Consider the following 226,083-nt stretch of genomic DNA (forward strand, 5'->3'; position numbering starts at 1 on the left):
ATGAGCCCTATCGCCGCGCGCTGGTCGGCGTGTACGCCCGCCTGGCCGCCACCGCGCAGCGCCTGACGGGCCAGGACCTGGCGCGGCGCAGCACCGTCGCGGCAGCCCCCTACGAAGGTCCGCAAGAGCTGTCCGCCGATCTGGCCGTGATCGCCGCGTCGCTGGCCGCCCACCATGGCTCGCCCATCGCCAAGCTGCGCCTGGCCGGCTTGCAGCAGGCCGTGGAAGTATTCGGCTTTCATCTGGCCACGGTGGACCTGCGCCAGAGTTCCGACGTGCACGAGCGCGCGCTGGCCGAGCTGTTCACCCTCGCCGGCACGCAACGCGACGGCAAGCCGCTGGACTACCTGGCGCTCACCGAAGAGCAACGCGTCGAACTGCTGCGCGCCGAACTGGCGCAGGCCCGTCCGCTGGCCTCGCCCTGGATCGCCTATAGCGAAGACACCACGCGCGAACTGGCGGTGCTGCGCGCCGCCGCCGCCGGCCGCGCGCGCTACGGCAAGCAGGCCGTGCGCCAGACCATCGTGTCGCACACCGAAACGCTGAGCGACCTGCTGGAAGTCATGGTGCTGCAAAAGGAAGCCGGCCTCATCGCCCCGGCGGGCCAGGAGATCCAGCCCGAGGACGGCCTGATGGTCGTGCCGCTGTTCGAGACCATTCCCGACTTGCAGCGCGGCGCCGAGATCATGGCTGCCTGGCTGGACCTGCCCGAAATCCGCCAGCGCGTGAAGCTGGCGCAGAACGGCGCGCAGGAAGTCATGCTGGGCTATTCGGACAGCAACAAGGACGGCGGCTTCCTCACGTCCAACTGGTCGCTCTACCAGGCCGAGCGCGCGCTGGTCGACGTGTTCTCGGCCCGCAACGTGCGGCTGCGCCTGTTCCATGGCCGTGGCGGTTCGGTAGGCCGCGGCGGCGGCTCCAGCTTCGACGCCATCCTGGCACAGCCCCCGGGGACCGTGGCCGGCCAGATCCGCCTGACCGAACAGGGCGAAGTCATCCAGAGCAAGTACAAGGACGCCGAGGTCGGCCGCTGGCACCTGGAACTGCTGGTCGCGGCCACGCTGGAATCCAGCCTGGCGCCGCGCGCCGAAGCCACCAGCGCGGAAGACGCGCACATGGCCCAGCACGGCCCGGCCATGTCCTTCATGTCCGAAACCGCGCAGCGCACCTACCGCGGCCTGGTCTACGACACCCCGCGCTTTGCCGATTACTTCTTCGCCGCCACGCCCATCAGCGAAATCGCAGGCCTGAACATCGGCTCGCGTCCCGCCTCGCGCAAGAAAGGCCAGCGCATCGAAGACCTGCGCGCCATCCCCTGGGGCTTTTCCTGGGCGCAATGCCGCCTGATGCTGACCGGCTGGTACGGCATGGGGTCGGCCATCGAGGCCTATCTGGAAACCGGCGCCCCCGACGCGCCCCGCTCGCGCCGCGGCCGCCTGGCCCAGCTGCGCGAAATGGCGCGCGACTGGCCCGCCTTCCGCACGCTACTGTCCAACATGGAAATGGTGCTGGCCAAGTCCGACCTGGCGATCGCCGCGCGCTACGCGCAGCTGGTGCCGCAGCGCGGCGTGCGCGAACGCATCTTCGGCGCCATCAGCGCCGAGCACGGCCGCACGCTGGCCATGCTCAAGCTGCTGACCCAGCGCGAACTGCTGGCCGACAACCCCACGCTGCAGGCGTCGTTGCGCGAGCGCTTCGCCTACATCGATCCGCTCAACTACCTGCAGATCGACCTGATCCGCCGCCACCGCGCGGCGCAGAAGCATCCCGAGGCCGAGGTCGACAAGCGCGTGCAGCGCGCCATCCACCTGACGATCAACGGGATTGCGGCGGGGCTGCGCAACTCGGGCTAGCGATTGCTGGTGAAATGGCGCGCGGTATAGAATGAGTCTGATTCTCATCCTTTACCCGCGCCATTTTTGCCGCCTTCGCGCGTTGCAGGGGCCCGCATGTCGACCAACCAATCCGCAGCGCAGCAGGGCATCGAAGGCCTGTATGCCGATCATCACAGCTGGCTGAGAAGCTGGCTGCGTCGAAGGCTGGGCAATGCGTTCGACGCGGCGGATCTGGCGCACGACACCTATCTGCGCATCCTGCACACTGGCCGGCTGCCCGAACCGCACCAGTCGCGCCAGCATCTGGCGCAGGTCGCCCGCGGCCTGGTGATCGACCTCTACCGCCGCCGCCAGATCGAGGCCGCCTATCTCGAAGCCCTCGCCGGTCTGCCGCAGGCGCATGCGCCGTCGGAAGAAGCCCGCGCCATGGCGGTACAAGCCCTGGTCGAGATCGACGCCGTGCTGCAGAGCCTGCCAGCCAAGGCGCGCGAGGCGCTGCTGCTGCGCAAACTGGACGGTTTGAGCTACCGCGACATCGCGTCGCGGCTGGCCGTGTCGGTGTCGTCGGTGGAGAAATACGTGGCTTCCGCGCTGCTGGCCTGCTACCAGGCCCTGCACGCGCCCCCTGGCGGCTGACCGGGCATGTCCGCCACGCCCGGCATTCCGTCAAATCCCCAGGGCTTGAATCGGGCCATCGACCCCGCCATCGTGCAGCGGGCAGCCGAATGGATGGCGCGCTTGTGGTCGGAAGACGTCAACCCCACCGACCAGTCCGACTGCGCCCGCTGGCGCGCGCAACATGCCGACCATGAACTGGCCTGGCAACGGCTGCTGGAATTCGAGGACAAGCTCGGCAGCGTATCGCCGCAGGCCGCCAGCCACGCTCTGCGCAAACGCCCGGCTGGCGTCTCGCGGCGCCGCGCGATCAGCCTGCTGGGGCTGGGCGCAACCATCGTGGGCGTGGGCTACGTCCTGCGCGGCACCGACTCCTGGCAAACCGCAACGGCCGACTACCGCAGCGGCACTGGCGAGATCCGGACCATCACCCTGCCGGATGGGTCCAGCGTGACGCTGTCCACCGCGACCGCCATCGACCTCAGGTTCACCGCGGACGAACGCGTGGTGGTGCTGCACGCCGGAGAAATCCTGGTAGCAACCGCGCCAGATCTCGCAGCCATGGCCCGGCCGTTCCGGGTGCGCAGCCGCCACGGCTCCATCCAGGCCCTGGGCACCCGATTCTCGGTCAGGGACGATACCGAAACCTCCCGCGTGGCCGTGTTCGAAGGCGCCGTGGAAATCCGTCCCCTCGGCGCACCGGAACAGGCAGTCCTGCTTCAAGCCGGCCAGGGTTCGCGCTTTTCGTCAGGCGGGGCCGCGGCACCTAGTCCTGCGCAGGAAAGCGCGGCGGCCTGGAGCCGCGGGGTATTGGTGGCCGATGCCATGCGCCTGGACGAATTCCTGGCAGAACTGGCCCGCTACCGGCCAGGCCTGCTGCGCTGCGATCCCGAGGTTGCGGGCCTGCTGGTGAGCGGCGTCTTTTCCGTACGCAACACGGACCGGGCGCTGGACAACCTCACGCGGGCTCTGCCGGTGGCGGTGAGCTACCGGACGCGCTACTGGGTGACAGTGCAGGCAGCGCAATGACGGCCAATCGGCTGTCGCCGTTACAAACTTTTCGAGGCGGCAATTGCGGATTCGGCGTTCTTGCTCGGGATATAGGGTGACCCCCTTTCATCTCCAGCACGAACCGCAAGGCATCACCCAATGTCCCGTCACCCGCAGCCCAGGTCCCATTCCCACGCGCCAGCCACGCCAGCGCTCCGCCCCGCGATTCCCCGCCTGATGCGCCTGGCGCTGTTTCTCAGCGTGGCGTTCTGCGTCATCCCTGGCGCGACCGCCACCGCGCAGGCGCAGAGCGTCGAGACCAGGCGCAGCTACGACATCGCCGGCGGCCCGCTGAGCCAGGTGCTCAATGCCTACGCCAGCGCGGCCGGCGTAGAACTGAGCATGGACGCCGCGCTGCTGCATGGAAAGCGCAGCAACGGCCTGTCAGGCAGCTATTCGGTGCGCGAAGGCTTCGGTGAATTGCTGCGCGGTCAAGGCCTGCAAGCCCTGCCGGAAAGCAACGGCAGCTACACGCTGCGCCCCGCGCCGGCGTCGCACCACGACGCCACCACTCTCGAAGCCGTGACCGTCACCGCGCAGGCCGCGGAGACCGCCACCGGCCCCCTGCATGGCTACGCGGCCCGGCTCAGCGCGACCGGCACCCGCACCGACACGCCCATCATCGAAACGCCGCAATCGATCTCGGTCGTGGGCGCGGAGGAAATCGACACCCTGAAATCGCAGAGCATTCAAGATGCGCTGGGCTACGTGGCGGGCGTCAGCCGCGCTGAAGGCATGGACCGCACGTCTGACAGCCTGTTCCTGCGGGGCTTCCGCAGCAACCTGGGCAACTACTACCGCGACGGCATGCTGTACACCGTGAACATCTACAACGGGCGGCAGGAGGTGTATGGGCTGGAGCGCATCGAGTTCCTCAAGGGCGCATCCTCCGTCCTCTACGGCTCCGCGTCGCCCGGCGGCATCATCAATACGGTCAGCAAACGCCCCACCGTGGAGCCGCTGCGCGAACTGAACGTTGAAGCGGGCAACTACAGCCGCAAGCAGATCTCCGGCGATTTCGGCGGCGCGCTCGATGAAGATGGCAAGTGGTCGTACCGATTGACCGCCTTGCTGCGCGAGAGCGATACGTTCATCGACCATGTTCCTGACGATCGGACCTACATCGCGCCTGCCATCACGTGGCAGCCAAGCGCCGCCACCTCGCTGACCCTGCTTGCGGAATACCAGAAGGACCACACCGTCTACGTTTATGGCCTGCCGGCGCAAGGCACGGTGCTCCCCAACGTCAACGGCCGGATCCCACGCAATCGTTTTACCGGCGAGCCTGGTTTCGACAAGTTCAACATGGAACGCTATTCGATCGGCTATCTGTTCGAACACGCCTTCAACAGCCAGCTTAAGCTGCGCAACAGTGCGCGCTATTTCCATGCGGACAGCACCTATCACTCCACCGACATCTGGCAGCTCGCGCCCGACCAGCGCTGGACCGCCGATCGCGGCGCCATGCCACGCTGGGATCGCTCCTCCGCCCTGATCTCCGATACGTCCTTGCAATACGAGGTGGGCAGCGGCATGGTGCGCCACACGCTGTTGGCGGGCATCGATTACTCGCTGCCCAAACACGAAACCGAACGCTATATCCGCAGCAACAACAACATCGACCTCTACGATCCTGTGTATGGCATGCCGCTAGGCCCCGTCGCGCCGTTCCCCGGGTCCTCCTCCGTCACCGACATGAAGCGCCTGGGCATCTACGTTCAGGACCAGATCAAGATCGCCGACAAATGGGTCGTCCTGCTGGGCGGACGACAGGATTGGGTCACGGTCGACGAGCACAACTTCTTCACCGACGAAAAATATGCGGACGGCGAAAAGAGCAAGGCCTTCACCGGCCGCGCCGGCCTGGTCTACCTGGCCGACAACGGGCTGGCGCCGTTCCTCAGCTATAGCGAGTCATTCGAGCCTACCAGCGGCCAGGACCGCCAGGGCAGCCGCTTCCAGCCCACCACCGGCCAGCAGTACGAAGCCGGGCTGCGCTACCAGCCCGCCGGCTCGGACACCATGCTGTCGGCGGCGGTCTACCAACTGACCCGCAAGAACATGACCGTGACCGACCCCTTGGACACGTCCTATCAGATACAGGCCGGCGAGGCGCGGACCCGCGGCCTGGAACTGGAGGCGCGCACCCGCATCGGCCGCAATGCCAACCTGATCGCCGCCTACGCCTACACCGACGCGCGCACGCTCAAGGCCAGCCCCCTGCAACCCGACGAGGAAGGCAAGCGCCTGAGCTCGGTCCCCTACAACCAGTTCTCGCTATGGGGCGACTATGGTTTCGGCGACTTCGGCCTGCCTGGCTTGAGAATCGGCGCTGGCCTGCGCTATGTGGGCAGCACCCGCGGCATGGCGCACGGCATGCCGGTGGAGGTGCCATCCTTCACCTTGTTCGACGCCATGATCAGCTACGCGACGGGGCCATGGAAGTTCGCGCTGAACGCGTCCAACCTGACCGACAAGACCTATATCGGCAGTTGCACCTACGGCTGCTTCTACGGCGAACCGCGCCGGGTGATCGGCACCGCCACCTACCGCTGGTGAGGTCAGGCCGGCCCGCGCTCGCGCCAGAGCGCGGGCCGGCGTCCCCTGCCTGCGCACCGTCCACCAGCCGGACACCCAAAATCCCCCATTTGTCCGCCCCCCGCGACTTTTAGTACTATCTCTTTCAGAAATTCTATATACGCACAAATGTTCGTATATAGAACATAAAGATTTTTCTGGCCAGGCGCACAGGAAGGCACACCCGGAAGAGACAGAAAGCATCCTGGTTCCGCACGTGCCCGCCCGCAAGCCCGGCGTGTCAGCACCGAGCGAACCATCATGGATACTCCCCTCAAGAATCTCGCCATCGTCGGCGCAGGCGCCATGGGCAGCGGCATCGCCGCGCTGTTCGCCTCGAAGGGATTGAACGTCGTCCTGATCGACCCGATGGAAGGCGCGCTGGACCGCGCGCTGCAGACCATAGACCGCCAGTTGAATGTCTATGCCCCGGGCAACGTCCAGGAAGCGATGCAGCGCATTCAAGTCGCACCGGGGCTGGAAGCGGCCTGCAACAGCGACCTGGTGATCGAGGCCGTGCCCGAGAACCTGGAGCTCAAGCGCGGCATCTTCGCCAAGCTCGATTCCCTGTGCCCCGCGCACACCCTCTTCGCCACCAACACCTCCGGCCTGTCCATCAACGCCATCGCCAGCGCGGTAGTGCGCCGCGACCGTTTCGTGGGCACCCATTTCTTTACGCCTGCCGACGTGATTCCGCTGGTGGAAGTGGTGCGCAACGACGGCACCTCCGAGGACACGGTCGCCCGGGTGATGGCCACGCTGCGCTACGCCGGCAAGCGTCCGGTGCTGGTGCGCCAGGACATCCCCGGCTTCATCGCCAACCGCATCCAGCACGCCCTGGCACGCGAGGCCATCTCGCTGCTGGAGAAAGGCGTGGCCAGCGCCGAGGACATCGACGAAGTGGTCAAGTGGAGCCTGGGCATCCGCCTGGCCCTGTCGGGACCGCTGGAACAGCGCGACATGAACGGCATCGACGTGCACTACGCGATCGCCAGCTATCTCTACAAAGACCTGGAAAACCGCACCGAACCTTCCGAACTCCTGAAGAGCAAGGTCGAAAGCGGCCAGATCGGCGCCAAGAGCGGCCAGGGCTTCTACACCTGGAGCCCCGAACGCCGCGAGCGCGTGCTGCGCGAGAAAAGCGCCGCGCTAGGCGAACTGGCTGACTGGCTCAACGGCAAGGCCAGCGGCTCCTGACGGCCGCGCAAGCAAAGCATTCACTACATAAGGCGCGGGGCATCCCGCCACCAGCGCCAGCGGGCCACAAGCCCAACCACACAAAGAAAGCAATCGTCCCACCCGCCCCCGCCGACACCCGGCGCCGGGCGGCGCAAGACGCGAGAAAACTTAGCCTTACCGGAGTTTGTAGGAGGCACCATGAATAAACTGGCTTCATTCTTTACGGAGCTGATGCGCAAGTATCTGCCCGACCCCTTCGTCTTCGCGATCGCGCTGACCCTGCTCACCGTGCTGCTGGCCATGGGCGTCGAGGGCAAGGGCATCGGCGACATCACGCGCGCCTGGGGCAACGGCTTCTGGAGCCTCCTGGCCTTCACGACCCAGATGGCCGTGATCCTGGCGATGGGCTACGTGCTGGCCACGGCGCCGCTCACCGACCGCATGCTCAACCGCATCGTCAGCCACGTGCACAAGCCGCATACCGCCATCATCGTGGCGACGCTGGTCGGCGGCATCGGCAGCTACCTGAACTGGGGCTTCGGCCTGGTCATCGGCGGCATCGTCGCCAAGAAGCTGGCGCTGAAGGTCAAGGGCGTGCACTATCCGCTGATCATCGCCGCGGCCTACAGCGGCTTCACCATGTACGGCCTGGGCCTGTCGGCCAGCATCCCCGTGCTGGTCGCCACCCCCAATCACCCCACCGCCAAGCAGATGGGCACCATCCCGCTGTCGGAAACCATTTTCTCGGTGCCGATGCTGATCACCAGCCTGGTGATCATCGTGACGCTGCCGCTGCTCAACGCCTGGCTGCACCCCAAGAAGGGCGAGAAGATCGTTGAAGTGGACCCGGCCATCGACCGCGACGCCAACACGTCCAGCGCCGCCGAAGACATGCTGGAAAAAGGCACCATCGCCTCCAAGCTGAACAACAGCCGCATCCTGAGCCTGCTGATCGGCGCGCTGGGCATCGCCTACGTGACCTTCCACTTCATGGACGGCGGTTCGCTGGACCTGAACCTGATCAACTTCATCATCCTGTTCCTGGGCATCATCCTGCTGGGCACGCCGGCCGCCTACGTGGCCAAGCTGACCGAAGGCATCAAGACGATCTCCGGCATCATCCTGCAGTACCCCTTCTACGCCGGCATCATGGCCATCATGGCCGCCTCCGGCCTGGTCACCACGATCTCGCAAGTGTTCGTCGACGTGGCCACGCCCGAGTCGCTGCCGTTCTGGGGCCTGATCAGCTCGTTCGTCATCAACTTCTTTGCGCCTTCGGCCGGCGGCCACTGGGTCATCCAGGGTCCGTTCATGATCGACGCCGCCAAGGAAATCGGCAGCGCGCTGAACCAGACCACCATGGCCGTCATGCTGGGCAACGCCTGGAACGACCTGGTGCAGCCCTTCTGGATCCTGCCCGCGCTGGCGCTGTCCAAGCTCAAGCTGCGCGACGTGATGGGCTATACCGTCATCATGATGCTGTGGGTCGGCGTGATCCACATCACCGCCGTCCTCCTTTGGGGTTATCTGACCCACTGACCGGCGCGCTTACTCTAGGAACGGAACCGATATGAGCAAACCTACTGCGTATCTCGTGACCGGCGGCAGCGCCGGGATCGGGGCTGCGATCATCCGCATGCTGCTGGATGCGGGACACCAGGTCGTCAACATCGACTACAAGCTGCCCGAGAATCCGCCCGCGGGGCTGGTGTCTTATCAGGCCGACCTGACCGACGAAGCGCGCACCAAGGAAGTGGCCCGCGAAGTGACCGCGGCCTACAACATCGTGGGCCTGGTCAACAACGCCGGCGCGACCCGCCCGGGCACGGCCGACACGGCCACGCTCGCGGACCTGGACTACGTGGTCAACCTGCACCTGCGCACCGCGCTGATCCTGGTGCAGGCCGCACTGCCCGCCATGCGCGAAGCCGGCTTCGGCCGCATCGTGAACATGTCGTCGCGCGCCGCGCTGGGCAAGCCGGACCGCGTGGTCTATTCGGCCACCAAGGCCGGCCTGGTGGGCCTGACCCGCACGCTGGCCATGGAACTGGGCGGCGACGGCATCACCGTCAACGCCATCGGTCCCGGCCCCATCGCCACCGATCTGTTCACCAAGAGCAATCCGGCAGGCGCGCCGCAGACCGAACGCATCATCAACAGCATCGTGGTCAAGCGCCTGGGCACGCCCGAAGACGTGGCGCGCGCCGCGATGTTCTTCCTGTCGCCGGACAACGGCTTCGTCACCGGCCAGATGCTGTACGTCTGCGGCGGCACGACGCTGGGCGTCGCGCCCATCTGAGGCCCGCCATGCGCACGCCAGCCGCCCTCGTCTCTCCCCTGCCCCGCCTAACGGCGAAGCAGGGCGTGGTTGATCTGGTCGGCCGCGCGGCGCAAGGGCGGCAGAAACGCCGCCAGCATTTCCTCGCGCGTAAAGCGGTTGGCATGGCCGCTGACGTTCATCGCGGCGATCACGCGGCCGCTGCGGTCCATGATGGGCACGGCCACCGACTGCAGCCCCGGCTCCAGCTCCTGCGCGACGCAGGCGTAGCCGTCGGCGCGCACGCCGGCCAGCACGCGCTTCAACTCCGCGATGTCGGTGACGGTGTGCGGGGTGTAGGACTGGATCTGGCTCAGCGCCAGCGCCCGGTCCAGCTCCGGCTCCGTCAGGCCCGCCAGCAACACGCGGCCCATCGAGGTCGCCCAGGCCGGCAGGCGGCTGCCCACGGCCAGGTTGATGGTCATGACCTTGTGCGTGGACAGGCGCAGGATGTAGACGATGTCCGCGCCTTCCAGCACCGAAACGGAACACGACTCCCGCGTCTGCTCGGCCACTTCTTCCATGTACGGCAACGCCAGGTTCCACAGCGGCGTGCCGGACAGGTAGGCGTAGCCCAGCTCCAGGATGCGCGGGGTCAGCGAGAACTTGCGGTCGTCGACGGTGACGTAGCCCAGGTGCTCCAGCGTCAGCAGGATGCGGCGCGCGCCGGCGCGAGTCAGCCCGGTCACGGCCGCGACCTCGGACAAAGTCATCTCGGAACGGTCGGGGCCGAAGGCCCGGATCACGGACAAGCCGCGCGCGAAGGACTGCACGTAGCTGTCGCTGGGTTGCTGGGTATCTTGCTCGGCCATCCGTCTACCGCGAAAAGAGTAAATGGGGATGACGCCGCGCCGGCTCGCCTTGACGCCCGGCTCATCCCCATGAAACGATGTTCTTCAGAAGAACGAAAGTTCTAATTAAGAACAAATTATGACACGCCACCTATGAGCAAACATCATGATTTCTAAGCTTGTTGCAAGCGCGGCGGCCGCCCTGGCGGACGTACCCGACGGCGCCACCGTCATGATCGGCGGCTTCGGCACCGCCGGCCAGCCCATGGAACTGATCGACGCCCTGCTGGAGCAGGGCGCGAAGGACCTGGTCATCATCAACAACAACGCCGGCAACGGCACCACCGGCCTGGCCGCCCTGCTCGGCGCCAACCGCGTGCGCAAGATCATCTGCTCGTTCCCGCGCCAGGTGGATTCGCAGATCTTCGACGGCCTGTACCGCAGCGGCAAGATCGAGCTGGAACTGGTGCCGCAGGGCAACCTGGCCGAGCGCATCCGCGCCGCCGGCGCCGGCATCGGCGCGTTCTTCACGCCCACCGGCTACGGCACGCCGCTGGCCGACGGCAAGGAAATCCGCGAGATCAACGGCCGCCAGTACGTGCTGGAGTATCCGCTGCACGCCGACTACGCGCTCATCAAAGCCGAACGCGGCGACCGCTGGGGCAACCTGGTCTACCGCAAGACCGCCCGCAACTTCGGCCCCATCATGGCCAGCGCGGCGCGCGTGGCCGTGGCGCAGGTGCGTGAAGTGGTCGAACTGGGCGAGCTGGACCCGGAAACCGTCGTCACCCCCGGCATCTTCGTGAAACGCGTCGTGCAGATCGCAGCCACCCCGGCCGCCAAGGAGCAGCAATGAGCACCAAACTGACCCGCGACCAGATCGCCGCCCGCGTGGCGCAGGACATTCCTGAAGGCGCCTACGTGAACCTGGGTATCGGCCTGCCCACGCTCGTCGCCAACCATCTGCCGGCGGACCGCGAAGTCATCCTGCACACCGAAAACGGCATGCTCGGCATGGGCCCCGCCCCCGCCAAGGGCGAGGAAGACTACGACCTGATCAACGCCGGCAAGCAGCCCGTGACCGAACTGCCCGGCTGCTCGTTCTTCCATCACGCCGACTCGTTCGCGATGATGCGCGGCGGCCACCTGGACATCTGCGTGCTGGGCGCCTTCCAGGTTTCGCAGCACGGCGACCTGGCCAACTGGCACACCGGCGCGCCCGACGCGATTCCCGCCGTGGGCGGCGCGATGGACCTGGCGATCGGCGCCAAGGACGTGTTCGTGATGATGGAACTGCAGACCCGCGAAGGCCAGAGCAAGCTGGTCGAGGCCTGCACCTATCCGCTGACCGGCGTGCGCTGCGTGTCGCGCGTGTACACCGACGTGGCGGTGTTCGACATCCGCGCCGACGGCGTGACCGTCATCGACATGTTCGGCGACACCACCGCCGACGAGCTGCTGCGCCTTACCGGCCTGCCGCTGAAGTTTTCCCGCTGAATTTTGTGCGCGCTCCGGCATCGCCGGAGCGGCTTTACAGGAGAGAGTCATCATGTTGTTCATGGTTCAAATGCAAGTCAATCTTCCCGTCGACATGCCCGCCGAGCGCGCCGACAAGCTGAAGGCCGACGAAAAGGCCCTGGCGCAGCAACTGCAGCGCGACGGCAAGTGGAAGAACCTGTGGCGCGTGGCCGGCCGCTACGCCAACGTCAGCATCTTCGACGTCGAAAGCAACGACGAGCTGCACACGCTGCTGTCCTCGCTGCCGCTGTTCCCGTACATGGACATCAACGTCACGGCACTGGCGCGCCACCCCTCGGCAATCTGACCAGGAGCGGCTGATGCCCTACATCATCGAAACCTTCGACAAGCCCGGCCACCAGGAAGTGCGCCAGCAGCATCGCGCCGCGCACCTGGAATACCTGGACGCGAACAAGCAGCTGCTGCTGGCCTGCGGCGCCAAGCTGCAGGACGACGGCAAGGACGCCGGCGGCGGCCTGTACATCGTGGCCCTGGAAACGCGCGAAGCCGCGCAGCAGTTCATCGACGCCGACCCGTTCTCCCAGGCCAATCTGTTCGAGCGCGTGACCATCACGCGCTGGCGCAAGGCCTATGTCGACGGCGTCTGCCACCTGTAAACGCAAGGAATAAACCCGCATGTCTTACGCCGATCTCAGCCAGGCACGGCTGTACTACGTCATCGATGGCCCCGCCGACGCGCCGGTGCTCGTGCTCTCCAACTCGCTGGGCACCTGCTCCGACATGTGGGCCCGCCAGATTCCCGAACTGAGCAAGCACTTCCGCGTGCTGCGCTACGACACCCGCGGCCACGGCAAGTCGTCGATCCCCGAGGGCGAATACAGCTTCGAGCAGCTGGGCAACGACGTCGCCGAACTGCTGGCGCACCTGAACATCAAGCGCGCGCACTTCTGCGGCCTGTCGATGGGCGGTCCCACCGGCCTGTGGCTGGCGCTGGCGCGTCCCGAACTGCTGGACAAGCTGATCCTCTGCAACACCGCCGCGCGCATCGGCTCGGCCGAAGGCTGGAGCGCCCGCATCGCCGCGGTCGCCGAACAGACCCTGGAAAAGATGGCGCCCACGCTGGTCGAACGCTGGCTCACCGACAGCTACCGCGCGGCCGAGCCTGGCCTGACCCAGGTGCTGATCGACATGCTGCGACGCACGCCGGACGCTGGCTACTCGGGCAACTGCGCCGCGCTGCGCGACGCCGACTTCCGCGAACAAGTGGCCTCGATCAAGGCGCCCACGCTGGTCATCAGCAGCACGCACGACCTGGCCGCCACCCCGGCCCAAGGCCGTGAACTGGCTGAGGCCATCCCCGGCGCGCGCTACTTCGAAATGAACACCTCCCATATCTCGAACTGGGAGCAACCCGAAGTCTTCACCCGCACGGTCGTCGACTTCCTGAAGGGGTAAGCGGCATGCAGCGCTGGAAAAACCGGCCCGAAGGCTCCAACTGGGGCGACTTCGGGCACGACGACCAACTCGGCCGCCTGAACCTCATTACCGAAGAACAAGTCCTGAAAGGCGCGCGTGAAATCCGCGCCGGCAAGACCTTCTGCCTGTCGCTGCCGCTGGACCTGCCCGGCGGCAACGTGCTCAACCCGCGCCGTCATCCGCCGCAACTGAGCCCCACGCGCCTGGCGGACACGCCCTACCTGAACTTCCCGCTGCGCAACGTCAACCCGGACGCGGTGGACGTGCTCAGCGATGACCAGGTGCTGCTGTCGATGCAGTATTCGACGCAATGGGACGCGCTGGCCCACGTGGGCGCCTTGTTCGACGCCGACGGCGACGGCAAGCCCGAACTGCGCTACTACAACGGCTACCAGGCCGGCGTGGACGTCGTCGGCCCGGCCGACGGCGACCATACCGGCTGCGGCTGCAACAGCGGCGGCCCGTCGGCGGCGCTGAAGCTGGGCGTGGAAAACCTGGCGCAGAAGGGCATGCAGGGCCGCGGCGTGCTGGTGGACCTGTTGCGCCACTACGGCCCCGGCCGCACACTGATCGGCCATGCCGAACTGATGCATGTACTGAAGACGGACGGCATCAGCGTCGAAACCGGCGACATGCTGGTGCTGCGCACCGGCTACGCCGAAGCGGTGGTCGCCATGAACGGCACGCCCGACGCCGAGACGCTGCACACCTACGGCGCCGCGCTGGACGGCACCGACCAGGCGCTGCTGCAATGGATCACGGACAGCGGCATCGCCGCCATCTGCGCCGACAACTACGCCGTGGAAGCCTATCCCGCGCGCGAGAAGACCGGCCCGCGCGCCATGCTGCCGCTGCACCACCATTGCCTGTTCAAGCTGGGACTGCCGCTGGCGGAACTCTGGTACCTGAAGGACCTGGCGGACTGGCTGCACGCCAACGGCCGGCACCACTTCATGCTGACCGCCCCGCCCCTGCGCCTGCCGCATGCAATCGGTTCGCCGGTCACGCCGATCGCAACGGTGTAATCGCCAGCAACCCGGCGCCATCGCGCAAATGAAAAGAGCTCCAGACCTGGAGCTCTTTTTTTGATGCGGCGATCGCTACTTCATGCCTTCCCAATGCGGTCCGGGCACGATGATGTCGAACAGCTCCAGCACCCGCGCCACGGTATGGTCCACCATCTCTTCGATGGAGGCGGGCCGGTGGTAAAACGCGGGCAGCGGCGGAAACACGATGCCGCCCATTTCGGTGACGGCAGTCATGTTGCGCAGGTGCGCCAGGTTGAAGGGCGTCTCGCGCACCATCATCACCAGGCGCCGGCGCTCCTTGAGGGTCACGTCGGCGGCGCGGGTAATCAGGTTATCCGACAGGCCGTGGGCCACGGCCGCCAGCGTGCGCATGGAGCACGGCACGATGACCATGCCGGCCGTCTGGAACGCGCCGCTGGCTAGCGTAGCGCCCACGTCGCGCACGCTGTGCACGTGGTCGGCCAGGGCATAGACATCATGGCGGCTGACGTCCAGCTCGTGCTTGATGTTCAGCACGCCGGAGGCCGACACCACCAGATGCGTTTCGACATCGTCCACGCCGCGCAATGCCTGCAGCATGCGCACGGCGTACAGGGAGCCCGTAGCGCCCGTGATGCCGATGACCAGTCGCCGCATGGGCTGATCAGGCCGTTGCGCCGGACTGGTCCAGCAGCGTCTTCAGTTCGCCGGATTCGTTCATCTCGTTCATGATGTCCGAGCCGCCGATGAACTCGCCGGCCACGTACAGCTGCGGAATCGTGGGCCAGTTGGAGAATTCCTTGATGCCCTGGCGGACTTCGTCGTCCTCCAGCACATTGACGGTGACCAGCTTCTTCACGCCACAGCCCTTCAGGATCTGAATGGCCTTGCCGGAAAAGCCGCATTGCGGGAACTGGGCGGTGCCCTTCATGAACAGCACGACGGGGTGCTGGGTCACGGTTTCGCGGATGAATTCTTGAACGTCGCTCATGGTGGTCTCTTGGACAGGCATAACGGAATACGCCAATTATAGGTACAGCGGGAAAATTCGCCCGGATACCCCGGGCGTCCCGCCGGGAATGCGGTCAGGCGGGCAGCCGGCCGCCGGAAATACGCTCGATGCCGGCCAGGTCCTGGCGGCTGTGCACGTCCTGGAATCCGGCCGCGGCCAGCAGGCCCCGCACGGCTTGTGCCTGGTCCCAGCCATGCTCCATCCACAGGGATCCCCCCCGTTTCAGGTGACGGCCGGCGCCCTGGACGATGCGGGCCAGGTCTTCCAGACCGCCCGCGCCGTCGGTCAGCGCCCCGCGCGGCTCGAAGCGCACGTCGCCCTGGTCCAGGTGCGGGTCGTCGCAGGCCACATAGGGCGGATTGGACACGATCAGGTCGAAGCCCTCGCCGGCTGGCACGGCCTCGTACCAGCTGCCTTCGACCAGGCGCACGGATGCGGCCAGGTCCCAGGCGTTGCCGGCGGCGACCGCCAGCGCTGCGGAGCTGACGTCGGAGGCCATCACCCGGGCGTCGCGGCGCGCCAGCGCAATCGAAATGGCGATCGCGCCGCTGCCTGTGCCCAGGTCCAGCACCGCAGGCGCGGCCAGGCCGGCCAGGCATTCCAGCGCGGTCTCCACCAGCACCTCGGTGTCCGGGCGCGGAATCAGCACGTCCGGGGTCACGCGGAAGCGGTGACCCATGAATTCGCGGTGGCCCAGCAGATAGGCCATGGGTTCCCCGGCCAGGCGCCGCTGGGCCAGGGCCTCGTAGGCCGCGGCCGTTTCAGGCAGCAAGGGGTCGGTATCGTGCGCCAGCAGCCAGGCGCGCGGCTTGGCCAGCACGTGCTCCAGCAGCATGCGCACCTCCAGGCGGGGCAGGCGCGTGTCGAGCAGCAGGCTTTTCAGCTGGGGCGGCGTCATGGCCGGGCTCAGATGTCGTCGCCCAGGGCCGCCAGCTGCTCGGCCTGGTGTTCGGAGATCAAGGCGCCGGTCAGCTCTTCCAGATCGCCTTCCATGATCTGCTGCAGCTTGTACAGCGTCAGGTTGATGCGGTGGTCGGTCACGCGGCCCTGCGGGAAGTTGTAGGTGCGGATGCGCTCGGAGCGATCGCCCGAACCGATCAGGCTCTTGCGCTCGGCGGCTTCCTTGCTCTGCCGTTCGCGGGTTTCCTTGTCCTTCAGGCGCGCGGCCAACACCTGCATGGCCTTGTCCTTGTTGCGATGCTGGGACCGGTCATCCTGGCATTCCACCACCAGCCCCGTCGGCAAGTGGGTAATGCGCACCGCCGAATCGGTCTTGTTGATGTGCTGGCCGCCCGCGCCGCTGGCGCGGAAGGTGTCGATGCGCAGGTCGCTGGGGTTTATGACGATTTCCGACATCTCGTCCGCTTCAGCCATGATGGCCACCGTGCAGGCGGAGGTGTGGATGCGGCCCTGCGCCTCGGTGGCGGGCACGCGCTGCACACGGTGCGCGCCGGACTCGAATTTCAGGCGGCCATAGGCGCCATCGCCGTCGATGCGCGCGATCACTTCCTTGTAGCCGCCGAGCTCGGATGCGCTTTCGGACATCAGCTCGACGCGCCAGCCGCGCTGTTCCGCGTAACGCGTGTACATGCGCAGCAGGTCGCCCGAGAACAGCGCGCTTTCATCGCCGCCCGTGCCGGCGCGGATTTCCAGGAACACGCTGCGCCCGTCGTTGGGGTCGCGCGGCAGCAGCAGCAACTGCAATGCGCCTTCCAGTTCCTCGAGCTTGACGCGGCCGGACTTGATCTCGTCCTCGGCCATGGATTTCAGGTCCGGGTCGGACAGCATTTCTTGCGCCGCGGCCAGATCATCCTCGGTGCGGGCGAAGGCCGTGAACGCCTCGACCACGGGTTCCAGTTCAGCGCGTTCACGCGAGAGCTTGCGGAAACGGTCCATGTCGGACGCGGTTTCCGGTTCGGCGAGCAGCGCGTCGACCTCGATCAGGCGGTGACACAGGTGCTCCAGCCGGCTGCGCATGGAAGATTTCATGGGGAATGACCAAAAAGAAAAGCGGGAAAGCGGATAGCGGGCGCCCAAAAGACGAACGCCCGCCAGGAGGCGGGACGTGGGGCAGAGTCGCTAACGGCGGGAGTCGCGGCCGGGGAACAGGCGCGGCATCCAGGCAAGCAATTGCTTGCGGTCGTCGCCTTCGCTGCGGTTCAGGGCCGCCAGCGGGCCGTGCAGGTACTTTTGAGTCAGGCCGTGGGCCAGTTGTTCCAGCACGGCTTCCGGCGATTCGCCCCGCGCCAGCAGGCGGCGGGCCCGTTCCAGCTCGGCGCTGCGCACGTCCTCGGCGGCCTGGTGCAGGTCGCGGATGACGGGCACCACTTCGCGGGACTGCATCCAGTGCATGAAGCCCTGGACGCGGGTTTCGATGATGGCTTCGGCCTGCACCACGGCCGCGCGGCGCGCGTCCGTGCCGGTCTGCACCAGCCGGCCCAGGTCGTCCACCGAATACAGATAGACGTCGTCCAGGCGGCCGACCTCGGGTTCGATGTCGCGCGGCACGGCCAGGTCGATCATGACCATGGGGCGGTGGCGGCGCAGGCGCGTGGCCCGTTCCACCATCCCCAAACCGAGGATGGGCAGGGAGCTTGCCGTACAGGAAACGATGACGTCGAACTCGGACAGACGGTCGGTCAGGTCCGACAGCTTCATGGTGCTGGCCGCAAAGCGGTTGGCCAGGACCTCGGCGCGTTCGGCCGTGCGGTTGGCCACCACCATGCTACGCGGCCGCTGCGCGGCGAAGTGCGTGGCGCACAATTCGATCATTTCGCCCGCGCCGATGAACAGCGTGCGGGCCTGGTCCAGATTGCCGAACACGCGTTCGGCCAGGCGCACCGCGGCGGCGGCCATGGACACCGACTGCGCGCCGATGGCGGTCTGCGACCGGACTTCCTTGGCCACCGAGAAGGTGCGCTGGAACATCTGGTGCAGCAAGGTGCCCAGCGAGCCGGCTTCGCCGGCCGCGCGCACGGCGTCCTTCATCTGGCCCACGATCTGGGTTTCGCCCAGCACCATGGAATCCAGGCCGCTGGCCACGCGGAAAGCGTGGCGCACGGCGTCGTCCTGATGATGGCGGTATAGATGCGGGCGCAGCGTGCCGGCGTCCAGGCGGTTGTAATCAGCCAGCCAGGCGGGCAGTTGATCGGCCACGTGGCCGTCGGCGGCGCAATAGATTTCGGTGCGATTACAGGTGGACAGGATGGCGGCTTCGCGGACCGAGCCGCCGAATGCCGAGCGCAGGCCTTCCAGCGCGGGCTTCACCAGATCGACGGGCATGGAAACACGCTCGCGGACCGAAACCGGCGCGGACGTGTGATTCAGACCGAAGGCAAGGACAGCTACCGACATGTGGGAAGGATGGCCGGGCCATCCGCGCGTAAGCGTTAAGTACTGCCACTAAGAACGAGGCGCCGCACCGGGATATTCAAACCTGGATGCAGCGTCAGACCGCTAATCATTATACCCCTGCGGGTTATCCCCAGGCCATTTCACCCCCGGGGCGCGACCCTGGGTCGCACCTTTCGTGCCGTCTGACCAACAGTCAGCCCATGATTCATGCGGCGGCCCGGCCGGGAAACGACATATCTCAGGATTTTCGCCTCCGACTGGCGCAAGCCTCAAAAATTGTGTATAGTTGCGGACTTCGTTGGCCTGGTAGCTCAGTCGGTAGAGCAGAGGATTGAAAATCCTTGTGTCGGTGGTTCGATTCCGCCCCAGGCCACCAAAAGATTCAAGCACTTAGCCCCGCGAAAGCGGGGCTTTTTGCTTTGGTCTGTCGCGACGGCCAGTTCTGCGCCCAGTTCCCCACGTCCATCGATGATGTTCAACACATCTTCCAGGTCATGGCTGTTCATGAAGTCGCCGCCCCCTCGGCTGGCGAAAGCTCCAAGTTTGGTGACAAGCTCACGCTCGCGGGCGCGCCCGGTGCGCAAGGCATCCAACAACGCGAGCAGGCGGTGCAGCGCCGGGTCCGATAGAGCAGCCTGCGGTGTTGTGCGGTAGAGCGGCGAAAGCGTGGGCCCTTTTGATGAGCCCGTGGGGTATGCCCAGACGGGCGCCTCTCCTGGAGCTGCCGTCAATTGGCTGGCCAGGGGGTCGCTGCCGACAGCTATCGGGACGCCACTCTTGACCGGGCCCAGTGTGGCCGGCCAGACGTAGCGCACGCCGTACACGACAAACTCTAGAAGGTTGGCCGGTGACCATTGGCCGCGTGCCGGCGCCACCGCCAAGCCCGAAGCCACGGAACGCTTCACGCTCGCATGGGTTTCCGAAGCGCTCATGGACAGCGCTGCGCCCAGCGCGGCATAAGTCCAGCGCTGCGGCGGATGGGCGGCCACCTTTAGCAATACCAGCAGGTCTTGGGGTTTTAGTTCCATCTCAGGGTGATATTCGCTATTCGCGAATAGCGAATATCACCGACGAGACAGTTTTTGTGCGAGTGTCCTACCTTCTATCCGAGGCCAAAAAAAGCCCAGCCCTTATGGGCTGGGCTTTTTGCTTTCCGGACGGCCCTTTCCCTCAAGCGCGCTTCCGCGATATCGTAAGACGCCATTTTTTTTGTAGCCCGCCGCATCCATCCACCGGAGCCGCGACATGCGCGCCCAAGCAACAGCAAGAGCAAAAGCGCTTTTCGGTCTGATTGCACTGCTGGCCAGCCTGCTCGGTTCCCCCTACGCGCAGGGCGCCGCGCCGGCGCCGACCTCCCCCGCCCCGGCTTCCACGCAAGCCCACGCGATCCTGGTGGCAGAGATCCCGCTGCGCGCGGACACCGACCACCGCTATGCCGAAAGCGTCATGGAGCGCATCACGGGGGCCGACCCCACCGACTCGCTGGCGCCGCGCCTGGAATCGATTTCCCGGTCCGTGGACGAAAAGCTCCAGCAATTCCTGCCGGCCCAATTGCGCACCCTGCCGATCATGCGGCTGGAAAGCCTGGAGCGGCACTGGATGTTCGATGCGAGACGTTTCGCCGACTGGCAGGAGGACATGCGCCAGGCGACCGCCGCCTACGCCAGCGATGCCGCCGAGCTGGCGCGCCGCCGCGAAGCCTGGCAGGCGCTCAAGGGAGCCCCCGGCGCCGCCGATCTGCCGCCGGCCCTGACCGCGCGGATGGACTCGGTCATCGCGCAACTGGCTCGGGCCGAACAGGCGTTATCGGTGCCGCTGGGCCGCCAGATTGCGCTGGGCCAGCGCGCCAACTCCGTCGAAGAGCGCATCCAGGCCGGACAGCGCTCGGTGGCCGACGCCATCCGTTACATCGATGCCCGCCTGCTCGAACTTGACGGACCGCCGCTGTGGGCCGCCACCTTCACGCCCACCGCCCGCAGCGATGCGAAGGCCTACCTGCGCAGCGGCCTGGACATGGAATTGCGCTTCGCCCGCCAGTACGCGGCGGCCGATACCGGCAACCAACTGGCCCTGCACGTGCTGCAAGTCGTGCTGCTGCCCCTGTTGCTATGGCTGGCCTGGCACAGCCGCCACGCGATCCGGGCCGGCGAAATGAGCGAGACGGCCGCGCGGGTGCTTGGGCGCCCGCTGTCAGCCTGGCTGCTGCTGGCCATGATGGGCGTGCAGCTGCTGGAGTCGGACGCGCCGCTGATCGTGCTGCAGATCGCCCTGCTGCTGGCGGTCGTCCCGGTACTGCGCCTGCTGCCGCCAACCGCGCGCGAGCAGCTGGACCTGTGGCCCTATGCCATCACCGGCCTGTATCTGGCCGAGCGGCTGGGCATTTTCTTCCTGGCCAGCGAAACGCTGTACCGGCTGCACAACCTCGTCATCACCCTGCTGGCCCTGGCCACGGCGCTGTGGCTGCATGCCCGGGCCAAGCGCCGCGGCAGCGCTGCCCAGGCTCCCGGCCGGCTGCACCGGGCCGTGCGCATCGGCGCCTGGGCCGCGGTGGCGCTGCTGGCCATTGCCGGCGTCGCCAACCTGATCGGCAACCTGTCGATGGCCGAGATGCTGACCAGCGCCGTCATCAGCAGCGGCTATTTCGGGCTGATGCTCTACGCCGGGGTCACCATCATCGTCACCCTGCTGCAACTGATGCTGGCGCGGCCCGGCGTGTCGCGCTTTCGCATCGCGCGCGAGCATGCTCCTCCGCTGGTGCAATTGTTGATCCGCCTGGTGATGGCCAGCGCGGTCGCGGGGTGGGCCATCTACACGATGGACCGTTTCCGCATCCTGCGCGCGACCTACGCCTTCACCACGAAGGTGCTTTCGTACACGCTGGCGCTCGGCGACATCACCATCAGCCTGGGCAACATCCTGGTGTTCGCGATCTCGGTGCTGATCGCGTTCTGGGCCGCGCGCGCGATCCGCCTGGTGCTGCACGACGAAGTGCTGGCGCGCATGCCGCTGCCGCGCGGCGTGGGCAACAGCATCGCCTCGCTGACCTACTACTCGGTGCTGCTGCTGGGACTGGCAGTGGCGCTGTCGGCCGCCGGAGTCAGGACCAGCCAATTGGCCCTGGTGCTGGGCGCCCTGGGCGTGGGCATCGGCTTCGGCCTGCAGAACGTGGTCAACAACTTCGTGTCGGGCCTGATCCTGATGTTCGAGCGCCCCATCCAGCCCGGCGATGTGGTGGAAATCGGCGAAACCTCCGGTCAGGTACGCGAGATCGGGATGCGCGCGACCCGCATCAGGACTTTCGAAGGCGCCGACGTGGTGGTCCCCAACGGCACCCTGCTGTCGGAAAAACTGACCAACTGGACCATGCTGGACCGCAACCGCCGCATCGAGATCAACGTGGGCCTGGCCTACGGCACGGACCCGGCGCAGGCCATCGAACTGCTGGGCTCGGTGGCGCGCGGCACCCTGGGGGTCTCCACCCAGCCGGCTCCGATCGCGCTCTTCATGGGATTTGGCGCCAGCACGCTGGATTTCAGCATCCGCGCCTGGACGCCGGATTTCGATCAGTGGATGTCCATCCGCAGCGACATGCTGTCGCGGATGTACGAGGCGCTGACGCAGGCCGGCATCGAGATCCCCTATCCGCAGACCGACCTGCACCTGCGCAGCATTTCCCCGGAAGCCGGCGCCGTCCTCGCGCAAGCCCGCCGCGCGGCGCCCGATGGCGGGCCGCCGCCCACATGACGCGGATATTGTGTATAGTGGCGGACTTTCGCGTTGGCCTGGTAGCTCAGTCGGTAGAGCAGAGGATTGAAAATCCTTGTGTCGGTGGTTCGATTCCGCCCCAGGCCACCAATGAATTCAAGCACTTGGCCCCGCCTTTGGCGGGGCTTTTTGCTTTGGAGCGCGGTGGCGCCTGTCGGATAGCATAATCATGCCGTGCCCCCCCTGACTTCCCCTCCACGCGATGAAGCCTGATTCTTCTTCCCCCTCTTCCTCCGTCGGCATGGGCCGCGCGGCGATCGTGCTGTGTCGCGCGCTCTGGCACTATGCCGACGGCGCGCGGCGGCAGCTGATGGGCGCCATCGCGCTGCTGTCGGGCGCGCAACTGGTCAAGCTGACCCTGCCCTGGCTGGCCTCGCACGCCATCAATGCCTTGCAGCAGAACGACATGCCCACCGCCGGCTTGTGGATCCTGTTCCTGGTTGGCAGCTACATGATGTCCTGGGTATTCCACGGCCCCGGACGCGTCCTCGAAGGCAATGTGGGCGTGCATGTCCGCGAACGGCAGGCCGACGATCTTTATGCCCGCATCGCTGCCGCCCCGTTGACCTGGCGCGACGGCAGGCATTCCGGCGACCTGCAGCATCGCGTATTGCAATCCAGCCGCGCACTGGCCGCTTTTGCCCGCAGCATGTACGGCTACCTGCACAGCGCCTTGAACTTCATCGGCCCGCTGGTGGCGCTGACCTTGCTGTCCCACGTCAGCGGCATCATCGCCGTAAGCGGTTACCTGATCATCGCCCTGGTCACCTTGCGCTTCGACCTCGCGCTGATGCGGCTGGCCCGCGACGAAAACGACCAGGAACGCCGCTACGTCGCGGCGCTGCTCGATTTCGTCAGCAACGCCGGCACCGTGATCGGCCTGCGGCTGCAAGCCGCCTCGCGCAAGATCCTGGGCCGCCGCCTGCAGGCGGTCATGAAGCCCTTGCGCCGTGCCCTGTGGATCAACGAAGTGAAATGGTGCGTGGTGGACCTGGCGGGCATGTGCCTCACCTGGATCCTCGTCGTGGAGTACGTGCTGCGGCACCGCGAGCCCGGGCAGGCGCTATTGCTAGGCACCATCTTCATGATCTACCAATATGCCCAGCAGGCCGCGTCCGTGGTCAGCGCCATCGCCTCCAACTTCCAGAGCTTCGCGCGCATGCACACCGACTACAGCAGCGCCGAACCCATCTGGCAGGCCCCGGGCAACCCCAATGCCGCCGTCCCCGCGGTCCAAGCCGACGCGCCTTGGCAGACCCTGGAGTTGCGCGGCGCCACCTGGCGCTATTCGGACGAAGGACGCGGCGGCCTGCATGGCGTCGACCTGGTGCTGCGGCGCGGCTCGCGCGTCGCGCTGATCGGCGCCAGCGGCGGCGGCAAGAGCACGCTGCTGCGCACCCTTGCCGGACTCTATCCGCCGCAACACGGCGAACTGCTGCGGGACGGCAAGCCGGTGGACTGGGCAGAACTGCGCACGCTGGCCACGCTGATTCCGCAGGAAGCCGAAGTCTTCGAAGCCAGCGTGCAGGAAAACCTCACCTTCGGCGAACCCGCCGACGCGGCCGCGCTGCAAGCCGCCGTGCATACCGGCGTGTTCGACGAAGTGCTGCAACGCATGCCCGAGGGTCTCGCCAGTCCGATGAATGAACGGGGCAGCAACCTGTCCGGCGGGCAACGCCAACGCCTGGCCCTGTCGCGCGGGGCGCTGGCTGCGCAGGGCAGCTCCTTGCTGCTGCTGGACGAGCCCACCAGCGCGCTCGACCCGCAAGCCGAAGGCCGGGTGTTCGACCGCATGTACGCCGCGTTTCCGACCGCTTGCATCGTGGCCTCGGTGCACCGGCCCAGCCTGCTCAGCCGTTTCGATACCATCGTGGTGATGGAAGCCGGACGCGTGGTGGATGCGGGCCCCCGCGACGAAGTGCTGGCCCGGCATCAGCCTTGATGAACTCCCCCTGCCGACCAGGCGTCTACACTCAGCATCCATGACACAGCCGCCCGCCCCCCCAACTGCACAGCGCCAGCCCAGTCGACGGCTCGCGAATCTGCTCTTCTATGTCTGCCTGGCGATCAGCCTGACGTTCGTCTACCTGGGCTCGCAAATGATCCGGGACGGCGCCGATGCAGGCATTCCCGTCACGCTGTTCTTCGGCGTCTGCGCCGCGACTGCCGTCCTGCAGATCTGGCCGCAACTGCTGCAGCGCGACTCGCGCTCGGCCGCAACACTGCTGGCGCGGTACCCAGGCCCCCTGGAACTCAAGGCCGCGAAAGGCAAGCTGCTGGCGTTCTCGCTGCTGTCCGCGGGCTTCGGTGGCGTGATCCTGTGGATGCTGCTGCAGGAATCGCTGCCGCCTCTCAAGCAATTGATCCTCTGGCCGGGCGCCGCATTCTTTCTGCTCGGCGCGGTCATGCTGCTGGTGCGCGCCGCCAAGGACGACATCGGCCTGCGCCTGGGGCGCGACGGCTTTCAAGCGCGACAGGTGTGGAACGGCAGGACAATACGCTGGCAAGACACCAGCGAGTTCAACGTGATCAGAGCCAGCCGCGCGGTGCCCAAGCTGATTGTCTTCGACGATGCTGCGGTCGAACGCAGCGGCACTGCCGGGCTCAACAAGCATTTCGTCGGCCGCAATTCCAGCCTGGGTGAAACTTACGGGCTGACCCACGAAGCTTTGGCCGACCTGCTCAATGCTTGGCGCAAGCGCGCGCTGGAGCAGGATGCGATTTTTACGCGATGGCCTGATAACCAATGACCGCCGCATCGTGTCGGATGTACGCCCGCCTGCCCCGCAACATTGCAAAAAAGTAATCCGCGCGTAACCTCCTCGCCCCGGTCAGCACTCCAAACTGGAGTTAATGCACTTCCAGACCACAGAAAGGAGCTGACCATGAAGACCCTGACCACCTTGTTCAGCGCGTGCGCGTTGAGCCTGGGATTGCTCGGCGCGGCCCACGCGCAGGCGGGGAACGGCGACCATGCCACGCATCATCCCGCGTCGCCTGCGGCGGGCGAATCGGCCACGAAGCCGCAAATGGCGCCGGACGCCGGCATGATGAAGAACATGGAGGCGCACATGCAGGCCATGAACGGCATGCACCAGAAAATGGCCGCCGCCCAGACGCCCGAAGAGCGCCAGGCCTTGATGGCCGCCCACATGAAGTCCATGCCCGCCAATGGCGCCGACATGCAAGGTTGCCGCCAGATGATGGGATCGATGATGAACCCGGCGGGTGATGCACCCTCGGCGGCGGAACCCGCGACTTCCCCGGCGGCCAAGGGCTGATCGCCATGGGCCATCGCTGCGGCCGGCTCCGCAGCGATACCACTGCGGCCAGCGGTTGCGCCGCAAACACCCCAGCCTGGGCATAATAGGCGCACGAAGGATCACACCAGTACTCGAAAGGGATGGGTATGAATCACTCTCGTCACGGCGACGCGGCATCGAAAGACGGCACGCTCTACGTGTGTCCCATGCACCCGGAAATCCGCCAGGACCATCCGGGACGCTGTCCGAAGTGCCAGATGCATCTGGTGCCGCAGGGACAGCCAGAGGATCAGGCTGCGCATGCCTACGGCGGCCATGATGCGCACCAGCATCACGGTCACGGCAAGCGCCACGCGGGCCACGACGATGCCACCGCGCTTCCAGCCGCGCCCGCCGATGCCCCCACCAATGTCCCCGCGGGCACGATCTACACCTGCCCCATGCACCCGGAGATCCGCCAGGATCACCCCGGGAACTGCCCCAAATGCGGCATGACGCTCGAACCGCTCATCCCGCTGGACGAGGAAGACAACAGCGAACTCAAGGACTTCCAGCACCGCTTCTGGTGGACGCTGCCCCTGACCGTCATCGTCGCCGTGATGGCCATGTTCGGCCATCGTCTGGGCTGGTTCGACATGGCGACCCAGAGCTGGCTGGAGCTGGCGCTATCCCTGCCGGTGGTGTTCTGGACGGGTTGGCCCTTCTTCGTGCGCGGCTGGCAATCCCTTGTGCATCGCAGCCCGAACATGTGGACCTTGATCAGCCTGGGCACGGCGGCGGCTTTCATCTACAGCGTGGTCGCCACGCTGGCGCCGGGCGTATTCCCGGATTCCTTTGTATCGATGGGCCGCGTGGCGGTGTACTTCGAAGCCGCCGTGGTCATCATTTCGCTGACCATGCTGGGACAGATCCTGGAGTTGAAGGCGCGTTCGCAGACGTCCGCCGCGATCAAGGCCTTGCTCGGCCTGGCGCCCAAGACGGCGCGGCGTATCAACGCTGACGGCAGCGAGGAAGACGTGCCGCTGAACCATGTGCATGTGGGCGACCTGCTGCGCGTGCGTCCCGGCGAGAAGATCCCGGTGGACGGCGTCGTCACCGAAGGCCGCAGCGCCGTGGACGAGTCCATGCTTACCGGCGAGCCCGTGCCCGTCAGCAAGCGCGAGAACGACAAGCTGATCGGCGCCACCCTCAACACCAGCGGCACCCTGGTGATGCGATCGGAAAAGGTCGGCGCGGCCACCATGCTGGCGCAGATCGTGCAGATGGTCGCCAACGCCCAGCGCTCCAAGGCGCCCATGCAGCGCATGGCGGACGTGGTGGCGGGCAAGTTCGTCATTGCCGTGGTGCTGGTGGCGATCTCCACGCTGCTGGTGTGGGGCTTTTTCGGGCCGGAGCCTAGCTGGGTGTACGGCCTGATCAACGCGGTCGCGGTGCTGATCATCGCCTGCCCCTGCGCGCTGGGGCTGGCCACGCCCATGTCGGTCATGGTGGCTACGGGCCGCGCCGCGGCGCAGGGCGTGCTGTTCCGCGACGCTGGCGCGATCGAGAAAATGCGCGAGGTGGACACGCTGATCGTGGACAAGACCGGAACGCTCACCGAAGGCAAGCCAGCCTTCGACACCGCCATCGCCGCCCCGGGATATACGCCCGACGAAGTGCTGCGCCTGGCGGCCAGCCTGGACCAGGGCAGCGAACACCCGCTGGCCGACGCCATCGTCAGCGCGGCGCGCGCCCAGGGCCTGGCGCTGGCCAAGGCCGGGGACTTCGATTCCGGCAGCGGCATAGGCGTGCGCGGCACGGTGGAAGGCAAGCGCCTGGCGCTGGGCAACACCGCCCTGATGGAGCAGGAAGGCGTGCGAGTGGACGCGCTGCGCGCGGACGGCGAGCGCCTGCGCGGCGAAGGCGCCAGCATCATGCATTTGGCCGTGGACGGCCAGTTCGCCGGCATCCTGGCGGTGACCGACCCGATCAAGCCCAGCACGCATGAAGCCATCCAGAACCTGCACGACAGCGGCCTGCGCATCGTGATGGCGACAGGCGACGGCCTGACCACCGCCCGCGCCGTCGGCGCCGCGCTGCGCATCGACGAGGTGCACGGCGAGGTCAAACCGGCCGACAAGCTGGCGCTGGTGGAAAAACTGCAGAAGGACGGCCACGTGGTGGCGATGGCGGGCGACGGCATCAACGACGCCCCCGCGCTGGCGCGCGCCGACGTGGGCGTGGCCATGGGCACGGGCACCGATGTAGCCATGAACAGCGGCCAGGTGACCCTGGTCAAGGGCGACCTGCGCGGCATCGCCGCCTCGCGCCAGATCTCGATCGACACCGTGCGCAACATGCGGCAGAACCTGATGTTCGCCTTTGTCTACAACGGCATCGGCGTGCCGATAGCGGCGGGCGTCCTGTATCCGTTCACGGGTTGGCTGCTGTCGCCGATGATCGCGGCGCTGGCGATGAGTTTGAGTTCGGCTTCGGTGATATTCAATGCGTTGAGGTTGCGGGGTGCGAAATGAGCGGTCCAGGACAGCCGCAGCCGCGCGATATCAAGGTTACTTTTTCAGTGCTGCCAGCCATAGCGGCCGTATCGCCCCCACGGCTTCGTTCAACGACACTTTCGCCAACCCATTCTTGCGCAGAAAGGCATCCCACTGTTGCACCTTTCTTTCGTCTTGGACGAATTCGTCAGCCAATCCCAAAGGGAAATCTGTCGGAAGCGGTGTTTCGCGGCGTGCAAACGTCGCGCGCACCGCGCGTGCGAGCATCCCATCATCGAGTTCTGCGCGCCGCGCCATCACCCAAAGATCGAAGTAATCCTTCATGCGTGTATTGCCCATGCCCAGTGAAACTATAGCCTCCAGCTTTTCTGCGACAACTGTGTACTGGGGATAAACCTGCAGGCGTGGCGCAGGCATGTCGCCGAAGATGACGGGATACTGCGCCTCTTCCGGCCCAGGAACGACCGCATCTCCAAAGCCTATATCGATCTGTACCGGACATCGTGCGCCGTCCAGAGAGCCGGCCAGATTTACGCGTATGCCCGCATAGTTGGCTTCTTTGCGAATTTCGGCAACCCTTACCGACTCAGGCGGAAAGGTCATGCCGTCCTCGCAGGCGATGGCGCTGATCTCTTGAAACACGGCCATCAAGTGCGGCACTTCCGCGAGCGTGAATCCGAGAAGATCGGCATCGTGCGTCGGACGATGCGGCATGTCAAACCACAGGTCAAACAGCAACGAACCCTTCAACAAGAACTGCTCGCGGTAGGGTGAGACACTCAGGCGATACAGAATGCGCTCCAACGCATAGCGGGTGAGCAGCAGGTTGAAGTTCTGCTTGTCCGCGCGCGCCTTGTTGAGCAGCCGCGCCCGCACCGATGCCGCGATATTGCGAGCGACAGTCATTCCAGACTTTCAAGATAGGGGCGCATTACGTTCGCCACCCTGCATAGCTTCGCATAGCGCCACATTTCATCGCTGGTCATGCGTTTTTCGCGCCACGCTTCACGCAACGCCTCCAGGGCAACGTCCAGGCCAATCTTATTGCGGAACTTGAAGCAATCTGCCACGGTCTTGGCGACTCCCGTGACGTGGATGAGTACACCATCAACCACATGCTCCTCTACCCCTGCGGCCAGCGCAATTGTGGAAAACCGCAGAACACGCAATGGCGGATAGTCAAGCTTCGGGGCCGCCGCTTTGTTGCCGATGGCAAGCCACACTTCACTCGGCGCCTGGGTCGTAAGGCCATGAAAGCGGAGTGCCGACAGCAGACAAACGACTCCCTTGGGTACGCGCCGGGCCGTCTCGGCCAGTGTCGCGTGCTCGGAAATCCGGCGGGATGACAAGCCATACAGTCCACGGCCTATGCGCTGCAATTGGCCCTGGCGCACGGCACGGGTAAGCGTCACGCGGGCAATGCCTTGCGGGACCAAGTCCCGGGCGCGGATCAGCCCCTCGTCGCGGGCCAAGGCCAGAAGTTTTTCAGTGGCGCTCGTCATCCGGCGATGATGTTCCAATAAATAGGTATATGTCAATAATTACCGATTTTTTGGAACACCCACACCCCCGCCCAACCGCGCCAGCGTCCTCGCCACCACCCTGTCGCAATCATCCCCATCGAACTCGAACAAGCTCTTCTCCGCCACCCCGATATCCCGCGACAGCGCCTCGCGCAGCAAGGCATTGGCGCGGAAGTGGCGGCTGCGGACGGTGGCCTCGGGAATGCCCAGGCAGTGCGCCGTTTCCTCGACGGACAGTTCCTCGACCGAGCGCAGCACGAACACGGTCCGGAACGAGACCGGCAAGGCGTCCAGCCGCGCTTCGAGCAGGCCCCTGAGCTCGGCTCGGGCAGCGGCGTGGTAAGGCGGGTTGAAGTCGTTGATGGTCATCGCATCAACCTCTTTCTCGATGTCGTCGGCGATGGGCAACAGCGCCTCGCGGCGGCTGTGCTTGCGCAGCCGGCCGTAGCATTCGTTGAGCAAGAGCCGTGTCAGCCAGGTGTACAGCGTCGACTCGCCGCGGAACGCGGCCATGTTCCGATAGGCTGCCAGGTAGGCTTCCTGCAAGGCATCTTCGGCGTCGGCATCGTTGCGCAGGGTGGCGCGCGCCAGGCGGTAGAGCCGCCGGTTGTGCCGCCGCATCATCAATTCGAACGCGGTCTGCTCGCCTGCCGCGATACGGTGCGCGAGCGCCAGGTCTTCATCCTCGGCCCGCCGTAACGCCAGCGCCGCAAGTGCAGTCATGAGTCTGACCTCCGCCATGCGTCATTGCGCAATCAAGGTGCCCTGCATCGTCGGATGGAACAGGCAGAAGTAGGCGCTGCTGCCCTCCTCCCGGACAGTGTAGGTCCAGGACACGCCGGCTGCGATCACCCCTGAGTCGAAGGCCTTGGAAACCGCGGTGGCGGTGTGCGGGACCGGGTCCTTGTTGATCCATGTGACCTTGTCGCCCCGCTTGACGGCCAGCGTCGCGGGCGTGAACTGCATCCCTTCGATGGTCACCACATGTTCGGCCAGCCGGGTGCCGGCTGGATTCTGTTGGGCGGCGGCCAACCCGCCCGCCAGCAACAGGCCCGCAGCCAGCGCGGCCAGGCTTGCGCGTCCGGACCCGCGCGCTCCGGGGGTCGTTCTTTCAGCCACCGTTGAGCCTCTTTTGCAGGGATTTGGCATGCTCCAGGTGCGCGATGAACGCGGGCCGCACCTTGACCAGCAAGGCCTTCAACTCCGCGTTGTGGGCGCCCGGAATCAGGGTCGTGTCCAGCGCCTGGATCACCGCCTCGTGATAGGCCACTTCGTGGTCCACATAAGCCTTGTCGAACGCGGCGCCGTTCATGCCCTTGAGCGCGGCAAGGTTCTTGTCGCCGCCCTGCTGCAGGCTGTCGCTGGTCGGGTTCGGTTCGGGGGAGACCTTCAGCTTCTGCACCAGTGCGTCGGCCGACTTGTTGACGGCGGCATGGTCGGTCACCATCAGCGTGGCGAACTCGCGGACATCCTTGTTGCCGGTCTTATCCTGCGCCAGCTTGCCGGCGTCGATGTCGACCTGGTTGGCCACCACCACGATCGCCGCGATCTGCGGATCCGTCGGCCCGTTGCCATGGGCAAATACCCCGCAGCTCACCAGGGCCAGCGCATAGAACCATCTTGCTTGAATCGCTTTCATCTCATCCCCCAAACCCTGGATGCAGGCGCGGCCGGAATGGCCAGGAATCTTGCCTGCTTATGGGGTTGGATGTCGCGAAAACGCGCCGCGTTCCGGCGCAGAAAACATACGGAGAAATCAGCCCACCGGCACCGCCATGCCGTACTTGGCGCGGTTCAGCACCACCAGCGTGGAAAAGCGCTTGACGTTGGGATTGCCCCAGAAATTGCGCTGGGCGAAGGCCTCGTATTCGGCCATGTCGCGCATGGTGATGGTCAGGACGAAGTCCACCTCGCCCGTCACCGACAGGCACTGCATGATTTCCGGCGCGGACTGCATGGCGCGCTTGAACTGGTCGAGCTTGTCGGCGCGTTCGCTCTCCAGCGTCACCAGCACGACCATCATGATGCCGCGGCCCACGGCGGCGGGATCGACCACGGAAACGTCACCCAGCACCACCTTGGATTCGCGCAGCCGCTTCATGCGGCGCAGGCAGGAAACCGGCGACAGGTTCACGCGCTGCGCGACTTCCTGGCTGGTGCGCTGGTTGTCTTCCTGCAGGCTTTGCAGGATCTGGAGGTCGAAATCGTCTAGTTCCATAAGGGTCTCGGAACGGCTGGAAACGGGCTGGAAAGGGCTCGCCAACAGATTCTAAGCCCGGTCACGCCGGAATCCGGCCCCATTTTGACGGGAAACTTCATTTCCGCGTCCCGCGATGCAGGAATTATTCAGCAGGCTTGCTTACACTGAGAGCCCTCTGCCCGCGCCGCGGGTACGTCCGCCCCTCGTATCATGCCGTCACTCCAGCTTTTCCTGCTGTTCCTCGCCGCAGACGCGGCGCTCAAGCTCACGCCCGGCCCCGACATGGCGCTGACCCTGTCCCGAGGCATGACGCAGGGCTTCCGGCCCGCCTTCCACAGTGTCCTGGGCAACGTCGCCGCCGGATTCATCCAGGTGCCGGCGGTGGTGCTGGGCCTGGCCTCGGTGCTGCAGGCGTTTCCGTCGCTGTTCATGGGCATCAAGGCAGCTGGCGGCCTGTACCTGGGCTACCTGGGCATCAAGGCCATCGTCCGCTGCGCGCGCTCGGCCGACGTATCGCTGGCCGCACGCCCCGGGGATGCGCGCGACGCCTTCTGGCAAGGATTCACGACCAATCTGCTGAACCCCAAGGTGTTGCTGTTCATGATCGCCTTCCTGCCGCAGTTCACCACGCCGGACAACGGGCCGGTCTGGGTGCAGATGCTGGTGCTGGGCGTGACGATGAAAGTGTTGAGCCTGCCCTACGGCAGTTTCTTTGCCTACGGCGCCTCGCGCATCCGCGGCTGGGTGGGGCGCAATCCCTGGTTCCTGCGCATGCAGCAAGGCCTGCTTGGCGCCGTCATGCTTGGGCTGGCGCTGTATGTGCTTTACTCCACCGCCGCACACCTGACGCCCTGAACCTGCCGCCGTTCCCTACGCATTCCGCTTTTCCGCCATCGCCATGACCGCCGCAACCCTGAATACCGGACGCAACGCGTCGTCCTCCACCCTGCTCCCCATCCTGTCGTTGATCGGCGCGATGGCCTCGCTATGCGTCGGCACCTCGTTCGCCAAGTCCCTCTTCCCGATGGTCGGCGCGCAGGGCACGACTGCCTACCGCATCGCCATCGGCGCGCTGATCCTGGTGGCGATCTGGCGCCCGTGGCGCTTTCCGCTGACGCGCCAGGCGGCAGCCAAGATCGCGCTGTATGGCGTGACGCTGGCCTGCATGAACCTGCTGTTCTACATGGCCTTGCGCACGCTGCCTCTGGGCGTGGCCATTGCCATCGAATTCATCGGCCCGTTGACCCTGGCGGTGGCGCTGTCGCGCCGCGCCATCGACTTCGTCTGGATCGGCTGCGCCATCGCCGGCCTGGTGCTGCTGATTCCCACGGGGCAATCGGTGCATGACCTGGATCCGGTCGGCATCGCCTTTGCGCTGGGCGCGGCGGTGTGCTGGGCGCTCTACATCATCTTCGGCAAGATGGCCGGCAACGTGCATGGCGGACAGGCCACGTCGCTCGGGCTGACCGCGGCGACGCTGGTGGCGCTGCCCATAGGTGCAGCGCATGCCGGCGCCGCCCTGCTGGATCCGACCCTGATCCTGGCCGGCATCGCGGTGGGCGTGCTATCCAGCGCCTTGCCCTATTCGCTGGAAATGGTGGCGTTGCGGCGCCTGCCGCAAAAGACCTTCGGCGTGCTGCTCAGCATGGAGCCCGCCATGGGCGCGCTGGCCGGCGTGATCGTACTGAACGAGCAGCTGTCGCAAACGCAATGGCTGGCCATCTGCGGGATCATCGTCGCTTCCGCAGGCTGCGCGGCCACCGCCCGCCGGCAAAACACCGCCCCCACGCCCGCGCCGGACTGAGCGCGGACGCGCGCCGCCGCCCAAGGCCGTTTCAGCCGAATCCGATCTCGCGGCGGGGCGGCGCCAGCGGATCGAAGTCTTCCCAGTGGTTGTTGCGCCAGCGGCCGTTGGCGTGTTCCACGTCCGCGCCGCCGGCATCGCGCAGGATGCGGCACGCCAGCATTTCGCGCTGCGGCCGCGTGCGCACGGCAACCATCACGCCGGCCTGCCGGATCTCGGCATGGGAATCAGGATTGAAGTGGCCATGCTGGGTGCTGCCGTGGCCCGTCACCCAAAGCGCGCCGAAGAGCGATCCCAGATAGGCGCCGACCCCGGCCGCGGCCAGGATCAGTGGCGTGGAATCGCTGATCTCGGACATCACGAACCCGCCAAACACCGCGAAACCTGCGCCCACCCCGCCCGCCCCCAGAAAAGCGCCGATATCGGCGCGTCCCGAGTCCGGGTCGGAACGGCGGTCGCCGCCCAAGGGGTAGCGGCCGTGCTCGCCGGCCGGATTGACGTAGAAGGTATTGATGTCCCAGTCTGGAAAACCGCTGGCGGACAGGCGCTCGGCCGCGGCGTTCGCCGCTTCGAAACCCTCGAACCGGGCTGCTACGATCAGAGACATGATGTGCTCCTTGCCCGGGCTGCCGGGCAGGATATACGTGTCTTTATCGTACGCCCGCGGCGCGGGCGCGAACGCGCCGGTTACACCTTGCGGCGGCTGTTACCGTCCGCCGTCAGTTGGCGGAAATGTTCTTGCTCCGGATCACCGCGCCCCAACGCTCGTATTCCTTGCGCGCATAGTCCGCGAAGGCCTGCGGCGTGCTGCCCGTGGGCTCCATGCCCTGCAGCTTCAATTGCTCGGCCACCTCTGGCGAACGCAAGGCCTGCTCGATGGCCCGGCTGAGTTTCTCCACCACCGGCGCCGGCGTGCCCGCGGGCGCCACCACGCCCTGCCAGGCAGCAGCCTCGAATGCCGGGCCACCCGCCTCGGCGAAGGTCGGCACCTGGGGCAATTGCCCGGAGCGCTGCGCGGCCGGCACCGCGATGGCGCGCAGCTTGCCCGCCTGGATCAGCGGGCGGGCGGCGGCCAGATCGGCCATCATCATCGGCACCACGCCGGACGCCACGTCCTGCAGGGCGGGCGGCGTGCCCTTGTAGGGAATGGCCGTGGCGCGGCCCTGGACGGTATCCAGGAACAGCTCCATGGCCAGGTGATGGGGGCTGCCCACGCCCAGGGACGCATAGCTGCCCGGTTTGTCGCGCTTGAGGTATGTCTTCACGTCGGCCAGCGTATGCATCTGGGTATCGGGCGACACCACCAGCACGATGGGCAGCGACACGAGCGTGGAAACGGGGGTCAGGTCCTTCCCTGGATCGTAGGGCAGCTTCTGATACAGCCAGGGGTTCAGCGCCAGGGTGCTCATCCCCGCCGTCAGCAGGGTGTAGCCGTCAGGCGCGGCGCGGGCGGTTTCCTGGGCGGCGACGATCGTGGCCGCGCCCGGACGGTTTTCCACCACCACCGGCTGGCCCAGCGCGTCGCCCACGTGCTTGGCGACGATGCGGGTGGCGATGTCGCTACCCCCGCCCGCGCTGAACGGCACCAGCCAGCGGATCGGATGATCGGGAAACCCGGCCGCCGCAGCCTGGCCCGGGACGATTGCAGCCCCTGCCAGCGCCGCCGCCAGCAAGGCGCGATGCAGTATGCCTTTGAACATGTGCGCTCTCCTCGCCTGCCTATTTATTTAACATATTAATGATTTATTATCGGACGCAGGACGCTGGCGCACATCACAGGAAAAACCCGCAGTCCAAGCATCAGGACCGGCGTCAGGTGCGCGCGGCGGCCAGCCAGCGCAAGCCGGCCGAAGTGCCGGCGGCCGGCCGGTACTCGCAGCCTATCCAGCCGCCGTATTCCAGTTCGCGCAGCACATTGAACACCCAGCCATAGTCCAGTTCGCCACGGTCAGGCTCCTGGCGCAGCGGCACGCCGGCGATCTGCAGATGGCCGACCCGCCCCGTGGGCAGGTATTCGCGCAGCTTCATGGTGAGGTCGCCCTCGACGATCTGGCAGTGGTAGAGATCCATCTGCACTTTCAGGTTGGACGCATTGACCGCCTGCACCACGGCATGCGCCTCGTCCTGGCGGTTCAGGAAATAGCCGGGTATGTCGCGGGTGTTGATGGGTTCGATCAACACGGTGACGCCCGCCGAACGCGCCTGGCGCGCGGCCCAGTCCAGGTTCTCGCGATAGCAATCCAGCATGGCCTCGCGCGATGCGCCGGGTTGGACCAGGCCCGCCATCACATGGAGATTCGGGCAGGCCAGCGCGGTAGCGTAGGACAGCGCCTGTTCGATGCCCGCCTGGAATTCCGCCTGCCGTCCCGGTTGCGCGGCCAGTCCGCGATCGCCGCGGGCGGCCACGCCGGGCGGCGTGTTGAAGAGCACCTGCGTCACGCCGGCTGCGTCCATGCGTTCGCGCACGAAGGCGGCCGGAGCCTCGTAGGGAAACATGCATTCCACGCCGGCGTACCCGTCCGCCGCAGCGGCCGCGTAGCGGTCCAGGAACGCGTGTTCCGTGTACATCATCGAAAGATTGGCGGCGAACTTCAACATGGCGGAGGCTCCGGACCGGGCGGCATGCATGGAAATTAGCACAACCGCCCGCCCCGCCATCGCCGCGCGCTAGGCGCCGAAGTCGGGCGCCGGGTGCAGCGTCAGCCGCGGTCCCGCCTTGAGCAGCTGGCTGGGAATGTCGTGCCCCACCAGCGCGGGCAAGGTCGCCGATACGCCAAGTATGGCGTCCAGGTCCACGCCGGTGTCGTAGCCCATCAGTTCCAGCATGTGCACCAGTTCCTCGGTGCAGACGTTGCCGCTGGCCCCCGGCGCGTACGGGCAGCCGCCCAATCCGCCCAGCGATGCGTCGAAGCGGTCGATGCCGGCCTCGATGGCCATCAGCGTATTGGCCAGCGCCATGCCGCGCGTATTGTGGAAGTGCATGGTGGTGGTCAGTCCCGGGAACAGCTTGCGGACCTCGCGCCCGATTTTGCCGACCTGCGTGGGATAGGCCATGCCGGTGGTGTCGCACAGCGTCACCCCGTCCACCCCCAGCGCCGCGAAGCGTCCCACCAGTTCGAACACCTCGAAAGCATTGATGTCGCCTTCCATCGGGCAGCCGAACACGGTGGACAGCGACACGTTGATGGCGACGCGGCTGCCGCGCACCGCATTGACCACATCGCTCAATTGCTCGAACGACTGCTCCCGCGTCATGCGCAGGTTGGCGCGGTTATGGGTCTCGCTGACCGACATCACCAGGTTGACCTCGTCCACCTTGCACTCCAGCGCCCGCTGCGCGCCGCGCACATTGGGCACCAGCACGGTGTAGACGACGTCCGGATTGCGCTCGATCTCGTGCATCACGATCTCGGCGTCGCGCAAGGCGGGAATGGCCTTGGGCGAGGTAAAGGACGTGGCCTCGATCTTGGCGAATCCGCTGGCGGACAGCCGGTTGATGAAGGCAATCTTGTCCTGGGTTTCGATGAACTGCTTTTCGTTCTGGAAGCCGTCGCGCGGCGCGACTTCCTGGATGTACAGCCGCGGGCGGCTGGCAGTGGTTCCGGGGTTGGTCACATTCATGGCTGCCTTCCTCAGATGATGCCGCGCGCGCGCCAGTCCTGGCGCTGCGCCTCGCCTATGCCCAGCCCGGCCAGCACCTGGTCGGTGTCCTGGCCCAGGGCGGGCGCCGGGCTGCGCACTTCGCCCGGGGTTTCCGACAGCTTGGGCACGATGCCCGGCACCTGCACGGGCGTGCCGTCAGGCAGCGTGCCGTCCAGGATCATGCCGCGCGCCTGGTAGTGCGGGTCGGCCGCGATATCGGCCACGTCATAGATCTTGCCCGCGGGAATCTGGCCGTCATTCAAGCGCTCCAGCACCAGGTCCAGCGGATGCTGGCCGGTCCATTGCGAAATCGCGTCGTCCAGCATGACCACGTGCTTCACGCGCCCGGCGTTGTTCGCCAGTTCCGGCGCATCGGCCAGATCGGGCCGGCCGATCACGCCCATCAGGCGCTTGAAGATGCTGTCGCCATTGCCGGCGATCAGCACGTACTTGTTGTCCTGGCAGCGGTAGGCGTTGCTGGGCGCGATGCCCGGCAGGCTGCTGCCGGCCGGCTGGCGGATCTCGCCGAACACCGAATACTCGGGCAGCAGGCTCTCCATCATGTTGAAGACGGATTCATACAGCGCCACATCGATCATCTGACCCGTGCCATTCTGGTCGCGCGCGCGCAGCGCCAGCAGGATGCCGATGACGCCGTGCAACGCCGACAGCGAATCGCCGATGGACACGCCCACGCGCACCGGCGTGCGGTCAGGCTCGCCGCTGAGGTGGCGCAGGCCCCCCATGGCCTCGCCGATGGCGCCGAACCCGGGCAGATCGCGGTACGGACCCGTCTGGCCGTAGCCGGACACGCGCAGCATCACCAGCCGCGGGTTGATGGCGCGCAGTTCTTCCCAGCCCAGGCCCCAGCCTTCCATGGTGCCGGGCTTGAAGTTCTCGACCACCACGTCGATGTCCTTGACCAGGGACCGGATCAGGTCCTGCGCCTCGGGCTTGCGCAGGTCCAGGCTGACCGACTTCTTGTTGCGCGACTGCACTTGCCACCAGACGGAAGTGCCGTCGTGGATCAGGCGCCAGTTGCGTAGCGGATCGCCCTTGCCGGGCGGTTCGATCTTGATGACCTCGGCGCCGAATTCGCCCAGCATCTTGGCGGCGAACGGTCCGGCGATCAGCTGGCCCAACTCCAGCACTCGGATCCCGCTCAATGGTTTGGATGACATGATTGCCTCGTCAGCTCTTGTGTTTGCCCAGATAGGCCTCGCGCACGCGCTCGCTGGCCAACAACTCCTGGCCCGTGCCCTCCATCACGATGGAGCCCACTTCCAGGACATATGCGCGGTCGGAGATCGCCAACGCCTGGTTGGCCATCTGTTCGACCAGCAGGATCGTCATGCCGCGCTCTTTCAGCGACTTGATGATCTTGAAGATCTCGGCCACGATCAGCGGCGCCAGTCCGAGCGAGGGCTCGTCCAGCATCAGGATGCGCGGCTTGCTCATCAAGGCGCGGCAGATGGCCAGCATCTGCTGTTCGCCGCCAGAAAGCGTGCCCGCGTATTGCGCGCGGCGCTCCTTCAGGCGCGGGAACATCGCAAAGCACTGCTCGATCTCCGCAGCCAGTTCAGCGGGCGATTCCTTGCGCAGGAACGCACCCAGCATCAGGTTGTCGTAGACGGTCTGGTCGGGGAACACCTGGCGCCCTTCCGGCACGTGGGCGATACCCAGCCCCACCCGCTTGTGCGCGCTGATCCCGCTCAGACCTTGCCCGGCGAACGCGATGTCGCCAGTGGATTTTTCGATGCCCGACAGCGCGCGCATCATGGTGCTCTTGCCCGCGCCGTTGCCACCGATGATGGTCACGATCTCGTTCGTGTCCACATGCAGCGACACCTGCTTCAGGGCATTGACGGCGCCATAGCTGACCGCCAGGTTCTTGATGTCCAGTAAACGGCTCATTGCGGTCTCCTATGCCGGCGCGCCCAGGTAGGCTTCGATGACTTTCGGATTCTCCTGGATGTGGTTCGGCAGGCCCGAAGCGATCTTCACGCCGTAGTCCAGCACCACGATATGGTCGGAAATGGCCATGACCAGATCCATGTGGTGCTCGATCAGCAGGATGGTCAGGCCCATGTTCTTGAGCTTCACGATCAGGTCCGTAAGCTGGTCGGTTTCCGCAGGATTCAGGCCTGCGGCAGGCTCGTCCAGCAACAGCAGGTCCGGCATGGCCGCCACCGCGCGCGCGATTTCCAGGCGGCGCTGCAGGCCGTAAGGCAGGCTGTTGGCGGCATCGTCCGCGTAGCGATCCAGCTCGAAAAACCGGAGAATGGCATAGGCCTGGCGGCGGATGCGCCGCTCTTCGGCCAGGCTGCCGGGCAAGCCCAGCAGGTTGGAGAAGAAGCTGGACTTCTGCACCCGGTAGAAGCCCACCATCACGTTCTCCAGCGCGCTCAGCCCGTCGAACAGCTTCAGGTTCTGGAACGTGCGGCCGATGCCGGACGCAGCGATCTCATTGGGCGACAAGCCGACCATCTGGCGGTTCTTGAAGCGGATGCTGCCGGCGTCCGGCACCACCAGGCCCGACAGCAGGTTCAGGGTGGTGGTCTTGCCGGCGCCATTGGGGCCGATCAGCGACACGACGGAACCGCGCTCCAGCGAGAACGACACCTTGTTGGTAGGCACCACGCCGCCGAAGGCTTTGTACAGGTCCTTCACTTCCAGGAAGCCGGACGCCGCGCCGCCGCGGTCGGCAGGAGGCGCCGGCGTCCAGTCGGCGGCGCCCGCCTCGGCAGCCAGCGCCTCGCGCTGGCCGCGCTTGGGCAGCACCTTGGCCAGCAGGCCCGCCAGCCCTTCCGGCATGGCGTACAGCGCGAACAGCAGGATCAGACCATAGGCGAAATGCTGCACTTCCGGCCAGCGCGCCAGCATGGCGTCGATCACCGTCAGCACCACTGCGCCCAGGAAAGAGCCCCCCGGCGTGCGGCCGCCGAACAGCACCAGCACCAGGAAGAACACCGACAGGTTGAAATTGACGAAGTCCGAATTGATGTACTGGTTCTGCTGCGCCACCAGGCCGCCCGCGATGCCGCAGGTGATGGCGCTGATGGCGAAGGCCAGGATCTTGAAGCGGTAAACGCTGATGCCCACGCTCTCCGCCGCAATCTCGGACGTGCGCACCGCGGCGAAGCCGCGGCCGAAACGGCCGTTCAACAGCAGCGAGGTCATGGCGTGCAGCGCCAGGCCCAACACCACGACCACCACCACCCACTGGCGGCTGTCCAGCGTGGCGCCGCCGAAGGTCAGGCCGGTGATGCCGTAGAAGCCTTCCTGGCCCTTGAACACGTCGGTCCATTCGGACACGATCTTTTCGATCAGAAGGCCAAAGGCGATGGTCACCATCGCCAGGCTCGGCCCCTTGACCTTCAGCGCCGGAATGGCGATCACCACGCCGAAGACCGCTGAAACAACCGCGGCGCAGCCCAGCGCCAGCCAGGGATCGACCTGGTAGTTCACGGTCAGGAGCGCCACCGTGTAGGCGCCGACGCCGAACAGGCCGGCGTGGCCCAGCGACTTCTGCCCGGTCTGGCCGACCAGGATGTTGAAGCCGGTGGCAGCGATGTAATAGACCCCGATGTTGAACAGGATCAGCAGATAGAAGTCATTCAGGCCCGAATAGGCGTAGCCGATGGCAAGCGCCGCGATGACCAGCGGAATGAGGATTTTGGAGAGCTTCATACTTTCTCCGCATGCACGCGACCGAGGATGCCGGCCGGGCGGAAATACAGCACCACGATGATCAGCGCGAACACCGCGATCTCGCGCAGGTTCGAATACCAGAGGCCGATCAGCGATTCCAGCAGCCCGATCAGAAAGCCTCCAAAAATGCAGCCGCGCGGATTCTCCAGCCCGCCCAGGATTGCGGCCGAAAAGGCCTTGAGCGACAGCAGCGTGCCCACGAACACCGAGGCGGTGGCAATCGGCGCGACCATGACGCCGGCGATCGCGGCCAGCGCCGAACTGATTGCGAACACGGCAATCGCAACCGCGTTGGCATTGATGCCCATCAGGCTGGCGGCGGTCTTGCTGAACGCCACCGCGCGCACCGCCTTGCCCATCTTGGTCTTGTGCAAGGCCCAGTCGAACACGATCATCAGCGCCAGCGTGGTGCCGAACACCAGGATTTCCTGCGGCCGCACGCCGGTACCCAGGACCGTGATGATGCCCTCGCCCAGCGGCGACGCCACCGCGATGGGCGCCGGGCCCCAGACCAGCAGCGCCAGGTTCTGGATGATGATGCCAAAGCCGATGGTGCTCATCACCCAGGACAGCCCCGCCTCGCCCACGAAGTGGCGGATGGCGGTGATGTAGAGCACGTAGCCCAGCAGGCTCAGGACCAGCATGGCGGCCAGCAGGGCGAACAGGAACGTGCCCCAGGTTACGTCCTCCGGATTCGGAAAACCGATCAGCTTGCCCTGGCTGACCAGCAGGATGGCGCTGATGCCGATCAGGCCGGCCAGCGCCAGGAATGCGCCCTGTCCGAAGTTGAAGGTCTTGGTCGTGGTGTACGTGATGCTGAACCCGAACGCGACCAGGGCATAGACGCTGCCCATGGCCAGCCCGCTCAAGATGGCTTGTAGTATTTGCATGCTGGATGCCCCCCTATTGACGACTCCCCGGCGCGCCTCCGCGCACCGGGGAGAGCTCTTTCTCGTTGCCGCGCCTTCTTACAGCTTCAGGTCTTCCGGCTTGATGGCGCGGGTGTATTCGTCATCCACCGACACCACCTTGCCGTCGATCCAGCGCACCAGGCGGAAGTCCTTCACCGACAGGGCTTCGTGGCTTTCCGCTGTGAACGGCTTCTCGTAGGTCTTGATGACGCCCTTGGCCTGCGCCAGGTTCTGCAGCGCGGCTTGCACGGCTTCGCCTTCGGTCGACTTGGCCTGCTCCATGGCGGCGGCGATGAGCTTGACCGAGTCATAGGCCTGCGCGGCCATGACGTAGGTCGGCACGCGGCCGTCGCGCTTCATCAGCGTGTCATACAGCGCCTTGGACTCGGGCGAGGAGTCTTCGGTGATCGACGCCGTGAAGATCATCTTGCTGGCCAGCTCGGGACCCGCGATGCGCAGGAACGGCGAGCTCAGGTTGGCCCAGGAAGCCAGCGTGGTCGGGAAGTAGCTGATCTTCTCGAGGCTGCGCATGACGTGCGCGTTGGAATCCGCCAGCGCGTAGACGATCAGCGTGTCGGCGCCCGAACTCTTGATCTTGTTCAGCTGCGACGACATGTCCGTGTCCTTGGGACCGAACTTCTCGTTGGCCACGGGCGTGATCTTGTGCAGCGCCAGGATCTCGACCGCGTCCTTGGCGCCTTGCTGGCCGTAGCCGGTGGTGTCGGCGATGATGGCGACCTTGCCGTTCTTGCTGGCGCGGGCGGCGTAGGCCGCCAGCAGCGCGATCTGGTCGCGGTCGCGCATGGACACGCGGAACACGTAGTTGGCGGGCGACTTGGCGTAGCGGCCGGTGATGTCGGTGGCGGTGGCCACGGGCGAGATCGTCGGAATCTTCTTCTGCTGCACCAGGTGCAGCCAGGCCAGCATGTTGCCGGAGTTGACTCCGCCCAGCATGGCGTTGACCTTGACGTTGTCGACCAGTTCGTTGGTGTTCTGGATGGCCTTGGGCGGCGCGCCAACATCATCGCGCTCGACGATGACGACCTTCTTGCCCAGCACGCCGCCAGCCGCGTTCAGCTCATCGGCCGCCTGGCGCGCGCCGGCCAGCGCGGAAATGCCGAAGTCCGCCGAGCCGGTGGCCGACATGTCGCTGTTGAAGCCGATCTTGATGTCGTCGGCCAGCGCGGCGCCGCTGGCGCCCGCCAGCGCCGCCGCCAGCAGCAGGGACTTCATGGTCTTGGGGAAATGCTTGAAGTACATCTTGTCTCCTTCTGGATCACTCTGGTGACCGCTGATTGGCAATTCAGGATTGTTTGATGAGGTCGGCGGCCTTGTTGCCGATCATCATCGTGGCCGCGCAGATGTTGGCCGACGGCATGGCCGGCATCACCGAGGAATCGATGACGCGCAGATTGCCCACGCCGTGCACCCGCAACTGAGGGTCGACCACTGTGTACTTGTCACCGGCCTGGCCCATGCGGGCAGTGCCGTTGACGTGATACGACGACACGCCATAGCGGCGCGCGAAGTCCAGCAATTCGGAGTCGGATTCGCACAGCGGACCGGGCAGCACTTCGCTGTCGAAATACTGCGAAAGCGCTTGCGAACGCAGCAGCTGACGCGCCAATCGGATGCCGCGTACCAGCGTCATCTGGTCGCGCTCGTTTTCGAGGTAGTTGGCCAGGATCACGGGGTCCTGCAGCGGGTCCGCCGAACGGATGCGCACCTGGCCGCGGCTCTCGGGCCGGTGCTGCCAGACGCCTGCGGTCATGCCGGGGAAGTCATCCAGCATGCCCACATAGCCTTCCTTGTAGCTGGCGGGCGTGAACACGCCCTGCAGGTCAGGCAAGGCGAGGTCAGGCGTGGATTTCCAGAAGTAATGCAGCAGCGACGGGCTCAGCGCCATGATGCTGGGACGCTTCATCATCCAGCGGCTGATCTGGCCGGCCAGGCTCAGGCCCTTGACCAGCTGGTTCATGGTCTGGCTGTTCTTCACGCGCGCCACGACCCGCACCGAATAGTGGTCGCTCAGGTTTTCCCCCACGCCCGGCAGGTCGCACACCACGTCGATGTTGTGCTGGCGCAGCAGGTCCGCCGGTCCCAGGCCCGACAGCTGCAGCAGCTTGGGCGTGTTGATTGCGCCGCAGGACACGATCACTTCGCGGCGCGCGCGCACCGCGCGGACCTGCGAAGGGTGGGCCGGGTGGCAATAGGCCACGCCAGCAGCCTTGCCGCCATCGAACAGGATGCGGGTTGCCTGCGCGTAGGTACGCACTTCCAGGTTCTTGCGGCCCATGGCGGGCTTGAGGAAGCACTTGGCCGTGCTCATGCGCCAGCCGCGGTCGATGGTGCGCTGGAAGTAGCCCACGCCGGCCTGATCCGCGCCGTTGTAGTCGGGGTTGCGCGGGATGCCCTGTTCCACCGCGCCGGCGATGAAGGCCTCGCACAGCGGGTGGATCCAGTCTATGTCCGTGACCGGCAGTTCGCCCTTGCGGCCGCGGTAGCGGTCGTCGCCGCCCACGCGCCGTTCCATGGACTTGAAGTACGGCAGCACCTCGTCATAGGACCAGCCGGTATTGCCCAGCGCGGCCCAGTGGTCGAAGTCGGCCGCCTGGCCGCGGTTGTAGACCAGGCCGTTGATGGAAGTAGACCCGCCCAAGGTTCGGCCCTGCGGAATCGGCACGCGCCGTCCGTTGGTCTGCGCCGTGCCTTCGCTGGAGAACTGCCAGGCGTACTTCTTGTTGAAGACCGCCTTGATGAAGCCGGCGGGTATGTGCAGGTAGGGACTGCGATCCGGCGGGCCGGCCTCCAGCACGCAGACCGTCGAGCCGTCCGCGCTCAGGCGGTTGGCCAGGATGGAGCCGGCCGCGCCGGATCCCACGATCACATAGTCGAACTGATCCGCGTCGCGGAGGGAAGGCTGTGCTTGGCTCATGTCTGGATCCGCGGGCGTCAGGGAATCGCGTTGAACGACTTGCCGGCAAGGCAGACGTACTTGATTTCCAGGAACTCTTCGATGCCGTACTTGGAACCCTCGCGGCCCACGCCCGACTCCTTGATGCCGCCGAAGGGGCCGACCTCATTGGACACGGCGCCGGTGTTCACGCCGACAATGCCGTATTCCAGCCCTTCCATCATGCGCCAGACCCGCTCCAGGTTGGCGGTGTAGAAATAGGCGGCCAGGCCCGAGGCGCTATCGTTGGCGCGCGCCAGCACGGCGGCTTCGGATTCGAAGGTACTGATGCCCACCACCGGGCCGAAGATCTCTTCGTGCGCCAGTTCCATGGCATCCGTGATGCCGGCCAGCAGGGTCGGCTCATACAGCAGCGTGCCCGGCTCGCGCAGCTTGCCGCCCGCCAGGAGGCGCGCGCCGCGCGCCGTGGCGTCGTCCACCAGGCGGGCCACCTTGTCCACCGCGCGCTGGTCGATCAGCGGTCCTTGCGTAACGCCTTCTTCCAGCCCGCCGCCCACCTTCATGCGGCGCATTTCCGCCAGCAGCTTGTCGTTGAAGGCGTCTGCGACGCTGGCATGGACGTAGACGCGGTTGGCGCATACGCAGGTCTGGCCGGCGTTGCGGAACTTGGACTGCACCAGGCCTTGCACGGCCTCGTCCAGATCGGCGTCCTCGAACACGATGAAGGGCGCGTTGCCGCCCAGTTCCAGCGACAGCTTCTTGATGTTGGAAGCGCTTTGCTGCATCAGCAGCCGGCCCGTCTGGGTGGAGCCGGTGAAGGTCAGCTTGCGCACCGTGGGGTTCTGCGTCAGCTCCGTGCCGATGGGCGCGGGGTCGCCGATGACCACGTTGAGCACGCCGGGCGGGATGCCGGCCTGCTCGCCCAGCCAGGCCAGCGCCAGCGCAGTGAACGGCGTCAGCTCGGATGGCTTGAGCACCACCGTGCAACCGGCGGCCAGCGCCGGACTGACCTTGCGCGTGACCAGGGCCGAGGGAAAGTTCCAGGCGATGATCGCCGCGCACACGCCCACGGGTTGCCGGATGGCCAGCATGCGCTGGTCGCCGCGCGTATGGGGCAGCACGTCGCCATACACGCGCTTGGCTTCTTCCGCGAACCATTCGACGAAGGACAAGGCGTAATTCAGCTCGCCGCGGGCTTCGGCCAGCGGCTTGCCCTGCTCCAGCGTCAGCAGCAGCGCCAGGTCGTCGGCGTGCGCCTCGATCAGGGCATGCCATTTCCGCAGGATGGCGCCGCGCTCCTTGCCCGTCCTGGCCCGCCAGGCCGGCAGGGCGTCATCGGCGGCCGCGATGGCGCGGGCCGTCTCGGCCTGGCCCAGATTAGGCACCGTACCCAGCACGCTGGCGTCAAAGGGATTGCGCACCGTAATGGTGGCGCCATTGTCGGCGTCGCACCAGGCGCCGCCGATGTAGGCCTGCTGCCGCAGCAGCTGGCTATTCTGCAGATTCATTTGTCTCGCGCTCCATCCATCATGCTCCGCACGGTCCGCGCTGGGGGGCCGGGCGAAATTTTTTGGGGAGGATAGCCCTGGCGCCCGCCTGCGCAACAGCAGTCATTAGCGATGCCGCCATCACCATCCGCGATGACAAGCCTGCCCATGGCTACAATGGAACTTCTCGTCCGCTTTCCCGCCCGTCCCGCCATGCGTCTCGATCCCACCTCCCTCAAGCTCTTCATCAGCGTGGTCGAGCAAGGCACCATCGCCGCAGCGGCCGAACACGAGCACATCGCCGCGGCCGCCATCAGCAAGCGGATCAGCGAGCTGGAAGAGAACCTCAAGATCCGGCTGCTCATCCGCACCAACAAGGGCATCCGTCCCACGCCGGCCGGCGTCGCGCTGTCCACCATGGCGCGGCGCGCCCTGCACGAACTGGATGAAATCTCGGTCCACATGCGCGACTACTCGCGCGGCCTGCGGGGCTTCATCCGGGTGCACGCCAATATTTCCGCGATCACCCAGTTCCTGCCCCAGGACATCAAGCTCTTCCTGAACGACTACCCCAACGTGCAGGTCGACCTGGAAGAGAAAATCACCTCGACCATCATCAAGTCGGTCGCCGAAAACGCAGCCGACGTAGGCATCTTTTCCGGCACCGCGCCGGACCACGACGTGGAAATCCACCCCTACCGCGAGGACACGCTGGCGCTGGTGGTGCCCGCCGACCATCCCCTGCGGGACAGGCCGGGCTTTCGCTTCGCCGACGCGCTGGAACACGATTTCGTCGGCTTGCACCGCGGCAGCGCCATCAACCGCATCCTGTCCAACGCCGCCAGCGATGAAAAGCGCAACATCCAGCTCAAGGTGCAGGTCACCGGCTTCGACGCGCTGTGCTTCATGGTGAATTCGGGGCTGGGCATAGGCGTGCTGCCGCTGGACATCGCGCGCCGCTACTCGGCCATGTTCGACATCCGCATCATTCCCCTGACCGAACCCTGGGCGCGGCGCCAGATCCAGATCTGCGTGCGCTCCTTCGACGCCCTGCCCACGGCTGCCAAGCTCTTCGTGAACCACCTGAGCAAGCGCCAGCCCTGAACCCGGGCCGGCGCCTGCCTGCCACCCTACTGCTTGAGTTCGTCCGGCTTGATGCTGCGGCTGACTTCGTCGTCGACCGTGACCACCTTGCCATCGATCCAGCGCACCAGACGAAAATCGCGGTACGACAGCGCTTCGTGGTTTTCCTTGGTAAAGGCCGGCGCGTAGGTCTTGATCACGCCGTCTACCTTACCCAGCTTGTCCAGCGCCTGCTGCACCTTCTCGCCGTCAGTGGAATTGGCCTGCGTCATCGCCGCCGCCAGGATCTTGACCGAGTCATAAGCGTGCGCCGCGAACACATATGTCGGCAGCTTGCCGTCCTTCTTGATGATGGCGTCGTAGAGCGCGCGCGATTGCGGCGTGGAATCCTCGGTGATGGAGGCGGTGAAGATCATCTTCTTGGCCAGCTCCGGCCCCGCGATACGCAAGAACGGCGGACTGAGGTTGGCCCAGGAGCCGAGCGTGACCGGGAAGTAATTGATCTTTTCCTGGCTGCGCATCAGGTGGCCGTTGGCGTCAGCCAGCGCATACACGATGACTGTATCCGCGCCCGCGGCCTTGATCTTGTTCAGCTGCGACGACATGTCCGTGTCCTTGGGACCGAACTTCTCGTTGGCCACGGGCGTGATGCCGTACAGGCTCAGCACATGCGCCGCATCCTTGGCGCCCTGCTGCCCGTACCCAGTGGTGTCGGCGATGATGGCGATCTTCTTGTTCTTGGTGGCCTTGGCGGCGTAGGCCGCCAGGAGCGTGATCTGGTCCAGGTCGCGCATGGACACGCGGAAGACGTAGTTGGCCGGCTCCTTGCCATAGCGGTTGGTGATCTCCGTGGCCGTGGCCGACGGCGAAATCGTCGGCACCTTCTTCTGCTGCACGATGTGCAGCCAGGCCAGCATATTGCCGGAGTTCACTCCACCCAGCATTGCCACGACCTTCTCGTTGTCCACGAGTTCGTTGGTGTTCTGGATCGACTTGGGCGGCGAACCCACGTCGTCGCGCGGCACGATGACCAGCTTGCGGCCCAGCACCCCGCCCGCCGCATTGATCTCCTCGGCGGCCTGCCGCGCCCCGGAGAGGGCCGACACGCCGAAGTCGGCGGAGCCGCTGGCGGACATATCGCTGTTGTAGCCAATCTTGATGTCGGCCTGCGCCCAGGCGCCCGGCGCCAGGGCCACGAAGGCCGCCGCGCAGGCAATGCGGATTAGCTGCTTCTGCTTACTCATTACTTTGTCTCCTGACTAGATGTAATGCTGCTTCGACTTGCTTCCGCCATCGGTCTGTGCGCCGTTCGCGGTCCACCCTGCGCGCTGATGCCGTGGAAATCGTCCAGGTCTCGCCCAGGACGCTAGAGAATCAATTCGATCGGATTCTCCAGCAATTGCTTTACCGCCCCCAGGAAGCGCGCGCCCAGCGCGCCGTCCACCACGCGGTGATCCGCCGACAACGTAAGGCTCATGACGTGGCCCACGCGGATGTCGTCGCCGTCGACCACCGGCTGCCTGACCACGGCGCCCGCGGCCAGGATGACGCTTTGGGGAGGGTTGATGATGGCGGCAAACTCGCGCACGCCATGCATGCCCAGATTCGACAGCGTGAGGCTGCCGCCTTCGTATTGTTCGGGTCGCAAACGGCCACGGCGCGCCTGTTCCGCCAACTGCGCGATCTCGGTGGAGAGCTCGCGCAGGGATTTCCGGTTCGCGTTGCGCACGATGGGCGTGATAAGTCCGGACTCCAGCGCCACGGCGATGCTCAGGTCCACCTGGCCCAGCTGCACGATGCCTTCGTCCGTCCATTGCGCATTGATGCCCGGGACTTGGCCGGCCGCCCGTGCCACCGCCATCGACAGCAGATCGTTAAGGGAATGGCGCATGGGCTCACGCGCAGACTCGCTGCGCGCATTCAATGCGGCACGGGCGGCCAGCAGCGCGTCCATGCGGCAATCCACCGTCAGGTAAAAGTGCGGCACCTGCTGCTTGGACTGCACCAGGCGGCGCGCGATGGTGGCGCGCATGGAACTGTGCGGCTGCAAGCCGGCGCTGGAGACCGGCGCGGCGGGGGTAGCCCCGGATTGTGCGGATGCCGCGGCGGCATTCTCGATGTCGATCCGCACGATGCGGCCGTTCGGGCCGCTGCCGGAAAGCGTGTGCAGGTCCACGCCCAGCGCGCGCGCCAGGCGTCGCGCGGATGGGCTGGCGAACAGGCGCTGCTCCGCCAGGCCCGAACGATCCCCGGATGGCAGGTCGGCCGCAAGGGCAGGACGCGTGACGGCCTGGGGAGCCGCTGCTGGCGGGTTCGCGATTGCCGGTGGCGGACTGGCGGCCGGCTGCATCGCACCGCCCCGGCGCAGCAGCGTCGCGATGACGCCGCCTACCGGTACCTCGGCATCGCCCGCGGGCACATGGATGCGGTCCAGCACCCCATCGTCCAGGGCTTCCAGTTCTATGACGGCCTTGTCGGTCTCGATCTCGGCCAGGATATCGCCCACCTTGACCGTGTCGCCGGACTGCTTCAGCCACTGCAGTATCTTGCCCTGCGTCGTGCCCGCGCCTATGGCGGGCATCACGACCTCGATATCCATGTCTTACTCGCTCTATGTGTTGGCCAGATTGCCTGTCTTCTCGATGTACAGGGCTGCGTCCGATATGTCCGCCACGATGGCCGCGCGCGCAGCTTCGCCGTCGCGGCGCTTCAAGGCGTCCAACAAGGCGGCGTGGTGGCTGAAGGATTCCCAGCTTTCGGACTTGCGGTCCTTGCTGCCCATGCTGAGTGAAAACAGCGGCGCGATCTGCAGCCAGATGTTCTCTATCATCGTGACCAACAGAGGCATTCCGGCCGCCTCATACAGCGTGAAATGCAGATTGCGGTTGGCCTCGATGGTCTTCAAGGTATCGATCTTGCGTTGATGCCCAAGTTTGTCGAACTCGTCGGCGTAGCGCTGTATGCGCGCCACGGTCGCATCCGTCATGATCTGGGCCGCCTCGGCCGCCGCGAAGCCTTCCATGCAGCAGCGGATGCGCACGATCTCGCGGAACTTGGTCAGGCCGGGCTTGGGCACGCGCAGGCCACGGCTGGGCAACATTTCCAACGCCCCTTCGGCGACAAGTTTGTTGACCGCTTCGCGTACCGGCATGGGACTGGTGTTAAGCACCGAGGCCAGCCCGCGCAAGGTGACTTTCTCTCCCGGCGGCACGGCGCCGCTCATCAGGAGTTCACGGGTCCGTTGATAGATCTGATCCGCGACGGTGACGCGTTCCTGCTTTTCGAGCAGGCCTTCCAGTGTGCTGTTGTCCATGTCGTCTCAATTCATGTAGACGCCACCGTTCACGTCCAGGGTGGCGCCGCAGATGTAGCTCGCGCCATCGGAACAGAGAAAGGCGATGGGCAAGGCGATTTCGCGAGGCCGGGCTATGCGCCGCAGCGGAATTCTATTCGCATCGAAGGCCTGCCCACGGGTCATTCCCGTCTCGGTCGCGCCTGGCGCGACGCTATTGACGGTGACGCCGGAATCGGCCGCCTTGCGGGCCAGCCATTTGACGAAAGCCTGCGTGCCGCCCTTGGCCGCAACGTAGTGTGGACTGGCGGCCAGCCCTCCCATGCGCGCGGCGACGGAAGACACCAGCACCATGCGGCCGGCGCCCTGCGCGCTCATCTTCGCCAGCACGGCGCGCGTCAGGTGCATCAGCCCCAGCAGATTGACGTCGATGACATGGTGGAAGACCTCGTCCCAGCCCGCCTCGTGCCAGTCGTCCCAGGGGCAATAGCCCGCATTGGCCACCAGCGCGTCCAGGCGCCCGATGTCGGCCACGGCCGCCTCGGCGGCGGCCCGGTCCGTCACGTCGAAGGCGATGGCGCGCGCCGGCACGCCCTTGGCTTGCAACTGCGCAACCAGTTCCTGCGGTGGTTCGCGATCGGCCAGCACCAGCGATGCGCCCTGCTCGCCGCAGACTTCGGCGGTCGCGCGGCCGATGCCGCCGGCCGCGCCGGTGATCAACACGGTCTTGCCCTCAAGCGCGCGCGGCATGAGCTTGCTCCTGTTGGCCGACCGAGAGCGCACTGTCGGCCTGCATTTCACGAATCAGGGCACGAATGTCGTCCTCTCCCGCCAGCGCCGCGCGCTCCAGCGCCTGCGACACCACGGGAGGCGCCCAGCGGCCGGTGACGCGCTTGACCGGCTGGTCCAGGTAGTCGAAGTAGCGCCGCTGGATCTCGTCGGCGATCAGCGCACCCAGGCTGGCGCCGCGCGTGGTCTGTTCGACGATGGCGACGCGGCCCGTCTTCATGACGGACCGGCCGATGGTTTCGTAATCAATGTCCCGCTGCGACAAGGTGCGCAGGTCGATGACGTCGGCGCGTATGCCCGCCTCTTCCACCATGCGGCAGCATTCATCCACCATGGTCAGGGTCGTCAGCAGTGTGATCTGGTCCCCCTCGCGTACGCGCTTGGCGCGGCCGATGGGGATGTAGTAGTCCAGGTCCTTGGGCACCAACGTCTTGCGCTTGTGCAGCTGCTGCGGCTCGATGACCAGCACCGGATCTTTGCAGCGCAGCGCCGAGTTCATCAGGCCCACGTATTCGAAAGCATTGGACGGCGCCACGATGCGCCACCCGGGAAACAGCGCGAACACGCCTGCCGGGTCCATGGAATGCTGCGAGCCATAGCCTTCCGGCCCGGGGATGCGCGCGCGCAGCACCAACGGCACTTCGGCCGTGCCATTGAACAAGTGACGGATCTTGCCAGCCTGGTTCAGCAGCTGGTCGCCCGCCACCAGGAAGAAGTCGCTGTACATCAGCTCGACCACGGGCTTCAGGCCCGACAGCGCTGCGCCGGTGGCCAGGCCGCAGAATCCGTTCTCAGTGATCGGAGTATTCACCAGCCGGCCGGCGTATGTCTCCGTCAGTCCGCGGGTGGCGCCCACGGTGCCCCCGCCCATGTTGGCCACGTCCTCGCCGAACACGTGGATTGTTTCGTCTTCGGCCATGCGCGCGCCCATGGCCCGCGAGATCGCCTCGATGTAGGACAGGGGTTCCATCTCTTCGGCGGCATAGTCCTCCGCCTCGGCGTAGCGCACGCCATCGAACTCCGACATGTCGCTATTGAGGTGTTCGTCCACGCTGGCCGCCGCCGGCCAAAGGCCGGCGCGTATGCGGGCCGACGAGCCTGCGCCTTCGATGCAGGAGGCGGCGGCCGCTTCCACCGCGTCCGTCACCGCGGCGTCGACGGCCGCCAACTCTTCCTCGCGCAGAATGCCGCGCGCCTTCAGTTCCTGTTGCAGGAACAGCCAGGGATCGCGTGCCTTCCACGCGTTTTCCTCTTCGCGCGTGCGGTAGCCGAAGGCGCTGCCCGGAATCGACGAACTCTGGTGGTAGTAACGGTACACCTCTGCCAGGACGAAGGCCGGGCGCCCGGTGCGGACGATATGGTCTTGCGCCCAGCGCGTGGCCAGCCAAGTGGCGAACGGGTTCATGCCGTCCACCTTGACTCCGGCGATGCCGTGGCCCTGCGGCCGGGTCAGCAATTCCGTCTCGAAAGTGGATTGCTCCACGCTCATGGAGACGGCGTACTTGTTGTTCTCCAGGAAGAAGATCATGGGCAGGCCGTACAGCGCCGCCAGGTTCATGGCTTCGTGGGTGGCGCCCTGGTGCACCGCGCCATCGCCGAAAAACGTGACCATGGTCTTGCCCGAGCCACGCTGCTTTTCCGCGTAGGCGTGGCCGCAAGCGATGGGAATGCCGCCCGCGACGATGGCATTCGTGCCCATGATGCCGAGCTCCGCGCGGCGCAGGTGCATGGAACCGCCACGGCCGCCGGTCCAGCCGTCCTTCAAACCCAGGATCTCGTGCATCATTCCCTGGATTTCCTGGCGCATGCGCAGCGTCAGGCCGGCCGCGGAGGGGTCCAGGTCGCCGTCGTAGAGCGCGTTGATGGCCTTTGCAATGCACTGGTGATGCGCGCGGTGCGTGCCATTCATCAGCGTGCCGACGGGCAATGCGGCGATACAACCGGCCGCGGCGCCTTCCTGGCCGATGCTGGAATGCGCCGGCCCGTGCACCAGGTTCAGCTTGTCCAGCTGCAGGATTTTTTCCTCGAAGCGGCGCGCGGCCAGGAACAGCGTCGTCAGGCGCAGGGCCTCGGCGCGTGTCAGCTGCGCCCAGTCGCTCTCTTCCACCACCAGTTCGTGCACCGGCGTCTTCTGCCGGATTTCTTCGAGTTGCATGCCGTCCCCTCGTTGTGCTTTGCGGCCGCCGCGCGGCGTTCAGATATGCGCGGTCACGCCGCCGTCCACCACCACGCTGGCGCCCGTCATGAAGTCGGACGCGGCGCTGGCCAGGAACAGGGCGGGTCCGACCATGTCTTCCGGTTCGCCCCAGCGGCCCATGGGCGTGGTCGCCACGACGCGTTCCGCGTGGCCAGGAATGTCTACCCGCGCCTGGCGCGACAGCGCCGTGTCGATCCAGCCGGGCTGGATCACGTTGACGGTGATGCCATCGGCCGCCCAGGCGCAGGCCAGCGAACGGGTCAGCTGCAGCACCCCTCCCTTGCTGGCCGAATAGGCCGCGGTCATGGCGTTGGACGCCAGTGCCAGGATGGAGCCGATGTTGATGATCTTGCCCTTGCGGCGCGCCTGCATGGATGCGTGCACGGCCTGGCACATGTTGAAGCTGCCCTTCAGATTGATGTCGATGATGCGGTCCCAGACGTCTTCGGCGTACTGCTCCGGACGCATGCGGGTATTGACGCCGGCGCAGTTCACCAGCACGTCCACCCCGCCGAAGGCGGCCACCACCTCGTCCACCACCGCGGCGCACGCGGCGCGATCCTCCACCTGCAGCGCGTAGCTTCCGGTCTTGGCGCCGGATCCGCGCAACTCGGACGCCAGCGCGTCGAGCTTTTCCCCCGCCAGGTCGGTCAGCACCAGCGTCGCGCCCGCCTGGGCATACGCCCGGCTGAGCGCGGCGCCGATACCGCCTGCCGCGCCGGTGATCAAGACAATCCTGCCTTCGAGATCGAACAGTTCGTGCTGGGCCATGCTGCGTCCCTTTTTTGCTATTTTTGATATGTGATCACAAATCAAATTCTAGGAACGGCTTCGAAGGCCGTCAACATGCCTGCCATCGGGGTCTACCCGTAGAACAAAAAAAATGGCGGAACGGGGCCATGCCCATTCCGCCTTGGAGGCATCCGCCAATGGCTGGAAAAATCAATACGTCATGCGCACGCCCAGCAGCACGCTGCGCCCGGGCAGCGGCGCCACCGTCGAAATGAAGGACGCGTGGTTGTACGCCAGCTTGTTCAGCAGATTCGTGCCGCGCAGGTAGACCTCATAGCCCGTGGCGCCATATTGGCCGCGGTAGGCCACCACCGCATTGACCATGTTGTAGCCAGGCGTGGTCTCCTCGTAGGCAGCGATGTCCTTCTGCGCAAACACGCGCGCGTACTCGACGCCGCCCGACCACTGCTGCCACTTCATATCCGCGCGCACGCCGGCGCGCGCTGCCGGGATGCGCGGCAGGTTGCCATCGCCGCCCGTCAGCTTGCCGTGCACGTAGTCGCCGAATACCGCAGCCGAAAACACCGGGGTGAACTGGTGGCGCAGTTCGCCTTCCACGCCCGTGAACTCTGCGTCGCGCTGGGTGTACTCGATCAGACGAAAGTCTTCGTAGCGGTCCAGCGTGTTGGCATAGATGTAGTTCTTCACGCGGTTGTGGAACACGCTGGCCGAGAACGTCGTATCGCCCGAATGCTTGCGCAAGGTCAGGTCGATGTTGTGCGAGGTCTCGCGGCCCAGGTCCGGATTGCCCAGTTCGTAGGTGTTGGTGGCCAGGTGCACGCCGTCCGCATACAGTTCCTGCGCGGTGGGCAGGCGCTGCGAGCGCGACAGGGACAGGGCCACCGAATACTGCGGCGCGAAGTCCCAGATGGCCGCGGCCGACAAGGACGTGCCGGACAGGCTGCTGCGCTGCGCGCCGCCCGTGGGCGAGATGCGCTGCCAGTCCTGCCGCGCGCCCAGTTCGAAGCGCCAGTCGTTCAGCTGGTACTCCTCCAGCACGAACACGCCGTATGAGCGCGTCTTGCTGCGCGGCAGGAAGGCCTCTTCGCCATCGGCGCGGAAATCGCTGTAGGCATTCTGCACGCCCACCACCCCGCGCCAGCCTGCGATGGGCTTGTGCTGCATTTCCACGCGCAGGTCGTAGCCCTTGTTCTTGAAGCGAGTGCCCACCTCGCCGCCTTCGATTTCGTCGTGCTGGTAGTCGGTCAGGCCGCCGCGCACGCGGATTTTCTCGAAGCCCGCAAACGGATCCTGGTACTCGGCGCGCAGATCGAGGCGGTTGCTGCGCAGCTTCACGTAAGGCACGCCGCCGTGTTCGTGCTCATGGTCGTGATCGTGGCCGTCTTCGTCGTGGTCATGATCATGGCCGCCGCAATGCAGATGAGTACCGTGCGGGTGGCAGCCTTCGTATTCGTGGTTATGTCCGGGCAGGCCGTACTTGCTTTCCAGATGCGTGAACGCCAGGCCGACGTAGCCGCGCGGCGTGATCCAGGACATGCCCACCGTGCCCTGCGTCGACTCGCTGTACGAACCTTCCAGCTTGCCGCCCGGCCAATCCGGCACGTCATAGTCGCTGGTGCGGCGCTTCAGGCCTTCCACGCGCACCGCGAACTGTCCTTCGCCCGCGGTGATACCCACCGCACCCGCACGTTCCTTGGTGCCCGTGGCGCCGCGCAGCTCGGCCTCGGCTTCTATGCCTTTTTCCGGCACCGCCGTCGGGATCTTCTTGTCCACCACATTGACCACGCCGCCGATCGCGCCGCCCCCATACAGCAGCGTTGCCGGACCGCGCAGCACTTCGATGCGTTCAGCCAATAGCGGCTCCACCGTCACCGCATGGTCAGGAGAGATGCTGGACGCGTCCATCACCTCGGAGCCGTCGGACAGCACCTTTACCCGCGGCGCAGTCTGGCCGCGGATCACGGGGCGGCTGGCGCCGCCGCCGAAGGTGTCGCTGTTTACGCCGGGCAGGTTCTTCAGCGTGTCGCCCAGGGTGCCGTTGCGCTGCTCGATCAGCGCGTCGCCTTCCAGCACCGAGGCCGGCAAGGTGGTGCTGTTCAGGTCCAGCCCCAGCGGGTTGGCGGAAACCGTGATCGGCGCCAGCGTCCTGGCGGCCGAACGTTCCGCCGCGGCTTCCGCGGCTTCGTCGGCCTGCGCGGCGGGCGCGGCCAGCATCAGCGCGCAGACCAGGGGCTTCAGCGCACCCCGGCGGCCCGCCCGCAGGGCAACCCTGCCGCCGCGTTCCCTCTGCCACCCCAGTTTCTTGCCATTCATCATCGCCCTCTTTCAAATGTTATAACGTACCAAATAATTGACGAATGATATAACATTTCGAAAATGACGCAAGCTTGCAGACGCAGTGAATGTGCCGCTGCCGCTCATGGCCGGGCCGGCACGGGCGCGCGTATCATAGGGCGATGGTGTTCCCCCGACTTCCGACTCCTCCCACGCTGACCGACACCGTCGCCAAGCGCCTGCTCGCCGAGATCGACGAAGGTCGCGTGCCGCCCGGGGAAAAATTGCCCACGGAAAGCGCGCTGGCGGAGCAGTTCGGCGTCAGCCGCACGGTCATCCGCGAAGCGGTTTCGCGGCTGCGGCAGGACGGCATCGTCGAAGCGCGGCAAGGCAGCGGCGTGTACGTCACCGGCCACGCCGGCAACCGCGCTTTGCGCATCGACGCCGCCGATCTGTCCTCGCTGGACGCCGTGCTGCATATCGTGGATCTGCGCCGCGCGCTGGAAACCGAGATCGCCGCGCAGGCCGCTGCAGTGCGGAAAAAGCAGGACATGGCGGAGATCGACGCCGCGCTGGCCGCCATTTCGCAGGCTGTGGAAAACGGCGGCGACGGCGTGCAGGAAGACGTGGCCTTCCATCGCAGCATCGCCCGCGCCACCGGCAACCCCTATTTCCTGACAACCCTGGCCTTCGTCAGCCAGTTCCTGGAAGCGGCCACGCGCGTCACGCGCGCCAACGAGGCGCGCCACGCCAGCTTGATGCGCGACGTACTGCAGGAACACGTCGCCATCGTCGAGGCCATACGCAGCAAGGACGTGGACGGCGCGCGCGAGGCCGCGCGCATCCATATGGTGAATGCGGCCAAGCGGTTGAGCCAGGCGCACCGTTAGACTAGCGTGCCGCGGCGCTTGCGCTGGGACCAGCGGACGCAGGTAAGCGCCTAGGCGAATGCCTTGATGAAGAAATCCGGCGTGCCGAAGTTGCCTGATTTCAGCGCGATGCTGATGTCGCCTAGCGCCGCGGGCGCATGGCCGGAACACCAGGGCACGCCGGGATCGATCTGCTCGCCGATGGCGATCTGCTGCAATCCCAACGCCTGCACCACCGCCCCCGAGGTCTCGCCGCCCGCCACGATCAGTTGCCGCACGCCGCGTTCGACCAGACCCGCCGCGATGCGCGCGATGGCGTCCTCGATCATGGCGCCCGCACGCGCGGCGCCCAGCGCCCCCTGCGCTTGCCGCACCTGGTCGGGCTGCGCGGTGGAGTAGATCAACACGGGGCCGTCGTGCATGCGCGCATCGGCCCATGCCAGCGCCTCGCCCACGACGTCGTGACCCGCAGCCAGCCGCCGCGGATCCAGCGCCAACGCCGGCCGGCCGCTTTCAATGAATGCAGCCACCTGGCCATTGGTTGCCGCCGAGCAACTGCCCGCCACCACCGCCTGCAAGCCGCGCTGGCGCGGTTGCCGGGCGTCCGCGGACGCCGCCGCCAGCCCCCAGTTGCCGGGCAGTCCGATCGCCACGCCCGACCCCGCCGTCACCAGCGGCATGCCGGCAAGCGCGGGGCCCAAGGCCAGCAGGTCGTCATTGGACACGGCGTCCACGATGGCGATCCCCACACCCTGCGCCTGCAACTCTTGGATGCGGGCGCGGATGGCCTCGCTACCGCGCGCCACGACGCTGTAGTCGATCAACCCGACTCGGCGGGAAGTCTGCGCGGACAGAACGCGCACCAGATTCGGGTCGGTCATGGGCGTCAGCGGATGGTGCTGCATGCCCGATTCGTTCAGCAGCACATCCCCTGCGAACAGATAGCCTTTGAACACCGTGCGCTTGTTGTCCGGAAAGGCCGGCGTGGCGATGGTGAAATCCGTGTCCAGCCGCGTCATCAGCGCATCGGCGACCGGCCCGATGTTGCCCTCGGGCGTGCTGTCGAAAGTGGAGCAATACTTGAAGTAGATCTGTTCCGAGCCCTGCGCCAGCAGCCACTCCAGCGCCGCCAACGACTGCGCCACCGCCTCGGCCGCGGGCAGCGTGCGGGTCTTGAGCGCCACCACCACCGCATCCGCCGCGCCGCGCAGGGGTTCGCCCGGTATGCCTATGGTCTGCACGGTGCGCATGCCGGCGCGCACAAGGTTGTTGGCCAGATCGGTGGCGCCGGTGAAGTCATCGGCGATGCAGCCCAGTTTGATGCTCATTTGGCCTCCGGCAGGGCGATGCCCGGGAATATCTTGATCACCGCGCTGTCGTCCTCGCGGCCGTGGCCGGCGCTGGAGGCCTGCATGAACATCTGATGCGCGGTGGAGGCCAGCGGCAAGGGAAAGCGGGTATGCCGGGCGGTGTCCAGCACCAGCCCCAGGTCCTTGACGAAGATGTCGACCGCGGAGAGCGGCGTGTAGTCGCCGGCCAGCACATGGGCCATGCGGTTCTCGAACATCCAGCTATTGCCCGCGCTATGCGTGATCACTTCATACAGGGCGTCCGCGTCCACGCCTTCGCGCAGTCCCAGCGCCATGGCCTCGGCCGCCGCTGCGATGTGCACGCCCGCCAGCAGCTGGTTGATGATCTTGACCTTACTGCCCGCGCCGGCGCGGTCGCCCAGGCGGTAGACCTTGCCGGCCATGGATTCCAGCACCGCGCCGCAGGCGTCATAGGCCGCCGCGCGCCCGGCGGTCATCATCGTCATCTCGCCCGAAGCCGCGCGCGCGGCGCCGCCCGAGATGGGCGCGTCCAGGTACAGGATGCCCTGCGCTTCGAGCCGCGCCTCCAGCGCGATGGACCAATTGGGATCCACGGTGGAACACATCACGAACACCGCCCCCGGGCGCAGCGCGGCGGCAAGGCCGCCTTCCCCGTACAGCACCTCCTCGGTCTGCTGGGCGTTGACGACCACGCTGATGACGATGTCGCAGGCGGCCGCCATGTCGGCCAGGGTGGCGCAGGCCACGCCGCCCTGCGCCGCGAACGCCGCGCAAGCTTCCCTGCGGATGTCGTACACGTGCACGTCGTGGCCCGCCCGGCGCAGGCTTTGCGCGATGCCCGCGCCCATGGCGCCCAGGCCGATGACGCCGACTCGGCGGGATGGGGTTTGAGGATTGCTCATATCGTTGGCGGCCCGGCTACGGTAGGAATGGAGAGCTGCCGGCGCTCAGCGCGGCAGGTCGTCGGCCATGTAGGCGCGGATGATGTCCGCGAAGTCGGCGTCGCCGCGCAGGCCCAGGCGCTCGGCCCGAGCGGTGTCCCAGCGTCCAGGCCAGCTGCCCACGATGCGCTCGACGCGCTCGTCAGGCTTCCAGCCGACACGGCCGGCGACCTCCTCGCCCGCGACCTCTCGCAGCGCTTGCACCATTTCGCTTGCCGTGACCGACACGCCAGGCAAATTGATGGGAGCGCGGTCCGCGACGGCGGCCGTCTCGAGCTCGCAGCCGGCGATCAGGGCCTGTATCGCGCCGCGCGGCGACAGCAGCCACAGGCGCGTATCGGCGCTGACCGGGCAGGCGGCCTCCAAGCCGTTCAATGGTTCGCGGATGATGCCGCTGGCAAACGACGACGCCGCCGCATTGGGCCGCCCCGGACGCACGCTGATGGTGGGCAGGCGCAGCACGCGCCCGTCCACGTAGCCGCGCCGCGTGTAGTCCGCCAGCAGCAGTTCGGCAATGGCCTTCTGCGTGCCGTAGGACGATTGGGGATTGAGCGCGGTATCGTCGCGCACGGTGTCGGGCAGCGCGCCGCCGTACACCGCGACCGAACTGGTGAAGATTACCCGCGGCTTGTGGCCCAGCGCGCGGCAGGTTTCGAGCAGCGCGCGCGACGCGTCCAGGTTGATGCGCATCCCCAGGTCGAAGTCCGCCTCCGCCTGCCCGCTGACGATGGCGGCCAGATGGAAGATGGCGCGGGTTTGCGTGTCAATGGCCTGCCGCAGCATCGCGGGGTCGGCGATATCGCCAAGCTGCGCATGGATGCGCGGATCATCCGGCCCCTGCGCCTGCACCACATCCAGCAGGTCGATCCGCGTGATGGCTTCGGGCTTGCCGCCATCCAATGCCAGCGTGCCGCGCTCCAGCAGCTTGCGGGCCAGGCGCTGCCCCAGGAATCCGGCGCCGCCGGTGATGAGTATCTTCATATCGCGGTATGCCCCGTGTGTGTCAGATAGGGCCGGGCCCAGCCCAGCCCGGCGGAGGTGCCGGCCCGGGGCCGGTATTCGCAACCGATCCAGCCGGCATAACCCAACGCATCGATCTGTTCGAACAGATATGGATAGTTCAGCTCTCCCAGGTCCGGCTCGTGGCGGTCGGGCACGCCCGCGATCTGGATGTGGCCGATGCCCGCCATGTCGCGCTTGAGCTTGACCGCGATATCGCCTTCCACGATCTGGCAGTGGTAGATGTCGAACTGGACTTTCAGATTGTCTGCGCCGACTTCGGCACAGACGGCTTGGGCCTCGTCCTGGCGGTTGAGAAAGAATCCCGGAATGTCGCGCGTGTTGATCGGCTCGATCACCACCGTCACGTCGGCGGATGCCGCAGCGCGCGCGGCCCACGCAAGGTTCTCCAGATAGACCGCGCGATGCGCCGCGCGGTCCTGTCCGGGCTGTATCAGCCCAGCCATCAGATGCAGCTTGCGGTTGCCCAGCGCAGCGGCATATTCCAAGGCTTGGTCGACTCCGCGCCGAAACTCGCTTTCACGGCCTGGCAGCGAGGCTGTGCCGCGCTCGCCCGCGGCCCAATCGCCGGGCGGCGCGTTGAACAGCGCCTGGGTCAACCCTTGCGCTTGCAGCCGCGCCTTGAGTTCGGCTGCCGGGTACTCGTAGGGAAACAGGAACTCCACTCCCGCGAATCCGTCCCCCGCGGCCGCGGCAAACCGGTCCAGGAAAGGATGCTCGGTGTACATCATGCTGAGATTGGCGGCCAGGCGCGGCATCGCGATTCCTTGATTCAATAGCGCGCGCCGAACACGTCGCGCAGTTCGTCGATCGCCGCCGCGCTCAATGGCGCCGGCCGGGGATCGCTCATCAGCCACAGGCGGGCGGTTTCTTCCAGTTCTTCCAGCGCGTAAGCCGCATGCGCCACGGAACGCTCCCACATCACCGGCCCCAGGCGCTCGAATAGCGCCCCGCGCACCTCTCCGGCCACGGCGGCGACCTCGGCTGCGGCCTGCGGGTCGCCGGGGCGGCGATAGGGGATCAGCGGAATCCTGCCGACCTTCATGACCTGATAGGGCGTGATCGGCGGCAGCACTTCATCGGGCCGCCATACGCCCGCGAGCGTCAGCGCCACCAGATGCGTGGAATGCGTATGCACGATGCCGCGAGCGCCGGGACTGGCCTGGTAGATGCCGCGATGCAGCTCCAGCGTCTTGGACGGCTTGCCGCCCGAAACATGCCTGCCCGCCGCATCGACCTTGGACAGTTGGACGGGATCCAGCCTGCCCAGGCAGGCATCGGTCGGCGTGATCAGCCAGCCATCGTCCAGGCGCGCGCTGATGTTGCCGGCGGCGCCCACGGTATAGCCACGGTTGTAGAGGCTGGCGCCGACGGCGCAGATCTCTTCGCGGATGCGGGATTCTTCGGTCATGGACGCCCGCCGGCCGGACAAGGGGCGAGCATGCGTAATGTGGATGCCAAGGGCATGACGACGTTGCCTTCCAAGAGTGAAGTCATAATGTCATCATACAAATTTGCCGTAAAGCACAGTGCCAGGGTAAACACTGAGCGATAGGACGCGGCCGGACGCCAACCCGGCCGCAACGGTTTCAGTCTTGCTGCCTGGCGCCCAGCTCCACGCCGGCCAGTTGCTCGGACAGGCGGGCGACGGCGGTGTGGTCCTGGCCCTTGCCCAGCATCTTGCCGGCCGAGGCCCAAAGTTCGCGGCACAGCGAGGCAAACGGCGTGGGCGTGCCGGTGTCGGTCGCGATGCCTAGCGCAATGCCCAGGTCCTTGACCATCAGGTCCAGGCCGAAGCCCGAATTGAACTGGCGCGACAGCACGAACTGCTTGAACTTCTTCTGGGTGGAATTGTTCATGCCGGTCGACGCGTTGAGTACGTCGACGATAACGTTCGGATCCAGGCCGAACTGCTGGCCGATCAGCATGGCCTCGACGCCGATCAGGAAGCCGCCTGCCGACACCAGGTTGTTCAACGCCTTCATGGCATGGGCGCTGCCCACCTCACCCACGGGCGTGATCGTCGTGCCCATGCTGGACAGGGCCGGACGCACCCGCTCCAGCGTCGCCGCGGGTCCGCCGTACATGATGGCCAGTTCGCCCGTGCGGGCGCGCGGCACGCCGCCGGAAACCGGCGCGTCGACCATGACGCCGCCAGCGGCGGCCACGGCCTGCGCCAGGCGCTGGGTATGCGCCGGCACGCCGGAACTCATGTCCACGACCACGCTACCCTGGTGCAAACCCGCCAGCACGCCCTGTTCGCCGTTCAGCACCTGCTCGACGATCGCGCTGGTGGGCAGCATGGTGAAGATGATGTCGGACTGCGCGGCCAATTCGGCGCAGGTGGCTGCGGCCTGGCCGCCTACTTCCTGGGCGAACTTGGCGGCCTGGCCGGGCACGGCGTCGAACACCGTGACCGCAAAGCCGGCCTGCACCAGGCGGGCCGCCATGGGCCAACCCATGCTGCCGATGCCGATCAGGCCCACCCGCTCTTGCGGGGCGTTCATGCCTTGGACTCCTTGAAAGCGCCCTCTTCTTCCAGCACCTGGTTGGCGACCTTGAACGCGTCCAACCCCGCCGGGATGCCGCAGTAGACCGTGGCCTGCAGCAGGATTTCCTTGATCTCCTCGACCGTCACGCCGTTGTTCAGCGCGCCCTTGACGTGCAGCTTGATCTCGGCCGGGCGGTTCAGCGCGGTCAGCATGGCCAGGTTGAGCATGCTGCGGGTCTTCTTTTCCAGACCGGGACGGCCCCAGGTATAGCCCCAGCACCATTCGGTGGTGATGTGCTGGAAGGCCATCATGAATTCGTTGGCGCGGCCGATGGAGCCGTCCACGTATTCCGTGCCCAGCACTTCGCGGCGCAGGTTCAGGCCTTGGTCGAACAGGGCCTGGGTTTCGGATTTGATGTCTGCCATGAGTTCCTCTTTGTGATGGGGTGACGGCTTTACAGGGGATCTACGCCCACTGTTTTGTCTGATTGTCCGGCAATTTTCCCGCAATCGTCAATAGTCTGATTGTCTGACAATCTGCTTGACTGAAAAAATAGTGCACCTCATAATTTGCCGCAGGGCATGCCCCGCGAGCACGACCTGCCAACGGGATATATTGCGTCTTTACATTGACACGGCGGTCCGCCGCGACGAGGCCATGAGCCTGCGCCGCCGCTCGAACCCGCCGCCCGGATAAGCGAGAAACAGCAATGGCCAGCCAGACAGGCGCGGTATTCGAAAAGCCCAGCACTCTGCGCATACGCGTCGAGGAGTTCCTGCGAGCATCCATCATGGACGGCCGGCTCAAGGGCGGAGAGCGCCTGCGCGAACAGGAGCTGTGCGATCAATTGGGCATCAGCCGCAGCACCCTGCGCGAGGCGCTGCGCACCCTGGAAGCCGAACGCCTGATCTCCATCGAGCCACACCGCGGCCCTACCGTGGTGCGCATCACCGAAAAGGCCGCCCGTGACCTCTATGCCCTGCGCGGACTGCTCGAAGGCTATGCAGCGCACGAGTTCGCCCGGCTGGCAAGCGACGCCGACATCGAGCGTCTGGGCAAGGCCGTCGACGCCCTGCACCGCCAGGCCAAGGGCAGCAATAAGGCCGCCCTGCTGGCGGCCAAGCGCGAGTTCTACGACGTACTACTGAGCGGCTGCGACAACGATCTGGTCAAGGACATGCTGCCCGGCCTGCTGTCGCGCATCAATCTGCTGCGCGCCACCTCGTTTGCACGCGCCGACCGCCTGCCGGAAAGCATGGCCGAGATCGATCTGATCTTCGAGCACATCCGGGCCCGGGATCCGCAAAGCGCACAGAACGCCGCGCAAAGCCATATCGCAAACGCGGAACGCACTGCGCTCGAGGTGCTCAAGCGCCAGCAACAGGAGACTTCCCAAGGTGAAGACGAGCGTCCAGCAACCAAAAAGCGGGGCGCCAGCACTGCAGGGTAGCGAGTTCATCCCGCCCGTCCTGCGCGCAACCGGAGCCATCGCATGACACTGCCCCACTACGAGGTCTACGCCCTGCGCTACGCCACGGTAGCGCGGCAGCGTAGCCAGAACTTCATCACGCCCCCGGATCCGCACGACGGCCCGATGCCGATGGATTACTTCGTCTGGGTCATCCGCGACGGCCAGCGCGTCTACCTGGTGGATACGGGCTTCAACGAGGCCGCAGCCCGGGCCCGCGGCCGCGAGTTCTTGCGCTGCCCGATTGAAGCATTGGAAAAGCTGGGTATCGCGCCCGCGGACATCCGCGATGTCATCGTCACACATCTGCATTACGACCACGCAGGCAACATCCGCAAGCTGCCGCAGGCCCGCCTGCATCTGCAGGAAAGCGAGCTGCACTATGCCTGCGGCTGCAACATGCGCTTCGACATGCTGCGCCACGCCTATGCAGTGGAAGACGTGGTCGACGTGGTACGGGGCGTGTACGACAAACGCGTGGCGTTCTACCATGGCCACGACGAAATCGCACCGGGCCTGCAACTGCTGCACATCGGCGGCCATACCCGCGGACTGCAGGCGGTGCGCGTGCACACCGCGCGCGGCTGGATGGTGTTGGCGTCGGACGCCAGCCACTACTACGACAACATGGGCCTGGACGCACCGTTTCCCATCGTCGACAACGTCGCTGACATGCTGGCGGGCTACGAGATCCTGCTGAAGTTCGCGGAATCGCCCGACCACATCGTGCCGGGGCACGATCCTTTGGTCAGGACACGGTACCCGGGACTGGCCGGCGCGGATACGGAAGTGGTGGCGTTGCACCTGGGAAACGGCGCGCGCCCCTGAACGCCAGCGCGCCAGCGGCGCGGCATCACAATCCCAGCGGCCGAATCGCCTCGTCCACTTCTTCCGCCGACATGTCCTGCACGATGAGGACCATGGCGCCCGCCCGCTGCGAGCCTTCCACTCCCTCGACAGGCTCGGGCACAGAAAAGACATGCCGCACGCCATGGACGGCGCGCAGCGTCCCGTCCGTCCAGCGCAAGAGCCCTTTCGCGCGCAACAGGCGGTCGCCGACCTGGCGCTGCATGTGCCGGGTCCAGCGCGCATAGTCCTCCCAGCCCACCGGCTGGCTCTGCGTAAAGGCGTAGGACACGATTCCGTAGCGCAACACGTGCGCCAGCGGCCCTGCGGCTGGCGCGGCGTTCAGCGCCGCAGCATCCAGATGCTCGGCGCGCAGGTCGTCGAACAGCGCGGGCGCTTCCTCATCCACGGTGTCCGGCGACACCGCGCGGATGGGCGCGCTGGCGTTGTAGCCGCGCAGCGCAGCGCGCATCGTGTCTATCGCAGCCTCATCGGCCAGATCGGCCTTGGTCAGCGCGATGCGGTCGGCGATGGCGATCTGGGTACTGGCTTCGCGGTAGGCGTCCAGCGTCGACAGGCCATGCAGCGCGTCCGCCGTCGCCACCACGCCGCCGAAGCGGTAGTGGCGGGCGATGAGCGGATCCGCCGCCAGCGTATTGATGACCGGACAAGGATCCGCCAGCCCCGAAGTCTCCACCACCACGCGCGTGAACGCGGGAATCTCGCCGCGCTGGCGCCGGTAATAGAGCGACTCCAGCGTGTCCTGCAGCGAACTGGTGGCTGCGCAGCACAGGCAGCCGGAATCCAGCAGCACCACGTCGGTGTCATCGGCCTTGCCCACCAGCATGTGGTCCAGGCCGATCTCGCCGAACTCGTTGATCACCACCGCCGTATCGGCAAAGCGCGGGCTGCGCACCAACCGCGACAGCAGCGTGGTCTTGCCGCTGCCCAGGAAACCCGTCAGCAGGTAGACCGGCAACGGTCCGGCGGCGGTCGCGGACATGGGCGGCTCAGGCCTGTTCCGCCGCGGCCGGCGCGGGCAGGTTGCGCAGGTAATCCTGCACTTCGCGCGACGGGATCACATCGGCGTACTTGCAGTTCAGGTCGAACAGGCTCATCGCATGGCTGGCCTGGAAGCGGTCGAACGCAGCCTCTTCGGGAATGATGACCTTGAAGTTGTACGAATAGGCGTCCACCGTGGTGGCGCGCAGGCATCCCGAAGACGTGCAGCCCACCAGGATCAGCGTGTCTACGTCCAGGAAGTTCAGGTGGCTCATGAAGATGGTGCCGAAGAAGCAGGACGGCTTCTGCTTGGTGATGCGGATGTCCTGCGGCCGCGGGGCCAACGGCTCCACGGTCTGCGTGGCATGGGTGTTGGCCAGCACGGTCTTCTCGCCGCCGCGATGGTTCTTGCCCACTTGCACGCCGCTGTCCAGAAGGTCGGCGCGGCGGCCGCTTTCGGTATAGAAGACCGGTATGTTCTTGTCGCGCGCCAGCTCCAGCAGCGGCACGATATGCGCCACCGCGTCCCAGGCCTCCCGGCCGCAATGGGTGCGGTACTGCTTCAGGCCTTCCAGGATGTCCTGGGGCGTATCGCCGCAGAAGTTGTACTGCACGTCGATGATGAACAGGGCCGGACGCTTGCCGAAGCCGCCACGCTTGCCGTAGCCGGCCTGCGCCAGCACCTGCTTGTCGCGTTCAGTCAGAAAGTCGTCCCAGATTCGCTTGGTTTCGCTCATGGTAGTGCCTGCCAGAAGTGGAGTAGGTTCAGTTCAAAGACGCTTGAGATAGCGGCCGCCGGGATTGCTGCGCGCGGCATCGGTAATGCGGCCGTCCAGCGCCACGGTGCGCCCGCGCACCAGGGTGCGCACGGGCCAACCCTTCAGGGTCATGCCCTCGTAAGGGGAGTAGTCGGAATTGGATTCGAGCGTGGAGGGATCGACGGTGCGCTCCAGATCCGGATCCACCAGCACCAGATCGGCATCCTTGCCGATCTCGATGCTGCCCTTGGCAGGCATGCGGTAGATGCGGGCAGAGTTCTCCGCGCTGACTTTCATCAACGTTTCCAGCGGCACGCCGCGGCGGTGATAGCCTTCGTGCAGCAGGATCGGCAACATCAAGCCGGTGCCGGGAAAGCCGTTGCTGGCTGCCCAGATGTCGGTGTCCTTGGTGGCACGCTTGCGCGGCACGTGGTCGGTGCCGATGGTGGTAATGGAACCATCCAGCACGCCCTCCCACATGGCGTCCACGTCGGCCTGGCCGCGCACCGGCGGATTGACCTTGGCATAAGTCCCGGCGGGCGATTCGTCGTTCAGGAACAGGTAGTGCGGGCAGGTCTCGACATAGATCGGCGGCGCGTCCGGCGTGCGCCGGTGGCGCCGCGCCTCGTCCAGCGCCTCGCGGCTGCTCAGGTGCACGATGTTGACCGCGGCGCCGGTCTTGGATGCGAAGTAGCAGACGCGGTGCACGTTCTCCGCTTCCAGGAAGTCCGGGCTCTGTTCATTCCAGGCCTTCAGGTCGTCGCGGCCAGCGGCGCGCAGCGGATCCCGCAGGACGGGAATCACTTCCACGTTTTCACAATGCACGCCCATGATCGCGCCCGGGATCGCGGCGGTAGCGCGCAACGCCGAATACAGCAGGCCGTCGTCGATATCGGTAAAGCCCTTGGACAGCCCTGCTGCGCCCTTGTACATCATGTAGAGCTTGTAGGAATTCACGTTGAAGCGGCGCGAAATTTCCTCCAGCGTCTCCACGTGCAGATTGCTGGTGATGCCGAAATGGAAGCCGAAATCGACGCAGCTCTGCGACAGCGCGCGGTCGCGCACCTTGTCGAAGGATTCGCGGATATCCGCCGAGCGATGAAACGACAGCACGGAGGTCGTGCCGCCGAGGGCAGCGAAGCGCGACTCGGTTTCGAAGTCGGTCTCGGGCGAGCCGAATCCGAAATGCACGTGCGGATCGATCAGACCCGGCAATACCCAAAGCCCTTGGCAATCTATGGTCTCGCGGGCCTCGAATTGCGCGCCTGGCTCGGCGATGATGGCAATGCGACCGTCGATGACGCCGAGTACGCCTTCGGTCAGCCCCTGCTGGGGCAAGTACAGTCTGGCATTGGTAAGCAGCAGATCCAGCATGATGTGGTTTTCCCGATAGATGCGTGTTTTCAGCGATGGGCCGCGTCAGCGGCCTGCGTGTCGTTCAAAAAGCCGTTGAGGACGCTGGCAGGAATGCCGCCCTCTGCCATGAGTTTGCGTTCGGCGCGAGTGAGCACCTGGGCGTAGGCCTGGAAGACGATGCGGCGCTCGCCGTCTTCGGCGACGACGGTGATGGGCTCGCCCTTGCGCACACCGTCAGCCACGTTGTCGAAACGCAGGGTTTCCGCCCCGGTCAGGCCCAACTGGCGCCAGCCCTCGCCCGGGGCGAAAGCCAGCGGCAACACGCCCATGCCCACCAGATTCGCCCGGTGGATGCGTTCAAACGATTCCGCGATCACGGCGCGCACGCCCAGCAGCGCCGAACCCTTGGCGGCCCAGTCGCGGCTGCTGCCCATGCCGTAGTCCTTGCCGCCCAGGACCACGCTGGCCACACCCTCGGCGCGGTAGGCTTCGGCCGCGTCGACCACCGCCATGCGCTGCCCGCTGGGAAAATGGCGGGTCACCCCGCCCTCCACATCCGGCACCAGCGCATTCTTGATGCGGATGTTGGCAAAGGTGGCGCGGGTCATCACATGGTGATTGCAGCGGCGCGCCACATAGGTATTGAAGTCGCGCGGCGCCACGCCCTTGCCGATCAGGTACGCGCCAGCCGGCGTATCCGCCGGGATCTCGCCGCTGGGCGAGATGTGGTCGGTCGTCAGCGAATCGCCGAACGCCGCCAGCACGCGGCCGTGCTTCAGGCTGGCTTCCAGGTCTGCCAGGGCATCGCGGCCGGGCTCGGTCTTGAAGAATGGCGGCTCGACCAGGTATTGCGATTCCGGGTCCCAGGGAAAGCGCAGCCCCGAGGGCGCCTGCAGGTCGCGCCAGATCGCGCTGTCCAGGCTCGCCGGGTCATAGACCTCGGCGAACAAGGCAGGATCCGCGGCCAGCGGCAACAGGGCCGCTATCTCTTCCTGGCTGGGCCAGACGTCGCGCAGATAGATCGGCGCGCCATCGGAGCCCGGCCCCAGCGGTTCGCGTTCGAAGTCCAGGTCTATCCTGCCGGCCAGCGCATACAGCACCACCATGGCCGGAGAGCCGATGTAGTTGGCGCGCAGCAGCTTGTGAATGCGGCCTTCGAAATTGCGGTTGCCGGACAGCACCGCCGCGGCCACCAGGCCGCCCTCGGCGATGGCGTCTGCCGCCGCGGCGTCCAGGGGGCCGGACTTGCCGCCGCAAGTCGTGCAGCCATAGCCGATCACGTGAAATCCCTGCGCCTGCAAGGCCTGCAGGAGGCCGGCGGATTCCAAATAGCGCGTGACGGCGCGCGATCCCGGCGCCAGCGAACGCTTGACCCAGGCGGGCGGCGTCAGCCCCAACGCCAGCGCCTTTTTCGCGACCAGGCCCGCGGCCAGCATCACGCCAGGATTGGACGTATTGGTGCAAGAGGTGATGGCCGCCAGCGCCACGGAGCCATGGCCCAAGGAAGCGCGGCTGGGCGGATGCGCGGCCAGCGCGGCGGCGTCCACGCCGAACCCGCCTTCCGTCAGGGACTGACCCAGGCGGCGGCGGAAATCCGCCCCGACCTCGCCCACGTCCATGCGGTCTTGCGGCCGTCGCGGGCCCGCCACGCTGGGACGCGCCGCCGACAGGTCGATCTCTATCACCCGGCTATATGCGGGCGCCGCGTCGCCGGCATCGCGCCACAGGCTGTTGGCGCGGGCATAGGCTTCGATCAGCGCCAGTTGCTCGTCGCTGCGCCCCGTCATGCGGGCATAGTCCAGCGTGCGGGTGTCTATCGGGAAAAAGCCGCAAGTGGCGCCGTACTCGGGCGCCATGTTGGCGATGGTGGCGCGTTCCGGCACGCCTAGCGCCTGCGCCGCAGGGCCGAAGAATTCGACCATGCAGCCCACCACGCCCGCCGCGCGCAATTGCTGCGTGATCAGCAGGGCGGCGTCGGTGGTGAGCGCGGGCGCCTCGATGGCGCCGCGCAGCCGCACCCCCACGACCTCCGGGATCGGGAACGTGTAGGCATGGCCCAGCAGGGCCGCCTCGGCGTCGATGCCGCCCACGCCCCAGCCCAGCACGCCTAGGGCGTTGACCATCGGCGTGTGCGAGTCGCCGCCGATGACGAAATCGGGATAGGCCCAGTCGCCGTCCGGCCGTGACTGGCGTATGACCACCGGCGCCAGGTACTCCAGGTTGACCTGATGGATGATGCCGATGCCCGGCGTGATGACCCGCAGACCCTTATAAGCCTGCTGCGCCCATTTCAGGAACCGGTAGCGTTCGTCGTTGCGCTCGAACTCGCGGCGCAGGTTGCGCTGCACCGCGCCTTCGTCGCCCCAATGGTCGACCTGCAGGGAATGGTCCACGATCAGGTCCACCGGAATCCGGGTGTCCACCCGCGCCGCGTCCCCGCCCGCCTGGGCCACCGCGTCGCGCAGCGCCGCCAGGTCCTGCAATACCGGCAGGCCGCTGGAGTCCGGAAGGATCACCCGCGCGACATGCAGCGGCAAGTCGGCGCCGGCATGCGCGCGCCAATCCCAGAGCCTGCCGATCTCGTCCTCGGACACGGCGGCGCCCCATGCGCGATGGCGCAGCAGGTTCTCAAGCAGCACGCGGATGACATAGGGATATGCGTGGATGTCGCGCCCCGCGGCTCGGGCGGCGGCGGACAGGTGCGCGTAGCGCAGCGTCCTGCCGCAACAGGGGAAAGACTGGATCATGGCAGCGGTAATCGGGAAAATCTCAACTGAGTCCATCTTACGGCTTACGAAATAATAGTGTCAACACTATAGGCCATCACTGAATCGACAATGGGTGCGTCAAATACAGTTTGGCATAGCCTCATCGAAAGTGTAGATACAAGAACCACCCCCATAGAGCTAGGGATAACCCCGAAAAGTCTCTGTAAAATGGGCGAAACATCAATGGCGACGCCTGTAATCCGGTATCGCCGCCACGACCCTGCCAACTCCAAAAGAGTTGACACTTTTTAAATTCCTTTGATAGGCTGTCAACACTATGAACACCGCCACGACCTCCATCGCCATCAAGGAAGACGCCTCCGGCCCGCTGGCCGACGTGGTGTTCGACCAGGTGCTGGACGCGATCTACCAAGGCCGGTTGGCCCCGGGCAGCGTCATCAATGAAGTCGCGCTGGCGCAGGAATTCGGCGTCAGCCGCGGTCCGGTGCGTGAGGCCGTGCGCCGCCTGCAAGGGATCCAGCTGATCACGCGCGAGCCCTACATCAAGGCGCGCGTGGTGACGTTGTCGGCGGAATCCGCGCTGGAACTGTTCCAGATGCGCATGGCACTGGAAGGCGTGGCCTGCAATCTGGCCACTCGCCGCATGAGCGACGAGGAAATCACGCAACTGCTGGCCGAGCTTGAACAGGACCGCCAGCGGCGCCTGGAAGCGGCCAATGGCGGCGCCCCCGCGCCGCGGGTCTTCGACTTCCATGAGCGCATCGTGCGGGCCAGCGGCAACAACCGCATCATCAACGCCCTTTGCGGCGACCTCTATCACCTGCTGCGCGTCTACCGCCGGCACTCCGGCACCGTGCTGGAGCGCAAGGACGACGCCTACGCCGAACACTGGCAGATCCTGCGCGCGATCCGCGCGCGCGACGCCGAGCTGGCGGAATCGCTCATGCGCTCGCACATCGAACGCGCGGCGCAACACCTTTTTGAACATCTGGCGGAAGGGGCGTCCGGCATCGCCGGGCACCCCGTCTCCGCTGCCTGACACTCTCTGGAGCAGTACGACATGAACAACCCGCGCCACCAGTTCCGGCAATTGCTGAAGAACGAACCTTTCATCGTCTCCCCTGGCGTGTACGATGGATACAGCATCCGCCTGGTCGAGGCCGCGGGCTTCAAGACCGCCTGCACCAGCGGTGCGGCAGTGTCGAACGCCCTGCTGGGCATCGCGGACATCGGCGTGATGGGCCTGTCGGAAAACGTCACCCACTGCCGTCATCTGGCGCGGTCCGTCTCCATTCCCCTCACGGCTGACGCCGACACCGGCTACGGCAACCCGGTGAACGTCTACCACACGGTACAGATGTTCGAGGAAGCCGGCGTCGCCGGCATCAACCTCGAAGACCAGGTCAGCCCCAAGCGCTGCGGCCACATGCCCGGCAAGGACGTGGTGAGCGAAGCGGAAATGGTCAAGAAGATCGAAGCCGCCTGCCTGGCGCGACGCGACGATGACTTCGTCATCATCGCCCGCACCGACTCCCTCGCGATCGAAGGCATCGAAGGCGCGGTCAAGCGCGCCCGCGCCTACGCCAAGGCGGGCGCCGACATGCTGTTCCCCGACGCCGTGCGCACCGAGGACGACATCAAGCGCCTGGTGGACGCCGCCGGCATTCCGGTCAGCATCAACATGGGATTCGGCATCCGCAACCGTCCCACCACGCCGCTGATTCCGCTGCCGCGCCTGAAGGAAATCGGCGTCAAGCGCATCAGCCTGCCGCGCATGCTGCCTGCCGCTGCGATTTACGGCATGCGCCAGGCGTTGCAAGTCATGCAGGGCGTGATCGCCAGCGGCGAGCCCGCCGACCGTCCCGACCTGCTGGTGGGCATCGAAGACATCATGCAATTGATGGGCTACGAGCAGATGCGCGCCATGGAAAAGCGCCTGACGACGCTGGCCGACTGAGCGCTTCGCCATGACTGAGCGGAATGCGCAGGCGCATTGCGTCCTGACGGGCGCGTCGTCGGGCATCGGCCTGGCGCTGGCCGAACTGCTGCTGGCGTCCGGCTGGCAGGTGACCGGCGTGGACATCGCGCCGGCGGCCATCAAAGGGCATGGACAGTATCGCCATCTGGTGTGCGACCTGACCGACGCCGCCGCCTTGCGCGGTCTATGCGCGCTGCTGGACGGCTGCGCCCCGACAGCGCTGGCGCATTGCGCGGGCGCAGTGCGCACCGGCGGCGCGCTGGACACGCGCCCGGAAGACGCGGACTGGCTTTGGCAATTGCACGGAGCCGCGCCGATGGCGCTGGTCCGCGCGCTGGCGCCGCAACTGCCTGACGGCCGCGGCCGCATCGTGCTGGTGTCCAGCCGCGCCGTGCTGGGCCGCGCGCAACGCCTGGCCTATGCGGCGACCAAATCCGCCCAGATTGGCCTGGCGCGCAGTCTGGCCGCCGAACTCATCGCGCGCGGCATCACCGTCAACGTCGTCGCGCCCGGCGCGGTCGACACGCCCATGCTGCGCGATCCCAAGCGCGGCGCTCCGCCGCAGGTTGAACTGCCGCTGGGCCGCCTGATCGACGCGGGCGAAGTCGCCGCGGCCATTGCCTTCTTCCTGGGCGCGCAGGCAGGCGCCATCACCGGACAGACGCTCTACGTCTGCGGCGGCGCCTCGCTGGGAGCGATGCCGCTATGACACAGACGAACGCACCCGCGCTGCATGGCAAGGTCGTGATCCTGACCGGCGCAGCCGGCGGATTGGGCCAGGCGATCGCGGCGCAATGCCTGCTTGCCGGCGCCCGCGTGGCCTTGCTGGACCGCGATGCGGAACTGCTCGCGCAAACCCGCCAGGCCCTCGCTGGACCTGATACCCAGATGCTGGCGATCGCCTGCGACGTGAGCGACGCGCAAAGTACGCGCGAAGCCGTGGAAAGAACGGCTGCGCACTGGGGTGCGATCCACGTCCTGGTGAACAACGCGGCCACCGTCACGCCGGGCAACAAGATCGCGGACCTTACGCTGGAGCAATGGCGTCAGGCGCTGGACGTGAACCTGACTGGCGCGTGGCTGATGAGCAGATGCGCCATCCCCCACATGGCGCGGGCCGGCAGCGGCGTGGTGTTGAACATCGCCTCGCAGCTGGGCAGCGTGGCCGCGCCGGGCCGTGGTGCGTATGGCGCCAGCAAGGCCGGTCTGATCGCGCTGGCGCGCGCCATTGCCGTGGATCACGCGGCCGACGGCATCCGCGCCTTGAGCCTGTCGCCGGGCGCGGTCCTGACCAGCAGGCTGGTCGCGCGCTATGGCAGCGCGCAGGCCGCCGGCGCCGCGTTGGCGGCCAAATATCCAGCCGGACGCCTCGGCACAGCCGAGGAGATCGCACAGACAGCAGTTTTCCTGATCAGCGACGCCGCCTCATTCATCACGGGTACGGACATACGCGCGGACGGCGGCTACACCGCGCTATAGCTCCAGCCGCCACCATCGACTTCACACAAGACTTACATCACACAGCAAGGGGCTAGAACCATGAAGCACACCAACACCTCCGCAACGCACGGACGCCCGGCGCGCCCTGCCCTCCGCCGCAGCATGCTGGCGCTGCTTGCCGGCGCCATTGGCCTGGCTGCCGCCCCAGTCTTCGCGCAGGATACGGACAACTTCCCCAACCGCGCGGTCACCATCGTCGTACCCTTCCCGGCCGGCGGCGCCACTGACATCACCGCGCGCCTGGTGGCCGAAGGCCTGTCCAAGAAATGGGGACAACCGGTGGTCGTGGAAAACAAGCCCGGCGCAGGCGGCAACGTCGGCTCGGAATATGTAGCGCGCGCGGCGCCCGACGGCTACACCCTGGTGCTGGGCGTGACGGGTTCGCACGGCATCAATACCTCGCTCTACAAGAACATGCGCTATGACCCGGTCAAGGACTTCGAGGCCATCACGCAGGCCACGCTGTATCCCAATGCCATCATCGTCAACAACGATGTGCCGGCCAACAACCTGCGGGAACTCATCGCCCTGCTGAAGAAGCCCGACGCGCACTACTCGTACGGATCGGACGGCAACGGCACGGCATCGCACCTGGGCATGGAGCTGATCAAGAACCAGGGCAAGTTCGAGATTGCCCACATTCCCTACCGCGGCAGCGCGCCGATGGTGACCGACCTGCTGGGCGGCCAGATCCAGGTGGGCGTCACCGGCCTGCCCGCCGTGCAAGCCTATGCCAAGAGCGGCAAGCTGAAGATCGTGGCGCTGACCACGGCGGGGCGCTTCGCCAGCGCGCCCGACTACCCCACGGTGGCCGAACAGGGCTTCCCCGGCTACGCCGCTCCGCCCTGGTCGGGCTTTTTCGCCCCCAAGGGCACGCCCAAGCCGCTGGTGGAGAAGATATCGGCGGACATGCGCGAAGTCATGGCCGATCCCAAGACCAAGGAAAAGCTCGCCGCCTCCGGCAGCGAATTCACGCCTTCCACGCCCGAGCAGTTCCAGGCTTTCGTGCAGCAGGAAATCGCCAAGTGGGCCGAGGCCGTCAAGATCTCCGGCGCGCGCATCGACTAAGCCGGAATACGCGACGCCAGCGCCGCGGCTGCGGCGCTGGCGTATTGCGCGTCAGTTATAGCGGAACGTGGCGGTCAGCATCGCCGAGCGGCCCGGCGCCACATAGCTGAACAGCCCCACGTGCGAAGCCTCGTAGATGGTCTCGTCGGTCAGGTTGTTCAGGTTCAGCTGCAGGCCGAAGTTCTTGTTGAACTGATAAGCCGCCATCGCGTCGTAGCGCCAGTAGGACGGCAACTGATAGACGTTGGCGTCGTCCACGTAACGCTTGCCGGTGTAGGTGGCGCCGGCGCCCACCGTCAGCTCCGGCAGGAACTTGTAGGTCGTCCACAGGCTGGCGCTCTGGCGGGCGATGAATTTCATCTGATTGCCGCTGTAGTCGGTGCCGCCGCTCTGGTAGCTGGTGACCTTGGGGTCCATGTAGCTGTAGCCGCCCCAGACCTGCCACTTGGGCGTGATGGATCCCGCCACGCCCAGCTCGATGCCGCGCACGCGGTTGCTGCCGGACAGCGTCACGTCGCCGGTGATGGGATCGGAGCTGCGGGCATCGGTCTTGCGGGTTTCGAACACCGCTGCCGTCAGCGACAGGCGCTCGTCGAACACGTCCCACTTGGTGCCCAGTTCGATGCTGCGGCTCTTTTCAGGCGCCAGCGCCGCGGTGCCCGCGGTCAGGCGGCCGCCTGCCGCGCCGTCGGCGCCGCCTGACTGGCCTGCCGTTTCGCCGGACGGGTTGGACGAGGTGCCGTAGGACACGTAGATGCTGCCATTGGGCGCGGGCTTGTAGACCAGGCCCAGCTGGTAGTTCCACATATTGTCGGTACGCTCGACGTTGCCGCTGGTCACGCGGTAATTGTCGTAGCGCAGGCCGGCGTTGGCTTCCCATTGCTCGCTGAACTTGACCGTGTCGAACACGTAGGCCGCGCGCGTGATGGTCTTGGCGGCGTCGTAGCGCGGCCCCCAGCTCAGGCTGCCGGTATACGGCTGGCGGGGATTGGGGTTGTACAGGTCGTCCTGCAGGGTCTTGTCGAAGCCGCCCGAGGGCACGCCGTCGCGCTTGCTGATCGTCTCGGTGCTGAACTCCAGGCCGGCCACATAGCTGTGACGCAGGCCGCCGGCGGTGAATTCACCGAACATGTCGGTCTGGTTGATGAAGGAGCGGTTGGTCTGGTTCAGGCTGCGCAGGGCCTTGCTCATCTTCACGCCGTCCGCTTCGTTCGAGCAGGGCGCCACGCCATAGGCGGGGTTGGGCCTGCCACCCACACGCGCCGCGCAATTGTCGAAAGACGGGCGGGTCATCACGTATTCGTTGGTGGACTCGCTATAGCGGGTACCGTTGCGCAGCTTCAGCTTGTCGCTGAACTTGTGCTCGACCATCAGGGTGGTCATGTCGGCCTGGTTCTTGCGATAGTCGCGGCCGATCAGGCCGTAGTAGTTGTTGCGGTCCACCTTGGGCGGCGTGACGCGATCCGGGCGCGACTCGTTCTTGAACGGAATGCCCAGGTCGGGCGTGTCGTCGTTCTGCAGATGGTAGTAGCTGAGCGTGACCTGCGTCGGCGTGCCCAGGCCCCAGGAGAATGAGGGCGCCACGCCCCAGCGATCGGTTTCGACATGGTCGCGGCCCGGGATGTCCCCACCCTGTTTCATGAAATTCAGGCGGAATGCCGAGCTCTCGCCCAGCGCCCAGTTGCCGTCGCCGGTCAGACGCCAGTTGTCGTCGGTGCCCACGCCGACCGTGCCTTCGGCGAAATTCTCCAGCTTGGGGCTCTTGCTGACCAGGTTGATGCTGCCGCCGGTCGAACCGCGGCCGGAATAGGCGGAGCTGGGGCCCTTCAGGATCTCGACCGACTCCAGGTTGAAGGTCTCGTGCGAGAAACGGCCCAGGTCGCGCATGCCGTCAACCATCATGTCGGTGCTGGCCTCGTAGCCGCGCACGAATGGGCGGTCGCCGGTGGGCGTGCCGCCCTCGCCCGCGCCAAAGGTGATGCCCGGGGCGGTGCGCAACACATCCATGAGCGAGGTCGCCGCGCGGTCGCGCATCAGCTGTTCAGTGATCACGGTGACCGAACGCGGCGTGTCCAGCAGAGGCGCCGTCATCTTCGGAGAGGACGCGATGTTGGCTTCGTAGCCATCGCTGACCGCCTGCCCCTGCACGTGCACCGGCGACAGTTCGTGTACGGCGCCTGGCGCCACGCTGCCCTGCGCCAGGGCCAGGCCCGGCGACATCAGCGCGCCGCACATCGCTGCATAAATGGAGGCCGAAGTATTCCCACCGGCCTTGGCAGGGGCCGTCGATGTATCTGCTTTGTTCATTGGACTCTGTCAGAAGCCGCCCCGCGGCGGCTGCGCTATCAGCGCGATCTTGGTTTTTTAAGAGCGCCAATGATATTCATTCTTATTTTTACGTTCAACAAATAGTCAGGATTTATTCAGACAAATGTCAATTTTGTGAAATTTGACCAATTCACAAGGCCAGAATGCAGCGCAATAACAACAATCCACGCGTATCGATCTGCTCACAGCAGGTGCATATCGGCGCCTATCCTCAGGCTTCAGACATGAAAAAGCCCCTTTCTCCAGATGTCCAGTCATCTGGAGAAAGGGGCTGGGCAAGCCGCCGGTCAGCTACCGTCCAACCTTACAGCGAGTACCGGTAGTCGCAGTTGAGGGTAGCTTTCAGCGGAGTATCGGCCTGCACCCCCGACACGCTGCGGGGCCGTGGAGCCGTCAGCTTGGCCTGGAATTTGCCAGCGGCGTCGCCATTGCTTTCCCGCTTGACCGCCATGCTGGACGGTATCGCGTACAGCGTGAGCGGCTGCCCTTGGGCCGCCACCACCAGCGTGAACACGGCCTGCGGAAAGTCCGCCACGACATAGTTCTGGTTCGCGTCCGAGTCGAACGCCAGGCTGCCGTCCGCATAGCTCAGCTTCAGCTTCATTTCGTCCGATGAGGATGAGGGGATCGTGCCTTCCAGCGCGACCTTGCCGCTTTCGGATACGCAGCTCAATTCTGCCGGCGCCGATCCCGCGTGAGCGATACCGCTCAACAACAAGCCGGCCGCAAGCCAGACTCCACGCACTGCCATGAGACTCTCCTTCGTTAGACCCGGCCCAGGCCGGGATCGGGCCGCCGTATCAATGCGCGCTTTCGTCGGCCGGCTTCAGCACGCCGGCTTCCCGCAGCGTCTCGGCGGCGCTGTGGCGGATCGCCGACAGGCAACGCGCGACTATGCCGCGCAGCAAGGCCTCCGAGGGCAGCGCGTCGGGTGCAGCCACAAAGCTCTCGATCGCGGCCGAAACGCGGTTCGTGACCACATCGCCGCTGCTCTGCGTGATGTACAGCTTCACCGCCTTGCAACGGTTGTTGACCGTATTGATGATCTCCAGCAGCTCGGCGCGCCCCATGCCCAGATCGGTCGCATCGGCGAAGGACGGATAGACCAGGCGCAGGAATTCGGGATCGTCGGCGCTCAGGCTGAAATACAGGGTGCCCAGTTCGGGATGGCGGAACAGGACATCGCCCTCTTCGTCGATCCGGGCGACCAGACCCAGCTCTTCCTGGATCACATGTTGGTAGAGCTCGGCGAGCGGCGTGGCGCCGGCGGTAACGTTGGACATGTTTCGACTCTCTTCGTATGGATCGCACGGCGGTTGCCGCGCTGAACTTCGCGCCGCGAAGCATAGCGCCCATTGCGCGCTCGTGCTTGTCCGATTTGCGCAGACGATCGCCAGCGAGACATGCGCTAGGATGTAGGAACCCGCCCAGGCCCTGCGAAGGGACCAGGCCAGGATGTCCATCAGAAGGAGCTTGCCATGCCATCAATGAGACAACTCGCCCGCGCGGCCGCGCTTGCGCTGTTGCTGCCCGGCGCGGCCTACGCAGAGACCGTCGTGCTGCAGGTGGCGCGCGCCACCGCCGGCGCCGACCCGCAAACCTCCGCCAGGACGGTAGACGTCGAACTCAAGCCCGAAAGCCGCCAGGCCCTTGCCGACTTCACCCGCGACCGCGTGGGCAAACGCATCCAGCTGCGGTCGGGCGGCGTGCTGTTGTCTTCCGCCACGCTGCAAAGCCCGCTGGAAGGCGACAGCTTCCGCATTACCGCGGGGGAACACGGTTTTGCCGGAAAGTCCGCCGAGGAGATCGCCCAGAGCATCATGAAAAGCGGCGGACTGACGGTGGACGACGAGAACACCGCCAAATAGCCGGCCTTCAAGCCTGAGGCGTGCGCAGCCCCAGCGTGGCGGTCAGCGCAGTGCGCCCCGGCTGCGACGCAACGTCCAGCTCGCCCCCTACCCGGGCGATGCGGGCGTGCATGCTGCGCATGCCCACGCTGATGCCCGCGCGCAGCACCGCGGCCACGTCGAAACCGACGCCGTCATCCTCGATGCGCAGCTCCAGACGGTCGGATTCGGACTGCCGCAGTTCCAGTTCCACGCGGCGGGCGCGGCTGTGCTTGAGCACGTTCACCAGCGATTCCTCAACCAGCCGCGTCAGCGCCATGCACTGCAGGGCGCTGGGCGGTGTGCGCCATAGCTCGGGCACCCGCCAGGTGGCGCTGATGTCCAGCTCGTCGAACAGCTGCATGAAACGGTGGCGCAACGGCGCTATCCATTCCCGCGGCGTGGCCGGCACCGTAACGCCCGCGCTGGAACCGCTGTCTATGGTCTGCCGCAGATCATCGCGCAACAGCTTGAGCATGGAAAGAAACTGCTGGCTGTGCAGCGGCGCGCTGGCCTGCTCCACCACGGCCATCATTCGGACCAGGGAGCCTCCCAGCCCGTCGTGCAGATCGTGCGCGATCTGCAACCGGTCCTGCAGCCGGGCATTCGTCAGCGCCAGCGCATGCTCGCGCTCCAGCGTGGTGGCGAGTTCGGTGCGCGCCTGCTCGATGCCGCTGGCCAGCTCCTGGTTGAAGCGCTCGATGCGGCGCACGCTGCGTGCATGGCGCAGCCCCAGCACTGCGGACATGCATAGCGTGACCACAACGCTGGTGAAAGGCGTGTAGGTGGCCTCGCCGTCGATAAGCCTCAGCATCAGCAGCAGATCGTGGGCGCAGGCAGCGAAGAAGGCCAGCAGGCATGCCGCCAGCATGGCGTGCTCTGGCCGGCGGGTGCGCAGCGCGTGAAACGGAAATTGCAGGCAATTGGCGAAGAAGATCGCCGACACGATCAGCACCACGCTCAGCTGCACTTGCGGCAGATGCCCCTGCGGCACGAAGGCCATCGCCGCCAGCAGCACGGCCGCCAGCAGCCATAGCGCCTTCTCGATGCGCGGCAAGGACTGGTCGCCAAAGCGCCATGTAAAGACGCAGAAGCAGGCCACGTACAGCACCAGCACCATGATGTTGGCCCGAGCCGCCGTCAGGCTGTCGGGGAACGGCCAGGGACTGGTCACCAGCACGTTGGCAATGAACAGCACCCAGAACAGGGCCATCAGCGCGTACCAGCCAAAGGCGCGCTGTTCGCGCCGCATGAGCCAGATGAAGAAACACAGGCCGCCCAGGACGCCCGAGACGATCAGGTTGAGCGTGAACAACGTGCGGTTGCGCCACCACAGGTCTTCGTACTGCTGCAACACCGTCCACTGTCCGCCCAGACGCACCGGCCCCAGGCCGGGCGTCTGCCCCGCCACGCCGACCACGCGGATCCACAAGGTGTTCTCGCCCGGATGCAGCAGGGCGTCGGGAATCACCCAGTAACGCGGCACGTTCCAGCTGCGCGACAGCGGCTCTGTCAGGTGCGGATCGCTCCAGATCCGTTCGTCATTGATATAGACCTCACCCGCCATGACGATGGATTCCAGCGCCAAGGCCACCTGTCCGGACGCCGTGCCGGCGCAATTGCGCGTCCAGCCAATCCGGTACCAGGCGGTACCGCTGTAGCCCGGCCAACGCGCGCTCCAGTCGTCGGGCAGTTCGACCGCCTGCCATTGCGCCGGCTCCGGACGCCTGCCATCGTCGCCGCCCTTGGCAACCTGTACCGACAGCACCTGCGCCGTACAGGCGTCAGCGGGCTCCTGGGCCCACGCCGGCGCCAGCCATAGCGCCAACCACAGGACGGCCAGCCACTTCAATCGAGCAAGCCGCGCGTGCGCGCCGCGTGTATGGCACGCGTGCGCGAGGAGACCGCGAGCTTGCGGTAGATATGCTTGACGTGGCATTCGACGGTGTAGCGCGACAGATGCAGTTCCTCGGCGATCTCGCGGTTGCCCAGTCCCTCGGACACCAACCGCAGGATCTGGCTTTCGCGCGGACTCAGGGTTTCGACGGAATCGCCCGCAGCCTCGTCGGCGCGTTCGGCCCGCCTGGGGCGCAGTTCTTCGATGATGCGTCGGGCCACGAAGGGATCGATAGGCGCCCCGCCCCGCAGCACGCTGCGGATGGACAGGGACACCTCCAGGTCGTCTCGTTCCTTGAGCACATAGCCCGTGGCGCCCGCGCGCAGCGCGGCAAGAATCGCGTCTTCCGTGCTCCATGCCGAAATCACCAGGATCGCCAGGCTGGAATCCTCCGCGTGCATCTCGGCGATCAAATCGGTGCCGTTGCCGTCGGGCAGGCCCAGATCGACCAGAGCCAGCGCAAACGGCTGGCTGGCGAGTTGCTCGCGCGCCTGCGCCAGCGTGGCGGCAAACACCAGCGCCTCCGGCGCATAGCCAAGCTGCAGCAGCAGGCCTTCCAGCCGGCGGCAGATCAGGGGTTCGTCCTCCACCAGCAGCACCGGGGCAGGCAGGGTCGACTCGGAAGCAAGCATGTGGGCGGTCATCGGATGAGAGCGGGCGGAATTGCCCAGCCTGAACTATGTCTCAGCCGCGCGAAACCGCATATCCCTGGAAGTTGGTATTTTCACAGGAATTTCGCATCAGGTGAGGCTACCGCTTCCGGCTCTCGATGAACTCGGACAACACGACGGGCGGCGACAGCACATAGCCCTGCCCGTGGCTGCATCCCATGGACTGGAGCAGAGCGATGTCCGGCGCGCTTTCGATGCCTTCGGCGATCACGCGCAGGCCGAGCCGCTCCCCCAGCAACACCGACAGGCGCGTGATTTCCCGCGCTTTCCGGTCGCGGCGGATGCGGCGCACGAAGCGTCCGTCTATCTTCAATTCGGCGATGGGCAGCGCGTTCAAGAGCTGCAGCGAGGCATAGCCCGTTCCAAAATCGTCCATGCTGACCTGGCAACCGGCCTTCGCAAATTTCTTCAAGGACTTCCGCAGCATCTCGAGGCGAGTGATGGGCTGGTCTTCTGTCAGCTCGATCCGGAAGCGCGTCAACGGAATGTTCGCCGCGGCGGCGTGACGCGCCAGGACGTCGACCGCATCATGGCTCGACAAGGTTGAGGCCGAGGCGTTGATCGCCAACGGCACGTCGATTCCCTCTTCCTGCAGCGCCTGCGCTGCGGCGACCGCCAGGCGGCAGATCTGCTCAAAAAAAAGCAGGTCCAGGCCCAGTCGATGGACGGCGGGAACGAAATCGGCGGGTCCGATATCGCCCATGGTCGGATGCTTCCAACGAGCCAGACATTCCGCGGCGACCATTTCGCCGTTCATCAGGTTGAATTGCGGCTGTAGGGCGACGCTCAAGCCATCGCCTCGCCATGCCATCGACATGACTTCGTGGTCGCCAAGTTGCTGGCATTGCGCTGCAGCGCGTTTCATACATCATTCCTGGTGGACTGGGGAAGGAAATTCACATACAGCCACTCTACGGCGCTTCGAGAGCGAAAAATGTAGGAGGATTCAGAATGTGCGGTTCACTCGCTCCAGGACTGCACTCAAATTTTTGACGACCGGGACATAGTCGGCCAACAGTTCCTCGCGCGCCTGGCCATCCTTCCTGCCAAGCATCGCCTCAACGCGCAGGCAAAGTTCAACCAAGGCGCTGCAGCCCAGCAATTGCGCGGTGTTCAGAATCCGGTGCGCATACCGCTTGACCTCCGCCCACTGCTCCTGTTCGATCGCCAGCAGCAAGGCATCGACGTCCTTCCTGTGGTTGACGTGCAGGCTATGCGCCAGCTCGGCGGCAATGTCCAGGTCGTTGCCTACCTTGGAAAGCAGTTCATCCCGCAGCACCGCCACCGCCTGGATCTGCGAGTTTTCCTGCTCGGGATGCATGGCCGAAGCCGCTGGGTTCTGCACGCGGAAATATGCCCTATGAGAAATTCACATCGATATTTTCGATTTTCTGGCGAAATCGACTAATTCAACCAGGGAACCGATCTGCAATTTGGTCATTATCCTGGTCTTGTGCGTGCTGACCGTCTTATTGCTGATGAATAGCGCGTCACCGATTTCCTTGTTGCTCAATCCTTGGGCCAGCATCTGCGTGACGACCATTTCCTTGTTGGACAGCAGTTCAAGTTTCTTCTGGTAGGCGTCCGCCACATCCACCTGGCCTGCCGTCTTGGCCGAATTCGGAAACACGCGGTAGCCAGCCAGCACGGACTCGATGCAACGGATCAGTTCCTTGATCTCCAGCCGCTTGCTGGCGTAGCCGCAGGCGCCGAGTTCGGCCACGCGCGACGCGAAGACCGACGGATCATGCGCCGACACCACCAGTATCCGCAAGTCCGGATTGATGGCAAGGATTCTGGATATGGCTTCCAGGCCGCCCATTTTCGGCATGTCCAGGTCCAGCACGATGAGATCAGGGCGCTCGCTGCGGGCCAGCGCCAGCGTATCGACCCCGTTGTCCGCCTCCAGTATCCGGCTGGCGCTGGGCAAAAGCGCAATCTGCGTTCTCAGAACCAACCGAAACGCGGGATGGTCATCAACAATCAAGACAGTCGACATGCTGCCTCCCTTCAGTGGATCTTGGGCACGCTGGCCAGCGGCCGCCTGGCATGCGCGAGGATGAACGACTGCAGCGTCTGCAGGTCTACCGGCTTGATCAGCACGGCGTTCATGCTGGCTCGCGCGCCGGACGCCAGATCGAGTTCAAGTTCGCTTGCGGTATAGCCCAGCACGGGCGTGGCCGCATTCACGCCGCCGCCGGCTCTCAAGGCAGCAGTAAATGCATTGCCGTCCATGACGGGCATGACGCAATCGCAGATGATCAGATCAAACTCCATCCGTTCGGCCAAGGCCAGACCCGCCGCGCCGTTCTGCGCGAATTGCGCGGAATGCTTCAACATCCGCAACTGATGCTTGAGCAGCAGCCGGTTGGCCTCATGGTCGTCGATGACGAGTATGCGCAGGCCGCCGGCGTCGGCCACCGTTGGCGCAGGAGCCGCTGCCACGGCGGCATTTTCCGAAGGCGGCAGCGCCAAAGGCAAGCGCACCGATATTCTGGCGCCCTGCCCGGCCGTACTGGAAATTTCCATGGAGCCCCCCATCAAGCGCGTCAGTTCGTTGCATATGGACAGCCCCAGTCCGATAGTGACGCCTTGCTCCCCGACCACGTGTTCAAAGTGCGGGGCAGCCAGTCTGGCCTGGATATCCTCGGCAATCCCGGGGCCGGTGTCCGCGACGCACAGCGTGATCCACTGCACCTCTTCCGTGGCGGCCCCGGCGGTCAGCGCGACATCGATACGGCCATGCCCCGTGAAGCGGACCGCATTGGACAACAGCTTATCCAGCAGTTGCTTCAGGCGAACGGGATCCGAGAAATGACGCTCGGCAATGTCGCGGCCGATGTCCAGGGTCAACTGCAGGCCTTTTTCTTGGGCAGCGCCCCGAAATGATGCCAGCGTGTCGGCCGCCAGCGCGCGCAGATCGACGTTCTGCCGTCGCAGTTGAAAGTGACCGGTTTCCAGCTTGGATATGTCGATCAGGCCGCTGATCAGGGACAACAGCGATTGCGCCGACTGGCGCGACACGGCAAGTCTTTCATACGTCTCGCTGACGAGTTCCCCGCGCGCCAGCATCAGTTCAAGCATGCCGATAATCGCATTCAGGGGGGTGCGGAGTTCATGGCTGATGAACGCAAGATACGTTGATTTCATCAGGTTGGCCCTTTCCATATTGAGCCGAGTTGTCGACACGTCCCGCAGCATGTCGGGAAAGCCACGAAAGCGTGCGCTGCCCCCGATCAACCCGATGATGGCGCCGTCCTCTCCGCGCAACGGCGCGGCCCAAGCGGCTACCCCACACGTAGGATCATGCTCGAACGGATGTTCGCGGACCAGGGTTTCACCGCCGGCCAGCACTTGACGATAATCGTCGATTATCTCGTTCAGGTTGGGCGGCGGTTCGCTGCCCGAGTCCGGCGCGGACAGGGACTCCAGCGGAACATGCAGAGGGCGACTCCAGCCCTCGCTGCGGCATGTAGCGGCGTACTCCCTGAGCGCGTCATTGCGCGTCACCAGATTCAAATCCAGATCGCGGATGAAAATCCCGGCGGGTAGCGTATCCGCCAGGCGCGCCAGCCGGGCCAGTTCGCCGCGCGGCGACCTGGCGCTGCGCATGCGCACCGCGAGCCAGACCAGCATCAAGACCAGCGCCGCAGCCAGCGCCAGATTCAGGAATACGGAAAGCGTGAGTATGGAGTCTGCCTCGCGATGGACCACTATGGCGCTCCATCCCGTGCACGTCCGTTCGCGACGCAGGCCGCCGGCAGGCAGGAAGCGACCGCGGCTTCCAGCGCGCGCAGATCCGCAGGCTTGACCAGCACCGCGTTCATGCCAGCCTGCAAACCCGCCTCATGGTCTTCCCGGCGCGCGTCGGCCGTGTATCCGAGCACGGGAACGGTGGCGCACTCGCCCGCGCCGGCACGCAGCGCCCGGGTGAACTCTGCCCCGTCCATGTCCGGCATCATGCCATCGCAGACCACCAGGTCGAACCTGCCTGCTCTGGCAAGCGCCAAGCCCTGCGCGCCATCCTCCGCCGTCTGGACGGCATGGCCGAGGAATTCCAATTGGCCTTTCAACAGCAGGCGGTTGGCGGCCTGGCTTTCAACCACAAGCGTCCGCAACCCGGTGGCGGGTCGCTGAGCCATGCCGAGCGCGGTCTCTTGCGACGGGTCGCGCCGCTCGCCGGATCCGAGCATCAGCGGCACGCGGACATGGACGTGCGTACCCTCGCCCACGACGCTGGAGATGCGGATGGTTCCGCCAACGCGATGCACGATCTGCCGACAGTAGTGCAAGCCCAGCCCGGCGCCATCGGGCGAGGCGCTCAGCCCGGCTTCGTAGCGGGAGGCCGACAGCTTCTGCTGTATGTGCGGATCAATGCCGCTGCCGGTATCGATGACCGACAGCGAGACCCATTGCCGGCCATCTTCCACCGGGGTGGCGTCCAGATGTATCCGGACGCCGCCCCGTTCCGTGAATCGGATGGCGTTGGACAGGAAATTGTTGAGCAACTGATTCAACCCCTGAGCGTCCGCCATGTGGCTGGCGGCGACCCCGGGAGCCACCTCCAGCGTCAGGCTTATGCCCTTTTCGTAGGCGCTGGGAGCGAACAGCGCAACCACGTCGGCTACCACCCTGCGCAGCGAATGGGATACGCGCGCGCATGCCAGATCGCCGGTCTCCATTCTGCGCGTATCGACGATGGACGGAATCAACTGGAGCAGGGACCGCGTAGACAAGCGAACGGTCGCCAACATTTCTTTCGACTGCCGCGGCATCGCCGCGTCAAGCGACGCCATTTCCAACAGGCCCGCCATGGCGTTCAAGGGATTGCGCACATCGCGGCTGACCGCCGCCAGGAACCGCGTTTTCATGTCATTGATGCGTTCTGCCCGGCCACGTGCGCTTGCCGAATCCTCCAACGACTGGCTATGGCCCAGGAAGTACATGCCCTTGGCGAAAACGCCTATGACCTGATCTTCAGCGCCAAACAGAGGAAAAATCTGGGCCTGGATTGCCGCCCGGATTCCGGCGGCTCCTGGCAGCTCCTGGCTGTAGTCATAAGAGCGCGGTTCGCCGGTAGCCACCGCAGCCTGGAACTCGCGCACGATGACGGCAACTTCGGGCGGCACCTGAATCTGATCCTTCTCTGCGCCGGAGAGGAATCCCAGATCGATGTGCTCGGGCCTGGCCCATCCGTTCCTGATGACGATGTCCGAAAAGCGCCGCATGCCATCGCTGAGCCCGACCAGACGCAGCGATTTTTCCCGAATAACCATGTCCACAGGCGCCGCGGCGATCAAGCGCGCGGCTTGCCTCAAATGCGCCAGCAGATCGTGGCTTTTATTCGCCGTGCCTTTCAGTGCCAGCAGGACCCATAGCACGGCCAGAAACAAGACGCCGTTCAAGGCCCAGGAGAGGATCGCAGCAGATGCAAGCTGTTGCTGCAGCGAGGCGGCGATGGTCGGCGCGCTCAGCGCACATAGCACGACAACAAGAATCGCGGCCGCCCCAATTGCCATCCTGATTCGAACGGCATTGCCGCGTCGTATAGCGCTAGCAAAAACTTCAGGCTTCATCTGGAGATTGTCGATGGTCGTGCCTATGGCTGAATTTGATATGCGCTGCGCAACGGCGATTTTATCGCAGAAGGCATCGCGCCACCCCTCCGCACGCGTCGCCGGCCCCATAAATTCCGCGTAACGTTGCTTCCAAATCACGGCCCAAAAAATACCAAATAGGACCAATAAAACCGCCTCATTTCGCCAAGGTTGGCAATTATTGGAAAGAATCGCCAATTGTCGTTTTCATATGAAATTTCATACAACAAGAAGGGAGAATTCCTACAAATTCAGAATTCCGATTCTATTAATTTTCAGTTGCCGACGAAATGCGGAATACGGGATTCGGAGGAGCAGGCGAATGAATTATCCGGCTGCGTCCTTTTATCAATTATTCGAATTGAATTTTGATAACAACTGAATCGCACGGAAGTTGATTCCTGAAAACCGAAATAAAGCATTTCGCAAGTCGGTCGCCCTCTGCTTTCAGTAATCCCCAGGCGGCGCTTTTGATTATTAATCGACTCAGGATATTCACTTCCATGAACAAGAACATCATTATCAAGTTTGCCCTGCTCGCCACGGCAGCCGCAGTTTCCCAAACCGCCCTGGCTGAGGACGGCCGCATCAACTTCATTGGCGAAATCGTCGATGCCCCGTGCGATGTCTCGCCCCAGGCAACCAACCTGGTCGTCCCGCTTGGGAAAGTGTCCCGGACCACCCTGGACGGCGCCGTGGGCAAGTACTCGACGCCCGCGCAATTCGAACTCCAGCTGGCCAATTGCAGCGCCACGGCCAAGGGCGCCAGCGTGACGTTCACCGGCACCGCAGACACGATCAACACGGACACGCTGGCGATCGGTATCGGCGAACTGGGCAGCGCCACCGGCGTGGCCGTCGAGCTGCGCGATTCCACCCAGAAAAAAATCAAGCTGGGAGCGGAGTCCCCCGAATACACGCTGCGCGCCGGCACCAACAATCTGAAGTTCGGCGCCGTTTATGTGTCGACCGCCAACACCGTCACCGTCGGCCCCGCCAACGCCACCGCGCAGTTCACGGTGAACTACAAGTAACGCCGCTTTGCCGGACCGCCAGCCCCTCAAAAGCGGGGCTGGCCGCAAGCCTACTCGCAGCAGGCGGTTCCACGAGAACCCGATGGCTTGCGAGCACAACATCGAGATCCCCATGCTGAAAGACATCGCGCAACGGTTCGTGCACAAGGCGCGGCCCTTCATGATTTTCGCCCTGGCGGCCACGCTGGCCCACTCCAATGCGGCAGCCGGCGTGCTGGTCGGCGGCACCCGCGTCATTTTCAACGAGAAGGACCGCGAGTCCTCCATTCCCGTCAAGAACACTGGCGTGTCCCCTTACGTCGTGCAGGCCTGGATCGATGCAGGCGAAGGCGCTGCCAAGGCGCCGTTCGTGGCAAGCCCGCCGCTGTCGCGGCTGGACCCAGGCCAGGAAAACGTGCTGCGCATACTGCGCCTGGCCGGCAATCTGCCTCTCGACCGCGAATCGGTGTTCTGGCTCAACGTCAAGGAAATTCCGGAAAAAAGCCAGGACGAAAACGTACTGCAGATCGCGGTGCGCACCCGCATCAAACTGTTCTACCGGCCGTCGGGCCTGGCGGGCAAACCCGGCGAACAGCGTCAGCAGTTGCAGTGGGCGGTCGCCGCCGGCGGCAGAGGCGCTGTGCTCAAGATCGCAAATCCGTCTGCCTATCACGTCACCTTCGCCACGCTGAACGTCAATGGCGGCCAGCAGGAGATCAACGGCGGCATGGTGTCGCCCGGCGGCACCCTGGAGTACCCCTTGTCCGGGCTGTCCGCGCCCAGGGACGTGGACGTCGTGTTCACGACCATCAACGACTACGGCGCCGAGACCCCCGAGGAAAGAGTCCGCGTACCCAGCGCCCAAGTTCCGGTCCACGTCAAGGCCGAGCCCGTCGCGCCTGCCGCAAGCCGTTAATGCCCGGAGCTCATGCAATGAATGGCGTATCGCAGGGTCGCATGCCCCCTTTCGCGGCATTGGCATCGCTGTTGCTGGGCCTGGCTTCCTTTTCCGCTCAGGCCGCCGAGCCGGCGGGCACGGTCTTCAATCAGGAGTTCCTGGGCACGGGCGGAGACCAGCCGCAGGCAGACTTGTCCATCTTCGGTTTCGGCAATAGCGTGCTGCCGGGCGAGTACCTGGCCGACGTGTTCGTCAACGATCAGTCCATGGGCGCGAGCCGAATCATCGTCGAAGTCCAGGAGGGCCTCAAGCAGCCCTCGGTCTGCCTGACCCGCGGCCAATTGGAGAACTGGGGCGTCAACATGGCCGCGCTGCCCGAATCCGCGGGCGCGGACGGCGCCTGCGTGGACCTGCCCGCGCTGGTGCAAGACGCCGCCGTGAATTTCGATGGCGGCAAGCAACGGCTGTATCTGAGCATTCCGCAGGCCGCGCTCAAGCGCGCGGCGCGAGATTCAGTCGACCCGTCGCGCTGGGACAAGGGCATCACCTCGGCCCTGCTGGACTATCAGCTCAATATGTCGCGCCAGGGCGGAGGCAACTCCTCCAACCGCGGCGCCGAATCGCCCTACGCGGCCTACGCCGGATTGCGCGGTGGCTTGAACTTCGGCGACTGGCGCCTGCGCCACGCCTCCAACTACAACCGCGGCACCAACGGTCGCGGTGAATGGCAGTCGCTGGAAACCAATCTGCAGCGCGACCTGCGCTCGATCAACGGCCAATTGCTGCTTGGCGACGGCAACACGCCGGGCAACTTTTTCGATAGCGTGCCATTCCGCGGCGTGCAGGTCTCTTCGGACGACTCCATGCTGCCGGACAGCATGCAGGGCTACGCGCCGACCATACGCGGCATCGCCCAGACCAATGCGCTCGTCACTGTCAGGCAGAACGGCTACATCGTCTACAACGCCTATGTCGCGCCCGGCGCGTTCGTGCTGGACGACCTGTACCCGTCGTCCTCCGGCGGCGACCTGGAAGTCACCATTACGGAGTCGGACGGGCGCCAGACCCGTTACGTGCAGGCCTATGCTTCCGTGCCAACGCTGTTGCGCGAAGGCACCTGGCGCTACAGCGCCACCGCCGGACGCTATCGCAGCGCCTCCGGCTCCGACGAGCGTGAACCCACCTTTGTGCAAGGAACGATCGCGCGCGGCCTGGGCCAGGAATTCTCGTTGTATGGCGGCATCACCGCGGCCAGCATCTATCAATCCGCCCTCGTGGGCGTAGGCAAGAATCTGCGCAGTTTCGGCGCGATTTCGTTGGACCTGTCGCACGCGCGCACCTCCACCGAGCGATTGAAAACGCAGGGCCAGTCCGTGCGCTTCCTGTATGCCAAATCCCTCGACGAAATCGGCACCAACTTCCGCGTCGCCGGCTATCGCTATTCCACCAGCGGCTACCGGACCTTCCGGGAAGCGACCGGCGTCGACGATTTCGAGCCGGGCTACAAGATGCCCAGCCGCCGCAACGAACTGCGATTCGAGGTAAGCCAGTCGCTGGGCTCTTGGGGTTCGGTCTACGCCTCGGCGCGCCAACAGTCGTACTGGCAGACGAATCAAAAGGAGCGGCTGATCCAGGTCGGATACTCCGGTTCCTACAGACAGGTCAGTTACAACGTCTTCGTCGACATGAACACCGGCCGCAGCGGTTCGAATGACCGCCGGGTCATGCTGTCGATGTCGATTCCGCTAGGCGCCTCGGGCAGCAGCGCCCACTACTCCCTGACCACCGGCAACAATGGCGAGACCAGCCACGCGGCCACCGTTTCCGGCTCCGCGTTCGAAGACAACCGGCTCAGCTACAACCTGACTGCGGCGACCTCCAACCAGAACGGCGTCAACAGCTCCGGCAACGCCTACTACTTGTCCAGGATCGGCCGCCTCGACCTGGGCGCGTCGCAGGGACGCAACTACAACCAGATCAACGCGGGCCTGTCAGGCGGCATCGTCGTCCATGCCGGCGGCGTGACGTTCGGCCAGCCTCTGGGTGAAACCGTGGCGCTGGTGCACGCTCCGTCGGCGGAGAACGTGCGCTTTGAATCGCATCCGGGCGTCAGCACCGATGCCAGCGGCTACGCCATCGTGCCGAGTCTGAGCCCGTACCGTTCCAACCGTCTGGCCATGCTCACCGCAGACCTGGGCGACACCGTCGAAGTCAAGAACGCGGCGGTGAATCTGGTCCCCACTCGCGGCGCGGTGATACGTGCCGGGTTTGAGACGGTGGTTGGCTATCGCCTGATGCTGACGCTGACCCGCAAGGACAACAGCGTGGTGCCGTTCGGCGCGCGCATCGACAACGAGGCGGGCCAGGAAATCGGCATCGTCGGGCCGGACGGCCAAGCCTTCGTGACCGGCGCGCAGCAGTCCGGAACGATGCGCATCGTCTGGGGCCGCGGCGCAGCCGACAGCTGTGGTGTGTCCTACACCCTGCCGCAAGAGGACCGCCCCGCTCCCATACGCGAAGTCGCCTACATGTGCCTGTGATGCCTGGCTTGGCGATTGCAAGCTTGAGGAATGAAAAACAAATGAAAGACTCTCGGATCAAGAAAAAAAGATGCGCTGCCGGCATGCTGGCACTGTCGTGCATGGCGTTGATGCTGGGTGCATATGCGCCGCAAAGCCTGGCAGCGTGCGCCCTGGGAGAAGGCATCGCCCGCAATGTGATCAACATCTCCTTGGGCAATATCGTCGTCCCGCCGGAAAAGGGACCGAGCAGGGTAGTGCCGATCGCGGACAGACGATTCCCCATCAGCCACAAAGGCAACGCGCTCCTCGTCTGCAAGGATGGAGGGGGAAAGGCGCTAGCGTCCCTGCACAAAGGTACGGTCGTAGACGATACCCACATCTATCGCACCAACATTCCCGGTATCGGCATACGCATCGGAATGCGACCGGGCGATCACGTCGGAACCTTCTATTTCCCGACGACCTGGTCCCTCTCCGGCACAGGCACGGAGACGACTATCGGCAACAAGGGCTGGATTCACGTCCAGCTCTTCAAGATCAGCTCCGACACCGGCAACGGAGCCCTGGAGGAAGGGACTTACGCCACGCTGTACGCGCAGGACGCGCCAGGGGACTCCCTGAAAGTGATACTCACCGGCAGGACCACGGCCATTGTCACTCCGTCGTGCACCGCCGCTCCCACTCCGCCCGTACAGCTGGGAAAGGTCTGGACGAACCTGTTCAGCTCGGTCGGCAGCACAGCAGCCGAACAACGCTTCAACATCAAGCTGAACTGCCGCGAGGCCAAACCCGAACTGAACGCTGTCTACCTGCGCATGGACGCAAAACCCCACGCGTCAGGCGCGCCCGGCGTGATCGCCTTGAGCCCCGACGCCAATTCCGCCACCGGCGTCGGCATCCAGCTCCTGGACAAGGACCGTCAGCCGGTCAAGTACGGCGACAGCGCCTTGGTCGGCATGTCCAAGGACGGCGTCTATGACGTGCCGTTCCACGTCCGCTACTACCAGACCGCAAACCAGGTGACGGCCGGCGCGGCGAACGGCACCGCCACCTTCACGCTTGAATACAAATGATCTTCCCAGCTTCCACGAACCACAGGCCATCGATCATGAAAAAGCCCGCATTCAACCACACCGTCCATGTCTGCGTCGAAGCCATAGAGCCAGCGGCGACGCTAGTCCAAGGGCTGGGCGACCGTGCCCAGATGGTGTGCCTGACCCAATCCGCGCTCCGCTTGCAGGAACAGCTGGCCGAACCCGGATTGCACTACGTCGTCATGCACGGCAGCGTGGAATGGCTGGCCGCCATGCTGGGCGCGCGGCGCGGCCCCTACGTCACCGGACTGGTGGTCATGATCACCGCCAACGATTCCTCCAATGCGCGGGCCGAACTGATATGCGCCGGCGCCGACGCCTGCCTGGCCTCGAACGCGGGCATCGACGAACTGCTGGCGGCGCTGAGCAGCCTGGAACGCCTGTCCTCGGCATTGCGTACTCGCCTGCAGCGCGAAGCCGCCCCCGCCGCCGACGCCCTGGCGCGGCAGCGGCGCGCCTTGACCGGCACAGTCGCGACAGTCCGCGTCACGCCGGTCCGGGAATGGGCCCTGATCGAAGCGGAGAAAACGCTGCGCGCGCCTGACAGCGCCGGCAAGATCGCGTTGAGCAACAAGGAATTTGCGCTGCTGTCGTGCCTGCGCGGGCATGACTTCCAGTACTGCAGCATTGCGGATCTGCACCGCGAAGTGTGGCCGGATGCGGCAAGCCGCCCCATCCACCTGCAACGCGCCATCGTCTCCAGCGTGGTCGGGCGGCTACGCCGACGGGCGCGCATGGCGGGAATCGAGCTGCCGCTGCGCACGAGCTATGGACAGGGCTACACCTTCGTCCATCCGCTGAACAACGCCAACTAGCGGCGACGCCAATCGCGACGCTGCAATGGCGGCGGTTGGCTCCCGATCAACGCGACCCTGCGCAAATTCGTATTTCTCAGATGCGGAAATCGATGTCTTCCGACTAAATTTCCCGCCCCCGCGCCATAAAGTATCCGTACTCGCCGGCCCGCGCAGATTCGAGCGCACAACCGACGGGTACGAGCCGCCTGGATATCGCCGCATTCGCGGCGTCGGGCCTTACATGAATCCCCAAAAAGATCGCTGCCTTCCGGATGCGCAAGGACCGTCCCGGTCCGACCCGCGCCCGGGACGGTCTCGATCGCCGCGGGCAAGCCTAGCTTCAAAGGAAATACAACATGAAACGCAGTCTCGTCGCCTCTCTCCTGGCCTCCGGAGCCCTGGTCTCCGTGCTCGCGCCGGTGCCCGCCCACGCGGTTGACGGCGTCATCAACTTCATGGGCGTTATCCGCGCTCCCGGTTGCGACATCAACGGCAACACCCCGGGCCTGGGCAACACGCAGACAGTGCAGCTGGGCACGCCCACGCCGGAGGAAGTCGGCCTGGGCAATGCCGTCGAAGCCGAGTTCCAGCTGAATCTCGCGGGCGGAGCAGGCTGCACCGACGGCCGGAAGGTCCGCATCATGTTCGACCCGACCAACGCCACGCCAGCGGGCAACCTGGCGCTGCTGGATGCCGACCGCGCGCCCAACGTCGAGATCCAGATCCGCAACAACGCGACCGGCAACACCGGCATCATTCCCATTGGCGGTTCGGAAACCACGCCGCAGGTCGCCACGGTCACGGGCAATCCGGGGACGGCGGAACTGAAGTACGCCGCCAAGTATGTCGAGGTCGGCGGCGCGGCGGGCGCTGGCTCCGGCGCGTCGAGCATCAAGTATCTGCTGTCCTACAACTAAGCGCGGGCCGGTCATGGCGTCGATAGCGCGCATCGTTTCATCCCTGGCTGCCGTCTGCGCCATGACCCTGTGTTCCTGGGCTACACCAGTCCGGGCCGGACTGGTGCTGCAAAGCACGCGCCTGGTCATCTCGCCGGATTCCCGCGACGCGACGCTGGCCATCCGCAACGCGGGCGCCGGTCCCGTGCTGGCGCAGAGCTGGCTGGACGACGGCAATGCAGACAGGTCGCCGGCGGACATGCGCGTGCCTTTCGTCCTGGCGCCAGCGGTCGTGCGGGTGGACCCGGACAGCGGCGCGGTGCTGAGGATCTCATACACCCGCGAGCCGCTGCCCGCCGATCGCGAGAGCCTGTTCTATCTCAACGTGTTGGAAACGCCGCCGCGCGATCCGAACGAAGCCAATGTGCTGATCTTCCAGTTCCGGTCGCGCATCAAGGTTTTCTTCAGGCCAGCCGCGCTGCGTCCTCACGTTCAAGCCGCGCCGGCGCTGTTGAGCTGGAGGCTGCGCGGACGCGCGCTGGAAGTCACGAACCCGACGCCTTATTACGTCTCCTTCGCCAGCGTCGATCTGGTCGCAGGCGACAAGCGCACCGTGCTCGATGGCGGCATGGTCGCGCCATTCGACAAAGCGCGCTTCGAATTGCCGTCCCGCGCGGCCAAACCCGCAGGCCGGGTCTCGGTCGAGTACGAGGTCATCACCGACTACGGCGGAACCACGAAGACAAAGCAGGCCGTTACCGAGTAAAGGCGCGGCGCAGCTTGCGCCCGCGAACCACAGAGCTGACACGTCCCGATGGAAAATCTACACGCAAGGGCTTGCCCCCGCTTGCCAGACCCCGCTCGTCCAGCGAATCGGCGCCAGGCGGCGGAAAGGCTCGCATCCGGTCTTGCCGCCGCGCTGGCGGTCTGGGTCGCTCCCGTACAAGGCAAGCAGGCGTTCTTCGACCCGCAGATGATGTTCCAAGGCGCAGGCGGCACGACCATCGACACGAGCCGCTTCGAGCGCGGCAACTTCATGGAGCCCGGCCGGCACAAGCTGGACGTCTACGTCAACGGCCAGTGGCGCGGCGTGGAGGAGGTCCCGTTCCGCCTCCTGGCCGGCAGCGCCAGCGCCACGCCGTGCTATGACAGCGCATTGCTGGCGCGCCTTGGCCTGGACGTCGACAAGGCCGCGCGCGGCGAGGGCATGCTTGCGCTATCCTCGACCGCAGCCTGCGGCGAGCTGTCGCGCTACGTGCCCGGCGCGCAGGTCAAATTGGAGGTGGCCGAGCAGAAGCTCTATCTCACCGTGCCCAAGTATTATCTGCGCCTCTCCACGCCCGGCGCCTACGTGGATCCATCGAACTGGGACTTCGGCGTGACGGCGGCGCGGCTGAACTACAACAGCAACCTCTTCACCTCTGAAAGCCGCGGCATGCGCACCACGCGTGGCTATGCGGGCCTGAATGCAGGCGTCAACGTGGGCGCGTTCCGGCTGCGCCACTACGGCAGCGCGACCTGGTCGCCGGGCCATGGCGCGAACTATCAGCGCGGCTATACCTATCTGAAGACCGACGTACCGGCGTGGAAGTCGCAGCTGTTGATGGGAGAAAGCTCCACCGACGGCGACCTGTTCGACTCCGTATCGTTCCGGGGCGTGCAGCTGGCCAGCGACGAACGCATGCTGCCCAGCGCGTTGCGTTCCTACACCCCAGTTGTCCGCGGCACGGCCAACAGCAATGCCCAGGTGTCGGTGTACCAGCGTGGCTACCTCGTCTACGAAACCACCGTGGCGCCCGGCCCTTTCGCGCTCGAAGACCTGCAGGCGGCGGGATATGGCGGCGACCTGGACGTGCGTATCGTGGAGGCGGACGGCAGCGCGCGCAGCTTCGTCGTGCCCTTCGCCACCACCGTCCAACTGCTGCGGCCCGGCACCAGCCGCTACAGCCTGACGGCGGGGCGGGCGATAGATCTGGGCATGGGCAGCAGTTCGCAGTACTTGCTGCAGGGCACGTTCAAGCGCGGGCTGGGCGACATGTACACGGGTTACGGCGGTCTCGCTTTCACCCGGCACTATGGTTCCGCGCTGGCCGGCGCCGCGGTGAACACCGCGCTGGGCGCATTCGCGGCCGACGTCACGCTATCCCGCGCCGAGCTTCCGGACGAAGGCACGCGGACGGGCGCCAGCTACCGCCTGTCGTACAGTAAGAACCTGCCCAATAGCGGCACCAACTTTTCGCTCCTGGCCTACCGCTATTCCACCAGCGGCTTCGTGGGCTTGCGCGAGAGCATCGCCCTGCAAGGCGCGCCACAGCGCTACCGCTGGTTCGGCGACGTGGGCCGCACGCGCGGACGGCTCGACGCCAACATAAGCCAGCAGCTTGGCGTCAACGGCGGAAACGTCTATCTGTCGGGGTCGGCCATCCAATACTGGCAAGGCCATGGCAACACCATCAACTTCGCGCTGGGCTACAGCAACCGTTGGCGCGACATTTCCTATTCCTTCGGCGTGCAGCGCATGCAAAACCTGGCCACCCGAAATTCGTACCGGGGCGGCGGCCGCGACAACTCCACACTGGTCACCGTGAACCTTTCGATTCCCCTGGGCCGGGCCGAGCGCGGCGCTCCCATGCTCAACAGTTACTACAGCGCCGATTCCCGCGCCGGCGCCAACTTCACCACCTCGGTCGCGGGCTCGATGGGCGAGTCCGACCAAGGCACCTATTCGGTATCCGCCTCTCATGCCAGCCGCGAGAACGCCAACTCGGCAAGCGCAAACATCGGCTACCGCCTGCCGCAGTCCTGGGTGGGAGCGGGTATTTCGCAGGGAGCGGGTATTTCGCAGAGAGCGGGCTTCCGCCAGGCATCGCTGAACGCGTCGGGCGGCGTGCTTGTCCATGCTGGCGGAGTGACCTTCTCGCAGACGCTGGGGGAAACGGTCGCGCTGGTACGCGCCGACCACGCGCAAGGCGCGCAGATCGGCTACGGCGGCGACCGCCTGGACGCCCGCGGCTATGGCGTCGTCGCCAGCCTGAGCCCCTACCAGCTCAACACCGTCGACATCGATCCGCGCGGCATCCCCGACGACGTGGAGCTGCAGGCCAGTTCGCGCAACGTGGCGCCGCGCGCCGGCGCAGTCGTGCTGCTGTCCTACCCGACCCGCGTGGCCCGGCCGGTGCTGATCGATGCCCGCCAGGCCGACGGCGCCGCGCTGCCCTTTGGCGCGGAAGTGCTGAACGCCGCCGACGGCAAGCCGGTGGGCGCGGTGGGTCAGGGCAGCCGCATCGTCATGCGGGTGGAACAGGATCAAGGCCGCGTCATCGTGCAGTGGGGACCGGGGCTGCAGCAGCGCTGCGCCATCGACTACGCCCTACCCGAGCGCGCGCGGCAGCGCGCCCGGGGTTACGATGAGCTTTCGCTCACCTGCGCGCCGATGCCGGCGGACGGCGGCAGGCCCACGGGCCCCGGCCCGCTGGCGCGCCGATGATGGGCCTGCTGCGCGCATGCGCACCGCGCCTGACCGCCGGCCTGCTGATGGCCTGCATGGCAGCCTGGGCGCATGCGGACCTGACCGTGGTTGGCACACGCTTCATCTATCCAGCGCAAGCCAGGTCGCTGACGATACGCACCAGCAACTCGGGGCAGACGCCCATCCTGGTGCAGACCTGGCTGGACCAGGAGCAAGCGCAGGCGCGCACCGATCCCAGCAAGCTGCCCGTCCCTTTCGTGCTGACGCCCCCGGTCTACCGGCTGGATGCCGGGGAGCGCAAGGCGCTGGAGCTGCGCTACACGGGCGAACCCCTGCCGGGCGACCGCGAATCGGTGTTCTGGATCAATTTCCTTGAAATCCCTTCGCTGCAGCCGTCGCGCCGCAACCAGTTGCAGCTGTCGTTCCGGCTGCGGATGAAGGTCTTGTTCCGTCCGCCGGCGCTGCAAGGCGATCCTCGGGAGGCCCCGGCGCAAGTCGCGTGGAAGTACCGGCGCTCTGGAGACGCCGCTGCGCCATGGCAGCTGGAAGCGCACAACCCCACCCCTTTCCATGTGTCGCTGGCACGGCTGGAGCTTCCCGCCGCGGCGGGCGTACAGCGCCTGGACGGTTTGACCGTGCCGCCGTACGCCACCTCCCGGTTCGCGCTACCCGCCAGCCATCAACCCCAGGCGCACGCAAGCACGCTGCGCTACGAGGCCGCCGATGACGCCGGCGACCTGATCCACGGCGCGGCAGCGCTCGCAGCCGCAAACTGAGTCCAAGCCGATCCCGGCATCCAGGAGTACACCCTGATGAGCAAGCTCCCTATCCCCGCGCGCACCCATGCGATCGACAAGCCTGCACGGGCCGCCCTCCTCCTGCTGGCCGCCGCGATGGCATTGCCGTGCGCCCCGGTTCGCGGCGAACTGGTCATGAACCGCCCTGCCATCCACTGCAGCCAGTCGAACCAGGCCGGCGGCCCCTGGCGTGAAGTCTCGCCGCTGACCAGCTCCTCGCAGATTGGCGATGTGCTGTTCGAGCGGGGCGCCGGGCTTTTCAACAATTTCCAGCTTGGCTCGGGCGTGGGCGCAGGCGTCCTCCACGAATTGGTTGCGGCGGCGCAGTGGGGTCCCAACGCAGGCGTGGCCGCCGACGGCACGGCGCAGACAAACGTACCCGGCATCGGGCTGCAGGTATCCGTCATGGGCGCGGACGGCGTCGAAAGACGGATCAAACCCGGCGCGCTGCCCGTGGTCATGGATAAGCGTCCCGTGTACTACGACACCGCCGGGTCCGCGTCGCAGAAAAACTCCACCGTCACCGAGTACGTCCAGCGCCTGGTACTGACCGACGCCGCGGCCAACCTGCCCAGCGGTGAACTGAAAGTGACCGGCGTGGACCCCAACATCACGCTGATGCTCTATGCCGTCAACTACCAGCAGGGCGCGGTGGGCTACGGCGAGGCCATCCAGAACTTTCCCGTCTGGACACCGGGCATTACCGGCGTCTGCGGCAGTCTGCCGTTTTCCTACCAGGGCACCGGCGTCATCGGCATTGGCGGTGGCACGGGGGTAATCGTCCCCAACAAATGCGAGGTCGGCGCCTACCGGACGATCCCAGTCTCGCTGGGAGACCTGCCCCTCTCGCTCTTCGATACACCGGGAGCCACCTCGCCAGCCAAGGAATTTTCCATCGTGCTCACCCAATGCAGCGCCTCGGCCAAGCCGACCATTACTTTTGCCGACAAGTACGGCCCCAACACCGATCCCCATGTGCTGAACCTGAAGCCCGGCTCCGAAGCCGCCGAGGGCATAGGCATTGCCATGATCAACGATACCGGCAAAGTCCCGGTCCGCTTCGGCGCCGCGTATGACATGCAGCGCGTCGGCGACCAGGCCGTGCTGATGCTGCGAGCCCACTATGTCCGCACGGCGCCGGTCGACGGAGCGGTCAAGGCCGGCATCGCCGATGGCAGCGCGGAGTTCACCTTCGAGTTTCCCTGAGGCCAGGGCGCCTCATGCCAACAGGGCCATGGACGCGCGCGTCCATGGCCCTGTTCATGCACTGTCGATCAACGCTCGACAATCCCGTAGTTCAAGCCCACCGGCGGCACCAGGGATGCCAGCCCCAACGTGCTGTTGGCGCGCAGCACGCCGTAGTTCGCGCCGGCCAGGCCGCCATAGGTATGCTGAAGGGAGTTCACGAAATTCACCTTGCCGCTCGCGCTGGAATAGGAGATTTCGCCCTGGTTCAACCCAGCAATGCCCCCCAGCAGGGCGCGGCTCGCGCCACCCACTTCGCCCGAGGAAGAGGACTGCCGGACCTCTCCCATGTCGCCGTTCTCTCCCACCACGCCACCGGCACGGCTGTTGACGCCGCCGTAGACATTGCCATTGGCCATCGCCGAAACGATCAGGCCCTGATTGGCGCCGACCAGCCCCCCGACCGCACTGCCCTGCCCCGCTGTCACGTTGCCGCTGGCGTTGACCGTGCCCAGCGTGCCGGTGTTGTAGCCGACCAGTCCCCCGCTGTACCCATAGTGTCCGCCAGCAACCTTGCCGCGGGCGACCGAGGCTTCTATCGTGCCGCTGTTATAGCCGGCCAGACCGCCCGCCCGGCCTCCATTCCGGTTGTAGCCGGCCTTGACCTCGCCACCCGCCTCCGCCGTATCGATGCGTCCATCGTTGGCGCCGACCAGGCCGCCCACATTGACACCATAGGCGGCCGTCACATCGCCTGCGGCCTTGACGTCCAGCAGCAAGCCGCCGGCGCTGTTGCGCCCTGCGAGGCCGCCGGTGGAGCCGCCGCCCTCGGCACTGACGCCACCTTCGGCGGCCGAGCCTGAAATGGCCCCGCTATTCAACCCCACCAGGCCGCCGGTGTATGCATCGCTGCCGTTCTGCACCCGTCCGGTCGCAAGCGAGCGTTCGATGTCGCCGCCCAGATTGCTGCCCACCAGCCCGCCCACATTGTGGCCAGCTCCCGTGGCCTGCGTGCTCGCATGACTGGAGGCATCCGCGATCAGGCCGCGGTTCACGCCAACCAGACCGCCCGTGCCGCCCAGCTCATCGCGCTGCATCGCTCCCGATACGACATTGCGCGAGACGCTGCGCGTAATGACGCCGCGGCTCGTCGCGGAATTCAGGTTTTCACCTGCCAGCCCGCCTATGGCGATCGTGTGCGAACCTGCATATACGCTGCCGGCGACGGTGGCGCGGTCGATACTGCCGCCGGCGTTGGTGCCCACCAGGCCGCCCACCACGTTACGGTGATACGAACTGCCCTTCACGTGCATCCCGGACGTGGACACGTTGACGATCTGGCCCGAGTTGCGGCCCACCAGCGCGCCCACCGACATGGATGCCGCGCCGGTGGCAGGCGCATTGACAGTCATCGACGCCAGGTTGACATTGCTGATGCTGCCGGACGAGGCGGCGAACAAGCCCACGTTGGGACCGGCGCCGCTGACCGAATAGCCGCTGAGCGTATTGCCCAGACCATCGAAGACGCCTGAAAAGATGCCCTGCGGACCGCCTATGGCCTGGATCGAGCCGCGTCCGCTCAGGTTGTTGCCCAGCACGTACAGGCCGCTCAGGTTGCGGTCGATGTCCTGCAGCTGGGCGAGGCTCTGGATCACCGCGTAACGCTGGCCATGGGCGCTGAAGGATGCGCCTGCGCCGGACAGCGTGATCATCGCCCCTTCGCCCAGAATATGGCCTCCGGGCGCCTGCAAGAACAAGGCGCCATTGATGCCGGTAATGGCAGTCTTGCCGTTAAGCGCGATTTCTCCGCCGGCGGACATGGCGATGGCGGCGTTCTGGCCGGTTGCGGCCAGGTCTGCGTTGACCGCGATATCACCCGCCGCAACCAAGCCGAGCGTGTTGCCGCTGTGCCACGCGATCGGGCCATTGAACGCGACGTCGCCCGCAGCGCCTTCCAGCACGATGTTGGTGGCCGCGAGATTGCTGGCGACGGTGTCCGCGTGCGCCGTGACGTTTGCCGCGGTGGCGTTTTCGCCCACCGTCACCCCTGCCGACGCGATGCGCCAGGTGCCGCTATCGCCGTTCAAGGCCCGCGTGTCGACCTCAGTGCCAAGCCGCACGGCCACCTGCTGCCCCCGCATCTCCACCTCGCCGCCGTTGCCTGGCGAGGCAAGCGCGCTGGCATTCAGCTTGCCCGCAGCCACCACCACGCCGGCGCCGCCGCCGTCCAACGTAATCTTGCCGCCTTGACCCTGCAGCGTCTTCGCTTCGATGATGCCCTGGCTGTTGACCACCGTGCGCAAGGCCGCTCCCGCGGCGCTGGCCGTCATCAGCACCTGCCCGCCGTCGGCGCTCAGCATGCCGCCATTCTCGGCCAGGGCGGACAGCGCGGCGCCATCCATCCGCAAATCGAGCAAGCCGTTGCCGTCGAAGTTCACAGTGAACTCTGCGCCGGCTGCCAGCGCGATCCGCCCCAGCCGCGCCTGGATCACACCCTGATTGCTGACCTTGGCGCCCAGCAGCGCGACGCTGCCGCGGTCGCGCGCGGCAATCACGCCCTGGTTCAATACGGAGGCCTCCGATGGCCCGGCGAAGCGATAGTTGCCCGCGTTGAAATCGGCGTCGGAAAGCTGCTTGGTCGACGCTACCAGTCCGCCCACGTTGACCTCCGCGCCCCTGCCGAAGACGATGCCGTTGGGGTTGACGAGGAAAACCTGGCCATTTGCGTCCATGCGTCCCAGGATCGAACTTGGCGACAGGCCGTTCACCCGGTTCAGCGCGATGGATCCGACGCCAGGCTGGTTGAAGGCGACACGTTCGTCGGCGCCGATACTGAAGCTGTTCCAATCGATGATCAGCTTTTGCGTGTGCTGATTGATCGACACCTTTTTCTGGTCCAGCGTGGTGTGGATATCGCCTATGCCATTGCCGGCTGCGATCGTCCCTCCCGTCGGTGCAGCATGCGCGCAAGACAGGCTCGCCAGTCCGATCAGGGCCAGCGCCGCAATGCGGCCGCGCCTGCCGCCGCCGCATTTTCCATGGCGGCGCGCCGACTCGCGCGCCACGCTCCAACTTTGTCTGGCCTCGTTCCATACCAATGCATATGTCTTGTTCATGATTGCCTCGCGAGAATGGCGCATCCGCCGCCACGGCAGACTGCGCCGGTTGAGAAAACTGCGCGCGTGATGCGCCTGCGTCAGAAGTAGCGCGACGCCTGGAACCACAAGCGGGGCTCGCGGTCCGCTTCCGTCGTGGGTAGCTGCCGGCCCATCGGCCAAGCGATGCTCAGGTTCACCTGATGGTTGGCGCCGTACTGCGTGATGCCGAATCCCGCCGCACTCAGGTCGTTGCGGTTGCCTTCGCGCGTCCAGCGCTGTTTGCTCAGGCGCACGCTGCCGCGGTCCGCAAAGGCGCTCGCCTGCCACCCGGGAGCCATTTGGTAGCGCAATTCGACGCCGGCCAGCCAGCCCTCGTCGCCGCTGGCCGCGCCCAGCGGATAGGCGCGTACGCCATAGGGTCCGCCCAGGCTGAATTTCTCGGAACTGTCCAGGTTCTTCGACGCCCATTGCGCGTCCAGCCGCGCATAAAGCTGCAGGTGGTCCCCAAGCTGCTGCAGTCGGCTGGCCGAAAGATTGGTCTTGGCGAACCAGCCTGCAGTGCGCACGGTCAGACGGTCCTCGCGCTCGGCTTGCGAATCGCCCAGGCGCAGTCGGCCGCGGCCATGCGACAGCTGCAAGATGGTCCTTCCGCCGCCGAGCCATCCGTCCTCGCTGCTGCCAGCCAGGGCCACGGTCCATAGCCCGATACGCTTGCTGCTGCTTACGTCGAAGAGATCCATGCTGTCGACCAGACGCTTGCGCTCGTGCTGCAATTGCAGGCGCAAGCTGGCGCGGCGCGTGCGCACCAAGGGCTGCTGGATGAACACGGTCGACACGTCGGCGCGGCCGTGCGCACCCAGGGGTTCGAAACGCCTGCCGAGTTCGTACCGCATGCTGGACATGCCAATGCCGACGCGCGTGGACCAGGAGCCAAGGGGAAGCTGATAGCCGGCGTTGTAGTAGCGCTGACCGCCATCGTTCCCCAACAGTCGCAGATTGAGCTGGTCGCCCAGGCGCAGGGGGTTGTTGACGCCGATGCTTCCGCTCAGCCGGTATTCGCCGGTGTAGTAGCCGCCGAAATTGTCCGCGTCCACGCTGCCGAAGACGAGCGGTCCCGCTTCGGCATCCACCAGCAGGCTGGTGGTGCCGGTTTCGACGCCGGGCCGCAGCGTTCCCTTCACCGCCACGCCGGGAAGCTCGCTGAGCAACAGCAGCGCGCGCTCCAGCTCACGGGCCTGCACTGCATCCCCCGGATGCAGGGCGGAGAGCGGCTGTTCCAGCACAGCATCGCGGATCCGCGAGCGGTTCCGCAGACCGATCTCGCCATAGCTGCCCTCCAGCACGGCGACGCGCAGGACGCCCGCATCGATGTCTTGCGGCGGCAGGTAGGCGCGAGCCAGCACATAACCCCGATCATGGTAGTAAGCGGTGACGCGATCAGCGGCCAGGCGCAAGTCCGGAAACGTCAGCGCCATGCCCGCCAGATCGGCCAGCAGCGCCCGCAGCGTCGCGTCGTCAACGGCGCGGTTGCCTTCGAAGCGGAACTCGAGCACCTTGACGGCGGGGCCTGTGGCCGCTTCGCCGGACGCGGCTGCGGGCGGCTGCGGTTCGGGCAATTGCACCTCCGGAGCCGTGCCACCCGGGGGCATGGCGGGCAAGACCGATTGCAGGTCGCGCATGGCGCGCCCCGCATCCGGGATCTGCGCCCGCGAGACGTCCGCACACAACGCCATGACCAGCCCGGCGGCCAGCGCAGCCATCCGGTGGCGCGCGTTCTCCCCTGTCATCTCCCGCCCCCTGCTCTCTGCCTTTTTTTCACAGGAAGCGTTTGCCCCCGGGCCGGCTGCCGCTCCTGCCAAGCCGGGCGATTCTCGTCCTGCCGGCAGAATACGGAGCGGACGGGAGTGGAACTGTGGGAAGACTACGAAATCGGAGTCGTACTACTACGATTCGGCAGTCGCCTGCCGCGGAGTTGGGGGTGGCGGCGGCTGCGACGAGCGCCGCACTTTAGTACTCCTCCTATTCTTTGGCGAGGACGCCGTCGGTAATATGGCGGCACGCGGCATCGCCACAGCAGCCGCGCACATACAGCGTTTCAAACGCCTGCTTGCGAAACTTGGCGGCAATCGCCATGGACGCACGGCAGTTCCGCAGCAGGCTCTGGATGAACGGGGAAAGAAACATGTCACACGGCCGCATCCGCGTCATCATTGCCGACGACCATCCCATCGTGTCCCTGGGCGTGAGCCACGAGCTCGCGCGAGATCCGGCCATCGAAGTGATCGGCTGCGCCAGGAACTCCACGGACCTGGTGGCCCTGCTTGAAACTCAACCGTGCGACGCGGTGGTCTCGGACTACGCGATGCCGGGCGGCAAGCACGGCGACGGGCTGGGGCTCATCGGATTTTTGCGGCGGCGCTTCCCGGCGCTGCGAGTGGCCGTGCTCACCATGGTCGAGCATCCCACGCTGCTGCGGGCGCTGCTGGCCGAAAAGAACCTGTGCATCCTCAGCAAGGCAGATTCAACGCGCCATATCGCCGAAGCGATACACGCGATGAGCCGCGGCCGGACCTACTATTCGCCGACGGTGAAGGACATGATCATCCGCGAATCCCTCTCGCCGCAACAGCCGCGGTTGACGCGGCGAGAGGCAGAGATCATCCGTCTGTTTTGCGCGGGCGCCACCATCACCGAGATATCGCGTATTTCCAGCCGCAGCGTGCAGACGGTCAGCTCACAGAAGCGCAGCGCGATGAGGAAGCTGGGCATCGAACGCGACGCGGACCTGGTCCGGTACGGCTGCGCCGCCCTGCCGATGGCCGATATGACGCCACCCGACGTGAAGGGCGAGAAAGCGGCCTGAGTCTCCGGCGGCACCAGTGCTTGCCCCTTGTTCATTGTCGACACGCTGGACGCGACCAGACCCGAGTGGCAGCCGCTTGATCCACGTCAAAACCGCTGGCAAGCCTTTGCGCCAAACGGGCCGGAATAATGTTCAAGTAGCTGCGCCCGCCCCCAGAAACCCGCAGCGCCCGCCTATCCGAGACGGCATGCCGGCGCCGCCTGACACCCATCCTCCCGCGCCTTGATTCGACTACGCCACCGCCTGAGCCCCTCGCGGCTCGACACCGTGACGCGCTTTCGCCGCTATCAGCGCTGGCAGAGCCTGGGCGGCGGCGTGCTGATCACGGTCGCGGTGCTGCTGACCTTCGCCCTGGAAGCCAAGACCACCGCCGAAAAATATCTGGAGTACGTGCGCCAATCGTTCGTGGCCGAACACGCCGTGCTCATGAAGGAAATCTATACGCGCGAGAACGCCTTCCGCATCAGCCTGGCAAGCGCGGAGCTGATGTGGCGGGAAGCGGCGCCCTTTGACGCGGCCCAGATCGCAAAGTACCGCAGCCGGGGCGAAGAACTGCTGGTGGAGGCCGACGAGGATTCCCGCTCTCAATGGATATTGGGTTCGGGCGGCGGCCGGGTGACGAACGCTGCGACAGGAAAGTTCTTCAATCTGGCCGAGCAGATCGGACGCGTTCCCTCAGGCGGGCCCGCGGCCCATGACAACTCGCTGGCCTCGTTCTTCTTTGGGGTCAATGGCAGCATCGCCGGCCTGGTCCCTGCCCCCGAAGCAGCGGTCCGCCAGAGGATCCTGGCGGACCGCGACCGCTACCTCGCCCTGCTGACCGGCGAAGTCAGCCGGCGCATGCTGATCGCGACCGATGCCGGCACCGACACATGGCGCTCCTTGCGCTGGATCCCTCCCGTCGCTAATCCGATCACGGGCAAGCAGGTCTTCCGCATCGGTGGAACCATACTGGACAAGGGCGTGCCGGTCGCCGTGCTGGTGACGGAGTATTCCCCCCTGCAACCCGGCGCCTCGCAGGCGGCAAACCGGCAGGCGGGCGACTTCGCCATCATGTCCGCCAGCGGCCAACTCATCGCTGCGTCGCCGGGCGGCGGTGTCGGCGACGCGCAGGAAACCGCTCCGGCCGCCGACCTCGCCGATATCCCTGCCGGAACGCGCCAGGAAAGAACGCGCTCTGGCCAGTTCTCGATTTCAGAAGGATTGGGCCCGACGGGCTGGGTGCTGGTCTTCACGCTGGACTGGAGCAGCATCGTCAATGCCATCAGCGCACAGCTGACCACGCCCGCGACCATGACCGCAACCACGCTGGCGTTGATATGGGCGCTGCTGCTCTACTTCGAGCTGCGCGTGGTCCGGCCCTTAATGAACCGTTCCAGGCTGGCGCTGGAGAGCGAGCATCTCAACCGCACGCTCATCGAGACGGCTCCCGTGGGCCTGGGTCTGATCGACGCTGCCAGCGGCAGTCCGCTGTTGCACAGCCCGGCCATGGAGAAGATGACCGCGCGCGTGGGCGTGGGAAAATTCAGCCTTTCGGCAGAGCTGGCCAATCGTTATCGGCGGCGCGCCGGCACGGCCGCAGGCAGGCGCGATACGGATGTGGTGGAGGAAGACCTCTCGTTCGTTGCCTGCGATGGCACTCCCGTCACCTTGTCGGTCAGCATGGCAGGCGCGCGCTACCGCGGATCTAACGTGGTCGTGGCTGCGTTCATCGACGTCACCGAAAAATATCAGCTGGCCCACCGCCTGCGTGAAGCCAAGGCCGCCGCGGACCGCGGCAATGCCGCCAAGTCGGCCTTCCTGGCGGCGATGAGCCATGAAATACGCACGCCGCTGCACGCCATCCTGGGACACCTTGAGCTGCTCTCGCGCTCGCGCCTGGCGCCAATCCAGCGCAATCATCTCGAAACCGTGCGGGTGTCGTCGGGACTGCTGCTGGCCACGATCAGCGACGTGCTGGACTTCTCCAAGATCGAGGCCGGCGAACTGAGCCTGGAGCAGACGGAGTTCGACCTGCTCGAAGTCGCCTCGCACGCCCTATCCATGTTCGCGCCCCAGGCCCAGGCCAAAGGACTGGCCTTGCTCGGCGATCTGGGCGTTGCGCTCAGGCAGCCCATGCGAGGGGATGCCACCCGACTTGGACAAGTGATCCACAACCTGCTCTCCAATGCCATCAAGTTCACCGACCACGGCAAGGTGGTGCTGCGTACCCGCACCGACGCGGCCCGCATCGCCGTCGAGGTGGAGGACACCGGCATGGGCATGACGGAAGAACAGACTCGGAGTGTCTTTCGCGCTTTCAGCCAGGCCGACGCGACCATAGGCCGGCGCTATGGCGGCACGGGCCTGGGGCTGACCCTGTGTTGCCGGTTGGTCGAGGCAATGGGCGGCTCCCTGTCCGTGCGCAGCGAACCTGGAAGCGGCAGCCTGTTCGCGTTCTCCTTGCCGCTGGGCATCGAAAACGCCGAGGCCGACAGGCCATGGTTCGCCGGCGAGCAGGTGTTGCTGCTGGCCGCGCGCGACAACTGCCGTCACAGCCTGGAAGCCGTCCTGCGAACCTGGGGACTGCGCGTCAACGCCCGCCGCCATCCATCCGAACTGGACGAGGACACGCTGGACGAAGCGACGGTCCTCATCATCTGGGGCGACAAGACGGACTGGCAGCCGGAGGACGAAGACAGGTTGCTGGACCAATCTTCATGGGTGATCGATTGCGGCATGCTCGGACCCGCCACGCCGCAGGACACGGGACGCAAGCTCAGCGTTTCGATGTACGGACTGCATGGCCTGGCCTCGGCCTTGCGGCATGTGCTGCAGGACGCGCCCCTGTCCACCGCGGCTCCCGCGCCTGCGCCGCGGCATTCGACCCGCTCGTTGCGGGTGCTGGTGGCCGAAGACAATGCCGCCAACCGCGGCCTGTTCGAAGAACAGTTCAAGCTGCTGGGCTGTGAAGTCGATCTGGCGGAGGGAGGTGCGCAGGCTGGCGCACTGCTGGCAGCGCACCGCTATGACGTGCTGGTCACCGATCTCGCGATGCCTGGCGTGGACGGCTACGCGCTGGCCCGACAGGCCCGATCCATGCGGCCGGACATGCCCGTCATCGCCGCCACGGCCTGCGTGACGAAACACGAGCGGCAGCGCTGCAATGAAGCCGGCATCGCGCGGGTGTTGACCAAGCCCCTGCCGCTGGCCGAACTCGAACACGCCTTGCTGGACGTATGCGGGCAAGCCGGCCGCGGCCCGCAACAAGCACCGGCTGCGGCCGATAACGGTCCGCAAGCCTTGACCGGTGGACGCGCCTTCCCCCCGGCGCTGCTGCGCACGCTGGAGCAATCTTGCGCGCAGTCCCTGGACACCATCAAACGCGCTGCCATCGACGAAGACAGCGGCAGCCTGCGCGGCGAACTGCACGCCTTGCGTGGCATGCTGGCCATTTTCCGCCTGCCCGCGCTGGCCGAACAGTGCGCTCAGCTCGATACCCGCCTGAACCAGCCAGGCGTGCGCGGGTCGGCGGACGCGGTGGCGCTCATCTGCGACGACGTGCTCGCCGCGGTGAAAAGCGCCCTGGCCAAGCCTGCTGGCCAGCCGACCACCGAACAGGCTTGACCGTCCGGTTTGCGCCGCAGGTTCAAGCGATACCCGATGCCGGCACGCGCGCCGGCAACTGGTCCGCAGGCCGGGTTGCGAGCATGGCGGCCAGTTCCCGCCGTTTCGCAGCATGACCCGGATCGTCGAAGAGATTGTCCATCTCGTCCGGATCTTCGGCCAGGCAATACATCTCGCCCGCGCCGCTGCCCAGTTCGACGGTCAGCTTCCAGTCGCGCGTGCGCACAGTGCGCAGCTTCAGCTCCACGCCGCAGCGCGATGCCGCCACGTCCCATTCGCTCAAGGCGAACTCGCGGGTGGCATCCCCGCCTTCCAGCAACGGACGCAAGCTGCGGCCGTGTTGCGGCCCCAGGGCCGATGCGCCGGCGTAGTCGCAGAAGGTCGCAGCAAGGTCCAGCGTGGAAACCGGGTCTTCCACCTTTCTCCCGGCCGCGATGCCGGGGCCGCTGGCCACCATGGCCACGCGCAGCAGGCCTTCATACGGCATGGGACCCTTGAGCATCAGTCCGTGGTCGCCCAGCCATTCGCCATGATCCGAGGTGAAGATGACGATGGTGTCCTGGTCCAGCCCGTATTCGCTCAGCGCCTTCATGATGCGCCCCACCTGATGGTCCACCAGCGAGATCATGCCGTAGTAGTTGGCGATGATCCGGCGCAGCGCCTCGTCTGATTGGGTCGGCATGCGCGAAAAATTCTGCCGTACCGCCTGCACTTCGGCATTGCCCATGGGCTTGCTTTCCATGCTGGCCCTGTGCCACCAGGGCCGGCGATCGTAGTCGGTGACGCGATGGCGCGGCAGATCGACCTCGTCGGGATGATGCAGGCGCGACCAGGGCTCGGGGCAATCGAAAGGGTGATGGGGATCGGGAAACGATGCCCACAGGCAGAACGGCTGATTGCGATGCTCGCGCAAATAATCGATGGTGCGATCGCCGATCCAGGCGGAGTTGTGCCAGGCCGCCGGCAAAGCGGAATGGAAGGTCTGCGGCGCGCCGCTGGCCGGGCCCAGGTCGGTCTCATACAGCTGGTTGCGCAGTTCGCCCAACCCGTCGCCGTAGTGCCAGCGCGAATGATTCAGGCCGCCGGGCAAAGGCGTGGGCAGCCAATAGTTGTGGCCTTCCACCACCAGCTCCACATGCTTGAAGCCCATGTAGGGCCCCGCCCAGCCCGGTCCCATGCCAGCCTCGCTGTACTGGCATTCGGGCCGTCCCGTGGCCTGGAAGGTGTGGTGCGTGGAGAAATGCGCCTTGCCGATGAAGCCCGTGTCGTAGCCGGCAGCGGCCAGGCTGCCGGCAAAGCCCGCCTCGCCGGTACGCAGGTCCAGGTCTATGCCGTTGTCGCAGACGCCATGCGTCAGCGGCAGCAGGCCGGTCAGCATGGAGGCGCGCGAAGGCTGGCAGACGACGTTGGGCGTGATGCAGGCCGCGAAATGCGTGCCAGTGCGCGCCAGCAGATCAATGTGCGGCGTCTTGACCCGGCGTCCCGCAAAGCCCAGGCAGTCGCCGCGATGCTGGTCGGTCGTGATGAGAAGAATGTTGGGGCGTTTCATTGCTGCTTGCTGGTGGCGGTCTTGATGTCGGAAAGCACGGGCGCGAGCACACGGATGTCATGGGCGATGCGTTCGCTCAAGCCCAGCCCGTCCTGGTCGCCCACGATCATGCCCTGGGCCTGCATCTTGTCCCGGACCTCGGGACTCTTCAGGACAGCGGCGACGGCGCGCTGCAAATCGGCCAGCACCGGAGCGGGCGTCTGCGCCGGCGCGAACAGGCCGAACCAGCTGTAGAACGTGAAGTCCTTCACTGCGTCCTTCACCATCGGCAGGTCGGGCGCGCCCGCGATGGGCGCGGCTCCCGCGTTGGCCAGCCCCTGCACCTTGCCGGCCTTGATCTGCGGCACGGCCGTGCTGGCGACGATGAACATCAGGTCGACCTGGCTGCCCATCACGCCGACAAAGCCCTGGGGCGCGGCCTTGTACGGCACGTGCTTGAGCGAGATGCCAGCGGCATGCTCGAACAACGCCATCGCCAGATGATGGGTGGAACCCGGACCGCCGCTGGCGTAGGTAATGGAGTCGGGCCGGGCGCGCGCCTGCTCCAGCAGTTCACGCAAGGACTTGAACGGCGCCGTGGGCGCCGCCACCAACACGTACTGCAGGGTCGCCAGCGTCGCGACGGGCGCGAAGTCCTCGGCACGATACGGCACGTCCTGCATCAGGTAAGGCACCGCCGTGAACGAGGCGTCCGGCCCCAGCAGCAGCGTGTAGCCGTCGGGCTTGGCGCGTGCCACCGCCTGGGAACCGATGACGCCGGCGCCACCGGCGCGGTTTTCCACGATGACCGGAACGTTCCATTGTTTGGACATTTCCGCAGCGACCAGACGCCCGACCACATCGGCCGCGCCGCCGGGCACCGAGGGCACGACCAGCGTGACGGGGCGGTCCGGATAAGCCGCGACGGCCGCCTGGGGAACGGCCAGAGGTACGGCCAGACTCAGGGCGGCCAGGGCGCCGCGCACAAGTTTCAGCATGATTGTCTCCATCCCGCGGCTCGCCTCATTCGCGGGCGGCTCGCTGGCAATCATCATCGGCCAGCCCATCATTCCAGTCCAATGATATATTTTTCACTTTCCATATCAGAGTTGATATGTAGAGATGAACCCTCCCGACACCGTCGCTCCCCTGCAGCAAGACTGGTATCTGCGTGGCCGGCTGCGCCTGCGCCACCTGCAACTCATGCTATTGCTGGACGAAGTCCACAACGTCGGCGTGGCGGCGCAACGCATGGCCACCACCCAGCCTGCGGTGTCGCGCATGCTCGCGGAACTGGAGGACATGCTGGGCGCCCGGCTGTTCGACCGGACCCCGAAGGGCACCTTCCCCACGCCCCATGGCGACTCCCTGATCCGTCACGCCCGCTGGGTGCTGGGTGACCTGGAACGCATGAGCGGCGAATGGTCCGCCGCGCCCGGCCTCGACGCGGAAACCATCCATGTCGGCGTCAACTCGGCGGCGGCGGCCTACCTGGTGCCGCGCGCGCTGCTGCGTTTCGAGCAACAGGCGGCCAATGTCAATGTGCTGGTGCGCGAGGGTTCACTGGAAGCGCTGATGCCAGACCTGCACACCCGCAAGCTGGACCTGCTGGTGGCGCGCATGGGCGCCGCCGTGCGCACGCCCGATACCCTGACGCAAGTGCTGTACGAAGAGCCGATGTGCGTATGCGCGCGCAGCGGACATCCGCTGGCGGACGTGGCCCAGGTCTCCTGGGCGCAACTGGCGGCCTATCCGTGGATCATGCCGCCGCGCGGCAGCCCGGCGCGCATCGGCCTGGACATGCTGCTGCAGCGTCACGGCCAGTACCCGCCGTCGCGCATCGAATCGGCCTCGGCCCTGAACAATATGATGCTGATGGCCAATAGCGACCTGCTGTCGCTGCTGCCCCGTTGCGTCGCACGCCACCCGGCCGGCAGCGGCGGCGTTGCCGTTCTGGATATCGAGCTGCCTCCCGTATTCGGCCCGCTGGGCATCGTGCGGCACCACAGCCTGGATTTGTCGCCGCGGATGCGGGATTTGATCGAGTGCCTGCGGGCCGAGGCGGCTGACGCGGCGGCGCCACGCTGAACACCTGCGGGACGCGTCGCGCGCGTCCCGCATGACGCGCTAGCTCGCGCGGCGCGCGGTCAGCCATTGCGCGGGCTTGAGCGCCTTATCCACGATGCGTATCTCGCCGATGCTGCCGAAGAAGCCGTCGGCGCGTTCGCCGTCCCACGAACCCGCTCCGATCACCCAGGGCATGTCGGCGGCCAGCGTCGCCAGGCCCGGCGCATTGCTGACGTTGCGCAATACCGGCGCGCCCTCGATGTACAGAATGGTCTCGTGCGTGTCGGCGTCGTTGACCACCGCGACGTGGAACCATTTGTCCGCGATGATCTCGCCCGACCAGTTGGTCTTGCCGCCGCGCTCACCCGCCACGACCGGCACGATTTCCCACTGGATCTCGCGCAAGCTGGACACGGCGAAGATCAAGGGCGGGGATTCCGGGTCGCCGCCATTGAACCCGGCCAGATCGCCGCGCTTGCCGTCGCGCGTCATCACGTTCATCCAGGCGTGCTTCTGCGCGCTCCAGTCCCGGTCGATCTTCAGGAACGCCTCGACCGTGTAGCCGTTGGGCATCGTGGCGCCGTTGATCGCCGCAGTGGCTTCGGTGGTGAAGTAACTCATGCGCGCGGTGTTCTTATCGGTGTTCAGGAACCGCACTGAACCGGGCGCGGCGGACAGGTAATGGTGATCGTCCGACCACAGCAGGTCGCCTTCCTGCGCGCCCGCCACGCCGTCTATGTTGAGCGCCGCGCGGCGGATCGGATTCAGGCCGGTCAGATCCGCGACGGTCTCGCCCACCTTGACGGACAGGCCGGCCTGCCCGCCGAAGAAGCGCCAGTGCGCCAGCGTCCCCGCCACCAGCGGGTAGTCGTTGACGTCCGCGGCCGGCTTCTGTTCGACGGTCGTGGGATCCGTGTAGTTGGCCAGGATCAGCGCCGAAGCCTGTTCCACCAGCGAGGTATGCGAGGGCGCCGCCGCCTTGAACGTCTTGTTGAAGCCGGAGAAGCGGCTGGCGAAGTCCATCTTGATGGTGAATTGCTCGTTGGGCGCGGTCAGCACCGCCTGATCAAATGCGTTGAGCGTATCCTTGGGCTTCTGCGGCACCCAGGGCGAGAAAGACAGCACGCGGATCTCGTTGTTGCCCAGATCGAATTCGTACAGACGCATCAGGCCGTTGCCGCCCTGGTAGGCCATCTGGTAATCCACCACCATCTCCTCCACCGCGTTGCCATAGGCATTGGTCTTGGTCAGGCGGGTGGCGCCGTGGTAGTGGCCGTTGAGCGTCATGAAGATCTGATCGTTGTCGCGGATCAGCTTGTCCCACAGCATCTTGCCGTAGGGCACTTCCAGTGGGCTGACGCCATCCTTGTCGATGTTCAGCAGCTGGTGGTTGATCAGAATGGCGGGCAGCGTGGGATTGGCGCGCAGCACCTGGTTGGCCCAGGCCAGCGCGTCATTCGATGCGCGCCAGGACAGCGACAGCACCAGGAACTTCTGCCCTTCGGCCTCGAACACGTGGTACTCGTGAAAGCCGCTGGCATCGCGGCCGCCGAAGGTGGCCTGCTGCTTGGCGCGCGTGACGCTGAAATGCTGCAGGTAGGGTTCCTTGGCCAGGTCGCGCTGCGCGTCGGTATTGGCCGACTGGCTGCTCTCGTCGACATAGTCGCGGTCGACGATCACGTCGTGGTTGCCCGCCAGGATCGAGTACGGCACCTTGGCGTCTTCCAGCACCTTCATCGCGGCGCTGGCCACCTTCCACTGGTCGGGCTTGCCCTGCTGGTCAACCACGTCGCCCAGATGGACCAGGAAGGGAATGTTGAGCGCCTTGGCGTGCTCGGCCACCCAGCGCGTCTGCGCCTGGTAGGGCTCGCTGCCGTACTTGCGCATGAACTGCTGGTTCTCGGCATCGGTCGCGTAGCGAGAATAGAACTGCGTATCCGGCAGCACCGCCAGCGCAAAGCTCGACACCAGGGCCGGCTGAGGCTTGCCCGTGCCGCCATCGCCGTCATCATCATCGTCATCGTCGCCGCCGCCATTGCAGCCGCTGAGCAGGAAACTTCCGCCCATGGGCAACAGCGTCACGCCCAAGCCGGCGCGCAGCAGGCTGCGCCGCCGGTTGTCGGGCGCCTGCGGCAAGGCATCCGCCGCCTGCTCCACGATCTGCGTATCACCCTGGCCGTGCTTGCTGTCCTTCGTCATCTCTGCTGCCTGTTCGAAAAAGGCGGGAGTCTAGAGACGCGGAATGACGGCGGGATGACTGAATCCGACACGCAAATGCAAAAAAGCCGGCAACGCTTGCGCGATACCGGCTTTCAGCCAAAGGCGTCGGGAAACACCTTCATGAATTCGACCACATGAGTGGTCGGGGCGAGAGGATTCGAACCTCCGACTCCTGCGTCCCGAACGCAGTACTCTACCAGGCTGAGCTACGCCCCGAGTCTTACTACTACTACTACTGACTTCGCTGCGCTCAGTGCAACCAAATCATCTTTCGCTTTCACTATCAACCGCCACGTTTCAGGCCACCGGGCTTTCCCATCCGGGTTTTCCCAACACCTGGGTTGCCCCAGATTTTTCGCCTAATTCGCTTAGCGATCTCTGTTCACCGCGAAAGCGCAGAATTCTAACAGAGATTTCTGAAAAGGGGAAATGGGGTAAGCAGAAAGTGCTTTTCGGGCCAGATCCGCTTCGGCCACGGCGGCCTGGCGGGCGTGTTCCAGGGCATCGGTAGCCTGGATGGCGGCGGCCACGGCGGCGAAGTCGGCGTCGCCGGTCTTGATGGCGTCGCGGATCAATTGCTGCTGTTCCGGCGTGCCCACTTCCATCACGCGGATCAGCGGCAGCGTGGGCTTGCCCTCGCGCAGGTCGTCGCCCACGTTCTTGCCCAGGGCGGCGGCGTCGCCGCTGTAGTCCAGCACGTCATCCACCAACTGGAAGGCGGTGCCCACGTGGCGGCCATAGGCGGCCGCGGCGGCTTCCTGCTCGGGGGTGGCGCCCGCCAGCACGGCGCCCACCTGGGCGGCGGCCTCGAACAGCTTGGCGGTCTTGTAGCGCACCACTTGCAGATAGCGCTCCTGCGAGACGTCCGGATCATGCACGTTCAGCAGCTGCAGCACCTCGCCCTCGGCGATCACCGTGGTGGCTTCGGACAGGATGCTCATGACGCGCATCGAGTTCGCTTCCACCATCATCTCGAAGGAGCGCGAATACAGGTAGTCGCCCACCAGCACGCTGGCGGCGTTACCGAAGACCGCGTTGGCGGTTTCACGCCCGCGGCGCAGGTCGGATTCGTCGACCACGTCGTCGTGCAGCAGGGTCGCGGTGTGGATGAACTCAACCACGGCGGCCAGCAGCTGGTGGTGCGTGCCCTCGTAGCCCAGCGCGCGCGCCACCATCAGTACCATGGCCGGGCGCATGCGCTTGCCGCCCGCGCCTATGATGTAGTCGCCGATCGTGCGGATCAGGACCACCTCGGAATTCAGCCGCTCGCGGATGACCGCGTCGACGGCTTTCATATCGTCTGCAATGGGGGCAACAAGCTCGGGGAGATTCAAGACGTATCCGGGAGAGTGAAACGAGCCGCGGCGTGAACGCGCGCCGGCTCTTACCGCTGGGCCCGCCGCAGACGGCGGGAGGATTCGACCAAGGATTATACGGGGAGTGACGGACGCGAGCCGTCATCCTGGCGGAATCGCCGGCAGGGGTGGCGCCCCGGAGCGCGCCCCCGCCCGGCGCCGTCCTGCGGTGGATCAGGCGCCTTGCCGCGGCAGGCCGCGCGCGGCCAGGCTGGCGTAAAGTGCGCGCACCCCGAAGGTCCAGGGCTCGATCTCGGTGGCCAGACGCACTTCGTTGACCAGCGCGCCCAGGCGCTCGGACGCGATCACGACGCGGTCGCCCAGCTTGTGGGTGAAGCCGGTGCCCGGGCCCATGCGGTCCTGGGTGGGCGAGAACATGGTGCCCAGGAACAGCATGAAGCCGTCCGGGTACTGATGATGCTTGCCGCAAGCCTGGCGCGCCAGGTCCAGCGGATCGCGGCTGATCTCGCGCATGTGGCTCACGCCGTCCAGCACGAAGCCGTCCAGGCCCTCGATGCGCAAGGACACATCGGCCTGGCGCACGCTGTCCAGGCTGAAGTCCCCGTCGAACAGGCGAATGAAGGGACCGATGGCGCAAGAGCCGTTGTTGTCCTTGGCCTTGGTCAGCAACAAGGCGCTGCGGCCTTCGATGTCGCGCAGGTTGACGTCGTTGCCCAACGTGGCGCCGACGACCTCGCCGCGACTGTCCACCGCCAGCACGATCTCGGGTTCGGGATTGTTCCAGCGGGATTCGGGCAGCACGCCGATATGCGCACCCGTCCCCACCGACGCCATGGGCGGCGCCTTGGAGAAAATCTCGGCGTCCGGACCTATGCCCACCTCCAGGTATTGCGACCACTGGCCGCGCTCGGTCAGCTCGGCCTTCAGTTTGGCAGCTTCGGGCGAGCCCGGCCGCAGGCGGGACAAGTCCGAGCCGATCAGCGCCTGCATGCGGACGCGGATTTCCTCGGCGCGGCTGGCATCGCCGCCGGCCTCTTCCTCGATCATGCGTTCCAGCAGGCTGATGGCGAAGGTGACGCCCGCCGCCTTGACGGGCTGCAAGTCGCAAGGCGCCAGCAGGCGCAAGCCCTCCCGGCCTGCCAGGCTGGCTGCCATCAGGGCATGCACATCGCCCAGCGACTCGCCGGCGGCGCTGGCGGCGAGCGCCACGCGGTCGGGACGGTCCAGCAGGTCCGCCATGGTGGACGCGGCCGCCGTGATGTCGATCACCTCGCCGCGGCGCACCGCCACGACGCTGGGACCATGCCCCGGCCTCCACACCCGCCCCACCAGCAACGCCTGTTCCAGATCGACGGGCAGCGCCTTTGCTTGGTCCATGAGTCTCCTCGCCTTGTTCGAATGATGTGCGGGGCAGTCTAGGAGACTTCCATTATCATGTCCAACATCATGAATTTATGTCCAATATGTTGGACAAATAGAGCATGGCAACCGTACACGACGTCCCCGCCATCCGCCGCACGCACGACATCCTGCAAGTGCTGGCCAGCCGCAACACGCCGGTCAAGGCATCCGAGCTGGCTGAATCCTGCCAGCTCGCCCGCAGCACCCTCTATCTGCTGCTGGATTGCCTGGAACAGCGCCGCTGGATCGAGCGCCGTGATGGCGGCTACGTCATCGGCATCGAACTGATGGCGCTGGGCCATGCCTATCTGCGCCAGGACGGACTGCAGGCGGCGTTCCAGGCGGCCGCGGGCGCTTTCGTGGCGCGGCACAACGAAGTGGTGCAATTGGCGACGCTGGATGGCTTCGACGTGGTCTACCTGGCCCGCGAAGACGCGCGCCGCCCGGTGCGACTGGTGTCGGACCTGGGCCTGCGCCTGCCGGCGCACGCCTGCGCGCTGGGCAAGGCGTTGCTGGCCAGCCTGCCGCCCGAAGACCTGGCCGCCCGCGTGCCGGATGCGCTGCCGCGCGTCACCGAGCGCAGCCTCGCCACCCGCGCCGCGCTCGATCAGGAACTGGCCCAAGTGCGCAGCACAGGCCTCGCGCAGGATCTGGAGGAAGTGGCGACAGGCCTGGTCTGCTATGCCACCTACGTGGGCATGACGCCGCAGGGCAAGCGGGTGGCCGTCAGCACGTCGATCCCCACCGACCGGCTGGACGAGACGCACCGCCATGACGTCATTGCGGGCATCCGCCTCGTGGCGCGGGACATCGCCCTGCGGGTGATCCCCGGCGCTTGAAGCGCGCATGCGACACCTAAGCCCTTAGCCTGCAACGGCTTTTTGACTTTCTGAAAGTCCCGGGCTAATATTCCGGATTCGGTCAGCAATGCCCGAATTACGTCGGTTGCATTTGCGTCACCCCTCTGGGTGCCAAGGAAGGTTCTACTTTCCCAGGCATCAAGGCCTTTCCCTCTCTTGCCAGGCTCTGGCGCCAGGAGAAGAAAGCGCCCGCCAGAGCGGCAATCCCGCCCAGCAGGGCAGGCAGCGCGGATGAACCCATTTACCTATTTAAGGAATCCCCCATGTACGCGGTCGTAAAAACCGGTGGCAAGCAGTATCGCGTTGCCGCTGGCGAAAAACTCAAGATAGAACAGATACCGGCAGACATTGGGCAAGAAATCACCCTGGACCAAGTGCTGTCCGTGGGCGAAGGCGACCAACTGAAAGTTGGCACGCCCCTCGTCTCCGGCGCCGTGGTCAAGGCAACGGTTCTTGCGCAAGGCCGCCACGACAAGGTCAAGATCTTCAAGATGCGCCGTCGCAAGCACTACCAGAAGCGTCAGGGCCACCGTCAGAACTACACCGAAATCCGCATCGAAGCCATCACGGCTTAAGAAGCGACTCGGTACCACTTAGCAGGAGCTAAACATGGCACAGAAAAAGGGCGGCGGCTCTACGCGGAACGGACGCGACTCAGAATCGAAGCGTCTGGGCGTCAAGGCATTCGGCGGCGAATTGATTCCCGCTGGTTCGATCATCGTGCGTCAGCGCGGCACGCGCTTCCACGCTGGCGTGAACGTCGGCATGGGCAAGGATCACACCCTGTTCGCGCTGATCGACGGCAAGGTTCAATTCGGCTTCAAGGGCGCGTTGAACAAGCAGACCGTTTCGATCGTCGCTGCCGAGTAATCGGACCAGCACGGTCAGCAACGCGGTTCGCCGCGTTCCAGAACGGCAAAAGCCCTGTCGCATGCGGCAGGGCTTTTTTGTTTTAAGCTTTTCCAGATTTCGGGCAGCAGCCGGACGGTTCCGGCCCCTGCCTCCCGGCGGCGCCGAATGACGGCCCCGCCCCACTCCTTACCACTACACGCGCGGACATCATGAAATTCGTAGACGAAGCCACCATCGAAGTCGTCGCCGGCAAAGGCGGCAATGGCGTGGCGAGCTTTCGCCGCGAAAAATTCATTCCCAGAGGCGGCCCGGACGGCGGCGACGGCGGACGCGGCGGCACCATCTACGCCGTGGCAGACCGCAACATCAACACGCTGATCGACTACCGCTATGCGCGCCTGCACCGCGCCAAGAACGGCGAAAACGGCCGCGGCTCGGACCAGTACGGCGCGGCCGCTCCGGACATCACGCTGCGCGTGCCGGTGGGCACCATCATCCATGACGCCGACACCGGCGAAATCCTGTTCGACCTCAACCAGCACGACCAGAAGGTGGTGCTGGCCGCAGGCGGCCAGGGCGGCATGGGCAATATCCATTTCAAGTCGAGCGTGAACCGCGCGCCCCGCCAGTGGACGCCCGGCAAGGAAGGCGAACACCGCTACCTGCGCATGGAACTGAAGGTGCTGGCGGACGTGGGCCTCCTGGGCCTGCCCAACGCCGGCAAGTCCACGCTGATCACGCGCATCTCCAATGCCAAGCCGAAGATCGCGGACTACCCCTTCACCACGCTGCACCCCAACCTGGGCGTGGTGCGCACCTCGCCGTCGCGCAGCTTCGTCGTGGCCGACATTCCCGGCCTGATCGAAGGAGCCTCCGAAGGCGCCGGCCTGGGCCACCTGTTCCTGCGCCACCTGGCGCGCACCCGCGTGCTGCTGCATCTGGTGGACGTCTCCACGCCCGACCCGGACGCGGATCCGGTCGAGCAGGCCGTGGTCGACGCGCGCGCCATCGTCGAGGAACTGCGCCGCTACGATCCGGAACTGGCCGCCAAGCCGCGCTGGCTGGTCCTGAACAAGCTGGACATGGTGCCCGATCCCGAGGACACCAAGCGCCGCTTCCTTGAACTCTACGACTGGAAGAGCCCGGTGTTCGGCATTTCCGGCCTGTCGGGCGAAGGCACGCAAGACCTGATCTATGCGCTGCAGGACTACCTGGACGCCGAACGCGAAAAGGAACACCTGTCGCAAGACCAGGCCGAAGAGAACTATGTCGCGCCGGACCCGCGCTTCGACGACAAGCGCTCGACCGCCGACCAGCGCCCCGCGCCGCGCGGCGACGACGAATAAGCCATAATCGCAGTCCTTACGATTACGCCTTTTTCTCGCCGCAGCCGGCCGCCATCATGTCTGCTGAAACACCCGCCGTTTCCGTCGTCACCAACGCCCAGCGTCTCGTCGCCAAAGTCGGCTCGTCGCTGGTCACCAACGAAGGCCGAGGCCTGGACCGCGCCGCCGTGGCGCACTGGGCCGCGCAGATCGCCGCCCTGCACAAGCAGGGCAAGCAGATCGTGCTGGTCTCCAGCGGCGCCATCGCCGAAGGCATGGCGCGCCTGGGCTGGCGCAAACGCCCGTCGGTCATGCACGAACTGCAGGCGGCCGCGGCCGTGGGCCAGATGGGCCTGTGCCAGGCCTACGAAGCGGCCTTCGCCGAATACGGCCTGCGCACCGCGCAAATCCTGCTGACGCACGAAGACCTGGCCGACCGCCACCGCTACCTGAACGCGCGCAGCACGCTGTTCGCGCTGCTGCGCCTGGGCGTGGTGCCGATCGTGAACGAAAACGACACGGTCGTCACCGACGAAATCCGGCTGGGCGACAACGACACCCTGGGCGCGCTGGTCACCAATCTGATCGAAGCCGACACGCTGATCATCCTGACCGATCAACGCGGCCTGTACGACTCCGATCCGCGCAAGAATCCCGACGCCAAGTTCATGTCGCATGCCCAGGCAGGCGACCCCGCGCTGGAAGCCATGGCCGGCGGCGCGGGCAGCGGCATCGGCACCGGCGGCATGCTGACCAAGGTGCTGGCGGCCAAGCGCGCGGCGCATAGCGGCGCGCATACCGTCATCGCATCGGGCCGCGAGCGCAATGTGCTTACGCGCCTGGCCCAAGGCGAGTGCATCGGCAGCGAATTGCGCGCCGTGCTGCCCGTGTGGTCCGCGCGCAAGCAATGGCTGGCCGATCACCTGCGCCTGCGCGGACGCGTGGTGCTGGATGACGGCGCCGTGCAGGCGCTGCTGCGCGAAGGAAAGAGCCTGCTGCCCATCGGCGTGACCGAGGTGGAAGGCGAGTTCGGCCGTGGCGACGTGGTCGCCTGCGTGGACGGCCAGGGCCGCGAATGCGCCCGTGGCCTGATCAACTATTCATCGGCCGACACCCGCCGCATCCTGCGACAGCCTTCGTCGCAGATCGCGCGCATCCTGGGCAGCATGACCGAACCCGAACTCATGCATCGGGATAACCTGGTAGTGCTCTGAGACCCTGCCCTCTTGCGGCGCCTTCGGGCAGCAGGATGTAGCCCCATCCCCGCACCGCAAGCACGGGCAAGTCGATATTGAGGCGGCGCGCCTTGCTGCGCAGCCGCGACAAGAGCACATCCACCCGCCGCGCCCCTTCCATGGACTTGCGCGTACCGGCAGGGAAAAAACATTCCCGGCGCAGGCAGTAGCCCGGCGCGCTCAACAAGCGGACAAAAAAAGCGCGCTCGGTGACCGTCAACGGCAGGAACTCGCCAGCCGGTCCCGCCAGTGCGCCCACGTGCGGGTCTAGTCGCCAAGGCAAGGCGGTGGACGGCGCGCGCCGATACAGATTGCGCAGCAGAGCATCCCATTCCAGCGCGTCCATGCCCGCAGGGGTACAGACGTCCGCCCCCGCATCCAGCGCAGCAATGCGATCCGACGCACTGGCATCCGCGGCCTGCCACAGCACCGCCGCAGCGGGCGCCGCCCGGCGCAGCAGGGCGATGAGGCCAGGCACGCCCTTAATACCTCCCAAAAGTACCAGGGCATCAGCACCCTGCGCCTGCAAGTGTTCCAATACGGCAGCGGACGAATCGAACACGCGGACCTGCCAACGCATCAGACGCAAAGCCTCGGCGAAATCCTCGCGCGCCGTTGCGTCGAGCCGTACGACGAAGACGCTGCCTCGTTGCTCCATGCGCTCACCTTTGATAAATATCACTTAAGTAATATTTATAACCACCAAAGCGCGTGACCAGCAAGCTTCAATCGCCGGTGTGAAAACATTCTCAGACCGACTGAAGCATGCGCGCCTGCTGCGTGGCCACACGCAGAAAGACCTCGCTCGTCTTGCGCGCATTTCGCAAAGCGCCATCGGCAGCTACGAAAGCGGCCTGCGGCACTCAAGCCGCTCGGCCCGCAAGCTGGCGCAGGTCTTGAAGGTCGAGGTCGAATGGCTGGAAACCGGCAAGGGCCCGCTGGAACTTCCCGTGGAAGGCTACGACCTCAGCAACACGCTGCCCGCGCCTGGCGTGGCCGAACCCGTGCCGCGTCCCGGCGGCCGGCCGCGTCCGATGGCGCCCTGGCCCTTCCCCAACATTTCGCCTTCGCAGTTCGAATCGCTCACGGCCGACGACCGCCTGATCCTTGAATCGATCACGCAGGCCTACATCGAAAAAACCATCCTCGTCCGTCGCGGCGCCAAGACGCGCGGCCGCAAGCTGGGCTGATCGCAAACTATCTTTGCCGGCCTCGCGCAAGCGCGCGCCCGCCAAGCGCATCCCAGTGACAGATATCGCGCAGTAGCTCCCCTGCCTCCCGGTAAAGCACGTACAGTCGTCGGCGATTTTCCGCGCCGCGCGCTTGCGGTATTACGTGCAACTTCGACTACGCCATTGGCGTACAATCCAATCATGGTTTTCATAGAAACCAGCGTCTTTGCCAGGCAAATCACGTCCCTGCTGCCAGATGATGGTTATCGTGAATTGCAGCAAATGCTGCTGGAGGATCCCGCCTGCGGCCATGTGATTCCTGGCGGAGGCGGCATACGAAAGGTGCGCCACGCGCGGCCGGGAATCGGCAAGAGCGGGGGGATACGGGTGATCTATTACTGGCTCACCGATGACGACCAGATTCTGATGCTGTTGGCCTACCCAAAGAACGTGCGGGACAACTTGAGCTCAGCGGAACTTTCTGAACTGCGGGCGTTGGTAAAGGACTTGTGAAATGGACAGGCAGTTATTCGCCGATTTGAAGGCGAGTCTCAAAGAAGCGGCAGCGATACGCAAGGGAGAGACGCGTCCTTCGAGAATATCCACGCTTGATCCTCTGGACGTGAAGCGGGTGCGCGAACAGACCAAGCTGTCTCAAGCTGAGTTTGCGGCGGCGTTGCAGGTCAGCGTTCGTACCTTGCAAAACTGGGAGCAAAAGCGCCGGTCTCCTACCGGACCAGCTGCTGCTCTGCTGAAAGTCGTGGCCAACGAGCCTGAGATCGCGCTACGCGCCCTGCACCGTTAGGCGCATGGGACCGCGCAAAAGACGCCAAGCCCTCATCAACCTTCCCCCGCGCATTATGCGCGGCCATGAAAAAGCCCGGCATGCCGGGCTTTTTTGTCGCTTGCTGTGCTGTTCAGGGCTTGGCAGCAGGAGCCGGAGCGGCGCCGCCAGCCGGCGGCACGGCAGCGTCGCCGCGGATCTTGGCGGCGATTTCCGAGGCGGCCTGGGCCGAGGCCACGCCAAAGGCCAGCACGCCGCGGTTCAGCGGTTCGCCGATCAGCGGAGCGGCGACCAGTTCCTGGTCGATCACGAGCGCCAGCATGTTGCCGACGTTCTTGGTGCTGACGTCATTGAGCTTGCGGGCGCCGGCTTCCGAGAAGCGCAGGCCGACGAAGTTCTGACCCTGGCGGTCCACCAGCGCGGCGGCGTCGGTAAGGTCGGCGCGCGTCAGGACAGGCACGGTCTGCATGTAGAGCTTGCCGTCAGGCAGCGCGATTTCGCGCATGCCTGCGCCAGGCTGCTTCTGCGCCAGGTAGAAGTCCACCGAGGCCGCGGCTGCCGGCTTGGCGGCCTCTTGGCCTGCTTGCGGCGTGGCGGTGTCGCCAGACGTCTTAGTCGGGGCGGTCTTGCAACCCGCTAGCGCCAACGTCACGACTACCAGGGCGGGCGCCAATTTGCGTAGGGTCAGTTGCATGCTCGTTTCCTTCTTAATGTGGACTAAGACCAGGCGATGCACTTCATCCCCGGCACTGGGAAAAGTGTACCGAACCTGAATGACGGTGTCGCCATAGTCTGAATCCAATTGTAAAGCGGTAATACCAGCTCCCGCCTGCTCCGGCCGACGCGGCGCAGCAGCCGCGCGATTCGTCGGAACGCGCGCCAGCCTCTATACTTCGCTTTCGCGCAGGGGTACTCGTCCCGCCTACATGGCCGGACGTGTTGAGAGAGTCCCTTCGTACCAGTACGGATAATGCCGATGCTGGGAGCCGTATTCCCGCCATGCGTCTTTGCGCGCGCGGCGGGAATTCCTTCCCGATCGGCTCCAACCACTCGCTTGGAGCTTTCCATGAACGCCAATCCCAAATTCCTGGCCGCTACCGCCGAAGTCGACGCGGCGGCCGTCGCACCGCTGCCCAAATCCCGCCGCGTGTATGAAGTGGGCTCGCGCCCCGACATCCGCGTGCCGTTCCGCGAGATCGAGCAGGACGATACGCCGACGATGTTCGGTGGCGAGAAGAACCCGCCGCTGACGGTCTATGACTGCAGCGGCCCCTACACCGACCCCGAAGCCAAGATCGACATCCGCCGCGGCCTGCCCGAACTGCGCCGCGGCTGGATCGAAGAGCGCGGCGACACGGAAGTGCTGTCGGGCCCGACCAGCGACTACGGCAAGGAACGCCTGACCGATCCCAAGCTGACGGCCATGCGCTTTGACCTGCAGCGTCCGCCGCGCCGCGCCAAGTCGGGCGCCAACGTGTCGCAGATGCATTACGCGCGCCGCGGCATCATCACGCCGGAAATGGAATACGTGGCGATCCGCGAAAGCCTGCGCCGCGAACACTACCTGCAGACGTTGCGCGACAGCGGCCCCGATGGCGAAAAGATGGTCAAGCGCCTGCTGCGCCAGCATCCCGGCCAGTCCTTCGGCGCCTCGATTCCCGCGGCCATCACGCCCGAGTTCGTGCGCGACGAGATCGCGCGCGGCCGTGCCATCATCCCCGCCAACATCAACCACCCTGAAGTGGAGCCGATGGCCATCGGCCGCAACTTCCTGGTGAAGATCAACGCCAACATCGGCAACTCCGCCGTCAGCTCCGGCATCGGCGAGGAAGTGGAAAAGATGACCTGGGCGATCCGCTGGGGCGGCGACACGGTCATGGATCTGTCCACCGGCAAGCACATCCACGAAACGCGCGAATGGATCATCCGCAACTCGCCCGTGCCGATCGGCACCGTGCCGATCTACCAGGCGCTGGAGAAGGTCGACGGCAAGGCCGAGGACCTGACCTGGGAGATTTTCCGCGACACGCTGATCGAGCAGGCGGAACAGGGCGTGGACTACTTCACCATCCACGCGGGCGTGCGTCTGCCGTTCATCCCGATGACGGCCGACCGCATGACCGGCATCGTCTCGCGCGGCGGTTCGATCATGGCCAAGTGGTGCCTGGCGCACCACAAGGAAAGTTTCCTGTACGAGCGTTTCGAGGAAATCTGCGAAATCATGAAGGCCTACGACGTCAGCTTCTCGCTGGGCGACGGCCTGCGCCCGGGTTCGGGATACGACGCCAACGACGAGGCTCAATTCGCCGAGCTGAAGACGCTGGGCGAACTGACGCAGGTGGCGTGGAAGCATGACGTGCAGGTCATGATCGAAGGGCCGGGCCACGTACCGATGCAGATGATCAAGGAAAACATGGAGCTGCAGCTGGAACACTGCCACGAGGCGCCGTTCTACACGCTGGGCCCCCTGACCACCGACATCGCTCCGGGCTACGACCACATCACCTCGGGCATCGGCGCGGCGCTGATCGGCTGGTACGGCACGGCGATGCTCTGTTATGTGACGCCCAAGGAGCACCTGGGCCTGCCGAACAAGAAGGACGTGAAGGACGGCATCATCACGTACAAGATCGCGGCCCACGCGGCGGACCTGGCCAAGGGCCATCCGGGCGCGGCGATCCGCGACAACGCGCTGTCCAAGGCGCGCTTCGAGTTCCGCTGGGACGACCAGTTCAACCTGGGGCTGGATCCGGACACGGCCAAGGAATTCCACGACGAAACGCTGCCGAAGGATTCGATGAAGGTGGCGCACTTCTGCTCGATGTGCGGACCGCATTTCTGCTCCATGAAAATCACCCAGGACGTGCGGGATTATGCGGCGGCTCAGGGGGTTAGCGAGAAGGATGCGTTGCAGAAAGGGATGCAGGAGAAGTCTGTGGAGTTCGTTAAGAAGGGAGCCGAGGTTTATCATCGGCAGTGATGTTTTTGCTGCTGCGTGTGCGTTGAGTTCTTAAGACGCACGGCGCGGCAGTGGCCTGCCGGGCGCGGGGCAACGATTGCGGTCCGGAGCCTTCGCTCCGGACTGCCCCGTCGTCATCGTCGTCCAGGCCTACGGCCTTCCCTTCCGATTCCCTCGGGCTTATCGACGCCCCGCACCCGGCAGGCCACTGCCGCGCCGTGCTCTGTCTGTTGAATTTTCACGATCGCCGAGACGAGCTGTTTGCTTGGCGTTTTCGCCACCGGCGGGGGTGGGCGAGGATCTTGCGGGGCCCGCCCCCGGCCGGCCGCGCGGGCGGCCTTTGGGGGCTTACGCGGTGTCTCGCGTCGGATGATGACGCTGCGCGCTGGTGGTGAGTGCGTGAAATTGGGCAGGATGAGTGAAGTACGTACGGATCTGCCTGCGGGCTACGTGCGCTGGACGCTTGGGGTTTTCGCTTCACCCATCCTACTGAAGCGTCATGAGGCGCCAAACGTTCGTCATTTCAACTCCGCCGCCGGATGGGCGGCGCGCGCGAGAGGATCCGCGTGCGCAAGCTTCTGTCCAACGCGCGCCGCCCATCACCGCCCCCCCCAAAAAACGGCGACAACCACTAGCAAACCGCTCGTCGCATTCGCGCCAGCGCTCCCATCACGACGCAAGCAAGCGCGCATGCTCATTGCGGCCGCCCGGGCGGCCGCAATGAGCGGGCCCCGCAAGACTCGCCACTGAACACGGCTCTAGCAACGCAACAAGCCAAGACGCAGATAGCACGGCGGTGCGGGCGGCATGGCGGCGAGCAACCTCGATGCGCCCGAGGGAATCTGAAGGAACCGCCGAAGGCGGTGACGAAGATGACGAAGGGGCAGTCCGGAGCGAACGCTCCGGACCGCAATCGTGGGCGCTCGCCGCCATGCCGCCCGCACCGCCGTGCGGCCTACGAAGCTTCGCTCATGCACACCGCCGATGCCCCGCTCAAAAACACCCCAAAAAAACTACAGCAACTTCCCCGGATTCATAATCCCCGCAGGATCCAATACAGCCTTGATTTCCCGCATCAACCGCAACTCCAGCGCGTCCTTGCTATGCAGGAAATGATCCCGCTTCAGCTGCCCGATCCCGTGTTCTGCCGAAATGCTCCCGCCATAGCGATTGACCTCGTCCAGCACCGCATCAGTGATCGCCGCCCCATGCACCGCCACCCAGTCGCGATCGGCTCCGGCCGGGCGCGACAGGTTGTAGTGCAGGTTGCCGTCGCCGAAGTGGCCGAAGATGAAGGGGCGGATGTCCGGGTACAGCGCGCGCACGCGGGCCTCGGCGGATTCCATGAAGTCGGGAATGCGTTCGATCGGCAGCGACACGTCGTGCTTCAGGTGCGGGCCGTCGGCGCGTTGGGCTTCGGAGATTTCCTCGCGCAGCTTCCACAGCGCCTGCAATTGCGCCAGCGACGCCGACACGGCTGCGTCCAGGCACAGGCCACGTTCCAGCGCCGTGCCGATCACGTTTTCAACAAGGCCATTGAGCGCGGCCTCATCGGCCGTGTCCGCCAGCTCCACCAGCACATAGGCCGGATAGCGCTGGTCAAAAGGTTCCTGCACACCCGCGGCGTGCGCCAGCACCAGATCCAGGCAGTCGCCCGAGAAGTACTCGAACGCCTGCAGCCGCGCACCGCATTGTTCGAACAGGATCTCGAACAGTTGCAGGGCCTGCGCCGGCGACTCGACGGCGGCCAGCACCACCGAGCGCACATCAGTGCGCGGGAACAGCCGCAAGGCGACGGCGGTAATGACACCCAACGTGCCTTCGGAGCCGATCAGCAATTGCTTGAGGTCATAGCCGGTGTTGTCCTTGCGCAGCGTGCGCAGGCCGTGGAAGATCTCGCCCGTGGGCAGCACCGCTTCCAGGCCCAGCACCAGTTCGCGCGCCATGCCGTAACGCACCACGTTCACGCCGCCGGCGTTGGTGGCGACGTTGCCGCCGATCTGGCTGGAGTCTTCCGCGGCCAGGCTCAGCGGCAGCAGGCGGCCGGCGTCCTGCGCGGCGCGGCGCAAATTGCCCAGGATCGCGCCCGCCTCGGCCACCATGGTGTTGGCAATGGTGTCGATGGAGCGCACGGCGTTCATGCGGTCCAGGCTCAGCACCACGTTGCCCGCGGCTGCATCCGGCGTGGCCCCGCCGCACAGGCCGGTGTTGCCGCCGCGCGGCACTACCGGCACGCCTGCCTCCTGGCACAGCGCCAGGCAAGTGGCGACCTCGGCGGTCGTGCGCGGGCGCACCACCGCCTGCGCGTTGCCCTTGTACAGGCCGCGCCAGTCGGACAGCCAGGGCGCAATGTCGGCCTCGGCGGTGATGACGGTATCGGGGCCCAGGGCCTGGACCAGGCGTTGCGTAAAGTCGGATGCGGTCATGATGTCTGCCTTGCGGCGGGAGAGAGGAGATCGAGTTGCAGGCGGCTGGCCGCCTGTTGCAGATGGCGGGCGGCGGCGTGCCGCGCCCGTTCGGGATCGCGCGCGCGGATGGCCTCGAACACGGCCACGTGCTCCTGGTGCACGGCGGCCGTCAAACCGGCCTGCAGGCGGCTGTTGCTGCGCGCAGTGCTGACCGCCAGCCTGAGCTGCAGGTTCAGGTACTGCAACAGGTCCTGGTAGCAGCTGTTGTGCGTGGCGGCGGCAATGGCGCGGTGAAAGGCGATGTCGTGCTCCACGCCCTGCTCCGGGTCTTCCAGATGCGATCCCAGGTCAGCCAGGGCGCGCGCCATGGCGGCCAGGTCAGCATCGTCGCGCCGCAGCGCAGCCAGCGCGGCCGCGCCGCCTTCCAGCTCCATGCGCAATTCGTAGACCCCGGCCAACTGCTTGCGGTCCACGGCGATGCCGGCGGAAAGCTGGAAGCCCTGCGCGCCCGTGCGCGACAACACGGTGCTGCCGGAACCCTGCCGGCTCTGGATCAGACCCTGGGCTCGCAGGCGTTCGGTGGCCTCGCGGATGACCGCGGCGCTGACGCCGTATTGCTCGGCCAGCACGCGACCCGCCGGCAGCTTGGCGCCGACGGGATAGGCGCCCCCGGCGATGTCGGCGGCGATCTGGCGGGCGACCTGTTCGGTCAGGGTGAGGCTCTTGGTCAGCATCCGGGCATTATAGGCACACTTCTCAGGTTATCTGATAACTTTTGAGAAAGAAGCCGCTTCCAGATCGGGCTCAGGCTTGATGGATTACGCGAACCGGGCGGATCAGGCGACGGCGGGTTCGTCGTCCCGGACGGTCTTTTCGGCCTCTTCCGCCCCCGCCACGGCGCAACAGCGGCCGCCCTGCGCCTTGGCCCGGTAGAGGGCGGCATCGGCGGAATGCAAGGCAGCTTCCGGACTGCGGTTGGCGCCGGACACAATGGAAATGCCGATGGACAGGCCGACACTGACCCGCGTGCCATCCGCCAGCGTGATCGGCTGGGAAGCGTCATGCAGCAGGTGCTCGCCCAGCCGTAGCGCGGCCGTGGCATCAATGCCGGTCACCAGCACGATGAACTCGTCGCCACCAATCCGCGCGGCCACGTCGTCCACCCGCAACATGGAGCGCATGCGCTGGGCGATGGTCATCAGCACCTGGTCGCCGGCAGCATGGCCGTAGGTGTCGTTGATGAGCTTGAAGTCGTCCATGTCCATGTACAACAGCGCCGCAGAACTGTCCTGGCCGCGCGCGCTGGCGCAGACGCGCTCCAGCGCGGCCTGCAGGCCGGCGCGGTTGGCCAGGCCGGTCAGCGCGTCTTCGCTGGCGCGACGTTCGCTGTCGCGCTCGGCCAGCATGGTCGACACCAGGATGCGGTTGAGCCGGTGCGAGGCGACACTCATGCTGACCAGGTAGAACGGAATCTGGATGAAGACGATGGCTGTGACGTATTCGCCGGTGAAGGCCGCGCCCAGGCACATCGGCCCCAGGCTCAGGAAGATCATGGCGCCGACCAGCCTCGGCGCGCCGTAGTTCCGGAAGCAGATGCCGCCGGCCATGGCCCCGCAGGACACGCCGGCCAGGGTGGCGGCCAGCCAGTCGCCGTTGATGAAGGTGACGAAGACGCCGTAGCCCACGCTGAACGCCCACAGCAGCGCCAGCAGGATGTAGATATCGGTATGGGTATTGCCGCCCTTGGGCGCGGCGCGCAAGGCGGACCGCAGGATCAGCACGCGGACCAGGGCCAGTATCACCTCCATCGCCAGCCAGGACAGGTACAGCGGCTCGGGGCGGCGCCAGGCGACCACGCCGGAAATCATGAGGGTGTTGATGACGCCGCCGGCAAAAATGGGCAGCGTGCCGAACAAGCTGGCGATCAGGGCCGAACGGATGTCCGCAGGGGTGTCGTGCCCGGAATGCGTCAGCCAACGCGTCAGGCGCCATTTGGGCAAACTGAACTTCAGTGCTGTATCCACGCGGTCACGTCCCTGGCCATCTACCCGCTTTCGGGTAGGCTGGCTGGCGTTATAGCAGGTATTTCAAGCCTTTAATATTGTCCGCGGGGCCAATCCCGGGCAGGAAATCAGTGCCCGCGATGGCCGCAGACGGCGCATTCCGGGTCGCGCTGGACGTTGACGCTGCGCCATTGCATGGTGCGCACGTCCAGCCACAGCAGGCGGCCGGACAGGCTTTCGCCCACCCCGGACAGCAGTTTCAGGGCCTCTGCGGCCTGCATGCTGCCGATGATGCCGACGACCGGGGCGAACACGCCCATCGTGGCGCAATTGGCTTGCTCGACGTCGTCCGCTTCCGGGAACAGGCAGTGGTAACAGGGCGCGTTGTCGTCGCGCAGGTCATAGACGCTGACCTGGCCGTCGAAGCGTATGGCCGCGCCCGATACCAGTGGCTTGCGGTGCTGCACGCAGGCGCGGTTGATGGCGTGGCGGGTGGTGAAGTTGTCGGTGCAGTCCAGCACCAGGTCCGCCTGGGCGACGGCGTCGGACAGGGCCTGGCCTTCCAGGCGCTCGACGCGGGCATGGACCCGGGTCTGCGGATTGAAGGCCGCCAGCATGTCCCGCCCCGACTCGGCCTTGTGGCGGCCGACGCTGGCGGTGGTGTGCAGGATCTGGCGTTGCAGGTTGCTCAGCTCGACGACATCGTCATCGGCCAGGGTGATGTCGCCCACGCCGGCAGTGGCCAGATAGAGGGCGGCGGGGGAACCCAGTCCGCCCGCCCCCACGATGAGCACACGCGCCGCCAGCAGTTTTTCCTGCCCTTCGATTCCCAGCTCGTCGAGCAGGATGTGGCGGGCGTAGCGCAGCAGTTGCTCGTCGTTCATTTGTCCTTGCTGGGCTCGACTCCGGTCGGCGTGATCTTCATGCGCTGGGGCGTACCGCCGCCGGCCTTGGCATCAGCCTTGGCCTGGGCGCGGGCCGAACCCTTCTGCACCGGCTTGCCGGCCAGCACGTTCAGGGCCTGTTGCAGCTGGAAGTCGTCCTTGCCGCCGAATTCGAACACCTTGGCCGGCACATCGGCGTTGTCTTCGCCGGCGCTGGACTTCACTTCGTTGGCCGTCTGCTGGTTAGACAGGTGGCGCTGCAGGTCGGCTTCGCGCGGCAGGCGGAACAGGTCGCCTTCGGCGGTGTCGGCCACGACGTAGTCGGGTTCGATGCCGGTGGCCTGGATCGAGCGGCCGCTCGGGGTGAAGTAGCGCGAGGTGGTCAGCTTGACCGCAGTGGTTTCGGACAGCGGCAGGATCACCTGCACCGAGCCCTTGCCGAAGGTGCGGTTGCCCAGGACCTTGGCGCGCTTGTGGTCCTGCAGCGCGCCGGCCACGATCTCGGACGCCGAGGCGGAGCCCACGTTCACCAGCACCACCATCGGCACGGTCTTGGTCCAGGCCGGCAGGCCGGCCAGGTAGTTGCTTTCGCCGCGGGCGTATTCCGAAGGCGTGGCCAGGTACTTGTGGCGGGCGTCCGGAGTACGGCCGTCGGTGGTCACCACCACCGAGTCGGGCGGCAGGAACGCGCCGGACACGCCGATGGCGCTGGTCAGCAGGCCGCCCGGGTCGTTGCGCAGGTCCAGCACCAGGCCCTTGGGGGCTTCCTTGGCGCCGAGGTCCTTCAATTGCTTGGCCAGGTCGGCGCCGGTCTTTTCCTGGAACTGGGCGACGCGGACGTAGCCGATGCCGTTGTCCAGCATCTTGCTGCGCACGCTGCGCACCTTGATGATGTCGCGCACGATCTTCAGCACGATGGGCTGCGGACGGTCGGCGCGCATGATGGTCAGCGTGATCGGCGACTTGGGCGCGCCACGCATCAGCTTGACGGCATCGTTGAGCGTCATGCCCTTGGTGGGCGTGTCGTCGATCTTGATGATGAGGTCGCCAGCCATCACGCCGGCACGGGCCGCGGGCGTGTCTTCGATGGGCGAGATGACCTTCACGAAGCCGTCTTCCGCGCCGACCTCGATGCCCAGGCCGCCGAACTCGCCTTGCGTGGCCGTCTGCATTTCGCGGAAGGCATCGGCGTCCAGGTAGGCCGAGTGCGGGTCGAGGTTCGACACCATGCCGGAGATGGCATTGTCGATCAGGGTCTTGTCGTCGACGGCCTCGACGTAGTTGTTCTTGATGGCGGCGAACACATTGCTCAGCTGCCTGAGTTCGTCCAGTGGCAGAGGGCTGCCGCGCTGGGCGACCGCGGTCACGCCTACGCTGAGCAACACACCAGCCACCGCACCGATGGCAATCAGACCGAAACCGCGAAACTTACGAGTGCCCATGCACACTTCCCGAATTTTGTTTTCGCCGATGGGGTTTGGTAATTACCAACGACATCAATCTACTGCGCCAGCCATTGTGCCGGATCCACAGGAGCGCCACGATGGCGAATTTCAAAGTATAGGCCGGATTCCACTTGGCCGCCGGTCGCCCCGACCGTGGCGATGGTATCGCCACCCGTCACCGAATCTCCCACCCGTTTGAGCAGACTTTGGTTGTAAGCATAGACGGTCAGGTATTGCTGCCCATGATCCACAATGATGAGGTTGCCAAAACCCCGCAGCCAATCGGCGTAGACCACCGTGCCGGGGGCCACCACCTTGACCGGCGTGCCTTCGGCCGCGCGCAGCACCACGCCGCGCCATACGCCGCCATCCGGACGGTCGACCCCGAAGCGCCCCTGCACCTGGCCGCGCACCGGCATGGACAGCCCGTGGCGCAAGCCGTTGCCGCCGCCCACCGCCGGCGCGGCACGCGCGGTCTGGGTTTGCTGCGCAGGCTCGCTACGGCTTGGAGCGGGTTTTTCCTCTATAGGTTCCGCCTTCCGGGGCGGTTCCGCGGGCTTGGCCTGAGGCGGCGGTTCGGGCGTGGTCAGCCGGGATTGCTTCTGCTCGGCCGGGCGCAGTCCGGCGGCATCCGGGTCGGCCACGGCCACGGGACCGCGGTTCTGGCGCGAGGCGGCTTCGACCTGTTCGCGCGCCTGGGCGGCATCGCGGGCGTCACGGGCGTCGCGCTCGCGCTTGGCGTTGTCGGCGGCCTGCTTGGCATTGTCTGCGGCCAGCTTGCGGTCAGCCTCGGCCTTCTTGCGGGCCTCGTCGGCGGCGCGGCGCTCGGCGTCGGCGCGTTTCTTGGCTTCTTCGGCAGCGCGGCGCGCTTCTTCCGCGCGGCGCACTTCCTCGGCCCGCTTGCGCGCTTCCTCGGCGCGGCGGGCGTCCTCGATCTGCTTGGCGATGGCCGCATCCAGATCGGTGATGAGCCGCGACAGGCGCTGGTCGTCGCGGCCCAGTTTGTTGGCTTCGGCGCGCTGGGCGGCGATCTGCCCTTCCAGCTGGGCCAGCAGCGTGGCACGCTCCTTCTGCTGACCGACCAGCGCGGTCTTCTGCTCGGAGGTCTCGGCCACGACTTTTTCGATTTCCGCGCGGCGGGCGTCGGCGCGTCCCTGCAGGGCGGCCAGGCGCTCGATGTCCTCGCGCAGGGCCTGCACGGCCTGGGCGCGGGCCTGCGACACATAATCCAGATAGCCCAGGTTGCGCCCCAGCACCTGGGGATCGTCGCCCGACAACAGGGCGGTCCAGGGCGACAGGCCGCTGGTGTACTGGGTGCGCAGCTGTTCGGCCAGTTCGGTGCGGCGCTTGGCCAGCACCGCCTGCTGGGCGCCGATCTGCTTTTCCAGGCCGGTCAGGTCGGTCTGCGCCTGGCGGTTGGCCTCGGCCAGCTCCCGCAGGCGCAGGTTGATCTTGGAAATCGCCGACTCGGACTGCTTGAGCGAGTCGGCGGCTTCCTTGCGGGCAGCCTCGCGGTCATCGATATCCTTTTGCAGGTTCTCGATGCGGTCGCGCAAGGCGGCCTGCTGCTTTTCCGCGTCGGACTGGCGGCCGGCAAGGTCGTTGGGCGCGGCGCGAGCCGACAGCGCCCCACCGGTCAACATGACCGCCAACAACAACCCTGCCGCGCGACGCATAGGAATATCAGTCCTTCTTAGCCTTGCCCTGGGCTGCCACCGCAGCCATGGCCGCCTCGATCTCGGCGGCATCGCCCAGATAATAGTGGCGGATCGGGCGCAGGTCATCATCCAATTCGTACACCAGCGGCTGGCCGGTGGGAATGTTCAGGTTGACGATGTCTTCGTCCGACACGTTGTCCAGGTGCTTGATCAGGGCGCGCAGGCTGTTGCCATGGGCGGCGATCAGGACATTGCGGCCGGCGCGGATGGCCGGAGCGATGGATTCGTTCCAGAACGGCAGCACGCGGGCCACGGTGTCCTTCAGGCATTCGGTGGCGGGCAGCTGGTCGGCCGGCACCTTGGCATAGCGCTTGTCGAAACGCGGGTGGCGTTCGTCGTCCAGCGCCAGCGGTTCCGGGGCGATGGCGTAGGCGCGGCGCCAGATCAGCACTTGCTCGTCGCCGTACTTGGCGGCGGTTTCGGCCTTGTTCAAGCCTTGCAGCGCGCCGTAGTGACGTTCGTTCAGGCGCCAGGTCACGCCGACCGGGGTGTACATGGCGTCCATGGCGTCCAGGGCGATCCACAGGGTGCGGATGGCGCGCTTGAGCAGCGACGAGTAGGCCAGATCGAAGGTGAAGCCTTCTTTCTTGAGCAGTTCGCCGGCCTTGCGGGCCTGTTCGCGGCCGGTCTCGGTGAGGTCGACGTCGGTCCAACCGGTGAAGCGGTTTTCCAGATTCCACTGGCTTTCGCCGTGGCGCATCAGAACGAGTTTGTGCATGATTTGGGACGCTTGTAACGCGGGTTAAAGTGAAGGAATGCGCTCATTTTATAATTGAGCGATTTTGCCCTTGATTTTGCCCCGGCGCACCCGCCCATTTCTGCGGCGCGGCGCATCAGGGTTCGCCTATACCAGGCTAGTCGCCGCACTTCAGGATGCCCCGTGGACCTTTTGCAATTCTTGATCGATAAAAACAACGTCTTCATCGTCGCCGTTGCCGTGATCTCCGGCATCATGCTGGCCATCCCCGCCCTGCGCAAAGGCCGCACCGGTTCGGCCGTGAGCACGACCGAGGCCATCCAGATGGTCAACCAGCGCCAGGCCGTATGGGTCGACGTCCGTCCCGCCGAACAGTTCCAGGCCGGCCACATCGCCCAGGCCCGCAACGTGCCGGCGGCCGATCTGGAGCAAAAGGCCGCCTCGCTGCCCAAGAACAAGCCGCTGGTCGTGGTTTGCGACAATGGCCGCGATTCGGCCCGCGCCGCCGCCAAGCTGCGCGCCCAGGGTTTCGCCGACGTCGTGCCGTTGGACGGCGGCATGCGCGCCTGGTCGGCCGCCAGCCTGCCGGTGACCCAGAAGGGTTGAAGCCAGGGGCCCCGCCCCCATCTACCTATTCTTGTACCCACAGGAGCGCCCATGAATAAAGTCGTCATGTACAGCAAGGACTATTGTCCCTATTGCGCCCGCGCCAAGAGCTTGCTCGAGCAGCGCGGCGTGACCGACCTGGAAATCATCCAGATCGACCGGGACCCGTCCCAGCGCGAGGTCATGATCGAACGCACCGGCCGGCGCACCGTCCCGCAGATCTTCATCGGCGATACCCATGTCGGCGGTTGCGACGACCTGATGGCCCTGGACCGCTCGGGTGGCCTTGCCCCCATGCTGGCCAGCTAATCGCCCCCTTTTTGCCCCTCCCACCAACGGAAACACTCATGGCTGATCAAGACCAAAACACCCAGCAAGAAGGCGGCAACGCGCCCTCGTTCAATCTGCAGCGCGTCTACCTGAAAGACCTTTCGCTGGAAATGCCGAATGCGCCCCACGTCTTCCTGGAGCAGGAAGCGCCCCAGGTCGAGGTGAGCATCACCGTGGGCGGCCAGCGCCTGGCTGAAACCGTGTTCGAAACCACGGTCACCGTCACCGTCACCACCCGCATCAACGAAAAGGTCGTGTACCTGGTCGAAGGCACGCAAGCCGGCATCTTCGAGGCCGCCAACATCCCCGAAGAACAGCTCGATCCGCTGCTGGGCATCGTCTGCCCGACCATGCTGTACCCCTACCTGCGCGCCAACATCGCCGACGCGATCACCCGCACCTCGATGCCGCCGCTGCACCTGACCGAAGTGAACTTCCAGGCCCTGTACGAGCAGCGCCTGGCCGAGCTGCAACAGCAGCAAAGCGCCGCCAACGGCAACGGCAGCGACTCGGGCATCATCCTGCCCCCCGGCGCGACCCGCCAGTAAAGCAGCCGCGGCGTCCAATGAAAAGAGCCCCCACGCTGCGCCTTCGGCTTGCTGCCCCCCGTGGGGGCGCTTTTCATCTTGAGGCGGCTCGGCGATGAAAAATCCCATCGAGCCACGCCTGCGCGTCGCCGTCCTGGGTGCGGGAAGTTGGGGCACCGCGCTGGCGGCGGCTGCCAGCCGCCGCCACGCCACCGTACTCTGGGCGCGCGATGCCGCGCAGGCCGCCGACATGGCCGCCTCGCACGAAAACGCGCGCTACCTGCCGGGCATCGCCCTGCCGCAGGCACTGAATATCTCCTCCGATCTCGACGCCACGCTGCGCAGCCTGCAAGAAGACGGCGCGCGCCGGCTGATCGTGCTGGGCGTGCCCGTGGCCGGCTTGACCGCCATCTGCGGCGAGCTGTCCCGCCGGCTGCCCGCGCTGGGATTGCAGGACACTCCCATCGTCTGGACGTGCAAGGGCTTTGAAGCCGACACGGCTAGGCTGCCCCATGAAATCATGCGCGAGGCCCTGCCTGGCGCCACCGGCGGCGCATTGTCGGGCCCCTCGTTCGCGCGCGAAGTCGCGCAGGGCCTGCCGGTCGCGCTGACCGTGGCCAGCGACAGCCCCGCCTTGCGCGATGCCACCACTGCCGCCTTCCACGGCGCGGCGCTGCGCGTCTACGCCAGCACCGACCTGGTGGGCGTGGAAGTGGGCGGCGCGCTGAAAAACGTGATCGCGGTCGCCTGCGGCATTGGCGACGGCCTGGCCCTGGGCACCAATGCCCGCGCCGCGCTGATCACCCGCGGCCTGGCCGAGATGACCCGCTTCGGCGTGGCGCTGGGCGCGCAGGCCGAGACCTTCGCCGGGCTGACCGGCCTGGGCGACCTGGTCCTGACCGCGACAGGCGAGCTGTCGCGCAACCGCCGCGTGGGCCTGGAGATCGGCGCCGGGCGCAAGCTGGCCGACATCCTGGCCAGCGGCATCACGGCCGAAGGCGTGCGCTGCGCGCGCGCCGCGCTGGACCGCGCCCGCGCCATCGGGGTCGAACTGCCCATCACCGAAGCCGTCTGCGCCGTGCTGTTCGACGGCGTGGCCCCAATGACGGCCGTGTCCGCCCTGTTGGCGCGCGACGCCCGCTACGAAAGCGGGATAGCCAGCCAGCCGGACGCGTCGCCGGACAACCGGCCCCGCTGAGCCGCCCCAAAAACAAATACCACGCACAACCCCGAGGAGACATCCTTCATGACGCAAACCCGCAAGTTCCGGGTCGGCCCGCTGCTACGCGGCCTGTGCCTGAGCCTGGCCGCCATCCTGCCCGCCGCCGCCCATGCCGACTGGCCCGACCGTCCGATCCACATGGTCGTGCCCTTCCCGCCCGGCTCGTCGCCCGACATCCTGGCACGCACCATCTCGGAACCGCTGTCGCAGGCGCTGGGCCAGCCCATCGTGATCGACAACAAGCCGGGCGCCGGCGGCAACATCGGCACGCGCATCGTGTCGCAGGCCAAGCCGGACGGCTACACGCTGCTCTACACGATCAACGGCCCGCTGGTCACCGCCCCCACGCTGTACAAAAAGACGCTGGGCTACGACCCGCTGCGCGATCTGCAGCCGGTATCGCTGGTGGGCACCAGCCCCAACGTGCTGGTCGTGCCCAGCAGCCTGAAGGTCGATAACGTCAAGGACTTCGTCGCGCTGGTGAAGGGCCGCGGCAATTCGCTGAACTACGGTTCCGTGGGCCCGGGCAGCTCGGCCCATCTGGCGATGGAAATGTTCAAGGAAAGCGCCGGCGTAGACCTGGCGCACATCCCCTATTCCGGCTTCCCGCAGGTCATCTCGGCCATCATCGGCGGCGATGTCCAGGCCGGCTTCATGGTGCCCGCCATCGCCGTGCCCCAGGCCCGCGACGGCAAGGTGAAGCTGCTGGCCGTGACCAGCCTGCAGCCCAGCGAGGCGCTGCCGGGCGTGCCGACGATGGCATCCCAGGGCTATCCGGACTTTGAAGCCATTTCCTGGAATGCCGTGCTGGTTCCCGCCGGTACGCCCACGCCCATCGTCGAACGGCTCAACAGCGAGCTGGCGCGCATCATCGGCAGCGAAGCGGTGCGCAAGCAGCTGGCGCTGCAGTACTTCACCCCCGCGCCGTCCACGCCGGAAGCCCTGACCGCCCGCATCAAGAATGAAAAGGCGCGCTGGGACCAGGTGATCGAGAAGCTGAATCTGTCGCTGGATTGATTGCAGCCCAGCCGTGACGGGCCAGGCGCGCCGGCTTCAGCGCGCCGCCGTCACACTCCCCCTTCATACCCCTGTTGACGCCAGGCCTCGAACACCGTCACGGCGACGGCATTCGACAGGTTCAGGCTGCGTTGGCCAGCGCGCATCGGCAGGCGCAGGCGCTGTTGGGGCGGGAACATCGCCTGATGTTCTTCCGACAGGCCCGAAGTTTCGCGGCCGAATACGAACACGTCGCCCGGCTTGAAGCCGATATCCGCCACGCTGCGTTGCGCATGCGTGGTCAGCGCGTAGATGCTGGACGGCGCGGCGCCGGTATCGGCCAAAGCCTCCTCCAGCGTGTCGTGCACGCGGACGGGCTGCCATTCGTGGTAATCCAAGCCGGCGCGGCGCATGCGGGCGTCGTCGAGCTCGAAGCCCAAGGGACGAACCAAGTGCAATTGCGCGCCCGTATTGGCGCACAGGCGGATGGCGTTGCCGGTATTGGGCGGGATTTCAGGACAAACAAGGATGACGTGGAACATGGCGCTAGGGACTCGGGACGGCTTGCGGCGGAAACGTCGCCGCGCACCGGGAATTGTCGCCGATTTACCTGGAGGCCGGCTCAGGGCGTGCGCGCCGCCACCAGCACCGTGACATCCGCAGCTCCTGCTGCCAGCAGCGCAGCGGCGGCCGCGTTGGCGGTGCTGCCGGTGGTCATGACGTCGTCCACCAATAGCAGCTGCCGGCCGCTTACGTCGCCCACGCAATAAAACAGGTTTTGCGCCCCGAGCCGGCGGGCCTGGCGGCCCTGCGCGGTCTGCCGGGGCGTCTCGCGCCGGCGCCGCAGCAGCCCGCGCGCCAGCGGCAGCCCCAGCTCCGCCGCCAGGCTGCGCGCAATTTCACCGGCCGGATTCATGCCGCGCTGGCGCAGCGATGCGCGGCTGGCGGGAACGGGCACCAGCAAGGCGCCGTCCGGCGCAGGCCCGTCTCGGGCCACGGCAGCCGCGATCATCCGGGCCAGCACCGGCGCCATGCTGAGGCGCAGCCGGGTCTTCAGCATCAGGATCAAGGTGTCGGCGGGCGGCGCGTAGTCAAAGGCGGCAATCGTGCGCGAAAACGTCCGGGGCGCGCCCAGGCAGGCGGCGCAGTGCGGCGCATCCGGGCGCAACCGCAGGGCGCAACGAGGACAGCGTGGCGCTGCAGGGCGACGCGCGACCACCCCACTATCGGCCCGGCGGAGAGCATCGCCGCAGATATCCGCCTCGCAGCCCGCGCAAAGCCTAGCACCCGCCACCCGGGCGCCGCACAAGGGGCAGTCGCAACCGACGCGCGACAGCAGCCACCGCCCCATGACCCGTAGGGGCAATCGGAAGCCGCGGCCGGGATGCGCAATAATGGATGCCATCCCTCATGAAACCATGATCCGCCCGCGTTGCAGACGCGGGTGCGACCGAAATGTCCCTGCCAGAATCCGCAACGCTCCCCTCCCTGCCCATCGTCAGCGCCGACGTGCCCCGGCAATTCGCCCGCCGCGGCGACCTGGCCGAGGCCCAGTTCCTGTACGGGGAAATCGCCCGCCGCATGCTGGGCCGCCTGCAATACATCCGGGTCCAGCCGCAAGCCATGCTGGACGCGGGCTGCGGCGCGGGCGACAACCTGCCGCTGCTGCGTGAACGCTATCCCGACGCCGCCTATACCGGGCTGGACAACTGCGAACCGCTGCTGGAACAGGCGCGCAAGCGCCATGCCCCTGCCGGCCTGTCGGCCTGGATCGGCAAGCTGGCGCGCCGCGGCCCGGCCGCCCCTGCCTTCGTCAACGCCGACCTGGCGGCGACGGGCCTGGCGCCCGAATCGCTGGAACTGGTGTGGTCCAACCTGGCCATGCACTGGCACCGCGCTCCGCACGCCGTGCTGGCGGAATGGCGGCGCATCCTGAAAGTGGGCGGACTGGCGATGTTCTCCTGTCTTGGGCCGGCCACGCTGCGGGAACTGCGCCAGGCCCTGGACGACGCCGGGCTGCGCACGGCTACGCCGTCCTTCGTGGACATGCATGATTTCGGCGACCTGCTGGTGGAAAACGGCTTCGCGGATCCGGTCATGGACCAGGAGATCCTGACCCTGACCTACCGCAGCCCGGAAAAGCTGCTGCAGGACGTACGCGCGCTGGGCGGCAACCCGGCCGAAGGCCGGCGCGGCGGCCTGGTGGGCCGCGACTGGCGCGACCGTCTCTGCGCCGCGCTGGAAGCGCAGCGCCGGCCCGACGGTCTGATCGTGCTGAGTATCGAAGTCGCCTACGGCCACGCCTGGCGCGCCGCGGCGCATCGCACCGTGGCCGGTGAAACCCGGCTGTCGGTCAGCGCGATTGGCGGCCGGCACCGCGCGCCCTGACCTGGGCCGCAGGCTGACCGGCAGAGCCGGCGCTTTGCGGGCGCCGGCCTCCCCGTCTAGTGCAGGCGTTCCGGCATCGGCACGCTGACCCCGGGCTCGGAAGCCGGCAACGCCGACATAGGCTCGGAGGTTGCGCGAATGCGGCGCCTCAGGACCGCCGTCGGTTCTGCGGGCCCTACGCCGGGCGAAGCCACGCCGCGCCAGGCGTTCGACATGGCCTCCACCACCAACGGCAGGTCGCGCAAGCGGTGGAACTGGCTGCGCAGCCAGCGGGAATCGTTGCCGCTGCGCATGGATTCATCGCGCAGGGCGGCGATCATGTCGCCCGTGCCCAGTTCTTCAGCCACCGGCATCAGGCGCTGGAACAGGTTGCGCAGGTGGTCCATCAGCCGCAGGCGCTGGCCGTCCGGCGTCACGTAGCTGCCCTGCAGGCCGAAGCGGCAAGCCTGGAAGTGATTGCTGCGGTAGGACAGCCAGGCGCCGTCGCCGGGGTCGCCCTCGCGCATCAGCAGCACCGCCAGGGCCTGGGCAAAAGCCGCCAGCTGGCAAGCCCGTTCGACCGTCAGCGGCGTGTCGCACACGCGGATTTCGACCGTGCCGAATTCCGGCTTGGGGCGGATGTCCCAGTACAGGTCCTTGATGCTTTCCGCCAGGCCATAGGCGCGCAGCTGCGCCAGATGGGCCTCGAACTGGTACCAGTCCTTCACTTCGGGCGGCATGTGCCCGGCCAGCGGGAAGCTGTTCACCGCGTTCAGGCGCGAGCACGAGAACAAGGTGTCCACCCCCTCGCAATAGGGCGACGAGGCCGACAGGGCGATAAAGTGCGGCACATAGGGCGACAGGCGGCGCAACAGTTTGATGGAATCGTCGCCGCTCTTGACGCCCAGGTGGATGTGCTGGCCGAAGACCGTAAATTGACGCGCCAGGTAACCGTACATTTCGGCCAGGTACTGGAAGCGCGGGGTGTCCGAAATGGACCGTTCCTGCCAACGCATGAAGGGGTGGGCGCCCCCGCCAGCGACCGATACGCCCACGGCGTCCGCCGCTTCGATCAGGGCGTCGCGCATTTCGCGCATCTCGGCCAAGAGGCCCATGGGGTGCTCGTGCACCGAGGAATTCAGTTCAATCATGGACCGCGTGATTTCCGGTTTAACGCGGTCGGCGATGGGGTGGTTGGCCATTTGGGCCAGCAGCTCGTCCGAGGCTGCGGTCAGGTCAAAACTGCGCGGGTCTATCAGTTGCAGCTCGAGCTCGATGCCCAGGGTGTTGGGGGCCGACGAAATGAACGGGATCTGTTCCATCTCGGACTCCTTTCTGAATGTTTGATGAGGGTGTGCGCCGTTCGACCTTGAAGCCCGGAAACAGCCCGGGGGGCACTAGACGGCAGCTTGTGCACGCATGATAGCCGCTGTTTTGTGGCAAGAAGATGGAAAATCGTGACATTTATGTGCAACATCACGAAGCAATCGGTTTTTCCCTGTGAAGGAAAGTGAGCGAGCGCTCACGGCATAGAAATGGCGCGGCCTCCCGGGCTGCGGCAGCCGGAAAGCAAGCGCTCAAGGGGCTTTCAAGAGGGGGTGGGACAACCCTTATAAGGGTTATCCCTTATCTATTTCCGCCAGAAAATAGGGGTGAACAACACCAGCACCGTCAGCAGTTCCAGGCGCCCGATCAGCATCGCGAAGGTGCAGACCCAGATCTGGAAATCGGACAGGACGGCGAAGTTGCCCATGGGTCCGACGGGCCCCAGGCCTGGTCCGGTGTTGTTGACGCTGGCGAAGACGGCCGAGAAGGCGGTGATCGGATCCAGGCCGGACAGGAGCAGCAGGCTGGTGAAAACGGCGATGGAAAGGCCGTAGAACAGCATAAAGGCCAGCACCGACGACATGGTGCGGGTCTCGACCGCGCGGCCATTGATGCGCACCGGGCTGACCGCGTGCGGGTGCAACATTGTGACCAGCTCATTGCGCGCCTGCTTGACCAGCAGGATCGCCCGGATCATCTTGATGCCGCCCCCGGTCGACCCGGCCGACGTGGCGAAGCCCGACAGCAGCAGCATGGTCAGCGGAGCGAACAGCGGCCACTGCGCGAAGTCGGTATTGGCGTAGCCCGTGGTGGTCGCCATGGAAATCGTGTTGAACATGCCGTAGCGCAGCGCCTGCAGCGGGTCTTCATAGACCCCTTTCAGGAACAGGAACACCGAGATGACCAGCCCGACTCCCAATACCACCACCAGGTAGGGGATCGCCTCCGGACACCGCACGTAGGCGCGCGCGCTGCGCTGGCGGAAGGCATTGAAGTGGGTGGCGAAGTTGATGCCCGCGATCAGCATGAACACCATCGCCACCATTTCCACCGCGACCGAATCGAAATGGGCGAAGCCGTCATCCCAGGTCGAAAAGCCGCCCAGACCCATGGTGGTGGCCATGTGGCACCAGGCCTCGAACCACGACAGGCCGACCGCCCGGTAGGCCAGGAAGCACAGGATGGAGAACACGAAATACACCGCGTACAGCGCCTTGGCGGTGCTGGCGATGCGCGGCGTGAGCCGCTCGTCCTTCATCGGTCCGGGGGTTTCCGCCCGCACCACCTGGTGCCCGCCGACCCCGAGCAGGGGCAGAATGGCCACGGCCAGCACCAGGATGCCCATGCCGCCGATCCAGATCAGCGTGGCCCGCCACAGGTTGATCGACGCGGGCAAGGTGTCCAGATTGGTCAGGACGGTGGCGCCGGTGGTGGTCAGGCCCGACATGGCCTCGAAATAGGCGCCGGTAAACGACAGCGGCAAGCCGGCGCCATGGAAGTAGAGCAGCAGCGGAATGGCCGCCAGCAGGGGCAGGCCCGCCCACACGGCCGACACCAGCACGAAGCCGTCGCGCGCCCGCAACTCGCAGCGGGCGCGGCGCGTTATCGCGGCCAGGCCGCCGCCTATGCCCACCGAGATCAGGAACCCGTCCAGGAAGGCCTCGCGCGCGCCGTCGCCGCCCACGTAGGCGACGGTCAGCGGGATCAGCATGGTGAGCGCGAACATCACCATCGTCAGGCCCAGGATGTAGAGAGTGCCCAGGACGCGCTTCATGGAGCTATCCGGCCGCGCGCGGCCCGCGCAGAAGGAAGGAGGCGGCGCGCATCAGAAGAACGACGCCGAGACTTGGAACAGCTTTTCCACGCGCGGCATCTGCCGGCGCGAGGGTACGAAGACGATGACGTGGTCGTCGGATTCGATCACGGTGTCGGCGTCCGGCAGGATGATTTCGTCCTCCCGCACCAGCGCGCCGATGCTGGCGCCCTTGGGCAGGCTGATCTGCCCGACCGCGCGCCCCACCACCTTGGAGGTGGAGCGGTCGCCGTGGGCGATGGCCTCCAGCGCTTCCGCCACGCCCTGGCGCAGCCGGTGCACGGCGGCCACGTCGCCACGGCGCACATGCCGCAGGAGTTCGCTCATGGTGGCCTGGGATGGCGACACGGCGATGTCGATATGGCTGCCCTGCATCAGCTCGCCGTAGGCTTGGCGGTTGATCAGCGCGATCACCTTGCGCGCGCCCAGGCGCTTGGCCAGCAGCGAGGACATGATGTTGTCCTCGTCGTCGCTGGTCAGCGCCAGCCAGGTGTCCATGTCCTCGATGTTCTCGCGTTCCAGCAGCGCCTCGTCGGTGCCGCTGCCGTGCAGCACCAGCACGCTGTCGGGCAACTGGGTCGCCAGGTATTCGCAGCGCTTCTGGTCGCGCTCGATGATGCGGACGCTGTATTTTTCCTCGGCCAGTTGGCGCGCCAGGCGCAGGCCGATGTTGCCGCCGCCCGCGATCATCACGCGGCGCACGGCACGCTCGGCCTCACGCAGCTGCCGAACGGCGCGGCGCGCATCGCGCGAGTCCACCACCAGCACCACTTCGTCGCCCGGGGCGACGACGGTACCGCTGCCGGCCCGCAGCGGCCTGCCGCCGCGCAGCACGTCGATCACTCGCGCCTTCACGTCGGGCCAGACGTCGCGCAGCTTGTCGACCGGCGAATGGGCCATCGGGCTGCCCGCCCCGACCCGCACGGTCACGACGCTGACCCGGCCTTCGGCGAACTCCACCACCTGCAGGGCCTCGGGAAATTCGATCAGGCTGTGCAGATAGGTGGTGACGCTGCGCTCGGGGCTGATCAGGGCGTCGATGCAGAAGCCCTCTTCGCTCATGAGTTCCGGGTGTTCGGCGAACTCCACCGAACGGATGCGGGCAATGCGGCGGGGAATGTTGAACAGCTGGCGCGCGATCTTGCAGGCCACCATATTGGCCGAATCCGAGGCCGCACAGGCGATCAGCAGGTCGGTGTCGGCGGCGCCAGCGGCCTCCAGCACCGAAACCTGCGAGCCGTCGCCATGGACGACGCGCAGGTCGAAGTGTTCTTGCAGGTATTGGAGCTGGACAGGATCCGAATCGATCACCGTGATGTCGTTCTCTTCGGACACCAGGTTCTCGGCCACGCTGGTGCCTACGCGACCAGCGCCCATGATCAGGATCTTCATGAGCTCCGCTTGCGGGCGGACTCGATGCCCAATTGCTTGAGCTTGCGGTACAGGTGGGTGCGTTCCAGCCCCGTGCGTTCCGACACGCGGGTCATGCTGTGGCTTTCGCGGACCAGGTGGTATTCAAAATAGATGCGCTCGAATTCGTCGCGCGCCTCGCGCAGCGGTTGATCCAGCGAAATGCTGCCCAGTTGGCCGTTGGACGTGACGGGGACTTCATTGGACGGCGCGGCGGCCTGGACCGGGGGATCGAGTTCGTCTTCCAGCGCCACCGCGGGGCTGGCCACGGCCGAATGCGCGGCGGCAGGCGCCGGATGCGGCGCGCGGCCGCGCGCCAGGCCGGCGGCGACCGTCTTCAGGAGGCGCTGCAGCGTGATCGGCTTTTCAAGGAAGTCCATGGCGCCGATGCGCGTGGCTTCGACTGCCGTGTCGATGGTGGCATGGCCGCTCATCATGATCACGGGCATGTCCAGCAGGCCTTGCGAGCCCCATTCCTTGAGCAGGCTGACGCCGTCCGTGTCCGGCATCCAGATGTCCAGCAACACCAGGTCAGGACGCATGCGCAAGCGTGCGGCGCGCGCTTGCGCCGCGTTTTCAGCCAGCTCGACCGTGTGTCCTTCGTCGTATAGGATTTCCGACAAAAGCTCGCGTATACCGACTTCGTCGTCAACCACCAGAATTCTGGCCATAAAGCATCCACCTATTGCGTAGCCGCATTATCCTTTTCTTGCGCGGTCGCGTCCATAGTATCGGCCTCGGAAGCCAGCCGGGTCAACAATATGGAGATCCGCGCGCCCCCTTCCTTGCGGTTCGCAAGGTCTATACGCCCGCCGTGTTCTTCCACGATCTTGCGTACGATTGCCAATCCTAACCCAGTCCCGTGGGACTTGGTGGTGACGTAGGGCTCGAACGCGCGCTGCATGACCTGGGGAGGAAAGCCCGGGCCCGTGTCGGCGACCGTGAACCTGAGCGCCTGATGGGCCGCCCGGTCGGGCTGCTCGCTGCGCATGAGCTGCGTGGTCACGCTGACCCGCCCTTGCCCGCCCTGCTCGGCGATCGCGTCGCGGGCATTGGACATCAGGTTATGGATCACCTGCCGCAACTGGGTGGGATCGCCCTCGATGGGCGGCAGGTCCGGCGCCAGCGTCACGTCCAGATTCAGGGCCTTTTCGGCCAGGCGCGACGAACCGCCTTCGGGCTCCCAGCCGTACAGCGACAGCACGTCCGCCACCAGGGCGTTGAAGTCGATGCGTTGCATCACGGCCGGCGGCGTGCGGGCATATTCGCGGAAGTCGTCCACCATCTGCTTGAGCGATGCCACCTGGTTGACGATGGTATTGGTAGACCGTGCCACGATCTGGGCCTCGGCGGGAGGCAGCTTGCCCTCCAGCTTCATCGCCAGCCGCTCGGCCGATAGCTGGATCGGCGTAAGCGGGTTCTTGATCTCGTGCGCCAGCCTGCGGGCGACTTCGCCCCAGGCCACGGTCCGGTTGGCCGAGATCACTTCGGTGATATCGTCAAACACCACCAGATAGCCGTTGCCGCGCCCGTCCACGCGCAGATGCGTGCCGCGCGCCAGCAGGGTCAGGGGCTGCGAGCCAGCGGGCGCGTCGTCCTGGCCCGGGGCGATCTCGAATTGCTGCTGCCAGTGCTGGCGCTCGGACCCCACCGCGGCGTGGGCGGAAAAAGCCTGCCGCACGATGTTGGCGAACTCCAGCATGCCGGCCACGGTTTCCAGCGGCCGTCCGATCACCGAGCGCAGGTCCGCGCCCAGGATGGTCTGGGCGCCCTGGTTGACGGTGGTGACGCGGAACGATTCGTCGAACACCAGCACCCCGGAGGACAGGTTCGACAGCACGCTTTCCAGATAGACATTGGAGCGTTCCAGCTGCTGCCGGTTGCTCTCGACCATGCGGCGGGCCTCGTCGAGCTGGCGTGTCATGGCGTTGAACGAACGCGTGAGCTGGCCGACTTCGTCGCGCTCGGGCGGCTCGGGCAAGGGCCGGTAGTCGCCCACGCCCACGGCCTGCGTGCCGCCCGCCAGGCTGAGCAGCGGGCGCACCAGCCGCTTGGACAATGAGAGCGCCACCGCGATGGCGCCGAAGGCCGCCAGCAGCAAGGCCAGGGTCAGGGTGATGCCGTACAGCTTGCGCAAGCCCAGCCGCGACAGCGCCAGCTCCTGGTAGTCGCGAAAACCCTGCTGCACCAGATTGGCGTTGTGGGCGATCTGCTCGGGTACCGGCTGCAGCAGCTGCAGCCAACGCGGTTCGGATGCCGGTCCCAACAGGTTGTCGTAGCGGTCGGGGCCGGTCAGCGGAATCACCACCCGCAGGTGCAGCCCGCCTTCAGCGCCGGGGGTCACCGGGTCATCGGCCTCGGCGGCGGAGTAGCCGCGCGCCAGCCGCAGCTGGTTCATGACGGTGGACGGCGGCATCGCGGGCAGCAATTGCCCGTACTGGCTGGTGGAGAACGCGATCATGCGCCCGCTGCCGGTAAAGACCATGGCTTCCTGCACGCCGTTGGCCTCGCGCAGCCGCGTCAAGGCGAGCGTCACGCCGCTGTCGGAACTGCGGTTCAGTTCCATCGCCATGGAGCGCGCACGCGCGTCCAGGTCGGCCAGCAGCGAATCCAGCGCGGCGCGGCCCAGGTTCAGGCCCGCCTCCAGCGCCGTGTCCACGCGCACGTTGAACCAGGATTCGATCGAGCGCGACATGAACTGCACCGACACGGTGTAGATCAGGGCGCCGGGCACCACGCCGATCAGCGCAAACGCCAGGGAAAAACGGGCCGTCAGCCGCGCGCCGAACTGGCGTCGACGGATCTGCCGCGCCAGCCTCACGGTCAGCGCCACCACCCAGATGAAGAGCGCCAGCGCAAAAATGCCATTCAGCACCAGCAGCGTGTCGTAGTAGCGCGCAAAGCGCGAGGCATTGCCGGTGGACCACGCCAACAGCCCCAGCAATGCCAGGCCGCTTGCAGCGCCAACCATCAGGGCCAGCCGAAGCACAAGCCTCATGACGGGTCTTTCTCCTTGTCGCTGAGCACGAACGTGAAGTCCATCCACGGCGTCGACTGTACCCAGGAGCTGCTGTTCAGGGCGTTGACCTGGAAGGGCCGCGGCAGCAGCGACGTATCCAGGCGCAGGCGCAACTGGCCGCCGTACAGCACGCCCGCATCGAAGTCGGCGGCGTCCGCCACCGGCCAGTTGCGGATATGCCGGATGACCCCCATGGCGTCATCCAGCGAGGCGACTGGAAAGGTCAGTTCGCCCACGCCCACCCGCCATTGCCGGGTCAGGGCGTTGTAGATGATGCGCCAGGTGCGGGACGTGTCGACCAGGGACTTGTCGAACCACCACCAGCGTTCGCGCGTGACGGTGAGGTCGGCGGTGAGATACAGCGGCACTCCGCGCTGGGCGGCTTCGCGCAGCTGCGAGTTCAGTTCGAACTCGATGTCCGCGTCGATCTGGAGCTGGCCGTCTCGAACCGCCGGGCGAACTTCGGTGACCTTGGGTTCCGCCCCATGCGCCTGCCCGCCCGGCACGAAGGAAAGCAAGGCAGATGCGAGCAACAACCCGAGAAATAAGCGCGGAATAATGGACATACGGCACCGGAACTACGTCATGCCCCCTATTCTTGGCGATTCAGGACTGCTTGGCAAACAAGGCGTAGAAAAACCCGTCGCGCTGCGCCGCAGGTGTTGCATCGACCGCAACTGGCAGCAATTGGCCGGGCGCGTCCAGGCGCTGCGCCTCCGGATGGCGCTGCATGAACTCCAGCGCCTGGCGCGTACCCTCGATCGGGAAGATCGAGCAGGTCACGTAAAGCAGCCGCCCGCCGGGCGCCACGGTGCGCCAGAGCGCGTCCAGGATGCTGGCCTGCAGGGTGGCCGTGCGACGCACGTCGTTCTCGCGCCGCAGCCAGCGGATGTCGGGATGGCGGCGCACGATGCCCGAGGCCGTGCAGGGGACGTCGGCCAGCACGGCGTCGAACGGCTTGCCGTCCCACCAGGCGTCCAGGTCGGCCGCATCCGCCGCTTTCAACTGGACACGATCGCTTGCCAGACCCAGTCGGTCCAGGTTCTGCCCGACGCGGGCCAGCCGGTCGGCGTCGGCATCCAGCGCCAGCAGGTCGATATCGGCCAGCTCCAGCAGGTGGGCGGTCTTGCCGCCAGGGGCCGAGCAGGCGTCCAGCACCCGCATGCCGTCGGCAGGCGCCAGCAGTTCGGCCGCCAGTTGCGCGCCGGCGTCCTGCACCGACCACCAGCCCTCGGCAAAGCCGGGCAGTTGCGTGACCGGCTTGGGCGTGGCCAGTACCAGGCCGGACTGGCCCACAGGTTCGGCCGCCAGGCCGGCGGCCTGGAAGGCGGCCAACACCTGCTCGCGGCTGGCGCGGCGACGATTGACCCGCAGGGTCAGCGGCGCGGGCACATTGGCCGCAGCCAGGATCTCGCGCCATTCCCGCGGATAGGCCACGCTCAGCTGCTTGACCCACCAGCCGGGGTGGTTCCATTGGGCCTCGGGGCTGTCCGCCACGGCAGCCTCGAGCGCCGCGCGCTCGCGCAGGAAACGACGCAGGCAGGCGTTGAGCATGCCCTTATAGGAAGCCAGGGCGCGGCTGCGGGAGGCCGCCGTCACGGCCTGGTCCACCACCGTGTGCGCCGCGTAGACCGGCATGCCCGGCAGGGCGGCGGCGGCATCGCCTTCTTCCTTCAGCAGGGTCAGCGACACCAGCAACAAAGATTCGAACAACACGCTGGGATAGCGCTGCACCATCTCGCGGCCCACGGCGTCGGCCCAGCCCAGGTAACGCATGGCATGGAACGACACGGCCTGCGTGGCGGGCCGCAGGGCCGATTCCACGTCGGCCAACGCGTCCGTCAGGGAGCGGCCGTCCAGCACGCCCTCGACCACCTCCGCGCTGGAAAGCAGGACGGAGGACAGCGGAGGGGCCAGATTGGGGGAGTCGGAACGCGTGGACATGATGCAAATTCAGGAGATAAGACCGCTATGGTAGCCGGACCTGGACGAATGGCGGCCGTCGCGGCACACTGGCCCCAGCCACGGAGCCCCTCATGACCCTCGCCACCCTGCTGCTCTTCATCCTGGCCTCGGCCGTCACCATCATCACGCCGGGCCCCACCGTCCTGCTCGCCATGAGCAACGGTTCGCGCCACGGCGTGCGCGCTGCCTGCTGGGGCATGGCCGGCGCGGTGCTGGCCGACCTGGTCCTGATCGGCGCGGTGGCGTCGGGCCTGGGCGTGGTGCTGGCGGCGTCCGAAATCGCCTTCCAGCTCATCAAATGGGTGGGCGCGGCCTATCTGGCGTACCTGGGCTGGAAGATGCTGCGCTCGGACGCGGCGCTGGTCATGCCCGCCGCCCAGGCGGATGCCCGGCGTCCGGCCGGCCTGGCGCTGGGCCTGCGCAGCTTCGCGGTGGCGCTGACCAACCCCAAGGCGCTGCTGTTCATGTCCGCCTTCCTGCCCCAGTTCATCAATCCCGCCGCCCCTCTGCTGGCGCAGTACGCCGTACTGGCCGGGGTCATGGCGCTGATGAACATCGCCGTGATGCTGGCCTACGCCGCGCTGGGCGCGCAGATGGTGCGCGCCTTCCAGGGCGCTGGCCTGCGCTGGCTGAACCGCGTCTGCGGGGGACTGCTGATCGGCCTGGCGGGGACGCTGGCGCTGTATCGGCGCAGCGCGCCTTGATGCAACCTCGATTCCAAATCCCGCGCGGATACACGTTGGGCAGCACCCAACAACGTGGATGCATCGATCCGCCTCGCGACCGCACTACGCGCGGGGATGATTCCTGATAGCAGGCACATCGCGCTATTGGAGCGCCCCGCGCTCGACCTACGGCAATGCCGTATAATTAAAAATTCGCCTTCGCCGCCCATCCTGGTGCGATGGCCTGAACCCTGGGACGCCACACAGGCGCCCGACTTTTGAAGAGCCATGAAGAATGCTGCCCCGACGGCGCGCAGCGTACCGTGGCAGGCGTCGCATATCAGCGAAGCACGCAGCCGCGTGGGCCTGCCTCAAACGGATTTCGCTGAACTGCTGGGCGTGAGCGTACGCACTCTGCAAGATTGGGAGCAAGGACGGCGCACCCCCTCGGGCGCGGCGAAGACCCTGCTGCAGGTAGCAATGATGCACCCCGAGACCCTGCGAGAGCTGCCCCCGTGGCCCGCCAACGAACACGCTGAATCCTGAGGCCAGCCGCCCCGGCCTCGCCCGACACGAACAACACATCCGCCGCGCGACACGTTTGCCGCGCGATTTTTTGGTGAACGACATTGGAAATCCTCGAAACCTCCCGGCCTGGCAAGGGCCCCGGCAAGGCCAACGACGCTGACGCGAACGCGTCCGCCACCTCCGCCCTGGCCGACACCATCGCCGCCGCCAACGCCGACGGCCGGACCCCGCGCGTGGGATTCGTTTCCCTGGGCTGTCCCAAGGCCCTGGTCGACTCCGAGCGCATCCTGACCCAACTGCGCACCGAAGGGTACGTAGTCACGCCCGAGTACAACGATGCCGACGTGGTCGTCGTCAATACCTGCGGCTTCATCGACAGCGCCAAGGCGGAATCGCTGGAGGCCATTGGCGAAGCCCTGGCCGAGAACGGCAAGGTCATCGTGACCGGCTGCATGGGCGTCGAGGAATCGGTGATCCGCGACGTGCACCCCAGCGTGCTGGCCGTAACCGGCCCGCAGCAATACGAAGAGGTGGTGCGCGCGGTGCACGAGGCAGCGCCGCCCAAGAAGGACCACAACCCCTACCTGGACCTGGTGCCGCCGCAAGGCATCAAGCTCACGCCGCGGCACTACGCCTATCTGAAGATTTCGGAAGGCTGTAATCACCGCTGCAGCTTCTGCATCATCCCGTCGATGCGCGGCGACCTGGTCAGCCGGCCGGTGGGCGACGTGCTCAGCGAAGCCGAGCGCCTGGTCAAGGCGGGCGTGAAGGAATTGCTGGTGATCTCGCAGGACACCAGCGCCTATGGCGTGGACGTGAAGTACCGCAGCGGCTTCTGGAACGGCCGTCCGGTGAAGACCCGCATGACCGAGCTCTGTACGGCCTTGTCCGAGATGGGCGTGTGGACGCGCCTGCACTACGTGTATCCGTACCCGCACGTGGACGAAGTGATCCCGCTGATGGCCGAGGGCAAGATCCTGCCCTACCTGGACATCCCGTTCCAGCACGCCAGCCCGCGCATCCTGAAGGCCATGAAGCGCCCGGCCTTCGAGGACAAGACCCTGGCCCGCATCAAGCGCTGGCGCGAGATCTGTCCGGACCTGACGATCCGTTCGACCTTCATCGTCGGCTTCCCCGGAGAAACCGAGGAAGACTTCCAGTACCTGCTGGACTGGATGCAGGAAGCGCAGCTGGACCGCGTGGGCTGTTTCCAGTATTCGCCGGTGGAAGGCGCGCCCGCGAACCTGCTGGACAATCCGGTGCCGGACGAGGTCAAGCAGGAACGCTGGGAACGCTTCATGGAGCTGCAGCAATCGATCTCCGCCGCCCGCCTGGCCAGGAAGGTGGGCCGCGAGATCGACGTGCTGATCGACGAAGTGGACGAAGACGGCGCCGTGGGCCGCAGCAGCGCCGATGCGCCTGAAATCGACGGCTGCGTCTACGTCAGCTCGGACAAGCCCCTGAAGGCGGGCGATCTGGTGCGCGCCCGCGTCACCGATTCCGACGAATACGACCTCTGGGCCGACGCGATCTGAATCCGCTCCTGCGCGCGGCGCCCGCCGCGCGCAGCTCAGGCTTCCAGCAGCTTGAGCCCCGCCACGCCGCCCACGATCATCGCGATGCACAGCAGGCGCGCGGCAGACGGCGAATCTCCGAACAGCATAATTCCCAGCACGGTAATGCCCACGGACCCGATACCGGTCCAGATGGCGTAGGCCGTGCCAGCAGGCAGCTGCTTCATGGCCAGCGTCAGCAGGAACACGCTGCCCAGGGCGGCCGCAATGCCGATCACGCTGGGCCAGAATCGCGTCCAGCCATCCGCATACTTCAAGGCCAGGGCCATCACGATTTCCACCGCGCTCGCGGCGACCAGAATCAACCAGGCCATTGCGGCCTCCTGCCAGAACCAGGGAACGGCTAGCTTAGAGACTATAGTTACCACAAGACAAGTACGCACCTTTTGGTAACTATGAAAAAGCCATCCGCCTCCGTGCCCTCGGGCGACGTGTTCGACGCTGCCTGCCCGTCGCGCCGAGCGCTGGAACTGATTGCCGGCAAATGGGTGCCGCTGATCCTGCCTGCGCTGGAACATGGCCCCATGCGCAACAACGAGCTGCTGCGCAGGCTGGACGGGATTTCACAGAAGGTCATGACCCAGACGCTCAAGGAACTGGAGCGTCACGGCCTGGTGCTGCGCGAGGATCTGGGCACCGTGCCGCCGCACGTGAACTACCGGCTGAGCGAACTGGGCCAATCCCTGAACGTGGCCCTGATCGCGCTGGACCGCTGGGCCGAGAACCATCATGCGGCGCTGGACGCCGCCGCGCGCCGCCATGACGCCCGGGCGGCGCGCCGCGTCCGCTAGCGCTTGGCCAGGAAGTCCGACATGTCGTCGGCGTGCTCTTCCTCCACCGCGAGGATCTCTTCCAGCAGGCGGCGCGTGGTGGTGTCCTGTTCGCCGATGTACTCGATCATCTGGCGGTAGCTGTCGATGGCGATGCGCTCGGCGATCAGGTTCTCCTTGATCATGTCCTCCAGCGACGTGCCTTCGACGTACTCGGAATGGCTGCGCTCCAACAGCCCCTTGGGCGACAGGTTGGGCTCGCCGCCCAGCTGCACGATGCGTTCCGAGAGCCGGTCGGCATGGTCCTGTTCCTGCGTGGCGTGTTCGGCGAATTCCGCGGCCACGGGCTCGGCGTTCAGCCCGCGGGCCATGAAGTAGTGGCGCTTGTAGCGCAGCACACAGACGATCTCGGTGGCCAGCGCTTCATTCAGCAGCTTCAGCACGGTCTGGCGGTCGGCGCGATAGGTGTCGGTCACGGCGCCGGACTCGATGTCCTGGCGCGCCTTGGCGCGTATGGCCTTCACGTCCATGTCGAACGGGCGGTTCGCCTGCGTTTGGGTACGGGTTGCTTGTTCCATATCGTGGCTCCTCTTGGTTAAGTGAAAGCACTGCGACACTGGGCTTCCAGTCTCTCCGTACAACCCAGTCTACCGATCGTGGCGGAACATGCTGTGTCCAAACATTGCCTGCGCCCCCCCAAATTGCCCGGCGAAAACGGTTTTCGATCCTTGCGTAAACTATGGGCTTCCCGAAAACCCGTGACGCAATCTGTAACGGGATGGGCATCACCCGAAGATCTATGACTTTGAAGAACATTTGCGTGTATTGCGGCTCGAACCCCGGCGCCCGGCCGGATTACATCGAGCAGGCCCGCGTGCTGGCCCGCGAACTGGTGCGGCGCGATCTGGGGCTGGTGTATGGCGGCTCGGTCGTGGGCATCATGGGCGTGGTCGCCAATGAGGTGCTGGCCGCCGGCGGCCGCGTGATCGGCGTGATCCCCGAACTGCTGATGAAGAAGGAGCAGGCGCACCGCGGCCTGACCGAGCTGCACCTGGTGCAGAACATGCACGAGCGCAAGGCCATGATGATGGAGAAGGCCGACGGCTTCATCGCGCTGCCCGGCGGCGCGGGCACGCTGGAAGAGTTCTTCGAGGTCTGGACCTGGGCGCAGCTGAACATGCACCAGAAGCCCTGCGGCCTGTTGAACATTGCCGGCTACTACGACGCGCTGGTCCAGTTCGTGGACCATGCGGTCGAGGAAGAATTCATCCGCCCCCAGCATCGCGACATGCTGGTGGTGGAAGAGGACCCTGCTTTGCTGCTGGACCGCTACGCCATGTACGAACCGCCCAATGTCTCGAAGTGGTTCGAACAGATCAAGGCCTGAGGCCATCCATCCACCCGACCACAACGGAAGCCCCGCAATGCCCACCCATGCGTTGACTCCCGCCAGCACCGAGTCCGTCCTGCGCGACTACTTTCATGCCAAGGACGAGAACCGCCCGCACTACATGGCGCGCGCGTTCGCGCCGGACGCCGTGCTGAAGATGGCCTTGCGCACGCAGGCCATCGCCTTCCCGCCCGAGTCGCACGGCCTGGCCGCCATCACCGATACGCTGGTGCGCAAGTTCGGCCAGACCTACGACAACGTCTACACGTTCTATCTGGCGCGACCCGAGGCCGGGGCGCGCCTGCCCGCCTACCAGTGCGACTGGATCGTGGGCATGACGGAAAAGGCCACGGGCAACGTCCGTGTGGGCTGTGGCCGCTATGACTGGGAATTCCAGCCCGAGCCCTATCGCGCGAGCAACCTCGTCATCACCATCGAAACCATGGTGACGCTGCCCGCGCACGACACCGAAGCCGTGTTCGGCTGGCTGCTGGGTCTGGACTATCCCTGGACCAGCGCCGCCCGCGTCGTGGCCGGCGCGCCGCCGCTCGAGGGCCTGGCTCCCGTCGTGCACTATCTGCTGCATCCGAACGGCGCCTAGGGCCGGCACAAGACTATTTTCAGCATCAACAGGCTCAGAGACCCGCGACTTGAAATACGACATCGCCGCTTTTGATTTTGATGGAACCCTGGCGGACACCATGCCATGGTTCAACTCCATCCTGAATACGGTGGCCGACAAATATGGCTTCCGCAAGATCGACGCCTCCGAACGCGACCAGCTGCGCCATCGCAATGCCGCCGAGATCCTCAAGTTTCTGGGCATCCCGCTGTGGAAGCTGCCCGCCATCATGGCCCACGTGCGCACGCTGATGCAGGAAATCGACCCCAGCGTGCACCTGTTCGACGGCATTCCCGACGCGCTGGCGCGCCTGAAGGCGGGCGGGCTGCGGCTGGCGGTGGTCAGCTCCAACTCCATCGAGAACGTGCAGCGCGTGCTGGGCGCTGAAACCGCCGCCCTGTTCGACGACTACGAATGCGGCACCGACCTGTTCGGCAAGTCCGCCAAGATCGACCGCCTGCTCAAGCAGCATGGCACCGCCCCCGAGCGCTTCCTGCTGGTGGGCGACGAAATGCGCGACATCGACGCCGCCCGCAAGGCCGGCGTGCGTATCGGTTCCGTCGCCTGGGGTTATAACCATGTCGAGGCCCTGCGCGAACGCGACCCCGACGAGCTGTTCCTGACCGTTGCCGACCTGCCAGCCGCGCTGGCCTGAACCTGGAACCCGCAGCCATGCATATCGATCCCGCCCATCTGGTCACCGACGCAAACGCCCTGCAGGCGCTGTATGGCGCGTCCGGCGAAGCCTCCATCAAGAAGGAGGTGGATCATGTGCATCCGCACTACCGCGCCTTCATCGAAGCGGCGCCTTTCGCGGTGCTGGCCACTGCGGGCCCCGATGGCCTGGACGCTTCGCCGCGCGGCGATCCCGCCGGTTTCGTGGTGGTGGAAGACGACAAGACGCTGCTGCTGCCGGACCGCCGCGGCAACAACCGCATCGACAGCCTGCGCAACATCCTGGCCGATCCTCGGGTCGCGCTGCTGTTTCTGGTGCCGGGCGTGGGCGAGACCCTGCGGGTCAACGGCGCGGCGCGCATCAGCGTGGACCCGGCGCTGCTGGCGCGCTTCGAGATGGACGGCAAGCTCCCGCGCTCGGTGCTGGTCGTGGACGTGCACACCGTGTACTTCCAGTGTTCGCGCGCCTTGCTGCGCTCCAAGCTATGGGATCCGGCGACACAGGTGCCGCGCACCGCGCTGCCCAGCGTGGGCCGCATCCTGTCGGACCTGACGGCGGGCACCTTCGACGGCGTCACCTACGACCGCGAATTGCCTGCCCGCGTGGCCAGCACCTTGTATTGAAGAAAGATCCCGGGGCCGCCTGGCCCCGGCGGGTTCAGGCCGGCTGCCAGCCGCGCGCGAACACGTCCACGGGCTGGCGCTTGCCGCCCGCTTTCTGCAGTTCCAACAGACGCAGCACGCCGTTGCCGGTGGCGATGTCGATGCCCGCGGCATCGGCGCGCAGCACGCTGCCGGGCGCAGCCGTCGTGGCCTGATCCAGCGCCTGCGCGCGCCACACCTTCACCGGATCTGCCAGGCCGGGCAGGCGGATGCTGGCGCCCGGCACGGGATTGAAGGCGCGCACGCGGCGCGCCAGCAGTGCGGCTGGCTGCGAGCAATCCAGCGCACCTTCGGCCTTGTCTAGCTTGGCGGCGTAGGTCACGCCGGCCTCGGGCTGCTTGCGCGGCGTCAGTCCGCCTTGAGCCAGCGCGTCCAACGCCGCAACGATCGCCTCCCCGCCCGCCAGCGCCAACGCATCGTGCAGTTCGGCCGCCGTGGTGTCGCCGCCGATGGGCACGCTGCGTTCCAGCAGCATGTCACCCGTATCCAGGCCCTGATCCATTTGCATGATGGTCACGCCGGTCTGCGCGTCGCCGGCTTCGATGGCGCGCTGGATGGGCGCGGCGCCGCGCCAGCGCGGCAGCAGGCTGGCATGGATGTTCAGGCAGCCCAGGCGCGGCAGGTCCAGCACCCACTGCGGCAGGATCAGGCCATAGGCCGCCACCACCATCACGTCGGGCGCCACACGCTCAAGCAGGGCCCGGGCCTCGCCGGCCTCTTCGGGATAGCGGCCGTCCAGGCGCAGGCTGCGCGGCTGGGCGACCTCGATGCCGGCGTCCAGCGCCGCCTGCTTCACGGGGCTGGGCGTCAGCTTCAGCCCGCGCCCGGCCGGGCGGTCGGGCTGGGTCATGACCAGCGGGATCTCGTGGCCTGCGGCGCGCAGGGCGTCAAAGGCGATACGGGCGAATTCCGGCGTGCCGGCAAAGACTAGGCGCATGGGACGAGAAAAGAAGAATGAAATGGAACGGACGTTCAAAGAATCGCGTTGCCCGCAGCCAGGAGGCCTGGCCGATCCGGGGCGCCGCGGATCCGGCTTTGCCGGTTCGCCTGCGCCACCCCCTGGACGGCGGCCCGCCTGAGGGCCCAGCGGGTAGGGGGTGAGCCCTTTACGCTCGCAACGCTTCGCGCTCGGCCTTCTTGAGCCTGGTCTTGATGCGGTTCTGCTTCAGGCTGGACAGGTATTCCACGAACACCTTGCCTTCCAGATGGTCGAGCTCGTGCTGCACGCACACGGCCAGCAGGCCGTCGGCCTCGAACTCGAAGGGCTTGCCGTCGATATCCAGCGCCTTGCAACGGATGCGGGAGGCCCGCTCGACGTCGTCATAGACGCCGGGCACGGACAGGCAACCCTCTTCGTAGATCTTGTAGTCGTCGCTGCGCCAGGTGATCTCGGGATTGATCAGCACCAGCAGCTGGTTGCTTTCCTCGGACACGTCGATCACGACGACGCGCTCATGCACGTCGACCTGGGTCGCGGCCAGCCCTACGCCCGGCGCGTCGTACATGGTTTCGGCCATGTCGCGCACCAGTTGGCGGATGCGGTCGTCGACCTCGGCGACCGGCTTGGCCTTTTTGTGCAGGCGCGGGTCCGGGTAGCGAAGAATAGGAAGTAAAGCCATTGCGGGGGAAATGCCAGTAGTCAGGTTTACATAAGAGTTTAATTCATTAGACTCTTGATTTCTAATAGTTTTCGGCTAATCCCGGGATTGGCCGGATTGCCATGTCCGCGGCGTTTCCTGGCCGCTCCGCGCCGCAAATCAATCCGCCTCGGGCCCGCGGTCCAGCGCCCCGCATGCGACACTCTCGCACCACCGACGCCCTTACGCGCCCGCACGATGCCGCTTACGCAATCCCCTTCCGAACTGGCCGCCTGGCTGCGCCTGTCCCTGGAACCGAACATAGGCTCCGCCACCGCCTGCACCCTGCTCGGCGCGCTCGGCCTGCCGGAACAGATCTACGCCCAGCGCGCCACCGCCTTGTCGCGCCATCTGCCCGAGGCGCTGGCGCGGCAACTGGCCGCCCCGATGCCGCCAGAAATGGCAGCGCAGGTCGAAGGCGCGCTGGAATGGGTAGCCGCGCCGGGCCGGCACATCCTGACGCTGGCCGATCCGACTTATCCGCAAAGCCTGCTGACCATCGCCGACCCGCCCATCCTGCTCTACGTAGCGGGCGATCCCGCTTTCCTGCAGGGACCGTCGCTGGCCGTGGTGGGCGCGCGCAACGCCACGCCCGGCGGCCAGGAGAACGCCCGCGCCTTTGCGCGGCATCTGGCTGGGCATGGCTGGCGCGTCATCAGCGGGCTGGCGCTGGGCATCGACGGCGCCGCCCATGAAGGCGCGCTGGACGCCGGCCCCGATGGCGCCGGCACCGTGGCCGTCATGGGCACCGGCATAGACCGCATCTACCCCGCCAAGCATCGCGACCTGGCGCACCGCATCGCGGCGCACGGCGCACTGGTGTCGGAACTGCCACTGGGCACGGGCGCGCTGCCGCAGCACTTCCCCAAGCGCAACCGCATCGTGGCCGGGCTGGCGCGCGGGGTGCTGGTAGTGGAAGCCGCCCGCCAGAGCGGATCGCTGATCACGGCCAGGCTGGCGGCTGAAGGCGGGCGCGAGGTCTTCGCCATTCCCGGATCCATCCATTCACCGCTTTCGCGCGGCTGCCATGCGCTGATCCGCCAGGGCGCCAAGCTCGTGGAGACCGCCCGCGACATCACCGACGAATTGGGCGGCGACCCCACGCCGGCCGTGCGCGCCCAGCCTGCCGCCGCGGAGGCCTTGCCTGACCACCCGGTGCTGGACGCGCTGGGCTACGATCCGCTGCACCTGGATGCGATCCAGGCCCGCAGTGGAATGGACACCGCCGACCTGCAGACGCAACTGGTGCAACTGGAACTGCAAGGCCGCGTCGTCCAGCTGGACGACGGCCGTTACCAACGCATGAAATAGGGTTGTTCCCCCTGGACCTCCCTGCAAAACAGGGTCGGCGCTATGGCGCTAATATTGAGCAGATAGCGCCGCCCTGCCGCGCCGCCTACCCCATCCCGAGACAGGAATAGACATGGCTTTGCCCTCCCGCGTGAAGATCGTCGAGGTGTCGCCCCGCGATGGCCTGCAGAACGAAAAGGAATTCGTGCCCACCGACATCAAGGTGGAACTGGTCAACCGCTTATCCGCCGCAGGCTTCCCCAACGTGGAGGCCGCCTCGTTCGTGTCGCCCAAATGGGTGCCGCAAATGGCCGACGGCGCGGAAGTCATGGCCCGCATCGAGCGCCGTCCCGGCACCATCTATTCCGTGCTGACGCCCAACATGAAGGGCTTCGAGGGTGCGCTGGCCGCCGGGGCCGACGAAATCGTGATCTTCGGCGCGGCCAGCGAAGCCTTCTCGCAGAAGAACATCAACTGTTCCATCGCCGAATCGATCGCGCGCTTCGAGCCCGTGGTGCAGGCCGCGCGCGCCGCCGGCATCCGCGTGCGCGGCAGTATCAGCTGCGCGCTGGGCTGCCCCTATCAGGGCGAAGTACCGGTGGAAGCGGTGGTGGACGTGGCGCAGCGCTACCTGGCAATGCAGGTCGACGAGATCGACGTGGCCGACACCATAGGCGTGGGCACGCCCCGGCGCGTACGCGAAGTGATGACCGCGGTGACGCGCGTGGCCGACCCGGCCCGCATCTCCGGCCACTTCCATGACACCTACGGGCAGGCGTTGGCCAACATCCTGGCGGCGCTGGAAACCGGCATCTCGATTTTCCACACGTCGGTGGCCGGCCTGGGCGGCTGCCCCTACGCCAAGGGCGCCACCGGCAACGTCGCCACCGAAGACGTGCTGTACATGCTGCGCGGACTGGACATCGACACCGGCGTGGATTTCGACGCCGTGGTCGATATCGGCCAGTGGATGTCGGCCCACCTGAACCGCAAGGGCTCGAGCCGCGCCGGCAACGCCATCGCCGCCAAACGGGCGGCATGACGGATCGCATGAATACTCCGGCCAGCACGCCCTCCGCCGAGGAGCACGCGGCGCTGCTGCGGACCATCGGTCCCCTGCCCTTGTCCGGCCAGGCCTGGCCCGACTGGGTCCGCATCCTGACCTGGGTCATCCTGGCAGTGCTGGGCGTGCAGGTGGTCACCACCGCCATCCGCGCGCCCTCGCAGCCCTTCGACACTTTGCTGGCCGTCGTGGTGGGACTGTGCTTCCTGGGGCTGCTGTTCGTTTCCTGGCACATGCAGACATCCATCACCACCATCGATGAACGCGGCCTGCGCCAGACCTGGTTCACGCGCCGCGAAGTCGCCTGGGAAGACGTGCGCTACGCGCGCTTCGTGCCGATGCTGTTTTCCAAGCGGCTGGTGGTGTTCACGCACCGCGGCCGGCCAATGATCTTCCAGGGCGGCACGCGGGAATTGCGCGCCGCGTTCGTGAAGATCGCGGAGTTGTACCGGCGCGGATAAAGCCATCGGGCTTCGCGCACGGGCAATCGAGTACCCAACGCGCGAAACCCGCCGTCATCACCGTATTGGCAACGCGTACATCAGGCCGCCCTGCGTCCATTGCGCATTCAGCCCGCGCTTGATCTTCAGCGGGCTGCCCTGGCCCACGTTGCGCTCGAAGCTTTCGCCGTAATTGCCCACCTGCTTGACGATGTTGTAGGCCCATTTCTCGTCCAGCCCCAGGTTGGCGCCGCTGCCGGGCGTGACGCCCAGAATGCGCTTGATATTAGGGTTGGCGCTCTTGGCCTGCTCGTCCACGTTGGCGGACGACACGCCGTATTCCTCGGCTTCGATCATGGCCGACAACGACCAGCGCACGATGTTCAGCCAGGCATCATCGCCCTGGCGCACGAAGGGGCCGAGCGGTTCCTTGGAGATGATCTCGGGCAGCACCACGTAGTCGTCGGGGTTCTGCAGCTTGGAAATGCGAATCGAGGCCAGGCCCGAGGCGTCGGTGCTGAAGACGTCGCAACGGCCCGCGGCGAAGGCGTTGACCACCTCGTTGAAGGTCTCGATCACGACCGGCTTGTAGCTCACGTTGTTGGCGCGGGCCCAGTCGGCCAGCGTGTTTTCGTTGGACGTGCCGGTCTGCAGGCAGATGGTGGCCCCGTTGATCTCCTTGGCGCTCTTAACGCCCAGGGACTTCGGCACCAGGAAGCCCTGGCCGTCATAGAAGTTGATGCCGGCGTGGATGATGCCCAGTGCGGTATCGCGCTGCTGCGTCACCGTGGTGTTGCGCGTCAGCACGTCCACCTCGCCGGATTGCAGGGCGGTGAAGCGCTGCTGCGAATTCAGCGGCACCACCTTGATCTTGCTGGCGTCGCCGAAGACCGCTGCGGCAATCGCGCGGCACAGGTCGACGTCCAGCCCCTGCCACTTGCCTTGCGCGTCAGGCGCGGAGAAGCCCGCGAAGCCTGTGGTCGTACCGCAAGCCACGGCGCCGCGCTGGCGCACCACGTCCAGCGTGGCCGCTTGCGCGCCCTGCGCCGCTGCCGCCAGCAACGCTGCGCCGATCAACCCTTTTGCAATGTTCATGACCTCGTTTCCTGTTCTGCTTTGCGGGCGCGGGAACGCGCCGAGGCAAGAAGCTTATAGACATGAAGCGCCCAAACCAAATAACCAGCGCTTATTTAGGTATGCGCGCCCCGGCACGCAAGCGCCGGCGCGGACAGGCAGAAGAGCATAGCAACAGGCCGCACAGCGGCGCATGCGCGCCGTCAAGCCGACATCAGGCGGCCAGCGAGATCGACACTGGTTCGTTGGCCTCGCACGCGTCCAGCGCGCGGCCCAGCCGCACCATGCCCTGGGCGATCTGGCTTTCATTCATGGTGGCGAACGACATGCGCATGGCATGCAGGTCGGCCTGCGCAGCATCCGCGTAGAACGCCTTGCCCGGCACGTAGACGACCTCATGCTCGATGGCGTAGGGCAAGAGGCGCGTGGCGTCGATCTCGCCCGTCAGCCGGGCCCAGAAGAACATGCCGCCCTCGGGCTTGCTGAAGGTGACGCGGCCGTTGAGTTCGCGGGCCAGCGATTCCGCCATGGCGTCACAGCGCAGGCCGTAGGCTGCGCGGATGCGCGGCACGTGTTCGCCGTAGCGGCCATTGGCCAGGTATTGGGCCACGACTTCCTGGATCCAGGCGGACGAGGCCATGTCGTCGGCTGCCTTGGCGCTGACGCAGCGGCGGCGGACTTCGGGCGGCGCCACCAGCCAGCCGATGCGCAGCGCCGGCGCCATGGTCTTGGACATACTGGCCAGGTACACGGCCCAGTGGCGCGCTTCGCCCTCGGCCAGCGCGGCGATGGGCGGCACTGCTTCGCCGGCAAAGCGCAGTTCGCTGTAGGGATCGTCTTCAACGATCAGGAAGCGGTGCTTGACCGCCAGTTCCAGCAGCCGCAGGCGGCGCTCGCGCGTCAGGGTCGCGCCGCAGGGGTTGGAGAACGATGCGACCACGCAGACCATCTTGGGCTTGATGCGGCCGGCCAGTTCGTCCAGCGCGTCCACGTCGATGCCTTCGGGACCCGACTGCACCGTATGCACCGTTGCGCCGGTGTAACGCAGCGCCTGCACGGAATTCGGAAACGCGGGCGATTCGATGATGGCATGGTCGCCGGGCTGCAGCATGACGCGGGTCAGCAAAGCCAGGGCCTGCTGCGAGCCGCCGGTCACGACCAGCTCGGTATCCGCGTTGCAGATAAGGCCGCGCTCGGCCGACAGACGCGCCAGCTCGTGGCGCAGGCTGGCCTGGCCGTCGATGTTGGAATACTGCAGGCAGGCGCCCAGGCGGGCCAGGACCTGGGTCGACGCGATCGACAGGCCTTCCACGTCGAACAGTTCCTGCGCGGGATAGCCGCCCGCCAGCGAAATGGTGCCCGGCCGCATGGCATACGGCATGAGCGATCGGATGGGGGAAGCTGGGGGATTCAGGAAAGGCGTGGCGAAAGCGTATTCAGGCGCTGCGGTGGACATGGCGGGAGACTGTGTAGGTTGGATACCGTGTCGCCCGCTGGGGCGGCGCCGGATGGCATAGAACATTGAAATATAAACAAATATCTTCAAATTCTAAGCCTGCCGATCAGACAGGGTCAACGACGCGCACGGGCGCTGTGGCGAAACGATCGGGCGCAGTCCTACACTATGGGACATCCCGTTCCTACCAGAGAGCTGAATGACCGCCGTAGACACCATGGCCGGGCGCCTTGCCCAGATCCAGCAACGCATCGCCGACGCCTGCGCGCGCGCCGGCCGCAGCCCGGACAGCGTGACGCTGCTGCCCGTCAGCAAGACCTTCGGCGTGGACGCCATCCGCGAGGGCATGGCGCTGGGGCTGACCCGCTACGGCGAAAACAAGACGCAGGAAATCCGCCAGAAAGCCGCGGCGCTGGACGGCCTGGGCCTGCAATGGGTGCTGATCGGCCATCTGCAGACCAATAAGGCCCGCGACGCGGCGCGCGACGCCGCCGAAGTCCAGTCGCTGGACCGGGTGGAGCTGGCCGAAGCCCTGCACCGCCGCCTGGCCAACGAAGGCCGGACGCTGGACGTGCTGGTGCAGGTCAAGACTTCGTCCGAGCCCACCAAGTACGGCATGGACCCCGCCGACGTGCCCGCCTTCCTGAGCCGCATCACCGCCGACTTTCCGACGCTACGCGTGCAAGGCCTGATGACGCTGGCCGTGAATTCGCCGGATCCCGCCGAGGTGCGCGCCTGCTTCCGCACCCTGCGCGAGCTGCGCGACCGCCTGCGCCAGGAAAACCTGCCAGGCGTATCGCTGGACCGTCTCTCGATGGGCATGAGCGGAGACTTCGAGCTGGCGATCGAGGAAGGCTCGACCGAGGTGCGTATCGGCTCGGCGATCTTCGGCGCCCGCAGCTATCCCGATCCGCAATAAGCCGCTGAAAGCAGGGCACAAAACATCTGCCGATTGCCGGGGACGCAAGGCATAATAACGGCGCATAACAGGCCCCCCGCATACCCTGCGGCGGCGGCCCATACTCAATTCCGCACTTGGAGACACCCCATGCATAAGCACGCGAAGCGCCTGTTGGCGCTGGCCGCCCTGTCCCTGGCCGCCGGCGCGGCCTCGGCCCAATCCTGGCCCACCCAGCCGATCCGCTGGATCGTGCCCTACCCGGCCGGCGGCGGCACCGACGTCGTGGCGCGCACGGTGGCAAGCGGCCTGGAAAAGCCGCTGGGCCAGACCATCGTGGTCGAAAACCGCCCCGGCGCCGCCACCATCATCGGCGCCACCGCCATCGCCCAGGCCGAGGCCAACGGCTACATGGTCGGCACGGCCGACTCGGGCACGCTGGCCTTCAACCCGTCGCTGTACGCCAAGCTGTCCTACGATCCGTCCAAGTTCACCTACATCGGCGGCATCGCCAAGTTCCCGCTGCTGCTGGCCGTGAACGTCAATTCGCCGTTCAAGACCGTGGACGACGTGATCCAGGCCGCCAAGAAAGAGCCGGGTAAGCTGTCGGCGGCGTCCGCCGGCGCGGGTTCGCCGCATCACCTGGCGCTGGAACTCTTCAAGCAGCGTACCAACGCCAACGTGCTGCACGTGCCCTACAAGGGCGCCGCGCCCGCCGTGCAGGATCTGCTGGGCGGACAGGTGGACCTGATGTTCATCGACCTGGCCTCGGGCTTGCCCAACGTCAAGGCCGGCAAGCTGCGCGTGTTGGCCGCGGCCACTCCGGAACGCGTCGCCGCGCTGCCGGACGTGCCCACCATGGCCGAACAAGGCGTGCCCAACTTCACCGCCTATGCCTGGCAAGGCCTGGTCGGCCCGGCCGGCCTGCCGGAGCCCGTCGTCAAGAAGCTGGCCGCCGACCTGGAAGCCACGCTGAAGTCGCCCGCCGTATCGCAGAAGATCCTGGACATGGGCGTCATCCCGATGCCGATGTCCTCGCAGGAGTTCAAGGCCTACGCCGAACAGGAACGCAGCGCCTGGGCGGACGTGATCAAGAAGGCCGGCATCAAGCTGGAGTAAACCTCCGGCTCACTGCCACAGCTGAAAAAAAACCGCGGCCAGCAATGGCCGCGGTTTTTTCTTGCGCGTATCTTGCGCGGACTGCCGGCCTAGACCAGCACCCGCTCGATGCCGCCCGCGTTGGCGCGGCGCACGTACTCTTCCATCCAGCCTTCGCCCAGGATATGGCGCGCCATCTCGACCACGATGTAGTCCGCGTCCATGCCGGTGTCGCCTTCATAGCGCGACAGACCCTGCAGGCACGACGGGCAGGAGGTCAGCACCTTCACGTCGCCGGTAAAACCGTCGCTGCGCAAGGCGGCATCGCCCTTGAGCAGCTCTTCCTGCTTGCGGAAGCGCACCTGCGTGGAGATGTCCGGACGGCTCACGGCCAGCGTGCCCGATTCGCCGCAGCAGCGGTCGCTCTTGACGGCGTCGTCGCCAACCAGGGCGCGCACGGTCTTCATAGGTTCCTGCAGCTTCATGGGCGTGTGGCAGGGGTCGTGGTACATGTAGCGCACGCCCTTGGCCCCTTCCAGCTTGATGCCCTTTTCCAGCAGGTACTCGTGGATGTCGATCAGGCGGCAGCCCGGGAAGATCTTGTCGAACTCGTAGCCCGCCAACTGGTCGTAGCAGGTGCCGCAGCTGACCACCACCGTCTTGATGTCCAGGTAGTTCAGCGTGTTGGCAACGCGGTGGAACAGCACCCGGTTGTCGGTGATGATCTGCTCAGCCTTGTCCGTCATGCCGTTGCCGCGCTGGGGATAGCCGCAGCACAGGTAGCCCGGCGGCAGCACGGTCTGCACGCCCGCGTGCCACAGCATGGCCTGCGTGGCCAGGCCCACCTGCGAGAACAGGCGTTCGGAGCCGCAGCCCGGGAAGTAGAACACCGCTTCCGTGTCGGCCGTGGTGGCCTTGGGATCGCGGATGATGGGCACGTAGTTCGCGTCTTCGATGTCCAGCAGCTTGCGCGCCGCCTGCTTGGGCAGCCCGCCGGGCATCTTCTTGTTCACGAAGTGGACCACCTGCTCGCGCAGCGGCGGCTTGCCCACCGTGGCCGGAGGCGCGGCGGTCTGCTTCTTCACCAGGCCCGACAGCAGGTCATGCGCGGCGCGCTGGACCTTGTAGCCCACGCCCACCATCGCCTTGCGGGTGGCGTTGATGGTCGCCGGATCCTTGGCGTTCAGGAAGAACATGGCGCTGGCCGTGCCCGGATTGAACGACTTGCGGCCCATGCGGCGCAGCACGGCGCGCATGTTCATCGACACGTCGCCGAAGTCGATGTCGACCGGACAGGGGTTGTAGCACTTGTGGCAGACCGTGCAATGGTCGGCCACGTCCTCGAACTCTTCCCAGTGCTTGAGGCTGACGCCGCGCCGAGTCTGCTCTTCGTACAGGAAGGCTTCCACCAGCAACGAGGTGGCCAGGATCTTGTTGCGCGGCGAATACAGCAGGTTGGCGCGCGGCACGTGGGTGGCGCATACCGGCTTGCACTTGCCGCAACGTAGGCAGTCCTTGATGGATTCGGAGATGGCGCCGATGTCGCTTTGCTGCATGATCAGCGACTCGTGGCCCATCAGGTTGAAGCTGGGCGTCCAGGCGTGGCGCAGGTCCGCGCCCGGCATCAGCTTGCCGGCGTTGAAGTGGCCGTTGGGGTCGACGCGGCGCTTGTAGTCCTGGAACGGGGCCAGTTCGGCCTCGGTCAGGAATTCGTACTTGGTCAGGCCGATACCGTGCTCGCCCGAGATCACGCCGTCCAGGTCGCGGGCGATCTGCATGATGCGCTCGACGGCCTGGTGGGCCTCCTGCAGCATGCCGTAGTCGTCCGAGTTGACCGGGATATTGGTGTGCACGTTGCCGTCGCCGGCGTGCATGTGCAGCGCCACGAACACGCGGCTCTTCAACACGCGGCCATGGATGGCGATCATCTCGTCGATGATCTTCTTGTAGGCTGCGCCCGAGAACGTGCGCTGCAGGCCCGCCAGCACTTCCGTCTTCCAGGACAGGCGGATGGTGCGATCCTGCACCACGTCGAAGACGCGCGCGCCGGGCTGCGCCGCGAGGCGGTCCGACAAGGCGGGTTGCAATTCACCCAGGCCCAGGCCGTGCAGCTCGGGCAGCGCCTGCAGGAGCGGCAGGTCCAGGTTGTCCAGCAGCCACTGCCAGCGCTGCCGGACGGCGGCCACCAGTTCCAGCGCCTGGCGCGTGCGCTCGGCCAGCATTTCGGCGCGGGTCGTCTCGACGTCCGTGTCGTCGATCTTGCCGACCGGCAACGGCGTGCACAGATAGGCGTCCAGCTCGCCCAGCAGCTTGAGCTTGTTGCTGGTCGAGAGTTCGATGTTGATGCGTTCGATGTGATCGGTGTACTCGCCCATGCGCGGCAGCGGGATCACCACGTCTTCGTTGATCTTGAAGGCGTTGGTGTGGCGCGCGATGGCGGCGGTGCGCGAACGGTCCAGCCAGAACTTCTTGCGCGCTTCGGGACTGACGGCCACAAAGCCTTCGCCGTGGCGCGTGTTGGCCAGGCGCACGACTTCGCTGGATGCCGCGGCCACGGCGTCTTCGTCGTCGCCGACGATGTCGCCGATCAGGACCATCTTGGGCAGCACGCCGCGCTTGCTCTTGGTGGCGTAGCCCACCGCGCGCAGATAGCGTTCGTCCAGGTGCTCAAGACCTGCCAGGATGGCGCCGCGGGCGCGGCCTTCGCCGTCCAGGTAGCCCTTGACCTCGACGATCGACGGGATCGCGTCGCGCGCCTGGCCGAAGAACTCCATACAGACGGTGCGCGTGTAGCGCGGCATGCGGTGCAGCACCCAGCGCGCCGACGTGATCAGGCCGTCGCAGCCTTCCTTCTGGATGCCGGGCAGGCCAGCCAGGAACTTGTCGGTGACGTCCTTGCCCAGGCCTTCCTTGCGGAACACGCGGCCCTGGATTTCCAGGGTTTCGGTCTTCAGCAGGCGCTCGCCCGGCTTGCCGCGGCCGTCGAACCACTTGAGCTCGAAGCGCGCCACGTCCACGTCATGGATCTTGCCCATGTTGTGGTCGAGGCGGCTGACTTCCAGCCAGTTGCCGTTCGGGTCGACCATGCGCCACCACGCCAGGTTGTCCAGCGCGGTGCCCCACAGCACGGCCTTCTTGCCGCCCGCGTTCATGGCGATGTTGCCGCCCACGCAGGAAGCCTCGGCCGAGGTCGGGTCGACGGCGAACACGAAGCCCGCGGCCTCGGCGGCCTCGGAAACGCGCTTGGTCACCACACCCGCGCCGGCATGGATGACCGCCACGGGCTCGGTCAGCCCGGGCAGCAGACAGGACTCGACCTTGCCCAGCTTGTCGAACTTTTCGGTGTTGATCACCGCCGACTTCCAGGTCAGCGGAATGGCGCCGCCGGTATAACCGGTGCCGCCGCCTCGCGGGATGATGGTCAGCCCCAGTTCAATACAGGCTGTGACCAGCGCGGCGATCTCGTCTTCCGAGTCCGGCGTCAGCACCACGAAGGGGTATTCCACGCGCCAGTCGGTGGCGTCGGTCACGTGCGAGACGCGCGACAGGCCGTCGAACTTGATGTTGTCGCGGGCGGTGATGCGGCCCAGCACCTTCTGCGCCTGCTTGCGCATCATGGCGGTCTGGTCGAATTCGCCCTCGAATGCGGCAATGGCGGAGCGCGCCCGCGCCAGCAGTCCGACGACCTTCTCGTCGCGGTGCGGATCATGGCCGGCCTCGGCGGGCACGTCCGGTTCGCGGCGACGGTCGATTTCGCCCAGGCGGTGATGCAGGGCTTCGATGAGCTGCTTGCGGCGCTTGGGGTTGTCGAGCAGGTCGTCCTGCAGATAAGGGTTGCGGCGCACCACCCAGATGTCGCCCAGCACCTCGTACAGCATGCGCGCGGAACGGCCGGTGCGGCGTTCGCCGCGCAGGTCGCTCAGCAGACTCCAGGCGTCGTCGCCCAGCAAGCGGCCGACAATCTCGCGGTCGGAAAACGACGTGTAGTTGTACGGGATTTCGCGCAAGCGCGCGGGTGCTGCGGGCGGCATCGCCCCGTTCAAGATGTGGCTAGCGAGTGGGGCGTTCATGGCTGCAAGAAGGGGGCCCTTAAAAAATTATTTTATGCCATAGGCCGAGTCTGGCCCCTAATACCCCTAGGGAAGCGCTCGAAACTCGGAAATGAGAGGGGCGGTGCGTCCCCAATTAAGTGCAATCCTGGCGCTAGATCTGCCCGGGGAAAAACCACAGCAGTCCGGCCGTCATGACCAGATAGCGCAGGAATTTGCCGATGGCCATGTAGACCACGCAAGGCCAGAACGACAGCCGCAGCCACCCTGCCACGGCGCACAGCGGATCGCCCACTGCGGGCAGCCAGGACAGCAGCAGCGCCGGCGGCCCCATGCGGTGGATCCAGTCATGGGCCCGCTCGTTCCAGCGTCCGCGCATGCGTCCGCCTTCGGTCGCGTCAGGATGCGGATGGGGGTGGTGTTCCTTCCAGCGCTGCACGGCGCGCTCGGCGCCCAGGCCCATGGCATAGCTGATGGCGCCGCCCACGGTATTGCCCGCGGTCGCCACCAGGATGGCCGGCCAGAACATGTCCGGCGCCAACTTGATGTAGCCGAACACGGCGGGTTCCGAACCCAAGGGCAGCAGGGTCGCGGACACCAGCGAGACCGTGAAGATCGCGGACAGGCCGACCGAGGGCAGCGACAGCACCCCCAGCATCCAATGCACAGCGGATAACAGACTTTCTTCCATAGTGGGGCGAGTGTAGCCGCGCGCGGGTGCATAATCTGCCCCACCTTCCTACTTCTTGCCCCGCCCGCTGTCCATGTCCACTGACTATCTGAAACGCATCCTGACCTCCAAGGTTTACGACGTGGCGGTCGAATCGCCGCTGGAGACGGCGCCGCTGCTGTCGCAGCGGATCTCGAACACGGTGCTGCTCAAGCGCGAAGATACCCAGGCGGTGTTCAGCTTCAAGCTGCGCGGGGCCTACAACAAGATGGCCAACCTGAGCCCGGCCGCGCGCAACCGCGGCGTCATCGCGGCCTCGGCGGGCAACCACGCCCAGGGTGTGGCGCTGGCCGCCAGCCGGCTGGGCTGCCGCGCCGTCATCGTCATGCCCACCACCAGCCCGCAAGTGAAGATCGACGCGGTGCGCCGCCTGGGCGGCGAAGTCGTGCTGGCCGGCGAGAGCTTTTCCGACGCCTACGCGCACGCGCAGATCCTGGAAAAGAAAGAGAAGCTGACCTTCGTCCACCCCTTCGACGACCCTGACGTGATCGCCGGCCAGGGCACCGTGGGCATGGAGATCCTGCGCCAGCATCCCGGCCCGATCGACGCCATCTTCGTGGCCATCGGCGGCGGCGGGCTGATCGCGGGCGTGGCCGCCTACATCAAGCAGCTGCGTCCGGAAATCAAGATCATCGGCGTGCAGACGGAAGATTCCGACGCCATGCTGCGCAGCGTGCGCGCGGGCCGCCGCGTGCAGTTGAACGATGTGGGGCTGTTCTCGGACGGCACGGCGGTCAAGATGGTGGGCGCGGAGACCTTCAAGCTCACGCGCCAGTATGTGGACGACTTCGTGGTGGTCAACACCGATGCGATTTGCGCAGCCATCAAGGACGTGTTCCAGGACACGCGCAGCGTGCTGGAGCCGGCTGGCGCGATGGCGGTCGCGGGCGCCAAGCAGTACGCGGCCGAACACAATCTGAAGGGCAAGACGCTGGTGGCGATCGCCTGCGGCGCCAACATGAATTTTGACCGGCTGCGCTTCGTATCCGAACGCGCCGAGGTCGGCGAAATGCGGGAAGCCGTGTTCGCCGTCACCATGCCGGAGCAGCGCGGCAGCTTCCGCCGTTTCTGTGAACTGGTGGGCGAGCGCAGCGTGACCGAGTTCAACTACCGCATCTCCGACGCGGACCGCGCACACGTCTTCGTCGGCATCCAGGTGTCCTCGGCGTCCGAACCCGACAAGATCGCCGCAAACTTCCGCCGCCACGGCTTTGACACGCTGGACCTGACCCACGACGAAATGGCCAAGACCCACCTGCGCCACATGGTGGGCGGGCGCTCGGCGTTGGCGCGCAACGAACTGCTGTACCGCTTTGAATTCCCGGAACGCCCGGGCGCGCTGATGCGCTTTCTGAACGCCATGAATCCGGACTGGAACATCAGCCTGTTCCATTACCGCAACCAGGGCGCGGATTATGGCCGCATCCTGATCGGTATCCAGGTGCCGCCCGCCGACAAGAAGCAGTTCCGCAGCTTCGTCGCGGAACTGGGCTATCCCCACTGGAACGAGACCGACAATCCGGCCTACAAGCTGTTCCTGTAGAGCCGCGCCCGTCACGCGGACGCACAAAAACGAGAGGGCCTCCATACGGAGGCCCTTCCCTTCCCTGCTCTACAAACGTCCGGCGGCAACCAGTGGGGGGGTTCGCTGTCACTCGGCGGCCCACGGAGATGAGCCGCGCATTCAGCAAGGTCTTGCCGGACGTCCTAGCGCTTAGAAACGGTGACGCACACCCACGGCGACTGCCGTGTCGGTCGCATCGCGCTGGAACGCGTAGTTGTCGCCGTAGGAGGCGTACGCGTACAGGTTGGTGCGCTTGGTGAAGTCGTAGGTGTAGCCCAAGCTGTAGACGTTGAACGTTGCGTCGTCGCCCGTCAGCTTGTCGTTGCTGGCGGTCGCGCGCTGCCACGAACCGAAGACCGCGTGGCGGCCCAGCGGCACGGTCGCGCCGATCATGTACGAATTGGCGCGGAAGCCATCGGCCAGCTTGAACGTGCCCAGGTTCTGCATGCCAGCGGGCGTGGTGCCCATGTTCTGGCCGACGAACCAGCCGTCGCGAGTCTGACCGAATGCCGCCGCAACCTTCACGACTTCGAAGTCGTACGAACCGCCCAGGATGTATTCCTGGATGCGGGCTTCGGACTTGCCGCCGGTCTGGCCGTTGGACGGATTGAAGCGGTCATACGCCGCAGCCAGGTTCAACGGGCCGTTGACGTATTGCACGCCCGCGGTCAGCACGCGGTTGTTGTTGCCAGTCTGGAAGCCGGTCTGCGAGGTGTCGCTGACGGCGTCATCGGCGCTGAAGGAGTAACCCACGCCCACCTTGAAGCCGCCCATGCTGGGGGTCTGGTACAGGACCATGTTGTCCAGGCGCATCGTGTTGGCGCTACCGAACGTGGTACCCATGTTGGCGGTGTTGTAGCTGATCGAGAACGGGTCGATCGAACCGAAGTACTTGGAAGCCAGGTTGGTCTGGCGGCCGAATTCCAGGCGGCCCCAGGTATCGCTGTCCAGGCCCACGGTGGCCTGGCGGCCCCACAGGCGACCGTTCTGCAGCGACTTGCCGTTCATGGGGCCGAAGCCGCCTTCCAGCGTGAACACCGCGCGCAGGCCGTCGCCCAGATCTTCGGTACCGCGCAGGCCAAAACGCGAGCCGCTGCTCACGCCCTGCACGCCGCCGAAACGGCTTTGCGAATTGCCGTCGAACTTGACCTTCTCGTAGCCAATACCGGCGTCGATCAAGCCGTACAGCGTCACGGAGTCTGCGGCTTGCGCAACGCCGGCAAAACCAGCCAGCAGCGCGACAGCCAATAGCGTCTTCTTCATATAAGTCCCCAAAATGGCGAGATGAAAGGCAAACCGCAAACCCACCGCGCACAGAGCTGGGAGTCTGCGTGCCGCTGCGAACAAGTTAGCGGCGCATGCACTGAAGCCAGTGTCCAGCCTGCGCCAATTCGAAGTAACCCGGATTTCGAAGAACTACTTTCCATGGTTGGGATAATCACGGCCCTCTTACTAGCTACCCTCTTTGGAAACCTGCGTTAACGTGTTGATATCAAATGCGAATTAAGGCTCGCAAAAAATCAAACAAGCCTCGGACATTCTCCTGCCGCGCCTGACCGGCCAACAAGACTTGTTGGCTGATTCGCACAATTCTGATGCGCAAACGCGACACTATTTGGCAAGCGCGGCCGAGCGCACCGCGCAGAAAAAAGCCCCTCGGCGTCCGTAGGGGCTTTTTCCTTGGTAGCGGGGCGACTTAACGGCCTTGGGGCGGATAGTCCAGTTCACCAAAGCTGTACTCGCCGCGCGCCTTGGCTTCAGCCAGTTCCTGGCGCACTTGTTCGCGGCTCTTGCCCGCGGTTTGCGACACGGCGGCCTTGGGCGGGTAGTCCAGTTCAGCAGAGGTCACCTGGCCAGCGGCCTTGGCGCTTTGCAGTTCCTGCTGGACTTGTTCACGCGACAGGCTGGTGCGCTCGACGGTGGCGGGCGGGTAGTCCAGTTCACCAAACGTGACCTGGCCGGCGGCCTTGGCGGCTTGCAGTTCCTGCTGGACCTGTTCACGCGTCTTGCCATCGGCGTGAGCGGCGGACATACCCACCAACGTTGCGGTAACCATGAGTGCGGTAGCTAGGGCTTTCATTGAGATGACTCCATCCTAAACCTTGCACATCGTCTTCTGCCAGGCTGGCAGGTGCGATATGACAATTTGATTGCTGGGACGAAGTATCTGGCGATTGCGGCCTAGTAAAAACCCTTATTTTGGGGAACATATTTGCACAGATGGGACAATTACGGGATGTTATCGCCAGAATCTGCGCATTTTCTGCACGGTTCCCCATACCATCCAGCGACGGCAAGACTTGCCAGCATTCAGCGGGAAGCAAGCTAGGTAAGAGAACATATGCAGCTGATCGGGTGGATGCGCCGTTCAGCGTGGGGAAATAGACATTTCTACTGGCGGGACAATTATTCCATTTATCATATGAATCCACCCAGAAATGGAATTAAATCGTGAGAGCCCCCATGGATATCCAGCTTAACGACATCGCTCTGTTTGTCGAAGTCGCCAAGCGCAAGAACTTCAGCCACGCGGCCGAAGCCTTGAATATTCCCACGTCCACGCTCTCGCGCCGCGTCAGCGAACTGGAGCGCAGCATCGGCATGCGGCTGCTCAACCGCAGCACGCGCAAGATCGACCTGACCGAGGCCGGCGCCATCTACTTCGAACGCTGCCGTCATATCGTGGAAGAAGCGCGCATTGCGCACGATCAGTTGCTGGACATGGCGGTGCAACCCAAGGGACGCCTGCGCATCTCGCTGCCCACCAGCCTGGCGCAGCTGTTCCTGCCCGCCGTCATCAGCGAATTCCGCGAGCAGCATCCGGATATCGAATGCGACTTCGATCTGAGCATGCGCCCGATCGACCCCATCAGCAATCCGTTCGACCTGATCCTGCGCTTTGGCCAGCAGCCGGACTCCAGCCTGATCTCGCGCAAGATCGTGCTGATGGCCCATCAGCTATATGCCTCTCCCGAGTACCTGGCCCGCCACGGCGAGCCTCGGGTGCCCGCGGATCTCAGCCATCACGAATGTCTGCGCCCCACCATGCGCGAGGAGTCATCCTTCTGGATGCTGCATTCGGGCGACAAGGTGGAACGCGTACAAGTGTCGGGACGCCTGTCGGCCAACAACGTCGGCATGCTCGGACGGCTGGCCGGACAGGGCCTGGGCATCACGCCGCTGCTGGTCTTTGACGCGATGGAACGCGCCATCAAGCAAGCGGGCCTGGTGCGGGTGCTGCCGGAGTGGAGCCTGACGCCCCTGCCGCTCTTCGCGCTGCTGCCTTCGCGCATGCTGCCGGCGAAGACCAAGGCTTTCCTGGATTTCATACAACCCAGGTTGTCGGACGCTTGAGCGGCGGTTGTTGATGAGTTACGCGGGCGTGTCGGCGCTGTACTGACAGACGGTGTAGAGCGGCGTGCCGGTGGCGGCGACCTTGGCGGAACCGCCCAGGTCGGGCAGATCGATGATGGCGGCCGCCTCGACCACGTTGGCGCCCAGGCGCTGCAGCAGCTTGATGGCGGCCAGCATGGTGCCGCCGGTGGCGATCAGGTCGTCCACCAGCAGGACGCGCTGGCCGGTGCGCACGGAGTCCGTGTGCATTTCAACCGACGCGTTGCCGTACTCGAGCGAGTACTCCTCGGCCACGGTGCGGAACGGCAGCTTGCCCTTCTTGCGCACCGGCACAAAGCCCAGATTGAGTTCGTAAGCCAGCACGCTGCCCACGATGAAGCCGCGCGCATCCACGCCAGCCACCAGGTCCAGGCGCTGGCGCATATAGCGATAGACGAAGAGATCGATAAGCACCCGGAACGCGCGCGGATCCTGCAGCACGGGCGTGATGTCGCGAAAAATGACACCGGGTTGGGGCCAGTCTGGAACGCTGCGGATGGTGCGCCGGATGTACTCGGCGTTGTCGGTCTGCATGGAAGACGGCCCTGAAGAATTGAAGCAAGGCGAACTATAACCTCGCAACAGCGCTTAAGCCAGGGTTGCCGTCCGCGATGACAATTCACATTGCTGTAGCCGGCCGCCCTGCAGTGCGTAGCGGCGATCGACCGCCCCTGCGGGCAACGCAGCGTGGGTGGCCAGCACCACGGCGCGTCCCCGCAAGGCGCCCGCCAGATCGCTGAAGAATGCCGCTTCGGCCTCGACGTCCAGACCGGCAGTGGGTTCGTCCAGCACGATGACCGCAGCTGGCGACAACAGCGCACGCGCCAGGCACAAGCGGCGCGCCTGTCCCGCCGACAGCTGCGACCCAGTCTCCCCCGCCCAGGTGTCCAGGCCATCGGGCAGGCCACGCACGAAGTCGCCCAGCCGCGCAGCGTCCAGCGCGCGCCACAAGGCGGCGTCGTCCGCCTCGGGATCGCCGATGAGCAGATTGGTGCGCAGGGTTCCCAGGAACACGGGAGCGTCCTGCGACAGCAGCGCGATGCGCCGGTGCCAATCCGCCTGCGTACAGGCGCGCGCGTCGCAGCCGCCGAAACGCACCTGTCCCGCCTGCGGGTCTTCCAGACGAAGGAGCAGGTGCAACAGTGTCGACTTGCCCGCGCCGCTGGGTCCCACGATGGCGATCCGTTCGCCAGGCGCCACGCGCAGGCTTACGCCGGCCAGCACGGGCGGACTCGCGGCCGCTCCCCGGGCGGGATAGGCAAAGCGCACGCCGTCCAGCTCCAGCGCGCCGCTCTCGGGCAAGGCCCGGGGCGTCGTCGGATCCTGCATGTCCGGCTCGCTTTGCGTGACTTCACGGATGCGTCCGGCCGCCGAGATGGCCGAGCCCATGCGCGATGCGCCCCGCATGATCGGGCCGGCCACTTCGAAAATGCCGATGACCGCCAGCAACAATCCGGCCAGCGTGGGACCTTCCATGCGCCCCATCTCCAGCGTGTCCAGGCCGAACCAGAGCAAGGCCAGCACCGATGCGCCGGCGGCGGCCTGCAGGAAAAACTGTCCCCGCGCCGCCACCCGCGCCTGGCTGCGGCGGGCGAGCGCACTGGCGTCGCACAGACGTTCGAAATGCGCGGCCGTCTGCGCCTGCGCGTGCAAGGCCACCATGTCGGCATGCCCATCCACCGCGTCCAGCGTCGCGGCGCGCAGTCCCGCCGCGCTCTCCTGGGCCGCCGCGCCAGGTTTGCGCGCGGCGCGCAGCAGCCACAAGGGCACCAGCACGCATGCGACCAGCAAGGCCAGGGCCAGCGCCAGTGCGGCGGCGGGCACCCACGATCCCAACACCGCGGTCAACACCGCTCCCGCCAGGATGGCGGTGATCAAGGGCGCCAGCACAAACAGGAAGACCGTATCGAGCGCGTCGACGTCGCCCGTCATGCGCGCCACCAGATCGCCGTCGCGATAGCGCGCCAATTGCCGCGGCGTAAGCCGGATCAAGGCCGAGAACACTTTGGCGCGCAGGTCCGCCAGCAGGCGCAGCGTGGCGGAATGGCCCACTACGCGGTCGGCGTAACGCGCCACGATGCGCAGGAACGACAAACCCCGCACCAGCGCCGAAGGCGCAAACAGATTGAACGCGCCGCCCGCCCCCGCCAGCGCCGCGCCGGTCAGGAACCAGCCCGACACGCCCAGCAGGCCCACGCCGGCCGCCACGGTGGCCAGCGCGCAGAACAATGCGAGTAAAAGCCCGCTTTTACGGCGCACATAGAGCGGCAGGAGCAACAACAGATTCTTCATGCGTCTTCCACTTTTCCGCCAACCACCTGCAACGTCCTGCCCAGCCGGGCCGCCACCGCGGGCGCGTGCGTTGCCAGCAACAAGGTGCGGCCGGCGGAGAATTCCAGGATCGCGTCCAGCACGCGCGCCTGCGTGCCTTCGTCCAGATGCGCCGTGGGTTCGTCCAGCAGGATCAAGCCCGGATCGCGCAGGAATAGACGCGCCAGCGCGACGCGCTGCGCCTGGCCGCCGGACAGGCCGTGCCCGCGACCGCCCAGTTGCGTCGCCAGCCCTTGCGGCAGGGCTTCGGCGAACTCCAGCACGCAGGCGCGGCGCGCGGCCGTCTGCACTTCGGCATCGGAAGCCTCCGGACGCCCCAGGCGAATGTTGTCGGCGATGGATCCCGTCAGCAGCTGCGGCTTCTGCCCAATCAGCGCCACGCGCTGGCGCAGTGCCGCCTCGCCCCAATCCGGCAAGGGCACGCCGTCGATGCGGATATCGCCTTGAAACGGCCGCAGGCGCGCAATCGCCTCGATCAGGGAGGATTTGCCGATGCCGCTGGGCCCCATCAGCGCGGCATGCTCGCCGGGCGCCAAGGTCAGGCCAGCGTCCGCCAGTACCGCCTGGCTGCGGCCTGGCGCGTCAAGGTTCAAACCCGCAATAGCCAGGGCGGCGCCGGCGCCGCGGCTTTCGGAAACGCGTCCCGGGCCTGCGGCGGCCTTGCCTGCGCCAGGCGCTCCATCGGTTGCAGCATCGCCAGCCTGCGGCAAGCCATCGAACAGCAGGGAGATCTGCGAAACTGCCGCAAGCGCGGCCGCGCGATCGTGATAGTGCGCCGCGAACTGGCGCAACGGTGCATAGACCTCCGGCGCCATCAGCAGACAGAAGAGCCCTGCCTGCAGAGTGAGCGGCGACCAGCGCAGATCCAGGAATCCCAGATAGGTCAATCCGATATAGACCGCCACCCCGGCCACGCCCAGCGCCGCGAAGAACTCCAGCACCGCCGATGAAAGAAACGCGATGCGCAGCACCGACATCGTGCGTTGGCGCAGCGCGTCGCTGGCCGCCACGACGGACTCGGCTTCAGCCTCGGCGCGGCCATAGAGCTTCAGGGTGGACAGACCGCGCAGCCGATCGGCAAAGAAGCCCGACAAGCGCGCAAAGGCGCGCAGGTGCCGGCGGCTTGCGCCCTGGGCGCCCCAGCCCACCAGGGCCATGAACAAGGGAATCAACGGCGCCGTGATCAGCAGGACCAGTCCGGCAATCACGTCCATCGGCAGCAGCACCACCGAAAAAGCGACCGGCAGCATGGCGGCCGCGGCCATGGCGGGCAGGTACTTGGCAAAGAACCCGTCCAGGGCCTCGACCTGGTCCACCACTGCGCTCGCCAGTTCTCCCGACGCCTGCCCCCGGCTCCAGTACGGCCCCTTCTGCACCAAACGCCCGAAAAGCGACAGCCTCACGTGGCGCTTGATGCGCTCGGCCGCATCCGCGCCCGCGCGCTCGCCCGCCCAGGTGATGCAGGCGCGCACCAGCATGAGCCCTGCGATAGCCAGGATGTCGCCCAGCAGCTCCTGCCGGGGCGCCTGCCTGACGATGGCCGCGTCGAGCACGCTGGCCAGCAACCAGGCCTGCACCACCAGCAAGACGCCGCTGACCAGAGGCGCGGCGCCCGCCAGCATCAGCGGCAGCCTGGCCGTCTTGGCGAGCGCCATCAACCACCGCGACTGTTCGCGCGGCGGTTTGTTGAGGGTGGCCGAGGGATCGTGCTCGAGGCTGCTGGCGCCGCCGCTCACTCGTCGTCGCGGCTGGCGCGCGGATCATGGGTATGACCCTCGCGCAGCTCGAACCACATTGCATTGAGGATGGCGAAGGCGCACGCCAGGCCCAGACCGAGTATCCACGAGAAATACCACATGGTGGAGGCTCCTTTATCAGTATGAGTTGGGCGTGTCGCCGACCGACTCATGGGTGACCTTGCCGCGCATGACGCGGTAGACCCAGGCGGTGTAGACGGTCACGATGGGCAGGAAGATGGCGACCGCGATCACCATGATCCATAGCGTCAAGTGGCTGGAGGATCCGTCCCAAATGGTCAGGCCGGCCTGCGGCTTGGTCGACGAGGGCATGATGAACGGGAAGAGCGAAAAGCCCACCGTCAGGATCACGCCAGCGATCGACACCGACGACGCCAGGAACGCCAGCACGTTGGCGCGCACGCTAAGCAGCAGCGCCACCAGGACGGCGCCGCCCACGCCCAGCGCGGGCGCGATCCACATCAGCGGCCATTTCGCGTAGTTGGCCATCCAGGCGCCGTTTTGCACCGTCACGGCCTTGAGCATCGGGTCCGACGGACCGGCCATGTCCACCGCGCTGGTGATCACGTGGCCAGGCAAGCCGCTTGCCACCCAGAAGCCGCCCGCCGCGAACAGCGCCGCGGTCAGCAAGGCGCACAGCCTGCCCCAGTTGCGGGCGCGCGACGAGATCGGGTCTTCCGTGCGCCAGGCCAGCAACACGGCGCCGTGCATGGCCAGCATCACCACGCTGAGCACGCCGGCCAACAACGCGAACGGCATGAACAATTGGTAGAAGTGGCCTTCATAGATCGGACGCAAGGTCACCGGATCGAACGTGAACGGCACGCCCAGGATGATGTTGCCCATGGCCACGCCGAACACCAGCGAAGCCACCACGCCCGAGAAACAGAGCACGCCGTCCCAGCGGTTGCGCCAGCTGGTGCCTTCCATCTTGCTGCGGTACTTGAAGCCGACCGGCCGCAGGATCAGCGCGATCAGCACCAGCATCATCGCCAGATAGAACCCGGAGAACGACGCGGCGTACAGCAAGGGCCATGCCGCGAAAATGGCGCCGCCCGCGGTGATGAGCCAGACCTGGTTGCCTTCCCAGACCGGTCCCACCACGTTGATCACCACCCGGCGCTCGGCGTCGGTCTTGGCCACCACCGGCAGCAGCGCGGCCACGCCCAGGTCAAAGCCGTCCATGACGGCGAAGCCGATGAGCAACGCGCCCAGCAGCACCCACCAGACCACGCGCAGCGTGCCGTAGTCGAAAGGAATAAGAGTATCCATCGCTGTCTCTCCTTCAGGCCCGCACGGCAGCGTGCACAGGATCGGCGGCGGCAGCGCCGGGCGCCGGCCCATCGGATTTCGGTCCCTTCCTCACGGCGTGCAGCATCACCTTCACGCCGATGATCAGCAGCACCGTGTACAGCACCAGGAATATCGTCAGGCTGATCGCCAGGTCGACGATGGTCAGGCCGGAAGCCGCGTAGTAGGTCGGCAGCACGCCTTCGATCACCCAGGGCTGGCGGCCGTATTCGGCAACGAACCAACCGCTTTCGATGGCGACCCAGGGCAGCGGCAGGCTCCACAACGCCACCTTGAGCAGACCGCGCCGGCTGTCCAGCCGCCCGCGCGAGGCCAGCCAGAAGGCCACGCCGAAGAACAGGATCAGGTACATGCCCACCGCTACCATGATGCGGAACGCCCAGAACAGCGGCGCCACGTTGGGCACGGTATCGACGGCGGCCTTTTTGATGTCGTCTTCGGTGACCTTGCTCATGTCGGGCTGATAGCGCTTGACCAGCAGCGCATAGCCCAGGTCGGGCCAGGTCTTGTCAAACACCATGCGCGCGTCCACGTCCTTGGGATTGGCGCGGATCTTCTGCAAGGCGTCATAGGCCACCATGCCATCGCGGATGCGGTTTTCGGCGCGGCGGATCAGGTCGTCGATGCCCAGCAGCGGCGTGGTGAGCGAACGCGTGCCGATGATGCCCATGACGTAGGGAATCTCGATGGCGAAGTCGTTCTTGCGCTCGGCCTGGTTGGGGATGGCGATCAGGTTGAAGGACGCGGGGGCCGGCTCGGTGTGCCACATGGACTCGATGGCCGCGATCTTCATCTTCTGGTGTTCGGTGGTGAGGTAGCCACTTTCGTCTCCCAGCACCACGACCGACAGCGCCGAGGCCAGACCGAAGCTGGCGGCGACCGCCATCGAGCGCTTGGCCAGGTCGATGTGGCGGCCCTTCAGGAGGTACCAGGCGCTGATCGACATGACGAACATGGCGCCCGCGACGTAGCCTGCGCTGACCGTGTGCACGAACTTGGCCTGCGCCACGGGGTTGAAGATCACCGCGGCGAAGTCGGTCATCTCCATGCGCATGGTGTCGGGATTGAAGATCGAACCGACCGGATTCTGCATCCAGCCGTTGGCGATCAGGATCCACAGCGCCGAAAAATTGGTGCCGAACGCCACCAGCCAGGTCACGATCAGGTGGCTGACCTTGGACATGCGGTTCCAGCCGAAGAAGAACAGGCCGACGAAGGTCGCTTCCAGGAAGAAGGCCATCAGCCCTTCGAGCGCCAGCGGCGCGCCGAAGATGTCGCCTACGTAATGGCTGTAGTAGGACCAGTTCATGCCGAACTGGAACTCCATCACGACGCCGGTGGCGACGCCCAATGCGAAGTTGATGCCGAAGAGCGTGCCCCAGAACATCGTCATCCGCTTCCAGATGGCGCGGCCGGTCATGACGTACACGCTTTCCATGATGGCCAGGATGAACGACAGGCCTAGCGTGAGGGGGACGAAGAGGAAGTGGTAGAGCGCGGTCGCGGCAAACTGGAATCGCGACAGATTTACGACGTCGAGATCAATCATTGGGTCGCTCCCAAGCAGTTGAGGTGCCGCGGCAACCGGCATGGTTCCCAGGCCGTCTCTCGCGCCATGTTACGGGCGTTGCATACAACTTCATAGAGGTTTCCTGAAAAATCGGGGCGGATCAGGCTTAGCCCTTGCCCCGCAATTTGCCGGCGAAACCCAGCACCTTCTGCACTTTCGAACCGAGCTTCATCAGGTTCTGCAGGGTTTCTGGCGGCAGTCGTTGAACCTCATCGAACCATCCGGTGGACAGTTCGATGAGCTCCAGCATGTCGTTCATGCGTTGTTGCGCGTATGCCTCATCCGGACCCGACGGGGGTTCCAGCAAGGTGTCCCGCAGCAGGGTCAGCGTGGGATCGATTTCGCGCTTGCGCTTTTCTTCCATCAGGATGCGGAAGATCTCCCAGACGTCCTTGGGAGTTTCGAAGTAGTCGCGGCGGTCGCCGACCTGATGCATGAGCTTGACCAGCCGCCAGGACTGCAGCTCCTTCAGCCCCAGGCTGACGTTGGAGCGCGAGAAGCCGAGGGTTTCGGCAATGTCATCGGCGTTCAGCGGCTTGGGCGACAGGAACAGGAGGGCGTAGATCTGGCCGACCGTGCGGTTCACGCCCCACCGGCTGCCCATTTCGCCGAAATGCAGGACGAATCGTTCGTTTTGGGGAGACAGGGCCATGGGTTGCGCTACGCCGGCAAGGCCAGGACGCGTCGCCCTGGCCGATAAAAACAGTTACACCGATTTCAGAAAATTCTGGAATTTCCGAAATTATCAAACAATCCATGCGAAAGCGCAAACCACACCGGCGGCAGGGGGATGATCGCAAGACATGATGTCGCGGCAGTGACAGACGGCTTCCGCGGGCTTGGCAAAAGCCGCGGACAAGCGCAAGCGGCCACCAGCCGGTGAGCTGGTGGCCGCTGGAAAAGGGGAAAAAGAAGCGTTAGCCGGCCTTGACGGACACCGCCGCCGACACCCGCTTGGCCTTGGCGCGAGCCGCCGCCACGTCCTCGGCCACGGCCAGGCCCACGCCCATGCGGCGCTTGACGAAGGATTCGGGCTTGCCGAAGAGACGGAGGTCGGTGCCGGGTTCGGCCAGCGCTTCGGCCACGTTGTGGAACGAGACCGCCGCGGCCTCGACCCCGCCGTAGATGACGCTGCTGGCGCCGGGCTGGCGCAGGCTGGTATCCACCGGCAGTCCCAGGAACGCCCGGGCGTGGAGTTCGAATTCGTTCTGGACCTGGGTGATCATGGTGACCATGCCGGTGTCGTGGGGACGCGGGCTGACTTCCGAGAACCAGACCTGGTCGCCGGCCACGAACAGCTCCACGCCGAAGATGCCCAGGCCTCCCAGGTTGGAGGTGACCGCCAGTGCGATGTCCCGCGAACGTTGCAGCGCGGCGGGAGACATCGGGTGCGGCTGCCAGCTTTCCACGTAATCGCCGTCGACCTGCTTGTGGCCGATGGGTTCGCAGTAGCGGGTCTCGACCTGGCCGTCGGCGCCGCGGGCGCGCACGGTCAGCAGGGTGATTTCGTAGTCGAAGCGGATGAAGCCCTCGACAATGGCGCGCCCGCCGCCCACCCGGCCGCCCTCCTGGGCGTAGCGCCAGGCGGATTCGACGTCGTCAGCGCTCTTGATGACGGATTGGCCCTTGCCCGAGGAGGACATGACCGGCTTGATGACGCAGGGATAGCCGATGCCGCCGTCGATGGCCGCGCGCAGTTCTTCTTCGGTGTCGACAAATCGGTACGGCGAGGTCGGCAGCCCCAGGGTTTCAGCCGCCAGCCGGCGGATGCCCTCGCGGTTCATGGTCAGCTGGGCCGCGCGCGCGGTCGGCGTCACCCGGGCCACGCCCGCCTCTTCCAGCTCCACCAGCAAATTGGTGGCAATGGCTTCGATTTCGGGGACAATAACGTGGGGCCGTTCCTGTTCGATGACCTTGCGCAGGGCCTGCGGGTCCGTCATCGAGACCACATGCGCCCGGTGCGCCACCTGGTGGCCCGGGGCGTCGGCATACCGATCCACGGCAATGACTTCCACGCCCAGCCGCTGCAGGGCAATGATGACCTCTTTGCCCAATTCGCCGGACCCGAGCAGCATGACGCGGGTGGCCAAGGGGGACAAAGGCGTGCCAAGGACGGGGCTGGAAATGCTGGACATGGAGCGGGCCTGGAAAAAAGTTGGAAAGCCGTTGAAATGACCCGCCAGCATGCCATACGCCCTTTCCGGGGGCAAACCCGCATACTGATATTAAAATCCACGTATGACTGACCATCCCACAACATCGTCCGAGACCGCGCTGGCATCTGCGCGCAGAACGCTGCAGATCGAATGCCAGGGCCTGATGGACCTGTCCGCCCGGCTGGACGACAGCTTCACGCAGACCGTCGCGATGCTGCTGGCCTGCCGCGGCCGGGTGGTCGTCAGCGGCATCGGCAAGACCGGCCACGTGGCCCGCAAGATCGCGGCGACCCTCGCCTCGACCGGCACGCCGGCCTTTTTCGTGCACGCCGCCGAGGCCGTCCACGGCGATCTGGGCATGATCACCCAGGATGACGTCCTCATCGCGATTTCCTATTCCGGCTCCGGTCAGGAACTGCTGACGATCCTGCCTGTCGCCCGCCGCATGGGCGCCAAGCTGGTCGCCATCACCGGCAATCCGCAGTCCGAACTGGCCCGGCTGGCCGACATCCACCTGGACGCCAGCGTGGCGCAGGAAGCCTGCCCGCTGAATCTGGCGCCCACGGCCAGCACCACCGCTGCGCTGGCCCTGGGCGATGCCCTGGCCGTCGCCTGCCTGGAGGCCCGCGGCTTCGGCCCGCAGGATTTCGCCCGTTCGCACCCGGGCGGCGCGCTCGGCCGCCGCCTGCTGACCCATGTGCGCGACGTCATGCGCCAGGGCGACGCCCTGCCCATCGTCATGGCCGGCACCCCGGTATCCCAGGCGCTGGAAGTCATGTCCGCCAAGGGCATGGGCATGACCGTCGTAACCGACGCGCAGCGTCGCCCCCTAGGCATCTTCACCGACGGCGACCTGCGCCGCCTGATCGCCCGGCAGGGCGACATCCGCAGCCTGACCGTCGAATCCGGCATGACGCGCTCGCCCCGCAGCATCACTCCCGACGCGCTGGCCGTCGAGGCGGCCCAGCAAATGGACAAACTACGGCTCAACCACATGCTCGTGCTGGACAGCGACGGCGTTCTGCTCGGCGCCCTGCACATGCATGATCTGATGGCCGCCAAAGTGGTATGAATATGACTCTTTCTGTACCCGTGACGCATCCGGCCGAAGCGCTGGTCCTGGCCCGCATCCCCGCCGGCGTGCGCGAACGCGCCGCCGCAGTGCGCCTGATGGTGTTCGACGTGGACGGCGTGCTGACCGACGGCAGCCTCTATTACGGCGACAACGGCGAACTCCAGAAGCGCTTCAACGCGCTGGACGGCCACGGACTGCGCCTGCTGATGGAAGGCGGCCTGAAGGTTGCGCTGATGACCGGGCGCTCCGGCCCCATCGTGGCGCGCCGCGCCGCCGAGCTGGGTATCGCCGAGGTCATCCAGGGCGTACGGGACAAAGGCGGCGCCCTGGCCGAACTTGCGCAGCGCAGCGGTGTCCAACTGAACCAGACCGGCTACATGGGCGATGACGTCATCGACCTGCCGGCCCTGCAGCGCGCCGGCTTCGCCGCCAGCGTGCCGAACGCGCCGGGCTACGTCAGCCAGGCCGCCCACTGGGTCTCCACGCACACCGGCGGCAACGGCGCCGTGCGCGAATGCTGCGACCTGCTGCTGGCGGCCCAGGGACGCCTGGGCGCCTTCCTGGCGGCGCCTGGCCTGCTTGGCCCGGGCGCCATCCAATGACCGCCAGGACAACCCATACGCCCTTGCGGCAGACCCGATGAAAGAACGTTTTCCCTCCCTGATCGCGCTGTTCCTGCTGCTGGTGCTGGTCGCCAGCTCGTGGTGGGCGGCGGATTACGCGCAGCGGGCCATCCAGACGGATCCGCCGCGCCGCGTCACCCATGAAATGGACGCCTGGTCGCGCGACTTCGTCATGCTGCGCACCGACCCGAACGGCAAGCCCATCAACCGGCTGGAAGGCGACTACGCCGAACATTTCCCAGATGACGATTCCTACCATGTGACCTCGCCGCGCGCCGTGGGCCAGCGCGAGGACAACCCCATCACCGTGGCCGTCTCCAAGACCGCCGTGATGGAGCAAGGCGGCAAGCGCATCGTCATGAACGGCGACGCCCACGTGCGCCGCCAGCCGGACGCCAATAACGACCTGCTGGACGTGCGCAGCCAGCAATTGATCATCCTGCCCGACGACGACGTGGTCTACACCGACCTGCCGGCGGAAGTCATCAAAGGCCGTTCGCGCATGAACGGCACGGGCATGCACTACAACAACAAAACGCGCCAACTGCAGGTTTCGGCATCGACCGATGTGGAAATTGCCGGTTCCGAAGGCAGGCAGCAACGCCGGACCGAAATTCCCGCCAACAACACTGACCAGAAAAAACCATGACCGACCTCCGGATTCTCCTTGCCCCGACGACCCGCTTGCTCGGCGCCATCCTGCTGACGGCCTCGGCACTGGCCCCGGCCCATGCCGCGGATCCGGCGCCCAAGGCAGCGACGCCGGCGGAAGAGCCCAGCACGCTGATCCTGTCGGACACCCTGCACTACGACGACGTGAAGAAGAAGAGCGTCTTCACCGGCAACGTCAACATGACGCGCGGCCTCATGACCCTGACGTCCGACGTGCTGGAAATGAACGAAGACGCGCAAGGCAACCAGTACGGCACGGCCACCGCCAACAAGGGCAAGATCGTGACCATCCGCCAGGAACGCCCGGAAACCTTCGAGCTCATCGAAGGCACCGGCCTGCGCGCCGAATACGACGGCACCAAGAGCACCTTCGACCTGATCGGCCAGGCGGTCGTGATCCGCTACGTCTGTGGGAAACCGTTCGATACCATTCGCGGCGAGCGGGTACGCTACAACGAGAAGACCGGCACCTACGAAGCCCATGGCGGCCCCAACTCCGCCGCGGCCGGCGGCCGGGTCCGTTCGGTGGCTGAACCGCGCGCCAAGTCGGACGCAGCCATCGCCGAATGCCGCAAGCAGCAGGCAGCCAAGAAGGGGCGTTGAACGCCTCCCATGCAACACCACTCGCAGCCACGATGAACCAACCTTCAGTGCCGACTCCGGTAACCTCCGCGCCCTCGGGCGTCAAGCAGGGCAGCCTGCGCGCAACTGGTTTGCGCAAGACCTATAACGGCCGGACCGTGGTGCAGGACGTATCCCTGTCCGTGGTCAGCGGCGAAGTGGTGGGCCTGCTCGGCCCCAACGGGGCTGGCAAAACCACCAGCTTCTACATGATCGTGGGCCTGGTGCCCGCGGATGCGGGCCGCATCGAGATCGACGGCTCCGTCATCACTTCGATGCCGATCCACAAGCGCGCGCACATGGGCCTGTCGTACCTGCCCCAGGATGCTTCCGTGTTCCGCCGCCTGACGGTGGAACAGAACATCCGCGCCGTGCTGGAACTGCAATTGGGGCCGGATGGACGTCCGCTGTCCACGCCCAAGATCAACGAGCAGATGGAATCGCTGCTGGAAGAACTGCAGATCGGCCACATCCGCAGCAACGCCGCGATCTCCCTGTCGGGCGGCGAACGCCGCCGCGTGGAAATCGCGCGCGCGCTGGCCACCAGCCCGCGCTTCATCCTGCTGGACGAGCCCTTCGCCGGCGTGGACCCCATCGCCGTGATCGAGATTCAGCGTATCGTGCGCTTCCTGAAGGGCCGCGGCATCGGCGTGCTGATCACCGACCACAACGTGCGCGAAACCCTGGGCATCTGCGACCGCGCCTACATCATCAGCGAAGGCAAGGTTCTGACTGACGGCCATCCCGATGAAATCGTGGGCGATCCCGCCGTGCGCCGGGTCTATCTGGGAGAGCATTTCCGCATGTAATGCGGCCCTGGGGAAGACCCCTAGGCGCCGCCTGCGCAAAGCCGCATGCACCCTGGGGCCTCAGCCATAAAAATGCCATGAACTTGCGCTAGGTCAGCTTGTTTTATCGGCCCGAGTCTATACACTAGTACTAAACGAACCCGCTCAATCAAGGAGAACGCCTAACGAATCAGCCGCGCTTTTTGCGCACCCTTTTTTCCTCTTTTAGAAGGAGAGCACACTATGAACCTGAGCATCTGCGGTCGTCACCTCGACGTCACCCCGGCCATCCGGGAATATGTCATGAACAAACTGGCGCGAGTGCTGCGGCATTTCGATCACGTCATCGATACCCAGGTCATGCTCTCGGTAGAGCCCCTGCGGCATAGAGCCGAAATCACCATGCGTCTAAGCGGTAAGGACATTCATTGTGAAGCAACCGATGAAAACCTCTATGCAGCCATAGACCTTCTTGCTGACAAAGTCGACCGTCAGGTCATCAAGCACAAGGACAAGGTACGAAGTCACACGGCGGAGTCCGTGAAGCGGCAAGCGGCAAATCTAACGCCACCCCAGCAGTAACGCGCTTCATGAGCACTCGCACTGCGAGACTAGCTAAACAGCGATTCTAGAAATCCTGCCTGAGTCCCGGTGTCCCGCTAGACGCAACGTCCAGCTGGGGCATCGGCAAACTTCCCCTCCTTGTAGTACCTCCCGCAGTACCCCCCCTTATTTGTCCCCCATTCCCGGTTCCGCCGGCGATTCCGTTTTTCCAGGTTTCCGACGCTTTCCCCAGGGCCAGCCCCGCCGCCGGGCGCAAGAATGCCCACAATCCGCCGCTATCGGTCTATGCTGTCGCTCTTGCCGCCCCATGATGCGACCGAGCCGAGGACGCATCTCAGAGGCCGATTATTGCAGTGCGTCATATAACCATATAATGACCCGATGAATCATTTGTCGCGCATCCTACCCGCCGGCAACGTCGTGCTCGATATGCTCGCAACGAGCAAGAAACGTGCGTTCGAACAGGCCGGCCTTCTCTTTGAAAACAACCATGGCCTGGCGCGCGCGCTCGTCTTCGACAGCCTGTTCGCCCGGGAACGCCTGGGCTCCACCGCGCTCGGGCAGGGCGTGGCGGTGCCGCATGGCCGGGTGAAGGGCCTGGAACAGGCCCTGGCGGCCTTCATCCGCCTGGCCCAGCCCATCACTTTCGATGCGCCTGACGGGCAGCCCGTGTCGATGCTGCTTTGCCTGCTGGTGCCGGAAACGGCCACGCAGCAGCACCTGGACATCCTGGCCGAACTGGCGCAGCTCATGTCGAACAAGGCCTTGCGCGAGGCCCTGGCCACAGAGCCCGATCCCGCTGTCGTCCACAAGATGCTCACGACCGGCCAACTCTGAACTCCACGCGGAAGCGCAGCCATGCTCACGGTGCAGGAACTCGTCGACGACAACGCCGACAAAATCCCCTTTAACTGGATTTCCGGCCAAGGCGCCGCGGACCGCGCAATTCCCGACGACGGCATGTCGGCCGCGGACCTCGTCGGCCACTTGAACCTGATCCATCCGTCCCGCATCCAGGTGTTCGGACAGGAAGAGCTGGCGTACTACACCCGCTTCGACCTGCGCCGCCGCATGCATCACATGGACGAGCTGCTGATCGGCGGCGTGCCCGCGATCCTGCTGGCCGACGGCCTGACCCCGCCGCAAGACCTCATCGACCAGTGCGACCAGCATCAGGTGCCGCTGCTCTCCACGCCGGTGGCGGCGGCGCAGTTGATTGACCTGCTGCGCATCTACCTGGGCAAGAAGCTGGCGCCCACCACCACCGTGCACGGCGTGTTCCTGGACGTGCTGGGACTGGGCGTGCTGATCACCGGCGAATCCGGCCTGGGCAAGAGCGAACTGGCGCTGGAACTGATCTCGCGCGGACACGGCCTGGTGGCCGACGATGCCGTGGAGTTCTCGCGCACGGCCCCCAACATGATCGAAGGCCACTGTCCGCAGCTGCTGCAGAACCTGCTGGAAGTGCGCGGCCTGGGCTTGCTCGACATCCGCACCATCTTCGGCGAGACCTCCGTGCGCCGCAAGATGCGCCTCAAGCTCATCGTGCACCTGGTGCGCGCCACCGCACAGGACAAGTTCGAGCGCCTGCCGCTGCAGGACATCACGCAGGACATGCTGGGCCTGCCAGTGCGCAAGGTCATGCTGCAAGTGGCCGCGGGCCGCAACCTGGCGGTGCTGGTCGAGGCCGCCGTGCGCAACACCATCCTGAAGCTGCGCGGCATCGACACGCTGGGCGAATTCATGGAACGCCAGGCCATGGCGATCCTGCAAAGCAGCAAGTAGGCGCACATCGGCCGGCGGCACCTTGAGCCTGTATGAAACTCTGGCCGCCGAGATCGCCAAGTCGATCCGCGACGGCGTATTGCGCGCGGGCGACAAGCTGCCCTCCGTGCGGGACGCGTGCGCGGCGCGCGGCCTCAGTCCGTCGACGGTGTTCCAGGCCTACTATCTGCTGGAAGCGCGCGGCCTGATCCGGGCGCAGCCGCGCTCCGGCTATTACGTCAACGCCCCTGCCGCATCCCTGCCGCCCGAACCCGGCGCCTCCAGTCCGGACGGAGAATCGACGGAGCTCGCGATCAGCGAACGCATCTTCGACATCCTCGGCTCGGTGCGCAACCGCGACGTGACACCGCTGGGCTCCGCCTTCCCTTCCCCGCTGCTGTTTCCGCTGCCGCGGCTGGCCCAGGCCATGGCCGTGCACCTCAAGCGCCAGGATCCGCTGGACACGGTGGAAGACCTGGCGCCGGGCAATCCCGGCCTGCGCCGCCAGATCGCGCTGCGCTACCTGATCGGCGGCATCAACGTGCCGGCCAGCGACATCGTCGTCACCAACGGCGCGCTGGAAGCGCTGAATCTCTGCCTGCAGGCGGTCACGCAGCCCGGCGACACGGTCATGGTCGAGGCCCCCACGTTCTATGGAGCCTTGCAGGCGCTTGAGCGCCATGGACTGAAGGCGCTGGAAATACCGACGCATCCGCGCACCGGCATCGACCTGGACGCGATGCAGGCCGCCATCGAGCGTCATGCGCCGCGCGCCTGCTGGCTGATGACGCAATTCCAGAACCCGCTGGGCAGCCTGATGCCCGATGAGAAAAAGCGGCAACTGGTCCAGCTGCTTGCACGCCACGACATTCCGTTGATCGAAGACGATGTATACGGCGAGCTGTATTTCGGATCGGTGCGCCCGGTACCCGCCAAGGCCTATGACACCCAGGGGCTGGTGCTGCATTGCTCGTCGTTTTCGAAGTGCCTGGCGCCGGGCTACCGCATCGGCTGGACCTCGGCCGGCCGCTACACGCAACGCGTGCAGCGCCTGAAACTGTCGTCGACGCTATCGGCGTCCGGCCCCGCCCAGGGCGCCATCGCCGAATACCTGGAGCAGGGCGGCTATGACCGCCACCTGCGCCGCCTGCGCGAAACGCTGCAGACACAGCAGCAGCGCATGGCCGAGGCGATCGCCCAGGAATTCCCGGCCGGTACGCGCGTGACGCGTCCGCAAGGCGGGTTCTTCCTGTGGCTGGAACTGCCGGCCGCGGTGGATGCGCTGACGCTCCATCGCCAGGCGCTGGCGCGCGGCATCAGCGTGGCGCCGGGACCGATCTTTTCGGCCAGCGGCCAGTTCGGCAGCGCGCTGCGCCTGAACTACGGGCATCCTTGGGACGCCGCTGCGCAGGCCGCCATCCGCGTGCTGGGGGAGTTGGCGCGCGAGGCCTGCGCACAGGCCGTCAAAGCGCGCTGATTCCGCGTCAGTTCAGCGTCGATGCGGCGCGCGCCCGCTTGACTTCCAGCGGTGTCACGCCGCCCGCCTCATTGCCCCAGCTATTGCGGATGTACGTCACCAGCATCGCGATGTCGCCGTCGTTGAGCAGTTGTCCGAAGGGCGGCATGCCGTGCGGCCGCGGATTCGCCGCCGTGGCCGGCGCGTAGCCGCCATCCAGCACCATGCGGATCGCGTTGACGGGCGACGGCGCCGTCACGGTCGGATTGCCGGCCAGCGCGGGCCACGCCGTGCCGCTGCCTTCGCCCGCGGATTGATGGCATTGGACACATTGCTGGCGGTAGATCTTGCCGCCCAGCTCCATGGCCGCCGGCGCGACAGCCGTCCGCGTGCGTTCCGTTGAGGCCGCCGTGGCGGGCAGGGATTTGATGTAGACGCCGATGGCCAGCGCGTCAGCGTCGGTCAGGTGCTGTGTGCTGCCCAGCACCACTTCGGCCATGGGCCCGCTGGCGCTGGAATGCTTCGAAATGCCAGTCTTGAGCAAGGCCGCGATGTCTTCGGCGGACCACCTGCCCATGCCGGTTTCCATGTCGTTGGTGAGCGGCGGAGCGTACCAATCCAGCACCGGAATCACACCGCCGGCCAACGGGTCGGCCGAACGCAACGCCCCCAGGCTATTGCGCGGCGTATGGCAGGCGGCGCAATGCCCCAGCCCTTCGACCAGATAGCGGCCGCGGTTCCACTGCACCGATTGCCCCGCGTCGGCCTCCTGCACGCCCGGCTTGAAGTACAGCGCGCGCCAGGCGGCCAGCAGCGCCCGCTGGTCATAGGGGAATTCCATCTCGGGCGGCCGGTTGGGCTGGTCCACGGGCGCCACGGTACGCAGATAGGCGTACAACGCGTCGGAATCGGCGCGCGTCACGCGCGTGTATTCGGTGTAGGGGAAAGCGGGATACAGCAACGTGCCGTCGCGCGATTTGCCGTTGTGCAGCGCCTGCCAGAAATCATCCGCGGTCCACGCGCCTATGCCGGTTTTTTCGTCGGGCGTGAGGTTCGGGCCGTAGACCGTGCCGAACGGCGTGGGGATGGGCGTGCCGCCCGCCAGCGCCTTGCCGCCGCGGCTGGTGTGGCAGGCCATGCAATTGCCGGCAAGCGCAAGGTAGCGGCCGCGCTCCACCAGCGTCGCGGTATCGGCCGCGGCCGCGGCGGGACCGGTGCTGGCGTCGTCGCGCGTACCGAACCAGTAGAGGCCGCCGAGGGCGACGACCGCGAGCAGCAACAGGAGGGACAGGACTTTCTTCATGATCGACATCCGGCCTCTCCCTTACCGTTGCGCCTGGCTGCCGCATTCCGCGGGCAGGCGTATCGAACCCGCGGCCTCTGGCGCGTAGGGTTCCACGACGGGTTGCGAGGACAGCCACGCGGCCAGCGCGCCGATGTCCTGGGGAGTGAGTTTGTTGGAGATGTCGGCCATGCAGTCCGGCTCGGCCGCGCGGCGCAGGCCGTTCTTCCAGCTGCCGATCTGCGAACCGATGTAGTCGCGCGGCAGCCCAAGCAAGCCGGGAATGGCGGGCAGCACGCCGCCCAGGGCGGCGCCGTGACAGGCGGCACAGGCGGGCAGGCCGCGCGCAGCATCGCCGCTCAAGGCCAGCTTGCGCCCGGCTTCCAGCGTGGCGGCGGAGACCTCGGCGCGCGTCGGCGCCGGATACGGCACATGTTGCGAAGAGAAATACGCGGCGATCTCGCGCAGGTAGTCGTCGGGCAGCCCGGTCAGCAGGTGCGTCATGGGTCGGTACTGACGCCGGTCGTCGCGGAAATTGAGCAACTGGTGGTACAGGTATTCCTGCGGCTTGCCGGCCAGGCGCGGATAGTAGCCATCGGCGCCGGCCTTGCCCTGCGCGCCATGACAGGCCGTACAGGCGGCAACCCGGGCGTCCATGGTGTCCGGACGCAGGATTTCCTGGGGCGCGGGCTGGGCCGGCGCGGGCGCTGCGAGGAAGGCGGCAGCCACCCCAAATAGGGAAATTGCCCAAAAACGCGGCAGTGAAACACTACGAAAGGAAATGAAGGCTAACATCTAGGTCGAATTCCATTCCCCCGAAACGCATGACGGCGGGGCGCGTATGTGAATCTGTCGAGTATCCGGCCCCCAGCTTACGCCAGGGGGACCAAAGCGGTACAGGCGCAGATTGGCAGTTTACGGCCATATCAGATGTCATCCCGCCGGCATCGTCCTCGAAAAGCGTGCCACAATCATGTCCATGTTGAAAGTCGTCCTCGTCACCGGCATCTCAGGCTCAGGCAAGTCCGTCGCCCTGCGCATGCTTGAGGACGCAAGCTATACCTGCGTCGACAACCTGCCGGTGCGGTTCCTGACCGAGTTCATTGCCAACGCCCGGGATGACGGCATGGAGCGCGTAGCCGTCGCCATCGACGTCCGCTCCCCCGGCGAACTGGCCGAATTGCCCGACGTAGTCACCGCGCTGCGCGCCATGGGCACCAGCCTGCGCGTGGTCTTCCTGGACGCCAGCACGGAAACGCTGGTGCAGCGCTATTCCGAATCGCGCCGCCGCCACCCGCTGACCGACCGTCTGCAGCATGGCGGCAAGACCCCGACGCTGTCCGAGTGCATCGCCCTGGAACGCGAACTGCTCGCGCCGCTGCGCGAGCAGGAACACGTCATCGACACCTCGGACCTGACGCCGGGCCAGTTGCGAGTCTGGATCCGCGACCTGATCAAGGCCGACCGCGCGCCGCTGGTGCTGACCTTCGAATCCTTTGCCTACAAGCGCGGCGTGCCGCGCGACGCGGACCTGGTGTTCGACGTGCGCTGCCTGCCCAATCCCTACTACGACCGCGACCTGCGGCCGCTGACCGGCCGCGACGAGCCCGTGGCCGCCTGGCTGGCGGGCTTTGACCTGGTGGGGCAGATGATCGACGACATCGCCGGTTTCCTGAACCGCTGGCTGCCGCAATACACGCAAGACACCCGCAATTACCTCACGGTCGCCATCGGCTGCACCGGCGGCCAGCACCGTTCGGTCTATGTGGTCGAACAGCTGGCGCTGCGCTTTGCCGACCACGACCCGCTGCTGGTGCGCCATCGCACCCAACTGCCTGACGAATCCGCATGACCCTGTCCCGCCCGACCCGCCTGTTCGTGATGCTGCTGCTGGCCATTGCCGTGGCTGGCTGTTCTTCCACCGGCGGACGCAAGAAGGGCGGCGGGTATTACAAGGACGACGGGCCGGACGCGAATCCGCCCTCGAACCTGGACCAGGTGCCCGACGCGGTGCCCAGGATCGAACCCTACGCCAGCGGCGCGAACCGGCCGTATGTGGTGTTCGGCCAGCGCTACGTGCCGGACACCAGCGGCCAGCCCTACAAAAAGCGCGGCACCGCCTCGTGGTATGGCAAGAAGTTCCACGGCAATTCCACGTCCATCGGCGAGTCCTACGACATGTACGCCATGACGGCCGCCCACACCACGCTGCCGCTGCCCAGCTACGCCCGCGTCACCAGCATGGTCAACGGCAAGACCATCATCGTGCGGGTGAACGACCGCGGCCCGTTCCACAGCGACCGTATCATGGACCTGTCCTATGTCGCGGCGTACAAGCTGGGCATCATCGGCCCCGGCAGCGGCCAGGTGATCGTGGAAGCCATCCCCCAGGACGAGATCCGGCGGCTGGCCTCGCAAGGCGCGCCCGCCACGGCCGCACCCGAACCCGCATCGGCGACGGGCTCCTCGCCCGTGGCCGCGCCCATCGCCGCCGTGCCGGTGGCGCTGGCGGCAGAACCCCTGCCCGGGCCCGCACCCGGTTCAGCGCCGGTGCGCCAGCCGGCCGCAGGCGGCATCGGCAGCGTCTACCTGCAAGTGGGCGCGTTCAGCCAGCCGGCCAACGCGCAATCGCTGGTCAGCCGCATCAACACGCAGCTGGGCGCCGCAGGCGCGCCGCCCGCGTCGGTCGAGCAGTCAAATAACCTCTATCGGGTCAAGATCGGCCCCTACCCCGACCGGCAGAGCGCCTTGGACGCCGTGCAGATCGTGTCGGACCGCATCGGCATCCTGCCCAGCATCGCCTCGCAGTAGCAAGCCTTGGCAGTAGCAAGCCTCAAAAGTCAGCCTCAAGACCTATCGAGGCTGCCCGCCTACCAAGGCAGTTCGGCCTGCCCGTCGCACACGCGGCGCGCGCTAGCGCTGCGGCTGCGGTAGCGATTGCCTTCATGCGCCAGCAAGGCCTGCTTGCGCGGCAGGCCGCCGCCGAAGCCGGTCAGCGAGGTGTCGGCCCCAATCACACGATGGCAGGGAATGATGATGCTGATCGGATTGCGCCCGACGGCGCCGCCGACCGCCTGCGCGCCCTTGGGCCGCCCCACGGTGCGCGCCAGATCGCCGTAGCTGGCCAGCACCCCGAACTCCAGATCGCACAGGGCGTGCCAGACCTGGTGCTGGAAAGTGGTGCCGACGGGGTCCAGCGCCACGTCGAAGACGCGGCGCTGGCCCGCGAACCATTCTTCCAGTTCGCGGCGCGCCTGCTCCAGGATGGGATCCGAGTCCGTGAGAATCCAGCCATCCGCCGCGGGCAGCAGTTCCTGGTCGGTGAACCAGGCGCCGCGCAGGCCCTTGGGACTGGCGACCAGGCGCATGTCGCCCAGCGGCGTAGGAATGTCGCGATAGACCAGGCGTTCGTCGGGATCCGCGGGCTTGTTGGACACGATAGTCGAATACACCATGTCTTACTCCGCCGATTTCTTGCGGGCCAGCGCCCGGTTGTACAGCACGTCCCGCGGCAGGCCGGAAACCTTGGCGGCCACGCGCGCGGCATCGCGCAGCGACAGCGACTCCAGCAAGGCGTCCAGCAGCGCATCGGTGCGCGGATCGGCTTCTTCATCCGCTTCCTGTTCAGCGGGCGCGTGCGCGATCAGCACGAATTCACCCTGCTCGCGGTGCGTATCCGCGGCCAGCCAGGCTGCGCCCTCGCCCATCGGGAAGGTCGCGATCTCTTCGAAGCGCTTGGTCAGTTCGCGCGCCACGGTCAGGAGCCGGTCCGGACCGCACACTTCCAGCAGGTCGGCCAGCGTAGCCGCGAGCCGATGCGGCGATTCGAACATGACGACCGGCGCGGGCAAGGCGCACCAGGTGCGCAGCCAGCGCTGGCGCGCTGCCGCCTTGGGCGGCGTAAATCCGGCAAAGGCATAGCCCGGGTTTTCGTCGGTGGTGACGCCGCTACCCATCAGCGCGGCGATGACCGCGCTGGGACCCGGCACTGGCACCACGCCGAAGCCGGCTTCACGCACGGCACGCACGATGCGTGCGCCCGGATCGCTGACGGCGGGTGCGCCGGCGTCCGATACCAGCGCCACGCGCTGGCCCTGGGCCAACCGTTCGCAGATGGCCTGGGCCGCGGCGGCTTCATTGTGGCGGTGGGCGGCCATGAGCGGCGTGCCCACGCCCCAGGCGTCCAGCAGGGCGCGGCTGGCGCGCGTGTCTTCGGCGGCGATCACGTCGGCCCGCTGCAAAGCGTGCCAGGCGCGCAGCCCCAGGTCGCCCAGGTTGCCGATCGGCGTGGCCACGACATACAGCGTCGAGGCAGGCCAATGCTGCCCCGCCACGCGTTCAGAAACGCGGGACCAGGCATCTCCGGCAGGGGGAGGTGAGACATTTTGATTCATTGCAGCCTACAGACACGGGAAACCATGTCAGTGTAGCCGCCTATGCCCGCCACTTCCGGAGCACCCATGACGGACGACACCTTGCGACTGGCCTGCGAACTGGCCCTGGCGGCCCGCCGCCGCGCCGCCAGGCGCCGGCGCCGTTCCTCCCGCGCAGCGCCCGCGGATCGTCCGCCGCCACGGCGCTCGCCCGCCCAGCGCAAGGGCGACCACCACGAGGACGCCGCCTTGCGCCTGCTACAGTCGCGCGGCCTGGTCCTGCTGGCGCGCAATCTGCAGACCCGCGCCGGCGAGATCGACCTGGCCATGCGCGACGGCGACACGCTGGTGTTCGTCGAGGTCCGATCGCGTGGGCCCAGCCGCTACGGTGGCGCCGCGGCCAGCATCGGGCCGGACAAGCAGGCCCGGCTGGCCCGCGCCGCGGCCCACTGGCTGCCGGAGCTGGCCCGGCGCCACTGGCGCGGCAGACTGCCGGCGGCGCGCTTTGACGCGGTGGTCTTCGACGCCGGCGATCCCCAGTGGCTGCGCGGCGCATTCTGGCAGGCCTGAAGTCCGCCCCTCCCCCGGTAACGACCTGCCTAACAGTCGTTACGCCTGGACAGAACCACGCCTCGGCCCCGTGAGATAATCGCGCCCATGGATATGACCTCTCGTATGACGTCGCACTTTCGCGACGCCATGGCTGCGTGCGAACAAAGCATGAACGTCCTGGCCGAGCCGCTGGCAGTGGCGGTGGACGTGCTGTTCGGCGCCCTGGCAAACAACGGCAAGATTCTGGCTTGCGGCAATGGCGGCTCGGCCGCCGATGCGCAACATTTCATCGCCGAACTGGTGGGCCGCTTTGAACGCGAACGCCTGCCCCTGGCCGGCATCGCCCTCAACACCGACACCTCGATCCTCACCGCGGTGGGCAACGATTACGGCTTCGACGAGATCTTCGAACGCCAGGTCAACGCCTTCGGCCAGGCCGGCGACGTGCTGGTAGCCATATCCACCAGCGGCAATTCCCCCAACGTGGTGCGCGCCATGGAAGCCGCCAGCGCCCGCGAAATGCACGTGCTTGCCCTGACGGGCAAGGGCGGTGGCGTGATGGGGGAACTCATTACGCCGATGGACGTCCATCTATGTGTTCCCAGCGATCGCACGATGCGCATCCAGGAAGTCCATATTCTGCTGCTGCACGCGCTGTGCGACGGCATTGACGCTCTTCTGCTTGGAGACACCGAATGATTTCTGACGTCCGTACCGCAGTCCGCCCGTTGATGCTCGCCGCGGCGCTCTCCACCGCCGCGCTCTCGCTGTCGGCCTGCGCGCCCCTGATCGTGGGCGGCGCGGCCGCCACCACCGCGGTCGTCGTGACGGACCGCCGCACCTCCGGCATCCAGCTCGAAGACCAGAACATGGCGTTCAAGGCGCAGAGCCAGATCTCGCAGAAGCTGGGCGACACCGCCCGCGTCAATGCCATGGCCTACGGCGGCCACCTGCTGCTGACCGGTGACGTGCCCACCGAAGAAGCCAAGAACCAGGCCACCGCAATCGCCCAGGGCGTGGAAAACGTCAAACAGGTCATCAACCAGTTGAACGTCGGCCCCATCGCCTCGTTCGGCACGCGCTCCAACGACACCTGGCTGACCTCCAAGGTCAAGACCGCCCTGCTCAACACCAAGTACGTGCCGTCCGGCACCATCGCGGTCACCACCGACCACAGCGTGGTCTACCTGATGGGCAAGGTGACGCAGGCCGAAGGCGAATATGCCGCCAACGCCACCGCCGACGTCGGCGGCGTGGCCAAGGTGGTTAAACTGTTCGAGACGATCAGCCGCGAGGAAGCCATCCGGCTGTCGAATACCGGTTCCAAGTCCAACACTTCCACGGAAACCAAAGCGCCCATCGAAAGCGGCGCCGGCGCAAGCAGCGATAACGCGGCCGGCACCAGCAGCGGCGTAGAGGCCATGCCCATCAAATGAAGAAAGCCATCATCGCGTTGGCCGTCCTGGTGGCGGTCGGCATCGGCGCCTGGTTCGTCATGCGCCCCGCCCAGACCGCGCCCGACGTCACCTTCACCACGCTGGAAGGCAAGACCTTCTCGATGCAGGACCTGCGCGGCAAGGTCGTGCTGGTCAAGTTCTGGGCCACCAGTTGCGTGACCTGTGTGAAGCAGATGCCGGAAACCATCTCGGCCTACAACGAGTACGCCGCCAAAGGCTACCAGGCGGTCGCGGTCGCCATGAACTACGACCCGCCCAACTTCGTGCTGAACTTCGCCGAAACGCGCAAGCTGCCCTTCCCGGTGGCCCTGGACACCAAGGGCGACATTGCCCGGGCCTTCGGCGACATCCGCCTCACGCCCACGGCCTTCCTGATCGACAAGCAAGGCCGCATCATCAAGCGCTACCTGGGCGAATACGACGTGGCGGAATTCCATGCCACCGTGGAAAAGGCCCTGGCGGCGGGCTGAGCGCCGCAGCCCCACAAAGGACCGCCCCGACAGGGCGGTTTTTTTTCGCCCGGCAACCGGCCCCTTCGCGACGGCGCCCAAAAGAAAAACCGCCCGATGGGCGGTTTCCAGATCAGGCCACGGCGGGCCGGAATCAGAACGCCGGAACCACGGCGCCCTTGTACTTGTCCTGGATGAACTTCTTCACCTCGGGCGTGTGCAGGGCCTGCACCAGCTTCTTGATGCCGGGCGCGTCCTTGTTGTCCGCGCGGGTCACCAGGATGTTGGCGTAGGGCGAATCCGAGCCTTCGATGAAGAGGGCGTCCTTGGTCGGGACCAGGCCGGCCTCCAGCGCGTAGTTGGTGTTGATCAGCGCCAGGTCCACGTCGTCCAGCGAGCGCGGCAGCATGGCGGCTTCCAGTTCGCGGAACTTCAGCTTCTTGGGGTTCTCGACCACGTCCGCGGCCGTCGCCAGGATGTTGGACGGATCCTTCAGCTTGATCACGCCCTGCTTCTGCAGCAACACCAGCGCGCGGCCGCCGTTGGAGGGATCGTTCGGGATCGCGACGGTCGCGCCGTCCTTGAGCTCGGACAGGCTCTTGATCTTCTTGGAATAGCCGCCGAAGGGCTCGACGTGCACCAGCGCCACCGGCACCAGCGTGGCCTTGCGGTCCTTGTTGAAGGAATCCAGATAGGGCTTGTGCTGGAAGAAGTTGGCATCCAGCTGCTTATCCGCCAGTTGCAGGTTGGGCTGCACGTAGTCGCTGAACACCTTGATGTCGAGCTCCACGCCTTCCTTGGCCAGTTGCGGCTTCACCACTTCCAGGATCTCGGCATGGGGGACCTGGGTCGCGCCCACCACCACTTTTTCGGCATGGGCGGCGTTCGCCGCCACCAGGAACACCGACGCCGCCAGAGCGGACCGGACAAAGTTCAAACGCATGTGTTGCCTCTTTTATGGGTAAAAAATCGGGGCCGATGCCCCTGCCGGTGTGGCCCGGCCCCCTTTTGCGGGGCCGGCCGTTGCGAAATCGCCCCCAATTTACCTGAATGCCGGTTATTTGTCGGGCATATGAACATGGGTTTAAAGCATAAGAAACCTGTGGGTACTACAATCCGTCGTATGCTTGCGCTACCGCGTCCCGAACGCGTTTTTGTGCAGGCATTTTTTCTAACCACTCATACGTATATTTGCCGACTTAGCTGCCATGACCGACACCCCCGACCCTGCTGCCGTTTCGTCTCCTGCTGTCAAAGCCGCTGTGCTGTCTGAAGCACTGCCGTATATCCGACGATTTCACGGCAAGACCATCGTGGTCAAGTACGGCGGCAACGCCATGACGGAAGAACGTCTGCAGCGCAGCTTCGCGCATGATGTCGTGCTGCTGAAGCTGGTGGGTCTGAATCCGGTGGTGGTGCACGGCGGCGGTCCGCAGATCGACGACGCGCTGCGCCGCATCGGCAAGCAAGGCACCTTCATCCAGGGCATGCGCGTCACCGACGCCGAGACCATGGAAGTGGTCGAATGGGTGCTGGGCGGCCAGGTCCAGCAGGACATCGTCATGATGATCAACGAGGTCGGCGGCAAGGCCGTGGGCCTGACCGGCAAGGACGGCGGACTGATCCAGGCCCAGAAGAAGCTGATGGCCAACAAGGACAATCCGTCCGAACCCATCGACATCGGTTTCGTCGGCGACATCACCATGGTCGAGCCGGCCGTGGTCAAGGCGCTGCAGGACGACCAGTTCATCCCCGTCATCTCGCCCATCGGCTATGGCGAGGACGGCACGGCCTACAACATCAACGCCGACGTCGTCGCCGGCAAGATGGCGGAAGTGCTGGGCGCTGAAAAGCTGCTGATGCTGACCAACACCCCGGGGGTGCTGGACAAGGGCGGCAAGCTCTTGCGCAGCCTGTCGGCCCAGACCATCGACGAACTTTTCGCCGACGGCACGATCTCCGGCGGCATGCTGCCCAAGATCTCGTCCGCGCTGGACGCCGCCAAGAACGGCGTGAACTCCGTGCACATCGTCGACGGCCGCGTGCCGCACTGCCTGCTGCTGGAAATCCTGACCGACCAGGGCGTGGGCACGATGATCAGCTCGCACTGATGCGGGCACAGCGTTACCTGTTGCGGCCGGCGGTGCGCGTGCGCCGCTCGCGCCGCGCGGCCACGGGCGATTCCGAACGCCTGTGGCTGTTCGACCTGGACAACACGCTCCACGACACCTCGCACGCCATCTTCCCGAAGATCGACCACGGCATGACCATGGCCGTGGTCGAGGCGCTGAACGTCGACATCGACACTGCCAACCACCTGCGCTCGCAGTACTGGAAACGCTACGGCGCCACCATGATAGGCATGGTGCGCCATCACGGCGTGGACCCCCATGATTTCCTGCACCGCAGCCATGACTTCGACGTCGGCCCCCTGGTGCGCGCGGAAAAGGCGCTGGCCTACAAGCTGAGCCGACTGCCGGGCCGCAAGGTGCTGCTGACCAACGCGCCGCTGCACTATGCGCGTGCGGTGCTCGCGCGCCTGGGCATCCTGCGCCAGTTCGACAGCCTCTGGGCCATCGAGCACATGCGGCTGCACGGCGAGTTCCGGCCCAAGCCTTCGCCCACCCTGCTGCGCCACGTGCTGGCCCGCGAAGGCGTGCAGGCGCGCAACGCGGTGCTGGTGGAAGACACCTTGGCCAATCTGCGCGGCGCGCGCCAGGCAGGGCTGCGCACGGTGCACGTGTATCACCCCGGCACGCCGTTCGCCCGCGGCCGTTCGCAGCGGCCGGCCTATGTCGACTTGCGGGTAAACTCCGTCAGTGATTTGCTGTTACGCCGACGCCCCTTGCGGGGATAGCGGCGCGCTCCTCCCCTCCCCTTCACCGTCAAGCCTGCGCGAGAGCAGACCCTTCCATGGCGAGCAAACCCGGCGAGCGCAAGACCCAGATTCTGCAAACCCTGGCCGAGATGCTGGAGCAGCCGCACGCCTCCCGCATCACCACGGCGGCCCTCGCCGCGCGCCTGGAAGTCTCTGAAGCCGCGTTGTACCGGCACTTCGCCAGCAAGGCGCAGATGTTCGAAGGGCTGATCGAATTCATCGAAACCAGCATCTTCACGCTGGTGAACCAGATCGCCATCGCCGAGCCCCAAGGCCTGACCCAGGCCCACCAGACCGTCTCCATGCTGCTGACCTTCTCGGAACGCAACAAGGGCATGACGCGCGTGCTGACCGGCGATGCGCTGGTCACGGAAGACAACCGCCTGCAGGAACGCATCAACCACATCAACGACCGCATCGAGGCGTCGTTGAAGCAATCGCTGCGCATCGCGGTCACCGATGGCGGCCTGCCGCCGCAGGCCAATGTGGCGGCGCACGCCAGCCTGCTGACGCATCTGGTGCTGGGCCGCTGGCTGCGTTACGCGCAGAGCGGCTGGCGCATCGCGCCCACGCTGCATCTGGACGAGCAGCTGCGCCTGGCGCTGGGCTGAGCGGCCGGGGCTGCCTGCCGGCTCTGGCGCGAATTAGTATCGTGAAACGATCTAATTAATTTTCCATCCGTCTCTATTTCTGCCCATTTGCATTGTTCCATGCAACAATCTCCGCTTGCCGGCGGCGCGGGGCGACGAGCATAATGCCCGTCAGAGGTTTTCCACAAGCCCAAATCTCCACAGGCTTGATCAGTATCAATACGGGTTTTCCGCAATGCCGTCACGATCATGCTGTAGCGTCGACACACCGATTTGACCTATCCCGTTGCTCGCGGGGCGGTGTGTCGGCAGTTTGACCTCAACCGGAGATGGATATGACCGCGCAAGCCGCCGTCCCTGCCTCGCAAGCCCCAAAGAAAACCAAAATTCCAATCGGACTCATCGCCGGCGTCCTAGTGATGATCGGCGTGCTGATGATGCCTTTGCCCGCCGACCTGCCCGTCGCGGGTCACCGGATGCTCGCCATCCTGGCATTCGCAGTGGTGGTCTGGATTACCGAAGCCGTGTCCTACGAAGCCAGCGCGATCATGATCACGACGCTGATGGCCTTCCTGCTGGGCACGGCTCCGACAATCAAAGACCCGCAAGTGGTTTATGGCACCTCGGCCGCGATCAGCATGGCGCTGACCGGCTTCGCGAACTCGGCGCTGGCGCTGGTCACCGGCGCCTTGTTCATTGCGGCCGCCATGACCTTCACCGGGCTGGACCGGCGCATCGCCCTGGTGACGCTGGCCAAGGTGGGCACCAGCACGCGCCGCATCCTGATCGGATGTATCGCCGTGACCATCGTGCTGAGCCTCGTGGTGCCCAGCGCCACCGCGCGCAGCGCGGCCGTGGTGCCCATCATGATGGGCGTCATCGCAGCCTTCGGCGTGGACAAGCGTTCCAACATCGCCGCCGGCATCATGATCATCGTGGCGCAGGCCACCAGCATCTGGAACGTCGGCATCCAGACCGCCGCCGCGCAGAACCTGCTGACCGTCGGCTTCATGGAAAAGATGCTGGGCGAACGCGTGGCATGGTCGGACTGGCTGATCGCTGGCGCCCCCTGGTCGCTGATCATGTCGGCCGTGCTGATCATCATCGTGCTCAAGCTGCTGCCGCCGGAAAGCGACAGCATCGCGGGAGGCAAGGAAGCCGTCGAGAAGTCGCTGCTTGAACTGGGCCCCATGACCGGCGCGCAAAAACGCCTGATGGCCGTGTCGCTGATGCTGCTGCTGTTCTGGTCGACCGAAGGCAAGCTGCACAAGTTCGACACCACTTCCACCACCTACTTCGGCCTGGTCCTGCTGCTGCTGCCGCGCTTTGGCGTGATGACGTGGAAAGACGTGCAATCGCGCATCCCATGGGGCACCGTGATCGTGTTCGGCGTCGGTATCAGCCTGGGCACCGCCCTGCTGACGACCCAGGCTGGCCAATGGCTGGGCAACCAGGTCGTGGCGCACACCGGACTGGACCACCTCGGACCGCTGGCGATCTTCGCGATCCTGGCCGCCTTCCTCATTGTCATCCACCTGGGTTTCGCCAGCGCCACCGCGCTGACCTCGGCCATGCTGCCGATCCTGATCTCGGTGCTGGCCACGCTGCCGGGCGAATTCAGCCGCCTGGGCATGACCATGCTGCTGGGCTTTGTCGTCAGCTACGGTTTCATCCTGCCCATCAACGCGCCGCAGAACATGGTGTGCCTGGGAACGGAGACCTTCAACGCCAAGCAGTTCGCCAAGGTCGGCATCATCGTCACCATCGTCGGCTACCTGCTGATGCTGCTGATGGGCATGACCTACTGGCGCTGGCTGGGCTGGCTGTAAGGAGGGCGCGTCATGAAGATTTCGATCGCCCAAGCCAATGAATACGGCCGCCGCGTGCTGATGGCCCAAGGCGTGCCCGAGGACATCGCCCGCGACGTGGCCGAGCACCTGGTCGAGTCCGACCGGGTGGGCTACACCAGCCACGGCCTGTCCATCCTGACGAACTACCGGCGCGTGCTGTCCGAGGGCCTGGCCCAGGCCGACGGCCGGCCCGAACTGGTCAACGACCGCGGCGCAATGCTGGCCTACGACGGCCACCACGGGCTGGGCCAGTATGTCGGCAAGGTCGTCATCGAGAAGGCCATCGAGCGCACGCAGGAGCACGGCCAGTGCATCCTGACCCTGCGTCACAGCCATCACCTGGGCCGCATGGGCCACTACGGGGAAATGGTGGCGGGCAAGGGCCTGATCCTGCTGGCTTTCACCAACGTGATCAACCGCTCGCCGACCGTGGCGCCTTTCGGCGGCGCGCAGGCCTGCCTGACCACCAACCCGCTGTGCTTCGCCGGCCCGCTGCCGGGCGGCCGTCCGCCGTTCCTGGTGGACATGGCCACCAGCTCGATCGCCGTCAACAAGGCGCGGGTGCTGGCCGCCAAGGGCGAGGAAGCGCCCGCGGGCTCGCTGATCGACGCCCAGGGCAATCCGACCACGGATCCCAACGCGCTGTTCACCGACCCGCCCGGCGCGCTGCTGCCGTTCGGCGGCCACAAGGGCTATGCCCTGGGTCTGGTGGCCGAACTGCTGGCCGGCGTGCTGTCTGGCGGCGGCACGATCCAGCCGCAGCATCCACGCACCGGCGTGGCCACGAACAACATGTTCGCGCTGCTGCTGGATCCGCAGGTGGACTTCAATACGGATTGGCGGTCGATGGAGGTGGGTGCGTTCATCGACTACCTGCACGCCTGCAAGCCGCAACCGGGCGTCGAAGGCGTGCAGTATCCGGGCGAGTACGAAGCTCGCAACCGGGCGCTTAACGAGGATACGCTGACGTTCGATAGCCGGATTTGGGATGGTCTTACCAAGCTGGCGGTCGACCTTGGGGTGCCTGAGGCGTTGCCTGCTTGAGGTTGTAGGCGGTTCTTGCGGGTAACGTTTATTTGCTTGCTTTCGGGCGTTTTGGGTTCTTAAGACGCCCGTCGCATCGGCGGCCCGCCATGCGCGGGGCAACGATTGCGGTCCGGAGCCTTCGCTCCGGACTGCCCCATCCTCATCCTCGTCACCGCCTGCGGCGGTTCCTTCGGATTCCGTCGGGCTTATCGACGCCCCGCGCATGGCGGGCCGCCGACGCGACGGGCTCGTTCAACTGCAATTCGGCCTCAGCTGGGGCGAGCTGTGTGCTTGGCTTTCTAGCAACGGGTGGGGTATGGCGGTGGATCTTGCGGGGCTCGCCTCGGGCCGGCCGCCCGGGCGGCCTTCCGAGGCTTCCGCGGTGTCTTACGGTTGAGAATGACGCTGCGCGCGTGTGAGACACCCATCAGCGTTAACGCCTCAAGGGTGCTGCTCATCACCGAACGTCACCAGGCCGTTGATCATCACCGACCGCTAAGCCACGGTGCCGGATGGGTGGTGCGCGCGAGAAAATCCTCAAGCGCAAGCCGCTGCCTGCCGCGCACCACCCATCACCGCCCCACCCCAATGATGAGCGGCCACTAGCAAACCACGCTCCGCAAACGCGCAAGCGACCATCGCCACGACGCCCAAAACCACGTATGTAGCTTACGGCCGCCCGCGCGGCCGTAAGCTACGGGCAACGCAAGACTCGTCACCGATCACGGATCTAGCAGCGCAGCGACCCAAGACGTACGTAGCCCGTAGGCGCGGGCGGCGTGGCGGCTCGCAACCTCGATGCGCCCGACGGAATCCGAAGGAACCGCCGCAGGCGGTGACGAGGATGAGGATGGGGAAGTCCGGAGCGAACGCTCCGGACCGCAATCGTGGGCGCGAGCCGCCACGCCGCCCGCGCCTACGGGCGACCTACGAAGAACGCGCAGCCGCCAAAAAGATCAAGTCTTAACCGACCGATGCCGACTAACACTCATCATGATCCCAAACGCAATCCCCATGGTGAACAAAGCCGTCCCCCCATAGCTCATGAACGGCAACGGCACCCCCACCACAGGCAGAATCCCCGTCACCATCCCCACGTTCACGAATACATAGATGAACAGCATCATCGTCAGCGCCCCGACCAGCAACCTGCCGAACTGCGACGATGCCCGTGACGCGATCGTCAGTCCTCGCGCCATCATCAGGCCATACAGCACCAGCATGGCGATGCCGCCGTAGAGTCCGAATTCTTCCGCGTACACCGCGAAGATGAAGTCGGTGGTGCGTTCGGGGATGAAGTCCAGGTGCGTCTGCGTGCCCTTCATGTAGCCCTTGCCGTACACCCCGCCCGAGCCCACCGCGATCATCGACTGGATCGTATGGAAGCCCTTGCCCAGCGGATCGGAACTGGGGTTGAGCAGCGTGCACACCCGGTGCTTCTGGTAGTCGTGCAGCACCACCCAGTCCACGTCGGGCTCGCATAACTGGTCTTCGTAGTAGATCAGCGTGCCTATGCCGATGATGCCCGCCAGCATTACCGGCACCAGCAGCTTGAAAGACAGGCCCGCGAAATAGATCACGAAGAAGCCGGCGCCAAACACCAGCAGCGCCGTCCCCAGGTCGGGCTGCAGCACGATCAGGGCGAAAGGCGCGGCCAGCATGGCGGCGGCGGCCAGGAAGTCGCGGATGCGGACGGCGCCTTCGTGGCGCTGGAAGTACCAGGCCAGCATCATGGGCACGGCGATCTTCATCATCTCGGAAGGCTGGATGCGGGTCACGCCCAGGTTCAGCCAGCGGGTCGCGCCCTTGCTGGTTTCGCCGAAGAACTCCACGCCCAGCAGCAGCACCACCCCCACCACGTAGAAGGGCAAGGCCAGCTTCATCAGCCACTTCGGCGGAATCAGGGCCATGGTCCACATGGCAAAGAAGGCGATGATGAAATTGCGCGACTGTTCGGCGAAGCGCCAGTCCGTGCCGCCCACCGCGGAATGCATGACCGTCATGCCCAGCGCGGCGAACATCAACAGGATCGCCAGCAGCGGCCAATCGAAGGCCGTGAACACACGTAGCAGGATAAGGCCCAGGCGTTTCATTATCGGCGCACCACGTCGGAAGCGATTTCCTCGACCGAGGCCAGGGGGTCGGCGCGCTCGGGCCGCACGATCTTGTCCTGACGGTCCTTGGCCAGCCAATAGTCGAACACCTTGCGCGCGACCGGAGCGGCGACGCTCGCGCCCCAGCCGGCGTTCTCGACGATGAGCGCCACCGCGATGCGCGGATGCTCAAGCGGTGCAAAGCCCATGAACAAGGCGTGGTCGCGCAGGCGTTCGTCGATGGCGCTGGCGCGGTAATGGCCGCCGCGCAGGCTGAACACCTGCGCGGTGCCGGTCTTGCCGGCCGCCTGGTAGGCTGTATTGGCGAACGCGCGCCGCGCCGTACCGGCGCGCACCACATCCGCCATGGCGTTCTTGATCACATCCACATTGGCCTGCTTGAGGGGAATGCGGTAGTCGGGCGCGGACTCGGTGGCCTTGGCCACGCCGCTGCGCGGATCGCGCACCGCGTGCACCAGGTGCGGGCGGCGGTACAGGCCGTTGTTGGCCAGGGTGGACGTGCCCTGCGCCAGCTGCAACAGCGTGAATGCGTTGTAGCCCTGACCCACCGCCACCGAAATCGTTTCGCCCGCGTACCAGCGCTGGCGGTCCTTGTCCTTGTAGGCCGAGCGTTTCCAGTCGGTCGAAGGCAGCACGCCGCGCTTTTCGCCTTCCAGGTCGATGCCGGTGATCTGGCCGAAGCCGAACTGCTTGGCGAAATCATGCAGCGCGTTCACGCCGATTTCCGGACCCAGCGAATAGAAATAGGTGTCGGACGACACCACGATCGCCTTGTGCATGTCGGTCATGCCATAGGCCGCGCCGCCGGCGTTGCGGAATTTCTGGCCGCCGAATTCGTAATAGCCGGGGTCGGAGATGCGATCGGTGGCGCGGCGCTTGCCCAGTTCCAGCGCTGCCAGGCCCACAAAGGGCTTGTAGGTGGAACCGATGGGATAGGTGCCGTACAGCGGCCGGTTGATAAGGGGATGGTCCGGCGATTCGTTCAGCATGCGCCAATTGTCCACGTCGATGCCGTCCACGAACAGGTTCGGGTCGTAGGAAGGCTGCGAGACAAAGGCCAGTACCTCGCCGGTATCGGGGTCGATGGCGACCAGCGCCCCGCGCTGCCCCTCGAATGCGGCTTCGGCCACCTTCTGCAGCCCCAGGTCGATGGACAGCATGATATCGGAGCCCGGCACCGGGTCGATCCGGCGCAGCGTGCGCATGGGGCGTCCGCCTGCGGTGACTTCGACTTCTTCCAGCCCGGTGCGGCCGTGCAGCTGCTCCTCCCAGGTCTTTTCGATGCCCTTCTTGCCGATGACGTCGGTGCCGCGATAGTTGCCCAGCTGGCCGGCGCGGTCCAGTTCTTCGATATCGCCTTCGGCGATGCGGCCGATGTAGCCGACCACGTGGGCCGCCGACACGCCCTGCGGATACTCGCGCACCCAGCGCGCGCGCAGCTCCACGCCCGGGAACTGGAACGAATGCGCGGCGAACCAGGCGGCTTCGGTTTCGTTGAGGTTATTGCGCAGCTGCAGGCTGGCGTAGCGGCTGGACTCGGCGGCGCGGCGCTTGAAGCGGCGCTGGTCGGCCGGGCTGATGTACACGACTTCGGTCAGGCGTTCGAACAGCGCGCTGAGGTTCCCTGCCTGTGCCGGCACGACCTCCAGCGTATAGGTGCGGTAGTTGCGCGCCAGCACCTCGCCATTGCGGTCCAGAATCTCGCCGCGTCGCGGCGGGATGGGCACGACCGCGATGCGGTTGCGGTCGGCGCGCTCGGACAGGCCCTCGTAGCGGTCGACCTGCAGGTACCAGAAGCGGCCGATGAGCACGCCGAAGCAGGCCAACGCGAACAGCCCGCCCACCCAGGCGCGCAGGCGGAAACGCTGCTTCTGCTGCTGGCCGGTTTTCTTGAATTCGAACATGACGCGGCGCCGCCGTCAGGCGGAGGAGGATTCAGCGTCGTCGACACCGCGCTGCGGCAAGTGCAGAACCCAGCCCGCCAGCGGCCACAAGGCGGTGGTCAGGAGCACGCTGATGCCCCAGTCCCAACCCGGCCATTTGCCGGCCAGCCACGCATGGATGATCTGGGTCACGAAGCGGGCAATGAAGAACACAGGCAGCATGTGCATGGCCTGGCTCCAGAGGTCGAAGCGCTGCAGCCGGCGGTGCAACACCACCGCGCCGTAGGCGACCAGCGTGTACGACAGCGCGTGCTCGCCCAAGAGGCCGGCGTCGTGCACGTCCATCAGCAGCCCAAAGAAGAAGGCGGTGAACAAGCCGACGCGGCGCGGCTCATGCACGCACCAGAAGGCGATGATCAGCAGCAGGATGTCGGGCGCGCCCTGCCACAGGCGCCAGGGCAGCAGCGACACCAGCCACGCCACCAGCACCGTGGCCCAGACGAACAAGCCGTGCGCCGGGCCGGAGAGCCGGTCGGGCTGCACGTTGCTGGGGGTGCCGAGGCGGCGCGCGGCCTGCCCCGAGGATTGATTAGTCCGATCCACCGGAATCGACCTCCTGACGGTTGGACTCGGCGCGCTCCACATCGACCTGCAAGACCAGGAAGTGGCGGTAGCGTTCGGGATGGGCCAGCGGTTCGCATACGGCGCGCGCGAAGCCGGAGGCAGTGTCGCGTTCGACCGAGGTCACCTTGGCCACCGGCAGGCCTGCCGGGAACAGCCCGCCGACGCCGCTGGTGACGATGGTATCGCCTTCCTTGATGTCGGCGTTGGCGGCAAGGTAACGAACTTCCATCTTGCCGGGCGAGTTGCCGCCGAACGCAATCAGGCGCAGGCCGTTGCGCAGCAGCTGCACGGGGATGGAGACCTGTTCGTCGGTGACCAGCGCCGCCTCGGCGGTCATGGGCGTGACGCGCACGATCTGCCCGACCACGCCGCCTTCGTCGATCACCGGCATGCCCGGGGCCAGCCCCGCCTTGCTGCCCTTGTTGAACACCAGGCGCTGCGTGAATGCGTTGGTGGGTTCATACATGACCTCGACCACCACCGCGGATTGCGCCACGGTATCGGTTACCCCGAGCAGCCGGCGCAACTGCGAGTTCTCGGCAGCCAGCTGGGCGCCATGCGTGGTCACCTGGGCCAGCTCGATGCGCTGGCGCTGCAAGGCTTCGTTTTCGCTACGGATGAGATTGGCCGCGTTGACCCATTCGTTCACTTGCTGGACGAGGTCGCGCGGCGCCATGACGGCGCGTTGGAAGGGATATAGCGCGACGGACATTGCGCGGCGCGCCGGTTCCAGCATGCGCCATTGCGAATCCATGACGATCAGGGCCAACGCAAGGACGACCAGAACGACCAGCCGCACCTCCGCAGGTGGGCCGCGCCTGAATAGGGGAGGAGTCCCTTGTCGTTGCATGAATATCAGCCCGGACGCCCGCGTCCGTCGCTCCGGCAGCGGCCGGAGCCGTGAAAAAGCGGGGCTCCGGGCTGGCGGGCAAAATTAGTCGTTGATGAAGATGGCGCCCAGTTTCTCAAGGTGTTCCAGCGCCTCGCCGCAACCGCGCACGACGCAGGTCAGCGGATCGTCCGCGACCACGACGGGCAGGCCGGTCTCTTCCTGCAGCAGGCGGTCCAGGTCGCGCAGCAGCGCGCCGCCGCCGGTCAGGGCGATGCCCTTGTCGGTGATGTCGGCGCCCAGTTCGGGCGGGGTCTGTTCCAGCGCGATCTTCACGGCCGAGACGATCTGGTTCAGCGGGTCGGTCAGCGATTCCAGGATCTCGTTGGACGAGACCGTGAAGCTGCGCGGCACGCCTTCGGCCAGGTTGCGGCCCTTGACCTCGATCTCGCGGACTTCGGATCCCGGGAACGCCGAGCCGATTTCCTTCTTGATCAGTTCGGCGGTGGGTTCGCCGATCAGCATGCCGTAGTTGCGGCGGATGTAGTTGACGATGGCTTCGTCGAACTTGTCGCCGCCCACGCGCACGGAACCCTTGTAGACCATGCCTCCCAGCGAGATGACCGCCACTTCCGTGGTGCCGCCGCCGATGTCGACCACCATGGAGCCGCTGGCGTCGGACACGGCCAGGCCGGCGCCGATGGCCGCGGCCATGGGTTCTTCGATCAGGAAGACGTGGGACGCGCCCGCGCCCAGGGCCGATTCACGGATGGCGCGGCGTTCGACCTGGGTGGAGCCGCAGGGCACGCAAACGATGATGCGCGGGCTGGGCGCCAGCATGTTGCGGGGGTGCACCATGCGGATGAACTGCTTGAGCATCTGCTCGGTGACCGTGAAGTCGGCAATGACGCCGTCCTTCATGGGCCGGATGGCTTCTATATTGCCGGGAACGCGGCCAAGCATCTGCTTGGCTTCATGGCCGACGGCTTGAATGATCTTCTTGCCGTGGGGACCGCCTTCATGACGGATTGCGACCACGGACGGTTCATCGAGCACGATGCCCTTGCCGCGGACGTAGATCAGCGTGTTGGCGGTACCGAGGTCGATCGCCATATCGCTGGAAAAATAACTGCGCAGGAATCCGAACATGGGAGCTCAGCTAAATTCTGGGGGGAATGAGGTACATGCCGCGGGGCGTAGGGCCCGTAAAACAACGGGTCCGCCTGTCATCACGGCGATTAAACCGTGAATCATAACTTATAATTTCCCCGGAAATAGCGCATAAATGCAGGCTATTCAAGCTTTGTAACGGGTTCGGCGTATGCATACTGCCCTGTCCCGCCCCTCGGCCTTCGCTTATCGATTTGCAATCCCCCATGGCGCTCAATGACACAGATGTGGCCCGCATTGCCCGGCTGGCCAGAATCGAACTGACCCCCGACCAGCGCACCGTCGCGCAGGCCGAACTCAACGGCATCCTCCACCTGATCGAACGGCTCCAGTCCGTCGATACCCAGGGGGTCGAACCCCTGGCTCACCCGCTGTCCGCCCATGAGGACATCGTGCTGCGCCTACGTGAAGATGTCGTGACCGAACCCAGCTCGGAGGCCCGCCGCGAGGAGCTGCTGGCCAACGCCCCCGACGCCCAGGAAGGCCTGTTCCTGGTTCCCAAGGTCCTGGATTAAGTCATGACGAAACCCGCTCTGCACACCCAATTCAAGGGGATCGCCGCCCTGCGCGCGGCCCTTGCGCAACGCCAGATCAGCGCCGTCGAGCTCGCCCAAAGCGGCCTGGCGGCCGCTGAAGCGGCCAGCGGCCTGAATTGCTTTTTACATATTGACGCCGAATTGACGCTGGCCCAGGCTCGCGCCGCCGACGCCGCGCTGGCGTCCGGCTCGGCCGGCCCGCTGGCGGGCATCCCGATCGCCCACAAGGACGCCTTCGTCACCCGCGGCTGGCGCACCACCGCCGGCAGCAAGATGCTCGAAGGCTACGTCAGCCCGTTCGACGCCACTGTCGTCGAACGCCTGGGCGAAGCGGGCGCCGTGTCGCTCGGCAAGCTGAACTGCGACGAATTCGCCATGGGTTCCGGCAACGAGAACTCCGCCTACGGCGCGGTCAAGAACCCCTGGGACCACGCTGCCGTGCCCGGCGGCTCCTCGGGCGGCTCGGCCGCCGCCGTGGCCGCCCGCCTGGTGGCGGCCGCTACCGGCACCGACACCGGCGGCTCGGTGCGCCAGCCCGCCGCCCTGTGCGGCGTCAGCGGCATCAAGCCCACCTACGGCACCGTATCCCGCTTTGGCATGGTGGCCTTCGGCTCCAGCCTGGACCAGGCCGGCCCGCTGGCCGAAAGCGCCCGGGACCTGCTCGAACTGCTGGACGTCATCAGCGGCTTCGATCCGCGCGACGCCACCAGCCTGGAAAAATGCGACGCCGCCGCCAACGCGCCCGGCCGCGTCCGGCGCGACTTCGAGGCGGCCCAGGGCCGTTTCGACGCCGCCGGCAGCCAGCCGTTGAAGGGCCTGCGCATCGGCGTGCCCGCCGAGTACTTCGGCGCCGGCCTGGCGCCCGACGTGGCCGCCGCGGTCGAGGCCGCGCTGGTCCAATTCGAAGCCCTGGGCGCCGTGCGCGTGCCGGTGTCGCTGCCGCGCACCGAACTCGCCATTCCCGCCTACTACGTCATCGCCCCCGCGGAAGCGTCCAGCAACCTCGCGCGCTACGACGGCGTGCGCTACGGCCACCGCGCCGCCCAGTACGGCGACCTGAACGAAATGATCAGCCGCTCGCGCGCCGAAGGCTTCGGCGACGAGGTCAAGCGCCGCATCCTGATCGGCACCTACGTGCTGTCCCACGGCTACTACGACGCCTACTACCTGCAGGCGCAGCGCCTGCGCCGCATGATCGCGCAAGACTTCCAGCGCGCCTACGCCGACCAGTGCGACGTGATCATGGGGCCGGTGACGCCCACGGTGGCCAAGAACATCGGCGACAACCGCGACGATCCCACGGCCGACTGGCTGGCCGACGTCTACACGCTGGGCGTGAGCCTGGCCGGCCTGCCTGCGATGTCGATCCCCTGCGGCTTCGGTGGCGCTGGCAACCAGCGCCCGGTGGGTCTCCAGATCATCGGCAACTATTTCGACGAAGGCCGCCTGCTGGCCATCGCCGACCGCTACCAACAAGTGACGGACTGGCACACGCGTGCCCCGGTCCAGCAAGGCTGAGAACATGAACTGGGAAATCGTCATCGGCCTGGAAACGCACACCCAGCTTTCCACGGACTCCAAGATTTTTTCGGGTAGCAGCACCGAATTCGGCGCCGCGCCCAACACCCACGCCAACGTGGTCGACCTGGCGCTGCCGGGCAGCCTGCCGGTCATGAACCGCGGCGCCGCCGAACGCGCCATCCGCTTCGGTCTGGCCGTGGGCGCCACCATCGCGCCGCGCTCGGTGTTCGCGCGCAAGAACTACTTCTACCCCGACCTGCCCAAGGGCTACCAGATCAGCCAATACGAGCTGCCGGTGGTGGTGGGCGGCTCGCTGTCCTTCTTCGTCGGCGAGGAAGAGAAAACCGTCAATCTGACGCGCGCCCACCTGGAAGAAGACGCGGGCAAGTCCCTGCACGACGACTTCAGCCTGGCCAACGGCGCCCCCGGCAGCGGCATCGACCTGAACCGCGCCGGCACGCCGCTCCTGGAAATCGTGACGGAACCCGAAATGCGCTCGGCCGCCGAGGCCGTGGCCTACGCCCGCGCCCTGCACAGCCTGGTCGTGTGGCTGGGCATTTGCGACGGCAACATGCAGGAAGGTTCGTTCCGCTGCGACGCCAACGTGTCCGTGCGTCCCGTGGGCCAGAAGGAATTCGGCACCCGCACCGAGATCAAGAACGTCAACTCGTTCCGCTTCCTGGAACGCGCCATCGTCTATGAAGCGCGGCGCCAGATCGAGCTGATCGAGGATGGCGGCACGGTGGTCCAGGAAACCCGCCTGTACGATGCCGACCGCGACGAAACGCGCAGCATGCGCAGCAAGGAAGACGCGCACGACTACCGCTACTTCCCCGACCCCGACCTGCCCACGCTGGTGATCTCCAGCGCCTGGGTCGACGAGGTCCGCGGCGCCATGCCCGAACTGCCGGCCGCCCAGCGCGCCCGTTTCGAATCCGAGTACGGCCTGCCCGCCTACGACGCCGCCCAGCTGACCGTCAGCCGCGACCTGGCCGCCTACTTCCAGGCGGTGGCGAACGCGCTGCCGGCCGGCCAGGCCAAGCTGGCCGCCAACTGGGTCATGGGCGAAGTCTCCGCCGCCCTGAACAAGGACGAAAAGAGCATCGCCGACTCTCCGGTCCAGGCGCCGGCGCTGGCCGCCCTGATCGGCCGCATCATCGACGGCACCATCTCCAACAAGATCGCCCGCGAAGTCTTCGGCGCCATGTGGGCCGGCGAGAACGGCGGTCAGCCTGACGCCATCATCGAGGCGCGCGGGCTCAAGCAGATCAGCGACACCGGCGCCATCGGCGCCATGATCGACGAGGTGCTGGCCGCCAACCCGGCCATCGTGGAAGAGTACCGGGCCGGCAAGCAGAAGGCGTTCAATTCGCTGGTGGGCCAGATCATGAAGGCCGCCCGCGGCAAGGCGAATCCGCAGCAGGTGAATGATCTGTTGAAGCAGAAGCTGGATAGCTGACCGCGCAGGACGCCCCGGCAACGGGCGCATTCCTGACGTATCAGACGAAACGAAGGGCCGCGGCATATTGCCGTGGCCCTTCGTTTATCCAAGAATGATCCGGTCGACTTTTGCCCGGAGGCTTGGACATGAACTACCTGGAAATCAGCACCAGCGAACTACTGCACAGCTTTTCCGACCACCTGCAGGCGGTCCGCGAAGGCCAGCATTTCATCATTTCACTGGACGGCGTGTTCTGCGCCAGGTTGACCCCGGTCCTACCCAGCACGTCGCTGGATGCCCATGATGCGCTTGAGGCAATGAAAAGCTTCAAGCCAGCACCGGCCGTCCCCCACGAAGTCATCCGTTCCTGGGTCGAAGAGGGCCGGGAATGAATCCGATCCACTTGATACCGGACGCCTCGCTTGCGCTGGCGTGGCTGGTCGACCGCGCGGACGCCCACGAAGCGCTGATGGCCCGGCATCTGCTGGAAACGGCCCACGAATCTGAAAACACGGTGCCCCTCATCTGGCACACGGAAGTCGCGAACGGCATGTTGCGCGCCGAACGTAGCCAACGGGCCTCGGCGGGTCAGCTGTTCTCGTTCAGACAGCTACTCGAACGCCTGCCCATACATCCGGATCCGGCCGCCCCATCTTCCAGCGTGGCCCGCAGCTATCTGCTGGCTCGAACGCACGGCTTGACCGTCTACGATGCCAGCTATCTCGAACTGGCCCAAAGAACCAACGGCTATCTGGCCACCTTTGACCGCAAGCTGGCGGATGCCGCCCGGGCGAGCGGTGTTGCCGTCTTTGGCCAACCCCACGGCGTCGCCGAGCCAGCGGCAAGCTACGGTTAAAAAAAGGGCAGCACCTGGCCGCCCCTTTCTACTCGCCAAGGACGAGGTTTACTTCACTCCGTACTTCGTCCGATAAGCCAACACCGCCTCACGGTGTTCGGCGAACGACGCATCATCCTGCAGCAAGGCCAGAATGTCCGCCAGCGACGCAATCGACACCACCGGCATGCCGTAAGTCTTGGCCACGTCCTGCACGGCAGAATGCGCCGACAGCGCGTCGTCCGGACCCGCGCGTTCCATGCGGTCCATGGCGATCAGCACGGCGGCAGGCTCGGCGCCGGCCGCGCGGATGATCTCGACCGATTCGCGCACCGAGGTGCCCGCGGTGATCACGTCGTCAATGATGACGACTTTGCCCTTGAGCGGCGCGCCGACCAGGGTGCCGCCCTCGCCGTGGTCCTTGGCTTCCTTGCGGTTGTACGCGAAAGGCACGTCGCCGCCCTTCATGTCCGGGTGGCCGGCCAGCGCCACGGCGGTTGCCGTGGACAGCGGGATGCCCTTGTAGGCCGGACCGAACAGCATGTCGAATTCCACGCCCGAATCCAGCAGCGCCTGGGCGTAGAACTGCGCCAGCTTGCCGACCGAGCGTCCGCTATTGAACAGGCCCGCATTGAAGAAATAGGGACTGATCCGACCCGATTTGACCTTGAAGCTGCCGAAACGCAGCACGCCCTCGTTCAGGGCGAAGCGGACGAAATCCAGGGCGGTGGCGGAAGATTGGGCGGCGGGCATGCGTAAAGGTCCGGTAGATGGCAAACGCCAGCATTTTATCCGCTGTCGGGGCTATTCCCGGGCGGCGGCGCGGAGTCGGTTAAATTGCTGCCATTGCCCCGGCCCTGGCGGCCGCTCAACAGGAGTTTCGCTTTGCTGCGCATCACGTCGATCAATCTCAACGGTATCCGGTCCGCCTTCCGCAAGGGCCTGCAACCCTGGATGGAAAAGCACGCCGCCGACGTGCTGTGCCTTCAGGAAATCAAGATATCCGACGAAGACCTGACCGACGACCTGCGCCACCCGCCCGGCTATACCGGCCACTTCCACCATGCCGTGAAGAAGGGCTATAGCGGCGTGGGCATCTATCTGCGCGACGCGGCCGAGCGGGTGAACGCCGGCCTGGAATGCGAGGAATTCGATCCCGAAGGCCGCATCATCCGCGCTGACTGGAAGAACCTGTCGGTCATCAGCGCCTACCTGCCCTCGGGCTCCAGCGGCGACGAGCGCCAGCAGGCCAAGTACCGCTTCCTGGACCGCTTCGGCCCCTGGATCGACGCCCTGATGCACGAACACAAAACCACGGGCCGCGAGTTCATCATCTGCGGCGACTGGAACATCGCGCACAAGGAAATCGACCTGAAGAACTGGAAGGGCAACATGAAGAACTCGGGCTTCCTGCCCGAAGAGCGCGCCTGGCTGACCGACGTGTTCGACAAGCGCGGCTTCGTCGACGTGTTCCGCACCATCGATGACCGCCCGGACCAATACACCTGGTGGAGCAACCGCGGCCAGGCCTGGGCCAAGAACGTGGGGTGGCGCATCGACTACCAGATCGCCACGCCGGGCATCGCCGCCCGCGCCCGCAATGTGGCCATCTACAAGGACGAGCGTTTCTCGGACCACGCTCCCCTGACGATCGACTACGACGCCACGCTCTGACCCGCCGCTTCCCCTAGCGTTGCGGCGGCTTCCCGGCGCAACCATTCCAGAAACGCTGCCGCCCGCGGATCTTCTGAACAAGACCGCGGCGACAGCAGTACATAGGCCGAACCGTCACGGGCAAAGCCGCAAGGCGCCTGCAGCCGGCGGTCGCGCAAGGCGTCGCACGCCATCAGCGCCGAACCTATCGCCACCCCCAAACCGGCGGCGGCGGCCTGCAAACTCAGATAGAAATGCTCGTAGGCCGGCCCGGTCCGGCGCGGGGGTTTCATACCCGCTGCCCGCGACCATTGCCGCCAGGCTAGCGGACGCGTCGCGCTGCTGAGCGCTGGCGCCCCGCCCCAATCCGCTTCAGCCGGATCCGCGCCCGCGGCACCGGCCAATCCCGGCCGGCACACCGGTCCCGTCCACTCCTCGCAAACATGCTCGGCATACAGGGCCGGGTCCCAATCGAAGTCATTGCGGCGCAGGGCTACGTCCACACCCTGGGCGCCGAAATCGACCGGTCCGCCCGCAGCGTACAGATGCACCTGCACGCCGGGATGGGCGTGCTGGAAGTCCGGCAGCCGCGGGATCAACCACATCATGGCGATGGTGGGCTCGCAGGACAGCACCAGCGGCGCGTCCGCCGCCGGCTGGCGCAGCTTGGCCAAGCCAGTTGTCAGCTGCTCGAACAGCGCGCTCGTCACCTCGAACAGCTGCCTGCCGGCATCGGTCAGGAAAACAGCTCGATTGCGGCGCTCGAACAGCGCCACGCCCAGCGCATCCTCGAGCAGCCGGATCTGCCGGCTGACGGCGCCATGCGTCACGTGCAACGCTTCGGCCGCCTTGCCGAAAGCCTGATGACGGGCCGCGGCATCGAACACCCGCAACGTATTGAGCGGTGGCAGTTTCATGGCGAAAGGTGATTTTTTCTCACGGATAAGCGGCATTAGAAATCGTTTTTCCGGCGCACGCCAGCGTCCCACAATGCCGGCTCCATTTCGCAACCTGCCGCCCTATTGCCATGACCGAATTGATCGCCGTCGCCCTCATCACCATTCTTGCCGTCATCAGCCCCGGGCCGGACTTCGCCATGGTCACGCGCAACAGTTATCTGTTCGGCCGCCGCACCGGCCTGATCTGCGCGCTGGGCATCGCGCTGGGCGTGCAAGTGCACGTGTTCTATACGATGTTCGGTGTCAGCCTGCTGGCGCATTACGCGCAGCCCGTGCTGCAGGGCATCAAACTCGCGGGCGCCTGCTACCTGGTCTACATGGGCTGGAAGACTTTCTTCAACCGCACCCAGGTCAGCCGCGACCTGTCGGCCCGCCCGCCGATCTCGGGCTGGCAGGCGCTATACAGCGGCTTTCTGACCAACGCGCTCAATCCCAAGACCACGTTGTTCGTGGTCAGCACCTATACCCAGATCGTGTCGCCCGGCACGCCGCTGTCGTGGCAGTTCGGCTATGGCCTGTTCATGTCGCTGGCGCACTGGATCTGGTTCGGCGTGGTGGCGTGGTCGGTGTCCTCGCCTTTCCTGCGGCGGATGCTGCTGGATCATCAGCTTGCGGCCGATCGGGTGGTGGGAGCGGTCCTGATGGCCTTGGGCGCGGCGCTGGCAACCGTGCAGTTGTAATCCAGCCCCGGGGGAATGATTTCGCTCAAATAAATAATGGGGACACATAAAAAGGGCAACGACCTTCATGCGAGCTCAAACATGCCTGAAACCAGCCTTCCTTCCCTCTGTGGAAGTCGTATGGGCTCAATATTTCCTGCGGGAAATAAATGGGGACATATATATTTCCCTAGGGAATTCAAGCATTTCTGCTCAAACCTCTCTCACGAAGGCTTCCTTCACCTGATTCCATCCAATAATACGTCCCTATTAAATTAGAAGAAAAAGTGCTTTGATATCAAGGTGATGGCACTATTTTTGGGCTTTGCGCAGGGCAACATTTTGCCCCTACAATTCCCGCACCATACAGGTGCAGCCGTGCACCAAAAAGAATTTTCGCGCCCCAATCCGGCGCAGTCCGCACCTATTCGAAGCACCCCCAAGGAGATCATGTTGAAAGTGCAGAGTCTGGACGACTTCCTGCGTGGCGTCGCCGCGCGCGACCCGCAGCAGCCTGAGTTCATGCAAGCCGTCCAGGAGGTGATGCTGAGTCTCTGGCCTTTCATCGAGAAGCACCCCCACTACGCCGAGCATGCCGTGCTCGAGCGTCTAGTGGAGCCGGAACGCGTGATCCAGTTCCGCGTGTGCTGGACCGATGACCGCGGCCAGGCCCAGGTCAACCGCGCTTTCCGCATCCAGCACAGCTCGGCCATCGGCCCCTTCAAGGGCGGCATGCGCTTTCACCCCTCGGTGAACCTGTCGATCCTCAAGTTCCTGGCCTTCGAGCAGACCCTGAAGAACTCGCTCACCACGCTGCCCATGGGCGGCGGCAAGGGCGGCTCCGACTTCGATCCCAAGGGCAAGTCCGACGCCGAAGTCATGCGCTTCTGCCAGGCCCTGATGATCGAGCTGTACCGCCACCTGGGCCCGGATACCGACGTGCCGGCTGGCGACATCGGCGTGGGCGCGCGCGAAGTCGGCTTCATGGCCGGCATGATGAAAAAGCTGTCCAACTCGACGGCCAGCGTGTTCACCGGCAAGGGCCTGACCTTCGGCGGCAGCCTGATCCGCCCCGAAGCCACCGGCTACGGCACCGTGTACTTCGCTGAAGAAATGCTCAAGCGCGTGGGCAAGTCCTTCGACGGCCTGCGCGTGTCCGTGTCGGGCTCGGGCAACGTCGCCCAGTACGCGATCGAAAAAGCCATGGCGCTCGGCGCCAAGGTCGTGACCGTTTCGGATTCGAACGGCACCGTGGTGGACGAAGCCGGCTTCACGCACGAGAAGCTGGTGGCGCTGATGCACATCAAGAACGACCTGCGCGGCCGCCTGGACACCTACGCCCGCCAGTTCGGCCTGACCTATGAATCCGGCAAGCGTCCGTGGCATGTGCCGGTGGACGTGGCCCTGCCCTGCGCCACCCAGAACGAACTGGAACTGGCCGATGCGCAAACGCTGATCAAGAACGGCGTGCTGTGCGTCGCCGAAGGCGCCAACATGCCGGCCACGCTGGAAGCCGCCAAGGCCTTCATCGCCGCCCGCGTGCTGTACGCCCCGGGCAAGGCCAGCAACGCCGGCGGCGTGGCTGTGTCCGGCCTGGAAATGGCCCAGAACTCGGCCCGCCTGTCCTGGACGCGCGAGGAAGTCGACGCGCGCCTGCACGCCATCATGCGCGACATCCATGAAAACTGCGTGCGCCACGGCCACAGCGAGCGCGAATATGTGAACTACCTGGACGGCGCCAACATTGCCGGCTTCGTGAAGGTGGCTGACGCGATGCGTCAGCAAGGCTTGTATTAATCCCCCCCCCGAAGCGCTGCGCGCTTCCCCCCAGGGGGGCGCCGCTGCGGACCGGCGGAGAGGGCCCACCCCCGAAGCGCTACGCGCTTCCCCCTCAAGGGGGCGCCGCTGCG

General features: G+C 66.0%; 207 protein-coding genes, 3 tRNA genes and 1 pseudogene (1 of these 211 running past the window's edge). 103 read left to right on the plus strand and 108 right to left on the minus strand.

The genetic code is table 11. The features are described from left to right. The 7 genes from ppc to IB259_RS22980 all read left to right on the plus strand — a co-directional run. Positions 1–1,853, plus strand: partial view of a phosphoenolpyruvate carboxylase gene (gene ppc, locus IB259_RS22950; RefSeq protein WP_054459439.1) — the 3' portion only. It extends 997 nt beyond the left edge of the window; only the last 1,853 of its 2,850 coding nucleotides appear in the window; its start codon lies beyond the left edge, outside the window; its stop codon occupies positions 1,851–1,853. A 96-nt stretch (positions 1,854–1,949) separates the two neighbouring features. Continuing rightward, entirely contained in the window at positions 1,950–2,471 is a 522-nt protein-coding gene (locus IB259_RS22955; protein WP_054459437.1) for a sigma-70 family RNA polymerase sigma factor, read from the plus strand. 6 nt (positions 2,472–2,477) lie between these two features. After that, on the plus strand, positions 2,478–3,479 hold the full coding sequence (locus tag IB259_RS22960) for a FecR domain-containing protein (protein WP_054459435.1): 1,002 nt from the start codon (positions 2,478–2,480) through the stop codon (positions 3,477–3,479). Positions 3,480–3,599: 120 nt separating this feature from the next. Then, positions 3,600–6,059 (plus strand): TonB-dependent siderophore receptor, encoded by a 2,460-nt coding sequence (locus tag IB259_RS22965; RefSeq protein WP_175160900.1) that lies wholly within the window; start codon positions 3,600–3,602, stop codon positions 6,057–6,059. A 279-nt stretch (positions 6,060–6,338) separates the two neighbouring features. Continuing rightward, positions 6,339–7,274 carry a 3-hydroxyacyl-CoA dehydrogenase family protein gene (locus IB259_RS22970; RefSeq protein ID WP_054459431.1) on the plus strand — a complete coding sequence of 312 codons (936 nt, stop codon included), beginning with the start codon at positions 6,339–6,341 and terminating at the stop codon, positions 7,272–7,274. A gap of 180 nt (positions 7,275–7,454) precedes the next feature. Beyond that, positions 7,455–8,795: a short-chain fatty acid transporter gene (locus IB259_RS22975; protein WP_054459429.1), complete on the plus strand. Its 1,341-nt coding sequence runs from the start codon at positions 7,455–7,457 to the stop codon at positions 8,793–8,795. Between the two features lie 31 nt (positions 8,796–8,826). Next, the gene (locus tag IB259_RS22980; protein WP_125470461.1) at positions 8,827–9,555 is read left to right on the plus strand and encodes an SDR family NAD(P)-dependent oxidoreductase; all 729 of its coding nucleotides are present in this window, start codon (positions 8,827–8,829) and stop codon (positions 9,553–9,555) included. 47 nt (positions 9,556–9,602) lie between these two features. On the opposite strand, the gene IB259_RS22985 is transcribed toward IB259_RS22980, so the two are convergent. Next, on the minus strand, positions 9,603–10,385 hold the full coding sequence (locus IB259_RS22985) for an IclR family transcriptional regulator (RefSeq protein WP_192330178.1): 783 nt from the start codon (positions 10,383–10,385) through the stop codon (positions 9,603–9,605). 145 nt (positions 10,386–10,530) lie between these two features. On the opposite strand from IB259_RS22985, the gene IB259_RS22990 reads away from it, so the two are divergent. From IB259_RS22990 to IB259_RS23015, 6 genes are read left to right on the plus strand one after another with little or no spacing between them, the layout of a single operon-like run. Next, the gene (locus tag IB259_RS22990; RefSeq protein ID WP_013396544.1) at positions 10,531–11,220 is read left to right on the plus strand and encodes a 3-oxoacid CoA-transferase subunit A; all 690 of its coding nucleotides are present in this window, start codon (positions 10,531–10,533) and stop codon (positions 11,218–11,220) included. Continuing rightward, a complete protein-coding gene (locus IB259_RS22995) occupies positions 11,217–11,861 on the plus strand; it encodes a 3-oxoacid CoA-transferase subunit B (RefSeq protein WP_013396545.1) in 645 nt (214 codons plus the stop codon). The genes IB259_RS22990 and IB259_RS22995 overlap by 4 nt, the downstream gene beginning before the upstream one ends. A 52-nt stretch (positions 11,862–11,913) precedes the next feature. Then, positions 11,914–12,189: a muconolactone Delta-isomerase gene (gene catC / locus IB259_RS23000; RefSeq protein ID WP_042796227.1), complete on the plus strand. Its 276-nt coding sequence runs from the start codon at positions 11,914–11,916 to the stop codon at positions 12,187–12,189. Positions 12,190–12,202: 13 nt separating this feature from the next. Further along, on the plus strand, positions 12,203–12,499 hold the full coding sequence (locus IB259_RS23005; RefSeq protein ID WP_054459424.1) for a YciI family protein: 297 nt from the start codon (positions 12,203–12,205) through the stop codon (positions 12,497–12,499). A 19-nt stretch (positions 12,500–12,518) separates the two neighbouring features. Then, the gene (gene pcaD, locus IB259_RS23010) at positions 12,519–13,298 is read left to right on the plus strand and encodes a 3-oxoadipate enol-lactonase (RefSeq protein ID WP_175160896.1); all 780 of its coding nucleotides are present in this window, start codon (positions 12,519–12,521) and stop codon (positions 13,296–13,298) included. Between the two features lie 5 nt (positions 13,299–13,303). Then, positions 13,304–14,344 (plus strand): cyclase family protein, encoded by a 1,041-nt coding sequence (locus IB259_RS23015; RefSeq protein WP_088159054.1) that lies wholly within the window; start codon positions 13,304–13,306, stop codon positions 14,342–14,344. Positions 14,345–14,419: 75 nt separating this feature from the next. Here IB259_RS23015 and IB259_RS23020 read toward each other — a convergent pair whose 3' ends face one another. The 5 genes from IB259_RS23020 to hemA form a co-directional block, all read right to left on the minus strand. Next, a complete protein-coding gene (locus IB259_RS23020; protein WP_054457626.1) occupies positions 14,420–14,983 on the minus strand; it encodes a UbiX family flavin prenyltransferase in 564 nt (187 codons plus the stop codon). A gap of 7 nt (positions 14,984–14,990) precedes the next feature. After that, positions 14,991–15,317 (minus strand): Grx4 family monothiol glutaredoxin, encoded by a 327-nt coding sequence (grxD, locus tag IB259_RS23025; protein ID WP_042797530.1) that lies wholly within the window; start codon positions 15,315–15,317, stop codon positions 14,991–14,993. Positions 15,318–15,411: 94 nt separating this feature from the next. Continuing rightward, complete coding sequence (gene prmC / locus IB259_RS23030) at positions 15,412–16,236, minus strand: peptide chain release factor N(5)-glutamine methyltransferase (RefSeq protein WP_054457627.1); 825 nt, start codon at positions 16,234–16,236, stop codon at positions 15,412–15,414. Between the two features lie 8 nt (positions 16,237–16,244). Beyond that, complete coding sequence (prfA, locus tag IB259_RS23035; protein ID WP_054457628.1) at positions 16,245–17,327, minus strand: peptide chain release factor 1; 1,083 nt, start codon at positions 17,325–17,327, stop codon at positions 16,245–16,247. A 90-nt stretch (positions 17,328–17,417) separates the two neighbouring features. Continuing rightward, positions 17,418–18,692 carry a glutamyl-tRNA reductase gene (gene hemA, locus IB259_RS23040; protein ID WP_042796220.1) on the minus strand — a complete coding sequence of 425 codons (1,275 nt, stop codon included), beginning with the start codon at positions 18,690–18,692 and terminating at the stop codon, positions 17,418–17,420. Between the two features lie 300 nt (positions 18,693–18,992). Here hemA and IB259_RS23045 point away from each other — a divergent pair. The 7 genes from IB259_RS23045 to IB259_RS23075 all read left to right on the plus strand — a co-directional run bounded on the left by IB259_RS23045 (position 18,993) and on the right by IB259_RS23075 (position 28,233). Beyond that, positions 18,993–19,068, plus strand: a tRNA-Phe gene (locus IB259_RS23045). Between the two features lie 869 nt (positions 19,069–19,937). Then, the gene (locus tag IB259_RS23050; RefSeq protein WP_119450263.1) at positions 19,938–22,436 is read left to right on the plus strand and encodes a mechanosensitive ion channel family protein; all 2,499 of its coding nucleotides are present in this window, start codon (positions 19,938–19,940) and stop codon (positions 22,434–22,436) included. A 35-nt stretch (positions 22,437–22,471) separates the two neighbouring features. Next, positions 22,472–22,547: transfer RNA gene (locus IB259_RS23055), tRNA-Phe, on the plus strand. 112 nt (positions 22,548–22,659) lie between these two features. Further along, entirely contained in the window at positions 22,660–24,399 is a 1,740-nt protein-coding gene (locus IB259_RS23060; protein WP_225591442.1) for an ABC transporter ATP-binding protein, read from the plus strand. 40 nt (positions 24,400–24,439) lie between these two features. Continuing rightward, on the plus strand, positions 24,440–25,207 hold the full coding sequence (locus tag IB259_RS23065; protein WP_192330180.1) for a hypothetical protein: 768 nt from the start codon (positions 24,440–24,442) through the stop codon (positions 25,205–25,207). Between the two features lie 135 nt (positions 25,208–25,342). Further along, on the plus strand, positions 25,343–25,738 hold the full coding sequence (locus IB259_RS23070) for a hypothetical protein (RefSeq protein WP_175182012.1): 396 nt from the start codon (positions 25,343–25,345) through the stop codon (positions 25,736–25,738). 128 nt (positions 25,739–25,866) lie between these two features. After that, on the plus strand, positions 25,867–28,233 hold the full coding sequence (locus IB259_RS23075) for a copper-translocating P-type ATPase (protein WP_370528713.1): 2,367 nt from the start codon (positions 25,867–25,869) through the stop codon (positions 28,231–28,233). A gap of 36 nt (positions 28,234–28,269) precedes the next feature. On the opposite strand, the gene IB259_RS23080 is transcribed toward IB259_RS23075, so the two are convergent. From IB259_RS23080 to IB259_RS23105, 6 genes are all read right to left on the minus strand, one after another. Next, on the minus strand, positions 28,270–29,121 hold the full coding sequence (locus IB259_RS23080) for a nucleotidyl transferase AbiEii/AbiGii toxin family protein (protein ID WP_192330183.1): 852 nt from the start codon (positions 29,119–29,121) through the stop codon (positions 28,270–28,272). After that, positions 29,118–29,717, minus strand: coding sequence for a type IV toxin-antitoxin system AbiEi family antitoxin domain-containing protein (locus IB259_RS23085; protein ID WP_119450257.1), 600 nt, complete (start codon positions 29,715–29,717; stop codon positions 29,118–29,120). Before IB259_RS23085 ends, IB259_RS23080 begins: the two co-directional genes overlap by 4 nt. 39 nt (positions 29,718–29,756) lie before the next feature. Continuing rightward, the gene (locus IB259_RS23090) at positions 29,757–30,461 is read right to left on the minus strand and encodes an RNA polymerase sigma factor (RefSeq protein WP_054457635.1); all 705 of its coding nucleotides are present in this window, start codon (positions 30,459–30,461) and stop codon (positions 29,757–29,759) included. 21 nt (positions 30,462–30,482) lie between these two features. Beyond that, positions 30,483–30,857 (minus strand): cupredoxin family copper-binding protein, encoded by a 375-nt coding sequence (locus IB259_RS23095; protein ID WP_054457636.1) that lies wholly within the window; start codon positions 30,855–30,857, stop codon positions 30,483–30,485. Further along, on the minus strand, positions 30,850–31,377 hold the full coding sequence (locus tag IB259_RS23100; RefSeq protein ID WP_192330184.1) for a DUF4142 domain-containing protein: 528 nt from the start codon (positions 31,375–31,377) through the stop codon (positions 30,850–30,852). The genes IB259_RS23095 and IB259_RS23100 overlap by 8 nt, the downstream gene beginning before the upstream one ends. Positions 31,378–31,494: 117 nt before the next feature. Next, positions 31,495–31,956, minus strand: coding sequence for an Lrp/AsnC family transcriptional regulator (locus IB259_RS23105; RefSeq protein ID WP_054457638.1), 462 nt, complete (start codon positions 31,954–31,956; stop codon positions 31,495–31,497). A gap of 192 nt (positions 31,957–32,148) precedes the next feature. On the opposite strand from IB259_RS23105, the gene IB259_RS23110 reads away from it, so the two are divergent. Together IB259_RS23110 and IB259_RS23115 are read left to right on the plus strand one after the other, a co-directional pair. Next, complete coding sequence (locus IB259_RS23110; RefSeq protein WP_082401232.1) at positions 32,149–32,793, plus strand: LysE family translocator; 645 nt, start codon at positions 32,149–32,151, stop codon at positions 32,791–32,793. Between the two features lie 43 nt (positions 32,794–32,836). Further along, a complete protein-coding gene (locus tag IB259_RS23115) occupies positions 32,837–33,742 on the plus strand; it encodes a DMT family transporter (protein WP_082401233.1) in 906 nt (301 codons plus the stop codon). 31 nt (positions 33,743–33,773) lie between these two features. Here IB259_RS23115 and IB259_RS23120 read toward each other — a convergent pair whose 3' ends face one another. The 11 genes from IB259_RS23120 to IB259_RS23170 all read right to left on the minus strand — a co-directional run bounded on the left by IB259_RS23120 (position 33,774) and on the right by IB259_RS23170 (position 46,428). Next, positions 33,774–34,349 (minus strand): hypothetical protein, encoded by a 576-nt coding sequence (locus IB259_RS23120; RefSeq protein ID WP_054457639.1) that lies wholly within the window; start codon positions 34,347–34,349, stop codon positions 33,774–33,776. A gap of 112 nt (positions 34,350–34,461) precedes the next feature. Further along, the gene (locus IB259_RS23125) at positions 34,462–35,442 is read right to left on the minus strand and encodes a tripartite tricarboxylate transporter substrate binding protein (protein ID WP_192330185.1); all 981 of its coding nucleotides are present in this window, start codon (positions 35,440–35,442) and stop codon (positions 34,462–34,464) included. Positions 35,443–35,554: 112 nt separating this feature from the next. Next, positions 35,555–36,340 (minus strand): 2-oxo-tetronate isomerase, encoded by a 786-nt coding sequence (gene otnI, locus IB259_RS23130; protein WP_192330186.1) that lies wholly within the window; start codon positions 36,338–36,340, stop codon positions 35,555–35,557. Between the two features lie 69 nt (positions 36,341–36,409). Beyond that, complete coding sequence (locus IB259_RS23135; RefSeq protein WP_054457642.1) at positions 36,410–37,363, minus strand: hydroxymethylglutaryl-CoA lyase; 954 nt, start codon at positions 37,361–37,363, stop codon at positions 36,410–36,412. 11 nt (positions 37,364–37,374) lie between these two features. After that, a complete protein-coding gene (locus IB259_RS23140) occupies positions 37,375–38,565 on the minus strand; it encodes a CaiB/BaiF CoA-transferase family protein (RefSeq protein WP_054457643.1) in 1,191 nt (396 codons plus the stop codon). A gap of 10 nt (positions 38,566–38,575) precedes the next feature. Next, positions 38,576–39,298 (minus strand): ABC transporter ATP-binding protein, encoded by a 723-nt coding sequence (locus IB259_RS23145; protein ID WP_192330187.1) that lies wholly within the window; start codon positions 39,296–39,298, stop codon positions 38,576–38,578. 9 nt (positions 39,299–39,307) lie between these two features. After that, a complete protein-coding gene (locus IB259_RS23150; protein WP_175213076.1) occupies positions 39,308–41,074 on the minus strand; it encodes an ATP-binding cassette domain-containing protein in 1,767 nt (588 codons plus the stop codon). Next, positions 41,071–41,985, minus strand: a complete 915-nt coding sequence (locus tag IB259_RS23155; RefSeq protein WP_082401234.1) for a branched-chain amino acid ABC transporter permease — start codon at positions 41,983–41,985, stop codon at positions 41,071–41,073. The genes IB259_RS23150 and IB259_RS23155 overlap by 4 nt, the downstream gene beginning before the upstream one ends. Before the next feature lie 78 nt (positions 41,986–42,063). Continuing rightward, positions 42,064–43,266, minus strand: coding sequence for an ABC transporter substrate-binding protein (locus tag IB259_RS23160; RefSeq protein WP_054457647.1), 1,203 nt, complete (start codon positions 43,264–43,266; stop codon positions 42,064–42,066). 43 nt (positions 43,267–43,309) lie between these two features. Further along, positions 43,310–44,941 (minus strand): GMC family oxidoreductase, encoded by a 1,632-nt coding sequence (locus IB259_RS23165; protein ID WP_192330188.1) that lies wholly within the window; start codon positions 44,939–44,941, stop codon positions 43,310–43,312. A gap of 17 nt (positions 44,942–44,958) precedes the next feature. Then, on the minus strand, positions 44,959–46,428 hold the full coding sequence (locus tag IB259_RS23170) for an NAD-dependent succinate-semialdehyde dehydrogenase (RefSeq protein WP_175182025.1): 1,470 nt from the start codon (positions 46,426–46,428) through the stop codon (positions 44,959–44,961). A gap of 192 nt (positions 46,429–46,620) precedes the next feature. On the opposite strand from IB259_RS23170, the gene IB259_RS23175 reads away from it, so the two are divergent. Continuing rightward, positions 46,621–47,511, plus strand: a complete 891-nt coding sequence (locus tag IB259_RS23175) for a LysR substrate-binding domain-containing protein (protein WP_054457650.1) — start codon at positions 46,621–46,623, stop codon at positions 47,509–47,511. 26 nt (positions 47,512–47,537) lie between these two features. On the opposite strand, the gene IB259_RS23180 is transcribed toward IB259_RS23175, so the two are convergent. The 7 genes from IB259_RS23180 to IB259_RS23210 all read right to left on the minus strand — a co-directional run bounded on the left by IB259_RS23180 (position 47,538) and on the right by IB259_RS23210 (position 56,735). After that, complete coding sequence (locus IB259_RS23180) at positions 47,538–48,734, minus strand: ABC transporter substrate-binding protein (RefSeq protein ID WP_054457651.1); 1,197 nt, start codon at positions 48,732–48,734, stop codon at positions 47,538–47,540. Between the two features lie 122 nt (positions 48,735–48,856). Continuing rightward, the gene (locus IB259_RS23185) at positions 48,857–50,089 is read right to left on the minus strand and encodes a dihydrolipoamide acetyltransferase family protein (protein WP_175160864.1); all 1,233 of its coding nucleotides are present in this window, start codon (positions 50,087–50,089) and stop codon (positions 48,857–48,859) included. Positions 50,090–50,101: 12 nt separating this feature from the next. Next, positions 50,102–50,803 carry a GntR family transcriptional regulator gene (locus IB259_RS23190; protein ID WP_054457653.1) on the minus strand — a complete coding sequence of 234 codons (702 nt, stop codon included), beginning with the start codon at positions 50,801–50,803 and terminating at the stop codon, positions 50,102–50,104. A gap of 6 nt (positions 50,804–50,809) precedes the next feature. Next, positions 50,810–51,532 (minus strand): SDR family NAD(P)-dependent oxidoreductase, encoded by a 723-nt coding sequence (locus tag IB259_RS23195; RefSeq protein ID WP_054457654.1) that lies wholly within the window; start codon positions 51,530–51,532, stop codon positions 50,810–50,812. Then, on the minus strand, positions 51,516–53,726 hold the full coding sequence (locus tag IB259_RS23200) for a thiamine pyrophosphate-dependent enzyme (protein WP_192330189.1): 2,211 nt from the start codon (positions 53,724–53,726) through the stop codon (positions 51,516–51,518). Before IB259_RS23200 ends, IB259_RS23195 begins: the two co-directional genes overlap by 17 nt. A gap of 39 nt (positions 53,727–53,765) precedes the next feature. Continuing rightward, complete coding sequence (locus tag IB259_RS23205; protein ID WP_175160860.1) at positions 53,766–54,539, minus strand: SDR family NAD(P)-dependent oxidoreductase; 774 nt, start codon at positions 54,537–54,539, stop codon at positions 53,766–53,768. 171 nt (positions 54,540–54,710) lie between these two features. Then, a complete protein-coding gene (locus IB259_RS23210; RefSeq protein WP_370528714.1) occupies positions 54,711–56,735 on the minus strand; it encodes a TonB-dependent receptor domain-containing protein in 2,025 nt (674 codons plus the stop codon). A 242-nt stretch (positions 56,736–56,977) separates the two neighbouring features. On the opposite strand from IB259_RS23210, the gene IB259_RS23215 reads away from it, so the two are divergent. Then, a complete protein-coding gene (locus IB259_RS23215) occupies positions 56,978–57,685 on the plus strand; it encodes a FadR/GntR family transcriptional regulator (RefSeq protein WP_192330194.1) in 708 nt (235 codons plus the stop codon). 50 nt (positions 57,686–57,735) lie between these two features. Here the strand turns inward: IB259_RS23215 and otnK are convergent, their stop codons facing one another. The 7 genes from otnK to IB259_RS23250 form a co-directional block, all read right to left on the minus strand. Then, on the minus strand, positions 57,736–58,992 hold the full coding sequence (gene otnK, locus IB259_RS23220; protein WP_192330196.1) for a 3-oxo-tetronate kinase: 1,257 nt from the start codon (positions 58,990–58,992) through the stop codon (positions 57,736–57,738). Continuing rightward, positions 58,989–59,897, minus strand: coding sequence for an L-threonate dehydrogenase (gene ltnD, locus IB259_RS23225; protein ID WP_192330198.1), 909 nt, complete (start codon positions 59,895–59,897; stop codon positions 58,989–58,991). The genes otnK and ltnD overlap by 4 nt, the downstream gene beginning before the upstream one ends. Positions 59,898–59,942: 45 nt before the next feature. Further along, positions 59,943–60,917: a D-erythronate dehydrogenase gene (denD, locus tag IB259_RS23230; protein WP_054457659.1), complete on the minus strand. Its 975-nt coding sequence runs from the start codon at positions 60,915–60,917 to the stop codon at positions 59,943–59,945. Then, positions 60,914–61,714, minus strand: coding sequence for a 2-oxo-tetronate isomerase (gene otnI / locus IB259_RS23235; RefSeq protein ID WP_119450245.1), 801 nt, complete (start codon positions 61,712–61,714; stop codon positions 60,914–60,916). The genes denD and otnI (IB259_RS23235) overlap by 4 nt, the downstream gene beginning before the upstream one ends. 14 nt (positions 61,715–61,728) lie before the next feature. Continuing rightward, positions 61,729–62,367 (minus strand): aldolase, encoded by a 639-nt coding sequence (locus tag IB259_RS23240; protein WP_192330200.1) that lies wholly within the window; start codon positions 62,365–62,367, stop codon positions 61,729–61,731. Between the two features lie 178 nt (positions 62,368–62,545). Then, positions 62,546–63,463, minus strand: a complete 918-nt coding sequence (locus IB259_RS23245; RefSeq protein WP_192330202.1) for an NAD(P)-dependent oxidoreductase — start codon at positions 63,461–63,463, stop codon at positions 62,546–62,548. Beyond that, positions 63,460–63,873, minus strand: coding sequence for a carboxymuconolactone decarboxylase family protein (locus IB259_RS23250; RefSeq protein ID WP_119450243.1), 414 nt, complete (start codon positions 63,871–63,873; stop codon positions 63,460–63,462). Before IB259_RS23250 ends, IB259_RS23245 begins: the two co-directional genes overlap by 4 nt. A gap of 284 nt (positions 63,874–64,157) precedes the next feature. On the opposite strand from IB259_RS23250, the gene IB259_RS23255 reads away from it, so the two are divergent. Then, a complete protein-coding gene (locus IB259_RS23255; protein ID WP_054457664.1) occupies positions 64,158–64,898 on the plus strand; it encodes a GntR family transcriptional regulator in 741 nt (246 codons plus the stop codon). Positions 64,899–64,940: 42 nt separating this feature from the next. Next, positions 64,941–65,744 (plus strand): N-acyl homoserine lactonase family protein, encoded by an 804-nt coding sequence (locus tag IB259_RS23260; RefSeq protein ID WP_192330204.1) that lies wholly within the window; start codon positions 64,941–64,943, stop codon positions 65,742–65,744. 25 nt (positions 65,745–65,769) lie between these two features. Here IB259_RS23260 and IB259_RS23265 read toward each other — a convergent pair whose 3' ends face one another. From IB259_RS23265 to acnA, 4 genes are read right to left on the minus strand one after another with little or no spacing between them, the layout of a single operon-like run. Beyond that, entirely contained in the window at positions 65,770–66,765 is a 996-nt protein-coding gene (locus tag IB259_RS23265) for a GTP-binding protein (RefSeq protein ID WP_175182029.1), read from the minus strand. A gap of 7 nt (positions 66,766–66,772) precedes the next feature. Then, positions 66,773–67,501: an isochorismatase family protein gene (locus tag IB259_RS23270; protein WP_054457667.1), complete on the minus strand. Its 729-nt coding sequence runs from the start codon at positions 67,499–67,501 to the stop codon at positions 66,773–66,775. 33 nt (positions 67,502–67,534) lie between these two features. Next, positions 67,535–68,896: a dihydroorotase family protein gene (locus IB259_RS23275; protein WP_125470497.1), complete on the minus strand. Its 1,362-nt coding sequence runs from the start codon at positions 68,894–68,896 to the stop codon at positions 67,535–67,537. Between the two features lie 29 nt (positions 68,897–68,925). After that, positions 68,926–71,625, minus strand: coding sequence for an aconitate hydratase AcnA (gene acnA, locus IB259_RS23280; RefSeq protein ID WP_225596920.1), 2,700 nt, complete (start codon positions 71,623–71,625; stop codon positions 68,926–68,928). 298 nt (positions 71,626–71,923) lie between these two features. Here acnA and IB259_RS23285 point away from each other — a divergent pair, with 298 nt between their 5' ends. From IB259_RS23285 to IB259_RS23305, 5 genes are read left to right on the plus strand one after another with little or no spacing between them, the layout of a single operon-like run. Continuing rightward, the gene (locus IB259_RS23285; RefSeq protein WP_054457670.1) at positions 71,924–72,646 is read left to right on the plus strand and encodes a GntR family transcriptional regulator; all 723 of its coding nucleotides are present in this window, start codon (positions 71,924–71,926) and stop codon (positions 72,644–72,646) included. Between the two features lie 21 nt (positions 72,647–72,667). Continuing rightward, positions 72,668–73,564, plus strand: a complete 897-nt coding sequence (locus tag IB259_RS23290; protein WP_054457671.1) for an oxaloacetate decarboxylase — start codon at positions 72,668–72,670, stop codon at positions 73,562–73,564. Positions 73,565–73,574: 10 nt separating this feature from the next. Continuing rightward, the gene (locus IB259_RS23295) at positions 73,575–74,294 is read left to right on the plus strand and encodes an SDR family NAD(P)-dependent oxidoreductase (protein ID WP_054457672.1); all 720 of its coding nucleotides are present in this window, start codon (positions 73,575–73,577) and stop codon (positions 74,292–74,294) included. Next, positions 74,291–75,064, plus strand: a complete 774-nt coding sequence (locus IB259_RS23300) for an SDR family NAD(P)-dependent oxidoreductase (protein WP_119450229.1) — start codon at positions 74,291–74,293, stop codon at positions 75,062–75,064. Before IB259_RS23295 ends, IB259_RS23300 begins: the two co-directional genes overlap by 4 nt. Before the next feature lie 60 nt (positions 75,065–75,124). Then, positions 75,125–76,153 carry a tripartite tricarboxylate transporter substrate binding protein gene (locus IB259_RS23305; protein ID WP_192330208.1) on the plus strand — a complete coding sequence of 343 codons (1,029 nt, stop codon included), beginning with the start codon at positions 75,125–75,127 and terminating at the stop codon, positions 76,151–76,153. A 51-nt stretch (positions 76,154–76,204) separates the two neighbouring features. Here IB259_RS23305 and IB259_RS23310 read toward each other — a convergent pair whose 3' ends face one another. The 3 genes from IB259_RS23310 to IB259_RS23320 form a co-directional block, all read right to left on the minus strand. Next, complete coding sequence (locus tag IB259_RS23310) at positions 76,205–78,373, minus strand: TonB-dependent siderophore receptor (protein ID WP_225589054.1); 2,169 nt, start codon at positions 78,371–78,373, stop codon at positions 76,205–76,207. A gap of 412 nt (positions 78,374–78,785) precedes the next feature. Continuing rightward, positions 78,786–79,232, minus strand: coding sequence for a hypothetical protein (locus IB259_RS23315; protein ID WP_119450226.1), 447 nt, complete (start codon positions 79,230–79,232; stop codon positions 78,786–78,788). Between the two features lie 49 nt (positions 79,233–79,281). Further along, positions 79,282–79,764 (minus strand): hypothetical protein, encoded by a 483-nt coding sequence (locus IB259_RS23320; protein WP_054457676.1) that lies wholly within the window; start codon positions 79,762–79,764, stop codon positions 79,282–79,284. A gap of 195 nt (positions 79,765–79,959) precedes the next feature. Here IB259_RS23320 and IB259_RS23325 point away from each other — a divergent pair, with 195 nt between their 5' ends. Then, the gene (locus tag IB259_RS23325; protein ID WP_054457677.1) at positions 79,960–80,349 is read left to right on the plus strand and encodes a hypothetical protein; all 390 of its coding nucleotides are present in this window, start codon (positions 79,960–79,962) and stop codon (positions 80,347–80,349) included. Positions 80,350–80,356: 7 nt separating this feature from the next. Here IB259_RS23325 and IB259_RS23330 read toward each other — a convergent pair whose 3' ends face one another. From IB259_RS23330 to IB259_RS23360, 7 genes are all read right to left on the minus strand, one after another. Next, entirely contained in the window at positions 80,357–82,219 is a 1,863-nt protein-coding gene (locus tag IB259_RS23330) for a sensor histidine kinase (protein ID WP_119450225.1), read from the minus strand. Then, a complete protein-coding gene (locus tag IB259_RS23335) occupies positions 82,216–82,908 on the minus strand; it encodes a response regulator transcription factor (protein WP_054457679.1) in 693 nt (230 codons plus the stop codon). Before IB259_RS23335 ends, IB259_RS23330 begins: the two co-directional genes overlap by 4 nt. Positions 82,909–83,014: 106 nt before the next feature. Next, a complete protein-coding gene (locus IB259_RS23340; RefSeq protein WP_054457680.1) occupies positions 83,015–83,800 on the minus strand; it encodes an EAL domain-containing protein in 786 nt (261 codons plus the stop codon). Between the two features lie 81 nt (positions 83,801–83,881). Further along, positions 83,882–84,256: an Hpt domain-containing protein gene (locus tag IB259_RS23345; protein WP_054457681.1), complete on the minus strand. Its 375-nt coding sequence runs from the start codon at positions 84,254–84,256 to the stop codon at positions 83,882–83,884. Between the two features lie 48 nt (positions 84,257–84,304). Then, positions 84,305–84,934, minus strand: coding sequence for a response regulator transcription factor (locus tag IB259_RS23350; protein ID WP_054457682.1), 630 nt, complete (start codon positions 84,932–84,934; stop codon positions 84,305–84,307). 11 nt (positions 84,935–84,945) lie between these two features. Further along, a complete protein-coding gene (locus tag IB259_RS23355) occupies positions 84,946–86,571 on the minus strand; it encodes an ATP-binding protein (RefSeq protein WP_225591451.1) in 1,626 nt (541 codons plus the stop codon). A gap of 77 nt (positions 86,572–86,648) precedes the next feature. Beyond that, on the minus strand, positions 86,649–88,730 hold the full coding sequence (locus tag IB259_RS23360; RefSeq protein ID WP_192330212.1) for an ATP-binding protein: 2,082 nt from the start codon (positions 88,728–88,730) through the stop codon (positions 86,649–86,651). 305 nt (positions 88,731–89,035) lie between these two features. Here IB259_RS23360 and IB259_RS23365 point away from each other — a divergent pair, with 305 nt between their 5' ends. The 10 genes from IB259_RS23365 (at position 89,036) to IB259_RS23410 (ending at position 101,224) form a co-directional block, all read left to right on the plus strand. Beyond that, positions 89,036–89,566 carry a fimbrial protein gene (locus IB259_RS23365; RefSeq protein ID WP_054457685.1) on the plus strand — a complete coding sequence of 177 codons (531 nt, stop codon included), beginning with the start codon at positions 89,036–89,038 and terminating at the stop codon, positions 89,564–89,566. Between the two features lie 82 nt (positions 89,567–89,648). Further along, positions 89,649–90,461 (plus strand): molecular chaperone, encoded by an 813-nt coding sequence (locus IB259_RS23370; protein WP_192330214.1) that lies wholly within the window; start codon positions 89,649–89,651, stop codon positions 90,459–90,461. Positions 90,462–90,478: 17 nt separating this feature from the next. Then, a complete protein-coding gene (locus tag IB259_RS23375; RefSeq protein WP_054457687.1) occupies positions 90,479–92,983 on the plus strand; it encodes a fimbria/pilus outer membrane usher protein in 2,505 nt (834 codons plus the stop codon). A 41-nt stretch (positions 92,984–93,024) separates the two neighbouring features. Then, complete coding sequence (locus tag IB259_RS23380; RefSeq protein WP_192330216.1) at positions 93,025–94,038, plus strand: fimbrial protein; 1,014 nt, start codon at positions 93,025–93,027, stop codon at positions 94,036–94,038. Between the two features lie 35 nt (positions 94,039–94,073). Beyond that, entirely contained in the window at positions 94,074–94,874 is an 801-nt protein-coding gene (locus IB259_RS23385) for a winged helix-turn-helix domain-containing protein (protein WP_175160813.1), read from the plus strand. Between the two features lie 338 nt (positions 94,875–95,212). Next, positions 95,213–95,773, plus strand: coding sequence for a fimbrial protein (locus IB259_RS23390; RefSeq protein ID WP_175182041.1), 561 nt, complete (start codon positions 95,213–95,215; stop codon positions 95,771–95,773). Positions 95,774–95,786: 13 nt separating this feature from the next. Then, positions 95,787–96,518: a molecular chaperone gene (locus tag IB259_RS23395; RefSeq protein ID WP_225596921.1), complete on the plus strand. Its 732-nt coding sequence runs from the start codon at positions 95,787–95,789 to the stop codon at positions 96,516–96,518. 81 nt (positions 96,519–96,599) lie between these two features. Then, entirely contained in the window at positions 96,600–99,239 is a 2,640-nt protein-coding gene (locus tag IB259_RS23400) for a fimbria/pilus outer membrane usher protein (RefSeq protein ID WP_192330218.1), read from the plus strand. Continuing rightward, the gene (locus tag IB259_RS23405; protein ID WP_225596922.1) at positions 99,236–99,997 is read left to right on the plus strand and encodes a molecular chaperone; all 762 of its coding nucleotides are present in this window, start codon (positions 99,236–99,238) and stop codon (positions 99,995–99,997) included. Before IB259_RS23400 ends, IB259_RS23405 begins: the two co-directional genes overlap by 4 nt. Before the next feature lie 36 nt (positions 99,998–100,033). Next, on the plus strand, positions 100,034–101,224 hold the full coding sequence (locus IB259_RS23410; protein WP_192330220.1) for a fimbrial protein: 1,191 nt from the start codon (positions 100,034–100,036) through the stop codon (positions 101,222–101,224). Positions 101,225–102,132: 908 nt separating this feature from the next. Here the strand turns inward: IB259_RS23410 and IB259_RS23415 are convergent. The 3 genes and pseudogenes from IB259_RS23415 to IB259_RS23425 form a co-directional block, all read right to left on the minus strand. Then, positions 102,133–104,343, minus strand: a pseudogene (locus IB259_RS23415) (filamentous hemagglutinin N-terminal domain-containing protein); the annotation flags it as partial. Between the two features lie 56 nt (positions 104,344–104,399). Next, a complete protein-coding gene (locus IB259_RS23420; RefSeq protein WP_192330224.1) occupies positions 104,400–106,088 on the minus strand; it encodes a ShlB/FhaC/HecB family hemolysin secretion/activation protein in 1,689 nt (562 codons plus the stop codon). Positions 106,089–106,320: 232 nt separating this feature from the next. Beyond that, positions 106,321–106,485, minus strand: coding sequence for a hypothetical protein (locus IB259_RS23425; RefSeq protein ID WP_192330226.1), 165 nt, complete (start codon positions 106,483–106,485; stop codon positions 106,321–106,323). Between IB259_RS23425 and IB259_RS23430 the strand changes: the two genes are divergently transcribed. Together IB259_RS23430 and IB259_RS23435 are read left to right on the plus strand one after the other, a co-directional pair. After that, on the plus strand, positions 106,484–107,164 hold the full coding sequence (locus IB259_RS23430) for a response regulator (protein ID WP_054457696.1): 681 nt from the start codon (positions 106,484–106,486) through the stop codon (positions 107,162–107,164). The genes IB259_RS23425 and IB259_RS23430 overlap by 2 nt on opposite strands. Positions 107,165–107,386: 222 nt before the next feature. Beyond that, on the plus strand, positions 107,387–110,770 hold the full coding sequence (locus IB259_RS23435; RefSeq protein WP_192330228.1) for an ATP-binding protein: 3,384 nt from the start codon (positions 107,387–107,389) through the stop codon (positions 110,768–110,770). Positions 110,771–110,792: 22 nt separating this feature from the next. On the opposite strand, the gene IB259_RS23440 is transcribed toward IB259_RS23435, so the two are convergent. Next, complete coding sequence (locus IB259_RS23440; RefSeq protein WP_054457698.1) at positions 110,793–112,319, minus strand: sulfatase-like hydrolase/transferase; 1,527 nt, start codon at positions 112,317–112,319, stop codon at positions 110,793–110,795. Beyond that, positions 112,316–113,296, minus strand: a complete 981-nt coding sequence (locus IB259_RS23445) for a tripartite tricarboxylate transporter substrate binding protein (RefSeq protein WP_192330230.1) — start codon at positions 113,294–113,296, stop codon at positions 112,316–112,318. Before IB259_RS23445 ends, IB259_RS23440 begins: the two co-directional genes overlap by 4 nt. A gap of 124 nt (positions 113,297–113,420) precedes the next feature. On the opposite strand from IB259_RS23445, the gene IB259_RS23450 reads away from it, so the two are divergent. Continuing rightward, positions 113,421–114,386, plus strand: coding sequence for a LysR family transcriptional regulator (locus IB259_RS23450; RefSeq protein WP_192330232.1), 966 nt, complete (start codon positions 113,421–113,423; stop codon positions 114,384–114,386). A 39-nt stretch (positions 114,387–114,425) separates the two neighbouring features. Here IB259_RS23450 and IB259_RS23455 read toward each other — a convergent pair whose 3' ends face one another. The 4 genes from IB259_RS23455 to IB259_RS23470 form a co-directional block, all read right to left on the minus strand. Further along, positions 114,426–116,564: a LamG-like jellyroll fold domain-containing protein gene (locus IB259_RS23455; protein WP_192330234.1), complete on the minus strand. Its 2,139-nt coding sequence runs from the start codon at positions 116,562–116,564 to the stop codon at positions 114,426–114,428. 160 nt (positions 116,565–116,724) lie between these two features. Then, positions 116,725–116,801 (minus strand) — tRNA-Pro (locus IB259_RS23460). Between the two features lie 152 nt (positions 116,802–116,953). Then, positions 116,954–117,919, minus strand: coding sequence for an octaprenyl diphosphate synthase (gene ispB, locus IB259_RS23465; protein ID WP_054457702.1), 966 nt, complete (start codon positions 117,917–117,919; stop codon positions 116,954–116,956). Between the two features lie 195 nt (positions 117,920–118,114). After that, positions 118,115–119,278, minus strand: a complete 1,164-nt coding sequence (locus IB259_RS23470; RefSeq protein WP_054457703.1) for a fumarylacetoacetate hydrolase family protein — start codon at positions 119,276–119,278, stop codon at positions 118,115–118,117. A gap of 104 nt (positions 119,279–119,382) precedes the next feature. Between IB259_RS23470 and IB259_RS23475 the strand changes: the two genes are divergently transcribed. From IB259_RS23475 to proB, 5 genes are all read left to right on the plus strand, one after another. Next, positions 119,383–120,141: an IclR family transcriptional regulator gene (locus IB259_RS23475; RefSeq protein ID WP_192330236.1), complete on the plus strand. Its 759-nt coding sequence runs from the start codon at positions 119,383–119,385 to the stop codon at positions 120,139–120,141. A gap of 284 nt (positions 120,142–120,425) precedes the next feature. Beyond that, positions 120,426–120,737: a 50S ribosomal protein L21 gene (rplU, locus tag IB259_RS23480; protein ID WP_006216228.1), complete on the plus strand. Its 312-nt coding sequence runs from the start codon at positions 120,426–120,428 to the stop codon at positions 120,735–120,737. A gap of 34 nt (positions 120,738–120,771) precedes the next feature. Then, positions 120,772–121,032: a 50S ribosomal protein L27 gene (rpmA, locus tag IB259_RS23485; protein ID WP_006216229.1), complete on the plus strand. Its 261-nt coding sequence runs from the start codon at positions 120,772–120,774 to the stop codon at positions 121,030–121,032. Between the two features lie 191 nt (positions 121,033–121,223). After that, complete coding sequence (gene obgE / locus IB259_RS23490; RefSeq protein WP_192330238.1) at positions 121,224–122,360, plus strand: GTPase ObgE; 1,137 nt, start codon at positions 121,224–121,226, stop codon at positions 122,358–122,360. Positions 122,361–122,416: 56 nt separating this feature from the next. Continuing rightward, positions 122,417–123,553, plus strand: a complete 1,137-nt coding sequence (proB, locus tag IB259_RS23495; RefSeq protein WP_054457706.1) for a glutamate 5-kinase — start codon at positions 122,417–122,419, stop codon at positions 123,551–123,553. Here the strand turns inward: proB and IB259_RS23500 are convergent. After that, complete coding sequence (locus IB259_RS23500; protein ID WP_192330240.1) at positions 123,522–124,232, minus strand: response regulator transcription factor; 711 nt, start codon at positions 124,230–124,232, stop codon at positions 123,522–123,524. The genes proB and IB259_RS23500 overlap by 32 nt on opposite strands. A 79-nt stretch (positions 124,233–124,311) precedes the next feature. On the opposite strand from IB259_RS23500, the gene IB259_RS23505 reads away from it, so the two are divergent. From IB259_RS23505 to nadS, 3 genes are all read left to right on the plus strand, one after another. Then, positions 124,312–124,764, plus strand: a complete 453-nt coding sequence (locus IB259_RS23505) for a helix-turn-helix domain-containing protein (RefSeq protein ID WP_054457708.1) — start codon at positions 124,312–124,314, stop codon at positions 124,762–124,764. Between the two features lie 183 nt (positions 124,765–124,947). Further along, on the plus strand, positions 124,948–125,259 hold the full coding sequence (locus tag IB259_RS23510; protein ID WP_192330242.1) for a type II toxin-antitoxin system RelE/ParE family toxin: 312 nt from the start codon (positions 124,948–124,950) through the stop codon (positions 125,257–125,259). A gap of 1 nt (position 125,260) precedes the next feature. Next, positions 125,261–125,551 carry a NadS family protein gene (nadS, locus tag IB259_RS23515; RefSeq protein WP_119450206.1) on the plus strand — a complete coding sequence of 97 codons (291 nt, stop codon included), beginning with the start codon at positions 125,261–125,263 and terminating at the stop codon, positions 125,549–125,551. Between the two features lie 112 nt (positions 125,552–125,663). Here the strand turns inward: nadS and IB259_RS23520 are convergent, their stop codons facing one another. Next, positions 125,664–126,224 carry a hypothetical protein gene (locus IB259_RS23520; RefSeq protein WP_054457711.1) on the minus strand — a complete coding sequence of 187 codons (561 nt, stop codon included), beginning with the start codon at positions 126,222–126,224 and terminating at the stop codon, positions 125,664–125,666. A 372-nt stretch (positions 126,225–126,596) separates the two neighbouring features. Between IB259_RS23520 and thiC the strand changes: the two genes are divergently transcribed. Then, positions 126,597–128,510, plus strand: coding sequence for a phosphomethylpyrimidine synthase ThiC (thiC, locus tag IB259_RS23525; protein ID WP_119450205.1), 1,914 nt, complete (start codon positions 126,597–126,599; stop codon positions 128,508–128,510). A 992-nt stretch (positions 128,511–129,502) separates the two neighbouring features. Here thiC and IB259_RS23530 read toward each other — a convergent pair. The 7 genes from IB259_RS23530 to gpmA all read right to left on the minus strand — a co-directional run bounded on the left by IB259_RS23530 (position 129,503) and on the right by gpmA (position 137,665). Then, positions 129,503–130,915, minus strand: coding sequence for an FAD-binding oxidoreductase (locus IB259_RS23530; RefSeq protein ID WP_054457713.1), 1,413 nt, complete (start codon positions 130,913–130,915; stop codon positions 129,503–129,505). Further along, complete coding sequence (locus IB259_RS23535) at positions 130,912–131,631, minus strand: FadR/GntR family transcriptional regulator (protein WP_175182281.1); 720 nt, start codon at positions 131,629–131,631, stop codon at positions 130,912–130,914. The genes IB259_RS23530 and IB259_RS23535 overlap by 4 nt, the downstream gene beginning before the upstream one ends. A gap of 102 nt (positions 131,632–131,733) precedes the next feature. Continuing rightward, a complete protein-coding gene (locus tag IB259_RS23540; protein WP_054457715.1) occupies positions 131,734–132,921 on the minus strand; it encodes a GGDEF domain-containing protein in 1,188 nt (395 codons plus the stop codon). Positions 132,922–133,028: 107 nt separating this feature from the next. Beyond that, positions 133,029–133,784 carry a molybdopterin-synthase adenylyltransferase MoeB gene (locus IB259_RS23545; RefSeq protein WP_054457716.1) on the minus strand — a complete coding sequence of 252 codons (756 nt, stop codon included), beginning with the start codon at positions 133,782–133,784 and terminating at the stop codon, positions 133,029–133,031. Beyond that, positions 133,781–135,226, minus strand: a complete 1,446-nt coding sequence (locus tag IB259_RS23550; RefSeq protein ID WP_054457717.1) for a S41 family peptidase — start codon at positions 135,224–135,226, stop codon at positions 133,781–133,783. The genes IB259_RS23545 and IB259_RS23550 overlap by 4 nt, the downstream gene beginning before the upstream one ends. Before the next feature lie 59 nt (positions 135,227–135,285). Beyond that, positions 135,286–136,905, minus strand: a complete 1,620-nt coding sequence (locus tag IB259_RS23555; RefSeq protein ID WP_192330244.1) for a murein hydrolase activator EnvC — start codon at positions 136,903–136,905, stop codon at positions 135,286–135,288. 7 nt (positions 136,906–136,912) lie between these two features. Beyond that, positions 136,913–137,665: a 2,3-diphosphoglycerate-dependent phosphoglycerate mutase gene (gpmA, locus tag IB259_RS23560; protein ID WP_054457719.1), complete on the minus strand. Its 753-nt coding sequence runs from the start codon at positions 137,663–137,665 to the stop codon at positions 136,913–136,915. Positions 137,666–137,827: 162 nt separating this feature from the next. Between gpmA and IB259_RS23565 the strand changes: the two genes are divergently transcribed. The 5 genes from IB259_RS23565 (at position 137,828) to IB259_RS23585 (ending at position 141,346) form a co-directional block, all read left to right on the plus strand. Further along, on the plus strand, positions 137,828–138,250 hold the full coding sequence (locus tag IB259_RS23565) for a rhodanese-like domain-containing protein (RefSeq protein ID WP_173145064.1): 423 nt from the start codon (positions 137,828–137,830) through the stop codon (positions 138,248–138,250). 51 nt (positions 138,251–138,301) lie between these two features. Then, on the plus strand, positions 138,302–138,559 hold the full coding sequence (gene grxC / locus IB259_RS23570) for a glutaredoxin 3 (RefSeq protein ID WP_088143288.1): 258 nt from the start codon (positions 138,302–138,304) through the stop codon (positions 138,557–138,559). A 38-nt stretch (positions 138,560–138,597) separates the two neighbouring features. Further along, positions 138,598–139,128: a protein-export chaperone SecB gene (gene secB / locus IB259_RS23575; protein WP_054457722.1), complete on the plus strand. Its 531-nt coding sequence runs from the start codon at positions 138,598–138,600 to the stop codon at positions 139,126–139,128. Between the two features lie 94 nt (positions 139,129–139,222). After that, entirely contained in the window at positions 139,223–140,305 is a 1,083-nt protein-coding gene (locus IB259_RS23580) for an NAD(P)H-dependent glycerol-3-phosphate dehydrogenase (RefSeq protein WP_054457723.1), read from the plus strand. Between the two features lie 48 nt (positions 140,306–140,353). Next, positions 140,354–141,346, plus strand: a complete 993-nt coding sequence (locus tag IB259_RS23585; protein WP_054457724.1) for a tripartite tricarboxylate transporter substrate binding protein — start codon at positions 140,354–140,356, stop codon at positions 141,344–141,346. 50 nt (positions 141,347–141,396) lie between these two features. Here IB259_RS23585 and IB259_RS23590 read toward each other — a convergent pair whose 3' ends face one another. Both IB259_RS23590 and IB259_RS23595 read right to left on the minus strand, forming a co-directional pair. Then, positions 141,397–141,867, minus strand: a complete 471-nt coding sequence (locus IB259_RS23590; protein ID WP_054457725.1) for a tRNA (cytidine(34)-2'-O)-methyltransferase — start codon at positions 141,865–141,867, stop codon at positions 141,397–141,399. 80 nt (positions 141,868–141,947) lie between these two features. Further along, on the minus strand, positions 141,948–142,493 hold the full coding sequence (locus tag IB259_RS23595; RefSeq protein WP_346547285.1) for a phosphoribosyltransferase family protein: 546 nt from the start codon (positions 142,491–142,493) through the stop codon (positions 141,948–141,950). 287 nt (positions 142,494–142,780) lie between these two features. Here IB259_RS23595 and IB259_RS23600 point away from each other — a divergent pair, with 287 nt between their 5' ends. After that, positions 142,781–143,713 (plus strand): methyltransferase domain-containing protein, encoded by a 933-nt coding sequence (locus IB259_RS23600; protein WP_054457727.1) that lies wholly within the window; start codon positions 142,781–142,783, stop codon positions 143,711–143,713. Between the two features lie 56 nt (positions 143,714–143,769). Here IB259_RS23600 and IB259_RS23605 read toward each other — a convergent pair whose 3' ends face one another. The 7 genes from IB259_RS23605 to rsmB form a co-directional block, all read right to left on the minus strand. Beyond that, positions 143,770–145,014 carry a YbdK family carboxylate-amine ligase gene (locus tag IB259_RS23605; protein WP_054457728.1) on the minus strand — a complete coding sequence of 415 codons (1,245 nt, stop codon included), beginning with the start codon at positions 145,012–145,014 and terminating at the stop codon, positions 143,770–143,772. A 308-nt stretch (positions 145,015–145,322) separates the two neighbouring features. Then, positions 145,323–146,792: a TrkH family potassium uptake protein gene (locus IB259_RS23610; protein WP_054457729.1), complete on the minus strand. Its 1,470-nt coding sequence runs from the start codon at positions 146,790–146,792 to the stop codon at positions 145,323–145,325. Positions 146,793–146,843: 51 nt separating this feature from the next. After that, positions 146,844–148,223: a Trk system potassium transporter TrkA gene (gene trkA, locus IB259_RS23615; protein WP_054457730.1), complete on the minus strand. Its 1,380-nt coding sequence runs from the start codon at positions 148,221–148,223 to the stop codon at positions 146,844–146,846. Next, positions 148,220–148,912 carry a response regulator gene (locus IB259_RS23620; RefSeq protein WP_119450201.1) on the minus strand — a complete coding sequence of 231 codons (693 nt, stop codon included), beginning with the start codon at positions 148,910–148,912 and terminating at the stop codon, positions 148,220–148,222. Before IB259_RS23620 ends, trkA begins: the two co-directional genes overlap by 4 nt. Before the next feature lie 11 nt (positions 148,913–148,923). Further along, positions 148,924–151,239: an ATP-binding protein gene (locus IB259_RS23625; protein ID WP_054457732.1), complete on the minus strand. Its 2,316-nt coding sequence runs from the start codon at positions 151,237–151,239 to the stop codon at positions 148,924–148,926. Then, the gene (locus IB259_RS23630; protein WP_082401241.1) at positions 151,236–151,826 is read right to left on the minus strand and encodes a DUF4390 domain-containing protein; all 591 of its coding nucleotides are present in this window, start codon (positions 151,824–151,826) and stop codon (positions 151,236–151,238) included. The genes IB259_RS23625 and IB259_RS23630 overlap by 4 nt, the downstream gene beginning before the upstream one ends. 40 nt (positions 151,827–151,866) lie before the next feature. Next, complete coding sequence (rsmB, locus tag IB259_RS23635) at positions 151,867–153,204, minus strand: 16S rRNA (cytosine(967)-C(5))-methyltransferase RsmB (RefSeq protein WP_054457733.1); 1,338 nt, start codon at positions 153,202–153,204, stop codon at positions 151,867–151,869. A gap of 92 nt (positions 153,205–153,296) precedes the next feature. Here rsmB and IB259_RS23640 point away from each other — a divergent pair, with 92 nt between their 5' ends. From IB259_RS23640 to rimO, 3 genes are all read left to right on the plus strand, one after another. Then, positions 153,297–153,929 (plus strand): LysE family translocator, encoded by a 633-nt coding sequence (locus IB259_RS23640; protein WP_054457734.1) that lies wholly within the window; start codon positions 153,297–153,299, stop codon positions 153,927–153,929. A gap of 249 nt (positions 153,930–154,178) precedes the next feature. Next, entirely contained in the window at positions 154,179–154,436 is a 258-nt protein-coding gene (locus IB259_RS23645) for a DNA-binding transcriptional regulator (protein WP_054457735.1), read from the plus strand. 179 nt (positions 154,437–154,615) lie between these two features. After that, positions 154,616–155,953, plus strand: a complete 1,338-nt coding sequence (gene rimO / locus IB259_RS23650) for a 30S ribosomal protein S12 methylthiotransferase RimO (RefSeq protein WP_054457789.1) — start codon at positions 154,616–154,618, stop codon at positions 155,951–155,953. A gap of 35 nt (positions 155,954–155,988) precedes the next feature. Here the strand turns inward: rimO and IB259_RS23655 are convergent, their stop codons facing one another. Next, positions 155,989–156,306, minus strand: a complete 318-nt coding sequence (locus tag IB259_RS23655) for a multidrug efflux SMR transporter (protein ID WP_042796135.1) — start codon at positions 156,304–156,306, stop codon at positions 155,989–155,991. 81 nt (positions 156,307–156,387) lie between these two features. Between IB259_RS23655 and IB259_RS23660 the strand changes: the two genes are divergently transcribed. Next, complete coding sequence (locus IB259_RS23660; RefSeq protein WP_192330246.1) at positions 156,388–156,783, plus strand: helix-turn-helix domain-containing protein; 396 nt, start codon at positions 156,388–156,390, stop codon at positions 156,781–156,783. On the opposite strand, the gene IB259_RS23665 is transcribed toward IB259_RS23660, so the two are convergent. Further along, entirely contained in the window at positions 156,780–157,340 is a 561-nt protein-coding gene (locus tag IB259_RS23665) for a bacterioferritin (protein ID WP_192330248.1), read from the minus strand. The two genes, IB259_RS23660 and IB259_RS23665, sit on opposite strands and share 4 nt — an antisense overlap. A 221-nt stretch (positions 157,341–157,561) precedes the next feature. On the opposite strand from IB259_RS23665, the gene IB259_RS23670 reads away from it, so the two are divergent. The 4 genes from IB259_RS23670 to IB259_RS23685 are packed head-to-tail and all read left to right on the plus strand — an operon-like array spanning position 157,562 to position 160,073. Then, positions 157,562–158,149: a TIGR00730 family Rossman fold protein gene (locus IB259_RS23670; protein ID WP_054457738.1), complete on the plus strand. Its 588-nt coding sequence runs from the start codon at positions 157,562–157,564 to the stop codon at positions 158,147–158,149. 37 nt (positions 158,150–158,186) lie between these two features. Then, positions 158,187–158,753, plus strand: a complete 567-nt coding sequence (locus IB259_RS23675) for a hypothetical protein (RefSeq protein WP_175163468.1) — start codon at positions 158,187–158,189, stop codon at positions 158,751–158,753. 49 nt (positions 158,754–158,802) lie between these two features. Beyond that, entirely contained in the window at positions 158,803–159,429 is a 627-nt protein-coding gene (locus IB259_RS23680; protein ID WP_192330250.1) for an HAD hydrolase-like protein, read from the plus strand. 17 nt (positions 159,430–159,446) lie between these two features. Next, positions 159,447–160,073, plus strand: a complete 627-nt coding sequence (locus tag IB259_RS23685; RefSeq protein ID WP_054457741.1) for a pyridoxamine 5'-phosphate oxidase family protein — start codon at positions 159,447–159,449, stop codon at positions 160,071–160,073. Between the two features lie 34 nt (positions 160,074–160,107). On the opposite strand, the gene fmt is transcribed toward IB259_RS23685, so the two are convergent. After that, positions 160,108–161,049, minus strand: coding sequence for a methionyl-tRNA formyltransferase (gene fmt, locus IB259_RS23690; RefSeq protein WP_192330252.1), 942 nt, complete (start codon positions 161,047–161,049; stop codon positions 160,108–160,110). A 169-nt stretch (positions 161,050–161,218) separates the two neighbouring features. Then, entirely contained in the window at positions 161,219–161,731 is a 513-nt protein-coding gene (gene def, locus IB259_RS23695; RefSeq protein WP_054457743.1) for a peptide deformylase, read from the minus strand. Positions 161,732–161,947: 216 nt separating this feature from the next. Here def and dprA point away from each other — a divergent pair, with 216 nt between their 5' ends. From dprA to IB259_RS23710, 3 genes are all read left to right on the plus strand, one after another. Beyond that, on the plus strand, positions 161,948–163,060 hold the full coding sequence (dprA, locus tag IB259_RS23700) for a DNA-processing protein DprA (RefSeq protein WP_125471772.1): 1,113 nt from the start codon (positions 161,948–161,950) through the stop codon (positions 163,058–163,060). Positions 163,061–163,172: 112 nt separating this feature from the next. Next, positions 163,173–164,081, plus strand: coding sequence for a hydroxymethylglutaryl-CoA lyase (locus tag IB259_RS23705; RefSeq protein WP_054457745.1), 909 nt, complete (start codon positions 163,173–163,175; stop codon positions 164,079–164,081). Positions 164,082–164,089: 8 nt separating this feature from the next. After that, a complete protein-coding gene (locus IB259_RS23710; protein ID WP_054457790.1) occupies positions 164,090–164,563 on the plus strand; it encodes a hypothetical protein in 474 nt (157 codons plus the stop codon). 57 nt (positions 164,564–164,620) lie between these two features. Here the strand turns inward: IB259_RS23710 and IB259_RS23715 are convergent, their stop codons facing one another. Both IB259_RS23715 and IB259_RS23720 read right to left on the minus strand, forming a co-directional pair. Then, positions 164,621–165,637 (minus strand): amino acid ABC transporter substrate-binding protein, encoded by a 1,017-nt coding sequence (locus tag IB259_RS23715; RefSeq protein ID WP_054457746.1) that lies wholly within the window; start codon positions 165,635–165,637, stop codon positions 164,621–164,623. Positions 165,638–165,830: 193 nt separating this feature from the next. Next, positions 165,831–167,072 carry a PLP-dependent aminotransferase family protein gene (locus IB259_RS23720; protein WP_054457747.1) on the minus strand — a complete coding sequence of 414 codons (1,242 nt, stop codon included), beginning with the start codon at positions 167,070–167,072 and terminating at the stop codon, positions 165,831–165,833. A 199-nt stretch (positions 167,073–167,271) separates the two neighbouring features. Here IB259_RS23720 and IB259_RS23725 point away from each other — a divergent pair, with 199 nt between their 5' ends. Both IB259_RS23725 and IB259_RS23730 read left to right on the plus strand, forming a co-directional pair. After that, positions 167,272–167,991, plus strand: coding sequence for a YggS family pyridoxal phosphate-dependent enzyme (locus IB259_RS23725; protein WP_192330254.1), 720 nt, complete (start codon positions 167,272–167,274; stop codon positions 167,989–167,991). 129 nt (positions 167,992–168,120) lie between these two features. Beyond that, on the plus strand, positions 168,121–169,089 hold the full coding sequence (locus IB259_RS23730; protein ID WP_054457749.1) for a tripartite tricarboxylate transporter substrate binding protein: 969 nt from the start codon (positions 168,121–168,123) through the stop codon (positions 169,087–169,089). A gap of 89 nt (positions 169,090–169,178) precedes the next feature. Here IB259_RS23730 and IB259_RS23735 read toward each other — a convergent pair whose 3' ends face one another. Both IB259_RS23735 and IB259_RS23740 read right to left on the minus strand, forming a co-directional pair. Further along, complete coding sequence (locus IB259_RS23735; RefSeq protein WP_119450193.1) at positions 169,179–173,138, minus strand: FAD/FMN-binding oxidoreductase; 3,960 nt, start codon at positions 173,136–173,138, stop codon at positions 169,179–169,181. 133 nt (positions 173,139–173,271) lie between these two features. Then, complete coding sequence (locus IB259_RS23740) at positions 173,272–173,808, minus strand: YqaA family protein (protein WP_054457751.1); 537 nt, start codon at positions 173,806–173,808, stop codon at positions 173,272–173,274. A 73-nt stretch (positions 173,809–173,881) separates the two neighbouring features. Here IB259_RS23740 and ilvA point away from each other — a divergent pair, with 73 nt between their 5' ends. After that, positions 173,882–175,390: a threonine ammonia-lyase, biosynthetic gene (gene ilvA, locus IB259_RS23745; RefSeq protein ID WP_054457791.1), complete on the plus strand. Its 1,509-nt coding sequence runs from the start codon at positions 173,882–173,884 to the stop codon at positions 175,388–175,390. Between the two features lie 171 nt (positions 175,391–175,561). On the opposite strand, the gene IB259_RS23750 is transcribed toward ilvA, so the two are convergent. Both IB259_RS23750 and IB259_RS23755 read right to left on the minus strand, forming a co-directional pair. Continuing rightward, positions 175,562–176,674: a porin gene (locus IB259_RS23750; RefSeq protein ID WP_054457752.1), complete on the minus strand. Its 1,113-nt coding sequence runs from the start codon at positions 176,672–176,674 to the stop codon at positions 175,562–175,564. Between the two features lie 433 nt (positions 176,675–177,107). After that, entirely contained in the window at positions 177,108–177,491 is a 384-nt protein-coding gene (locus IB259_RS23755; protein ID WP_054457753.1) for a DUF4148 domain-containing protein, read from the minus strand. Positions 177,492–177,874: 383 nt separating this feature from the next. On the opposite strand from IB259_RS23755, the gene IB259_RS23760 reads away from it, so the two are divergent. After that, positions 177,875–178,765: a LysR family transcriptional regulator gene (locus IB259_RS23760; protein WP_013396712.1), complete on the plus strand. Its 891-nt coding sequence runs from the start codon at positions 177,875–177,877 to the stop codon at positions 178,763–178,765. An 18-nt stretch (positions 178,766–178,783) separates the two neighbouring features. Here IB259_RS23760 and IB259_RS23765 read toward each other — a convergent pair whose 3' ends face one another. The 8 genes from IB259_RS23765 to purT form a co-directional block, all read right to left on the minus strand. After that, the gene (locus IB259_RS23765; protein ID WP_054457754.1) at positions 178,784–179,338 is read right to left on the minus strand and encodes an adenine phosphoribosyltransferase; all 555 of its coding nucleotides are present in this window, start codon (positions 179,336–179,338) and stop codon (positions 178,784–178,786) included. A 54-nt stretch (positions 179,339–179,392) separates the two neighbouring features. Beyond that, positions 179,393–181,096, minus strand: a complete 1,704-nt coding sequence (gene cydC, locus IB259_RS23770; protein ID WP_119450192.1) for a thiol reductant ABC exporter subunit CydC — start codon at positions 181,094–181,096, stop codon at positions 179,393–179,395. Next, a complete protein-coding gene (gene cydD, locus IB259_RS23775; protein WP_192330255.1) occupies positions 181,093–182,871 on the minus strand; it encodes a thiol reductant ABC exporter subunit CydD in 1,779 nt (592 codons plus the stop codon). The genes cydC and cydD overlap by 4 nt, the downstream gene beginning before the upstream one ends. Continuing rightward, a complete protein-coding gene (gene cydX, locus IB259_RS23780; protein WP_043546919.1) occupies positions 182,868–182,993 on the minus strand; it encodes a cytochrome bd-I oxidase subunit CydX in 126 nt (41 codons plus the stop codon). The genes cydD and cydX overlap by 4 nt, the downstream gene beginning before the upstream one ends. Positions 182,994–183,009: 16 nt before the next feature. Next, positions 183,010–184,164: a cytochrome d ubiquinol oxidase subunit II gene (gene cydB / locus IB259_RS23785; protein WP_054457758.1), complete on the minus strand. Its 1,155-nt coding sequence runs from the start codon at positions 184,162–184,164 to the stop codon at positions 183,010–183,012. 13 nt (positions 184,165–184,177) lie between these two features. Continuing rightward, on the minus strand, positions 184,178–185,752 hold the full coding sequence (locus IB259_RS23790) for a cytochrome ubiquinol oxidase subunit I (protein WP_119450190.1): 1,575 nt from the start codon (positions 185,750–185,752) through the stop codon (positions 184,178–184,180). A 127-nt stretch (positions 185,753–185,879) separates the two neighbouring features. Continuing rightward, positions 185,880–186,425 (minus strand): GbsR/MarR family transcriptional regulator, encoded by a 546-nt coding sequence (locus tag IB259_RS23795; RefSeq protein ID WP_059378283.1) that lies wholly within the window; start codon positions 186,423–186,425, stop codon positions 185,880–185,882. Positions 186,426–186,690: 265 nt separating this feature from the next. Further along, positions 186,691–187,908 carry a formate-dependent phosphoribosylglycinamide formyltransferase gene (purT, locus tag IB259_RS23800; protein ID WP_054457792.1) on the minus strand — a complete coding sequence of 406 codons (1,218 nt, stop codon included), beginning with the start codon at positions 187,906–187,908 and terminating at the stop codon, positions 186,691–186,693. Positions 187,909–188,011: 103 nt separating this feature from the next. Between purT and IB259_RS23805 the strand changes: the two genes are divergently transcribed. From IB259_RS23805 to IB259_RS23845, 9 genes are all read left to right on the plus strand, one after another. Continuing rightward, complete coding sequence (locus IB259_RS23805; protein ID WP_054457761.1) at positions 188,012–189,001, plus strand: SIS domain-containing protein; 990 nt, start codon at positions 188,012–188,014, stop codon at positions 188,999–189,001. Next, the gene (locus tag IB259_RS23810) at positions 188,998–189,606 is read left to right on the plus strand and encodes an HAD family hydrolase (protein ID WP_082401242.1); all 609 of its coding nucleotides are present in this window, start codon (positions 188,998–189,000) and stop codon (positions 189,604–189,606) included. Before IB259_RS23805 ends, IB259_RS23810 begins: the two co-directional genes overlap by 4 nt. Before the next feature lie 37 nt (positions 189,607–189,643). Next, entirely contained in the window at positions 189,644–190,276 is a 633-nt protein-coding gene (lptC, locus tag IB259_RS23815) for an LPS export ABC transporter periplasmic protein LptC (protein ID WP_054457763.1), read from the plus strand. Continuing rightward, entirely contained in the window at positions 190,273–190,902 is a 630-nt protein-coding gene (gene lptA / locus IB259_RS23820; protein ID WP_054457764.1) for a lipopolysaccharide transport periplasmic protein LptA, read from the plus strand. Before lptC ends, lptA begins: the two co-directional genes overlap by 4 nt. A gap of 32 nt (positions 190,903–190,934) precedes the next feature. Continuing rightward, positions 190,935–191,729, plus strand: coding sequence for an LPS export ABC transporter ATP-binding protein (gene lptB, locus IB259_RS23825; protein WP_054457765.1), 795 nt, complete (start codon positions 190,935–190,937; stop codon positions 191,727–191,729). A gap of 222 nt (positions 191,730–191,951) precedes the next feature. Further along, a complete protein-coding gene (gene hpf, locus IB259_RS23830) occupies positions 191,952–192,290 on the plus strand; it encodes a ribosome hibernation-promoting factor, HPF/YfiA family (RefSeq protein WP_013396726.1) in 339 nt (112 codons plus the stop codon). Between the two features lie 363 nt (positions 192,291–192,653). Further along, positions 192,654–193,109, plus strand: a complete 456-nt coding sequence (locus IB259_RS23835; RefSeq protein ID WP_006389881.1) for a PTS sugar transporter subunit IIA — start codon at positions 192,654–192,656, stop codon at positions 193,107–193,109. Between the two features lie 21 nt (positions 193,110–193,130). Beyond that, positions 193,131–194,057, plus strand: a complete 927-nt coding sequence (gene hprK, locus IB259_RS23840) for an HPr(Ser) kinase/phosphatase (RefSeq protein ID WP_013396727.1) — start codon at positions 193,131–193,133, stop codon at positions 194,055–194,057. Positions 194,058–194,079: 22 nt separating this feature from the next. Further along, positions 194,080–195,513 (plus strand): PLP-dependent aminotransferase family protein, encoded by a 1,434-nt coding sequence (locus IB259_RS23845; protein WP_192330257.1) that lies wholly within the window; start codon positions 194,080–194,082, stop codon positions 195,511–195,513. Between the two features lie 7 nt (positions 195,514–195,520). Here IB259_RS23845 and IB259_RS23850 read toward each other — a convergent pair whose 3' ends face one another. Both IB259_RS23850 and IB259_RS23855 read right to left on the minus strand, forming a co-directional pair. Continuing rightward, a complete protein-coding gene (locus IB259_RS23850) occupies positions 195,521–196,804 on the minus strand; it encodes a cytochrome c (protein ID WP_054457767.1) in 1,284 nt (427 codons plus the stop codon). A gap of 12 nt (positions 196,805–196,816) precedes the next feature. Next, positions 196,817–197,569, minus strand: coding sequence for a c-type cytochrome (locus IB259_RS23855; RefSeq protein ID WP_192330259.1), 753 nt, complete (start codon positions 197,567–197,569; stop codon positions 196,817–196,819). A gap of 184 nt (positions 197,570–197,753) precedes the next feature. Between IB259_RS23855 and rapZ the strand changes: the two genes are divergently transcribed. Then, positions 197,754–198,626, plus strand: a complete 873-nt coding sequence (gene rapZ, locus IB259_RS23860; protein WP_054457793.1) for an RNase adapter RapZ — start codon at positions 197,754–197,756, stop codon at positions 198,624–198,626. Further along, positions 198,623–199,585, plus strand: coding sequence for a septal ring lytic transglycosylase RlpA family protein (locus tag IB259_RS23865; protein WP_054457769.1), 963 nt, complete (start codon positions 198,623–198,625; stop codon positions 199,583–199,585). Before rapZ ends, IB259_RS23865 begins: the two co-directional genes overlap by 4 nt. A 59-nt stretch (positions 199,586–199,644) precedes the next feature. On the opposite strand, the gene IB259_RS23870 is transcribed toward IB259_RS23865, so the two are convergent. Then, positions 199,645–200,229: a methylated-DNA--[protein]-cysteine S-methyltransferase gene (locus IB259_RS23870; protein ID WP_175182291.1), complete on the minus strand. Its 585-nt coding sequence runs from the start codon at positions 200,227–200,229 to the stop codon at positions 199,645–199,647. Between the two features lie 3 nt (positions 200,230–200,232). Next, on the minus strand, positions 200,233–201,168 hold the full coding sequence (gene rsmI / locus IB259_RS23875) for a 16S rRNA (cytidine(1402)-2'-O)-methyltransferase (protein WP_192330261.1): 936 nt from the start codon (positions 201,166–201,168) through the stop codon (positions 200,233–200,235). Between the two features lie 66 nt (positions 201,169–201,234). Between rsmI and IB259_RS23880 the strand changes: the two genes are divergently transcribed. The 4 genes from IB259_RS23880 to IB259_RS23895 all read left to right on the plus strand — a co-directional run bounded on the left by IB259_RS23880 (position 201,235) and on the right by IB259_RS23895 (position 203,626). Further along, entirely contained in the window at positions 201,235–201,717 is a 483-nt protein-coding gene (locus tag IB259_RS23880; RefSeq protein WP_119450187.1) for a YraN family protein, read from the plus strand. A gap of 87 nt (positions 201,718–201,804) precedes the next feature. Continuing rightward, positions 201,805–202,398 carry a phosphoheptose isomerase gene (locus IB259_RS23885; protein WP_054457773.1) on the plus strand — a complete coding sequence of 198 codons (594 nt, stop codon included), beginning with the start codon at positions 201,805–201,807 and terminating at the stop codon, positions 202,396–202,398. Next, positions 202,395–203,135: a BON domain-containing protein gene (locus IB259_RS23890; RefSeq protein WP_119450186.1), complete on the plus strand. Its 741-nt coding sequence runs from the start codon at positions 202,395–202,397 to the stop codon at positions 203,133–203,135. The genes IB259_RS23885 and IB259_RS23890 overlap by 4 nt, the downstream gene beginning before the upstream one ends. Further along, positions 203,132–203,626 (plus strand): peroxiredoxin, encoded by a 495-nt coding sequence (locus tag IB259_RS23895; RefSeq protein ID WP_054457775.1) that lies wholly within the window; start codon positions 203,132–203,134, stop codon positions 203,624–203,626. Before IB259_RS23890 ends, IB259_RS23895 begins: the two co-directional genes overlap by 4 nt. Positions 203,627–203,759: 133 nt before the next feature. Here IB259_RS23895 and IB259_RS23900 read toward each other — a convergent pair whose 3' ends face one another. Beyond that, positions 203,760–204,548: a MetQ/NlpA family ABC transporter substrate-binding protein gene (locus tag IB259_RS23900; RefSeq protein WP_054457776.1), complete on the minus strand. Its 789-nt coding sequence runs from the start codon at positions 204,546–204,548 to the stop codon at positions 203,760–203,762. A 265-nt stretch (positions 204,549–204,813) separates the two neighbouring features. On the opposite strand from IB259_RS23900, the gene argB reads away from it, so the two are divergent. The 5 genes from argB (at position 204,814) to IB259_RS23925 (ending at position 209,967) form a co-directional block, all read left to right on the plus strand. Further along, positions 204,814–205,716: an acetylglutamate kinase gene (gene argB / locus IB259_RS23905; protein WP_013396740.1), complete on the plus strand. Its 903-nt coding sequence runs from the start codon at positions 204,814–204,816 to the stop codon at positions 205,714–205,716. Continuing rightward, positions 205,716–206,462, plus strand: coding sequence for a pyrimidine 5'-nucleotidase (locus IB259_RS23910; RefSeq protein ID WP_054457777.1), 747 nt, complete (start codon positions 205,716–205,718; stop codon positions 206,460–206,462). Before argB ends, IB259_RS23910 begins: the two co-directional genes overlap by 1 nt. A 56-nt stretch (positions 206,463–206,518) precedes the next feature. After that, complete coding sequence (gene slmA, locus IB259_RS23915) at positions 206,519–207,094, plus strand: nucleoid occlusion factor SlmA (RefSeq protein ID WP_054457778.1); 576 nt, start codon at positions 206,519–206,521, stop codon at positions 207,092–207,094. Positions 207,095–207,408: 314 nt separating this feature from the next. Next, complete coding sequence (locus IB259_RS23920) at positions 207,409–208,902, plus strand: DASS family sodium-coupled anion symporter (protein ID WP_054457779.1); 1,494 nt, start codon at positions 207,409–207,411, stop codon at positions 208,900–208,902. Between the two features lie 12 nt (positions 208,903–208,914). Continuing rightward, the gene (locus tag IB259_RS23925) at positions 208,915–209,967 is read left to right on the plus strand and encodes an Ldh family oxidoreductase (RefSeq protein ID WP_192330263.1); all 1,053 of its coding nucleotides are present in this window, start codon (positions 208,915–208,917) and stop codon (positions 209,965–209,967) included. A gap of 938 nt (positions 209,968–210,905) precedes the next feature. Here the strand turns inward: IB259_RS23925 and rodA are convergent. The 5 genes from rodA to IB259_RS23950 form a co-directional block, all read right to left on the minus strand. After that, the gene (gene rodA, locus IB259_RS23930) at positions 210,906–212,042 is read right to left on the minus strand and encodes a rod shape-determining protein RodA (protein ID WP_054456885.1); all 1,137 of its coding nucleotides are present in this window, start codon (positions 212,040–212,042) and stop codon (positions 210,906–210,908) included. After that, positions 212,042–213,967: a penicillin-binding protein 2 gene (gene mrdA, locus IB259_RS23935; protein WP_054456887.1), complete on the minus strand. Its 1,926-nt coding sequence runs from the start codon at positions 213,965–213,967 to the stop codon at positions 212,042–212,044. Before mrdA ends, rodA begins: the two co-directional genes overlap by 1 nt. Before the next feature lie 15 nt (positions 213,968–213,982). Further along, complete coding sequence (gene mreD / locus IB259_RS23940; protein WP_054456889.1) at positions 213,983–214,549, minus strand: rod shape-determining protein MreD; 567 nt, start codon at positions 214,547–214,549, stop codon at positions 213,983–213,985. Beyond that, positions 214,536–215,420 (minus strand): rod shape-determining protein MreC, encoded by an 885-nt coding sequence (mreC, locus tag IB259_RS23945; RefSeq protein ID WP_042796087.1) that lies wholly within the window; start codon positions 215,418–215,420, stop codon positions 214,536–214,538. Before mreC ends, mreD begins: the two co-directional genes overlap by 14 nt. Before the next feature lie 84 nt (positions 215,421–215,504). Next, on the minus strand, positions 215,505–216,548 hold the full coding sequence (locus IB259_RS23950; protein WP_006216320.1) for a rod shape-determining protein: 1,044 nt from the start codon (positions 216,546–216,548) through the stop codon (positions 215,505–215,507). Between the two features lie 227 nt (positions 216,549–216,775). Between IB259_RS23950 and gatC the strand changes: the two genes are divergently transcribed. The 5 genes from gatC (at position 216,776) to IB259_RS23975 (ending at position 220,923) form a co-directional block, all read left to right on the plus strand. Next, positions 216,776–217,084 carry an Asp-tRNA(Asn)/Glu-tRNA(Gln) amidotransferase subunit GatC gene (gene gatC, locus IB259_RS23955; RefSeq protein ID WP_054456891.1) on the plus strand — a complete coding sequence of 103 codons (309 nt, stop codon included), beginning with the start codon at positions 216,776–216,778 and terminating at the stop codon, positions 217,082–217,084. Between the two features lie 3 nt (positions 217,085–217,087). After that, the gene (gene gatA / locus IB259_RS23960; protein ID WP_175162430.1) at positions 217,088–218,623 is read left to right on the plus strand and encodes an Asp-tRNA(Asn)/Glu-tRNA(Gln) amidotransferase subunit GatA; all 1,536 of its coding nucleotides are present in this window, start codon (positions 217,088–217,090) and stop codon (positions 218,621–218,623) included. A gap of 4 nt (positions 218,624–218,627) precedes the next feature. Next, positions 218,628–220,085: an Asp-tRNA(Asn)/Glu-tRNA(Gln) amidotransferase subunit GatB gene (gene gatB / locus IB259_RS23965; RefSeq protein ID WP_192330265.1), complete on the plus strand. Its 1,458-nt coding sequence runs from the start codon at positions 218,628–218,630 to the stop codon at positions 220,083–220,085. A 128-nt stretch (positions 220,086–220,213) separates the two neighbouring features. Beyond that, positions 220,214–220,459: a type II toxin-antitoxin system Phd/YefM family antitoxin gene (locus IB259_RS23970; RefSeq protein WP_054456897.1), complete on the plus strand. Its 246-nt coding sequence runs from the start codon at positions 220,214–220,216 to the stop codon at positions 220,457–220,459. Beyond that, entirely contained in the window at positions 220,456–220,923 is a 468-nt protein-coding gene (locus tag IB259_RS23975; protein ID WP_192330267.1) for a type II toxin-antitoxin system VapC family toxin, read from the plus strand. Before IB259_RS23970 ends, IB259_RS23975 begins: the two co-directional genes overlap by 4 nt. 48 nt (positions 220,924–220,971) lie before the next feature. On the opposite strand, the gene pyrE is transcribed toward IB259_RS23975, so the two are convergent. Beyond that, a complete protein-coding gene (gene pyrE, locus IB259_RS23980; RefSeq protein WP_054456901.1) occupies positions 220,972–221,655 on the minus strand; it encodes an orotate phosphoribosyltransferase in 684 nt (227 codons plus the stop codon). A 132-nt stretch (positions 221,656–221,787) separates the two neighbouring features. On the opposite strand from pyrE, the gene IB259_RS23985 reads away from it, so the two are divergent. Further along, entirely contained in the window at positions 221,788–222,576 is a 789-nt protein-coding gene (locus tag IB259_RS23985) for an exodeoxyribonuclease III (RefSeq protein WP_054456902.1), read from the plus strand. On the opposite strand, the gene IB259_RS23990 is transcribed toward IB259_RS23985, so the two are convergent. After that, positions 222,558–223,472 carry a LysR substrate-binding domain-containing protein gene (locus IB259_RS23990; protein ID WP_125471796.1) on the minus strand — a complete coding sequence of 305 codons (915 nt, stop codon included), beginning with the start codon at positions 223,470–223,472 and terminating at the stop codon, positions 222,558–222,560. The genes IB259_RS23985 and IB259_RS23990 overlap by 19 nt on opposite strands. A gap of 110 nt (positions 223,473–223,582) precedes the next feature. Between IB259_RS23990 and IB259_RS23995 the strand changes: the two genes are divergently transcribed. Then, complete coding sequence (locus IB259_RS23995) at positions 223,583–224,194, plus strand: LysE family translocator (protein ID WP_192330269.1); 612 nt, start codon at positions 223,583–223,585, stop codon at positions 224,192–224,194. A 429-nt stretch (positions 224,195–224,623) separates the two neighbouring features. Then, positions 224,624–225,970 (plus strand): NADP-specific glutamate dehydrogenase, encoded by a 1,347-nt coding sequence (gdhA, locus tag IB259_RS24000; RefSeq protein WP_054456908.1) that lies wholly within the window; start codon positions 224,624–224,626, stop codon positions 225,968–225,970. Positions 225,971–226,083 lie beyond the last annotated feature (113 nt).

This window comes from Achromobacter sp. ACM04, from assembly GCF_014851465.1.
GTDB classification, from domain to species: domain Bacteria; phylum Pseudomonadota; class Gammaproteobacteria; order Burkholderiales; family Burkholderiaceae_B; genus Achromobacter; species Achromobacter aegrifaciens.

What these genes read in the sequence shown, in the direction of transcription:
- IB259_RS22955 (WP_054459437.1), top strand. Translation starts at nt 1,950, where the DNA reads ATGTCGACCAACCAATCCGCAGCGCAGCAGGGCATCGAAGGCCTGTAT.
- IB259_RS22960 (WP_054459435.1), top strand. Translation starts at nt 2,478, where the DNA reads ATGTCCGCCACGCCCGGCATTCCGTCAAATCCCCAGGGCTTGAATCGG.
- IB259_RS22965 (WP_175160900.1), top strand. Translation starts at nt 3,600, where the DNA reads ATGTCCCGTCACCCGCAGCCCAGGTCCCATTCCCACGCGCCAGCCACG.
- IB259_RS22970 (WP_054459431.1), top strand. Translation starts at nt 6,339, where the DNA reads ATGGATACTCCCCTCAAGAATCTCGCCATCGTCGGCGCAGGCGCCATG.
- IB259_RS22975 (WP_054459429.1), top strand. Translation starts at nt 7,455, where the DNA reads ATGAATAAACTGGCTTCATTCTTTACGGAGCTGATGCGCAAGTATCTG.
- IB259_RS22980 (WP_125470461.1), top strand. Translation starts at nt 8,827, where the DNA reads ATGAGCAAACCTACTGCGTATCTCGTGACCGGCGGCAGCGCCGGGATC.
- IB259_RS22985 (WP_192330178.1), bottom strand. Translation starts at nt 10,385, where the DNA reads ATGGCCGAGCAAGATACCCAGCAACCCAGCGACAGCTACGTGCAGTCC.
- IB259_RS22990 (WP_013396544.1), top strand. Translation starts at nt 10,531, where the DNA reads ATGATTTCTAAGCTTGTTGCAAGCGCGGCGGCCGCCCTGGCGGACGTA.
- IB259_RS22995 (WP_013396545.1), top strand. Translation starts at nt 11,217, where the DNA reads ATGAGCACCAAACTGACCCGCGACCAGATCGCCGCCCGCGTGGCGCAG.
- catC (WP_042796227.1), top strand. Translation starts at nt 11,914, where the DNA reads ATGTTGTTCATGGTTCAAATGCAAGTCAATCTTCCCGTCGACATGCCC.
- IB259_RS23005 (WP_054459424.1), top strand. Translation starts at nt 12,203, where the DNA reads ATGCCCTACATCATCGAAACCTTCGACAAGCCCGGCCACCAGGAAGTG.
- pcaD (WP_175160896.1), top strand. Translation starts at nt 12,519, where the DNA reads ATGTCTTACGCCGATCTCAGCCAGGCACGGCTGTACTACGTCATCGAT.
- IB259_RS23015 (WP_088159054.1), top strand. Translation starts at nt 13,304, where the DNA reads ATGCAGCGCTGGAAAAACCGGCCCGAAGGCTCCAACTGGGGCGACTTC.
- IB259_RS23020 (WP_054457626.1), bottom strand. Translation starts at nt 14,983, where the DNA reads ATGCGGCGACTGGTCATCGGCATCACGGGCGCTACGGGCTCCCTGTAC.
- grxD (WP_042797530.1), bottom strand. Translation starts at nt 15,317, where the DNA reads ATGAGCGACGTTCAAGAATTCATCCGCGAAACCGTGACCCAGCACCCC.
- prmC (WP_054457627.1), bottom strand. Translation starts at nt 16,236, where the DNA reads ATGACGCCGCCCCAGCTGAAAAGCCTGCTGCTCGACACGCGCCTGCCC.
- prfA (WP_054457628.1), bottom strand. Translation starts at nt 17,327, where the DNA reads ATGAAATCTTCCATGCGCAGCCGGCTGGAGCACCTGTGTCACCGCCTG.
- hemA (WP_042796220.1), bottom strand. Translation starts at nt 18,692, where the DNA reads ATGTCGGTAGCTGTCCTTGCCTTCGGTCTGAATCACACGTCCGCGCCG.
- IB259_RS23050 (WP_119450263.1), top strand. Translation starts at nt 19,938, where the DNA reads ATGCGCGCCCAAGCAACAGCAAGAGCAAAAGCGCTTTTCGGTCTGATT.
- IB259_RS23060 (WP_225591442.1), top strand. Translation starts at nt 22,660, where the DNA reads ATGAAGCCTGATTCTTCTTCCCCCTCTTCCTCCGTCGGCATGGGCCGC.
- IB259_RS23065 (WP_192330180.1), top strand. Translation starts at nt 24,440, where the DNA reads ATGACACAGCCGCCCGCCCCCCCAACTGCACAGCGCCAGCCCAGTCGA.
- IB259_RS23070 (WP_175182012.1), top strand. Translation starts at nt 25,343, where the DNA reads ATGAAGACCCTGACCACCTTGTTCAGCGCGTGCGCGTTGAGCCTGGGA.
- IB259_RS23075 (WP_370528713.1), top strand. Translation starts at nt 25,867, where the DNA reads ATGAATCACTCTCGTCACGGCGACGCGGCATCGAAAGACGGCACGCTC.
- IB259_RS23080 (WP_192330183.1), bottom strand. Translation starts at nt 29,121, where the DNA reads ATGACTGTCGCTCGCAATATCGCGGCATCGGTGCGGGCGCGGCTGCTC.
- IB259_RS23085 (WP_119450257.1), bottom strand. Translation starts at nt 29,717, where the DNA reads ATGACGAGCGCCACTGAAAAACTTCTGGCCTTGGCCCGCGACGAGGGG.
- IB259_RS23090 (WP_054457635.1), bottom strand. Translation starts at nt 30,461, where the DNA reads ATGACTGCACTTGCGGCGCTGGCGTTACGGCGGGCCGAGGATGAAGAC.
- IB259_RS23100 (WP_192330184.1), bottom strand. Translation starts at nt 31,377, where the DNA reads ATGAAAGCGATTCAAGCAAGATGGTTCTATGCGCTGGCCCTGGTGAGC.
- IB259_RS23105 (WP_054457638.1), bottom strand. Translation starts at nt 31,956, where the DNA reads ATGGAACTAGACGATTTCGACCTCCAGATCCTGCAAAGCCTGCAGGAA.
- IB259_RS23110 (WP_082401232.1), top strand. Translation starts at nt 32,149, where the DNA reads ATGCCGTCACTCCAGCTTTTCCTGCTGTTCCTCGCCGCAGACGCGGCG.
- IB259_RS23115 (WP_082401233.1), top strand. Translation starts at nt 32,837, where the DNA reads ATGACCGCCGCAACCCTGAATACCGGACGCAACGCGTCGTCCTCCACC.
- IB259_RS23120 (WP_054457639.1), bottom strand. Translation starts at nt 34,349, where the DNA reads ATGTCTCTGATCGTAGCAGCCCGGTTCGAGGGTTTCGAAGCGGCGAAC.
- IB259_RS23125 (WP_192330185.1), bottom strand. Translation starts at nt 35,442, where the DNA reads ATGTTCAAAGGCATACTGCATCGCGCCTTGCTGGCGGCGGCGCTGGCA.
- otnI (WP_192330186.1), bottom strand. Translation starts at nt 36,340, where the DNA reads ATGTTGAAGTTCGCCGCCAATCTTTCGATGATGTACACGGAACACGCG.
- IB259_RS23135 (WP_054457642.1), bottom strand. Translation starts at nt 37,363, where the DNA reads ATGAATGTGACCAACCCCGGAACCACTGCCAGCCGCCCGCGGCTGTAC.
- IB259_RS23140 (WP_054457643.1), bottom strand. Translation starts at nt 38,565, where the DNA reads ATGTCATCCAAACCATTGAGCGGGATCCGAGTGCTGGAGTTGGGCCAG.
- IB259_RS23145 (WP_192330187.1), bottom strand. Translation starts at nt 39,298, where the DNA reads ATGAGCCGTTTACTGGACATCAAGAACCTGGCGGTCAGCTATGGCGCC.
- IB259_RS23150 (WP_175213076.1), bottom strand. Translation starts at nt 41,074, where the DNA reads ATGAAGCTCTCCAAAATCCTCATTCCGCTGGTCATCGCGGCGCTTGCC.
- IB259_RS23155 (WP_082401234.1), bottom strand. Translation starts at nt 41,985, where the DNA reads ATGCAAATACTACAAGCCATCTTGAGCGGGCTGGCCATGGGCAGCGTC.
- IB259_RS23160 (WP_054457647.1), bottom strand. Translation starts at nt 43,266, where the DNA reads ATGTACTTCAAGCATTTCCCCAAGACCATGAAGTCCCTGCTGCTGGCG.
- IB259_RS23165 (WP_192330188.1), bottom strand. Translation starts at nt 44,941, where the DNA reads ATGAGCCAAGCACAGCCTTCCCTCCGCGACGCGGATCAGTTCGACTAT.
- IB259_RS23170 (WP_175182025.1), bottom strand. Translation starts at nt 46,428, where the DNA reads ATGAATCTGCAGAATAGCCAGCTGCTGCGGCAGCAGGCCTACATCGGC.
- IB259_RS23175 (WP_054457650.1), top strand. Translation starts at nt 46,621, where the DNA reads ATGCGTCTCGATCCCACCTCCCTCAAGCTCTTCATCAGCGTGGTCGAG.
- IB259_RS23180 (WP_054457651.1), bottom strand. Translation starts at nt 48,734, where the DNA reads ATGAGTAAGCAGAAGCAGCTAATCCGCATTGCCTGCGCGGCGGCCTTC.
- IB259_RS23185 (WP_175160864.1), bottom strand. Translation starts at nt 50,089, where the DNA reads ATGGATATCGAGGTCGTGATGCCCGCCATAGGCGCGGGCACGACGCAG.
- IB259_RS23190 (WP_054457653.1), bottom strand. Translation starts at nt 50,803, where the DNA reads ATGGACAACAGCACACTGGAAGGCCTGCTCGAAAAGCAGGAACGCGTC.
- IB259_RS23195 (WP_054457654.1), bottom strand. Translation starts at nt 51,532, where the DNA reads ATGCCGCGCGCGCTTGAGGGCAAGACCGTGTTGATCACCGGCGCGGCC.
- IB259_RS23200 (WP_192330189.1), bottom strand. Translation starts at nt 53,726, where the DNA reads ATGCAACTCGAAGAAATCCGGCAGAAGACGCCGGTGCACGAACTGGTG.
- IB259_RS23205 (WP_175160860.1), bottom strand. Translation starts at nt 54,539, where the DNA reads ATGGCCCAGCACGAACTGTTCGATCTCGAAGGCAGGATTGTCTTGATC.
- IB259_RS23210 (WP_370528714.1), bottom strand. Translation starts at nt 56,735, where the DNA reads ATGCTGGCCGCGCCCGCCGCGCAGGCCGACGAAGCCGCGGAAGCCGCG.
- IB259_RS23215 (WP_192330194.1), top strand. Translation starts at nt 56,978, where the DNA reads ATGGTGTTCCCCCGACTTCCGACTCCTCCCACGCTGACCGACACCGTC.
- otnK (WP_192330196.1), bottom strand. Translation starts at nt 58,992, where the DNA reads ATGAGCATCAAACTGGGCTGCATCGCCGATGACTTCACCGGCGCCACC.
- ltnD (WP_192330198.1), bottom strand. Translation starts at nt 59,897, where the DNA reads ATGAGCAATCCTCAAACCCCATCCCGCCGAGTCGGCGTCATCGGCCTG.
- denD (WP_054457659.1), bottom strand. Translation starts at nt 60,917, where the DNA reads ATGAAGATACTCATCACCGGCGGCGCCGGATTCCTGGGGCAGCGCCTG.
- otnI (WP_119450245.1), bottom strand. Translation starts at nt 61,714, where the DNA reads ATGCCGCGCCTGGCCGCCAATCTCAGCATGATGTACACCGAGCATCCT.
- IB259_RS23240 (WP_192330200.1), bottom strand. Translation starts at nt 62,367, where the DNA reads ATGACCGAAGAATCCCGCATCCGCGAAGAGATCTGCGCCGTCGGCGCC.
- IB259_RS23245 (WP_192330202.1), bottom strand. Translation starts at nt 63,463, where the DNA reads ATGAACGCCCCGCAAGAGCGGGTGGGCCTGATCGGCATCGGCAGCATG.
- IB259_RS23250 (WP_119450243.1), bottom strand. Translation starts at nt 63,873, where the DNA reads ATGGCAGACATCAAATCCGAAACCCAGGCCCTGTTCGACCAAGGCCTG.
- IB259_RS23255 (WP_054457664.1), top strand. Translation starts at nt 64,158, where the DNA reads ATGGCCAGCCAGACAGGCGCGGTATTCGAAAAGCCCAGCACTCTGCGC.
- IB259_RS23260 (WP_192330204.1), top strand. Translation starts at nt 64,941, where the DNA reads ATGACACTGCCCCACTACGAGGTCTACGCCCTGCGCTACGCCACGGTA.
- IB259_RS23265 (WP_175182029.1), bottom strand. Translation starts at nt 66,765, where the DNA reads ATGTCCGCGACCGCCGCCGGACCGTTGCCGGTCTACCTGCTGACGGGT.
- IB259_RS23270 (WP_054457667.1), bottom strand. Translation starts at nt 67,501, where the DNA reads ATGAGCGAAACCAAGCGAATCTGGGACGACTTTCTGACTGAACGCGAC.
- IB259_RS23275 (WP_125470497.1), bottom strand. Translation starts at nt 68,896, where the DNA reads ATGCTGGATCTGCTGCTTACCAATGCCAGACTGTACTTGCCCCAGCAG.
- acnA (WP_225596920.1), bottom strand. Translation starts at nt 71,625, where the DNA reads ATGATCCAGTCTTTCCCCTGTTGCGGCAGGACGCTGCGCTACGCGCAC.
- IB259_RS23285 (WP_054457670.1), top strand. Translation starts at nt 71,924, where the DNA reads ATGAACACCGCCACGACCTCCATCGCCATCAAGGAAGACGCCTCCGGC.
- IB259_RS23290 (WP_054457671.1), top strand. Translation starts at nt 72,668, where the DNA reads ATGAACAACCCGCGCCACCAGTTCCGGCAATTGCTGAAGAACGAACCT.
- IB259_RS23295 (WP_054457672.1), top strand. Translation starts at nt 73,575, where the DNA reads ATGACTGAGCGGAATGCGCAGGCGCATTGCGTCCTGACGGGCGCGTCG.
- IB259_RS23300 (WP_119450229.1), top strand. Translation starts at nt 74,291, where the DNA reads ATGACACAGACGAACGCACCCGCGCTGCATGGCAAGGTCGTGATCCTG.
- IB259_RS23305 (WP_192330208.1), top strand. Translation starts at nt 75,125, where the DNA reads ATGAAGCACACCAACACCTCCGCAACGCACGGACGCCCGGCGCGCCCT.
- IB259_RS23310 (WP_225589054.1), bottom strand. Translation starts at nt 78,373, where the DNA reads ATGTCGCCGGGCCTGGCCCTGGCGCAGGGCAGCGTGGCGCCAGGCGCC.
- IB259_RS23315 (WP_119450226.1), bottom strand. Translation starts at nt 79,232, where the DNA reads ATGGCAGTGCGTGGAGTCTGGCTTGCGGCCGGCTTGTTGTTGAGCGGT.
- IB259_RS23320 (WP_054457676.1), bottom strand. Translation starts at nt 79,764, where the DNA reads ATGTCCAACGTTACCGCCGGCGCCACGCCGCTCGCCGAGCTCTACCAA.
- IB259_RS23325 (WP_054457677.1), top strand. Translation starts at nt 79,960, where the DNA reads ATGCCATCAATGAGACAACTCGCCCGCGCGGCCGCGCTTGCGCTGTTG.
- IB259_RS23335 (WP_054457679.1), bottom strand. Translation starts at nt 82,908, where the DNA reads ATGACCGCCCACATGCTTGCTTCCGAGTCGACCCTGCCTGCCCCGGTG.
- IB259_RS23340 (WP_054457680.1), bottom strand. Translation starts at nt 83,800, where the DNA reads ATGAAACGCGCTGCAGCGCAATGCCAGCAACTTGGCGACCACGAAGTC.
- IB259_RS23345 (WP_054457681.1), bottom strand. Translation starts at nt 84,256, where the DNA reads ATGCATCCCGAGCAGGAAAACTCGCAGATCCAGGCGGTGGCGGTGCTG.
- IB259_RS23350 (WP_054457682.1), bottom strand. Translation starts at nt 84,934, where the DNA reads ATGTCGACTGTCTTGATTGTTGATGACCATCCCGCGTTTCGGTTGGTT.
- IB259_RS23355 (WP_225591451.1), bottom strand. Translation starts at nt 86,571, where the DNA reads ATGCTGGTCTGGCTCGCGGTGCGCATGCGCAGCGCCAGGTCGCCGCGC.
- IB259_RS23365 (WP_054457685.1), top strand. Translation starts at nt 89,036, where the DNA reads ATGAACAAGAACATCATTATCAAGTTTGCCCTGCTCGCCACGGCAGCC.
- IB259_RS23370 (WP_192330214.1), top strand. Translation starts at nt 89,649, where the DNA reads ATGGCTTGCGAGCACAACATCGAGATCCCCATGCTGAAAGACATCGCG.
- IB259_RS23375 (WP_054457687.1), top strand. Translation starts at nt 90,479, where the DNA reads ATGAATGGCGTATCGCAGGGTCGCATGCCCCCTTTCGCGGCATTGGCA.
- IB259_RS23380 (WP_192330216.1), top strand. Translation starts at nt 93,025, where the DNA reads ATGAAAGACTCTCGGATCAAGAAAAAAAGATGCGCTGCCGGCATGCTG.
- IB259_RS23385 (WP_175160813.1), top strand. Translation starts at nt 94,074, where the DNA reads ATGAAAAAGCCCGCATTCAACCACACCGTCCATGTCTGCGTCGAAGCC.
- IB259_RS23390 (WP_175182041.1), top strand. Translation starts at nt 95,213, where the DNA reads ATGAAACGCAGTCTCGTCGCCTCTCTCCTGGCCTCCGGAGCCCTGGTC.
- IB259_RS23395 (WP_225596921.1), top strand. Translation starts at nt 95,787, where the DNA reads ATGGCGTCGATAGCGCGCATCGTTTCATCCCTGGCTGCCGTCTGCGCC.
- IB259_RS23405 (WP_225596922.1), top strand. Translation starts at nt 99,236, where the DNA reads ATGATGGGCCTGCTGCGCGCATGCGCACCGCGCCTGACCGCCGGCCTG.
- IB259_RS23410 (WP_192330220.1), top strand. Translation starts at nt 100,034, where the DNA reads ATGAGCAAGCTCCCTATCCCCGCGCGCACCCATGCGATCGACAAGCCT.
- IB259_RS23420 (WP_192330224.1), bottom strand. Translation starts at nt 106,088, where the DNA reads ATGACAGGGGAGAACGCGCGCCACCGGATGGCTGCGCTGGCCGCCGGG.
- IB259_RS23430 (WP_054457696.1), top strand. Translation starts at nt 106,484, where the DNA reads ATGTCACACGGCCGCATCCGCGTCATCATTGCCGACGACCATCCCATC.
- IB259_RS23425 (WP_192330226.1), bottom strand. Translation starts at nt 106,485, where the DNA reads ATGTTTCTTTCCCCGTTCATCCAGAGCCTGCTGCGGAACTGCCGTGCG.
- IB259_RS23440 (WP_054457698.1), bottom strand. Translation starts at nt 112,319, where the DNA reads ATGAAACGCCCCAACATTCTTCTCATCACGACCGACCAGCATCGCGGC.
- IB259_RS23445 (WP_192330230.1), bottom strand. Translation starts at nt 113,296, where the DNA reads ATGCTGAAACTTGTGCGCGGCGCCCTGGCCGCCCTGAGTCTGGCCGTA.
- IB259_RS23450 (WP_192330232.1), top strand. Translation starts at nt 113,421, where the DNA reads ATGAACCCTCCCGACACCGTCGCTCCCCTGCAGCAAGACTGGTATCTG.
- IB259_RS23455 (WP_192330234.1), bottom strand. Translation starts at nt 116,564, where the DNA reads ATGACGAAGGACAGCAAGCACGGCCAGGGTGATACGCAGATCGTGGAG.
- IB259_RS23470 (WP_054457703.1), bottom strand. Translation starts at nt 119,278, where the DNA reads ATGGACCAAGCAAAGGCGCTGCCCGTCGATCTGGAACAGGCGTTGCTG.
- IB259_RS23475 (WP_192330236.1), top strand. Translation starts at nt 119,383, where the DNA reads ATGGCAACCGTACACGACGTCCCCGCCATCCGCCGCACGCACGACATC.
- rplU (WP_006216228.1), top strand. Translation starts at nt 120,426, where the DNA reads ATGTACGCGGTCGTAAAAACCGGTGGCAAGCAGTATCGCGTTGCCGCT.
- rpmA (WP_006216229.1), top strand. Translation starts at nt 120,772, where the DNA reads ATGGCACAGAAAAAGGGCGGCGGCTCTACGCGGAACGGACGCGACTCA.
- obgE (WP_192330238.1), top strand. Translation starts at nt 121,224, where the DNA reads ATGAAATTCGTAGACGAAGCCACCATCGAAGTCGTCGCCGGCAAAGGC.
- proB (WP_054457706.1), top strand. Translation starts at nt 122,417, where the DNA reads ATGTCTGCTGAAACACCCGCCGTTTCCGTCGTCACCAACGCCCAGCGT.
- IB259_RS23500 (WP_192330240.1), bottom strand. Translation starts at nt 124,232, where the DNA reads ATGGAGCAACGAGGCAGCGTCTTCGTCGTACGGCTCGACGCAACGGCG.
- IB259_RS23510 (WP_192330242.1), top strand. Translation starts at nt 124,948, where the DNA reads ATGGTTTTCATAGAAACCAGCGTCTTTGCCAGGCAAATCACGTCCCTG.
- nadS (WP_119450206.1), top strand. Translation starts at nt 125,261, where the DNA reads ATGGACAGGCAGTTATTCGCCGATTTGAAGGCGAGTCTCAAAGAAGCG.
- IB259_RS23520 (WP_054457711.1), bottom strand. Translation starts at nt 126,224, where the DNA reads ATGCAACTGACCCTACGCAAATTGGCGCCCGCCCTGGTAGTCGTGACG.
- thiC (WP_119450205.1), top strand. Translation starts at nt 126,597, where the DNA reads ATGAACGCCAATCCCAAATTCCTGGCCGCTACCGCCGAAGTCGACGCG.
- IB259_RS23530 (WP_054457713.1), bottom strand. Translation starts at nt 130,915, where the DNA reads ATGACCGCATCCGACTTTACGCAACGCCTGGTCCAGGCCCTGGGCCCC.
- IB259_RS23535 (WP_175182281.1), bottom strand. Translation starts at nt 131,631, where the DNA reads ATGCTGACCAAGAGCCTCACCCTGACCGAACAGGTCGCCCGCCAGATC.
- IB259_RS23545 (WP_054457716.1), bottom strand. Translation starts at nt 133,784, where the DNA reads ATGAACGACGAGCAACTGCTGCGCTACGCCCGCCACATCCTGCTCGAC.
- IB259_RS23550 (WP_054457717.1), bottom strand. Translation starts at nt 135,226, where the DNA reads ATGGGCACTCGTAAGTTTCGCGGTTTCGGTCTGATTGCCATCGGTGCG.
- IB259_RS23555 (WP_192330244.1), bottom strand. Translation starts at nt 136,905, where the DNA reads ATGCGTCGCGCGGCAGGGTTGTTGTTGGCGGTCATGTTGACCGGTGGG.
- gpmA (WP_054457719.1), bottom strand. Translation starts at nt 137,665, where the DNA reads ATGCACAAACTCGTTCTGATGCGCCACGGCGAAAGCCAGTGGAATCTG.
- grxC (WP_088143288.1), top strand. Translation starts at nt 138,302, where the DNA reads ATGAATAAAGTCGTCATGTACAGCAAGGACTATTGTCCCTATTGCGCC.
- secB (WP_054457722.1), top strand. Translation starts at nt 138,598, where the DNA reads ATGGCTGATCAAGACCAAAACACCCAGCAAGAAGGCGGCAACGCGCCC.
- IB259_RS23580 (WP_054457723.1), top strand. Translation starts at nt 139,223, where the DNA reads ATGAAAAATCCCATCGAGCCACGCCTGCGCGTCGCCGTCCTGGGTGCG.
- IB259_RS23585 (WP_054457724.1), top strand. Translation starts at nt 140,354, where the DNA reads ATGACGCAAACCCGCAAGTTCCGGGTCGGCCCGCTGCTACGCGGCCTG.
- IB259_RS23590 (WP_054457725.1), bottom strand. Translation starts at nt 141,867, where the DNA reads ATGTTCCACGTCATCCTTGTTTGTCCTGAAATCCCGCCCAATACCGGC.
- IB259_RS23600 (WP_054457727.1), top strand. Translation starts at nt 142,781, where the DNA reads ATGTCCCTGCCAGAATCCGCAACGCTCCCCTCCCTGCCCATCGTCAGC.
- IB259_RS23605 (WP_054457728.1), bottom strand. Translation starts at nt 145,014, where the DNA reads ATGGAACAGATCCCGTTCATTTCGTCGGCCCCCAACACCCTGGGCATC.
- IB259_RS23610 (WP_054457729.1), bottom strand. Translation starts at nt 146,792, where the DNA reads ATGAAGCGCGTCCTGGGCACTCTCTACATCCTGGGCCTGACGATGGTG.
- trkA (WP_054457730.1), bottom strand. Translation starts at nt 148,223, where the DNA reads ATGAAGATCCTGATCATGGGCGCTGGTCGCGTAGGCACCAGCGTGGCC.
- IB259_RS23620 (WP_119450201.1), bottom strand. Translation starts at nt 148,912, where the DNA reads ATGGCCAGAATTCTGGTGGTTGACGACGAAGTCGGTATACGCGAGCTT.
- IB259_RS23625 (WP_054457732.1), bottom strand. Translation starts at nt 151,239, where the DNA reads ATGAGGCTTGTGCTTCGGCTGGCCCTGATGGTTGGCGCTGCAAGCGGC.
- IB259_RS23630 (WP_082401241.1), bottom strand. Translation starts at nt 151,826, where the DNA reads ATGTCCATTATTCCGCGCTTATTTCTCGGGTTGTTGCTCGCATCTGCC.
- rsmB (WP_054457733.1), bottom strand. Translation starts at nt 153,204, where the DNA reads ATGTCCACGCGTTCCGACTCCCCCAATCTGGCCCCTCCGCTGTCCTCC.
- IB259_RS23640 (WP_054457734.1), top strand. Translation starts at nt 153,297, where the DNA reads ATGACCCTCGCCACCCTGCTGCTCTTCATCCTGGCCTCGGCCGTCACC.
- IB259_RS23645 (WP_054457735.1), top strand. Translation starts at nt 154,179, where the DNA reads ATGAAGAATGCTGCCCCGACGGCGCGCAGCGTACCGTGGCAGGCGTCG.
- IB259_RS23655 (WP_042796135.1), bottom strand. Translation starts at nt 156,306, where the DNA reads ATGGCCTGGTTGATTCTGGTCGCCGCGAGCGCGGTGGAAATCGTGATG.
- IB259_RS23660 (WP_192330246.1), top strand. Translation starts at nt 156,388, where the DNA reads ATGAAAAAGCCATCCGCCTCCGTGCCCTCGGGCGACGTGTTCGACGCT.
- IB259_RS23665 (WP_192330248.1), bottom strand. Translation starts at nt 157,340, where the DNA reads ATGGAACAAGCAACCCGTACCCAAACGCAGGCGAACCGCCCGTTCGAC.
- IB259_RS23670 (WP_054457738.1), top strand. Translation starts at nt 157,562, where the DNA reads ATGACTTTGAAGAACATTTGCGTGTATTGCGGCTCGAACCCCGGCGCC.
- IB259_RS23675 (WP_175163468.1), top strand. Translation starts at nt 158,187, where the DNA reads ATGCCCACCCATGCGTTGACTCCCGCCAGCACCGAGTCCGTCCTGCGC.
- IB259_RS23685 (WP_054457741.1), top strand. Translation starts at nt 159,447, where the DNA reads ATGCATATCGATCCCGCCCATCTGGTCACCGACGCAAACGCCCTGCAG.
- fmt (WP_192330252.1), bottom strand. Translation starts at nt 161,049, where the DNA reads ATGCGCCTAGTCTTTGCCGGCACGCCGGAATTCGCCCGTATCGCCTTT.
- def (WP_054457743.1), bottom strand. Translation starts at nt 161,731, where the DNA reads ATGGCTTTACTTCCTATTCTTCGCTACCCGGACCCGCGCCTGCACAAA.
- dprA (WP_125471772.1), top strand. Translation starts at nt 161,948, where the DNA reads ATGCCGCTTACGCAATCCCCTTCCGAACTGGCCGCCTGGCTGCGCCTG.
- IB259_RS23705 (WP_054457745.1), top strand. Translation starts at nt 163,173, where the DNA reads ATGGCTTTGCCCTCCCGCGTGAAGATCGTCGAGGTGTCGCCCCGCGAT.
- IB259_RS23710 (WP_054457790.1), top strand. Translation starts at nt 164,090, where the DNA reads ATGAATACTCCGGCCAGCACGCCCTCCGCCGAGGAGCACGCGGCGCTG.
- IB259_RS23715 (WP_054457746.1), bottom strand. Translation starts at nt 165,637, where the DNA reads ATGAACATTGCAAAAGGGTTGATCGGCGCAGCGTTGCTGGCGGCAGCG.
- IB259_RS23720 (WP_054457747.1), bottom strand. Translation starts at nt 167,072, where the DNA reads ATGTCCACCGCAGCGCCTGAATACGCTTTCGCCACGCCTTTCCTGAAT.
- IB259_RS23725 (WP_192330254.1), top strand. Translation starts at nt 167,272, where the DNA reads ATGACCGCCGTAGACACCATGGCCGGGCGCCTTGCCCAGATCCAGCAA.
- IB259_RS23730 (WP_054457749.1), top strand. Translation starts at nt 168,121, where the DNA reads ATGCATAAGCACGCGAAGCGCCTGTTGGCGCTGGCCGCCCTGTCCCTG.
- IB259_RS23735 (WP_119450193.1), bottom strand. Translation starts at nt 173,138, where the DNA reads ATGAACGCCCCACTCGCTAGCCACATCTTGAACGGGGCGATGCCGCCC.
- IB259_RS23740 (WP_054457751.1), bottom strand. Translation starts at nt 173,808, where the DNA reads ATGGAAGAAAGTCTGTTATCCGCTGTGCATTGGATGCTGGGGGTGCTG.
- ilvA (WP_054457791.1), top strand. Translation starts at nt 173,882, where the DNA reads ATGTCCACTGACTATCTGAAACGCATCCTGACCTCCAAGGTTTACGAC.
- IB259_RS23750 (WP_054457752.1), bottom strand. Translation starts at nt 176,674, where the DNA reads ATGAAGAAGACGCTATTGGCTGTCGCGCTGCTGGCTGGTTTTGCCGGC.
- IB259_RS23755 (WP_054457753.1), bottom strand. Translation starts at nt 177,491, where the DNA reads ATGAAAGCCCTAGCTACCGCACTCATGGTTACCGCAACGTTGGTGGGT.
- IB259_RS23760 (WP_013396712.1), top strand. Translation starts at nt 177,875, where the DNA reads ATGGATATCCAGCTTAACGACATCGCTCTGTTTGTCGAAGTCGCCAAG.
- IB259_RS23765 (WP_054457754.1), bottom strand. Translation starts at nt 179,338, where the DNA reads ATGCAGACCGACAACGCCGAGTACATCCGGCGCACCATCCGCAGCGTT.
- cydC (WP_119450192.1), bottom strand. Translation starts at nt 181,096, where the DNA reads ATGAAGAATCTGTTGTTGCTCCTGCCGCTCTATGTGCGCCGTAAAAGC.
- cydX (WP_043546919.1), bottom strand. Translation starts at nt 182,993, where the DNA reads ATGTGGTATTTCTCGTGGATACTCGGTCTGGGCCTGGCGTGCGCCTTC.
- cydB (WP_054457758.1), bottom strand. Translation starts at nt 184,164, where the DNA reads ATGGATACTCTTATTCCTTTCGACTACGGCACGCTGCGCGTGGTCTGG.
- IB259_RS23790 (WP_119450190.1), bottom strand. Translation starts at nt 185,752, where the DNA reads ATGATTGATCTCGACGTCGTAAATCTGTCGCGATTCCAGTTTGCCGCG.
- IB259_RS23795 (WP_059378283.1), bottom strand. Translation starts at nt 186,425, where the DNA reads ATGGCCCTGTCTCCCCAAAACGAACGATTCGTCCTGCATTTCGGCGAA.
- purT (WP_054457792.1), bottom strand. Translation starts at nt 187,908, where the DNA reads ATGTCCAGCATTTCCAGCCCCGTCCTTGGCACGCCTTTGTCCCCCTTG.
- IB259_RS23805 (WP_054457761.1), top strand. Translation starts at nt 188,012, where the DNA reads ATGACTGACCATCCCACAACATCGTCCGAGACCGCGCTGGCATCTGCG.
- IB259_RS23810 (WP_082401242.1), top strand. Translation starts at nt 188,998, where the DNA reads ATGAATATGACTCTTTCTGTACCCGTGACGCATCCGGCCGAAGCGCTG.
- lptC (WP_054457763.1), top strand. Translation starts at nt 189,644, where the DNA reads ATGAAAGAACGTTTTCCCTCCCTGATCGCGCTGTTCCTGCTGCTGGTG.
- lptA (WP_054457764.1), top strand. Translation starts at nt 190,273, where the DNA reads ATGACCGACCTCCGGATTCTCCTTGCCCCGACGACCCGCTTGCTCGGC.
- lptB (WP_054457765.1), top strand. Translation starts at nt 190,935, where the DNA reads ATGAACCAACCTTCAGTGCCGACTCCGGTAACCTCCGCGCCCTCGGGC.
- hpf (WP_013396726.1), top strand. Translation starts at nt 191,952, where the DNA reads ATGAACCTGAGCATCTGCGGTCGTCACCTCGACGTCACCCCGGCCATC.
- IB259_RS23835 (WP_006389881.1), top strand. Translation starts at nt 192,654, where the DNA reads ATGAATCATTTGTCGCGCATCCTACCCGCCGGCAACGTCGTGCTCGAT.
- hprK (WP_013396727.1), top strand. Translation starts at nt 193,131, where the DNA reads ATGCTCACGGTGCAGGAACTCGTCGACGACAACGCCGACAAAATCCCC.
- IB259_RS23850 (WP_054457767.1), bottom strand. Translation starts at nt 196,804, where the DNA reads ATGTCGATCATGAAGAAAGTCCTGTCCCTCCTGTTGCTGCTCGCGGTC.
- IB259_RS23855 (WP_192330259.1), bottom strand. Translation starts at nt 197,569, where the DNA reads ATGTTAGCCTTCATTTCCTTTCGTAGTGTTTCACTGCCGCGTTTTTGG.
- rapZ (WP_054457793.1), top strand. Translation starts at nt 197,754, where the DNA reads ATGTTGAAAGTCGTCCTCGTCACCGGCATCTCAGGCTCAGGCAAGTCC.
- IB259_RS23865 (WP_054457769.1), top strand. Translation starts at nt 198,623, where the DNA reads ATGACCCTGTCCCGCCCGACCCGCCTGTTCGTGATGCTGCTGCTGGCC.
- IB259_RS23870 (WP_175182291.1), bottom strand. Translation starts at nt 200,229, where the DNA reads ATGGTGTATTCGACTATCGTGTCCAACAAGCCCGCGGATCCCGACGAA.
- rsmI (WP_192330261.1), bottom strand. Translation starts at nt 201,168, where the DNA reads ATGAATCAAAATGTCTCACCTCCCCCTGCCGGAGATGCCTGGTCCCGC.
- IB259_RS23880 (WP_119450187.1), top strand. Translation starts at nt 201,235, where the DNA reads ATGACGGACGACACCTTGCGACTGGCCTGCGAACTGGCCCTGGCGGCC.
- IB259_RS23885 (WP_054457773.1), top strand. Translation starts at nt 201,805, where the DNA reads ATGGATATGACCTCTCGTATGACGTCGCACTTTCGCGACGCCATGGCT.
- IB259_RS23890 (WP_119450186.1), top strand. Translation starts at nt 202,395, where the DNA reads ATGATTTCTGACGTCCGTACCGCAGTCCGCCCGTTGATGCTCGCCGCG.
- IB259_RS23895 (WP_054457775.1), top strand. Translation starts at nt 203,132, where the DNA reads ATGAAGAAAGCCATCATCGCGTTGGCCGTCCTGGTGGCGGTCGGCATC.
- IB259_RS23900 (WP_054457776.1), bottom strand. Translation starts at nt 204,548, where the DNA reads ATGCGTTTGAACTTTGTCCGGTCCGCTCTGGCGGCGTCGGTGTTCCTG.
- argB (WP_013396740.1), top strand. Translation starts at nt 204,814, where the DNA reads ATGACCGACACCCCCGACCCTGCTGCCGTTTCGTCTCCTGCTGTCAAA.
- IB259_RS23910 (WP_054457777.1), top strand. Translation starts at nt 205,716, where the DNA reads ATGCGGGCACAGCGTTACCTGTTGCGGCCGGCGGTGCGCGTGCGCCGC.
- slmA (WP_054457778.1), top strand. Translation starts at nt 206,519, where the DNA reads ATGGCGAGCAAACCCGGCGAGCGCAAGACCCAGATTCTGCAAACCCTG.
- IB259_RS23920 (WP_054457779.1), top strand. Translation starts at nt 207,409, where the DNA reads ATGACCGCGCAAGCCGCCGTCCCTGCCTCGCAAGCCCCAAAGAAAACC.
- IB259_RS23925 (WP_192330263.1), top strand. Translation starts at nt 208,915, where the DNA reads ATGAAGATTTCGATCGCCCAAGCCAATGAATACGGCCGCCGCGTGCTG.
- rodA (WP_054456885.1), bottom strand. Translation starts at nt 212,042, where the DNA reads ATGAAACGCCTGGGCCTTATCCTGCTACGTGTGTTCACGGCCTTCGAT.
- mrdA (WP_054456887.1), bottom strand. Translation starts at nt 213,967, where the DNA reads ATGTTCGAATTCAAGAAAACCGGCCAGCAGCAGAAGCAGCGTTTCCGC.
- mreC (WP_042796087.1), bottom strand. Translation starts at nt 215,420, where the DNA reads ATGCAACGACAAGGGACTCCTCCCCTATTCAGGCGCGGCCCACCTGCG.
- IB259_RS23950 (WP_006216320.1), bottom strand. Translation starts at nt 216,548, where the DNA reads ATGTTCGGATTCCTGCGCAGTTATTTTTCCAGCGATATGGCGATCGAC.
- gatC (WP_054456891.1), top strand. Translation starts at nt 216,776, where the DNA reads ATGGCGCTCAATGACACAGATGTGGCCCGCATTGCCCGGCTGGCCAGA.
- gatA (WP_175162430.1), top strand. Translation starts at nt 217,088, where the DNA reads ATGACGAAACCCGCTCTGCACACCCAATTCAAGGGGATCGCCGCCCTG.
- gatB (WP_192330265.1), top strand. Translation starts at nt 218,628, where the DNA reads ATGAACTGGGAAATCGTCATCGGCCTGGAAACGCACACCCAGCTTTCC.
- IB259_RS23970 (WP_054456897.1), top strand. Translation starts at nt 220,214, where the DNA reads ATGAACTACCTGGAAATCAGCACCAGCGAACTACTGCACAGCTTTTCC.
- IB259_RS23975 (WP_192330267.1), top strand. Translation starts at nt 220,456, where the DNA reads ATGAATCCGATCCACTTGATACCGGACGCCTCGCTTGCGCTGGCGTGG.
- pyrE (WP_054456901.1), bottom strand. Translation starts at nt 221,655, where the DNA reads ATGCCCGCCGCCCAATCTTCCGCCACCGCCCTGGATTTCGTCCGCTTC.
- IB259_RS23990 (WP_125471796.1), bottom strand. Translation starts at nt 223,472, where the DNA reads ATGAAACTGCCACCGCTCAATACGTTGCGGGTGTTCGATGCCGCGGCC.
- IB259_RS23995 (WP_192330269.1), top strand. Translation starts at nt 223,583, where the DNA reads ATGACCGAATTGATCGCCGTCGCCCTCATCACCATTCTTGCCGTCATC.
- gdhA (WP_054456908.1), top strand. Translation starts at nt 224,624, where the DNA reads ATGTTGAAAGTGCAGAGTCTGGACGACTTCCTGCGTGGCGTCGCCGCG.